The 230,686-nt window shown below is 28.8% G+C and carries 204 protein-coding genes, 3 tRNA genes, 1 other RNA gene, 3 pseudogenes, 1 riboswitch and 1 other annotated feature (2 of these 213 cut by a window edge); of the genes and pseudogenes, 179 read left to right on the top strand and 32 right to left on the bottom strand.

Annotation, left to right across the window (positions count from 1 at the left end; translation table 11 throughout):
• Window positions 1-336 carry the 5' portion of a tRNA (adenosine(37)-N6)-threonylcarbamoyltransferase complex ATPase subunit type 1 TsaE gene (tsaE, locus tag AC2JAQ_RS13140; protein WP_488456848.1) on the bottom strand. It extends 129 nt beyond the left edge of the window, so the window shows 336 of its 465 coding nt (coding positions 1-336); it begins with the start codon at window positions 334-336; the stop codon falls past the left edge of the window.
• Window positions 337-635: 299 nt separating this feature from the next.
• On the opposite strand from tsaE, the gene AC2JAQ_RS13135 reads away from it, so the two are divergent.
• From AC2JAQ_RS13135 to rpsA, 17 genes are all read left to right on the top strand, one after another.
• Entirely contained in the window at window positions 636-1,256 is a 621-nt protein-coding gene (locus AC2JAQ_RS13135) for a CBS domain-containing protein (protein WP_488456847.1), read from the top strand.
• A 213-nt stretch (window positions 1,257-1,469) separates the two neighbouring features.
• Window positions 1,470-1,545: transfer RNA gene (locus AC2JAQ_RS13130), tRNA-Trp, on the top strand.
• Between the two features lie 28 nt (window positions 1,546-1,573).
• Window positions 1,574-1,649 (top strand) — tRNA-Trp (locus AC2JAQ_RS13125).
• A 232-nt stretch (window positions 1,650-1,881) separates the two neighbouring features.
• Window positions 1,882-2,064, top strand: a complete 183-nt coding sequence (locus AC2JAQ_RS13120) for an alpha/beta-type small acid-soluble spore protein (RefSeq protein ID WP_488456846.1) — start codon at window positions 1,882-1,884, stop codon at window positions 2,062-2,064.
• Between the two features lie 286 nt (window positions 2,065-2,350).
• Complete coding sequence (locus tag AC2JAQ_RS13115; RefSeq protein ID WP_488456845.1) at window positions 2,351-3,496, top strand: metallophosphoesterase family protein; 1,146 nt, start codon at window positions 2,351-2,353, stop codon at window positions 3,494-3,496.
• The gene (locus tag AC2JAQ_RS13110) at window positions 3,486-6,254 is read left to right on the top strand and encodes an AAA family ATPase (protein ID WP_488456844.1); all 2,769 of its coding nucleotides are present in this window, start codon (window positions 3,486-3,488) and stop codon (window positions 6,252-6,254) included. Before AC2JAQ_RS13115 ends, AC2JAQ_RS13110 begins: the two co-directional genes overlap by 11 nt.
• 159 nt (window positions 6,255-6,413) lie before the next feature.
• Window positions 6,414-7,310: a metal ABC transporter substrate-binding protein gene (locus tag AC2JAQ_RS13105; protein WP_488456843.1), complete on the top strand. Its 897-nt coding sequence runs from the start codon at window positions 6,414-6,416 to the stop codon at window positions 7,308-7,310.
• Between the two features lie 182 nt (window positions 7,311-7,492).
• Window positions 7,493-8,341 carry a BglG family transcription antiterminator LicT gene (gene licT, locus AC2JAQ_RS13100; RefSeq protein WP_488456842.1) on the top strand — a complete coding sequence of 283 codons (849 nt, stop codon included), beginning with the start codon at window positions 7,493-7,495 and terminating at the stop codon, window positions 8,339-8,341.
• Window positions 8,342-8,500: 159 nt separating this feature from the next.
• Complete coding sequence (gene ptsG / locus AC2JAQ_RS13095; protein ID WP_488456841.1) at window positions 8,501-10,036, top strand: glucose-specific PTS transporter subunit IIBC; 1,536 nt, start codon at window positions 8,501-8,503, stop codon at window positions 10,034-10,036.
• A 38-nt stretch (window positions 10,037-10,074) separates the two neighbouring features.
• Window positions 10,075-10,533 carry a PTS sugar transporter subunit IIA gene (locus AC2JAQ_RS13090; RefSeq protein ID WP_488456840.1) on the top strand — a complete coding sequence of 153 codons (459 nt, stop codon included), beginning with the start codon at window positions 10,075-10,077 and terminating at the stop codon, window positions 10,531-10,533.
• A 120-nt stretch (window positions 10,534-10,653) separates the two neighbouring features.
• Window positions 10,654-12,438 (top strand): MutS family DNA mismatch repair protein, encoded by a 1,785-nt coding sequence (locus AC2JAQ_RS13085; RefSeq protein WP_488456839.1) that lies wholly within the window; start codon window positions 10,654-10,656, stop codon window positions 12,436-12,438.
• A gap of 196 nt (window positions 12,439-12,634) precedes the next feature.
• Window positions 12,635-14,380 (top strand): DUF262 domain-containing protein, encoded by a 1,746-nt coding sequence (locus AC2JAQ_RS13080; protein WP_488456838.1) that lies wholly within the window; start codon window positions 12,635-12,637, stop codon window positions 14,378-14,380.
• 237 nt (window positions 14,381-14,617) lie between these two features.
• Complete coding sequence (locus AC2JAQ_RS13075) at window positions 14,618-15,520, top strand: 3'-5' exonuclease (protein WP_488456837.1); 903 nt, start codon at window positions 14,618-14,620, stop codon at window positions 15,518-15,520.
• An 85-nt stretch (window positions 15,521-15,605) separates the two neighbouring features.
• A complete protein-coding gene (locus AC2JAQ_RS13070) occupies window positions 15,606-16,013 on the top strand; it encodes a CBS domain-containing protein (RefSeq protein ID WP_488456836.1) in 408 nt (135 codons plus the stop codon).
• Window positions 16,014-16,198: 185 nt separating this feature from the next.
• The gene (gene yaaA, locus AC2JAQ_RS13065) at window positions 16,199-16,963 is read left to right on the top strand and encodes a peroxide stress protein YaaA (RefSeq protein ID WP_488458804.1); all 765 of its coding nucleotides are present in this window, start codon (window positions 16,199-16,201) and stop codon (window positions 16,961-16,963) included.
• A gap of 106 nt (window positions 16,964-17,069) precedes the next feature.
• Window positions 17,070-17,273 (top strand): heavy-metal-associated domain-containing protein, encoded by a 204-nt coding sequence (locus AC2JAQ_RS13060; protein WP_488456835.1) that lies wholly within the window; start codon window positions 17,070-17,072, stop codon window positions 17,271-17,273.
• A 178-nt stretch (window positions 17,274-17,451) separates the two neighbouring features.
• Window positions 17,452-18,588, top strand: coding sequence for a 30S ribosomal protein S1 (rpsA, locus tag AC2JAQ_RS13055; protein WP_488456834.1), 1,137 nt, complete (start codon window positions 17,452-17,454; stop codon window positions 18,586-18,588).
• Window positions 18,589-18,753: 165 nt separating this feature from the next.
• On the opposite strand, the gene pyk is transcribed toward rpsA, so the two are convergent.
• Complete coding sequence (pyk, locus tag AC2JAQ_RS13050) at window positions 18,754-20,178, bottom strand: pyruvate kinase (RefSeq protein ID WP_488456833.1); 1,425 nt, start codon at window positions 20,176-20,178, stop codon at window positions 18,754-18,756.
• A gap of 124 nt (window positions 20,179-20,302) precedes the next feature.
• Here pyk and AC2JAQ_RS13045 point away from each other — a divergent pair, with 124 nt between their 5' ends.
• The 27 genes from AC2JAQ_RS13045 (at window position 20,303) to AC2JAQ_RS12915 (ending at window position 46,290) form a co-directional block, all read left to right on the top strand.
• A complete protein-coding gene (locus AC2JAQ_RS13045; RefSeq protein WP_488456832.1) occupies window positions 20,303-21,754 on the top strand; it encodes an aminoacyl-histidine dipeptidase in 1,452 nt (483 codons plus the stop codon).
• A gap of 106 nt (window positions 21,755-21,860) precedes the next feature.
• A complete protein-coding gene (locus AC2JAQ_RS13040; RefSeq protein ID WP_488456831.1) occupies window positions 21,861-22,679 on the top strand; it encodes a PHP domain-containing protein in 819 nt (272 codons plus the stop codon).
• Window positions 22,680-22,879: 200 nt separating this feature from the next.
• Window positions 22,880-23,671 carry an SPOR domain-containing protein gene (locus AC2JAQ_RS13035; protein ID WP_488456830.1) on the top strand — a complete coding sequence of 264 codons (792 nt, stop codon included), beginning with the start codon at window positions 22,880-22,882 and terminating at the stop codon, window positions 23,669-23,671.
• A gap of 226 nt (window positions 23,672-23,897) precedes the next feature.
• Complete coding sequence (locus AC2JAQ_RS13030; protein WP_488456829.1) at window positions 23,898-24,476, top strand: Maf-like protein; 579 nt, start codon at window positions 23,898-23,900, stop codon at window positions 24,474-24,476.
• A gap of 46 nt (window positions 24,477-24,522) precedes the next feature.
• Window positions 24,523-25,206: a RadC family protein gene (radC, locus tag AC2JAQ_RS13025; RefSeq protein WP_488456828.1), complete on the top strand. Its 684-nt coding sequence runs from the start codon at window positions 24,523-24,525 to the stop codon at window positions 25,204-25,206.
• Window positions 25,207-25,225: 19 nt separating this feature from the next.
• Window positions 25,226-26,254, top strand: a complete 1,029-nt coding sequence (locus AC2JAQ_RS13020) for a rod shape-determining protein (protein WP_423239975.1) — start codon at window positions 25,226-25,228, stop codon at window positions 26,252-26,254.
• A gap of 3 nt (window positions 26,255-26,257) precedes the next feature.
• On the top strand, window positions 26,258-27,109 hold the full coding sequence (gene mreC, locus AC2JAQ_RS13015; protein ID WP_488456827.1) for a rod shape-determining protein MreC: 852 nt from the start codon (window positions 26,258-26,260) through the stop codon (window positions 27,107-27,109).
• Window positions 27,110-27,124: 15 nt separating this feature from the next.
• Window positions 27,125-27,622 (top strand): rod shape-determining protein MreD, encoded by a 498-nt coding sequence (gene mreD, locus AC2JAQ_RS13010; protein WP_488456826.1) that lies wholly within the window; start codon window positions 27,125-27,127, stop codon window positions 27,620-27,622.
• A gap of 8 nt (window positions 27,623-27,630) precedes the next feature.
• On the top strand, window positions 27,631-30,663 hold the full coding sequence (locus AC2JAQ_RS13005) for a penicillin-binding transpeptidase domain-containing protein (RefSeq protein WP_488456825.1): 3,033 nt from the start codon (window positions 27,631-27,633) through the stop codon (window positions 30,661-30,663).
• A gap of 258 nt (window positions 30,664-30,921) precedes the next feature.
• Complete coding sequence (minC, locus tag AC2JAQ_RS13000) at window positions 30,922-31,557, top strand: septum site-determining protein MinC (protein WP_423239979.1); 636 nt, start codon at window positions 30,922-30,924, stop codon at window positions 31,555-31,557.
• A 27-nt stretch (window positions 31,558-31,584) separates the two neighbouring features.
• Window positions 31,585-32,382, top strand: coding sequence for a septum site-determining protein MinD (gene minD, locus AC2JAQ_RS12995; protein ID WP_423239980.1), 798 nt, complete (start codon window positions 31,585-31,587; stop codon window positions 32,380-32,382).
• 10 nt (window positions 32,383-32,392) lie between these two features.
• Complete coding sequence (gene minE, locus AC2JAQ_RS12990) at window positions 32,393-32,665, top strand: cell division topological specificity factor MinE (RefSeq protein WP_423239981.1); 273 nt, start codon at window positions 32,393-32,395, stop codon at window positions 32,663-32,665.
• A gap of 149 nt (window positions 32,666-32,814) precedes the next feature.
• Window positions 32,815-33,939 carry a rod shape-determining protein RodA gene (rodA, locus tag AC2JAQ_RS12985; protein ID WP_488456824.1) on the top strand — a complete coding sequence of 375 codons (1,125 nt, stop codon included), beginning with the start codon at window positions 32,815-32,817 and terminating at the stop codon, window positions 33,937-33,939.
• Window positions 33,940-34,138: 199 nt separating this feature from the next.
• Window positions 34,139-35,005, top strand: coding sequence for a peptidoglycan DD-metalloendopeptidase family protein (locus tag AC2JAQ_RS12980; RefSeq protein WP_488456823.1), 867 nt, complete (start codon window positions 34,139-34,141; stop codon window positions 35,003-35,005).
• Window positions 34,992-35,846, top strand: a complete 855-nt coding sequence (locus tag AC2JAQ_RS12975; RefSeq protein ID WP_488456822.1) for a site-2 protease family protein — start codon at window positions 34,992-34,994, stop codon at window positions 35,844-35,846. The genes AC2JAQ_RS12980 and AC2JAQ_RS12975 overlap by 14 nt, the downstream gene beginning before the upstream one ends.
• 131 nt (window positions 35,847-35,977) lie before the next feature.
• On the top strand, window positions 35,978-37,831 hold the full coding sequence (locus AC2JAQ_RS12970; RefSeq protein ID WP_488456821.1) for a TIGR03960 family B12-binding radical SAM protein: 1,854 nt from the start codon (window positions 35,978-35,980) through the stop codon (window positions 37,829-37,831).
• Window positions 37,815-38,516 carry a TIGR03936 family radical SAM-associated protein gene (locus AC2JAQ_RS12965; protein WP_488456820.1) on the top strand — a complete coding sequence of 234 codons (702 nt, stop codon included), beginning with the start codon at window positions 37,815-37,817 and terminating at the stop codon, window positions 38,514-38,516. Before AC2JAQ_RS12970 ends, AC2JAQ_RS12965 begins: the two co-directional genes overlap by 17 nt.
• An 18-nt stretch (window positions 38,517-38,534) precedes the next feature.
• Complete coding sequence (locus AC2JAQ_RS12960) at window positions 38,535-39,977, top strand: Rne/Rng family ribonuclease (RefSeq protein ID WP_488456819.1); 1,443 nt, start codon at window positions 38,535-38,537, stop codon at window positions 39,975-39,977.
• Between the two features lie 125 nt (window positions 39,978-40,102).
• Entirely contained in the window at window positions 40,103-40,414 is a 312-nt protein-coding gene (gene rplU, locus AC2JAQ_RS12955; RefSeq protein ID WP_003452389.1) for a 50S ribosomal protein L21, read from the top strand.
• Window positions 40,415-40,423: 9 nt separating this feature from the next.
• Complete coding sequence (locus AC2JAQ_RS12950) at window positions 40,424-40,795, top strand: ribosomal-processing cysteine protease Prp (protein ID WP_423239988.1); 372 nt, start codon at window positions 40,424-40,426, stop codon at window positions 40,793-40,795.
• Window positions 40,796-40,798: 3 nt separating this feature from the next.
• Window positions 40,799-41,101: a 50S ribosomal protein L27 gene (gene rpmA, locus AC2JAQ_RS12945; protein ID WP_423239989.1), complete on the top strand. Its 303-nt coding sequence runs from the start codon at window positions 40,799-40,801 to the stop codon at window positions 41,099-41,101.
• A gap of 168 nt (window positions 41,102-41,269) precedes the next feature.
• The gene (obgE, locus tag AC2JAQ_RS12940) at window positions 41,270-42,556 is read left to right on the top strand and encodes a GTPase ObgE (protein WP_488456818.1); all 1,287 of its coding nucleotides are present in this window, start codon (window positions 41,270-41,272) and stop codon (window positions 42,554-42,556) included.
• Between the two features lie 17 nt (window positions 42,557-42,573).
• Entirely contained in the window at window positions 42,574-42,876 is a 303-nt protein-coding gene (gene yhbY / locus AC2JAQ_RS12935) for a ribosome assembly RNA-binding protein YhbY (RefSeq protein WP_488456817.1), read from the top strand.
• A 1-nt stretch (window position 42,877) separates the two neighbouring features.
• The gene (gene nadD / locus AC2JAQ_RS12930; RefSeq protein WP_488456816.1) at window positions 42,878-43,486 is read left to right on the top strand and encodes a nicotinate-nucleotide adenylyltransferase; all 609 of its coding nucleotides are present in this window, start codon (window positions 42,878-42,880) and stop codon (window positions 43,484-43,486) included.
• A gap of 2 nt (window positions 43,487-43,488) precedes the next feature.
• Window positions 43,489-44,061 carry a bis(5'-nucleosyl)-tetraphosphatase (symmetrical) YqeK gene (gene yqeK, locus AC2JAQ_RS12925; RefSeq protein ID WP_488456815.1) on the top strand — a complete coding sequence of 191 codons (573 nt, stop codon included), beginning with the start codon at window positions 43,489-43,491 and terminating at the stop codon, window positions 44,059-44,061.
• Window positions 44,062-44,083: 22 nt separating this feature from the next.
• On the top strand, window positions 44,084-45,397 hold the full coding sequence (locus AC2JAQ_RS12920) for an LCP family protein (protein ID WP_488456814.1): 1,314 nt from the start codon (window positions 44,084-44,086) through the stop codon (window positions 45,395-45,397).
• Window positions 45,394-46,290, top strand: a complete 897-nt coding sequence (locus AC2JAQ_RS12915; protein WP_488456813.1) for an RluA family pseudouridine synthase — start codon at window positions 45,394-45,396, stop codon at window positions 46,288-46,290. The genes AC2JAQ_RS12920 and AC2JAQ_RS12915 overlap by 4 nt, the downstream gene beginning before the upstream one ends.
• A 121-nt stretch (window positions 46,291-46,411) precedes the next feature.
• On the opposite strand, the gene AC2JAQ_RS12910 is transcribed toward AC2JAQ_RS12915, so the two are convergent.
• The gene (locus AC2JAQ_RS12910; RefSeq protein ID WP_488456812.1) at window positions 46,412-47,746 is read right to left on the bottom strand and encodes a serine hydrolase; all 1,335 of its coding nucleotides are present in this window, start codon (window positions 47,744-47,746) and stop codon (window positions 46,412-46,414) included.
• Window positions 47,747-47,938: 192 nt separating this feature from the next.
• Here AC2JAQ_RS12910 and AC2JAQ_RS12905 point away from each other — a divergent pair, with 192 nt between their 5' ends.
• The 11 genes from AC2JAQ_RS12905 (at window position 47,939) to AC2JAQ_RS12855 (ending at window position 60,974) form a co-directional block, all read left to right on the top strand.
• Window positions 47,939-48,685, top strand: a complete 747-nt coding sequence (locus AC2JAQ_RS12905; RefSeq protein ID WP_488456811.1) for a ComEA family DNA-binding protein — start codon at window positions 47,939-47,941, stop codon at window positions 48,683-48,685.
• 43 nt (window positions 48,686-48,728) lie between these two features.
• Window positions 48,729-49,760 carry a selenide, water dikinase SelD gene (gene selD / locus AC2JAQ_RS12900; protein ID WP_488456810.1) on the top strand — a complete coding sequence of 344 codons (1,032 nt, stop codon included), beginning with the start codon at window positions 48,729-48,731 and terminating at the stop codon, window positions 49,758-49,760.
• A 16-nt stretch (window positions 49,761-49,776) separates the two neighbouring features.
• Window positions 49,777-51,165 carry an L-seryl-tRNA(Sec) selenium transferase gene (gene selA, locus AC2JAQ_RS12895; protein WP_488456809.1) on the top strand — a complete coding sequence of 463 codons (1,389 nt, stop codon included), beginning with the start codon at window positions 49,777-49,779 and terminating at the stop codon, window positions 51,163-51,165.
• Window positions 51,166-53,088, top strand: a complete 1,923-nt coding sequence (gene selB / locus AC2JAQ_RS12890; protein WP_488456808.1) for a selenocysteine-specific translation elongation factor — start codon at window positions 51,166-51,168, stop codon at window positions 53,086-53,088.
• Window positions 53,089-53,198: 110 nt separating this feature from the next.
• The gene (locus tag AC2JAQ_RS12885) at window positions 53,199-53,444 is read left to right on the top strand and encodes a hypothetical protein (RefSeq protein WP_488456807.1); all 246 of its coding nucleotides are present in this window, start codon (window positions 53,199-53,201) and stop codon (window positions 53,442-53,444) included.
• Window positions 53,445-53,747: 303 nt separating this feature from the next.
• Entirely contained in the window at window positions 53,748-54,191 is a 444-nt protein-coding gene (locus AC2JAQ_RS12880; protein ID WP_488456806.1) for an RDD family protein, read from the top strand.
• A 26-nt stretch (window positions 54,192-54,217) separates the two neighbouring features.
• Complete coding sequence (rlmD, locus tag AC2JAQ_RS12875) at window positions 54,218-55,573, top strand: 23S rRNA (uracil(1939)-C(5))-methyltransferase RlmD (RefSeq protein ID WP_488456805.1); 1,356 nt, start codon at window positions 54,218-54,220, stop codon at window positions 55,571-55,573.
• 207 nt (window positions 55,574-55,780) lie between these two features.
• The gene (locus tag AC2JAQ_RS12870) at window positions 55,781-56,518 is read left to right on the top strand and encodes a CPBP family intramembrane glutamic endopeptidase (RefSeq protein ID WP_488456804.1); all 738 of its coding nucleotides are present in this window, start codon (window positions 55,781-55,783) and stop codon (window positions 56,516-56,518) included.
• Between the two features lie 204 nt (window positions 56,519-56,722).
• The gene (locus AC2JAQ_RS12865; RefSeq protein ID WP_488458803.1) at window positions 56,723-58,531 is read left to right on the top strand and encodes a S8 family peptidase; all 1,809 of its coding nucleotides are present in this window, start codon (window positions 56,723-56,725) and stop codon (window positions 58,529-58,531) included.
• 12 nt (window positions 58,532-58,543) lie between these two features.
• The gene (locus AC2JAQ_RS12860; protein ID WP_488456803.1) at window positions 58,544-60,298 is read left to right on the top strand and encodes a S8 family peptidase; all 1,755 of its coding nucleotides are present in this window, start codon (window positions 58,544-58,546) and stop codon (window positions 60,296-60,298) included.
• A gap of 226 nt (window positions 60,299-60,524) precedes the next feature.
• Window positions 60,525-60,974, top strand: coding sequence for a GNAT family N-acetyltransferase (locus AC2JAQ_RS12855; protein WP_488456802.1), 450 nt, complete (start codon window positions 60,525-60,527; stop codon window positions 60,972-60,974).
• A gap of 114 nt (window positions 60,975-61,088) precedes the next feature.
• Here the strand turns inward: AC2JAQ_RS12855 and AC2JAQ_RS12850 are convergent, their stop codons facing one another.
• Window positions 61,089-61,949 carry a 50S ribosomal protein L11 methyltransferase gene (locus AC2JAQ_RS12850; protein ID WP_488456801.1) on the bottom strand — a complete coding sequence of 287 codons (861 nt, stop codon included), beginning with the start codon at window positions 61,947-61,949 and terminating at the stop codon, window positions 61,089-61,091.
• 219 nt (window positions 61,950-62,168) lie between these two features.
• On the opposite strand from AC2JAQ_RS12850, the gene AC2JAQ_RS12845 reads away from it, so the two are divergent.
• The 8 genes and pseudogenes from AC2JAQ_RS12845 to hepT all read left to right on the top strand — a co-directional run bounded on the left by AC2JAQ_RS12845 (window position 62,169) and on the right by hepT (window position 71,166).
• Window positions 62,169-63,926, top strand: a complete 1,758-nt coding sequence (locus tag AC2JAQ_RS12845) for an SUV3 family DEAD/DEAH box RNA helicase (RefSeq protein WP_488456800.1) — start codon at window positions 62,169-62,171, stop codon at window positions 63,924-63,926.
• Window positions 63,927-63,938: 12 nt separating this feature from the next.
• Window positions 63,939-64,215: pseudogene (locus AC2JAQ_RS12840) on the top strand (DUF503 domain-containing protein).
• Window positions 64,216-64,442: 227 nt separating this feature from the next.
• Window positions 64,443-64,838 (top strand): hypothetical protein, encoded by a 396-nt coding sequence (locus tag AC2JAQ_RS12835; RefSeq protein ID WP_488456799.1) that lies wholly within the window; start codon window positions 64,443-64,445, stop codon window positions 64,836-64,838.
• Between the two features lie 385 nt (window positions 64,839-65,223).
• Window positions 65,224-65,922 (top strand): response regulator transcription factor, encoded by a 699-nt coding sequence (locus AC2JAQ_RS12830; protein WP_488456798.1) that lies wholly within the window; start codon window positions 65,224-65,226, stop codon window positions 65,920-65,922.
• Window positions 65,912-67,360 (top strand): sensor histidine kinase, encoded by a 1,449-nt coding sequence (locus AC2JAQ_RS12825; protein WP_488456797.1) that lies wholly within the window; start codon window positions 65,912-65,914, stop codon window positions 67,358-67,360. Before AC2JAQ_RS12830 ends, AC2JAQ_RS12825 begins: the two co-directional genes overlap by 11 nt.
• Before the next feature lie 257 nt (window positions 67,361-67,617).
• Window positions 67,618-68,871 (top strand): hypothetical protein, encoded by a 1,254-nt coding sequence (locus AC2JAQ_RS12820; RefSeq protein ID WP_488456796.1) that lies wholly within the window; start codon window positions 67,618-67,620, stop codon window positions 68,869-68,871.
• Window positions 68,872-68,901: 30 nt separating this feature from the next.
• Entirely contained in the window at window positions 68,902-70,122 is a 1,221-nt protein-coding gene (locus AC2JAQ_RS12815) for a hypothetical protein (RefSeq protein WP_488456795.1), read from the top strand.
• A 627-nt stretch (window positions 70,123-70,749) separates the two neighbouring features.
• Window positions 70,750-71,166 (top strand): type VII toxin-antitoxin system HepT family RNase toxin, encoded by a 417-nt coding sequence (gene hepT, locus AC2JAQ_RS12810; protein ID WP_488456794.1) that lies wholly within the window; start codon window positions 70,750-70,752, stop codon window positions 71,164-71,166.
• A 135-nt stretch (window positions 71,167-71,301) separates the two neighbouring features.
• On the opposite strand, the gene AC2JAQ_RS12805 is transcribed toward hepT, so the two are convergent.
• The gene (locus tag AC2JAQ_RS12805; protein WP_488456793.1) at window positions 71,302-72,084 is read right to left on the bottom strand and encodes an EFR1 family ferrodoxin; all 783 of its coding nucleotides are present in this window, start codon (window positions 72,082-72,084) and stop codon (window positions 71,302-71,304) included.
• A gap of 172 nt (window positions 72,085-72,256) precedes the next feature.
• Between AC2JAQ_RS12805 and AC2JAQ_RS12800 the strand changes: the two genes are divergently transcribed.
• Window positions 72,257-73,765 (top strand): ABC transporter permease subunit, encoded by a 1,509-nt coding sequence (locus AC2JAQ_RS12800; protein WP_488456792.1) that lies wholly within the window; start codon window positions 72,257-72,259, stop codon window positions 73,763-73,765.
• An 18-nt stretch (window positions 73,766-73,783) separates the two neighbouring features.
• Window positions 73,784-74,521, top strand: coding sequence for an amino acid ABC transporter ATP-binding protein (locus tag AC2JAQ_RS12795; RefSeq protein WP_488456791.1), 738 nt, complete (start codon window positions 73,784-73,786; stop codon window positions 74,519-74,521).
• Window positions 74,522-74,682: 161 nt separating this feature from the next.
• On the opposite strand, the gene AC2JAQ_RS12790 is transcribed toward AC2JAQ_RS12795, so the two are convergent.
• The 3 genes from AC2JAQ_RS12790 to AC2JAQ_RS12780 all read right to left on the bottom strand — a co-directional run bounded on the left by AC2JAQ_RS12790 (window position 74,683) and on the right by AC2JAQ_RS12780 (window position 77,499).
• Window positions 74,683-74,988 (bottom strand): PadR family transcriptional regulator, encoded by a 306-nt coding sequence (locus AC2JAQ_RS12790; protein ID WP_423237902.1) that lies wholly within the window; start codon window positions 74,986-74,988, stop codon window positions 74,683-74,685.
• A gap of 269 nt (window positions 74,989-75,257) precedes the next feature.
• The gene (locus AC2JAQ_RS12785) at window positions 75,258-76,595 is read right to left on the bottom strand and encodes a lipid II:glycine glycyltransferase FemX (protein WP_488456790.1); all 1,338 of its coding nucleotides are present in this window, start codon (window positions 76,593-76,595) and stop codon (window positions 75,258-75,260) included.
• A gap of 226 nt (window positions 76,596-76,821) precedes the next feature.
• Window positions 76,822-77,499 (bottom strand): DUF624 domain-containing protein, encoded by a 678-nt coding sequence (locus AC2JAQ_RS12780; RefSeq protein ID WP_488456789.1) that lies wholly within the window; start codon window positions 77,497-77,499, stop codon window positions 76,822-76,824.
• 220 nt (window positions 77,500-77,719) lie between these two features.
• Between AC2JAQ_RS12780 and AC2JAQ_RS12775 the strand changes: the two genes are divergently transcribed.
• From AC2JAQ_RS12775 to AC2JAQ_RS12735, 9 genes are all read left to right on the top strand, one after another.
• A complete protein-coding gene (locus tag AC2JAQ_RS12775; protein WP_488456788.1) occupies window positions 77,720-79,456 on the top strand; it encodes a sensor histidine kinase in 1,737 nt (578 codons plus the stop codon).
• A gap of 4 nt (window positions 79,457-79,460) precedes the next feature.
• The gene (locus AC2JAQ_RS12770) at window positions 79,461-80,984 is read left to right on the top strand and encodes a response regulator (RefSeq protein ID WP_488456787.1); all 1,524 of its coding nucleotides are present in this window, start codon (window positions 79,461-79,463) and stop codon (window positions 80,982-80,984) included.
• Window positions 80,985-81,322: 338 nt separating this feature from the next.
• Window positions 81,323-81,814: a MogA/MoaB family molybdenum cofactor biosynthesis protein gene (locus tag AC2JAQ_RS12765; protein ID WP_488456786.1), complete on the top strand. Its 492-nt coding sequence runs from the start codon at window positions 81,323-81,325 to the stop codon at window positions 81,812-81,814.
• Window positions 81,799-82,569, top strand: a complete 771-nt coding sequence (gene modA / locus AC2JAQ_RS12760; RefSeq protein WP_488456785.1) for a molybdate ABC transporter substrate-binding protein — start codon at window positions 81,799-81,801, stop codon at window positions 82,567-82,569. The genes AC2JAQ_RS12765 and modA overlap by 16 nt, the downstream gene beginning before the upstream one ends.
• Before the next feature lie 3 nt (window positions 82,570-82,572).
• The gene (gene modB, locus AC2JAQ_RS12755) at window positions 82,573-83,226 is read left to right on the top strand and encodes a molybdate ABC transporter permease subunit (protein WP_488456784.1); all 654 of its coding nucleotides are present in this window, start codon (window positions 82,573-82,575) and stop codon (window positions 83,224-83,226) included.
• 44 nt (window positions 83,227-83,270) lie between these two features.
• Window positions 83,271-83,747: a cyclic pyranopterin monophosphate synthase MoaC gene (gene moaC / locus AC2JAQ_RS12750; protein WP_488456783.1), complete on the top strand. Its 477-nt coding sequence runs from the start codon at window positions 83,271-83,273 to the stop codon at window positions 83,745-83,747.
• A 233-nt stretch (window positions 83,748-83,980) separates the two neighbouring features.
• The gene (locus tag AC2JAQ_RS12745) at window positions 83,981-84,949 is read left to right on the top strand and encodes an ABC transporter permease (protein ID WP_488456782.1); all 969 of its coding nucleotides are present in this window, start codon (window positions 83,981-83,983) and stop codon (window positions 84,947-84,949) included.
• An 18-nt stretch (window positions 84,950-84,967) separates the two neighbouring features.
• Window positions 84,968-85,924 carry a carbohydrate ABC transporter permease gene (locus AC2JAQ_RS12740; protein ID WP_488456781.1) on the top strand — a complete coding sequence of 319 codons (957 nt, stop codon included), beginning with the start codon at window positions 84,968-84,970 and terminating at the stop codon, window positions 85,922-85,924.
• Window positions 85,925-86,036: 112 nt separating this feature from the next.
• Window positions 86,037-89,174: an alpha-mannosidase gene (locus AC2JAQ_RS12735; RefSeq protein ID WP_488456780.1), complete on the top strand. Its 3,138-nt coding sequence runs from the start codon at window positions 86,037-86,039 to the stop codon at window positions 89,172-89,174.
• A gap of 102 nt (window positions 89,175-89,276) precedes the next feature.
• Here the strand turns inward: AC2JAQ_RS12735 and AC2JAQ_RS12730 are convergent, their stop codons facing one another.
• On the bottom strand, window positions 89,277-89,771 hold the full coding sequence (locus tag AC2JAQ_RS12730) for a DUF308 domain-containing protein (RefSeq protein ID WP_488456779.1): 495 nt from the start codon (window positions 89,769-89,771) through the stop codon (window positions 89,277-89,279).
• Between the two features lie 387 nt (window positions 89,772-90,158).
• Between AC2JAQ_RS12730 and AC2JAQ_RS12725 the strand changes: the two genes are divergently transcribed.
• The 6 genes from AC2JAQ_RS12725 (at window position 90,159) to fabV (ending at window position 98,748) form a co-directional block, all read left to right on the top strand.
• The gene (locus tag AC2JAQ_RS12725; protein ID WP_488456778.1) at window positions 90,159-91,607 is read left to right on the top strand and encodes an ABC transporter substrate-binding protein; all 1,449 of its coding nucleotides are present in this window, start codon (window positions 90,159-90,161) and stop codon (window positions 91,605-91,607) included.
• Window positions 91,608-91,765: 158 nt separating this feature from the next.
• The gene (locus AC2JAQ_RS12720) at window positions 91,766-92,659 is read left to right on the top strand and encodes an ROK family protein (RefSeq protein ID WP_488456777.1); all 894 of its coding nucleotides are present in this window, start codon (window positions 91,766-91,768) and stop codon (window positions 92,657-92,659) included.
• 182 nt (window positions 92,660-92,841) lie between these two features.
• Window positions 92,842-93,138 (top strand): cupin domain-containing protein, encoded by a 297-nt coding sequence (locus AC2JAQ_RS12715; protein WP_488456776.1) that lies wholly within the window; start codon window positions 92,842-92,844, stop codon window positions 93,136-93,138.
• A gap of 116 nt (window positions 93,139-93,254) precedes the next feature.
• Window positions 93,255-95,495: a glycoside hydrolase family 31 protein gene (locus AC2JAQ_RS12710; RefSeq protein ID WP_488456775.1), complete on the top strand. Its 2,241-nt coding sequence runs from the start codon at window positions 93,255-93,257 to the stop codon at window positions 95,493-95,495.
• Window positions 95,496-95,924: 429 nt separating this feature from the next.
• Complete coding sequence (locus AC2JAQ_RS12705) at window positions 95,925-97,415, top strand: amino acid permease (RefSeq protein ID WP_488456774.1); 1,491 nt, start codon at window positions 95,925-95,927, stop codon at window positions 97,413-97,415.
• A gap of 163 nt (window positions 97,416-97,578) precedes the next feature.
• Complete coding sequence (gene fabV / locus AC2JAQ_RS12700) at window positions 97,579-98,748, top strand: enoyl-ACP reductase FabV (RefSeq protein WP_488456773.1); 1,170 nt, start codon at window positions 97,579-97,581, stop codon at window positions 98,746-98,748.
• A 135-nt stretch (window positions 98,749-98,883) separates the two neighbouring features.
• On the opposite strand, the gene ytaF is transcribed toward fabV, so the two are convergent.
• Entirely contained in the window at window positions 98,884-99,492 is a 609-nt protein-coding gene (ytaF, locus tag AC2JAQ_RS12695; RefSeq protein ID WP_488456772.1) for a sporulation membrane protein YtaF, read from the bottom strand.
• A gap of 82 nt (window positions 99,493-99,574) precedes the next feature.
• Window positions 99,575-100,813, bottom strand: coding sequence for a UV DNA damage repair endonuclease UvsE (gene uvsE, locus AC2JAQ_RS12690; RefSeq protein WP_488456771.1), 1,239 nt, complete (start codon window positions 100,811-100,813; stop codon window positions 99,575-99,577).
• Between the two features lie 310 nt (window positions 100,814-101,123).
• Here uvsE and AC2JAQ_RS12685 point away from each other — a divergent pair.
• The 9 genes and pseudogenes from AC2JAQ_RS12685 (at window position 101,124) to recJ (ending at window position 113,396) form a co-directional block, all read left to right on the top strand.
• Window positions 101,124-101,339: pseudogene (locus tag AC2JAQ_RS12685) on the top strand (Rossmann-fold NAD(P)-binding domain-containing protein).
• A gap of 20 nt (window positions 101,340-101,359) precedes the next feature.
• Window positions 101,360-101,476 (top strand): hypothetical protein, encoded by a 117-nt coding sequence (locus tag AC2JAQ_RS12680; protein WP_488458802.1) that lies wholly within the window; start codon window positions 101,360-101,362, stop codon window positions 101,474-101,476.
• A 510-nt stretch (window positions 101,477-101,986) separates the two neighbouring features.
• The gene (locus AC2JAQ_RS12675; protein WP_488456770.1) at window positions 101,987-103,387 is read left to right on the top strand and encodes a glycosyltransferase family 2 protein; all 1,401 of its coding nucleotides are present in this window, start codon (window positions 101,987-101,989) and stop codon (window positions 103,385-103,387) included.
• Window positions 103,388-103,633: 246 nt separating this feature from the next.
• Complete coding sequence (gene mnmH / locus AC2JAQ_RS12670; protein ID WP_488456769.1) at window positions 103,634-104,704, top strand: tRNA 2-selenouridine(34) synthase MnmH; 1,071 nt, start codon at window positions 103,634-103,636, stop codon at window positions 104,702-104,704.
• On the top strand, window positions 104,694-106,640 hold the full coding sequence (locus tag AC2JAQ_RS12665) for a DNA gyrase/topoisomerase IV subunit B (RefSeq protein WP_488456768.1): 1,947 nt from the start codon (window positions 104,694-104,696) through the stop codon (window positions 106,638-106,640). Before mnmH ends, AC2JAQ_RS12665 begins: the two co-directional genes overlap by 11 nt.
• 13 nt (window positions 106,641-106,653) lie before the next feature.
• Entirely contained in the window at window positions 106,654-109,593 is a 2,940-nt protein-coding gene (locus tag AC2JAQ_RS12660) for a DNA topoisomerase IV subunit A (RefSeq protein ID WP_488456767.1), read from the top strand.
• Between the two features lie 12 nt (window positions 109,594-109,605).
• Window positions 109,606-110,181: a DJ-1 family glyoxalase III gene (locus AC2JAQ_RS12655; protein WP_488456766.1), complete on the top strand. Its 576-nt coding sequence runs from the start codon at window positions 109,606-109,608 to the stop codon at window positions 110,179-110,181.
• A gap of 213 nt (window positions 110,182-110,394) precedes the next feature.
• Window positions 110,395-111,606: a M16 family metallopeptidase gene (locus tag AC2JAQ_RS12650; RefSeq protein ID WP_488456765.1), complete on the top strand. Its 1,212-nt coding sequence runs from the start codon at window positions 110,395-110,397 to the stop codon at window positions 111,604-111,606.
• Window positions 111,607-111,617: 11 nt separating this feature from the next.
• Window positions 111,618-113,396 carry a single-stranded-DNA-specific exonuclease RecJ gene (gene recJ, locus AC2JAQ_RS12645; protein WP_488456764.1) on the top strand — a complete coding sequence of 593 codons (1,779 nt, stop codon included), beginning with the start codon at window positions 111,618-111,620 and terminating at the stop codon, window positions 113,394-113,396.
• A 116-nt stretch (window positions 113,397-113,512) separates the two neighbouring features.
• Here recJ and AC2JAQ_RS12640 read toward each other — a convergent pair whose 3' ends face one another.
• Window positions 113,513-113,689 carry an alpha/beta-type small acid-soluble spore protein gene (locus tag AC2JAQ_RS12640; protein ID WP_488456763.1) on the bottom strand — a complete coding sequence of 59 codons (177 nt, stop codon included), beginning with the start codon at window positions 113,687-113,689 and terminating at the stop codon, window positions 113,513-113,515.
• A gap of 136 nt (window positions 113,690-113,825) precedes the next feature.
• Here AC2JAQ_RS12640 and murG point away from each other — a divergent pair, with 136 nt between their 5' ends.
• The 8 genes from murG to AC2JAQ_RS12600 all read left to right on the top strand — a co-directional run bounded on the left by murG (window position 113,826) and on the right by AC2JAQ_RS12600 (window position 126,527).
• Complete coding sequence (gene murG, locus AC2JAQ_RS12635; protein ID WP_488456762.1) at window positions 113,826-114,899, top strand: undecaprenyldiphospho-muramoylpentapeptide beta-N-acetylglucosaminyltransferase; 1,074 nt, start codon at window positions 113,826-113,828, stop codon at window positions 114,897-114,899.
• A 207-nt stretch (window positions 114,900-115,106) separates the two neighbouring features.
• Entirely contained in the window at window positions 115,107-115,532 is a 426-nt protein-coding gene (locus AC2JAQ_RS12630; protein WP_488456761.1) for a flavodoxin, read from the top strand.
• Between the two features lie 112 nt (window positions 115,533-115,644).
• On the top strand, window positions 115,645-119,154 hold the full coding sequence (gene nifJ / locus AC2JAQ_RS12625; RefSeq protein WP_488458801.1) for a pyruvate:ferredoxin (flavodoxin) oxidoreductase: 3,510 nt from the start codon (window positions 115,645-115,647) through the stop codon (window positions 119,152-119,154).
• A gap of 866 nt (window positions 119,155-120,020) precedes the next feature.
• Window positions 120,021-121,442 carry a glutamate/gamma-aminobutyrate antiporter gene (gene gadC, locus AC2JAQ_RS12620; RefSeq protein ID WP_488456760.1) on the top strand — a complete coding sequence of 474 codons (1,422 nt, stop codon included), beginning with the start codon at window positions 120,021-120,023 and terminating at the stop codon, window positions 121,440-121,442.
• A gap of 105 nt (window positions 121,443-121,547) precedes the next feature.
• The gene (gene gad, locus AC2JAQ_RS12615) at window positions 121,548-122,924 is read left to right on the top strand and encodes a glutamate decarboxylase (RefSeq protein ID WP_488456759.1); all 1,377 of its coding nucleotides are present in this window, start codon (window positions 121,548-121,550) and stop codon (window positions 122,922-122,924) included.
• An 898-nt stretch (window positions 122,925-123,822) separates the two neighbouring features.
• Window positions 123,823-125,238: a glutamate decarboxylase gene (gad, locus tag AC2JAQ_RS12610; protein ID WP_488456758.1), complete on the top strand. Its 1,416-nt coding sequence runs from the start codon at window positions 123,823-123,825 to the stop codon at window positions 125,236-125,238.
• Window positions 125,239-125,427: 189 nt separating this feature from the next.
• Entirely contained in the window at window positions 125,428-125,802 is a 375-nt protein-coding gene (locus AC2JAQ_RS12605; protein ID WP_003451221.1) for a DUF1292 domain-containing protein, read from the top strand.
• Window positions 125,803-125,885: 83 nt separating this feature from the next.
• Window positions 125,886-126,527 carry an HAD-IB family hydrolase gene (locus AC2JAQ_RS12600; protein WP_488456757.1) on the top strand — a complete coding sequence of 214 codons (642 nt, stop codon included), beginning with the start codon at window positions 125,886-125,888 and terminating at the stop codon, window positions 126,525-126,527.
• Between the two features lie 48 nt (window positions 126,528-126,575).
• On the opposite strand, the gene AC2JAQ_RS12595 is transcribed toward AC2JAQ_RS12600, so the two are convergent.
• A complete protein-coding gene (locus tag AC2JAQ_RS12595) occupies window positions 126,576-128,225 on the bottom strand; it encodes a putative manganese-dependent inorganic diphosphatase (protein ID WP_488456756.1) in 1,650 nt (549 codons plus the stop codon).
• Between the two features lie 245 nt (window positions 128,226-128,470).
• Between AC2JAQ_RS12595 and AC2JAQ_RS12590 the strand changes: the two genes are divergently transcribed.
• Entirely contained in the window at window positions 128,471-131,020 is a 2,550-nt protein-coding gene (locus tag AC2JAQ_RS12590) for a calcium-translocating P-type ATPase, PMCA-type (protein WP_488456755.1), read from the top strand.
• Between the two features lie 42 nt (window positions 131,021-131,062).
• Here the strand turns inward: AC2JAQ_RS12590 and AC2JAQ_RS12585 are convergent, their stop codons facing one another.
• On the bottom strand, window positions 131,063-131,473 hold the full coding sequence (locus tag AC2JAQ_RS12585; protein WP_488456754.1) for a hypothetical protein: 411 nt from the start codon (window positions 131,471-131,473) through the stop codon (window positions 131,063-131,065).
• Between the two features lie 267 nt (window positions 131,474-131,740).
• On the opposite strand from AC2JAQ_RS12585, the gene deoC reads away from it, so the two are divergent.
• The 10 genes from deoC (at window position 131,741) to holA (ending at window position 141,375) form a co-directional block, all read left to right on the top strand.
• Window positions 131,741-132,415, top strand: a complete 675-nt coding sequence (deoC, locus tag AC2JAQ_RS12580) for a deoxyribose-phosphate aldolase (RefSeq protein ID WP_488456753.1) — start codon at window positions 131,741-131,743, stop codon at window positions 132,413-132,415.
• Between the two features lie 196 nt (window positions 132,416-132,611).
• Window positions 132,612-134,897, top strand: a complete 2,286-nt coding sequence (locus tag AC2JAQ_RS12575) for an AAA family ATPase (protein WP_488456752.1) — start codon at window positions 132,612-132,614, stop codon at window positions 134,895-134,897.
• 133 nt (window positions 134,898-135,030) lie between these two features.
• On the top strand, window positions 135,031-135,366 hold the full coding sequence (spoIIAA, locus tag AC2JAQ_RS12570; RefSeq protein ID WP_488456751.1) for an anti-sigma F factor antagonist: 336 nt from the start codon (window positions 135,031-135,033) through the stop codon (window positions 135,364-135,366).
• Between the two features lie 13 nt (window positions 135,367-135,379).
• Complete coding sequence (gene spoIIAB / locus AC2JAQ_RS12565; protein WP_488456750.1) at window positions 135,380-135,802, top strand: anti-sigma F factor; 423 nt, start codon at window positions 135,380-135,382, stop codon at window positions 135,800-135,802.
• Between the two features lie 17 nt (window positions 135,803-135,819).
• Entirely contained in the window at window positions 135,820-136,575 is a 756-nt protein-coding gene (sigF, locus tag AC2JAQ_RS12560) for an RNA polymerase sporulation sigma factor SigF (RefSeq protein ID WP_488456749.1), read from the top strand.
• Window positions 136,576-136,707: 132 nt separating this feature from the next.
• Window positions 136,708-137,181, top strand: coding sequence for a stage V sporulation protein AC (gene spoVAC, locus AC2JAQ_RS12555; RefSeq protein ID WP_488456748.1), 474 nt, complete (start codon window positions 136,708-136,710; stop codon window positions 137,179-137,181).
• Window positions 137,182-137,187: 6 nt separating this feature from the next.
• Complete coding sequence (gene spoVAD, locus AC2JAQ_RS12550) at window positions 137,188-138,207, top strand: stage V sporulation protein AD (protein ID WP_488456747.1); 1,020 nt, start codon at window positions 137,188-137,190, stop codon at window positions 138,205-138,207.
• A 5-nt stretch (window positions 138,208-138,212) separates the two neighbouring features.
• Entirely contained in the window at window positions 138,213-138,578 is a 366-nt protein-coding gene (gene spoVAE / locus AC2JAQ_RS12545; protein WP_488456746.1) for a stage V sporulation protein AE, read from the top strand.
• Between the two features lie 51 nt (window positions 138,579-138,629).
• On the top strand, window positions 138,630-140,285 hold the full coding sequence (locus AC2JAQ_RS12540; RefSeq protein WP_488456745.1) for a ComEC/Rec2 family competence protein: 1,656 nt from the start codon (window positions 138,630-138,632) through the stop codon (window positions 140,283-140,285).
• Between the two features lie 43 nt (window positions 140,286-140,328).
• Window positions 140,329-141,375, top strand: a complete 1,047-nt coding sequence (holA, locus tag AC2JAQ_RS12535; protein ID WP_488456744.1) for a DNA polymerase III subunit delta — start codon at window positions 140,329-140,331, stop codon at window positions 141,373-141,375.
• 95 nt (window positions 141,376-141,470) lie between these two features.
• On the opposite strand, the gene rpsT is transcribed toward holA, so the two are convergent.
• Window positions 141,471-141,734, bottom strand: a complete 264-nt coding sequence (gene rpsT / locus AC2JAQ_RS12530; protein ID WP_003451389.1) for a 30S ribosomal protein S20 — start codon at window positions 141,732-141,734, stop codon at window positions 141,471-141,473.
• A 196-nt stretch (window positions 141,735-141,930) separates the two neighbouring features.
• Here rpsT and gpr point away from each other — a divergent pair, with 196 nt between their 5' ends.
• The 36 genes from gpr (at window position 141,931) to ppdK (ending at window position 177,027) form a co-directional block, all read left to right on the top strand.
• Window positions 141,931-142,908, top strand: a complete 978-nt coding sequence (gene gpr / locus AC2JAQ_RS12525; RefSeq protein ID WP_488456743.1) for a GPR endopeptidase — start codon at window positions 141,931-141,933, stop codon at window positions 142,906-142,908.
• A 131-nt stretch (window positions 142,909-143,039) separates the two neighbouring features.
• Window positions 143,040-144,125: a stage II sporulation protein P gene (locus AC2JAQ_RS12520; protein ID WP_488456742.1), complete on the top strand. Its 1,086-nt coding sequence runs from the start codon at window positions 143,040-143,042 to the stop codon at window positions 144,123-144,125.
• Window positions 144,126-144,179: 54 nt separating this feature from the next.
• The gene (locus AC2JAQ_RS12515) at window positions 144,180-144,542 is read left to right on the top strand and encodes a hypothetical protein (RefSeq protein ID WP_488456741.1); all 363 of its coding nucleotides are present in this window, start codon (window positions 144,180-144,182) and stop codon (window positions 144,540-144,542) included.
• Between the two features lie 117 nt (window positions 144,543-144,659).
• Window positions 144,660-146,462, top strand: coding sequence for a translation elongation factor 4 (gene lepA, locus AC2JAQ_RS12510; protein WP_488456740.1), 1,803 nt, complete (start codon window positions 144,660-144,662; stop codon window positions 146,460-146,462).
• Between the two features lie 253 nt (window positions 146,463-146,715).
• Window positions 146,716-146,985 (top strand): hypothetical protein, encoded by a 270-nt coding sequence (locus tag AC2JAQ_RS12505; protein ID WP_488456739.1) that lies wholly within the window; start codon window positions 146,716-146,718, stop codon window positions 146,983-146,985.
• 315 nt (window positions 146,986-147,300) lie between these two features.
• Window positions 147,301-148,434, top strand: a complete 1,134-nt coding sequence (hemW, locus tag AC2JAQ_RS12500; protein WP_488456738.1) for a radical SAM family heme chaperone HemW — start codon at window positions 147,301-147,303, stop codon at window positions 148,432-148,434.
• A gap of 195 nt (window positions 148,435-148,629) precedes the next feature.
• A complete protein-coding gene (gene hrcA / locus AC2JAQ_RS12495; protein ID WP_488456737.1) occupies window positions 148,630-149,649 on the top strand; it encodes a heat-inducible transcriptional repressor HrcA in 1,020 nt (339 codons plus the stop codon).
• 30 nt (window positions 149,650-149,679) lie between these two features.
• Window positions 149,680-150,306: a nucleotide exchange factor GrpE gene (grpE, locus tag AC2JAQ_RS12490; RefSeq protein WP_488456736.1), complete on the top strand. Its 627-nt coding sequence runs from the start codon at window positions 149,680-149,682 to the stop codon at window positions 150,304-150,306.
• A 55-nt stretch (window positions 150,307-150,361) separates the two neighbouring features.
• Window positions 150,362-152,218 carry a molecular chaperone DnaK gene (gene dnaK, locus AC2JAQ_RS12485; RefSeq protein ID WP_488456735.1) on the top strand — a complete coding sequence of 619 codons (1,857 nt, stop codon included), beginning with the start codon at window positions 150,362-150,364 and terminating at the stop codon, window positions 152,216-152,218.
• Between the two features lie 113 nt (window positions 152,219-152,331).
• The gene (gene dnaJ, locus AC2JAQ_RS12480; protein ID WP_488456734.1) at window positions 152,332-153,489 is read left to right on the top strand and encodes a molecular chaperone DnaJ; all 1,158 of its coding nucleotides are present in this window, start codon (window positions 152,332-152,334) and stop codon (window positions 153,487-153,489) included.
• Between the two features lie 374 nt (window positions 153,490-153,863).
• Entirely contained in the window at window positions 153,864-154,556 is a 693-nt protein-coding gene (locus AC2JAQ_RS12475; protein ID WP_488456733.1) for an ATP-binding cassette domain-containing protein, read from the top strand.
• Complete coding sequence (locus tag AC2JAQ_RS12470; protein WP_488456732.1) at window positions 154,549-155,331, top strand: ABC transporter permease; 783 nt, start codon at window positions 154,549-154,551, stop codon at window positions 155,329-155,331. Before AC2JAQ_RS12475 ends, AC2JAQ_RS12470 begins: the two co-directional genes overlap by 8 nt.
• A gap of 13 nt (window positions 155,332-155,344) precedes the next feature.
• Window positions 155,345-156,487 (top strand): hypothetical protein, encoded by a 1,143-nt coding sequence (locus AC2JAQ_RS12465; RefSeq protein WP_488456731.1) that lies wholly within the window; start codon window positions 155,345-155,347, stop codon window positions 156,485-156,487.
• A 362-nt stretch (window positions 156,488-156,849) separates the two neighbouring features.
• On the top strand, window positions 156,850-157,542 hold the full coding sequence (locus tag AC2JAQ_RS12460; RefSeq protein WP_488456730.1) for an ABC transporter ATP-binding protein: 693 nt from the start codon (window positions 156,850-156,852) through the stop codon (window positions 157,540-157,542).
• Complete coding sequence (locus AC2JAQ_RS12455) at window positions 157,529-158,359, top strand: hypothetical protein (RefSeq protein WP_488456729.1); 831 nt, start codon at window positions 157,529-157,531, stop codon at window positions 158,357-158,359. Before AC2JAQ_RS12460 ends, AC2JAQ_RS12455 begins: the two co-directional genes overlap by 14 nt.
• A 15-nt stretch (window positions 158,360-158,374) precedes the next feature.
• Complete coding sequence (locus AC2JAQ_RS12450; RefSeq protein ID WP_488456728.1) at window positions 158,375-159,556, top strand: hypothetical protein; 1,182 nt, start codon at window positions 158,375-158,377, stop codon at window positions 159,554-159,556.
• Between the two features lie 2 nt (window positions 159,557-159,558).
• On the top strand, window positions 159,559-159,915 hold the full coding sequence (locus AC2JAQ_RS12445) for a GntR family transcriptional regulator (RefSeq protein ID WP_488456727.1): 357 nt from the start codon (window positions 159,559-159,561) through the stop codon (window positions 159,913-159,915).
• Between the two features lie 155 nt (window positions 159,916-160,070).
• Window positions 160,071-160,586 (top strand): VanZ family protein, encoded by a 516-nt coding sequence (locus AC2JAQ_RS12440; protein WP_488456726.1) that lies wholly within the window; start codon window positions 160,071-160,073, stop codon window positions 160,584-160,586.
• A 172-nt stretch (window positions 160,587-160,758) separates the two neighbouring features.
• On the top strand, window positions 160,759-161,376 hold the full coding sequence (locus AC2JAQ_RS12435) for a VanZ family protein (protein WP_488456725.1): 618 nt from the start codon (window positions 160,759-160,761) through the stop codon (window positions 161,374-161,376).
• 184 nt (window positions 161,377-161,560) lie between these two features.
• Window positions 161,561-162,502, top strand: a complete 942-nt coding sequence (prmA, locus tag AC2JAQ_RS12430) for a 50S ribosomal protein L11 methyltransferase (protein ID WP_488456724.1) — start codon at window positions 161,561-161,563, stop codon at window positions 162,500-162,502.
• 22 nt (window positions 162,503-162,524) lie between these two features.
• Window positions 162,525-163,277, top strand: a complete 753-nt coding sequence (locus AC2JAQ_RS12425; RefSeq protein WP_488456723.1) for a 16S rRNA (uracil(1498)-N(3))-methyltransferase — start codon at window positions 162,525-162,527, stop codon at window positions 163,275-163,277.
• Window positions 163,277-164,581, top strand: coding sequence for a tRNA (N(6)-L-threonylcarbamoyladenosine(37)-C(2))-methylthiotransferase MtaB (mtaB, locus tag AC2JAQ_RS12420; RefSeq protein ID WP_488456722.1), 1,305 nt, complete (start codon window positions 163,277-163,279; stop codon window positions 164,579-164,581). The genes AC2JAQ_RS12425 and mtaB overlap by 1 nt, the downstream gene beginning before the upstream one ends.
• Before the next feature lie 71 nt (window positions 164,582-164,652).
• Window positions 164,653-164,997, top strand: coding sequence for a histidine triad nucleotide-binding protein (locus tag AC2JAQ_RS12415; protein ID WP_488456721.1), 345 nt, complete (start codon window positions 164,653-164,655; stop codon window positions 164,995-164,997).
• Window positions 164,998-165,116: 119 nt separating this feature from the next.
• Window positions 165,117-165,293 carry a 30S ribosomal protein S21 gene (gene rpsU / locus AC2JAQ_RS12410; RefSeq protein ID WP_003451446.1) on the top strand — a complete coding sequence of 59 codons (177 nt, stop codon included), beginning with the start codon at window positions 165,117-165,119 and terminating at the stop codon, window positions 165,291-165,293.
• Window positions 165,294-165,342: 49 nt separating this feature from the next.
• Window positions 165,343-165,792: a GatB/YqeY domain-containing protein gene (locus AC2JAQ_RS12405; protein ID WP_003451322.1), complete on the top strand. Its 450-nt coding sequence runs from the start codon at window positions 165,343-165,345 to the stop codon at window positions 165,790-165,792.
• A gap of 199 nt (window positions 165,793-165,991) precedes the next feature.
• Window positions 165,992-166,273: a sporulation protein YqfC gene (yqfC, locus tag AC2JAQ_RS12400; RefSeq protein WP_423237830.1), complete on the top strand. Its 282-nt coding sequence runs from the start codon at window positions 165,992-165,994 to the stop codon at window positions 166,271-166,273.
• A gap of 1 nt (window position 166,274) precedes the next feature.
• On the top strand, window positions 166,275-167,411 hold the full coding sequence (yqfD, locus tag AC2JAQ_RS12395) for a sporulation protein YqfD (RefSeq protein ID WP_488456720.1): 1,137 nt from the start codon (window positions 166,275-166,277) through the stop codon (window positions 167,409-167,411).
• 38 nt (window positions 167,412-167,449) lie between these two features.
• Window positions 167,450-169,507, top strand: coding sequence for an HD family phosphohydrolase (locus AC2JAQ_RS12390; protein ID WP_488456719.1), 2,058 nt, complete (start codon window positions 167,450-167,452; stop codon window positions 169,505-169,507).
• Window positions 169,508-169,509: 2 nt separating this feature from the next.
• Window positions 169,510-170,016, top strand: coding sequence for an rRNA maturation RNase YbeY (ybeY, locus tag AC2JAQ_RS12385; RefSeq protein WP_488456718.1), 507 nt, complete (start codon window positions 169,510-169,512; stop codon window positions 170,014-170,016).
• A 27-nt stretch (window positions 170,017-170,043) separates the two neighbouring features.
• Window positions 170,044-170,742: a diacylglycerol kinase gene (locus tag AC2JAQ_RS12380; RefSeq protein WP_488456717.1), complete on the top strand. Its 699-nt coding sequence runs from the start codon at window positions 170,044-170,046 to the stop codon at window positions 170,740-170,742.
• A gap of 39 nt (window positions 170,743-170,781) precedes the next feature.
• A complete protein-coding gene (locus AC2JAQ_RS12375) occupies window positions 170,782-171,180 on the top strand; it encodes a cytidine deaminase (protein WP_423237826.1) in 399 nt (132 codons plus the stop codon).
• 8 nt (window positions 171,181-171,188) lie between these two features.
• Complete coding sequence (era, locus tag AC2JAQ_RS12370; protein ID WP_423237825.1) at window positions 171,189-172,079, top strand: GTPase Era; 891 nt, start codon at window positions 171,189-171,191, stop codon at window positions 172,077-172,079.
• Window positions 172,080-172,100: 21 nt separating this feature from the next.
• Complete coding sequence (recO, locus tag AC2JAQ_RS12365; protein ID WP_423237955.1) at window positions 172,101-172,832, top strand: DNA repair protein RecO; 732 nt, start codon at window positions 172,101-172,103, stop codon at window positions 172,830-172,832.
• 5 nt (window positions 172,833-172,837) lie between these two features.
• Entirely contained in the window at window positions 172,838-173,461 is a 624-nt protein-coding gene (locus AC2JAQ_RS12360) for a DUF4342 domain-containing protein (protein WP_488456716.1), read from the top strand.
• A gap of 200 nt (window positions 173,462-173,661) precedes the next feature.
• The gene (gene ccpN, locus AC2JAQ_RS12355) at window positions 173,662-174,294 is read left to right on the top strand and encodes a transcriptional regulator CcpN (RefSeq protein ID WP_423237823.1); all 633 of its coding nucleotides are present in this window, start codon (window positions 173,662-173,664) and stop codon (window positions 174,292-174,294) included.
• Between the two features lie 102 nt (window positions 174,295-174,396).
• Window positions 174,397-177,027: a pyruvate, phosphate dikinase gene (ppdK, locus tag AC2JAQ_RS12350; RefSeq protein ID WP_488456715.1), complete on the top strand. Its 2,631-nt coding sequence runs from the start codon at window positions 174,397-174,399 to the stop codon at window positions 177,025-177,027.
• Window positions 177,028-177,074: 47 nt separating this feature from the next.
• On the opposite strand, the gene AC2JAQ_RS12345 is transcribed toward ppdK, so the two are convergent.
• Window positions 177,075-178,154 carry a CotS family spore coat protein gene (locus tag AC2JAQ_RS12345; protein ID WP_488456714.1) on the bottom strand — a complete coding sequence of 360 codons (1,080 nt, stop codon included), beginning with the start codon at window positions 178,152-178,154 and terminating at the stop codon, window positions 177,075-177,077.
• A gap of 246 nt (window positions 178,155-178,400) precedes the next feature.
• On the opposite strand from AC2JAQ_RS12345, the gene AC2JAQ_RS12340 reads away from it, so the two are divergent.
• The 13 genes from AC2JAQ_RS12340 to AC2JAQ_RS12280 all read left to right on the top strand — a co-directional run bounded on the left by AC2JAQ_RS12340 (window position 178,401) and on the right by AC2JAQ_RS12280 (window position 190,987).
• Entirely contained in the window at window positions 178,401-179,429 is a 1,029-nt protein-coding gene (locus tag AC2JAQ_RS12340; protein ID WP_488456713.1) for a deoxyguanosinetriphosphate triphosphohydrolase, read from the top strand.
• A 168-nt stretch (window positions 179,430-179,597) separates the two neighbouring features.
• Window positions 179,598-181,385, top strand: coding sequence for a DNA primase (gene dnaG, locus AC2JAQ_RS12335; RefSeq protein ID WP_488456712.1), 1,788 nt, complete (start codon window positions 179,598-179,600; stop codon window positions 181,383-181,385).
• A 26-nt stretch (window positions 181,386-181,411) separates the two neighbouring features.
• Window positions 181,412-182,521, top strand: a complete 1,110-nt coding sequence (gene rpoD, locus AC2JAQ_RS12330; RefSeq protein WP_488456711.1) for an RNA polymerase sigma factor RpoD — start codon at window positions 181,412-181,414, stop codon at window positions 182,519-182,521.
• Window positions 182,522-182,647: 126 nt separating this feature from the next.
• Window positions 182,648-183,535, top strand: coding sequence for a PH domain-containing protein (locus tag AC2JAQ_RS12325; protein WP_488456710.1), 888 nt, complete (start codon window positions 182,648-182,650; stop codon window positions 183,533-183,535).
• Window positions 183,536-183,548: 13 nt separating this feature from the next.
• On the top strand, window positions 183,549-184,238 hold the full coding sequence (locus tag AC2JAQ_RS12320; RefSeq protein ID WP_488456709.1) for a tRNA (adenine(22)-N(1))-methyltransferase: 690 nt from the start codon (window positions 183,549-183,551) through the stop codon (window positions 184,236-184,238).
• The gene (locus AC2JAQ_RS12315; RefSeq protein WP_488456708.1) at window positions 184,238-185,026 is read left to right on the top strand and encodes a Nif3-like dinuclear metal center hexameric protein; all 789 of its coding nucleotides are present in this window, start codon (window positions 184,238-184,240) and stop codon (window positions 185,024-185,026) included. Before AC2JAQ_RS12320 ends, AC2JAQ_RS12315 begins: the two co-directional genes overlap by 1 nt.
• 70 nt (window positions 185,027-185,096) lie before the next feature.
• Window positions 185,097-185,141: riboswitch (PreQ1 riboswitch) on the top strand.
• 149 nt (window positions 185,142-185,290) lie between these two features.
• On the top strand, window positions 185,291-186,271 hold the full coding sequence (locus AC2JAQ_RS12310) for a nucleoside hydrolase (RefSeq protein ID WP_488456707.1): 981 nt from the start codon (window positions 185,291-185,293) through the stop codon (window positions 186,269-186,271).
• 16 nt (window positions 186,272-186,287) lie between these two features.
• Window positions 186,288-186,845 carry an ECF transporter S component gene (locus tag AC2JAQ_RS12305; RefSeq protein WP_488456706.1) on the top strand — a complete coding sequence of 186 codons (558 nt, stop codon included), beginning with the start codon at window positions 186,288-186,290 and terminating at the stop codon, window positions 186,843-186,845.
• A 15-nt stretch (window positions 186,846-186,860) separates the two neighbouring features.
• Window positions 186,861-187,550, top strand: a complete 690-nt coding sequence (locus AC2JAQ_RS12300) for a radical SAM protein (RefSeq protein ID WP_488456705.1) — start codon at window positions 186,861-186,863, stop codon at window positions 187,548-187,550.
• 179 nt (window positions 187,551-187,729) lie between these two features.
• Window positions 187,730-187,987: a hypothetical protein gene (locus tag AC2JAQ_RS12295; protein ID WP_488456704.1), complete on the top strand. Its 258-nt coding sequence runs from the start codon at window positions 187,730-187,732 to the stop codon at window positions 187,985-187,987.
• Between the two features lie 46 nt (window positions 187,988-188,033).
• Window positions 188,034-188,380: RNase P RNA component class A (rnpB, locus tag AC2JAQ_RS12290), an RNA gene on the top strand.
• Window positions 188,381-188,918: 538 nt separating this feature from the next.
• Window positions 188,919-189,923, top strand: coding sequence for a phosphodiester glycosidase family protein (locus AC2JAQ_RS12285; RefSeq protein WP_488456703.1), 1,005 nt, complete (start codon window positions 188,919-188,921; stop codon window positions 189,921-189,923).
• A gap of 14 nt (window positions 189,924-189,937) precedes the next feature.
• Window positions 189,938-190,987, top strand: a complete 1,050-nt coding sequence (locus tag AC2JAQ_RS12280; RefSeq protein WP_488456702.1) for a hypothetical protein — start codon at window positions 189,938-189,940, stop codon at window positions 190,985-190,987.
• Window positions 190,988-191,059: 72 nt separating this feature from the next.
• Here the strand turns inward: AC2JAQ_RS12280 and AC2JAQ_RS12275 are convergent, their stop codons facing one another.
• Window positions 191,060-192,295 carry an aminopeptidase gene (locus tag AC2JAQ_RS12275; RefSeq protein WP_488456701.1) on the bottom strand — a complete coding sequence of 412 codons (1,236 nt, stop codon included), beginning with the start codon at window positions 192,293-192,295 and terminating at the stop codon, window positions 191,060-191,062.
• An 82-nt stretch (window positions 192,296-192,377) separates the two neighbouring features.
• Complete coding sequence (locus AC2JAQ_RS12270; RefSeq protein ID WP_488456700.1) at window positions 192,378-192,893, bottom strand: hypothetical protein; 516 nt, start codon at window positions 192,891-192,893, stop codon at window positions 192,378-192,380.
• 236 nt (window positions 192,894-193,129) lie between these two features.
• Between AC2JAQ_RS12270 and glsA the strand changes: the two are divergent.
• The 15 genes and pseudogenes from glsA to AC2JAQ_RS12195 all read left to right on the top strand — a co-directional run bounded on the left by glsA (window position 193,130) and on the right by AC2JAQ_RS12195 (window position 211,066).
• A pseudogene (gene glsA, locus AC2JAQ_RS12265) lies at window positions 193,130-194,047 on the top strand (glutaminase A).
• 336 nt (window positions 194,048-194,383) lie between these two features.
• Window positions 194,384-196,984 carry a DNA polymerase I gene (gene polA / locus AC2JAQ_RS12260; protein ID WP_488456699.1) on the top strand — a complete coding sequence of 867 codons (2,601 nt, stop codon included), beginning with the start codon at window positions 194,384-194,386 and terminating at the stop codon, window positions 196,982-196,984.
• 15 nt (window positions 196,985-196,999) lie between these two features.
• Window positions 197,000-197,599 (top strand): dephospho-CoA kinase, encoded by a 600-nt coding sequence (coaE, locus tag AC2JAQ_RS12255; RefSeq protein ID WP_488456698.1) that lies wholly within the window; start codon window positions 197,000-197,002, stop codon window positions 197,597-197,599.
• Window positions 197,600-197,608: 9 nt separating this feature from the next.
• A complete protein-coding gene (locus AC2JAQ_RS12250; protein WP_488456697.1) occupies window positions 197,609-198,154 on the top strand; it encodes a lytic transglycosylase domain-containing protein in 546 nt (181 codons plus the stop codon).
• Window positions 198,155-198,263: 109 nt separating this feature from the next.
• On the top strand, window positions 198,264-199,379 hold the full coding sequence (locus AC2JAQ_RS12245; RefSeq protein ID WP_488456696.1) for a glycosyl hydrolase family 8: 1,116 nt from the start codon (window positions 198,264-198,266) through the stop codon (window positions 199,377-199,379).
• A gap of 46 nt (window positions 199,380-199,425) precedes the next feature.
• Window positions 199,426-199,510 (top strand) — tRNA-Leu (locus AC2JAQ_RS12240).
• A 91-nt stretch (window positions 199,511-199,601) separates the two neighbouring features.
• Window positions 199,602-200,204, top strand: coding sequence for a hypothetical protein (locus AC2JAQ_RS12235; RefSeq protein WP_488456695.1), 603 nt, complete (start codon window positions 199,602-199,604; stop codon window positions 200,202-200,204).
• 118 nt (window positions 200,205-200,322) lie between these two features.
• On the top strand, window positions 200,323-201,243 hold the full coding sequence (locus tag AC2JAQ_RS12230; RefSeq protein WP_488456694.1) for an alpha/beta hydrolase: 921 nt from the start codon (window positions 200,323-200,325) through the stop codon (window positions 201,241-201,243).
• 133 nt (window positions 201,244-201,376) lie between these two features.
• Window positions 201,377-202,312: a tetratricopeptide repeat protein gene (locus AC2JAQ_RS12225; protein WP_488456693.1), complete on the top strand. Its 936-nt coding sequence runs from the start codon at window positions 201,377-201,379 to the stop codon at window positions 202,310-202,312.
• 128 nt (window positions 202,313-202,440) lie between these two features.
• Entirely contained in the window at window positions 202,441-204,333 is a 1,893-nt protein-coding gene (locus tag AC2JAQ_RS12220; protein ID WP_488456692.1) for a sensor histidine kinase, read from the top strand.
• A complete protein-coding gene (locus AC2JAQ_RS12215) occupies window positions 204,323-205,237 on the top strand; it encodes a hypothetical protein (RefSeq protein WP_488456691.1) in 915 nt (304 codons plus the stop codon). The genes AC2JAQ_RS12220 and AC2JAQ_RS12215 overlap by 11 nt, the downstream gene beginning before the upstream one ends.
• Window positions 205,238-205,296: 59 nt before the next feature.
• On the top strand, window positions 205,297-206,364 hold the full coding sequence (locus AC2JAQ_RS12210) for a sensor histidine kinase (RefSeq protein WP_488456690.1): 1,068 nt from the start codon (window positions 205,297-205,299) through the stop codon (window positions 206,362-206,364).
• Between the two features lie 45 nt (window positions 206,365-206,409).
• Complete coding sequence (locus tag AC2JAQ_RS12205) at window positions 206,410-206,907, top strand: TspO/MBR family protein (protein WP_488456689.1); 498 nt, start codon at window positions 206,410-206,412, stop codon at window positions 206,905-206,907.
• 340 nt (window positions 206,908-207,247) lie between these two features.
• Entirely contained in the window at window positions 207,248-208,405 is a 1,158-nt protein-coding gene (locus AC2JAQ_RS12200; protein ID WP_488456688.1) for an amidohydrolase, read from the top strand.
• A gap of 498 nt (window positions 208,406-208,903) precedes the next feature.
• Window positions 208,904-211,066: a type IA DNA topoisomerase gene (locus AC2JAQ_RS12195; protein WP_488456687.1), complete on the top strand. Its 2,163-nt coding sequence runs from the start codon at window positions 208,904-208,906 to the stop codon at window positions 211,064-211,066.
• Between the two features lie 208 nt (window positions 211,067-211,274).
• On the opposite strand, the gene AC2JAQ_RS12190 is transcribed toward AC2JAQ_RS12195, so the two are convergent.
• The 5 genes from AC2JAQ_RS12190 to asnA form a co-directional block, all read right to left on the bottom strand.
• Window positions 211,275-211,730 (bottom strand): hypothetical protein, encoded by a 456-nt coding sequence (locus AC2JAQ_RS12190; RefSeq protein ID WP_488456686.1) that lies wholly within the window; start codon window positions 211,728-211,730, stop codon window positions 211,275-211,277.
• Window positions 211,731-211,836: 106 nt separating this feature from the next.
• Complete coding sequence (locus tag AC2JAQ_RS12185; protein WP_488456685.1) at window positions 211,837-212,547, bottom strand: LrgB family protein; 711 nt, start codon at window positions 212,545-212,547, stop codon at window positions 211,837-211,839.
• A complete protein-coding gene (locus AC2JAQ_RS12180) occupies window positions 212,531-212,917 on the bottom strand; it encodes a CidA/LrgA family protein (RefSeq protein ID WP_322502989.1) in 387 nt (128 codons plus the stop codon). Before AC2JAQ_RS12180 ends, AC2JAQ_RS12185 begins: the two co-directional genes overlap by 17 nt.
• Before the next feature lie 111 nt (window positions 212,918-213,028).
• Window positions 213,029-213,847: a tetratricopeptide repeat protein gene (locus AC2JAQ_RS12175; RefSeq protein ID WP_488456684.1), complete on the bottom strand. Its 819-nt coding sequence runs from the start codon at window positions 213,845-213,847 to the stop codon at window positions 213,029-213,031.
• A 396-nt stretch (window positions 213,848-214,243) separates the two neighbouring features.
• Window positions 214,244-215,254, bottom strand: a complete 1,011-nt coding sequence (gene asnA, locus AC2JAQ_RS12170) for an aspartate--ammonia ligase (RefSeq protein ID WP_488456683.1) — start codon at window positions 215,252-215,254, stop codon at window positions 214,244-214,246.
• A 212-nt stretch (window positions 215,255-215,466) separates the two neighbouring features.
• Window positions 215,467-215,726: a binding site (T-box leader), on the bottom strand.
• Window positions 215,727-215,857: 131 nt separating this feature from the next.
• Here asnA and ppaX point away from each other — a divergent pair.
• Entirely contained in the window at window positions 215,858-216,502 is a 645-nt protein-coding gene (gene ppaX, locus AC2JAQ_RS12165; protein ID WP_488456682.1) for a pyrophosphatase PpaX, read from the top strand.
• Window positions 216,503-216,544: 42 nt separating this feature from the next.
• Here ppaX and AC2JAQ_RS12160 read toward each other — a convergent pair whose 3' ends face one another.
• Window positions 216,545-217,816, bottom strand: a complete 1,272-nt coding sequence (locus AC2JAQ_RS12160) for a D-alanyl-D-alanine carboxypeptidase family protein (protein WP_488456681.1) — start codon at window positions 217,814-217,816, stop codon at window positions 216,545-216,547.
• A gap of 175 nt (window positions 217,817-217,991) precedes the next feature.
• On the opposite strand from AC2JAQ_RS12160, the gene AC2JAQ_RS12155 reads away from it, so the two are divergent.
• Entirely contained in the window at window positions 217,992-218,558 is a 567-nt protein-coding gene (locus AC2JAQ_RS12155) for a hypothetical protein (RefSeq protein ID WP_488456680.1), read from the top strand.
• Window positions 218,559-218,640: 82 nt separating this feature from the next.
• Window positions 218,641-218,790, top strand: coding sequence for a hypothetical protein (locus tag AC2JAQ_RS12150; protein WP_488456679.1), 150 nt, complete (start codon window positions 218,641-218,643; stop codon window positions 218,788-218,790).
• A gap of 49 nt (window positions 218,791-218,839) precedes the next feature.
• On the opposite strand, the gene AC2JAQ_RS12145 is transcribed toward AC2JAQ_RS12150, so the two are convergent.
• Window positions 218,840-219,109 carry an acylphosphatase gene (locus AC2JAQ_RS12145; protein WP_488456678.1) on the bottom strand — a complete coding sequence of 90 codons (270 nt, stop codon included), beginning with the start codon at window positions 219,107-219,109 and terminating at the stop codon, window positions 218,840-218,842.
• 188 nt (window positions 219,110-219,297) lie between these two features.
• On the opposite strand from AC2JAQ_RS12145, the gene ndk reads away from it, so the two are divergent.
• Complete coding sequence (gene ndk, locus AC2JAQ_RS12140) at window positions 219,298-219,729, top strand: nucleoside-diphosphate kinase (RefSeq protein ID WP_488456677.1); 432 nt, start codon at window positions 219,298-219,300, stop codon at window positions 219,727-219,729.
• Between the two features lie 34 nt (window positions 219,730-219,763).
• Here ndk and AC2JAQ_RS12135 read toward each other — a convergent pair whose 3' ends face one another.
• Genes AC2JAQ_RS12135 through AC2JAQ_RS12115 form a run of 5 tightly spaced genes read right to left on the bottom strand, consistent with a single transcriptional unit; the run spans window position 219,764 to window position 224,110 of the window.
• Window positions 219,764-220,846 (bottom strand): ABC transporter substrate-binding protein, encoded by a 1,083-nt coding sequence (locus tag AC2JAQ_RS12135; protein ID WP_488456676.1) that lies wholly within the window; start codon window positions 220,844-220,846, stop codon window positions 219,764-219,766.
• A gap of 1 nt (window position 220,847) precedes the next feature.
• Entirely contained in the window at window positions 220,848-221,648 is an 801-nt protein-coding gene (locus AC2JAQ_RS12130) for an ABC transporter permease (protein WP_488456675.1), read from the bottom strand.
• Entirely contained in the window at window positions 221,642-222,487 is an 846-nt protein-coding gene (locus tag AC2JAQ_RS12125; protein WP_423237782.1) for an ABC transporter permease, read from the bottom strand. The genes AC2JAQ_RS12130 and AC2JAQ_RS12125 overlap by 7 nt, the downstream gene beginning before the upstream one ends.
• Before the next feature lie 2 nt (window positions 222,488-222,489).
• On the bottom strand, window positions 222,490-223,539 hold the full coding sequence (gene potA, locus AC2JAQ_RS12120) for a spermidine/putrescine ABC transporter ATP-binding protein (RefSeq protein WP_488456674.1): 1,050 nt from the start codon (window positions 223,537-223,539) through the stop codon (window positions 222,490-222,492).
• Between the two features lie 31 nt (window positions 223,540-223,570).
• Complete coding sequence (locus AC2JAQ_RS12115) at window positions 223,571-224,110, bottom strand: helix-turn-helix domain-containing protein (RefSeq protein WP_322502977.1); 540 nt, start codon at window positions 224,108-224,110, stop codon at window positions 223,571-223,573.
• Between the two features lie 326 nt (window positions 224,111-224,436).
• Between AC2JAQ_RS12115 and AC2JAQ_RS12110 the strand changes: the two genes are divergently transcribed.
• Window positions 224,437-225,513, top strand: coding sequence for a GNAT family N-acetyltransferase (locus AC2JAQ_RS12110; RefSeq protein ID WP_488456673.1), 1,077 nt, complete (start codon window positions 224,437-224,439; stop codon window positions 225,511-225,513).
• 53 nt (window positions 225,514-225,566) lie between these two features.
• Window positions 225,567-225,959 (top strand): hypothetical protein, encoded by a 393-nt coding sequence (locus AC2JAQ_RS12105; RefSeq protein WP_488456672.1) that lies wholly within the window; start codon window positions 225,567-225,569, stop codon window positions 225,957-225,959.
• Window positions 225,960-225,993: 34 nt separating this feature from the next.
• On the opposite strand, the gene AC2JAQ_RS12100 is transcribed toward AC2JAQ_RS12105, so the two are convergent.
• Together AC2JAQ_RS12100 and AC2JAQ_RS12095 are read right to left on the bottom strand one after the other, a co-directional pair.
• On the bottom strand, window positions 225,994-227,394 hold the full coding sequence (locus AC2JAQ_RS12100) for an alanine/glycine:cation symporter family protein (RefSeq protein ID WP_488456671.1): 1,401 nt from the start codon (window positions 227,392-227,394) through the stop codon (window positions 225,994-225,996).
• A 291-nt stretch (window positions 227,395-227,685) separates the two neighbouring features.
• Window positions 227,686-230,160, bottom strand: a complete 2,475-nt coding sequence (locus AC2JAQ_RS12095) for a transglycosylase domain-containing protein (RefSeq protein WP_488456670.1) — start codon at window positions 230,158-230,160, stop codon at window positions 227,686-227,688.
• 137 nt (window positions 230,161-230,297) lie between these two features.
• Between AC2JAQ_RS12095 and yunB the strand changes: the two genes are divergently transcribed.
• Window positions 230,298-230,686, top strand: the 5' portion of a protein-coding gene (gene yunB / locus AC2JAQ_RS12090) for a sporulation protein YunB (protein ID WP_488456669.1). 298 nt of this gene lie beyond the right edge of the window; only the first 389 of its 687 coding nucleotides appear in the window; the start codon lies at window positions 230,298-230,300; its stop codon lies beyond the right edge, outside the window.

The following is a 230,686-nucleotide window of genomic DNA, read 5'->3' as shown; positions in this document are numbered from 1 at the left end:
TTCTTCTATATAGTTAGCCCATTCGATTAAGCTTACACCATCACCAAAGATATATTCATCAAAACCTATTGCTTCAATTTCATCAGGATCATTAACTCTATAAACATCAAAATGGTAAAGAGTTAGTCTTCCGCTGTGATATTCATTAACTATATTAAAAGTTGGACTAGTTATGTGTTCGTCAATTCCTAATCCTTCTGCAATTCCTTTGCTCATATGAGTTTTGCCAGTTCCTAAGTCTCCAGTTAAACAAAGAATATCCCCTTTATTTACAAGAGAACCGAGTTGTCTTCCAATATGCATAGTTTTATCTACACTATCTACTATAAATTCCATAAAGAACTCCTTTCAAATTAACACTCTGTAATCATTCTATCCAAATTTAAAGAAAAAGAAAAGAGATGCTAGATTTAATAAGATATTTTAAGTTTTATTATGTACTCTAAATAAGCTAAATTTTCTATGAGATTTAATAAAACATACATCCATAAAATTATTATAATATTAACCTTTAAAGGGCAAAAGACTCTTTAATTAATACTTTAGTAAATTTAATGTAATTAGATAACTAAGGAATAGGATAATAGTATAATATTATTATAAAGTATGTGAATTTAGGAATTGGGGGGATTTGTATGTTAGTAAAAGCTGTTATGACAAATAAGGACAATCTTGATTTAGTTAATTCTAAAACTAGACTTAAAGATGCATTGAAAATTATGGATGATAATAATTTTTTATCAATTCCTGTAGTAGATGGCAATAAATTTAGGGGAGCAGTTTCTAAAAGCTGCATATATGAGCATTACTTTAAAAGTAATTTAGGCAAAGAAGAGTTGTTAAATAATGTTAGTGTAGGAGAAATTTTTAAAACAGAAATTCCTATAATAAGTAAGGAAGAGCATATAGAAAAGGCAGTAGCTATGTTAGAAAAAATGAGAATTTCTTTTGTTGCTGTTGTAGATGAATTTGATAATTTTAAGGGAATATTAACTCATAAGGCAGTTTTTAAAGAATTTAACAATGCTTTTGGACTTAATAAGGGAGAAAGAATAGTTATAAGAACATATGATGTTCCAGGACAATTATCAAAAATGACTAAAATAATATCTCAAGAAGAGGGAGATATATTAAGTGTAGTTATCGTAGATACAAAAAGTTTAACTGAGGTTAAAGAAGTTATAGTTAGAATTAAGAATGGAGACATTGAAAATATTAAGAAGAAATTAAAAGATTCAGGATTTAAATTAGCATAATAAAATAGTTGAAAATAGAGAGTAAAGTATATTTTAGAAGAGTTTTAGTAGGTGGTTGTTTATAAGATTTAAAATAGAATATACTTTACTTTTATTAGCAAATAGAAGGCTATTTTATTAATGTATTAAAATGTATTTTTTATTAAAAATAAAAAATTACATAAAAAACTCTTGCGTTAAGTTTAATTTTAATATATAATAAATTCTGTGTTCAGGGGTATGGCTCAATTGGTAGAGTAGTGGTCTCCAAAACCATTGGTTGTGGGTTCGAGTCCTACTGCCCCTGCCAATTAACACAATTTATAACATAATATTATAGGGGTATGGCTCAATTGGTAGAGTAGTGGTCTCCAAAACCATTGGTTGTGGGTTCAAGTCCTACTGCCCCTGCCAGAAAATCAGTAAATTAATTTACTGATTTTTTTTTTGCTTAAAATTAATTTTAATAAAGTTCAGTATAACGATGTTTCTATTATGATTAAATTTATTTTTATAAGAATTTTATGGAAAAAAATCCTTAGATTTCATAGGTTTATAATCTGTATTCTGGTTAATATAATAGTGTAAGCAAGAGATAAACAAATTTCAAGCTTACAAATTACCAAAGCCAAAGGAGGAATTAGAAATGTCAACATCATTAGTTCCAGAAGCAAAAAATGGATTAAGTAAATTCAAGACTGAGGTAGCTAGAGAATTAGGTGTACCATTCTCAGATTATAATGGAGACCTAAGTTCAAGACAATGTGGTTCCGTAGGCGGCGAAATGGTAAAAAGAATGGTAGAAGCTTATGAAAGTCAGTTAAAATAATGACCCTTTCGCTAGTACTAAACTAAACAAAAGATTCATTGGAAAGTAGGAGGTAATAGATATGGGCATTGCAGAAACAACCGCAGAAACGACCATTGAAGAAAACCTACATAGTGATTCTGAAGATATAGCAGGAGGAAGTGTTATGGAAGGTAAACCACCAAAACATGAAGCTTAAACTTCTACCGCAAAAAAGCTATCTAGAGGATGCAACATCCTCTAGATAGTCTTTTTTTTTGGTATTCTCTATGATAAAATTAGAATAAATTGGAATAAGTGAGGTGTCATGCTGTTGAAAAAGGTAAAAATATTACATTGTAGTGATATTCATTTTGATACTCCTTTTAAGGAATTACCAAAAGAAATAGGTGTAATGAGAAGAGCAGAATTAAGAGAAAATTTTAGTAAAATAATAAATAAAGGAATTGATGAAAAAGTTGATTTAATTCTTTTAGCTGGAGACCTTTTTGACAATGATACTTTAGAAAAGAGTACTCTTATTTTTATAAAAGATCAGATGGATAAACTTAATAGACATAATATAAAAGTATTTATTGCGGCGGGAAACCACGATCCTTATAATAAAAAATCTTTTTATAATATGATTAATTGGGGAAACAATGTTTATATATTTAATAATCAAATGGAAAGAGTAGAAATATCAGAATTAGATACAGTAATATATGGAGCATCATTTAATGATAAATATATTAGAGAATCACAACTTAAAAATTTTAAAGTTCAGGAAGAGGACAAGAATTTAATAAAAATTATGCTTCTACATGGGGAGTTAGGAAATAATGAAAGTGGAGAATATAATCCTTTATTATTTAAAGAAATAGAAGCTAGTAATATGGATTATATAGCCTTAGGTCACATTCATAAGTTTTCAGGAATAAAGAAAATTGGTAAAACTTATTATGCATATCCAGGTTGTCCAGAGGGAAGAGGGTTTGATGAAGTTGGAGACAGAGGAATAATATTAGGGAATGTAACTTTAGGAGCAGTAGATTTAAATTTTGTAAAAATGAATAAAAGAGAATATTTTGTAAGAGAAGTTGATGTATCTGGATGTGAGACTAAGGAAGAAATAATTGAAAGAATATTAAGTGCTTTTTCAAAGGAATCAAGAATAAAAAATTTATTCAAAGTCATATTAAAAGGAAATATAGATGAGCATTTTAAAATTGATACTGATTTATTAGAAAATTTAATTAGAGAAAAATTCTTTTATTGTAAAATCGAAAACTCTACTAGAATTAAAATAGATATGGATGAGCTTAGTAATGAATATTCAATTAAAGGTATTTTTTGTTCTTTAATGAAGGATGCTTTTGAAGCTGGAAAAGAGGATGAGGAAATACTTGATATAGCTTTTAGAGTTGGTATGGAAAGTCTTTTAAATGGAGAAGTGAATTTAAATGATAATTAAAAAAATAAATGCGAAATCCTTTGGAAAACTAGAAAATAAAGAAATAGAATTAAAAGAGGGATTTAATATAATTTATGGTGAAAATGAAAGTGGTAAAAGTACTTTACAATCTTTCATAAAGGTTATGTTATATGGTGTTGATAACAAAAAAGGCAAAAAATCTTTAGCGGATAGAGTCAAATACACTCCAATAGGAAAAAGTGCGTTTTCGGGAGAATTACTTATAGAAGTAGAAAATGAAGAGCTTTTAATAGATAGAAGTTTTGGTAAGACTAAGAAATACGATGAAGGAAATATTTTTAACAATGTAACAGGAGAAAAAATAAACCAATACTCTTGGCAAGAACCTGGAAAAGACATATTAAATATATCTGGAGAGGGATTTAAAAACACTCTATTTATAAGTCAAATGGGGTGTAATGTAGAAAGTTCTAAACAGGATGATGTGTTAAATAAAATTATAAATATTTTAGAGTGTGGCGCAGATGAAATTTCTTATAAAAAGATAAAAAATAATTTGGAGGAAAACAAAAAGCAATTAACTAATTCGAGGAAAACAGGAAAGTTAGATTTATTAAAAGTTAAGGAGAGTAATCTCCTAGAAGAACGATATAAAAGAGTGATGATTCATGAAGAAAACATAGATAATGAAATATACTTAAATAAATTAAAAGTAAAAAAAGAGAATTTAAATAGTAATATTAAAGAGTTGGAAAAATCAAAGGAAAATTTAAAAAAATCAGAACTAAAAAATGAGTATGAAAATATAAATGAATACTTAAACAAAAAAGAAGAGTTAGAAAATAAACTAAGAATTTTATCAGAAGAATTAAAAGATGTACAAGCTATATGTAACCTAAAAAAGATTAATGAATTAAAAGAAAAATTTAGAAATTATGAAGTTCTAAAAAATTCTATTAAAGAAAAAGAAGAAAAAATAAGAGAATTAAAAGCTTCTATAAATGAATATGATGAAAAATTAAAAAGATATGGAATTTTAAATGAGTTATCAAATAACTTAGAAACTAAATTAATAGAGTTAAGAGTTGAGGAAAGTAGACTAAAGGAAAATTATGAGATTATAAAAGAAATTAAGAATGGGTTGTATCTATTGAATGAGAAGAAAGATGATTTTTTAAGTCATTTAAATGCCTTAAGACTAAATGATAACTTAGTTATACAAATAGAAAATGATTTAGAAAGATATGATTCAGAAAAGATATATAATTTAGGCAAAAATGATTTTAAAGATGATTTGGAAGAAGTTAAAGAAAAAAATAATAGCTTTTCAACAAAAATTCTTTTATGCAGAGTAGGAGAAATTATAAGTGGAGGAATTTTTCTTTTTTTCTTTTTAAATTATTTAAAGAATGACAATATAGTGAATTTAGTATTAGCAATAGTTGGAATGCTAACATTTATATTTTTATTGGCAAAAAGTAGCGTTTATAAAAAAGAAAAGATTAATACAAATGAGAGAATTAGTGAAATAGATAATTCTATAAAGGAAAAAGAAGAATTAAAGTTATTAGAAAATAAAATTACTGAATATAAAAAATTTCTTAATGTAAAAAATAATTATGCTATTAAGGAAACATTAGAAGACTATAGATTTATTAAAAGAGAATTAGATATTCTTTCAATTGAAATTAAAGAAAAAGAAAAAAGTTTAATTCTATTAAAGGAAGAGGAAACTAAGGAGACATTAGTAAATAATCAAGCTTTTATAGAAAAGCTATTAAAGGTTACTGGAACAAGTTCTTTAGATGAAATACTAGAACTTTCAAGAGAGAAAAAAAAGCAAGAAGATTTATTGGATAGAAAAAAATCAGAACTAAAAGACGTAGAAGAGGAATTAAGTGAGTTAAATGATAAAAGTTTAAATATAGAAAGTAGAATTAGAGATTATTTAAGCAATACATACTTACAAAGCAGAGAATTAAAAGAAGTAGATCTTAGTTTAAAGGATATATTAAAAAAGGTAGAATATAAGGAAGATTTAGAAAATAAACTAAGTGGGATAGAGGAAAGTTGTAAATTATTGCTTAAAGGAAGAGATGTAGCTGAAGTTAAAAATGGGCTTGAGCATGAGGTGATTAAGGAGATAGATGAAAATTATAATAATGAAGAAGAAATTTTAGATGAAATAAAGAGTAAAAATAATGAATTGTTGGATGTTGAGAAAGAAATAAAAGATGTAGAATATCTAATAAGTAGTAAGGAATTAAATTGTAGAAGCTTATTTATAATAGATGAAGATCTAGCAGAGGTAAAAGAAAAAATTAAATTGTTAGAGAAAAGATTAAAAGGTATAGAAATTGCAGCAAATTATATGGAAAAAGCCTTTAAGGAACTTCAAAAGAGCTTTGGCCCTGTAATAAATAAAAAAGTAGAAGAGATTTTTAAAGAGGTTACTAATGGAGCATATAAAGATTTAAGGGTATCAGAGGACTATAATTTAGTTATTAAAAATACAAAAAATAATTCTATTATGGATACTGCTTATCTTAGTAGCGGAACTTATGATCAAATATATTTAGCTCTTAGATTAGGCATAATTGATATAATATTTAAAAATAAGAAAGTTCCAATAATACTAGATGAAAGTTTTACTCAATACGACGATAAAAGGTTAAAGACTATGCTAGAAATAATATATAGAAGGGTAGAAAGAAATCAAGTCATTTTATTTACTTGTCAAAAGAGAGAAATTAATCTTTTGAAGGAAAGAGAAAATGTAAATATAATAGAGCTTTAATAAATTAAAGAATATAAGACTTTATCAAAGGAATCTTTGATAAAGTCTTAATTTTTTTAAATTTTTTATGATAGTTTTTTTATAAATATTGACAATAATAGAAAAGTAATATAAAGTTTATATTATAATAATGCAAATCATTTGCAAATTGGAGGAAATATGGGAAAGAAGTTACTTACAATTTTTTTAGGAATAATTATGGCTACTTTTTTTGTAGGATGTCAAAGTGCTAAAACTGCAGAAAATAACAAGGATAACGGGAAAGTAGATGTGGTTGTCAGCATTGAGCCTTTAAGAGAGTTTACTGAGATAATTGGTGGAGATAAAGTAAATGTAAAAACAATGGTTCCTAATGGAGTAGAACCACATGATTTTGAACCTAAAACTCAAGATTTACTTGAATTAAATAAAGCTAAAGTTTTTGTTTATAATGGATTAGGTATGGAACATTGGGTAGATAAAGTTCTTAATACTATAGAGAATAAAGATATGAAAATAGTAAATGCATCTGAAGGTGCAGATGTATTAAAAGAAGGGGATAAAGTAGATCCTCATCTTTGGTTAAGTTTAGATGGAGCAAAAGTAGAAGCATTAAATATAAAAAATGCTTTAGTTGAAGTAGACCCAGAAAATAAAGCTTATTATGAAGAAAACTATAAAAAGTTTGCAGAGCAAGCCGACTCTTTAGCAAGTGATTATAAAGGAAAGTTTGATGAATTAACTAACAAAGATTTTGTTACTGGCCATGCAGCTTTTGGATATTTATGTAGAGAATTTGGTTTAAAACAAGTGAGTGTTGAAAATCTATTTGGAGAAGGTGAAATAACTCCTCAAAAAATGCAGGAAATAGTTGCGTTCTGCAAAGAGAATAATATAAAAACAATCTTTATGCCTGAATTAGCTAGTGAGAAAATATCACAAACATTAGCAAATGAGGTTGGAGGAAAGATTGAGAAAATATATACTCTAGAAAGTAATGAAGATGGTATAAGTTACTTAGATGCTATGAGGGAAAATCTAGAAAAGATATATAATGCATTAGAGGTACAAAAATAAGGTCGAAATATGTAAAAAAAGAGAATAAAAGCTTTACAGGAGAAAAATGTGATGCTATAATCATAGTGTAATTGAAGAACAGGATTGTTACTGTAAAGCAGGCAATACCTAAATTAAGAAAGGTGCACTATTTTCTTAATTTAGGTTTTTTATTTTCTCAAGACCAAGGAGCTGAGAATTCTATGATCATAGAGAAGATTCTTAATAATAATGTAGTAGTATCAATAGATCCAAAGACTAAAAAAGAAGTTATTTTAATGGGATGTGGAATAGCTTTTAAGAAAAAGGTAGGTCAAGAGGTTGAAGAAAGTAAGATAGAAAAAGTATTCACTGTTGATAAGCGTGGAGTTGGTGATAAGATAAAAAGACTTATTAATCAAATTCCAGATGGAATTTTTCAGTTAGCTCATGAGATAATCATACATGCTGAAAAAACTCTAGATAGAAAGCTTGATAAGCAGGTATATATTTCTTTAGCAGATCATATTGCTTTTTCAATTAAAAGATATCAAAAAAACATTAAAATTAAAAATGAGTTCTTACATGAAATAAAAAGAATTCATAAAGAAGAATTTGAAATTGGACTTTGGGCGGTGGAGCATATTAATTCAAAATTAAAGATAGCACTACCTATTGATGAGGCTGGATTTATAGCATTACATATAATAAATGCTACCTATCAAGAAACAGCAAGTCAATCAACAAAAATGACTAACATAGTAAAAGGAATTTTAAATATCATAAGATACAATTTTTCCGTTGAATTTGATGATGACGATATAAGTTATGATAGGCTACTTACGCATTTAAAATATTTTGCAAAAAGGGTTATGACAGATACTCAAAGCGAAAATAAAGAGAATACATTTTTAGAAGTAATTAAGGTTAATTATAAGGATGCTTATGAGTGTGCCGTAAAAGTAAAAGATTATATGTATACAAAGTACAATTATAAAGTTAATGATGACGAAATATTATATTTAACAATGCATATTCACAGAGTTATATCTGTATTAAAAGAGAATAGCTAGGATTGTTACTGGATTAGCAGGCAAGACTTGGATTTATTATTTTAATACCTATTGAATCATAAAATAGGTGTTTTATAGGAATAATAAATTTAAGTCTTTATTTTTTATATATTTTAAGGAATTATAAATAAAGAAATCATTTAAAAAGGAGAGATTAAGATGAAGAAAGCTTTTGGAGTTTTACAGAGAATAGGTAAAGCTTTAATGTTACCAGTTGCTTTATTACCAGCAGCAGGTTTATTACTTGGATTTGGTACAATGTTCCAAAATCCAGATTTCTTAAACCTTGTGCCAGCATTAAATGCAGATTGGTTCCAATTAATAGCTACAATAATGACTAGTGCTGGAGATATAATATTTGCTAACTTACCTCTAATCTTCGCAGTAGGTGTTGCTGTAGGATTAGCAGAAGGAGACGGTGTTGCAGGACTTGCAGCAATCGTTGGTTTTTTAATACTTAACGTAACTATGGGAATTGGCGCTGGAGTAACTGCAGATACAGTTGTCAATGTTAAAACTGGTATGTATGCAACAGTTCTTGGAATACCAACACTTCAAACTGGAGTATTTGGGGGAATCATAATCGGGGTTGTAGCCTCAGCTTTATTTAAGAAATTCTATAAAATAGAATTACCTTCATACTTAGGATTCTTTGCAGGAAAAAGATTCGTTCCAATAGTAACAGCTTTAGCAGCATTAGTTATAGGTGGAATCATGGTATTCGTATGGCCACCAATACAAGGAGCTTTATTATCATTCTCAAGAAATATGATAGATGCTAATCCAACAATAGCAGCTTTCTTATTTGGAGTTATAGAAAGAGCATTAATTCCATTTGGACTACACCATATTTGGTATAATCCATTCTGGTATCAATTTGGAGAATATACAAACAAAGCTGGTCAATTAGTAATGGGAGACCAACAAATATTCTTTGCACAATTAAGAGATAATGTTCCATTTACAGCAGGTACATTTACAACTGGTAAGTTCCCATTCATGATGTTTGGATTACCAGCAGCAGCATTAGCAATGTATCATGAAGCTAAACCAGGTAAGAAGAAAATAGCAGCTGGTATCTTATTCTCAGCAGCATTAACTTCATTCTTAACAGGTATTACTGAGCCATTAGAATTCGCATTCTTATTCGTTGCTCCAGTATTATTTGCAATACACTGTGTATTAGCAGGTCTTTCATTCATGATAATGCAATTATTAAATGTTAAGGTAGGTATGACTTTCTCAGGTGGTCTTATTGACTTTATTTTATTTGGTGTAATACCAAATAGAACTAGATGGTGGTTAGTAATAGTTGTAGGATTATGCTTCGCAGTGGTTTACTATTTCTTATTTAGATTCTTTATTAGAAAGTTCGATCTTAAGACTCCAGGTAGAGAAGATGATGATATATTTGATGATATAGATAATGAACATACTACTGCAAATGATGATTTAGCAGCTGAAATCTTAATAGCTCTAGGTGGTGCAGGTAACATAAGTAAATTAGATGCTTGTATAACTAGATTAAGAGTAACAGTTAATGATTCAAACAAAGTTGATAAAGAAAGATTAAAAGAGCTTGGAGCAGCTGGTGTAATGCAAGTTGGAGAAAATATTCAAGCCATATTCGGTGGAAAATCAGATATACTAAAAACTCAAATTAAAGAGATTATGAGTGGTATGGGGGGAAAGTAGTAAAATCAAAGAAGAAAAAGATAAAAAAAGGTAAAACTTTGAATGATATAGTATTATCTCCTATGAGTGGAAAGATAATTGACTTAGAAGAAGTTGATGATGAAATATTCTCTTGTAAGCTCATGGGAGATGGTTTAGCCATAGAACCTTCAGAAGGAGTACTTTGTTCTCCTGTTAATGGAAAGGTAACATGGATTTCTAAAACTAAACATTCTATTAAAATAGAAAGTGATTTAGGAAGAGAGATTTTAATACACATTGGTATTGATACAGTTTCATTAGAAGGACTAGGATTTAAGTCTCTAGTTAATGTTGGAGATGTGGTTAAAAGTGGAGAAAAACTTATCCTCTTTGATTTAAACTGCTTAGAAGAAAATAATATACTAAAGACTACTCCTATAATATTTACGGATTTAAAGGAAGATGAATTTATTTTCTTTAAAAACGGAAGAGAAGTAAATATTGGAGATAAGCTTTTAGAAATACACAAAAAGTAAGAGAAAAGACTCTGTATTATTTTATACAGAGTCTTTTTTTGTATTAGTTTAAATCATAGCTTTGTATTAAAATATGTCAACTATGGTATAATATTAAAAAAGTAGTTAGAGAGGATAAATATGGATATAAAAAGTGTTTATGAGAAAAAAATAAAAGAATATTCAACTAGATTGAGTAGATTAAGAAGAGATTATAATATAATAAGTGTATTGAGATTACTTGTTTCTTTAAGTATTTTATTTTGTATATACTATGCATATAGTATAAGTTCTATATCCTTTGGAATTATATTGTTTTTGCTTAATTCAGCATTATTTTTATATTTAGCGAAGGTTCATGAAGGAATACTTAATAAAATAAATAAAAAAGAAGCGCTTATAGATATAAATAAAAAAGAAATTTTAAGATTAGAAGGTAAATGGAGAGAGTTTGAAGATTTTGGTGAGGAATATTTAGATAATAAACATCCATTTATAAATGACTTGGATATATTTGGTAAGAATTCTTTGTTCCAGTGGATAAATGAAACTGGAACTGTTTATGGAAGAAAAAAGTTAAGTGATTTATTAAAATTAGGGGAGCTTCCAAGTAAGGATGAAATTCTACTTAGGCAAGAATCTTTAAAGGAACTTTCTAAAAAAGTTGACTTTAGACATGAATTTATAGCATCTTTAAAAGATAAAAAAGGGAACAAGGAAAAGTATTTAAGAGATTGGTTAAAAGATAATCATAATGGGATATCGCCGTTAATAAATATTTTACGAATAGTAATGCCATTAATAAACATTGGGATTACAATTCTAGTAGGTATGAATATGGTTACTTGGCAAATCTTATTGATTTCTCTTTTAATAAGTTATTTAATTTTAAAGGGTGGTAATAAAGAAGTTATTAAGGGGCTAAATATTTTTGAAGATTTAAAGTATAGAATAAAAACATATGTAGATGCTTTAACGTTAATAGAAAAAGAAACTTTTGAATCTAATATCCTTAAGAAGATAAAAAATAATTTAAGTGACAATAATAAAAGTGCAAGCAGAGAGTTAAAGCAACTAGAAAGAATAACTGGATGGCTTTATGATAGAGGAAATGCTTTTTATGTATTACTAAACTGTTATTTACTTTGGGATTATCAAATTTTATCAAGGCTTGAAACTTGGAAGAATAATAATAAAGATGAATTTGACGGATGGATGGCCTCATTAGGTGATTTTGAAGCTTTAGTTTCTTTGGCTGGATTTACTTATAATAATAACGGATGGGCTATGCCAGAAATAAACAATGGATATACTCTTAGGGGAAAAAATCTTAGTCATCCTATGCTAGGTGATAAAGGAATAGGAAATAGCTTTGAAATAACAAAAGATAAGAGAGTTATTTTAATTACAGGGTCTAATATGTCTGGTAAGAGTACATTCTTAAGAACAATAGGATTTAATTGTATATTAGCTTATTTAGGCTTACCTGTAAAAGGAGAAAGTTTTGAGACTCCAATATTAGAAGTATATACATGTATGAGAACAGGAGACAATCTTGAAGAGAGTATATCATCATTCTATGCAGAAATACTTAGAATAAAGATTATTGTTGAGGGTGTAAAAAGAAAAGAAAAGATTTTATTCTTATTAGATGAAATATTCAAAGGTACTAACTCTTTAGATAGACATGAGGGAGCTGAAATCTTAATAAATCAACTTTTAGAAGGAAATACATTAGGGTTAGTATCAACTCATGATTTTGAGCTTTGCGATATGGAAAAGGAAAATTCAACTATTCAAAATTATAACTTTAGAGAGTATTATGAAGATAATAAACTAAAGTTTGATTATATTTTAAGAAAAGGTGTTTCACAAACAAGAAATGCTAGATATTTAATGAAAATGGCAGGGATAGATATTAAATAAAAGAAAAAATTGCTATTTATGTATATAAAAATAGCGATATAACTTAATTTTAGACAAATTAAATTAATTTTGTTATAATAAAATAATGATATATTTTATGAAAAAAAGCCTTAAATGGCTTTTTTTCATGAGTAGAGTTATTAAGTAAAAGAGGACTTTAAATAAATAGCAAAAAAATTTAGGAGGCATGTATATTTTGTTTACAGAAAAGGTAAAAGCAAAAGAATATTACATAAAGGATTTATTAAGTAATAAGTTCTTATTTGAAATTCCAGATTATCAAAGAGCGTATTCTTGGACTAAAGAAAATTTAAAGCAATTAGTTGATGATATTTGGGAGTCAGTAGAATTAAATAAAAGCAGAGGTAGTAAAGAGTTTGATCAATATGAGCCATACTTCTTAGGTAGTATCGTTTTATGTTCTAAAGAATATAAAGATGACGGATGTGGTATATATGATGTAATAGATGGGCAACAAAGACTTACATCAATCATAATGTTAATCGCTACTATAAGAGATTTAGTAGATAATGAAGAGTATAAAAAAGTATTATCTGGTTTAATATATCAAGAGCCAAATATTCTTATGGGAATTAAAGAAAGCATAAGAGTTAAAGCTAGAGGAAAAGAAGAAGAATTCTTCAAAAAGTACATATTAACTAATGGAGGAACTGACTTAGTTAAAGACTTAGACATAACAGAACTTTCAGAAGCTAAACAAAATATGGTTAATGCAATAGAAGTATTTAGATCTAATTTCTTTAATGAAGAAGGAGAACTTTTAGAAGAAAAGTTAAATGAGTTTATAGTTTACTTACTTCAAAAAGTTGTACTTGTTGTAATAACAACTGAATCATTTACTTCAGCATTTAGATTATTCAATGTAATAAATGCAAGAGGATTACCTTTAACAGATTCAGATCTTTTAAAGAGTGAAAACTTAAGAGTTATAAATCCTGAAATAAGAAAGGAATATACTGACATTTGGGAAAATCATGAACAAGATTTAGGTAAGGAAAAACTTGACCAAATAATAGGATTCATGAGAACAATGAAGCTTAAAAGTAAGGCTGAAGAAAGTGTATATGAAGAATTTAGCAAGAAGATATTTAGAGCCGAGCCTGAATATTTAGGAGTTAATTTTGTAAATCACTTAACAGCTATAAAGGCTTTATATGATAAGTACATAGTAGATGGAACTATTGAAGGAGTATCAGAAGAGGACAAGATCTACTATAAGAATTTAATAAATATAATGAGAGAATTCCTACCATATGATGAATGGATGGCAGCAGTTATTAAATTCGCTGAGAAGTTTAATGATGATAAATTAGTTTTAGACTTTGTTAAAGTTCTAGAGAAAAGACTTGTTATTGATTGGGTAAATGGAAATTCATTTGCAGATAGATTAAATAGAGTTTATGAAATTTTAGAAGTTATAGAAGAAAAAGATTCTTTAGAAGAAATAAAAGAAGCGCCAGTATTCTTATATGATTTAGAAAGAACAACAGCATACTTTGAAAATGCTTTAAATGATATAGACTTCTATAGCAAAGGTAGAATGATGATACCTAAATATATTTTCGTAAGACTTGATATGGAAAAGAGACCAAATGAAACATTAGATTATAGTGATAAGATTATGATAGAGCATGTTCTTCCTAGAAATGCTAAAGAAGCTTACTGGAAGGAAAACTTTACAGCAGAGCAAAGAAGAAACTGGGCTAATAGATTTGGAAACTTAGTTATAATATCAGGAGCTAAGAATACAAGAGCTAATAATAAGGCTTTTGCTGAAAAAGTTGAACAATACTTAAGCAAAAAGAGTGATTTTGCTGTAACTAAGGAAGTTTTAGAATTATCAGATTGGAATATGGATTCATTAAAAGATAGACATGAAGATTTAGTAGAAAGATCATTAGAACTTTGGACTAAATTCTAAAATTTGTTAAGCACTGAACAAGAAAAAAGTTCAGTGCTTTTTATTTAAATAAAAGTTTAATTTTGTCTATTGAAAATTATAATATAACTCAATAAAATAAAAGTTATGAGATAAGATAAAATGGGGTTTTGTGTTGAGAATTTTAGTTAAAAAATAATAATAATTTGATTTTAATGAAAAAATTAAAATTTCATGGCATAATTATATATGGATATAGATAGTGAGAGGATGTAGAGAATGGGGTATGTAATAATAGACCTAGAATTTAATAATATGCAAAATATTACAAAATTTTATCCTAATATTTATAATGAGCACAAGGAATTAAAGGAATTAGATTCCTATAATGAAATAATAGAAATTGGGGCTATAAAATTAAATAAATTTATGCAGAAAGTAGATGAGTTTAAAACATATATTAAGCCATCAGTGTTTAAAGTTTTAAATCCTAAGATAATTGATATAACAGGAATAACTGAAGAGAATTTAAAAGATGGAATTAAATTCGAGGATGCTATGGACAATCTTAAAGATTTTATTGGAGAAGATGATATACTTTGTTCTTGGGCAACTGATGATATTGTTCATATAGTTAATAATGCAAAGTATCATTGCTATAACAATATAAGTTGGATAAAAAAATATATTGACATACAAAAATATTGTACTAAAATTTTAGCTCATAAAAAATCTTTAAGTTTAAAGCATGCCTTAGAAGAGCTAAAAATAAAGATAGACACAAGTAAGCTGCATGATGCATTAAATGATGCCGTTTATACAGCTGAGGTCTTTAAAAGACTTTATAATGTTAAAAAAGTAAAAGAGTATATAGTAGAAGATGTATATAATATGCCATCTATTAGGGTAAAAGATTTAAAAAATTATAATTTAGAGTATGAAGATGTAGAGTTTAAATGTCCGAAATGCAATGTGAAAGTAGAAATGGAGCATCCTTTTAGACTATTTAGTTGGAGATTTGTATCCATAGGAAAATGTCCAAAATGTAATAGAAATGTGAGACAAGAGGTAGTTTTGAAAAAGACTCTGTCTGGAAATTTAGTTTATGAATCTACAAACTCTTTAATAAATGATACAGAATATATTGATCTTGATTATAAATTTAAAAAATTAGCTAAATGACAACATATTGTCACTAAAAAAAACATATGTATGGTAAAATAAAAGTAGAACAATTATTATAAAAAATTAGGGGAACTGATATATTATGAATATTGCTTTTTTTCTAACACCAAAAAGTGAAGTGGCTTATGAATATACAGATGCAACAATGAGACAAGTTATTGAGAGAATGGAGCATCATGGATATACAGCTATTCCACTTATAGATAAAACAGGAAAATATGTAGGCACTTTAACAGAGGGGGACTTGCTTTGGACATTAAAGAGAAATCCAGAGCTTAATTTTAAGAATACTAATACTGTTAGTGTAAGAGAGATACCAAGAAGAGTAAAGCATAAAAGTGTTTGCATTAATGAAAATATGGAAAGCTTAATATCATTAGCTATTTCTCAAAACTTTGTACCAGTTGTTGATGACAATGGTATATTTATAGGGATAATAAAAAGAAGTGATATAATAAATCACTGTTATAATAGTCTATATAAAAATTAATTTAAGGTCAAAGGACCTTAAATTTTTTTGCTTTTTAATAGAAAAAATATTGATTGAATCTTCTGAAAGTATTATTATTAATTATATTTAAATAATTTTATAATAATATGTTTAGGATATTTTCAAATAAAATTATTTTATTATATAATATTTTTAATCAAATTAACGAGAAAGAGGTGATACTTATACTAGCTTTATTATCGCCTGCAAAAACTTTAGATTTAACAAAGGTAAAATTAGATATAGAAACAAGTAAGCCTAGGTTTATTAATGAGGCTGAAACTATAATGCATGATTTAAAAGAGTTAGAGGTTCATGATTTATGCTCATTAATGAAAATAAGCGAAGATTTAGGAGTCAATACATTCACCAAAATTCAAGATTGGAATACAATTTATTATGGTGATGAAAAACCTTTCGTATTGTCATTTAAAGGAGAAGCCTATAGAGGATTAAATGCAGATGATTTTACCAAGGATGAATTAGAGTTTTGTAATGAATCTCTAAGGATATTATCAGGTCTTTATGGTATTTTAAAACCACTAGACGGAACAAAGGCATATAGATTAGAAATGGGAACAAAAATTTCGATAAGTGGAAGTAAAAATCTTTACGACTTTTGGGGAGATAAAATAATAGAAGCTATTTTAGAAGATTTAGAAAATCATGATGAAAGGGTTATTATAAATTTAGCTTCTAATGAGTATTATAAGTCTGTAAGGGAAATCGAGAAAAAGGTTAGAGTTATAACTCCTGTGTTCAAGGAAAGAAAAGGCTTTGAATATAAGGTGGTTACCGTATACGCAAAGAAGGCAAGAGGAGAAATGGTAAGATATATAACTCAAAATAATATAACTAAATCAGAGGATTTAAAAAATTTTGATTTGGATGGATATGAATTTAATAAGGAGCTTTCAGAAGGAGATACATGGGTATTTACTAGAGGTTAGTTAAAAATCATAGATATTAAAAAATAAGGAATAATATTTATGAATTATTATATAAAATTAAAGTATATTATATAAATAAACTAAAGTTTTAAGGAGAGATTTTTTTATGAGCAAACTTATTTTAGAAATCGATGGAATGTCATGTTCAAATTGTATTAGACATGTTGAAGCAGCTTTATTAGATGTTGATGGGGTAGAGGTTTTAGAAGTAGAAGTTGGTAGAGCTGTAGTTGATACTGAAGTTGATGAAGACACTTTAAGAGATGCTTTAGAAGAAGTTGGTTATGAATTAGTTTCAATTGAAGATTAAGTACATTAATTACCTAATAGCAAGATGTTATTAGGTAATTTTTATTTGGATAAAACTGTAATAAAAAATATATATTACTTGTTTTCTTTTATATACTTATGTAAAATATTTTATAAAGTAAACCTTAAAAAAGTTGTTTCGTGAGTTAGTTTACGGAATATATGAAGGAGATGTAAAAATGAGTGAAAATCTTACAATGTCAGATTTAATGGATAGCTTTGAATTAAAGCATTTTCATAAAGGTGAAATAGTTAAAGGAAAAGTTATAAGTGTAAAAAATGATGAGATAATAGTTAATATTGGTCATTTTGCAGATGGAGTAATACCAAGAAATGAAATTTCAAATGACAAGGATTTTGATATAAACTCAATAAATGTAGATGATGAAATATTTGTAATGGTCTTAAGTGGTGATGATGGAGATGGAAATGTCCTGTTATCTAAAAAAAGAGCAGATGCAATAAAGATTTGGGACGATTTAAAAGATGCTTTCGAAAAAGAAACATCAATAAAGGTTTCATTAAAGGAAGTTGTTAAAGGTGGAATAGTAGGAGACTTTAATGGTATTAGAGTATTTATGCCAGCTTCTCAATGTGCAGGAAGAAGAATAGAAAACTTAGAAGAATTAGTAGGAAAAACTTTAGAAGTTAGAGTTATAGAGTTTAATAAAGACAATAGAAAAGTTGTTGTTTCAAAAAGAGTAATAGACGAAGAAATAAGAAACAATGAAAAGAAAGCTCTTTGGTCTTCAATTAAAGAAGGAGAAAAAAGAACAGGAAAAGTAACTAGATTAGCTAAATTTGGTGCTTTTGTTGATATTGGTGGAGTAGAAGGATTAGTTCACTTAAGTGATATGTCATGGTCAAGAGTACATAAGCCAGAAGAGGTTGTTGCTGTTGGTGATGAAGTAGAAGTTTTTGTTTCTGAAGTTAATATGGAAAGAGAAAGAATAGCACTTTCATTAAAAGATGTTGTTAAAAATCCATGGGAAACATTAGAAGGTTTAAAAGCTGGAGATGTTGTTAATGGTAAAGTAACTAACTTTATAAAAGTTGGAGCTTTTGTTGAAGTTTTACCTGGCATTGAAGGATTAGTTCACATTTCAGAAATCAGTGATGAAAATATAGCTAAGCCATCAGATGTATTATCACTAGGTCAAGATGTTAAAGTTAAAATCTTAAACATAGATGATGAAAATAAGAAAATGAGCTTAAGTATAAAAGATGCTATAGAAACTTCAAATGAATACATGCAATACAACGATGAAGAAGAAGGTTATTCATTAGCTGACCTATTCAAAGGATTAAATCTATAGGCTTTTAAAATAAAACTTATAAATATATTCTGAGAATTATTGTATTTCACTAAGAATTTATAGCAATTATTCTCTTCATACTATTTATAAGTTTTATTTATTTAAAAGTTCTATAGAATTAAAAAAGTATAGTATTAATAAAATACTATACTTTTTATGTTTATATTAAATTTTTTCGATTTTTAGCATGTTTGTTCCGCCAGTTATTGATGTTGGGAATCCAGCGGCTACCATGATATTATCTCCAGCCTCAGCTATTTCGAATTCTTTTGCCACTTTTCTAGCTTCTTGTATAATTTCATCTGTACTATTGAAGTAAGCACATTTTTTAGAAATTATTCCGAAGTTTAAAGCAAGACTTCTTCTAACTTTTTCATATGGAGTAATAGCTATTATTGGACAGCTAGGTTTATACTTTGATAATATCTTAGCAGTTGCACCAGTCTGAGTAGCGGCTACAATAGCTTTTGTAGGGAATTTACTAGCTGTTTTTGATGCTGAGTAGCTTATTGCATCTGCGAAAGCATTTGGATCTGGATTCGGATCCTTTAATCTTCTTAAAAGATATTGATAGTCTAAGTTTGCTTCAGCTTTTTTAGCTATTTTAGACATTGTCATTGCAGCTTCAATAGGGAAGCTACCAGAAGCACTTTCGCCACTAAGCATTACAGCATCAGTACCATCAAATATTGCATTACATACATCAGAAGCTTCAGCTCTAGTTGGTCTTGGATTTCTTATCATAGAGTCTAACATTTGAGTGGCTGTTATAACTATTTTACCTGCTTGATTACATTTCTTTATTATATCTTTTTGTATTACAGGTACATTTTCAATAGGAATTTCAACCCCCATGTCTCCTCTAGCTACCATTACACCATCAGTAACTTCTATAATTTTATCTATGTTATCTACGCCTTCTTGATTTTCTATTTTTGATATTATTTTTATGTCTTTTCCATCATGGGAATCTAATATTTCTCTAACTTCAAGTACATCTTCTGGTTTTCTTATGAAAGAAGCAGCAACAAAGTCAACTCCCATTTCACAACCAAAAATTAAATCAGATTTATCTTTCTCTGTCACAGCAGGAAGCTTAATTTTTACATTAGGTACATTAACACCTTTATGATCTTTTATTGTACCACCTTCAATAACTTCACATATTATATCAGTTCCACTGACTTCTTTTACTTTGAATTCTAAAAGTCCATCGTCAACAAGTATTGATCCACCAGGTTTTATGTCTTCATATAGTTCTGTATAAGAGATTGAACATTTAGTGTTATCACCTAATATTTCATCTCCGCAAGAAAATGTGAATTCATTACCGTCTTTAAGTTCAGCTTCACCATTTTTAAACTTATGAGTTCTTATTTTAGGACCTTTTATATCTAGTAAAATAGCTGTAGCTGATTTTTCTTCTTTTCTAAGTCGCTTAATAAGTTCAATTTTTTCTTTATGACTTTCATGATCCCCATGAGAGAAATTTAATCTCGCAGCATTCATACCTATTCTAATAAATTGTCTTAGAATTTCTTCTGAATCACTTGCAGGACCAATTGTAAATATCATTTTTGTTTTTTGCATAAAAACCACCTCATTTTGTTTAAACTAAAATAGTTTAGTGATTGTTTTAAAAGTTTGATATAATAGAATAAATTATTAAATTAATTATATTTTACCACAACAAAATAGGAAAGGATGGATAAAAATGAATATATTAAAAGGTTTAGAACCACAAAGTGTTTTTAAATATTTTGAAGAGATATCACAAATTCCTAGAGGATCAGGAAATGAAAAAGGAATTAGTGATTTCTTAGTTAATTTCGGAAAGAGCTTAGGTCTTGAAACAATACAAGATGAAGCCTTAAATGTAATAATAAGAAAGCCTGCAACTCCAGGTTATGAAAATGCACCAGGTGTAATAATACAAGGTCATATGGATATGGTATGTGAAAAAAACAAGGATACTATACATGATTTTGAAAAAGATCCTATTGAATTAAGAATAGATGGTGATTATATATATGCAACTGGAACTACATTAGGTGCCGATAATGGTATAGCAGTAGCTTATGGAATGGCTGTTTTAGCTTCAAATGATATAGTACATCCAGCTATAGAGCTTTTAGTGACAACTGATGAAGAAGTTGGAATGGGTGGCGCAATTGCTTTAGATGGAACTCTAGTAAAAGGTAAGTATCTTTTAAACATAGATTCAGAAGAAGAAGGAAAACTTTTAGTAAGCTGTGCAGGTGGAGCTAGAAGTGAAGTTACTTTACCAATAAACTTTGAAGAAATGGGAAAAGACTTTGAAATCTATGAAATCATGTTAAGAGGACTAAAAGGTGGTCACTCTGGAATGGAAATAGATAAACAAAGAGGAAATTCTAATAAGTTAATGGGAAGAGTATTAAATGATATTAATGCTAACTGTGATATTAGATTAATATCAATTAATGGTGGATCTAAAGTTAATGCTATTCCAAGAGAATGTGATACTTTATTAGCTGTTAAAAAGGATGACGTTAAGAAATTAGAAGAATTAATTCAAAAGTGGGATTCAATATTAAAAGATGAATACCATGCTAATGATAATGGTGTTAATGTAACTTTAGTTAAAAAAGAAGAAAATCATAAAGTATTCTCTAAAGATACTACATTTAAAGCAATAAAAATAATGAACTTAATTCCTGATGGAGTTGATACTTATAGCATAGAAATGAAAGGATTAGTTCAAAGTTCAACAAACTTAGGAGTTGTAACTACAGAATCAGATAAAATAGTTTTTGCTAGTTCAACAAGAAGCTCAGTTGAAACTTTAAAAACTAAACTTCTTACAGAGATATCTGATATTGCAGAGGTTTTAGGAGCACAATTTGAAATACAAGCACCATACCCAGCTTGGCAATACAATCCAGATTCAAAAATAAGAGAACTTTGCAGCAATGTTTATAAAGATATGACAGGGGAAGAACCTGAAATAGTAGCTATTCATGCTGGATTAGAGTGTGGATTATTAGGAGAAAAAATAGAAGGATTAGATATGATTTCATTTGGTCCTAATATGTATGATGTACATACTCCAAATGAGCATGTTAGCATATCTTCAGTAAAAAATGTTTGGGATTTCCTAGTTGAAATATTAAAAGCTATAAAATAATAGAAATAATTTTAGGTTAAGTACTTAGTGTACTTAACCTATTATTTTATTAGATTTATTAGTAAATAATAAAAATAAACATAATAGACTTTAGGAGGAGATAGACGTGGATTTAGTAAGAGCAGATTTACATATGCATACTAGAGCTTCTGATGGAACACTTATGCCAAAAGAACTATTGAAAGAAATAGTTGAAAAAGATATAAAATTATTTTCAGTAACAGATCATGATTCCATAGGAAGTCTAGATGAAATGCAGAAAATGACTAAGGAAATGGATATTAAATTCATACCCGGAGCAGAGGTTTCAAGTATAATAAATGGAGAGCAATTTCATATATTAGCTTATAACTTTGATAAGAATAACAAAGAGTTAATAGGCTTAATAGAAAATAATGATAGATTGCTTCAAAAGAAGGATGATGACTCCATAAAACAATTAATTGATGCTGGATATGATATAGACTTTGAAGATTATTTAGCTTATGAACATGATCCTTCAAAAGGAGGATGGAAAACTCTTAATTTTTTAATTGATAGAGGAATATGTAAGAACATAGATGAGTTTTTCAATAAAATATTTGTGGGAGAGAGAGCCTTAAAATATCCAGATTTTCCTCATCCAAAAGAAGTCATAAAAACAATAAAAAAAGCTGGAGGAATTGTTGTTTTAGCTCACCCTAAGTATGGGAAATCACAGTTTGAGTTAGATGAAATGTTAGAATTATTCAAAGAATGGGGAGTACAAGGAATAGAGTGTTACCATCCTCATCACGATGAAGAGACAATAAAATACTTAGTAGATTATTGTGAAAAAAACAATTTGATAATAACAGGTGGATCTGATTATCATGGAGGTTTAATTTCTAAAAGAAGTTTAGGAACTCCAGAGTTTTATACAAGAAGAGATTTACTTGATAAATAAAGTTTTATATTAGCTTTATTAGAGCCTAATCTTTTATAAATCTAATTATATTAGATTTATAAAGCAGGTTTTAATAGAGCTTTTTATTTGTTATTAAAATGTTAAATTTAGGAAAAATAAAATTATAAGAAGGAATTTTACAAAATATGTAAAATAAATATATTAAGTAAAGTTAAAATCAAAGAAAGGTTGGGGAAAGGGTGAAATACACTAGAATTGATGTAAAAAATAAAAAGAGGAGTAGTGGTAATAACAATAATAATAATGATGGGAAAAACTTTATCTTGCTTTTTATTGGAGTTATTGTTGTAGCTCTTGTAATATCAACTATAATGTCTAAATTTATATGGCCAGAAGGCAAAAAGACAGCAAGTAAGGAGCAAATAGAAGCAACTACTACAGAGGGAGAAAAAAAACCAGAAGGAAATAATGAAAGTCCTGGTGGAGAAGAAAAGCCAAAGGATAATAAAGTTGTTTCTGAGAGCAAAGAAGGGCAAGAATATGTAATGGTTCAATGTGGCTTCTATTCAAATAAAGAAAATGCTAATAGTGTAAAAGCAGACCTGAAAGAGGATTATATAGCAGTTTCTTTAAGTGAAGCAGAAAACTATAGGGTAATAGTCCATATTGGAAATGAAGAAGAGGCCAATAAACTTTCTAATGAATTGACAGAAAAAGGCGTAAGCAATACTAAGGGAAGATTTTTTATTCCAAAGGCTGATACATGTAGTAATGAAATTATAGAAATAGTTAATGGGTATGTAAATATAATAAATAAATTAAAAGAGGATTCTGTTAAGGGTGTTAAAACAACTGAGTTTAAGACATGGGTTAATGGATTAGAGGAAGATAGTGATTCTGAATATTTTCCAATTTTCAAAGAGTTAAAGGATGGGGTTAATGAAATTCCTGAAGAGATAACTAAAGAAAATATAGAAGAAAGTTACCAAATAGTATTTAATACTTTAAATAAATTTAAAGTAAACAAATAATTGTAATTTATTTTTAATTTATATTAATATATTTTTAAATTATAATAAAAATGAAAGAGCTTAATTCTCTTTCATTTTTTTCTTTATAATTTGCGCTATATGTATATTTATACTTGTTTATAAAAATAATAAATGATAAACTATATAAGATAAGAAAACAAGGCCTTATTTTAGGAAAAAATAAGATTATTTAGAAGCTTTTTATATTATAAGGTAAGGTGGAAATATGAAAATTATTTTAGCTTCAAAATCTCCAAGAAGAGTTGAAATTCTTGGAAAATTAGTTAAAGAATTTAGTGTTGTTGAATCAAAGTTTGATGAAAATACTATGGACTTTAATGGAGACGTTGAAAAGTATGTTAAAGATTTGTCTAGAAATAAAGCTATAGAGGTATCAAGAAGGATTAATGAGCCATCTATAGTTATTGCTGCGGATACAGTTGTTTTTCAAGATGGAAAAGTTTTGGAAAAGCCTAAGAATGAAGAAGCTGCTTATAGTATGTTATCTTCATTAAGTGGTAATACTCATAAGGTATATTCAGGTATTTGTTTAATAAATACTGCGGATGATACTGTAATGACTGATTACGACTGTACAGAAGTAAGGTTTTCAGAATTAACTGATAGACAAATAAGAAATTACATAAATTCTGGTGAGCCTATGGATAAAGCAGGAGCTTATGGAATTCAAGGCTTAGGTGGTGCTTTTGTAGAGGGTATAAATGGATGTTATTACAATGTCATGGGATTGCCCTTGAATAAATTATATAAAGCATTAGAAAAATACGACATAACAATACTTTAGAATTATTTTCAATGGGCATGTTAATTTCTAAACAAGGAGTTGTAATATGTCTAAAAACCTAAAAATTAATGAAATTCCATCATGTGAAAGACCAAGAGAAAAATTGCTGTTTTATGGAGCACAATTTTTATCTAATGAGGAGCTTTTAGCAATAATACTTAGAACTGGAAATAAGGATTCAAATGTAGTTGAATTGTCTTATAGAATAATACATAGTGTTGGTGGACTAAAAGGACTTTTTAAAGCTTCTGCTAAGGATCTCATGAAAGTTAAAGGTGTCAAAGAGGCTAAGGCAACTCAAATTTTAGCAATGTGTGAATTATATAGAAGATTTAAAGCTTCTGAATTTATACAAGTTAAAATTTCAAAGCCTTCAGATGTAGCAGAATTGGTTTTAGATGAATTAAGAATGCTACAGCAGGAAGTGTTGATACTCTTAACTCTTGATACTAAAAATAAGGTAATATCTAAAAAAGAGATATTCAGAGGTGGATTAAATTCATCTTTAGTACATCCAAGAGAGATATTTAGAGAGGCTGTGAAAGATAGTGCAGCATCTATAATTATATGTCATAATCATCCTTCTGGCGACCCAACACCGAGTAGAGATGATATAAACATAACAACAAGACTCAAAGAGTGTGGGAAAATGATGGGTATTGAGCTTTTAGATCATTTAATAATAGGAGATAACAGATTCATAAGTCTTAAAGAAAAAGACATATTGTGATTAGGAAAGGGGATTAAAAATGGGTTTATTTAATTTTGGAATGACAAAAGACATGGGTATAGATTTAGGAACTGCAAATACTCTAGTGTTCGTTAAAGGAAAGGGGATCGTTTTAAGAGAACCTTCAGTTGTTGCTATAAACAACTTAACAAAAAAATCTTTAGCTGTTGGTACTGAAGCTAAACAAATGATAGGTAGAACACCTGGAAATATCGTTGCTATAAGACCGTTAAAAGATGGAGTTATTGCAGATTTCGACGTTACTCAAACAATGCTTAAAAGATTTATCGAGAAGATAACTAATAAGAGTGCATTCACAAGCCCAAGAATAATAGTATGCTTCCCTTCAGGAGTAACTGAGGTTGAAAGAAGAGCAATCGAAGAAGCTACTAAGCAAGCAGGAGCAAGAGACGTAATATTAATGGAAGAGCCAATGGCTGCCGCAATAGGAGCAGGTCTTCCAGTTGATGAGCCTACAGGAAGCATGATAGTTGATATCGGTGGAGGTACTACTGAGGTTGCTATTATATCATTAGGTGGAATAGTTACTAGCAAATCACTAAGAGTTGCTGGAGATGAATTAGATCAATCAATAATAAACTACATTAAGAGAGAATTTAACTTAATGATAGGTGAAAGAACAGCTGAACAAATAAAAATGGAAATTGGATCAGCTTACAAAGTTGATGAGAATGAAGAAGAAGCAACAATGGATATAAAAGGAAGAGATTTAATATCAGGACTTCCTAAAGTTGTTGTTGTCGATGCTGGTCAAATAAGAAATGCTTTAAAAGAGCCAGTTTCATCAATAATAGAATCAATCAAGACTACATTAGAAAAAACACCACCAGAATTAGCAGCTGATATCATGGATAAAGGAATAATGCTTGCTGGAGGCGGAGCTTTCCTAAAAGGACTAGACGAACTTATATATAAAGAAACAGGAATGCCTGTTCATATAGCAGAATCACCTCTTGACTGTGTTGCCTTAGGTACAGGAAAAGCTTTAGATAAGTTTGATCTAATAGTTAAACAACAAAGAGGATAGAATATGAAATTCTTCAAGAATAAACTGGCAGTAACTGTTATAGTACTGTCAGTTGCCTTTTTAGGAATAATTATGTTTACTGTTAAGAGTGATTCTAAAAATCCAATTTCAGGCGGAGTTGGTACTGTTTTAAACCCTGTTCAGAAAGTGGTTTATACTATAAGTGATAAAGTTCATGATGTCTTTGATTTCTTTTATAATTTTTCTAATGTTAAGAATGAAAATACTGATTTAAAAAAGAAAAATTTAGAATTAGAAAATAAATTAGTTGAGTATAACGAGTTAAAACGTCAAAATGATGTTTTAAAAGGAATAGTTGATTTTTCTAAAGAAAATGATCAATATAAGTATATTGGTACAAACATAATAGGAAAAAGTGGAGATAGCTTTGTTCAAGGGTATACAATTGATAAAGGTTCAGATCAAGGAATTAAGAAAGACTACATAGTAATATCTCCAGAAGGGCTAGTTGGAGTGGTTACAGAAGTTCACTCAAGCTGGTCAAAAATACAAACATTATTAAATGAAAATGTGGCTGTTGCATCTACAGTAGAAGGGGAAGCTAATGCTGGGGATGGAATAGTTAAAGGATATAGAAGCGGAAATGAAATGCAAGTTGAAATAACTAACTTACCTATGAATTCCACAATAAAAGATGGAGATGTGGTTGTTACATCAGGTCTTGGTGGATATTATCCGAAGGGAATAAGAATAGGTGAAGTAACATCAGTAAAATCAGATGATGTTAAAGTTATGAAGACTGCTACATTAAAAACATATGTTGATTTTAATAATTTACAAGAATTATTTGTAGTTGTACCACCGGCAGAAAGAGATGGTATAGTTCAGTATTAGAAAAGAGGGGATAAATTGAAGAGAGTAATACTAATATTAATATGTCTTTTACTATTTATAATAGATAATACCTTAGTGCCCTTCTTTGCAATAAAAGGTGTTTATCCTAGTTTATTATTCACCTTTGCTGTTCTATATGCTCTTATGAGTGGTTATTGGGAAGCAGTGTTTATAGGAGTATTATCTGGTTTTCTTCAAGACGTTTATTTTGTAAATGTCTTTGGGGTAAATATGTTAGTAAATATGTTAATATGTTTAATAGCAGCTTATATTGGAGAAAGTGTATTTAAACATAAGAGGATGATTCCAATATTATCAGTAGGTCTACTTACCATAATAAAGTTTTTTGCTGTAGCTCTTATATTAAGGTTTATAAATATAAGAATAAACTTATTAAGCTTTTGGATTATGGCACTTTACAACGTGGTTATAGGATTCTTTATGTATAATTTGGTCTATAAGTTATGCAATAGAGAGCTTATGAAGAGAGATTGGAAAATAAGTAAAAAATAGGTGGTTGCATGAGAAGTATGAAGAATGGAAGGACGCCCATAGATAGATATAAAGTTCTCATAGGAATAATGATAATAGTATTTGTATCTATAGTAGTAAGGTTAGTTTATCTTCAAGTATTCAATTATGACGAATATAAGCAGAGAGCTGATACTAGATCTATGAGATTTCTATCAGATCAGGCTCCAAGAGGTAAAATTTATGATTCAAACGGGGATATTTTAGCTACCAATAGACAGACATATACATTAACTTTTACTGAAACAGATGAGTCAAAGAAGAATTTCTACAATACAATAGATAAAGTTTATGATATTTTAAAACAGAATAATCAAGCTATACTTGATAACTTCAAACTTAGAATTGATGAAAATGGAAAACTTTATTTTGATGTTTCAGGAGATGCAGAAAAATTAAGATTTTTAAAAGATAGAGGACTTGGTGATGAGGTTAAAAATACTCTTTATAAAAATAAAGAGGGAGATTTAACAGCGGAAGAAGAAGATAAAATAGACCAAGAACTTCTAAAGATTACTCCAGAACAAGCTTTTGACTATTTAGTTAAGGAGTATAAATTATATGATGTGTTAAATCCAACTGAAGAAGAAGCAAAAGCATATGCAAAAATGAAACCAGAAGAAATAACTGATATTATTTTAAAAAAATATTCTCTACAAGATATAAGAGGATACATGGTTGTTAAAGATGCTATAAAAATGCAAAGTTTCTCTGGATATAAACCAGTTACAATAGCTAAGGATATAAATAAGGATACTGCATTTATATTCTACCAAAGACTTAATGATTTACCAGGTATAGATGTATCCATTGAACCTATGAGATATTATCCATACAATGAATTAGGATCTTCATTCTTAGGTTACGTAGCTTCTATAAATGGAGATCAAAAAGCTAAGTATGAAGCTAGAGGATATGATGCTTCTACTGATTTAATAGGAAAAGCTGGTATAGAAGCAGCCTTTGAAAATGAGTTAAAAGGGGTTAAGGGTGGTACTACAGTTAAGGTAAACTCATCTGGTAGAAAAACAGAAGAACTTTATGACTTAGAATCTTACCCAGGAAATAATGTTCATTTAACTATAGATAAGGACATTCAATATTCAGCTGAGACTATGATGAAGAGTGTTTTAGATCGTCTGCAAAACAGGAATCCTGATTCAGATGTAAATACGAAAAATGCTACAAGAGGAGCAGCTGTTGCTATAGAAGTAGATACAGGGAGAGTTTTAGCTTTAGTAAGTTATCCAGGATTTAATCCAAATGAGTTTGCTAAGGGAGAACTTGATCCAGCTGTGGCAAAAGAATACTTTCAACCAGATTATGAAGCCTTTGCTCAACAGTTTATAGCTAGGAATGCTTTAAATAAAACTGTAGATGATCTCTTCCCTAAGAATGCTAAAACAGGAGTAAGAGAAGATTTATATGATCTTTATCCAAAAAGATTTTATAACTATGCTACTTTAGGAATGGTTGCACCAGGATCTACATTTAAGCCAGTTACAGCAACTGCTGCCTTAGAAGAAGGAGTTATAACTCCAAATTCAACAGTTACTGCAAATGGTTATAACTTTGGAGCTTCTTATCCTGAAATATTTGGTACTAATCCAGCCAATTTTCCAAGAGATAAAAACTATCAAGGAACAGCAGATTTATATATAGCCTTAATGAAGTCATCAAACTCATATTTCTTTGATGCAGCTGTAAAGATGTATTACAAAAATGGGGGAGATCCATATGGTGACGGAAGATACAAGAAGAGTAGTATACAAGCTTTAGATTCAGTTGCAAAATATGCATGGCAGTTTGGATTAGGAGTGGACCCTAATTCAGATCAAAAGGCCTCTACAGGGATTGAAATTTCTGAAAATTTCGGTCAAGTTTATAACTTTGAATCTTATAAAAAACAAACAATAGCGCTTATGAGATTTACCTTAGTTGATTCACTTGAAAAAGGAACTTTTGTGAACTCTTCTTCTCCTGATTTTCCACAGGTAAATATAGGAGTTAATGATAGAGATTCTAAGGAATTAGCTGCTGCTAAAGAAGCTATAAAGAAGGATATTGAAGATTCTTTAAATAAAATAGGTGATGGAAATACTATTGATGAAAAAGCTTTGTCAGAAGCCTTAACAAAGGATTTCAAAACTTTATATGATATAGATCCTACATATCAAGAAAGTATTAAAAACTTTAGTGGAATAAAGGCTAAGGATGAAGCTGAAAAAGTTGATAAAGCAATAAGCTTAACTGTTCAAAGAACAGTTGCTTGGGTTGTTGGAGATATTGCTTACCAAATAGTTTCACCAAGAAACCTTACTGACTCTGCTATAGGACAGAGTATAAGTAACTTTACTCCAGTACAACTTGCAAGTTATGTTGCAACCTTAGCAAATGGGGGAACAAGATATAAAACTCATTTAGTTGATAAAATAACAGATGCACAAGGAAATGTAGTGGAGGAGTTCAAACCAGAGGTATTAAATAAAGTTAATATGTCTAAGACAACATTAGATGCTATTAAAGAAGGAATGAGAAGAGTTGAAGCAACAGGTACAGCATCAGGAGTTATGGGAACTTTTCCAATAGCTACTGCAGGTAAAACTGGTACAGCAACCTTTAGAAATGACCAATCAGATTATGGTAGAACAGACTATGGGGTATATATATCATTTGCTCCTTTAGATAATCCTAAAATAGCTGTAGCAACAGTAATTTATGATGGTGGTCATGGTTACTATGGTGCGGCTATAGCAAGAGCTATTTATGAAACTTATTATAGAGATCAACTAAAAGCACAAGGATATAAGCCTACTGATCTAGATGGTAATCCATATGATTACTCATTAAATCCGCCTTTAGAAAACATAAAGGATGGAAATATAAATAGTAAGGTTGAAAATGCAGAATTAGATTCAACAGGAAAACCTGTTGGAGAAACACCAAATAATAATTCTGAAAATAAACAAGAAAATAAAGTTCAAAATAATGCAACACAAGGTAATCAAAATATAGTTGATTAATGTGAATAAAAGCCTATAGAAATTAATTCTGTAGGCTTTTTTTATATGAATTTTATTATAATTAAAGCTAATAATTAAACATATTCTCATTAAGTTTTGAAAATATGGTTGTTTTTTTCAAAATTTTACTACATTATTTCATAAAGTTCTTTTATAAATTAAAAATAATTTATATAATATAAAGTGAGAATTAAATTATTGTATATAGTTTACCTTAAAAATAAAAGGGGTTGGATGCTTGGAGGATAGTAATTTACTATGCGTGATGATAGAATTTTTATAAAAGGAAACAAACAAGGAATAAATGCCATAATCAATATGGATAAATTTGGTAATTTCGATGAGATGCTTGATTCTTTAGTTGAAAAGTTAAGTAGAGGAAAGAAATTTTATAAAGGAGCTACTTTAACTGTAACTACTGATTTAAATTATATAAATGAGAGACAGATATCAAAGTTAAAAGATGTACTTTTTGATGAAATTCTTATAAAGGATTGTATATTCGAAGAACGATTAGAAAAGCAAAGCAATGTTTTTTCTGGGGTTCATGAAGGAAGAACAAAGTTTATAAGAAAGACTGTTAGAAGTGGTCAATGTTTGAATTATGCAGGGAATCTAATAATAATTGGTGACGTTAATAATGGTGGAGAAGTTAGAGCTCATGGAAATGTAATTGTCTTAGGGGATTTAAAAGGAAAGGTTTTTGCAGGAGATAATGGAAATGAAAATGCTATTATTGCTGCCTATTCTTTAGAACCAGAGCTTATTTCTATATCAGGTAAAATAACAATATCACCAGATGATTTTGAAAGAACTGGATATCCAGAGGTTGCTAGATTGAATGAAAATAATATAATAGTAGAGCCGTATTTACCGGATAAATATTCTTATTAAGATTACATATTTAATGGAGGGAAAGTAATGGGAGTATCGATAGTAATAACATCAGGAAAAGGTGGAGTTGGGAAAACAACTACTACAGCAAACATTGGGACAGCGTTAGCAGCACAAGGCAAGAAAGTTGTTGTTGTTGATGGAGATACAGGTTTAAGAAACTTAGATGTACTAATGGGATTAGAAAATAGAATTGTTTATACAGTAATTGATGTAATTGAAAATAGATGTAGAACTAAACAAGCGCTAATAAGAGATAAAAGATTTAATAACTTATTCTTATTACCAACAGCTCAAACTAAGGACAAGAATGATATAAGCCCTGAGCAAATGCTAAGATTAGTTAACGAATTAAAAGAAGAGTTTGATTATGTAATATTAGATTGTCCAGCTGGTATAGAGCAAGGATTTGAAAATGCAATAGTTGGAGCAGATAGAGCTATAGTTGTTGTTAACCCAGAAATAACTTCTGTAAGAGACGCAGATAGAGTTATTGGAAAGCTTGATGCTAAGGGATTAGAAAACCATGAGGTTATAGTAAATAGATTAAATTATGAAATGACTAAAAAAGGTGATATGTTAGACATTTCAGATATTATAGAAACTCTTTCAGTAAAACTTTTAGGAGTTGTACCAGATGATAGAAATATAACAGTTTCTACTAATAAGGGAGAGCCAATAGTTTTAGATGAAAAAGCTAGTGCTGGACAAGCATTTAGAAACATAGGAAGAAGAATAACAGGGGAAGATGTTCCAATAATGGATTTAAACACAGAACATCAAGGTATATTTAGTTCAATATTAAAATTATTTAGAAGAGGGTAGGTGAGAAAAAATGAGTTTTTTAAATGTTTTTTCTAGCAAACCTACACCGAAACAAGTTGCTAAAGATAGACTAAAGGTTATATTAATACATGATAGAGGAGAACTATCAGATGAAGTCTTAGATAAAATAAGATTAGAGATATTAGAAGTTCTTTCTAAGTATGTTGAAATTGAAAATGAGGATGTTGACATAACTGTTACAAAGTCAAATCCAATAGAAGGTGAATCACCATCTTTAGTAGCAAATATTCCTATAAAGAATATAAAAGGAAAAGCTAGATAAGTTAAAAGGATATAAGCTATTTCAAGTTTATTGAGATAGCTTTTTCTTAATCTTTTAAAAAGTTCAGAATTTTGTAATTCAAAATAGGTAAAAATAAAGTATTATATAAATAGTCATGTTAAATAAATAAAGTTTATGGAGGTACTATAATGCTTAGTAGACTAAAACTAGATAGTAAACTAAGAAGAGAAATTGATTATAAGCTTTTAGTATCTATGGTAATAATAATACTCTTTGGAATATTGAACATATATTTAGGAACAAAATCTCAATATGGAGTATTTTTTGCTAAGAAACAATTCATATGGTTTATAATATCAATGTGTGTTTTGTACATATTACTTTTGTGGGATTATAACATAATTTACAATTATGTTGGGATATTCTATTGGGGATCAATAGTATTACTTATAATAACTAGGTTTGCAGGTAGTGTAATAAATGGTGCTAGAGGATGGATTGTATTGGGACCAGTAAGTATTCAGCCTTCGGAAATAGCCAAAATAGCTATGATACTTATGCTCGCCAAAAAGATGGATGAAATTGATTTAAGAATAAATGACTTGAGAAATTTTCTTAAGGTTGCAATGTATGCAATAATACCAATGATATTTATAGTTGTACAACCTGATATGGGGATGACTATGGTTTGCTTCTTTATAGCTCTTGGGATATTTTTTGCAGCTGGGCTAGATATGAAAGTAATTGGCGCAGGACTTTTATCAATAGTAGTTGCAATAGCCTTAGTTTGGAATTCAGGGGTTATAAAAGATTACCAAAAACAAAGACTTGTTGGTTTTTTAAATCCTGATGGTGATGAATTAGGTATAAATCTTCAATTAACTCAATCTAAAATAGGGATTGGATCAGGAGGATTTTTTGGAACAGGACTAGACTTAAAAGGAGAGGCTGGAGGATATTCTTCAGAATTCGTTCCAGAAAGACAAACAGACTTCATATTTGCTGTAATAGGAGAGCATTGGGGGACTTTAGGAGGTATATTCCTTTTAACATTGTATGCCATAATGATATATAGAATAATAATGACATCGAAGACCTCTAAGGACGTATTTGGCTCCATAATATGTGTAGGATTTGCTTCCTATTTTATATTTGCTATACTACAAAATATAGGTATGACAATTGGTATAATGCCTATAACAGGAATAACCTTGCCATTAGTAAGTTACGGAGGTAGTTCTCTGTTGACAACAGTAATGAGTGTGGGGTTAGTTTTAAATATATCAATGAGAAAGAAAAAATTAAAATTCTAAATAAAAATAAAAGCATGGAAATCAAACTTAGGTTTCTGTGCTTTTATTTTTTTGAATTGTATATTACTTCAAATATCTTGTTTAATATTAGTAAAAAAATTTCTTTGAATTGCCCTTCAGTTTATATTAAGTAGTTCTATAAAATGCATATAAAAAATATATATTAAGTATCATTGTAGATTAAAGAAAGGGGAAGAATATGGGGAATTATAGCAGAGAATATGAGAAGTATTATAGAAAAATAAACAAAATTAACAAGGCTTCTCCTAGTTATGAAATGAAATTGAATAATGATAGAAATTACAGAGAAAAAAAGAAAGAAAACTTAGGAAAATATATAGTTAAAGATGTTTTATTTTCATCAATTTTTAGTTGTTTTATTTTTTTTAGCTTTTTTATAATGAATCAAGTAGAAAATGAGTTTTTAGGCGGATTATGCAATAAATTTAAAGAGGTTATATCAACAGATGGATATTATAAAGAAGTAGCATTAAATGAAAGTAAAATAGTGTCTGCTATTAGTAGAAGTATTGGTGATAGTGGAATTTTAAAGAAAGTAAGTGGAGAAAATGGATTAAGTAATCTTCAAGAGGAAAAAACTAAAGAATCTAATACAGAAAATAATAAGGATATAATTGGATTTGATAATTTTGAAGTTATTGAAAAAAATTCTATGGATTTTTTAAGAGAGAGTAAGATTGTTCCTTTTAAAGGAAGTGTTAAAAATTTGGAGAGTTCTGATTTAGAAGGAGAAAAATTATATTTAAATGGTAAAAAAGGAGAAGTAAAAAGTTTATTAAAAGGAACCATAAGTGAAGTCAAAAAGGTGGAAGAAACATATAGTGTTAAAGTGAAGCATGGAGATGGTTTAGAAATTTTATATCATAATCTTGATGATGTAATTAAAAAAGAAGGGGATAGTATAGAAGGGGATGAAGTAATAGGAAGTTCTTCTGAAAATAAAAAGGCGGAAGGATTAATACTTCAGGTATTATTAGAAAATAAGTATGTTAATCCAGAGGAAAACTTAGGTTTCCTAGGAGTTGAAAGCAGTGACAATAAATAAAAAAATAGTGGCTCAACTAATAATATTTTTTACTTTAGGATTTATATTTGATTTATCCCTAGCCTTTTTTTGGATTATAATACATGAGTTAACTCATTATTTTGTTGTGTTAAAACTAAATATAGAATCTGAAAAATTTAAGCTTCATGTTTTAGGTGCTAGATTAGAAATTAAAGACTATGAGGATTTAAGTTCTAGAGAAAAATTAATAATATGCATGGCTGGACCAATTTTAAACTGTGTTGCGGCTATTGTTTTCTTTTGTATATATAAGTTCTTTTTAAAAAGTGAATATATTTATTCTTCTTATGAAATAAATTTAGTTTTATTTATTTTTAATTTGCTTCCTACATATCCTTTAGATGGGGGGAAAATATTAGGTGCGATTTTAGAAGAAAAAATGATATTTAAAGACGTTAATGAGGTATTGATTAAGATAAGTTATTTATTTGGTATAGCCTTTATCTTACTTTCTATATTAGGAATTTTCATTTTAGGTAAATTTAATATAACAAGTATATTAGCAGGCGTATTTATAATCTATTTAAGTTATAGTGAAAGAAGAAAGGTAATGTATATAATTATGAGTGATATAACGAAAAAGAAGGAACGATTAATTAATAAAAAATACATAGACAGTAGAATCACTTCCGTATATTGTGAACAAGATATGGTTAATCTTCTTAAAATTATTGATAAAAATAGATTTAATATATTTTATGTTTTGGATGAGGAGATGAATATACTTTATATCTTGAAAGAGAATGAAATAATAGAGATATTAAAGACCATTGGAAATATGAATTTAAGAGAATATTACACTAAGTATAGAAAAGAATAAATATATTGGTTATAATTATTCTTTGTGATAGAATATAAGTTGTTAATATGAGAGAAGTATAATAAGTATACTTCTCTTTTTATTATAGATATTAGCTTTAATATTTTTATAGAAATGTAGGAGGAAACTAAATGGTAAGAATAACTGATGATATTTTATATAAAGTTGAGAAACCATCTAGATATGTAGGTGGAGAACTTAACGAAGTAATAAAAGACCCAAAAGAAGTTGACATAAGATTTGGATTCTGTTTCCCAGATGTTTACGAAGTAGGAATGTCTCACTTAGGATCAAGAATTTTATATCATGTTTTAAATGAAAGAAAAGATACATATTGTGAAAGAGTATATGCTCCATGGCCAGATATGGAAAAACTTATGAGAGAAAATAATGTACCTCTATATGCTCTAGAAACTAAAGATCCTATAAGTGAGTTTCAATTTTTAGGATTTACTCTTCAATACGAAATGAGTTATACAAATATATTAAACATGTTAAACATGGGGGGAGTACCATTAAGAGCATCAGAAAGAAAAGGTAATGACCCTATAGTAGTTGTTGGAGGACCTTGTGCATACAATCCAGAGCCAATATACGATATAGTTGATATAGTTCAATTAGGAGAGGGAGAAGAGGCAATAAATGATCTTTTAGACCTTTATCAAAAACACAAAGATAACTTTGATAGAGAAGCTTATTTAAGAGAAGCAAGTCATATTCAAGGTGTTTATGTTCCTTCATTATATGATGTTACATACAACGAAGATGGAACAATAAAAGAGTTTTCACCTAAATATGATGATGTTCCTAAAAAAGTTAAAAAGAGAATAGTTAATAACTTTGATAAAGTTGAATTCCCAGATAGTTTAATAGTTCCTTATAGTGAAATAGTTCATGATAGAGTTGTTTTAGAATTATTTAGAGGATGTACTAATGGATGTAGATTCTGTCAAGCTGGGATGATATATAGACCAGTTAGAGAAAAGAGTAGAAAAACTTTAGTTGAGCAGGCTAGAAAGATGCTTAAGGCTACGGGATATGATGAGGTTTCACTAGTTTCATTAAGTACTTGTGACTACTCAGATATACAGGGATTAGTAACAGATCTTATAGAAGAACATGGAAAGAATAATGTAAGTGTTGCTTTACCTTCAATAAGAGTTGATGCTTTCTCAGTTGATCTTTTAAAAGAGATTCAAAAGGTTAGAAAAACAGGTTTAACTTTTGCTCCAGAAGCAGGTTCTCAAAGAATGAGAGATGTTATAAACAAAGGTTTAACAGAAGAAAGAATATTAGAAGCAGCTAAAAATGCTTTTGAATCAGGATGGAGTACATTAAAATTATACTTCATACTTGGAGTTCCTTATGAAACAGTTGAGGATGCTGCAGAAGTAGGATTATTAGCTGAAAAAATAGCTGATCAATACTTTGCTGTACCTAAACATATAAGAAATAAAGGACTTAGAATTACAGTAAGTACTTCTATATTAGTACCAAAGCCATTTACACCATTCCAATGGGCTCCAATGGAGAAAATGGATGTTGTAACTGAAAAGATAAAAGCTGTTAAAGGCGCTATAAAATCAAGAAGTATAGTTTACAACTATCATGAGCAAAAAACATCATATATGGAAGCTGTTTTAGCTAGAGGAGATAGAAGACTTTGTGATGTATTAATAAAAGCTTATGAAAAAGGCGCTAAGTTTGATGGATGGTCAGAATACTTCAACTTTGAATTATGGCAAGAAGCTATGGCTGAGTGTAATGTAGATGGAGATTTCTATGCTTATAGAGAAAGAAGCTATGACGAAGTTTTACCTTGGGACTTCATAGACATTGGAGTTACAAGAAAATATCTTGAAAGAGAGAATGAAAAGGCAAAAACTGCTGAACTTACTCAAAACTGTAGAAAAGGATGTACAGGTTGTGGAGTAAATGTAAACTTTAAAGATGGGGAGTGTTTTGAAGGTGCGATACTTAATTAAATTTACTAAGGATGCAGATATAAAGTTTATTTCTCACTTAGATTTAATGAGAACAATTCAAAGAATAGTAAGAAGAGCTGGTCTTCCAGTTGAATATTCAAAGGGATTCAATCCTCATATGGCCTTAGCAATAGCACAACCTTTATCAGTTGGTGTTTATTCTGAGGGAGATTATTTAGACTTAAATCTAGAAGAGGATATGAATGAAGAGGCAGTAAGAGAACAATTAAATGAATTCTCAGCAAAAGGAATTAGATTTTTAGAAGTTTCAAAGAGTCCAGTTATCCATAATGTCAAGAGATTACCTGCAGCTATGGCACTTTTAGATGCGGCTAACTATACTATAAAAATAAAATATAATGATGTTTCTAAAGCTGAAGAAGAAGTTAATGCTTTAATGGCTAAAAAAGAAATAATAACAATAAAGAAAACTAAAAAAGGTGAAAAAGAAGCTGATATAAAACCATTTATAAAAGAGTTTAAATGTTGGACTAAAGACGACTATTTAATTGTTAATACAACTATAAGTTGTGGAAGTAGAGAAAATCTTTCAGCAGATCTTTTAGCTAATGTTATAAAACAAAATACTTCAAATGTTAATGAGGAAGCTTTCGTAGAAATAAAAAGAGTTGAGATGTACGCATACAAAGGGGATACCTTAGTTCCTCTATATAAATACATCTAAAAATTAGGAAGTGAATTCATGAGAGATATATACGTAGAAAGAAGAGAAAATTTATTAAGAGTTGCTATAAAGAAAAATAATCTTTTAAGTGAGTGCTATATAGAAGAAGAGAGTTTAGAGCCTGTTCCAGGAGAAATATATAAGGGCATAGTTAAGAGAGTAGTTCCAGGAATAAAAAGTGCCTTTATAGATATAGGCTACAATAAACAAGCTTATATGGTAATTGGAGAAGAGGATAAAGATTTAAAACAAGGTGATGGAGTAATTGTTGAAGTACTAAAGGAACAGCTTGGAAATAAAGGGGCTAAGGTTACCTCAAAGATTTCTCTAGCAGGAAGATACTGTGTTTTAGAGACTTCAAGAAATGATATTTCAGTTTCAAGAAAAATAGAAAATTTAGAGTTTAAACAAGAGCTTGAGAATTCATTGTTAAAACCAAGTGAAGTAGGAGTTACAGTTAGAACTAAAGCTCAATTTTCTACTTTAGATGAAATTCAAGATGAAATTGAAGAGTTATATAGAGTCTATAAAGATGTAATAAGAGAAGGAAAATTTTCATTAAACCCAAAAAGATTATTTGGAAAAGGCGACCTTATAAACAAGATAATTAGAGATGATATTGATGCTGATACATCTTCAATAATTGTTGATTCATTAGAAGACTATGAAAGAATAAAAGATAGTATTTCTAACTCAGAATATTTAAAGGTAATTTTATATGATGAGGTAAGAAGTCTTTTTGATTATTATGGAATAGAAAAAGAAATTCTTAGCCTTAGAAATAATAGAGTTAATTTAAGCTGTGGTGGAGATATAGTTATTGAAAAGACTGAGGCTATGTATGTTATAGATGTAAATTCAGGAAAGAATACAAATCATAGAAATAAAGAAAAAACTGCTTATGAAACTAATAAAAATGCAGCAAAAGAAATTGCTAGGCAAATTAAGATTAGAAATTTAGGTGGAATAATCTTAGTTGATTTTATAGATATGTATTCACAAGAAAACAAAAGAAAAATCTTAGAGCTTTTAAAAGAAGAGTTTAAAAGTGATAGTCAAAGAGCTAAGATATTCCCTTTTACAGAGCTTGGTTTAGTACAAATAACTAGATATAGAAAAGGGAAAAGCATTTATGAATATATAGAAGAAAATTGTCCAGCATGTAATGGTCATGGAAAAAGATTAAAGTTATCTTATATAAATCTTCTTTTAAGAAATGAGATTTTAAAGAAAAATGGTGAAGGAAAGATAAAAGATTTTCATCTAGAAATAAACTCTATTTATGAAAAAGATATTAGAGGAAATATATTTGAGTTTTTGAAAGAAATTGGAGCATTAAATTTAAATATATACTTAACTTTTCAAGAATCTAAAGATTTTTATAAAGTAGAACCATTGATCTTTAAAAATCAAATAGAAAGCGTAAGTGAGTATTTGGTGAAGAATATCGAAAAATATTAAATTTAGCTTTACAAAAGATGGTGGCTGTGATAGAATGGCTTTTGTAAACCGCTCACGAATAGGTTCCGAAAATAACTTTTAAAGTTATACCTTAAGTGGCGAGACCGTTATGAGGAGGTGTTTTAATGTACGCAGTATTAACTACAGGAGGAAAACAATACAGAGTTCAAGAAGGAGACGTATTATTCGTTGAAAAACTTAACGCTGAAGTTGACTCAACAGTTGAATTAACAGAGGTTCTTGCAGTCGCTAAAGACGGAGAAATCAAAGTTGGTGCACCAGTAGTTGAGGGTGCTAAGGTTGTAGCAAAAGTATTAGCTCAAGGAAAAGCTAAGAAAGTTGTTGTATTCAAATACAAGAGAAAGAAAGACTACAGAAGAAAAAATGGTCACAGACAACCTTACACTAAGATCGTTATCGAAAAGATCGAAGCTTAATTTTTTGATATGATTAAAGTTAAATTTCAATCAAGAGAAGATAACATAATTTCCTTCACTATAAAAGGACACGCGATGCAATGCAGAGATGCGGTTCTAGCTGGAGAGGCGTACGATATGATATGTAATTCCGTATCAGTATTATCTCAAAGCGCAATCATTGGTTTAGATGAAGTGTTAAAGCTTAATGTAAACTATGAAATGAGTGATGGATATTTAAAACTAGATCTGAATGGGTTTACTCAGGAAGAGATAGTTGAAGCTCAGGTTTTACTTAAAACTTTTGAAATGAGCTTAGCGAGTCTAGTCCTAGGGCTGGATAGCAGTTTAGGAAAGAAAACGCGTTGTAAATATATAGAGATAATAAAAGAGGAGGTGTAGACTATGTTAATAATGAACCTTCAATTATTTGCACATAAAAAAGGGGTTGGTAGCTCAAAGAACGGTAGAGATTCTGAGAGTAAAAGACTTGGTGTTAAATGTGCAGATGGACAATTCGTTCTTGCTGGAAACATATTAGTAAGACAAAGAGGAACTAAGATTCATCCAGGCGCTAACGTAGGTAAAGGTGGAGACGATACTTTATTCGCTAAAATCGATGGTGTTGTTAGATACGAGAGACTTGGAAGAGACAAGAAAAAAGCTTCTGTTTACCCAGTAAACGTAGAAGAAGTTATAGCTGAATAATATATTTAGTTTTATAAAAGCACCCTTACTGAGGGTGCTTTTTGATTAAGTATAAAATTTTTTTATTATATGAGAGCATGGCATTTAAAAAAGCTGTGTTTTTATATTAAACTAAGGTTATAATATACTAAAAAGGTACATTTTATAGAGAAAGCAAGGTGAGAAAACATGTTTATAGATACGGCCAAGATATTTGTGAAATCTGGAGATGGTGGTCACGGTTCTGTTTCTTTTAGAAGAGAAAAGTATGTTCCACTTGGAGGACCAGATGGTGGAGATGGTGGTAAAGGGGGAGATGTAACTTTTAAAGTTAACCCTGGAATGACAACTCTTTTAGATTTCAAATATAAGAGAAAATTCGTAGCAGGCAGAGGACAAGACGGTCAAGGTTCTAAATGTTACGGAAGAGATGGAGAAAATTTAATAGTAGAAGTTCCAATGGGAACAATTGTAAGAGATGTTGAAACTAATAAAGTAATGGCAGACCTTTCTCATAGAGATGATGAATTTACTATCTGTAGAGGTGGTAAAGGTGGTAAAGGTAACTGCAAATTCTGTACACCAACAAGACAGGCACCAACTTTTGCAGAGCCTGGAATGCCAGGAGAAGAAAGATGGGTTGCATTAGAGTTAAAACTTTTAGCTGACGTTGGTCTTTTAGGATTCCCTAACGTTGGTAAATCAACTTTCCTTTCAGTAGTAACAAAGGCTAAACCAAAGATAGCTAACTATCACTTCACAACTTTAAAACCTAATTTAGGTGTTGTTGCAGTACCAGGAATAGAGCCATTCGTTATGGCAGATATACCAGGTATTATAGAGGGAGCTTCTGAGGGTGTTGGACTTGGATTAGACTTCTTAAGACATATAGAAAGAACAAGACTTTTAATACATGTTGTTGATATATCAGGTATTGAAGGTAGAGATGCTATAGAAGACTTCAAGAGAATAAATGAAGAATTAAAGAACTATAGCGTTAAACTTTGGGATAGACCTCAAATAGTTGTTGCAAACAAATGCGATATGCTATTTGATGAAGAAGTTTTTGAGAACTTTAAAGCTGAAGTTAATAAAATGGGCTTTGATAAAGTATTTAAAATGTCAGCAGCTACTTCACAAGGAGTAGAGGAAGTAATCAAAGAAGCGGCTAGAATGCTTAAAGATATTCCTGTAACTGATTTAGAAATCCCAGAAGATGAAAGATTCATCCCAGAAGAGAAGAAGTTTACATATACTATAAATCCAATAGAAGAAGATGGATTAAAAGTTTATGTCGTAGAAGGTTCATTTGTAGACAGATTATTATTAGCTGTTAATGTAAATGATCCAGATTCATTAAGATACTTCCATAAGGTTCTTAATAATAAGGGAATATTCCAAGAATTAAGAGAAATGGGAATAGAAGATGGAGATATGGTAAGATTAAATGACTTCGAGTTTGAATACTTACTATAATTAATGGAGGATAAATAATGATAACAACAAAACAAAGAGCATATTTAAGAGGATTAGGTGCTAAATTAACTCCTATATTCCAAATAGGAAAAAATGGAATAGAAGAGAACTTCTTAAAGCAAGTTGATGATGCTTTAGAAGCAAGAGAAATTTTAAAGATAAACGTTCTTGAAAACAGTGGATTAGAGACAAGAGAAGCTTCAAATTTCATCTGCGAAAGATTAAACTGTGAAGGAGTTCAATCTATAGGAAACAAGATAGTTCTTTACAGAGCATCAAAAAATAATCCTAAGATAGAATTACCTAAAAAAGGGAAGTAATATGAAAAAAATAGGAGTAATTGGGGGAACCTTTGACCCAATACACATAGGTCATATTTATATAGCCTATGAAGCCTATAAAGAATTAGAATTAGATGAAGTTATATTCATGCCGGCTGGCAATCCACCTCATAAGAGGAATAAGAATATAACTGATGAAATAATTAGATATGAAATGGTTAAAAAAGCTATAAATCCATATAGCTTTTTTTCCATAAGTAACTATGAAATAGAGAAACAGGGATTGAGCTTTACTTATGAAACTTTAAGATATTTAAATGAAAGTTTTAGAGAAGTAGAGCTCTATTTCATAACTGGAGCAGATTGTCTTGTAAATCTAAATTCGTGGAAAAATATAAATGAAATTTTTAAATTTAGTAATTTAGTTGTTTTTAATAGGCCTGGATTTAATAAAAATGATTTATTAAAGAGGAAAAAAGAGTTTGAGAAAGAATATTGTACTAATATAGTATACTTAGATTTACTTAATATAGAGATAAGTTCTACCCTTATAAGGGAAAGAGTAGCAGATTCTCTAGAGGTAAACTTCTTTTTACCACCAGGTGTGATGGATATAATAAATAAGAACAATTTATATAGGAGAGAGTAGCTATGTGGTCATTAGAAGAAATAAATAAATATATTAAAGAGACTCTTAAGGGAAGTAGATACTCACATACTTTAGGTGTAGTTGAAACTGCTAAGGAGCTTGCCAAGATAAATGGCGAGAATGTACAAAAGGCAGAGTTAGCAGCATTAATTCATGATGTAGCAAAATATGTTCCTGTAGAGGAGCAAATAAAGATATTAGAGGATAAAGGATATGAGTTAGATGAAATAACTCTAAACTCGCCTCAAGTTTTACATGGATTTGTTGGTGCAATAATAGCAAAAGAAAAGTTTGGAATAGAAGACCAAGAGATTCTAGATGCAGTAAAATATCATACTTTAGCAAAAAAAAATATGAGTAACCTAGAGAAAATAATATATATAGCTGATTATATTGAACCAGGTAGAGATTTCCCTGGAGTTCAAGAATTAAGAGAAATAACAAGAGAAAACTTAGATGAAGGTGTATTGAAGGGCTTAGAAAATACTATTTTATTTGTTATAAAACAAGGCAATTTATTACATCCTCTAACAATAGAAGCAAGAAATTTCTTAGTAATGCAAAAAAATTCTTAATTAAATAATTTGGGGGGATTATATGGGGAATGAAGAAAATAAAATTGAAAAAAGATCGGATAAAGAGAAGAAAAAGAAAAAAAGTTTAATTAAAAGAATAATTCTTTTAACTTTAGCCTTTATTCTTATTTTTTCAGTAAGTGTTTTTGGATATATATATTTTAAGTATGGTAGTTTTTTAGGGCAAGTTTTTGATATAGTTAAGGATGTAAAACAGGATGTAATAAAAGTTGAGGAGCCAATAAATGTTCTTTTATTAGGAATGGATATTGGTGATACAAATGATGTTTCAAACAAGGATGCAAAAAGAACAGACACAATAATATTAGCTAATTTTGATCCCATAACAAAACAAGCAAAGTTAATATCTATACCTAGAGATACTAGAGTTAATATAGGCGGTAAGTCACAGAAGATAAATGCAGCTTATCCCATTGGAGGAGAAAAGCTTGTTAAAGAGCTAGTAAGTAATATTTTAGGTGTTAAAGTTGATTATGTTGTTAAAGTTGATTATGAGGGCTTTAGAGGCATAATAGATGCTATCGGCGGGGTTGATATGTATATAGAGCAAGATATGAACTATGATGATCCTGGGCAGGACCTACACATACACTTCAATAAGGGAGAAACTGTACATTTAGATGGTCAAAAGGCAGAAGAATTCTTTAGATGGAGAAAGAATAATGATGGTACGGGATTAGCTAATGGTGATGTTGACAGGATAAAAAATCAACAAAAACTTATGAATGCTGTAATAGATAAAGTATTATCAGTATCTACTATAACAAAAATAGATAGTATAGCAGAGGTTCTAAATCAGAATATAGAAACTAATCTTCCTTTAGATGTTACAGTTGCATATGGGCTTAAAGCTTTAGAAACCGATAAGAATAATATACAGATGACTACTTTACCAGGTGAGGGTAAGTATGTTGGAAATGTTTCTTATTATATTGCAGATGAAAAGGCAACTAAAGAATTAAAAAGTCAATTAAATAGTAGTAATTTAAGTGGAAGAAAGAATGTTATCCCTAGTCTTGCTAGAGAAGAACTTTCTATAAAAGTTTTAAACTGTACAAAGATAAATGGATTAGCTGCCAATATACAAAAACAATTAAATGAAAATGGTTATGATAAAGTTGATGTTGGAAATGGCGAGCCAAGAGAGAGTTCTCAAATCTTAATAAAAGATGAAAGTTCAAGAGCTTTTATGGAAAATGATTTAAAGATAAAAGATATTAAAAAGGGAATACCATCTAAGTATGATAGTAGTGGAAATTATGATGTAGTAATCTTATTAGGAAAAGATTTTAAAAATTTCGGAGAGATGCAATGAGTATTTTAGAAAGTAAAATAACTAAAGAATATGATAAAAGAAAGATAAGAGAGTTCTTAAAAGAAGAGTTAGGTCTATCTTCAAGATTAATAAGAAGTGCTGCCATAGACAAAAGAATTAAAGTAGATGGTGTTGCAGTTAAAATGAACTATGTAGTTAAAACTGGGGAAGAGATTAAAATTGAACTTTCAAAGAAAGAATCTCAAAATATTGAACCAGAAAAAATGGATTTAGAGATAGTTTATGAAGATAGTGATATATTAGTTTTAAATAAAAGACCGTTCATGGTTGTACATCCTACAAGAAGTCATCCTAACGGAACTTTAGCTAATGGTATATTATATTACTTCAAAGAAAGTAATCAGGATTGTATAGTTAGGTTAGTTAGTAGATTGGATATGAATACTTCAGGGCTTATAATCATAGGAAAAAATCAGTATGCTCATATGGTTTTATCTAATGAAATGAAAACAGATAAATTTCAAAAAAGGTATTTAGCTATAGTTCATGGAAATTTAGAAGAAAAAGAGGGAACTATAAATAGACCTATTTATAGACCAGCGGAAGATACCATAAAAAGAGTTGTTGATGAAAGAGGACAGGAAAGTATAACTCATTATAAGGTTATAGAAAGTTATGATGGCGCTGACTTAGTTGAGTGTTTACTAGAAACAGGTAGAACACATCAGATAAGAGTTCATTTAAGTAGCTTAGGTCATCCTATATTTGGTGATGCACTTTATGGAACTGAGGATGCTGAAGATATTTCAAGACAGGCATTACATGCTTATGGATTAGATTTTTATAGTCCAAAGACTAAAGAGCCTTTAAGTTTAAGAGCAGATCTTCCAGAAGATATGAAAATTTTAATAAACAAATTAAAAAATAAGTAGTTTTAAGCAAATGCTTAAAACTACTTATTTTATTATTTAGCTATGTTTTAAGTGAATATTGATTTTTAGCTAAAGCTCCAGACCTATCTAAAAAATTAACAATGGTTTAAAACAGAGCCTTTTATTTATACAAATAAGAATTACGTTTTTTCCTATTTCTTATTCTCTTTATAGTTGAAATAAATCTTATCATAAACAAAATTAAAATAACAACAAATATAAACCCTATAATGGTTAAAGCAACATAAAAACCACTAAAACTTTTAAGTTTTATGATAATTTTTTCGAAATTTGTGTAGGTTATATCATTGCCATTCAAAAGATCTACGCTTTTATAAGGTGTATCCCCTACCATAATTGTTCCGACAAAATGAGTATTGTTTTTTAGTATATCAGTACCTCTAGATATTGGAGTAGCAGAGTTAACTGAAAAATTTATATTTAAGTTTTTCTTTATATTTTCTGTAGATAAATTTTCTATTTCAGAATTTTTAAATGTCTTGTAGACATCCTCTGGAACAACTAGAGATAGTGTATTTTTATCATCTATATAATATTCTTTTGCAATATCACCTTTGGAATATATTTTTACTAAGGAGAAATCATCAAAGCCGTAATTTAAAAGTGACTTGGTATCTTCATAATATTGTTCCTTAGTATCATATCCGAAGAGAGTAAGAACTAATTTTCTATCTCCTTTTTTAGCTGCACATGCAAAGGTATGTTTAGACTTAGTTGTATATCCTGTTTTATTGCAGAATATATCTTCACAATAATATGGACTTGTTGTATGAATAAGTTGGTTATTATTATTTGCCCATATAGGTTCTCCGCTTACAACACTTTTAGGCATTTCATGAGCTACTTTTTCTGTTATTTCACAGATAATAGGATTTTTTGAAGCATAGTTCATTATTAAAGCTAAATCATAAGGTGTGGTTAAATGATCTTCTTCAAAAAGTCCACTGGCATTAACAAAGTGAGTATTTTTAGCACCAAGTTCTAAGGCACGCTCATTCATAAGTTTAGCAAATTCTTCTTCGGAGCCAGATATATGCTCTGCTAAAGCCACAGCGGCATCATTAGCAGATTGTATTAATAATGCATTAAGTAACTCTTCCACTGTATATTTATCTCCCTCTTGAAGTCCAACACGGGTACCTTCAGCTAAAGGAGGATTTTTTCCTATAGTGACAACATCATCTAGCTTAGCTTTTTCTACTGTAAGCAAGGCTGTCATAGTTTTGGTAGTAGATGCTGGAGCCATTTTGACATTAGCATTTTTTTCAGCTAATACCTCTCCAGTAGTGCCATCCATAAGTACCATTCCTTCACCATGAATCTCAGGAACTGTAGTTTCAGCAAAAACATTTACATTTAAAACTAAGATAAATAGAAAAGCTATTGATATTATAAGTTTAAATTTTTCTTTTAAATTCTTACAATTTATATTCATAAAGCCTCCAATTTTTTAATTTTGGTCGCAATAATAATTATAACAATAAAATAGCATATTTTCTATGGAATTGTATGAATTTGGTACTTAAAAATATTGGAAATGTCAATAATATTAGATAAATTTGAGAATTTATAATTTTATATTTTAATTCTTGAATAAATTTACAATAAATCTATGTTGGGAGGCATCATGAAGAAAAAAGAAAAAGTTATAGGGAGCTTAATAATAGCTGTAGTAGCTATAGTTTTTTTATTTGTTGGTTATTCAAAGACAAATGATAAAAAAATAAGTGAAGATGATATGGAAAAATTATTTTTAAATGCGGAAAAAGAAGAGGATGAAAGTGAATCAAATTCAAAGCAACCTAAAAAGAATGATGATATTGAAGAAAATGAGAAAGAGAATATCAATAAAAGTAATGAAAAAGAGAGTAGTAATAGTAATATAGAAAAAATAGTTGTAGAAATTAAAGGGGAAGTAAAAAATCCAAATGTTTATGTATTAGAAAATGGAAGTAGAATTTACGAGCTGATAGAGAAGGCTGGAGGACCAACAGAAGAAGCCGATTTAAGTAATATCAACAGAGCTTTATATTTAAGTGATGGGCAGTGCATAGTTGTTAGGAATATGAATGATGAGAAAGAAGAAGAAACAGGAAGTTTAGAAGAGAATCTAAGTGGTAATAGTATTGAAACAGTTAAGAATTCTTTAGGAGAAAAAGGAGAAAGTAGTGAAGAAAATTCAATTATTAATATAAACACTGCATCTAAAGAAACACTTATGACCTTAAATGGTATAGGAGAGAGTAAGGCACAAGCGATAATAGATTATAGAGAAGAAATAGGGGGATTTAAAAGTATTGATGATATTACAAATATAAGTGGAATAGGAGAAAAAACTTTAGAAAAGATAAAAGATAAAATTTCTATAAAGTAATATGATATAATGAATATTATTATTTAGAAATGAGGTGGAGTTTATGATAGAAAAAAGATTAACAGAACTATCAAAGACCTCTGGCTGAGCAGCTAAAATAGGGCCGGGGGCTCTTTCAGAAATTTTAAGTAAATTACCAAAAATGAATGATGAAAATTTAATTGTTGGAATAGATACATCTGATGATGCGGCAGTATATAAATTAAATGATGAAATGGCTACAATACAAACATTGGATTTCTTTACTCCAATAGTAGATGATCCATATACTTTTGGACAGATAGCAGCTGCAAACTCCCTAAGTGATGTTTATGCTATGGGAGGAAAGCCAATAGTGGCATTAAACATAGTTTGTTTCCCAAATTGCTTAAATATGAATATTTTAGGTGAAATATTAAAAGGGGGAGCAGATAAAGTTTTAGAAGCAGGAGCTGTAATAGTAGGAGGTCATACTGTTCAAGATGATGAACCTAAATATGGTTTGTCTGTTACAGGAATTGTACATCCAGATAAAGTTCTTAAGAATTATGGTGCAGAAACAGGTGATATCTTAATTCTAACTAAACCTATTGGATTAGGAATAGTAAACACAGCCATTAAAGCTGGAATAGCTTCTAAAGAAGCTTATGAAAAAGCAGTAAAAGTAATGGCATATTTAAATAAATATGCTGGCGAAATAATAACTGACTATGATATAACATCATGTACGGATATAACAGGATTTTCACTGATAGGTCATGCTTATGAAATGGCAGAACCATCTAATAAAACTTTTAGAATCTTTAAGGATGCAATTCCATTTATTAAAGAGGCTAAAGAATATGCTAATATGGGATTAATTCCTGCTGGATGCTATGAGAATAAAAGATATTTAGAAGGAAAATATCAGTTAAATAATGTTGAAAGTTGGATGGAAGATATATTATTTGATCCTCAAACATCAGGTGGATTATTAATCAGTTGTAAAGAAGATGACTATATAGACATACTAACTAGATTAGAAAAATTAGAGGTAGAAAGTGCTGTTATAGGACGTGTCGAAGACTTCCATGATGCATATATAGTAGTAGAGTAGTTTTTAGGAGGATAACATGACAAAAGAACTTCTTAGAGCTTTGCCTAAGATAGATGAGATACTTGGTATTTTTAATGAGGACTTTTTAAATAAAAACGGGAGAGAAATAGTTGTAAGTACTTTAAGGGATATAATCAATGAAAATCGAATGGCTATTCTAAATGGAGAAGTAAATTATGCTTTAACTAAGGAAGAGTCCAAGGTTAAATGTGAAGATAGGTTATTGAAAAAAAGAGAAAGAAATTTAAAAAGGGTTATTAATGGAACAGGTGTTGTTATTCATACTAATTTAGGAAGATCTTTGTTAAGTGAAGAGGCTACTGAAGCTGTTGTTTTAGCGGCATCAAGCTATAGCAATCTAGAGTATGATTTAGAAAAGGGAGAAAGAGGATCAAGATACTCCCTTATAGAAAATATAATAAAAGATATTACAGGAGCTGAAGCAGCTTTAGTTGTAAATAACAACGCGGCGGCTATAATGCTTGTATTAAATTCTCTTTGTGAAAATAAAGAGGTAATTGTTTCAAGAGGGCAACTTGTTGAAATAGGTGGTTCTTTTAGAATTCCAGAAGTGATGAATTTTTCAAGAGCTAAGCTTGTAGAAGTAGGAACAACTAATAGAACTCACTTATATGACTATGAGAATGCCATAACTGAAGAAACTGGAGCCTTCTTAAAAGTTCATAGTTCTAACTTTAAAATAGTAGGCTTTACTAAGAGTGTTAGTGCAAATGAATTATGTGATTTAGCGAAGGAAAAAGATATACCTGTAATAGAGGATATCGGTAGTGGAGTTTTAATTGATTTAAGCAAATATGGATTAGAAAAAGAACCAACCGTAATAGAAAGTTTGGAGGCTGGAGTTGATGTTGTAACATTCTCTGGGGATAAAATGCTTGGTGGAGCACAGGCTGGAATTATTGTGGGTAAAAAGAAATTCATAGATAAAATAAAAAAGAATCAATTAACTAGAGCTTTAAGAGTTGATAAATTTACTTTAGCTGCTTTAGAAATTACTTTAAAACATTATTTAAATGAGAAAGAGGCAATTGAAAAAATACCAACTCTTCATATGATGACTTTAGATTTAAATGAAATAAAAGAAAGGGCTAATAGGCTTTACAATGAATTAGAAAATTTAAATGAATTTTATAAGTTTTCTATAGAAGAGGGCGAATCAACAGTTGGCGGAGGTTCAATGCCAGATAGCAAATTAGCTACTTATCTACTTAAAATAAGTTCAGAGAGTATAAATGAAGTTAGTTTAGAAAGAGCTTTAAGGGAATATAAAATTCCTATAATAACTAGAGTTTACAAAGGAGCAGTTTATATAGACCTTAGAACTATTTTAGAAAATGACTATGAAATTATATTCAATGCTTTAAAGGAAATAGGTGAAAAATAGATGAAACATGTGATTATAGGAACGTCAGGACATATAGATCATGGTAAAACCACTCTTATAAAAGCTTTGACAGGTAGAGAGACTGATAAGCTTGATGAGGAAAAGAAGAGAGGAATATCTATTAATTTAGGATTTACATTCTTTGATTTACCATCAGGAAAAAGAGCTGGTATAATAGATGTTCCAGGGCATGAAAAATTCATCAAAAACATGTTAGCAGGAGCTACATCATTAGATGTAGTTCTTCTAATTATTGCCCTAGATGAAGGAATAATGCCACAAACAAAGGAACATTTAGAAATATTAGAGCTTTTAGAGGTTAAAAAATGCATAGTTGCTTTAACTAAAAAGGATTTAGTTGATGAAGAATGGGCAGGGATGATAAAGGATGATATAAAAAATTATTTAAAATCAACTAGCTTTAAAGATGCAGCAATGATAGAGGTTTCTTCCAAAACAAAAGAAGGAATTAATGAATTAATAGAAGAAATAGATAGGTCTGTAGAAGAAATAGAACAAAAGGATAAGGAAGGTCATTTTAGACTAGCAGTTGATAGAAGCTTTTCAGTAAGTGGATTTGGAACTGTAGCAACAGGAACTATATTAAGTGGAAGTGTAAAAAACGGAGATATGGTTCAAATTAATCCAAGTGGAATAGAAGCTAGAGTAAGAAATATTCAAGTTCATGATGAAAATGTTGAAATTGGAGAAGCTGGTCAAAGATGTGCATTGAACTTAGCAGGAGTCACTAAGGAAGAGGTATCTAGAGGAACTGTAGTATGTACAGTAGATACCATAGAGCCATCTTATATGATAGATTGTAAGTTTAAATATTTGAAATCTAATGAAAAGAATTTAATTAATAGACAAAGAGTAAGAGTATATCATGGTACTTCAGAAATATTAGGAAGAGTAGTAATTCTTGATAAGGAAGAAATAGAGCCAGGCCAGGATGCATATATACAATTAAGATTAGAAAGCGAAATATGTGCTCAAAAAGGTGATAACCTAGTTATAAGAAATTATTCTCCTATGATAACTTTAGGTGGTGGCAAGGTTATAAACCCTGTAGCTAGAAAAGCTAAAAGATTTAAGGAAGATTATTTAATTCAATTAAAGCTTATGGAAAAAGGAAGCATAGAAGAAGTTGTTGAAAATGTAGTCTTATCTTTAAGCGAAAATTTTCCTAACTCACAAGAAATAATAAAAGGTTTAGGAAGAAATGTAGAAAACATTGATTACATATTAGATAAGCTTTATGAAAATAAGAAGATAATAAGAATAGAGAATGGAAAATCTAAGTTTTTTATACATAATAAATTCTTTACTAAGAAGAGTGAAGAAATATACGAAATCTTAAAGAACTTCCATAAGGAAAATCCTTTGAAAGTAGGAATGAATAAAGAAGAACTTAGAAGTAAGAGTTTTTCTAATAAGGTCAAACAAAAAATATTCCAAAACTTTTTAGAGCTTATGAAGGAAAAAGAAATTATAAAAGAGGGAGCTAATGTAGTTGCCCTAAAGGAATTCGAAATAAATCTAACAAAAGCTCAAAGAGGAATAAAAGAAAAGATATTAGAGAGTTATTTAGAAAGTGGAATAACTTCTCCAAAAATAAAAGATATAATAGATGATAAAAAACTAGAGAAGGAATATCTTAAAATATATAATCTTCTAGTTGAAGAAGGAGCTTTGGTTAAACTGCCAGAAGATGTGGTTATGCATAAAGAAGTAATAGACTCTGTAAAAGATAAAATAATAGAATGGTTAAATAAAAATGGTTCTATTACATTGGGAGAAGCTAAAGAGCTTTTAGGTGTTTCAAGAAAATATTTAGTTGCAATTTTAGAGTATTTAGATCAAGCTGAGATAACCAAAAGATTAGAAGATAAAAGAGTTCTTAATAAAAATAATTCACTTTAAAATAAAAAATTAATAGTATAATAAAACATAATAATTAGTATTATTTTAGTAATCCTCTCATACAAATTTAGTAGAGTTAAATCTAATAATTTTGGTGGGAGGATTTTTTTATGCAAAATTTAGATTATTGCTTAGAATGTAGAAGATTATTTTTAGAAAGTGAAGAGTGTGAATTCTGTGGTTCAAAAAATATTAAACCTATAAAGAAAAGTACATCAGTAAATGTAATTGGAAGTAAGGTTAAAGGAAAAGTTTTAAACTGTAAAGATGGTGTAGTAAATGTAGTGGTTGTAACTGAATCTAAGGAAAGAGTAATTAAGGATTATAAAGTAAAAGAATTAAGAAAAGTTCTTTAGTAGGAAAATGTTTATAAACATATTTAAAGATTTTAAGATAAAACTTATTCACATATTTAGAAAATCTTCGTAACTTTCTAAATGTTGTGTATAAGTTTTATTTTTGATTAAAAATAGTTTCTTTTTTTGTTTTAATATTGGAGTAAATTATAGTAGTTATTATTTTGATTAATAATGAAAATGTAATAGTTTTGCCATAATAATACACTATAATTAAATAGATTTGATTTACATAAGATAATAAATATAGTATATTTAATTAATGTATTTCAGAATAATATTTAATGCTTTTAGGAGGATATTATGGACGATAACAAATTCGCTAAAGAGCAAGAAGATGCTTTAAAAAGTGATGAAACATCAACAACAAATGAAAATGAAAAAATGGACTCATATGAAAAAGAAGCAGCAATACTAGAGACAGTATCTTTAGATACTAACACTATAGCTATTGATAATGAAGAATTTATGGATAAAAAAGATATTGGTGAACAAGGGGAGAAAAAAAGCTCTTTCTTCAAGAGAATACTTGAAGGAGTTATAGATCAAACAGTAGTATTATTATTATCTTTAGCAGCATTTTTTATAGTAGATTTAATAATGAGACCTTTTGGCTATAAGATATCAGCAGAAGGAAGAATTCCTTTTTATTTTATAATATTTGTTATTATGAACATACTTTACAGAGCTATAATGGAAGGTAGAAAGTTCAAATTAACATTAGGTGAAAAAGTATTTAGAAAATAAAAAATTATTAGTAAGGGAGACAACTAATGAGAAAAGGTAATGAAATAGAATTAGCAATAGAGGGGATAGAATTCCCTGCTAAAGGATTTGGATTTGTAGATGGTTTAAAAGTTTATGCTAAGAATACTTTTCCAGGACAAAAAGTATTTGGAAGAGTAACTAAGAAGAGAAAAGAGTATGCAGAAATAAGAGTTTCTGAAGTTAGAGAAAAAGCTAGTTATGAAGAGAATCAAAAATGTTCTCACTTTGGAGTTTGTGGAGGCTGTTCTTCTCAAACAATTCCTTATGAGAAACAATTAGAACTTAAAGTAGAGCAAGTTAAGGAATTATTCAGAGAAGCTGAAGTTCCTACTGGAGAGTTTTTAGGAATAGAAACCAGTCCAACTCAATGGGAGTACAGAAATAAAATGGAGTACACTTTTGGAGACGAGGAAAAAGGTGGGCCTCTTACTCTTGGAATGCATATGAAAGGAAAATCTTTTGGAATAGTAAATGTTGATGAGTGTGTATTAGTTGATGAAGATTTTAGAAAAATACTAGACACAACTGTTAAATATTTTAGAGAAAAAGGGTTACCTTTTTATAAAATAATGCCTAGAACAGGGTATTTAAGATACTTAGTAGTAAGAAAAAGTGTTAAAACAGAAGAAATACTTGTAAACTTAGTTACAACAACTCAAATAGACTTTGATTTAACAGAGTTTACTGAACTTATCAAAGGATTAGATGTAAAAGGAAAATTAAAATCAATAATACATACAGAAAGTGATGCTTTATCAGAAGCTGTTATACCAGAAAAAGTAAACATTCTATATGGAGATGATTTTATAACAGAGAACCTTTTAGGATTAAACTTTAAAATATCACCATTCTCATTCTTCCAAACAAACTCATTAGGAGCTGAGAAGTTATACAGCATAGTAAGAGACTTCATGGGAAGTGCTGACAACAAGGTTGTATTTGATCTTTATTGTGGAACAGGAACAATAGGTCAAATAGCTGCTGGAAAGGCTTCAAAGGTTATTGGAATTGAGCTTATAGAAGAAGCTGTTGTAGCAGCAAATGAGAATGCTAAATTAAATGGATTAAATAACTGTAATTTCATAGCAGGAGATGTAGCTGAGGTTATAAAAACAATTAAGGATAAGCCAGAAATAATAATCCTAGATCCACCAAGAAGTGGAGTACATCCAAAGGCTTTAGACTACGTTATAAAGTTTGATGCACCACAAATAATATATGTTTCATGTAACCCTAAAACTTTAGTAACTGATTTAAAAGTTTTAGAAGCTAAAGGATATGAAATAGAGAAAACTCTACTTATGGATATGTTCCCAAATACTCCACATGTAGAGACTGTGGTAAAGCTTAATAAAAGATAATAGCATGAAAAAAAGATTAAGATAGGAATATCTTAATCTTTTTTTATGAGAAAATATAGCGCGTTTAGAAATAATATTTATAAATAAAACTATATATTTCGAGAATATAAGAGATGAGTTTAAAATGATGAATGCTATTTAATATAATGTTAAAAATATAGGTGAAACAGAAATGGAAAATTAATTTTTACAAAGGAGACATTACAAGTGAAAGAATATAATTTTTTTAGATTTGAAAACAAGAATGATGATTTTCCCTTTTACAATAATGATAAAACAGCATTTACACCTATTCAAAGTCTTTTTTTAATTTTTGCTTCAATTGGAAGTGTAATATTATTTAGAGTTTTGGGGGCAACAAGGTTAAATTTTTTAATACCTTTTATAAATATCATAGTTCCTCTCGGTTCATTAATGATAGTTGTTAAATCAAATTGGATTAAGCTTTTCAGGAAGGTTCACTTTAAGGATATAATCTTAGTAATATTGGTATTGATAACTAACTTGATTGTTACTTTTATAGTTGGTTTTTTTACTGTAAAATTCGCAAGTGCTGATGTAAATCCAGCAGTACATATTATTCAAAGAAATTCTCCAATTGAGAATCTTAAATTCTTTCTTATGATGATACCCATGCTTTTCGGAGAAGAATTAATAACTATTATTCCATTCTTAGTTGTTTTACAGTTTGCTAAAAGGAATTTAAAAACTTCAAGAAAAACCGCTATTATAATAGCCTGGATTGTATCTGCTTTAATTTTTGGTGCAATGCATTTGCCAACTTATAATTGGAATATTGTTCAAGCAGTTTTATCAGTAGGAATAGCAAGGTTAATACTTACTTTCCCATATATAAAAACAAAAAATATTCTAACATCTTTATTTGTACATATATTAAATGATTGGATTCTTTTCTTACCATTCTTATTAATGAGTTTGGAATAAAAAGATTTTGAATCATAAAATATTAAGATCTTATATTAGGTATTAAAGTAGAAATGTCCATAATTTTCAGATTAAGTAGTTAATTATGGACATTAATTTTTATAAAAAATATATTAAAATTCACCAATAAAAGTTTTTATTTGTAACACCGCTAAAATTATAGAGTACATTAAATTAAGAGTTCTATTTAAGAGGTGAGTAGTCATAGAAGTAAGTCAATGTCCTAATTTTTTTAGTGCAGATTCTCCAGATTATTTAGTGGAATATAGGGGGAATTTAAAAGAAGAGTTAGAAAAGGCTCCATATGCTTGTGGAGAGGCAATCACTGATACATTAGGTATTGTTTCAACGCCACCACAATATTTGAATCAATTAAGGAAGGATGTTCCATCAATTGTTTATATACAAACAAGAGTACCCTATGTATTACAGGATGTGTCGCCACAAGATGTTGATAATATACCAACCATAGTAAATAATTCTTATTTAGGTCTTAATGGTAGTGGTGTTGTGGTAGGAATAGTAGATACTGGAGTAGATTATCTTAATAAGGAATTTACGAGGGAAGATGATACCTCAAGAATATTAACTATTTGGGATCAAAAGAGCACAAAAAAACCAGATCCATCAGTTTTTGTAGGTTCTATATTTACAAATGAAGATATAAATAATGCAATTAAAAGCAAGATGAATGGAGGAAATCCATATGATATTGTTGATAGCAAGGATGAAGTTGGTCATGGAACTAAGTTAGCTAGCATAATAGGAGCAAGAGGATACAATAGGCTTATTAAGGGAATTGCTCCTAATTGTGATTTTGCTGTAGTAAAGTTATTAAGATCACTTAGTTATGAAAAAGAGTTCAGAGAGAATGGAATAGAAAATGTTCCAATTTATAATGAATCTGAGATTATAGCTGGAATTGAATATCTCAAGAATTTTGCTAAGTCTATTAATAGACCTTTAGTAATTTGTTTAGCAATAGGATGTACTGAAGCAAGTCATGATGGAAGAGGACTTTTTTCTAGATATTTAACTACTATTGGATCAATAAGAGGGGTGGCAGTAGTTGCTGGTGTAGGAAATGAGGGTGCTGCACAGGGACATGCTACTGGAATAATAAAAAGTGAAAATAGCATTGAAAAAATTGAATTATTAATACCTAGAGAAATAAAAAATTTTAATCTACAATTTTGGGTACAAAGACCTGATATTATGTCATTAAATATAATATCACCTAGTGGAGAAGCATCTTCATTTATAGATGCTAAGATTTTTTTAGAAAGATCATTTAAATTTATACTAACTAATACAAGTGTTGATATTAATTATTATACGCCTGATACCTTTACAGGTAATCAACTTATCTTAATTAATTTTAAAGATATAAAACCTGGAATATGGACATTTGAGTTAAGAGGAGATTATATAGTTAACGGTAGATATGATATATGGTTATCACCAAGTATTTTATTACCTGAAAGTACTAGATTTCTTAAGCCAGATCCATTAAATACTCTTATGGTACCATCTACTGCTAGATATTTAACAACTGTAGCTTTTTATAATAGTCAGACGCAGTCATTGTTATCTGAATCTGGTAAAGGATTTAATGTAAATGGATGGATAAATCCAGATATAACTACTGCAGGAAAAGATATATTGACAACATCTCCTGGTAATCAAGTTGTAAGGATGTCAGGTTGTTCACCAGCAACAGCAATAGTTTCTGGGGTTTGTGCATTATTATTACAGTGGGGAATTGTAAATAGAAATGATATAACTATGAATTCAAGTAAGGTAAGAAGTTATTTGGTATATGGAGCTACCAGAACTAAAGGTCAAACATATCCTAATGAAAATACTGGATATGGATTTTTAGACATATATGAGGTATTCAAAAATATTATAGCAGTACCCTTAACACCGTATAGAAATAATCAAATTAATAAAAATTATGTTGAATATTATTTGGGAAGGTTATTTATTAGTGTACCTTCTGACTTATATTAGGGGGGAAGTATAATGGAATTTAAATCTTCGACTCCAAAAGAGATATTTAATAATGCAAATTATGTAAGTTATTTAGTTCAGTATCAGGGAGATATCATAGGTGAATTTTCTGATGTTAAAGGAGTATTTCCAACTTTAATTAATAATAGATACGCAATAATAACTGTAGATAGAAATCTACAAGAATATGAAAATGACATATCGATGATTATATATAAAAAAGAAGATGGAAGGTATGTAAGGGTTGAGACTGTTACTTATATAAAAAGTCCAGAGGCTTATGTACTTCAGCAAATAAGCCCTTTAGAGGCGGCTAATGTAGACTATGTGCAGGTAGAGACATACTTTAATTTAACTGGAAAAGGAGTAATTATTGGTATTTTAGATACTGGAATAGATTATTTAAATGAAGAATTAATGGATTCCAATGGGAATACAAGAATTTTAGGTATTTGGGATCAAACTATTTCAAGTAATAATTCAAAGGGACAAAATTTACCTTATGGAACTTTTTACACAGAAGAAGAGATAAATAGAGCTATAAAACTAAGTAGGGAAGGAGGGGATCCATATACAATAGTTCCATCAAAGGATGAAATTGGACATGGTACATCTATGGCTGGAATAATTGGTGGAAAAGGAAAAAATCCTAATTTAAGGGGGGTTGCCCCAGATTGTAAATTTTTAGTTGTAAAACTTGCACAAGCAGCCTACTATAAAAAAGAATATAATATAGATATACCTGTATATAATATTACAGAAATATTTACAGCTATACAGTACTTATATTCATATTTCTTAAAGGCACCACAAAGTATGATTATATATATGCCTTTAGGAACTAATAGAGGAAGTCATAAGGGAGCCAGTGTTTTGGAAGAGTTTTTAGAATCTATATTAATAAGTAGAGGAATTGCAGTAGTTACTGGAGCAGGTAATGAGGGAGCAGCATTGCTACATGGATCTGGAATTATAAAAGCTGGTAGACAAGCAACTACTCATGAATTTAATATAGACAAAAATCAGAAGAAAATTAATATTGAAATTTGGATAGAAACACCTATTATAGCATCTCTAGAAATTATTTCTCCAACAGGAGGAACAACAGGAGAAATACAGCCTTTTTTTGGTAAAGGAATTAACTATAGTTTTATAATTGAGCAAACTACAGTCTTAATAAGTTATTATATACCTGAAGAGCTATATGAGGATGCTTTAATACTTATTATACTAGATAATGTTCAACCAGGAACATGGATTTTTAAGTTTAGAGGTTTAAAAGAAATAGAAGGTAAATATAATATTTGGTTACCGGCAAGAGGGATAAGTAAACCAGATACTAGGATGATACCCTCAGATCCATATGGAACTATAACTACTCCAGGAACAAGTTATTCTGTCATAACCGTAGCAGCATATAATCAAGTAAATAATACTTTATTAAATTATTCAGGAAGAGCTTTTGAGGATAATTATATTGATGTAATAGATGTTGCAGCTGGAGGGACAAATGCTCTTACTATTGCACCGAATAATGAAACAACCTTTGCAAATGGAACAAGTGTTGCGGCCGCTATTGTGGCTGGAATTTGCCTGTTACTTTTCCAATGGGGAATAGTAGAGGGAAATTATCCTTATATGTTCTCTCAAACTTTAAAGTCTTTTATTGCTAGAGGAACAAGGAAGAGAAAAGGCGAAACCTATCCAAATCCACAGCTGGGTTATGGAATAGTAGATGCATTTAATATCTTTAACCTTACAAATTAAATTTAGAATAATTATTAATATAGAAAGTAGAATTTTAGGATAGATAAAATTTCGCTTTAAAATAATAACTAATTAAAATAATAATTATATATAAATTTAATATTAATAATAATTTAAAAAGAGATTTGTATTTATATTGAATAAATATAAAAATATTTTTAAATCATAATTTTTGGTGTAATATAAAGTAAAGTAACACAAGTAAAGAGATATGGGAGGAGCTATTATGATAAAAAGCATTGATAACATAGAATTAAAAAAAGAACTAGCTTATAATCTAATGAATGATTTTAAGTATGAAGTTCATAATAAACATATTATTGAAAAAATAATTGAGAGAATAGAGAAAATACCATTCTATGCATATATAGAAAATAGTAAAGAAATAGGCTTTCTTTCAATGAAGCCTTTAACAGAAGAATCTGCAGAGATTTATTTTATTAAAATGCTTGATGGATATGAAGAAAGAGGTTTTGAAGAAGAGCTTATAAATAATGTTGCAGCTTTTTATAAAGAAAAAGGATATAAACTTTTAAGAGTTAAGGTTTTAGCAAATGGAAATCATGACGGATTAATAAATTTTTATAGATCAGTTGGTTTCTTTAAGCTTGAGGAAAGAGTTGAATTAGAGGATAGAGAAAATAAAGTTTTAGTTATGATTAGACCTTTAGTATAATGTTAATACTATGTTTTAGGTAAATATTGATTTTTAGTTAGACCTTTAGACCTAGCTAAAAATCAATATTAGTTTAAAATACAGTTAATTAAAAAATAAAAATAGAGTTAAAGTTTATTTTGAGAATATAGCTGTGCACCATTCTTTAGTTTGGAATTTCTCATTAAGCTTAAATCCCTTTGCTTCAACTTTTTCTCTAACCCAATCAAAGCTCCATTCAACAAGGCCAGAAACTAGAAGCTTACCATTATCTTTTATGTGTTCATCAATAAAATCCATAAACATTTCAGTTTCTTCTCCGCCTATATTTATGAATATCCAATCAAATTTTTCATCTAAAGTATAGTCTTCATCAAGAACATTGTCTACAACCACTTCTATATTTTCTAATTCATTTAAAGAAGCGTTTAAAAGTACCTCAGCTTCTACATCTCTTATGTCAACAGCTACAATCTTTGAAGCGCCTTTTACTCCAGCGGCAATAGAAAGAATTCCTGAACCAGTTCCTAAATCAAGAAGAGATTTATTTTTAAAATCTTCTCTTACTATGAACTTTAATATATCTTGAGTAGTTTCATGTAAACCAGTACCAAAAGCACCTTGAGGAGTAAAGAATATTACATTTTTATCTTGAAAATTTTCTGTTGGAGCACATAATACCCAATTTTCGTTTAGATGGATAGGATCAATATAAAATTCTTCAAATTCATTTTTTAATTCATCAATTGAAGAAGGAGATTCATTAAGTAATTTTGAAACTTCATTTTTGAAAGTTTCGAAATCTTCTAAATTACCATCGAAAGCAACTTTTAAGTCAACAATAACACCCTCTTTTTCAACATAACCATAACCAAACATATCTGTTGTTATATCTAAAGGTGACTCATAATAAACATTAAAAATGTCATTGATTTGAAGTAATTCTATTTTTTCATCCACAAGTTCTCTTGGGATTTTGTAAGTAATTATAAACATTTATGTATTTCTCCTTGGATTAAGATTTATTTTATTAAATTTTATGTACGTAGATATTATAGCATATTAAAAGTCTTGACTAATTTTTTTAATATTAAATCAATTCTTTGAAGAAAATATTAGAAAGATGAAAATTAAATTATTTGTTATGTTAATAGAAAAAGATTACAATTAATCTATAGGTTAAATAATAGAAATTTTTAACTTGGAGGAATTTTAATGAAAAAAAATGCAGCTCAAAGGGAATATAAAAAGTTATCTGGACAGATAAGTCAAATAGAAAATATAGTGAGACACTCAAAAGCTGGAGCACTATTTGAACATGAATCAACTTTAAGAAAAAAATTATTACAATTAAAATCGATGGAAAATTATGGCTTAAAGGGATATGATGCTATTTATGATAGATATGAAGAATTATTAGAAGAGGTAGGTAAAAGAATTTTAGAAGGTTATAATAATAAAAATGACACAAGCTTTGATTTTTATGAAGTGCTTAGAAATAATTATAATGTGTTCTTAAATTCAGGAATAATGACACTTTTAGTAAAACATCATATTCCAGAATTAATATCAAGAGAGTTTGATGAAAAGTTCCCAGCGAATCCAAAGGACGAGTATCTTCATACAAGAAGACTAAGAAGAAAATTCTATCTTCATTTAGGAGAAACAAATACAGGAAAAACTTATACAGCTATGCAGAGATTAAAAGAGGTTAAAAAAGGTGTATATTTATCACCACTTAGAATTTTAGCTTTAGAAAACTTTGAAAGATTAAATAATGAAGGCGTTAAGTGTAATTTGCTAACTGGAGAAGAAGAGATATTATTTGAGGATGCAACTCATGTATCATGTACCATAGAAAAAGCTAATATTCATGAAAGATATGATGTGGCAGTAATAGATGAAATACAAATGATAGATGACTCCCAAAGAGGATATGCTTGGACTAGAGCTTTGCTTGGATTATATTGTAATGAGATACATATATGTGGAGCTTTTAATGCTAAGAATATATTAAAAGAAATAATTGAAGATTGTGGAGATGAGTATGAAATTATAGAATATCATAGGGATATTCCATTAATTGTTCAGGAACAAAGTTTTCATCCGAAGGATGTGCAAGAGGGCGATGCTTTAGTTTTATTTTCTAAGAAAAAAGTTCTTCAAATGGCAGAACAATATTCACAGATGGGAATTAAATGTTCAATAATTTATGGAGATTTACCACCAGAAGTTAGAAGGAAACAATATGAAGAATTTATAACAGGAAAAAATAAAATTTTAATAACAACTGACGCTATTGGTATGGGAGTTAATCTTCCTATTAAAAGAATTATTTTCTTATCTATAAGTAAATTTGATGGAGAACAAATGAGGGAATTAACTTCTCAAGAAGTTAAGCAAATTGCAGGAAGAGCAGGAAGAAAAGGAATATATAATACAGGATACGTAGCATCATATAGAGATAATGTAGAGTTTATAGAAGAAAGACTAGAGGAAGAAGATGTTAGTATAAGTAGAGCAGTATTGGGACCATCAGATGCAATATTAGAAATTGATAGTTTACCTTTAAATGAAAAATTAGCATTATGGAGTACTAAAAAGAGTGAGGTTCCTTACTATAGAAAAATGGATATAAATGAGTATTTAATTATATTAGAGAGATTAAAACCATATAAACTTCTTGAGGAAATACAATGGGAACTTTTAAAAATTCCTTTTGATATATCTAAGGATGATTTAATGAATCAATTTTTAAATTTCGTAGATCAACTATTTATAAATGATCAAGAAGAACTTTTTAAGCCTCAGTGTTATTCAGGAACATTATATGATTTAGAGACCTATTATCAGATGGTTAATATGTACTATTCATTTAGCAAAAGATTTAATTTAAATTTTGACTTAGAGTGGATAGAAAGTGAAAGACTTACTGTAAGTGAGGAAATAAATAATATTCTTATGCGAATATAAATAGGTGATTATATGAGAGTTTTAAATTTAAAAATAACTTTAAGAGCATCTTGGGTACATTCATTAAAAGAAAAAAGAATGGTAGTAAAAAGCCTAGTTCAAAGGCTAAAAAATAAATTTAATATTTCTGTTGGAGAAGTTGATAAGCAGGATATTCATCAAAGCATAGTTATAGGAATATCAGCTGTATGCGGAAGTTCTAAACAGGTTGCTTCATTTAATAAGCTTTATAGAAGAAAATACAGATGCAGAAATAATTGATATAGAAAGTGATAATTATATATTTTAAGTGAAAGTCTAAATTTTTAATTTGGTATCTTGAACTTATGCAATCGAACATAGTGAGATTGTATTCTTATCTAAAGATCAACAGTAAAATGAAATAAAGCTTAATTAAAATATTAAGTTTTTATATATGTTAAAAATGGAATTTTATATTCCAAAACTATATAAGTATAAGGCTTTAAGGGAAAGGAAAAACTAAATTAAAATAAACAAGCTTTAGGAGGAATTGATATGAACCCATATGAAGCGCCAGTAAATAATTATATTTTAGTTATGCCTGATGGAAGAGTAGTTGGTTTTGAAGAAAGTGATATGGCTCAGGCTTATGTAAACAGATATTATCAAGAGCAAATTGCTCTTTATTGTGATAAGGTAGACTTTTCAGAACTTGATATGACTGAATGGAAATCAACAGGAAGTATATGCAGTGTAGTGGGAGCTACTGAAGGTGTATGTATTCTTTATAGGTTAGATGAATTCATAGCTAGCATACAGAAATCATCAATATTTGAAGATGAAAAGAATGAGCTTATAGCTAAATTAAGAGGAGAAAAAATATATTTAAATATAAATGATTACCAAATAGATGATATATTAGCCAATGTTGATGGAGTAATATATCAATAAAAAAATAATGCATAATTTTGTTTTAGCAGGGCAATATAATAGTGTAACAAGGATAGGAAGTCACGAGGACTTTCTAATGTTACTATTTGCATAGGCAAAACTTAACCTAACTTAATAATTAATTATTATTAAGACTCGAAATGTGACAGCGCGTTCGGTCACACAAAGGGAAGCTATGAGTTATAAATTTTAACTCATAGCTTTTCTTTTTTGCTTTATAAAATTCAAAAGATTAATTCAGATTACTGTATAAATTAAGTGTATGTGAAATAAAAGCTTCTAGCTTAATTTGAGATAGAAGCTTTTTACTTTGGTAAAGAGTTGATAACAATTTAATTAGAAAAATATAGTAAAATTAATTTAACTATTTGTAGGGGAGAAGTTTATGGAAGAAAAAATTTTGATAATTGAGGATGAAATAGATATACAAAATATATTAAGATATTCCTTTATGAAGGAAGGATTTAAAGTGAGATGTGTAGGCGAAGGACTTCATGGAATAGAGGTGTTTAAAAGTTTTAATCCAAGCTTAGTATTTTTGGACTTAATGTTACCTGATATAAGCGGGTTTGAGGTTTGTAGAGAGTTAACTAAGTTAGATGCTAATATCATAATGCTAACAGCTAGAGATGATATTGTGGACAAGGTGCTGGGTCTTGAATTGGGAGCTGATGATTATATAACGAAACCCTTTGATGTAAGGGAATGCATAGCTAGGGCAAAGGTAGCTTTAAGAAGAAAAACAAAGAATTCAAATGGACATGTTAAAGAAGAAAAAAGTGATGAAATAATAATTGGAAATATTAAGCTTAAAAAACTATCTAGAAAGGTTTATTTGAATGGGAAAGAAGTAAGATTTAAACCTAAGGAAATAGAGCTTTTATTTTATTTTGTAGAAAATGCCAATATAGCTTTATCTAGAGATCAGATTTTAGATGGGGTCTGGGGTGATGAATATTTTGGAGATTTTAGAACTGTTGATGTCCATGTAAGAAGATTAAGACAGAAGCTTGAAAATGAGGAGATAATAGAAACTATATTTGGCTTAGGATATATGTTTAAGGGTGAAAAAGATGAAAGTTAAGCATAAATTTGCAGGTGGGTTTTTCATAATATTTTCAATTGCATTTATAGTTTTAAATTATTTTCTAAATAACTCTTTTATTCATTATCATGAAAATAAGATTAAGGCTGAAATGGATGCTCTATATAAGGGAAGTTATAGTGTACTTAGATTGTATTTTCATGTAAATAATCTTGAAGGGAATAAGGCTAATTTTAATAGATATATCCCTAAAATATCAAACAATATAAGTGAACAAGGAAACTGTCAAATTGATGTTTTTAATAAAGACTTAGATAAGGAATATAGCTATTACTTAGATGAATATTCTTTTAATTTTGAAGAAGATGAAATAAAAAAGGTTTTAGAAGAAGCACAAAACAATAAAGCTGCTTTAAGTATATATAGAAATAAGGAAAGAGTAACAGCTTATTTAGCATTTCCAGCCTATATTGATGATACCTTCTTAGGAAATATGCTTTTAAGTAAGGATTATTCAAAGGAATATTTGGATTTAGTGAGCTTGATGAACAGCATAAAAGTTATTGTTGCAATTACATTCCTATTTATATTGATCTTTACTTATTTTCTTTTTGAAAAAATAGTGAATCCTTTAAGCTATATAAAAAATTCTTTTAAGAGAATTGGAGATGGGGATTATAAAATAAATTTAAAAGTTAATTCTAAGGATGAAATAGGGGATTTAGCTAAGGGTGTAAATAAAATGGCCAATAAGATTGAAGAGCAAATTGAAAAAATAAATGAAGAAAAAGAAAAAGTTTTAACTTTAGAAAAAACTAGAACAGAATTTTTTAATAATATTACTCATGAATTAAAAACACCATTAACTAATATTTCTGGTTATGCTCAGATTATGAGTGAAGAGGATTTTGATGATGATAAATTTAGAACGTTTGCCTTAGAAAGAATTGATAAAGAAAGTAAAAGAATGCATGAGCTTATAGTAAGTTTAATTGAAGTTTCTAAAAATAAAAGTGATATAGAAAACAGAGAAGTTGAAAATATAAATCTAAAAGAATTAATAGATGAGCTATGTGAAGATTTCAAAGTTAAAGGAGAAAAATATAATATACATATTTCTAGGAATTTAGAAGATATTGAGATGAAATTTACAGAAGATGAAATACGTAGGGTTATCACAAATCTCTTAGATAATGCAATAAAGTATTCAATAAAAGGTACTGAAATAAAAGTAAGTTTGTTTAAAGATAAAGAAGAAAGATTTATAGAAATAGAAAACTTTAGTGATGAAATTAGTAAAGCGGGAGTAGAAAAGATATTTGAACCATTTTATAGAGAAAATACTAAAAAATCTAGAGAATTAGGTGGAAATGGTTTAGGTCTTTATATATGTGCAGAGTTAGTAAAAAAATATGGAGGAGATATTTCCTTTAGTTATTCTAATGGTAAGGTAAAGGTTAGTATTGTTTTTAAATAGTCCATGTACTTAATTTTACTTTTTAAATATCACTTAAAAAGTAATAGGATAGAATTCATTATTATAAGGATTTTTTATATGCTGAGTTCTATATGTCCATTAATAACTAACTTATTTTCATACAATACTTTTACTATCTAAAAAAATAAATTTAGAAACATTTTGGAAATAAGATTTAATTTTTTAGAAAAAACTCCTGTATAAAATAAAAATAAAGAGTAAGAAAATAAAAGAGAAAATTTTTGAAAGGAGTATTTATGAAAAAGGGTAAAATTCTGATTTTAGTTTTAGCTGGATTGGTTACTACAGGATTATTAATTGGTTTATTTATAAGCTATAAAAATACTAATAAGTATGGGGGAGATTTATATATACTATCCAATAATGCTATTGATGATTCTGATAATAATAAAATAAAGGTTATTAAAGAGCATGATTTTAAATTAGAAGAAGGAATTTATGATTATGAAAGTTTAGTTATGAGGGATGGAAAACTTTACTTAGAAAGTAGAGAAAGTGGAAATATTTTAAAAACAGAGGAAATTATTTTTGTGGGAAATAATTCTAAGAGGGTTGAAGTTGAAAAGTTAAAAGAAGCTCCAAATCTTAGAGATATTGGATTTGTACTAAATAAATGTGAGTTTGAAGATTTAGGAAATGGTAAGTGGAGAGTATTTAGTAAGGAATATGAAAAGGAAGAGATAATTGATATAAAAAAATTTAATAAGGATAATTTGGCAGAAAATATAATAACAGAGTCAGAAAATTATTATGTTCTAGAAGATTATTTGATTTTTCTTATAGATAGAAAATTTTATTTAGGAGAAGGAAATTCTGATGAAGATGGACAATATAAAGAAATAAGGTGGTATGATTTTAAAAATGAAGTTTGGGATAGTATTGAAGTACCTAAAGAAGTTTATTTAAGTGGAACTGTAATAGGCGCTGTAGATAGTAAAGTTTTCATATTAGGAAATAGTACTAGATGGGGACAATTTTCCGATAAGATTTATTCTCTAGATTTAAAAGAAAAAGTTTTAAAAGATGAGGTTGATTTATTAGAAGAAGGAGAAGCTTACTATGACTTAGCCTTTTTAAATAAGGAAAAAATCTTATTTCATTCTGGTAGCGATGATGGAGAAAAACTAAAAATGATAGATTTAAGAAATAAAGTTACAACAGAATTATATAAGTACAATATAGATGTAGAAAGGTTCTGGTTATCACAAAAGGTATCCCCCTTAGGAGATAAGATTTTTTATCTCTCTAAAAATGGAGAAAATATGGAAGTTAAGGTTTTGAAAATAGGTAATAACAAGGTTATAGCTGAGGGAAAAGTTTATGAATATAAATATAATAAGGCAGATTTAATAAATGAATATGGAGAAGATTATATTGATCCAACACCTAATATTTTATGGAGCGATGATGGAAAATATTTAATCATAGGAGAAAAAGAAAATGGTAGCTTAAAAATATCTAATATAAAAATTTTAGAGCTAAGTCAATAGTGTATTAAGGGAGTGGGAGAGTGGTTTTGTATGAAAAAGGGGAAATTACTACAAGGGATTTTATTCGGTTTAGCTTTAATAATATTAGTTGTTTTAATTGTAGGTTTTAGAGAGGAAGATAATAAAGAGACTTTATCTCATAACCTTATTGAAGAAGAGAACAATTCTGAATTTCATGTAGTAAATGAATTTAATTTTAAAGTTAATGATACAGAAGGGCTTTCAGGTGAGTTAGTTGAGAATGATGGGAAATTATATTTACAAAAAAGAAATAATGATTATGAGATTATAGAAAAGTATGAAATTTTATTTGAAGAGGGAACGGCTAAAAAAGTTAAATGTGATGACTTAAAAGATGAAAAAGTTAAAGATGATAAAAACGTGGAAGAATATACCTATGGCTATAAATATGAGGACTTAGGAAATGGAAAAGGAAAGTTCTTCGATAGTGATTATAATAAAGATTTCCAGGTTAATTTGGACAAGTTTAATAAAGATGAAATGGCTCAAAAAACTTATAGAGAATATGCCTATAGTGATATTATTGAGAATAAGCTTTTGTTTTTTATAAGGAGAGATCCTGGTAGAATAAAGTTATTTTCAGATGATGACAGTAGATATAAAGAAATAAGATGGTATGATTTTGACAAAGAGATTTGGGATAGTGTTAAAATCTCAAAAAATCAGCATATTTCAAGTATTATAGGAATAGTTGACAATAAAATTTATTTAACAGGAAGAGAAGAATGGGGAAGTCAGTTTCCAAGCAAAATTTATAGTATAGATTTAGAAAAAAAGAAGATAAATGAAGAGAGAAGATTACAGAATATCAGAGATAATTACTATGATATATTTAGTTTAGATGAACAGAATATTTTGGTTAAAGTTGGTACAGTAGAAGGAGAAAAAATAAGAGTTATAAATTTAAGAGAAGAAGTTTTTTATGATTTATTTCAATATGAATACTCTCAAGAGATATGGCTAAAGGATATATTATCACCAAGTAAAGATAAAATTTATTATAATTTAAAGTATGATGGAAGAGGAGAGATAAAAGTTATTGATATAAAAGAAGGAAAACCTAATGGTGCAATAAAGGTTTACGAGTATGAATCAAATTCAGTTAGTAGTTGTGAAAGAGATAGACCTCAAGTCATTTGGAGTAAAGATGGTAAGTATTTAATAATAGCTGAATATATAAGAGAAAAAGATGAAATATATAATTTTAAAATTTTAGAATTTAACCAATAATTACATGAATATAACTTTTAAAAAAAGGACAATATAATAGTGTAACGTGGAGGAGATAACATTAGACTTAATTCATAGTGAGTTTTTACTTATATTGAATTTTAGTTGAATTTATTTAGATTCACCTCATTCTATAATTAATTTATGAGAATGAGCATTGCTAAATAAAGATGTCTGCCGAAAGTTACATTTAAAAATCTTAGTGTATGGCAAGGTAAGGATTAATTTTCTTACGGAAGTGGCGTAACTAAGATTTTAGAATAAGGAAGTCTTAATCAGAAGAAATGTTTATTTTTACTGAGGTAAGATGGATATATTCTAATGTATGGAAGCTCTTTGATGGCTTAAAAAAGTGGTTTCAGAGTTTTCATCTTAAATAAAGGTATTAGGTAGTTTAATTAATATGAGTTTGCTTAAATTATTTAGTGCTTTTATTTAAGAGGAAAGGAGTAAGTTGTTTGTTTAGCAGCTTACTCCTTTTTAACTTTATTTTTTATTTAAGTTGTCTTAAAATTAGTGTTGATTTTTATAGATAAAAATTCAATATTAGATATATTTAAAATAAATAAATTTTAGAATTATGATATATAATATATTTAAGAAATACAAATGAGTAGGTGAAATAATATGGCAATGGATAAAAATAGGGTGAATAAAGATTTAAAGTTCATATGTGAGAATATTAAAAAGCTAGAAATACTGAGAAGATTAGATGAAAATACATTTTTAAAAGATTTTAAAAATATTGACAGTGCAAAATATTTATTAAGAAGTTCTATTGAAGCAATGGTAGACTTATCAAACTATGTCATTGTATCAAATGGATGGGATATGCCAGAGAATATGGAGAAAACTTTTAAAATACTTAGTGAAAAAAATATAATGAAAGAATGTGATTTTGAAGATTACATGGGGTTAATAAACTTAAAAGATAAACTTACCTTTATGTATGCTTCTATAGAAGATGAATTTATTTTTAATGAGTTAAAGAAATCAACCACAAACTTAAATAGCATAAAAGAATCTTTAGAAAATTTAAAATAAGGTTTGTTTTAGATTAAAAATGATTTTTAACTAGGTATAGAGTGAAAATCCAAATTAGTTTAAAACATAACATAAAATATACTAAAATAACTTAGTAAGAAACAATTTATTTTTCCTACTAAGTTATTTTTATATTTAATTTTTTCTAAGAAGTTCAGATGTTGAGATGTATGGATTTTTATATCTATTTTTCTTTTGAGTTTTATTGCCTATATTTATACATTTGTGAGGACAATTATTTATGCATCCCATGCAATCGCAACAGTTTCCTTTCCATTTAGGTCTTTCATTTATAATTTCTATATTTTTAGTTGGACAGATTTTAGAGCAAATCCCACAGCCAGTACATAATTCATTTGTATTAAAATTTTTGTCTTTATTTTTAAATTTATCCTTCCAAAGCTTGTATAAAAACAAATCAATTTTTGCATGCTTTTCTTTAAGATTTTTACTTTCTTTATTAATTATAGAAAGTGTAAAATTTTCTATTTTAGATTTATTTGAATCAATTACTTTTTTTGCATCTTCTCCTACTTTAGGGTTTCTCCCCATTCTAATGTAATTTGAATTAAGCAAGAATTTTTCACCGTTAGATAGAGTTAATCCTTTAGGAGCCAATAAATTATTAATCATGGTAAAAGTTATACCTTTTCCACCACCAGTACATTCAGCAGCAAAAAGATAGGCATCTTTATTTAAATTTAATTTAGAGATAAAGTCACTGACCAGAGGAGGAAGTCCCCCAGCATAAATAGGATATATAAAACCTATAGTTTCTGCCTCGTAAGAAAACTCTTTTTTGTAAAAGGCGTCAACCATTGAAATTATTTTAGCATCGCTTAAATGAGTAGCAATTTGTTTAGCTGTATAAAGCGAATTTCCTGAAGTTGAGAAATAAAAGAGTAAATTTTTCTTCATAAAATATCCATCCTTATTAAATATAATTTATTATATTTATTTTAATCTTAAAAATACATAATTTCTATATAAAGGATAAATATAATTAATATAGAATGAAAATCAAAGTTGACAATTTTGATGGGAATTAATATAATTAAGATTATAATTAAAACGGAAAGAGGTTAAGCTAATGAAGAAAAAATTAATGTTATTATTTCTAACAATCAGTATTTTAATGATGGTATTAGTTGGTTGTATCAATACTAGTAATAACATTCAAAAAAATAGCACTAATAAAGAAAAAATAACAGTAGCAACTTCAGGAACATATTATCCATTTACTTTTCTAGAGGGTGGAAAACTTAATGGATTTGAAGTTGATGTATGGAATGAGATAGGAAAGAAATTAGGATATGATGTTGAGTTTAAAACAGCTTCTTTCAGCGGATTATTTGGAATGTTAGAAAGTGGAAAGGTTGATACAATAGCCAACCAAATAAGTGTAACACCAGAAAGACAAGAAAAGTATTATTTTTCAGAACCATCTGTATATAGTGGTGCACAAATAATAGTTAAAAAAGGTAATGATTCAATTAAGTCTTTTGATGATTTAAAAGGTAAAAAGGTTGGAGTGGATCTTGGAAGTAACTATGAACAATTAGTTAAGGATAAGGATAAAAATGGAGAAATTAAAGTAATAACTTATCAAAATACAGATGCGGCTTTTAATGAACTTTTACTTGGAAGAATAGATGCCGTAGTAATAGATAGAGTATCAGCTATAGCTACTATAAAAGAGAAAAATTTAGACTTACAGCTAGCTGGAGAACCAATAGATAAGATAGAAAATGCTTATCCATTTGTTAAAGATCAAAAAGGTAAGGATTTATCAGAGAATGTTAATAAAGCCTTAGATGAGATGAAAAAAGATGGAACACTTAAATCTATTTCTGAAAAATGGTTAGGAATGAATGTTACTTCTCCTAACAATCAAGAAAATAGTAATCAAGTGGTAAGTAACGAAAATAACAATAGTATAAGTTTTGATTTTATGTATTCATTAAAACTAGTACCTATGTTATTAAAAGCGGTTAACGTAACAATATCTTTATCAGTTTTTGGTATGATATTAGGATTAGTTGTGGGAATAGCTCTTGCAATGATAAGAATTTATAAAATTCCTGTACTAAAGCAAATAGCTGAGGTTTACATATCATTCTTTAGAGGAACTCCTCTTTTAGTACAATTGTTCCTACTTTATTTTGGTGTACCACAGGTAATTCCAGCACTTCATGATATGAGTGCATATACTGCGGCTTTAATAGGATTAGGACTTAATGCATCTGCATATATAGCAGAAATATTAAGATCATCAATAGATGCTATAGATAAAGGACAGATGGAAGCATGTCTTTCATTAGGTATGACAAGAGCTCAAGCTCTAAGAAGAGTAGTTTTACCACAAGCCTTTAGAATAGCTACGCCACCTTTAGGAAATATCTTTGTAGATACAGTAAAAGGTTCTTCTTTAGCATTTACTTTAGGAGTTGTAGAACTTTTAGCTAAGGCTCAAATGGAAGCAGCGGCTAGTTACAAGTTCTTTGAAAGTTACATAGTTGTAGCAATTATGTACTGGATAATCATAGGCATCTTTAACTACCTACAAAAGATTTTAGAAAAGAAACTTTCAGTTTACTAGTAAAGGGGGAAAGAAGTCATGATAAAGGTTAAAAATATGAAGAAAAGCTATAAGGATCTAGAAGTATTAAAAGATATTAATATTGAGGTTGAAGAAGGCGAAGTAGTTGTTATAATTGGTCCTTCTGGTTCTGGTAAATCAACATTTTTAAGATGTTTAAACTACTTAGAAACACCAGATAAAGGAGAAATTCAAGTTGGTAGTGTTAAAATTAATGCTGAAAAAGTTAGTAAAAAAGAAATAAATGATTTAAGAAAACAATCAGCAATGGTATTTCAACATTACAATTTATTTAATAATAAGACAGTGTTACAAAATGTTATGGAAGCATTAATTGTAGTAGATAAAATGGATAAGAAAAAAGCCGAGGAAATTGCTTTAAAAAATTTAAAAAAAGTAGGCATGGTTGATAAAAAAGATAATTATCCAAGTACTTTATCTGGCGGACAAAAACAGAGGGTTAGTATAGCAAGAGCTATGGCTGTAAATCCAAATGTTACTCTTTTTGATGAACCTACATCAGCTTTAGACCCAGAATTGGTATCAGAAGTTTTAGCTGTTATAAAAGAATTAGCTAAGGAACGTAAAACAATGCTAATAGTAACTCATGAAATGAGCTTTGCAAGAGATGTAGCAGATAGGGTTATATTTATGGACGGAGGAGTTGTTGTTGAGGAAGGAACTCCTGAGGAAATATTTAAAAATCCTAAGAATGAGAGAACAAAACAATTTCTTGAAAGATTTATAGTTAATTAAATAGTGACTAATTAAAAATAAAAAACTATAATGGCTTAGAGCAAAGTTTCTATGCCATTATAGTTTTTTTACTTTGTTTTAAACTAGTATTGATTTTTAGATAGAATTGTAAGCTAGGCCTCAGGGGCTAACTAAAAAGCCGCATTTATTTAAAAAACTTTTTATTTTATTTCTGTAAATAATTCAAAAGCTTTTCTTTTAGCCTCTTCTAGTATTTCATTACCTTCGACTGTAATGCTGTAGTATTTTCTTATTTTACCATCTATTAGTCTGTCTTTTCTTAGTAGTAAACCATCACGTTCCATATTATGAAGTATTGGATAAAGAGTTCCTGGACTCATAGAATATCCATGTTCACGAAGCTCTTCAATCATCTTTGAACCGAAAAAAGGTTCAACTTTTGCATGGTGTAAAATATGGATATGTATAAAACCTAAAAATAGCTTTCTTAAAACTTTTTCTTGCATGGGGTCATCTCCTATAACACAATATATATAAATACGATATCGAAAAACGATTCTTACTAGTGCTTTCTATTATATTATACTATTTATTTTTTGAAAATCAAAATATTAATATGTTGTATTAATCTTAAATTTTAATGTATTAGGAGAATTAAAGTGATTAGATTGGAGAAGGTAAGGATATAAGAGAATATTATCATTAAATGACCTAAATATTGAAGAAAATCATAGGTAGCTAAAATAATAAAAAGAGTGCAAATGCACTCTTTTTATTATTGTTTTTTATTCATTATAGCATTTCTGATTTTCTTAAATTGTGGGAAAGCTTTTTTGTAAAGTGTATATATTCCGTTATCAACTACAATATCAAACTCTCCTATGAATTCTACGAAATCTCCGTTAAATCCTTTTTTGAATTTATAAAGTCCATATAATGGATTTTCAGGGTTTAAATCACCAGAAACACCTCTAAAATCATATACATCGCAACCTAAATCTATAGAGTCACAAATCATTGACCATTGCATAGCAAAGTTAGGCATTGTATCTCTTAAGATGTTTTCTGAAGCACCGTAAAGATACCATGCTTTATTTCCATAGTATAGGTATATTGAACCTGAAAGATATATTTCTTGACCTTTGAAAGGTTCAATGTCAGCGATTTTCTTTTTAAATCCTTCTATTTGTCTTTCAGCTTCTTTAAGTCTCTTATCTTGATCATTTAATTTCTTTTCAACTCTTGACTTCTTATCTTCATCAGTTTCAGCATCAAATTTAACTTTAAGTTCTTCTATCTTCTTAAGAGCTTTAACTTTAGCATCTTCTTGTTTGCTTAGTTTTTCTGATAATCTATTGAAGTCATTTTCGTAGCTGTACTTAACCATGTATAATCTACAATGTGGATATAAGTAATCTATCATGTCTTTAAAATATTCTCTATGTCTTACTAAGAAGTTGTCTCTTTTACCAGTTGTAACCATTATTTCGTGGAATCTATCTAATACATCTTCGTTTAAAGTTTCTTTATCATAAACTTCAACTGATAATCCTCTTTCCTCAGCAACCTTTATATTATATCTAGTTTTACTAGAGAATTTTTTGAATACAGCCTTTTTAATATCCATTTTATCCCCTTCAGTTGGAAGTGGAAGTCTGAATACAAAGTTAGGTTGTATAGCTTCAAAGTTTTTACTGTCAGTATTTTTGTAACCTAAACTCTTTAAGAAGTTCTTTATTTCAGCACCTTCTGAAAGTTCTTTTTCATTTTCATTTAAGTGTATATCTGGATCTATTGTTATAAAGCTTATATTATTCTTTTTAGCAAAATCTCTTAGATATTCAGTAAATTCTATTAATAATTTTTTATTAGTATAATCACATGTAAAACTTCTTGGGATATATCCCATATATTTATTTATGTATGGCGCTTTTCTTAAAAGAATTGTAGCTGTTATAACTAAGTTGTTATCATTATCGTAACCTGCCACAAACTTTGATTTCCAATCTTTTTTTAATTCAGCCCAATAAGACGTTTGAAATATGTGACCTTTTCTATTAGATTCATTAAATTTATCAATTTCTGATGAATTTATTTCTACAAATTTATACAATTTAGTTTCCTCCTTAAACTTCATCAGTTCTAAACATATATACATGAAGACATAATAAGTATATTGTAATATGAAATAATTTTCTGTTCAAGTACAACATTGTTATTATATAGGAATATTAAGACTTTGTGTAAAATTTATAAAAAAAAATAAGACTCAGTCTTAAAAATTAAAATTTATCTAAAATAGAGCAAAAAAATAAAAGTCAACATATGTTGACTTTGGTTTATGCTTGAGAACTCTTCGTTTCTAAGCTTTCTAGAAGATTTTTATTTAAAAACATTATTAAATAAGATACTACACTAGCTATAAAAATTACTGTTGTTCCTGGATTGATTTCAAATAGCATAAGTGAAAATAAAAACACAACTATGTTGGCTATAGAAATTATTGGTTTAGTAAAAGTTAATATTACACTAGCTCTTAAAATTTCCATTGAACTCATAGAAAATCTTGAAATTAATACAAACATATAAGTTGTAGCTAATAAAGTTAGTACAATTAAAAATATAAATACACAACTAAGAATTAAGCTATAATAAACTGTTGAGAAGATTCTTAAGTTAAAGCTAAAAAGGAATATTAAAATTAATTCTCCACACCACATTAAAGTGGATTGCTTCCAGTTGTATTTTAGTCCTTTAATAAAGTCACTAAATAAGTCTAAATCTTTGTATTTTACAAGTTTTCTCATGCAGTAAAGTAAGGCTGTAAAGCTTGCTCCAAAAGGAATTAAAGAAATTAAAAATAGCGGTAAGTAAGTTGTTATATTTTTAAATCCTACAAATAGGAGAAACAAGATTACAGGTATATTCAATATAGAAAAAAATAGATTCAGCATAAAAAACCAAAAGATATAATTAAAAAAAGTAAGTAGTTTTTCAAGATTAAAAAATTCACTCATTTTTATCACTCCATAAAATAATGTAATGGTTTTACTAATTTCTAATTATAGTTTAAGATAAGTAATATACAAAAACAATTAAATATGCATTAATTTTAAAGAAAACCATAAAAAATACATGAAAACAATAAAGTGTCATAATTTGATAAGCTTTTCAGATGGGGAGGAATGTGCTTTAATAAAAATTGACTAGGATAATATAGGGGAAAAGGGGATTTAAATGAGATTTAGCAAATCAAATCTTTATAGGAGATTATTCGTAACATACACAATAGTGATATTATCTATAGTAAGTATTTTATATTTATATTTCTTAACTAAGACTTCAGAAGAGGTTAAGAGAAATACGCTTTATATAAATGATAAAATACTGCAAGATGTAAATGAAACTTTAGAATATAATAACAGCACATCTAGAACAATAATGAATATGCTTTATGAAGATGAATTTAGATTAAATGATGTTATTAAATATTTAAATACGGATTTAGTTGACTATATAAAAGGAAAATTGGATTACTATAGTGCAAGTGATAAACTTTATTATAATGGTATAGAGAATTTTGTTAAGAGTTCATTTCAACTAAATAATTTTTTAAAGAATATATCCTTTGTTAGTTATTCGAGAAATGAGATATCAATTTTCAATAGAAAAGGTGAAATAAAGACTTATCCTTTTAATTCAAATAAGTTATTAAATAATGGTGAACTTGAAAATACAATTTATAAACAAAATGAGATTAACATAAGTAATGAGATAAGAGATGCAGCATCTTTAAAATCAGAGGGAATGCTTATAGCTACTTATGATATAAGTTCAATTGGAAATATAATAAAGAAATATAGAGATACTGATTCAGAGGTTCTTATATTAAATCAGGATGGTATGGTTATATATGATTCTGAAAATAAATATGATTATGAATATTATCCATACTTTGATAGATTAAAAATAGGAAATAAAGAAGTAGCCCTAGAAGAAAATTATTATGTTGACATGCTACCGGATAATAATGGATTAATATCTGTGGTTAGGATAAAAACAAGTGATGCAACTAAAATTCCTCTAGTATTTAAGATATCGGCATTTTTAGTTAGTCTATTTTTATTTATAATTGCAGAGTGTGTTCTTTACCTAAAATTTAAAAATTTGAGTAAGAGAATGGACGAGCTTATTTTAGCCATGGAAAGGGTTGAGAATGGAGATATAGATACATATATTCCTTTAGGAAATGAAAATGATGAGATAACTTTTATTGCTGATAACTTCAATAAAATGTGTCAAAGATTAAATGACCATATAAGAAAAAGTTATTTGGCGGAACTTCATCAAAGGGAAGCTGAAATTGTAGCACTTCAAAATCAAATAAACCCACATTTTCTTTACAACACATTAGAGTCTATAAGAATGAAGGCTATTTGTAATGGAGATAAGGAAGTTGGAAAAATGCTATATAGCTTAGCCTTTTTATTTAGAAACCAAGTTAAAGGAAAACTTATAGTTTCAATTGATCAAGAAATAAAATATTGTAATAAATATTTAGAGCTTTTTAAATTTAGATATAATGAAAAATTTAAATTTAGTATAGAGTGTGAAGAGGATTTATATGATAAAGGGATTGTTAAGTTTACACTTCAACCTTTAATCGAAAACTATTTTGTTCATGGTATAAGATTAGAGAAGGATGATAATGAACTTAAGATATATATTTATAAACATTTAGATGACATAGTTGTAGAAATTATAGACAATGGTAGGGGGATTCCTAAAGAAAAACTAGATGATATAAATAGAAGAATTAGAGAGTGTGATTATTCTAGTAAATCAATAGGAATGTTAAATGTTCATGAAAGAATTAAAATTAAATATGGGGAACCTTATGGGTTAACTGTTACTAGTGAAGAGAATACGGGAACTAATATGATTTTAAGGTTCCCACTTAGAGAGGTGGAATAGTAATATGTACAAGGTTATGCTAGCTGATGATGAGAATTTAATTTTACAGGGACTTGAAAATATTATTGATTGGGAAGAACTTGGTTTAGAGATTGTAAATAAGGCAAGTAATGGACAAGAAGCCATAGATAAGTTTAATGAAAATCCAGTTGACATAGTAGTGACTGATATAAATATGCCACAGGTTACAGGATTAGAATTACTAAAAGAGCTAAAGAAAATTAATTCAGATGTAAAATTCATAATATTAAGTGGATATGATGATTTTTCTTATGCTAAAAAAGCAATAGAATTAGGGGTTGAAAATTATATACTAAAACCTATAGATGAAGAGGAATTAGAAAAAACTCTAAGAAATACTATAAATAAAATAAACCAAGAAAAGGAAGAGAATAAATCAAGCTTAAGTAAACATAATTTGCTTATTAAGCTTATTAAAGGTAAGTTAGACCAAGGAGAAATAGATGAAAATAAAGAAAACTTTTATATTGATTTAGACTCAAAAATGTATTCTTTATGTATTATAAACACTAGAAGTAGATATGATAATGAGGAGATGTTACATAATATAGTTGATGTAATAAAAGAAAATACTCAAAATAATTTTGAAATAATATATACCTTAGATGAGGAGCTTATTTTAATAAACTCTTGGGATGAATTTCTAAATAAAGAAGCAATAAAGAAATATTATAATATCTTAAAAGAGAGAATCATAAATGAGTATGGTATAGATGTATTTTTAAGTGTAGGAGAACCAATAGAGAATCTTCATAAAATTAATGAAAGCTATAAAGAAGCAAATAATCTTAAAAAATATGTTCTTACTTTAGGATACAACAAGTGTATAACAATAGAAGATGTTAGGGATATTAATGAGCAAAATGTTAACTTTAGTGGAGTTTTAGACAAGCTAAATAAAAGAATAATTGCTAAAGATATAGATGAAGCAGAAAAGATAATTGAAGAAACTGTTGAAGATAAAAATTTAACTCCAAGAAATATTTATGATTTGGCAGTAAAAATATTATTTTTATTAGATAAGGTTGTTGAAGAATTTAAAGTTGAAAAACAATATTCAGGAAACAGCTTAGGGGAAGAAATTGTTGCACTTTGTAGTGAGGATACAAGAGAGAATATTAAAACTCTACTATGCAGTGAGATCAGAGAAGTTATAGAACTTATGCATCCAACTACTATAAAATATAGTCCTGTAATTCAACAAATAATAAGTTATGTAAATGAAAATTATTATGAAGAGGTTAGTCTTAAAACTTTAGCACAAAAATATCATATAAATACATCTTATTTAGGTCAAATATTTACTAAGGAAGTAGGATGTTCATTTTCTGAGTATTTAAATAGAACAAAGAATATGAAAGCTAAGGAACTTATATTAAATACAAATATGAAAATAAATGATATAGCTAAGAAAGTTGGTTATTTAGATACTAGTTATTTTTATAGAAAGTTTAAAAAGTACTATGGAGTTTGTCCATCAACATTAAGAAATATAAAAAATTATTAATAAGTTCTATATAAACAACAATAATTTAAAATAGAGCTAAATTGAATTTAAAAACGAAATAATAAATATAAGGTTGTATTTAAATAGCTATAAATTTGAGTACAGCCTTTTTATATAAACTTTGTTAAAAAAATAATATTTTTAATTGAAATTAAGTAAATAATAAGAAAATCAACTGCAATAAGTAATTAAGATTCATATTTAAGTTTAGAAAATATGTGATAAAAATCACATTTTACAAGGTTTTTGAATGATAAAATTTAAACAATTGAAGTGGTTTTAGGAAAAATATTATATTAAAATTAAACTTATAAAAGTAAGGTAGGTGTTTTTAAAAGATGTATAAATTAGGAATAATAACTAGTAGCGATAAGGGATATTCTGGTGAAAGAAAAGATGAGAGTGGCTTAGTAATATCTCATATTGCAAAAGAAAAAGGATTTGAAGTAGAAAAATACATAGTGCTTCCAGATGAAAGAGAGATGCTTAGAGATGAGATGATTCATATGGCAGATGAATTAAAGGTTGATCTTATACTTACAACTGGAGGAACTGGATTTAGTAAAAGAGATATTACTCCGGAGGCTACTAAAGATGTAATAGAAAAAGAAGCCTTAGGAATTCCAGAGGCAATAAGAAGTTATAGTATGACAATAACTAAAAGAGCTATGCTTTCTAGGGCAACTGCTGGTATAAGAAAAGATACTCTTATAGTTAATATGCCTGGAAGTCCAAAAGCCTGTAAAGAAGTTATGGATTATATTTTAGATGATTTAAAACATGGAATAGATATTCTGAGAGGAGATGCTAGAGAATGCGCAAGAAAATAAGCCTAGCAATAATAATGGTAATAGGAATGTTATCATTATTATTTGTAGGATGTACAAAAAATAACGAAGAAAAAATTTTAACAGTAAGTATTGCTGCCAGCCTTCAAAAGCCAATGGAGAAAATTGCAGCTGATTTTGAAAAAGAATATGGAGTAAAGGTTCAATATAATGTTGGTGGATCAGGAACATTGAAAAAACAAATTGATGATGGAGCAGATGTAGATTTATTCTTCTCAGCTAATACTAAATATGCACAAGATCTTATAGATTCAGGCTTAGTAAATAAAAATGAATCTTATAAAATTTTAAGGAATGAACTAGTTTTAATTGAAAACAATGATTATAACCAGAAAATAAATTCATTAGAAGACCTTAAAACTGCAGAAGGTAAAATTGCTATGGGTGATGTATCCACAGTTCCAGCAGGTCAATATGCTAAAGAGAGTTTAGATAAATTAGGTCTTTTTAAGGATATTGAAAGTAAGTTGGTTTTCGCTAGAAGCGTAACAAGTGTTAAAACGTATGTGGAAAATGGAGAAGCTAATCTTGGTTTTGTTTATAAAACTGATGCTTTAGACTTAAAAAATAGTAAAATAGTTTATGAAGTACCAAGTGATTATCATAAACCTATAGAATATGAGTTATGCTTATTAAAAAATAGTAAGAATAGTAAAGAAGCAAAGAAGTTTATTGATTACTTAGAAAATAGTGAAAGCAAAAAGATATTTAGTGAATATGGTTTTGAGGTGAACTAAAGAATGATATTAGAAGCTTTCTTAATATCTTTAAAGGTTGTTTTTGTATCAGTATTGTTGAGTTGTATTTTAGGGATATTGCTTGGCTATTTAATGGTAGAGAAGAATTTTAAATTAAAAAATATAGTTGAAACAATAATAATATTTCCTATGTTTCTTCCACCTTCTGCTGTTGGATATTTAATTCTTTTAATTCTAGGAAAAAAAGGAGTAATTGGAGAGTTTCTATACAATAATTTTGATATGAGCATTATTTTTACATGGATAGGAGCTGTAGTTGTTGGAATAGTTGTTTCAATACCAATTATGTATCAAAGTTTAAAGGCATCATTGATTGGTGTTAATGAGGATGTAAAAAATGCTGCAAGAGAAATGGGAGCAACAGACTTTAAACTATACAGACTTATAAGTTTGCCTCTTTCTAAAAAAGGATTATATACAGGAATTGTACTTAGTATAGCAAGAGTTTTTGGAGAATTTGGAGCTACTATTTTAGTTGCTGGAAATATTCAAGGAAAGACTCAAACAATTCCTATGGCTATGTATTATGCTATTGAAAATGGTGATTCAGGATTAGCAAACAGTATATTAATAATTATAGTAGTAATCTCTGTAGTTTTAACTTTTTCTTATAATAAAATAATTAAAAGAATATAATAGAAATTTTTATGGGAATATTTAAAAGATAGGAGAGTATGAGTATGGATAATAAACTAACTCATTTTGATAATAAAGGAAATGCAGTTATGGTAGATGTAAGTAATAAAAATGAAACAGAGAGAGTTGCTATTGCAACTGGAACTGTGAAGGCATCTAAGGAAACAATAGAATTAATAAAATTAGGGCAAATAGGAAAAGGAGATGTGTTAGGTGTTGCAAGAGTTGCTGGTATAATGGCAATGAAAAATACTAGCAATTTAATACCTATGTGTCATCCAATAATGATTACAGGATCTAATATTGAATTTGAAATTGATTCTGATAAGAATGAAATCATAATAACTGCTACCACAAAGGTCATTCATAAAACAGGAGTTGAAATGGAAGCACTAACTGGAGTGTCTGTTGCGGCCCTTACAATTTATGATATGTGTAAAGCTGTTGATAAAAGAATGATTATAGATAATATACACTTAGTTAAAAAATTAGGTGGAAAAAGTGGAGAATTCAATTTTTAAATTAGTAATATGAAAAGAAATTTAGAGCTAAAGAGTATTCTTTAGCTCTTTTTTATTTAACAAAGAAGTATACAAATTATATATTATTTGGATTTTCTATTGGTATAGTGTTATTTGCTTGTTGGTAATTGAAATTTATACAGTAAAACTAAATATTTTCAACTTTTCCCAAATTGTATATGGTGTTAATATTTTAATTGTAAGAAACGTTTACAACAAAAGGGGGAAGAAGTGTGAAGAGTAAAGCTAAAAAGCTTCCAAAAGAGAAGCTTACAATGAAGGATAGAATGAAACGTTTTAAAAACAATAAAGAACTTTTACTACTTACTATACCAGGAGCAATATGGTTCTTAGCATTTGCTTACTTACCTATGTTTGGGGTAGTTGTAGCATTTAAGAGATGGAGAATTCATGGTGGATTTTTTGAGAGTTTAATGAAGAGTGATTGGGTTGGATTTGACAACTTTAAATTCTTATTCCAAAGTAGTGATGCTTGGTTAATAACTAAAAATACAGTTTTGTATAATCTTGTATTTATAATTTTAGGAATAGTACTTCCAGTAACATTAGCAATTTTATTAAATGAGTTATTAAGTAAAAAATTAGCTAAGTTCTATCAAAGTAGTATGTTCTTACCTTATTTCTTATCATGGGTTGTTGTAAGTTATTGTTTATATGCATTCTTAAGCCCTGAAAAAGGATATGTTAACGGTATTATAACAGCAATGGGTGGTAAAGGTATTTCATGGTATACAGAACCTAAATACTGGCCATTTATTATAATCTTTATGAGTCAATGGAAAGCAGTTGGATATGGAACAGTTGTTTACTTAGCTTCAATATGTGGTATAGATAAGAGTTACTACGAAGCAGCAATGATAGATGGAGCAAGCAAGTTCCAACAAATAAAATATATAACAGTTCCACTATTAAAGCCAGTAATGATTATAATGTTCATAACTTCAATCGGTGGTATGTTCAGAGGAGACTTAGGTCTATTCTATCAATTACCAAAAGATTCAGGTGCTTTATATCCAGTAACAAACGTAATCGATACTTATGTATATAGAGGTCTTATGAACTTAGGAGATATCGGTATGAGTTCTGCAGCAAGTTTATATCAATCATTTGTAGGATTAATACTTATCGTAACTTCTAACGCTATAGTAAGAAAAGTAGATGAAGAAAACGCATTCTTCTAGAAAAAGGTGGTGTAATGTGTGTTAGAAACTATTAAACAAAGAAGACTTAAGAAAAAAGCGGAACCAAAAGAAGAAGTAAATAAGTTTAACGCTGTCTCTAAAAAGAGTAACGTTTTATTAAATATTTTATTCGCAACATTAGCTTTCTTAGCAATAATGCCATTCGTATTTGTTATAGCTATCTCATTAACTAGTGAGCAATCATTACAGTTAAATGGATATAGATTTATACCAGAAGAGTGGAGCTTAGAAGCTTACAAATATATTTTCTCATCAGGTAGCCAGATTATAACATCATATGGGGTTACAATTGCAGTTACAGTAATTGGTACTTTAATTGGATTAGCTATAATGTCAATGTATGGATATGCTTTATCAAGAAAGAGCTTTGCTTATAGAAAGTTCTTTACTAAAGTAATTTTTATACCAATGTTATTCTCAGGTGGTATGGTTGCTTCATACCTAGTAGTTACAAGATTCTTGAACTTAAAGAATACAATATGGGCACTTATACTTCCAATGTGTGTAAGTTCATTCCATATAATCATATTAAGAACATTCTTTAAAACATCAGTACCAGACGCTATCATAGAATCAGCTAAGATAGATGGAGCATCAGAGTGGAGATTATTCTTAAGAATAGTATTACCAATATCTCTTCCAGGTATAGCTACAATAGGATTATTCTTAACTTTAGGATACTGGAATGATTGGTTCAACGCTATGTTATACATCGATGAACCAAACTTAATACCATTACAGTACTTATTAATAAGATTAGAAAACTCAATGGAGTTCTTAGCAAACAATGCGACTTCACTTGGTGCAAATGCTATAGAGGCTACTAAGAACATGCCAAAAGATACTGCTAAGATGGCAATAGTTGTTGTTTCAACTTTACCAATAATCTTTGCTTATCCATTCTTCCAAAGATACTTTGTAAATGGATTAACAATCGGAGCAGTTAAAGAGTAATTAAATAAAGAAAATGAAGTTTTAAAAAGCACCTATAAATCAAATCTGTTTTATAGGTGCTTTTATTAGAATTTTGGATAGTTTACATAATTTAAAGATAAGGAGAAAGATTATGAGATTTATATCAGAAAGAATAAGAAAAACTTATGAAGAAATAGGAAGATATGTTTATTCTAATACTTTAAACATAGATGATTATAAATTTATAGCAGGAAAATATGATAATATTGATGAAATAAAAAATGCACCTGAAGATGGATGGGTAGATTTTAAAACAGGAGATCTTTGGGGAGAAGAAAGTCATGGATGGTTTAAAACTTCTGTTAAAGTTCCAGAGGAGTTTGCAGGACAAACTATTGCTTTAAGTTTCCATACTTTTTTAGGAGATTGGGATAATACAACAAACCCTCAATTTATTCTTTATGTAAATGGAGAACATATTCAGGGGTTAGATGTAAATCATCAAGAGACAATATTAACACATAATGCTGTGGCAGGAGAAGTTTATGATATAGACTTGCATGCACATATAGGAAGAATTGAGGGTAAAAAATCAACTTTACATGGTAAGTTAGTAACAATAGACGAAGAAGCTAGAAAATTATACTTTAACTTAAGCGTTCCTCATATAGTAGCAACTAAGTTGCATGAGGAAGATAAGAGAAGAATAGATATGCTAACTGTGTTAAATGACACAATAAACTTAATTGATTTAAGAAGACCTTTCACTAAAGAGTACAATGAAAGCTTAAAAGTTGCTAATAAATATATAGAAGAAAATTTCTATGATAAAATGTGTGGACACGAAGATATGGTAGCGACTTGTGTTGGACATACTCATATAGATGTAGCTTGGCTTTGGACTGTAGCACAAACAAGAGAGAAGGTTGCAAGAAGTTTCTCAACAGTATTAAAGCTTATGGAGGAATATCCAGAGTATATATTCATGTCTTCTCAACCTCAACTTTATAAATTCTTAAAGGAAGATCATCCAAAGGTTTATGAGAAGGTTAAAGAAAAAGTAAGAGAAGGTGTTTGGGAACCTGAAGGAGCAATGTGGCTTGAAGCTGATTGTAATGTAACTTCAGGAGAGTCATTAATAAGACAAATATTACATGGAAAGAGATTCTTTAAAGAGGAATTCAATGTAGATAATGAAATACTTTGGCTTCCAGATGTTTTTGGATATTCAGCAGCTCTTCCTCAAATATTAAAGAAGTCAGATGTTAATTATTTTATGACAACTAAGATTTCATGGAATCAAATTAACAAAATGCCTTACGACACTTTTATGTGGAAAGGAATAGATGGAACAGAAATATTAACTCATTTTATAACTACAACTTATCCAGATCAAGATCCATTTAAGGAAACTATGACAACATACTGTGGAAATATTCATCCAGGTTCAATAATGGGTGCATGGAATAGATATCAACAAAAAAATATAAATAATGATGTTTTAGTTGCATTTGGATTTGGAGATGGTGGCGGTGGTGCTACTTATGAAATGCTTGAAAATGGAAAGAGACTTTCTAAGGGAATACCAGGAGCACCAAAGGTTAAAATAGGTAAAGCTAAGGATTACTTTAAAAAGTTAGAAGATACTGTTAAAGATAATAATAAGCTTCCAAAATGGGTTGGAGAATTGTATCTTGAGTACCATAGAGGAACTTACACTTCAATGGGAAGAAATAAGAGAGATAATAGAGTATGTGAAAATCTATATACTTCAGCAGAAAAGTTTAACTCAATGGCAATGCTTTTAGGGAAAAATTATCCTTTAGCTGATTTAAATGCTGCATGGGAAACAATACTTTTAAATCAATTCCACGATATTTTACCAGGTTCATCAATTAAGGAAGTTTATGATGTAACTAAGGAAGAATATAAAGATTTAATTGAAAAAGGAAATAATTTTGTAAGTTTAGCAGTAGATAATATAACATCAGAGATAAACTTAAAGGAAAGAAGTGTTGTTGTATTCAATTCCTTAGGATTTGAAAGAGATGACATAGCTACTTTTGAAGTTCCAGAAGATATAGAAAATCCTGCTGTATTAGATGGAGAGAAAGAAATTGTTTGTCAAAGAATAGATGATGGTAAGAAAGCAATCTTCTTTGCTAAAGGAATACCTGCAAATGGATATAAGAGCTTTGCTATAATTGAAGCTAGCAATAATGAAGAAATAGAAAATGTTTCTTTAAGTGAAAAAGAAGCTGAAAATGAATTCTTAAAGGTTAAATTTAATGAAGAAGGAAATATAGTTTCATTATTTGATAAGAGAGCAGAAAGAGAAGTATTAAAAGAGGGCGCTTTAGGAAATAGACTTCAAGCTTTTGAAGATAAACCTATGGAATATAGTAACTGGGATATAGATATTTATTATAAAGAAAAGATGTGGAATGTTGATGATGTTCAAAGCATTGAGGTTGTTGAAGAGGGCCCAGTTAGAAGTACATTAAGAATTGAAAGAAAATTCTTAGAGTCTACTATAATTCAAAATATTTATATCTATAAGGATTTAGATAGAATAGACTTTAACTCATATGTTGATTGGAAGGAACATGAGGTCTTATTAAAAACTTCATTCCCAATAGATTTAAATGCAACTGAAGCAACTTACGAAATTCAATATGGTAATGTTAAGAGACCTACTCATAGTAATACATCATGGGATGAAGCTAGATTTGAAGTTTGTGGTCAAAAATGGGCTGATCTTTCAGAAGGAGATTTTGGAGTATCATTATTAAATAACTGCAAGTATGGACATGATATACAAGATGGTGATATGAGGCTTACTCTTCTTAAATCAGGAACACACCCGTGGACTGAAACCGACCAAGAGGAGCATTTCTTCACATATTCTATCTATCCTCACATGGGTACATGGAAAGATGCCCATACAGTTCAAAAAGCTTATGAACTTAACCAATCTTTATACACTAAAGTTTGTGAGAAGAATGATGGAGATTTAGAGACTTCTTTAGGATTAGTTAAGGTTGATAAAGATAATATTATGATTGAGGTTATTAAGAAAGCTGAAGATACAGATCATTTAATAGTGAGAATGTATGAATTCTATAATAGTAGAACTAAGGCAATCTTAGAATTCTCAAGAGAGATACAAGAAGCTTTTGAATGTAACTTAATGGAAAAAGATTTAGAAGAGGCAAAATTTGAAGATAATAAAATCGAGTTTACTATAAATCCATTCGAAATAAAAACATTTAAAATAAAATTAAAATAGAAATAAAAATAACGGATAAATTAGTTAGAAGGTTACTAGTTTATCCGTTATTATTTAAAGTAAAACATAAATTAAGCTTTTATTAATTTATAATTGGATTTTTTATAATTTAAAACCAAGATAAATTTCGAAAATAGCTATTATTATGAAATTGATTCCTATAAAGTATGGTGTTATTTCTAAGAATACTATTGGTTGAACTAAAATTAATATTCCTAATACTATTAATAAAATAGCATATAGTAATGGCATGTTAAAGCCAAAAGTTTTGTATCTTATTTCTGATATTATTAAGAATATTCCAGTAACCAATGCCCAAGCACCATAGAATATAACTAGTGTTGCTATAGTTGATATTGGTGAAAAACATAATAATAATCCAAATAGTATATTAATAATTCCTCTAAATATAAGCCAACCTTTTTTAGTTGTTTTAGGTGCTCTTATTAAAGCTAATACCCCAGCTATTATTATCATAATTCCTATAATAATACTTAGTGAAAGTAAAGAACTAATAGGGTTGGTAAAAAAAAGTATTCCTATGATACCCATTAATAATCCTTCTATTATACAAAGTACTTTAGAAGCTTTTTCCATAAAAATCACTCCTTTATATTTTAATTTCAATATTATTTTTAGAAATTTTTGAAATATTATTACAATAGAATAATATCATTTGTTCAAAAAATATTCACATTTAAGTTTTTATCAGATGTAATTAAATAGATTAAAAAAATTAACATATTATATATAGAAGGGGGAATAAAATAAAAATATTTTTATACAACCTCTATTTCTAAATAAAAATGTTAAATATTCTATTCAAGACAATAAAATCCATAAAGGTGTAAAAATTATACATAGAGAATGTCAAATAAATATAAAAAAACTCCACTATGAAAATGTTTAAATGAGCTATATAATAAACTTGTAAACGATGTTAAGGGATTTGAAAAACAAAGGTTTGAGAGGGAGGAAAACTAAATGTTAAAATTTAAGAAACTAATAGCTTTAACTGCATGCGCAATGCTTACTACTTCAGTAGTATTAACTGGTTGTGGATCAGATAAAAAGGCAAATGCTGGAGAAGGCGAAACTGTAAATCTTACTTGGTACACAATAGGACAAACACCAAAAGACTTAGAAATGGTTCAAGAAAAAGCTAACGAATATTTAAAGGACAAGATCAATGCTACAATTGATATGAAATTTATTGATTATGGTGATTACACTCAAAAGATGGGAGTTATAATAAACTCAGGTGAGCCATATGATTTAGCATTTACTTGTTCATGGGCTAACCCATACTTAGAAAATGCTAGAAAAGGAGCTTTCTTAGAACTTGATGATTTAATAGAGTCAAAAGGTAAGGAAATGAAAGATGTTATAGATGAAAGATTCTGGGCAGGGGCTAAAATTGATGGTAAAACATATGCAGTTCCAAACCAAAAGGAAATCGGAGTTGCACCTATGTGGGTATTCACTAAGGAATATGTTGATAAATACAACATACCATACCAAGATATCCATAGCTTAGAAGATTTAGAGCCATGGTTAAAAGTAATAAAAGAAAATGAGCCAGGTGTTACACCTTTATATATAACTAAAGGATTCTCAGCACCAGCTTACTTCGATCAATTAGTTGATCCAGTAGGAGTTGAGTATGGAGATGAGAGTTTAACAATAAAGAATATGTTTGAAACAGATAAAATGAAGAGCGAATTAGAAACTTTACAAAAGTACTATGATGCTGGATATATAAATGCTGACTCAGCTACAGCTAAGGATGATAAAGCAGTTAAGAGATTTGTAACTAAAGCTGATGGACAACCTTACGCTGATGGATTATGGTCAAAAGACTTAGGATATGAAGTAGTTTCATCACCAATAATGGATACTCATATCACAAATGGTTCAACTACAGGTTCAATGATAGCTATTTCTAAGACTTCAGAGCATCCAGAAAAAGCTATGGAATTCTTAAACTTATTAAACACTGATGAATATTTAAGAAACTTACTTAACTATGGTATAGAAGGAACTCACTATGAAAAAACTGGTGATACTCAAATAAAATTAACTGATAAAGCTAAAGACTACTCAGTTGGATACTATACTTTAGGTAACTTATTCATAACTTATACTTTAGATAATGAGCCAGTTGATAAATGGAAAGAATTCGAAGCATTCAACGACGCTTCAGTAGAATCACCTGCTTTAGGATTCAAGTTTAATACTGAAAAAGTAAGTAACCAAATTGCAGCTATAAACAACGTTCTTGAAGAGTTCAAAGCTACTATCTATAGTGGATCAGTTAACGAAGCTGAATACTTAGATAAGATGAACAAGAAATTAAAAGAAGTTGGAATAGATGAAGTTATTTCAGAAATGCAAAGTCAAGTAGATGCATGGAAAGCTGAAAACGGAAAATAATATAACTTGTAAATAAGTGTAAACTCTATGCTATGCATAGAGTTTACTTTTATCAAAATAGTGATAATAAAAAAATATATAAATAAAAAACTGAAAGTATTCTTACATAATCTAATGTATAGATTATAAAACGATATATAGATAGGGAGGATGTTTTTATGAAAAAATATGTTGTCATTGATATAGGGGGTTCAAGTATAAAGCATGCTTTAATGGATGAAAATGGAGATATTTTAGAAAAAGGTAGCATAAAAACAGAAGGAAATGACATAAATTTATTCATAGAATCAATAGGTAAAATTGTTGACTCATATAAAGAAAACAATGAGGTGTGTGGTCTTGCATGTAGTTCACCAGGTGCTGTAGATGTGAAAACTGGTTTTGTAGGTGGAGGAAGTGCGGTACCTTGCATACATGGGCCAAATATAAAGGAACTTTTAGAGGAAAGATGCAAATTAAGAGTTTCTATAGAAAATGATGCTAACTGTGCTGGATTAGCTGAAGGATGGATTGGAGCGGCTAAGGGTATTGAAAACTATGCTTGTGTTGTAGTTGGTACAGGTATAGGAGGATGTATTGTTGTAAATGGAGGAATTCTTAGAGGAAAGCACCTTCATGGAGGAGAATTTGGATATATGTTCACTAGGGATAGTGAGGGATTAACCGATAGAATCTGGAGTGAGGTTGCATCTACTAATGCCTTAGTTACAAGAGTTTCAAAACTTAAAGGAATAGAAAAGTCACAACTTGATGGAAAGAAAGTTTTTGAAATGGCTGAAGATGGAGATGAAGAGGTTAAGAATGAAATAGAATCATGGTATATGGATCTTGCAAGAGGAATGTACAATATCCAATATATAGTTGACCCAGAAAAAATAGTAGTTGGGGGAGCTATAAGTACTAGAGAAGGATTTGATAAAAAAATAAATGAAAAACTTGCTTTATTAAAGAATGATATAGCAACATTAGATGTAAGGGTTGAAAAGTGTAAATTTGAAAATGACTCAAATTTAATAGGTGCATTATATCATTTTCTTTATGTGAGTAAATAAGGTTTAAAATTAGAGTAGAGGCTTTGCTACAATTGAAAACTTGATTCAGACAAGCTATTAGGTAATATTAAAATTGCTTAATAAATTTATACTTTTTACAGAGTTAAAGAGTAAAGTGGGTTGAGTTTTCTTTTAGTAAAGCCATTTTTATTATTTAAAATAGGTTAAAGGAATAAAAAATTATGAAGGTTCTTCAATTTTCGGAGATTTGCAGGGATAAGAATAATATACATATAGCAGATTTAGTATTAAGTAAAAATGAATTTACAACTCTACACAGTCATGATTTTTATGAGTTTTTTGTGATTTTAAAGGGAAGATTTAAACATAGTTATAATGGGAAAATTGAAATTCTGAAAGAAGAACAATTTAAAATAATAAATCCAGAGGATGAACATTATTTTATTGAGGATGGAGAAGAAAATATTTTAAGAAATATAGTTATTCACTCAGAGTATTTTCATTTTCTAAAAAAATAATTGTATTTATCATTTTTGGAATTTATCATAATTTACTATAACTTTTACACTTTAAGAATAAATTCATATTATTTAAAATTTAAGTTGAAAACGATATAGATAAAGGGGAGAGTATTATGCCACAATTAAATTATAGAGAAAACCTAAATAAGAAGTTTAAGGCTTACAATGGTGGGTTAAGAGTTTTTAAAAATTATGAAGTTAATGATAATAATGTAGATATTTATTTCTCAAATATAAAAATAGCTTTAACTATATTAGAAAATGATATAGTTAAAGTTTTTATTGGTGATAAATATGAGGAAAGCATTCCAACAAATGGAGTAATAGATCAATTAGAAAAAGGTGAATTTTCTATTGAAGAGGATTCAAACTTTATAATTATAAAAGGAAAGAATATTTTAACATTTGTAAATAAAAATACAACAGAAATAAGTTTTAAAGATTTAAATGATAATGCAATATGTGAAGATTTTCAGCCTAGTTTTAAAGATGAAGAAGGGCATGTGTATATATCAAAGGTCAATGATTGCTTAGCTTATTATGGTCTTGGAGAAAAAGGTGGGGATTTAAATAAAAAAGGATGTTACACAGAAAATTTCAATACTGATGATCCAGAGACTGACGATGAATCAGTAACATATTATAAAACAATTCCATTTTATGTAGCTTTAAAAGAAGAAGCTACTTACGGGTTATTTTTTGACAATAGCTTTAGAAGCTACTTTGACATGGGAAAAGAGATGGAAGATAGAATATTCTTTGGAGCAATAGGTGGCCAAATTCAATATTACTTTATTCCAGGTGAAAATATTAAAGAAGTGGTTACTAATTATACAGCTTTAACAGGAAGAATGGAAATGCCTCCTCTTTGGAGTTTAGGATATCAACAATGTAGGTTTAGTTATTTCAGTCAAGAAGAAGTAAGAGAGCTAGTAAAAACTTTTGAAGAAAAAGATATTCCATTAGATGTTGTGTATTTAGATATAGATTACATGGATGGGTTTAGAGTTATGACTTTTAAAACTCCTAACTTTGATAATGCGGCAGGTCTTATAAGTGATCTGAAAGAAAAAGGAATAAGAACTATTACTATTATTGATCCAGGTGTTAAGGTAGATGAAGAGTACGATGTATTTAAAAGAGGAAAAGAAGGAAATCATTTTACTAAAAAATTAGATGGAGAAATGTTTATTGGAGCAGTTTGGCCAGGAGATAGTGCGTTCCCAGATTTCTCAAATAAGGAATGTAGAGAATGGTGGAAGAGTGAACTTAAGAAATTCATAAGTGAGCATGGAATGGATGGAATTTGGAATGATATGAATGAACCATGTGTTTTCAATAATGATCATAAAACAATGTTAGAAACTTGTCTTCATAATAGTGATAATGGAATTATAGAGCACAAAGAATTCCATAATAGATATGGATTTGAAATGAGCAGATGCTCAAAAGAGGCACAAGAAGAATTGCATCCTAATGAAAGAGGCTTTTCAATGACTAGAGCTACTTATGCTGGAGGACAAAGATATTCTTCAGTGTGGACAGGAGATAATATGAGCCTTTGGAGTCAAATGAGAATGTCCATATCAATGAATGCTAACTTAGGTATTAGTGGTTTTTCTTTTGTTGGAAATGATGTTTCAGGGTTCGGATTAGATTCAAGTGAAGAATTATTCATAAGATGGATGGAAATGGGGCCGTTTATTCCTATATTCAGAAATCATTCAAATATGTACACTAGAAGGCAAGAACCATGGGCCTTTGGACAGAGAGCAGAAAAAATAGCTAAAAAATCTATTGAATTAAGATATGAGCTTTTACCATATATATATGATTTATATTATGTATCTCATAAAGAGGGATTACCTATATTTAGACCAATGGTGATGGAATACGAGAAAGATATGAATGTTTTAAATATTAGAGAGCAGTTTATGCTTGGAGAAAATATGATTGTAGCTCCAGTTTTATATGAAGGCGAAAGAAATAAAACTGTTTATTTACCAAAAGGAACTTGGTTTAACTATTTCACGAATGAAAAACTTGAAGGAGGAAAGTGGTATAAGCTTCCTTGTGAGTTGGATGAAATTATTGTCTTTGTTAAAGAAGGAGCAATAATTCCTACTTATAATAAGAAATTCAGAAATGTTAAGGAGAGACCAGAGAGCATACTTATTAAGGTGTTTGGTGAAAATGCTAAGGGATTCCACTATAATGATGATGGACATACCATGGAATATTTAGAAGGAAAATATAGTTATATATATATAGAAGTAATAAATAAAGAGACAAAGTTAAAATATTTAAATAATGGTTATAAAGAAGAGGAATTTGAAATTGAGATAATTAAGTAGTTTTTTTACCCTAGTATTAAATTTTATGAATTAAATGCTAGGGTAATTTTCGTTAATTAAACTCTTTAGTATAAAAATTTCTTCATAAATAGGATTGTTTAGTAAAAAAATTTAAAAGTTTTTAGAAATATGAATAAATATATTAAGAAACTTTCAAAAAATACATGTGTTTTCAAAAGAAAAACAAGAAAAAAGGAGGAAACAAAAGAATTAATAAGGTAATTAATAATAAACTTTATAAATTTAGTTAGATAAAGAATTTTAGTGATATTGCTTTAAAATTGATAGAGTGTTAAAATTAAAGGGTAATATTTAACGTTAAAATAATTTGTAAAAGATTTTCTATGGATTATTTTAAAAATGGACAAGTTCTTTTGGAAAATTTATAGGGGAATTATTGTGAAAAATAACAATTAGGAGGAAAAAAGCATGAGTAATAGTAACGACGGAAAGAAGCTTATGTGGTATAACCTTGGGTTAATGGCCTTCGTGTCAGTTTGGGGCTTTGCGAATATTGTAAATAACTTTGCAACTCAAGGATTAACTGTAGTAACTTCATGGATATTAATAATAGCTTTATATTTCGTACCATATGCACTTATGGTTGGAGAATTAGGTTCAACATTCAAAGATAGTAAAGGTGGAGTAAGTTCATGGATAGGCAAAACAATGGGACCTACACTAGCTTACTTAGCAGGATGGACATACTGGGTAGTACATATTCCATACCTAGCACAAAAACCACAAGGTGTAATTATTTCTTTAGGATGGGCAATCTTCCAAGATGGAAGTACTATAAATAATATGAATCCATTAATTATGCAAGGATTATGTTTATTAATATTCTTATTCTTTGTATGGATTTCATCAAGAGGGGTTAACTCTCTAGGTAAAATAGGAACAGTAGCAGGAACAGCAATGTTCGTTATGTCATTACTTTATGTAGTGCTAGTTTTAACAGCACCAGCTATGAGAGGAACTCATATAGCTACTCCTAATATGACTTCAATTAGTACCTATATACCAAAATTTGATTTTACATATTTCACAACAATAGCAATGTTAGTATTTGCAGTTGGTGGAGCAGAAAAAATATCACCATATGTAAATAACATGAAAGATCCTGTAAAAGGCTTCCCAAAAGGTATGATAGCATTAGCTGTAATGGTTGCAGTAACTGCATTACTTGGATCAGTAGCTATGGGTATGATGTTTGATGCTAATAATATTCCAGATGACTTAATGATGAATGGTGCTTATTATGCCTTCAAAGAATTAGGAAATTATTATGGAATAGGTAATACATTCTTAATTTTATATGCATTAGCAAACTTTGCTGCTCAAATATCAGCTTTAGCATTCTCAATAGATGCTCCATTAAAGGTTCTATTATCAGATACTGATGCAAGATACGTACCAAAAGCATTAACTAAGACTAATAAACATGGTGCTCCAATAAACGGATATATTATGACTACAATATTAGTTGGTATATTAATAGTAGTTCCTGCTTTAGGAATTGGTGATGTTAATGCATTATTCACTTGGTTATTAAAATTAAATGCTGTTGTAATGCCAATGAGATATTTATGGGTGTTCTTAGCTTATATCATGTTAAGAAAAGCTATAAAAGGAAAATTCAAATCAGATTACAAATTTGTTAAAAATGATAAGGTCGCAATAATAATAGGAGCATGGTGTTTCATATTTACAGCATTTGCTTGTATATTAGGTATGTTCCCAACAAATGTTCCAGCATTCTCAAAAGAGTGGATATTCTTAGTAGGAATGAACGTTGGTACACCATTTGTATTAATAGGTTTAGGTTTAATTTTACCTAAAATAGCTAAGAAAACTAATGGTAAAGACTATGATGATGCAGTAAGAGAAGCTGCGGCAACAAAAATGGAAAATAAATAGTTGAAATATAAGGCACTCTTTTAGAGTGCCTTTTTTATTGTATAAAGACCTAATATTTTCAAGTGAAATAGCCTAATAGTAATGACAAAATCCATTAAATATGTTAATATGTAAAGTACAATATATTTTGATAATCAAACAAAAAGGTTAAGGAGAAATCAGAATGATAGTAGAACCAAAGTTCAGAGGTTTCATATGCACTACCTCTCATCCAATGGGATGTAAAAAGAATGTTGAAAATCAAGTAGAGTATGTAAAAGAAAAAGGTAAGATAAAGGGAGCTAAAAAAGTACTTGTTCTAGGTGCTTCAACTGGATACGGATTAGCAAGTGCTATAGTTGCTTCAGAGGCATGTGATGCTGAAGTTTTAGGCGTTGCATTTGAAAGAGAAGCTTCAGGTAAAAGAACAGCTTCAGCAGGTTGGTATAATATAGAGTCATTAAAGAAATTAGCATCAGATGAGGGTAAGAAATTTATATCAGTAAATGGAGATGCTTTTTCTAATGAAGTTAAAAATGAAGTTATAGATTTAATAAAAGAAAATATAGGAAAAGTAGATTTGGTTATATATTCATTAGCTGCTCCGAAGAGAAAGGATCCAGTTACAGGGGAAGTTTATAGTTCTTGTTTAAAAACAGTAGGAGAACCTTTTACTAGTAAGACTTTAGATTTCCATACAGGAGAAATCCATGATGTTACTATTAATCCAGCTACAGAAGAAGAAATAGAGAGAACTAGAAAAGTAATGGGTGGAGAAGACTGGATGCTATGGATTAAAGCTTTAAAAGAAGCTGATGTTTTAGAAGAGGGTGTTAAAACTATAGCTTATTCATATATTGGACCAGAGGTTACATATCCAATATATAGAGAAGGTACAATAGGAAGAGCTAAAAATGATTTAGAAAAAACAGCAGGAGAAATAACTGAAGTTTTAAAATCATTAAATGGTGAAGGATATGTATCAGTAAATAAAGCTTTAGTAACTCAAGCAAGTTCAGCTATTCCAATAGTATCTTTATATATTTCAATACTTTATAAAGTAATGAAGGAAAAAGGAACTCATGAAGGATGTATTGAGCAAATATATAGAATGTTTGAAGATCTTTATGAAGGAAAGCTTAATTTAGATTCTGAAAATAGAATCAGAATCGATGATTTAGAAATGGCTGAGGATGTACAAAAAGCTATTGAAGAAATATGGCCACAAATAAACAGTGAAAATGTTTATGAATTAAGTGATGCAGAAGACTTTAGAAAAGAATTCTTCAAATTATTTGGATTTGGACTAGAGGGTGTAGATTACTCACAAGAGGTGGATATAACAAGAGTTTAATAGATATTAAAAATAGATAATCCAGAATCAAGTTAAATTCTAATAAATTATGAAAAGGTGTTGGTTTAAGTAAATTAATACTAAAACAACACCTTTTTGTTATATCAAAATATATTAAGCTATTTGATAAAATCCTTAAAAAATAATAAATAGAGATAATAAGATTATTATTACCCCGGAAATTAGATTACTATTATCAGCTACCTTTTTATTCTTTATTTTTTTAGAAAGGTAGAAGCCAAAGGAAACGAATATTAGGGAAATGAAAAAGGTTGTTATAGTTGTAAATGAAATATTTAGTCCTGAAATACTAGCTCCTATTCCTAAACCAAAGTTATTTATTGATAAAGCTATTGCAAGCGCTAGAGATTCTTTAAAATCTATATTACCGGATTTATCTTTATCAGCTACTTCTGGATTTTCTAGTATAAATATTGGTGAAGAATTGTTATCACTATCATGTGATGGTAGAGCTTTTTTTTCTTTAAAATAAGAATATATAGAATAAAGACCTATTCCTAACAAAACCAATCCACCTATAATATCACCTAATTTTAAAGGGATTACACCTAAAAATAGTTTTCCTAATATCATGGAAATTAATGTTCCTAAAGCCGATATAAAAGCTATTACAAGGGTACTTGAAAAATTTATTTTTATGTTTTTTAAACCATATGCAAAGGAAACAACAAGTATATCTAAACTTGCAGCAATTACAAAAAGAATTATGCTTAAAAAGCTCATTTTTTGCCTCCAAAGTTTTACTGTTAATCCTAATATATTTTAAATATATATATAATGTGACAATTCTGGAGACAAAAATAGATTAATTTCTAGAAAAGTAATAAGATAATTCCATTGGTGGAATTTCTATTTTGTTTGTGATTTTTTTTAAGTAAAGCTTAGCTTTTTCAAATTCTTTTTCTTTAATAAGAGTCTTAAAGTGAGAAATTTCTCTTTTGCTCATATAGTCTTCAATTATATTAAAGGCTAAGTCTAAAGAGTATTTAAAACCTACATTATCATTAGGTTTTAAAAGAAGATTGTCTATATAAATATAAAAATCTATTATATTATTAGGTAGTTTTTCAATAGTATGATGAAAGTTCTTATCATGTTGAAATAGAAGTAACTTATAATTGTCTACTTCTTCTATAAAAGTTTCTAAAGGTAGAATATTATTCATTTCCTTTAAAGCGTTGATACATTTAATAGAGGATATATCCTTATCTTTAACTTCTAGCATTATATCTGGATTAAAAATTTTAACATTATTATAATAATTCAAAAACTCATTTATAGAAATTGAGGAGGAGTGAGAGCCTTTCTTTTTTAACATATCTTGTTCACTATAGTGAACCTTTATATTTCCATCTAAATCTTTATTCCAAGTATTTATTACTAAGGAGTAAATTTCTTTTAAGGTGTATGAATTATCCCCAAAACATATGTTATGTAAATTATCAAATATCACAGGAATATTAATTTTATTAGTTATTTCTAATACATCATCAAGAGAAAAGTTTTTTTCATCATTTTCAATGACTAAGCGCTTTTTGGAAGAAGATGAGAGCTTATTAAATCCCTTTATAAAATTTTCTTTTGCCAAAGGTTTATCTCCATAAACTCCTCCTATATGAAGAATTATTTTATTTTTATAATCTAAGTCTAAGGAATCTAAGAATGCACAATGATACTCAATATCCCTTAAAGATTTTTCTAAAACATCCTCCTTAGGAGAATTTATTACTGTATACTGTCCAGGGTGCATTGAAACGCGTATGTTATGTTTTTTAATAAATTTTCCTATAGTATTTAGTTGGGTTTTAAATTCTTTTTGCCAGTTAAATTTGTTTATTTCATGAGAACCTAAAGGAATTATGTCTGAACTTATTCTAAAAAGAAAAATATCGTTTTTTAAATTCCACTCTAATATTTTATATAAATCATTTAAGTTTTTATCTATGACAGAAAATAAATTATGATAAGAAAAGTCTTTTAAAAGTATTCTACGATTTGTACGAGCATTAGTGGTTAATGGAGTACAAGCATATCCTATTTTCATTTAATCAATCCTTTACTAAAAAATATTAACTATATTTTTTACAATTAAATAAAAAATACAGTGGAAAATTTATAAGTGGTTTAAACGGGTTAAAAAAATAAATAAAAAGATTTCATAAAATAATTTATACTGAAAATATTATAATTATTTTAACAAAGGTTTATAGGATGAAGTTTAATTTAAGATACAATGTAAAGTTATAAATAATATATGTAAAGTATTTTAAAATTATAAATTAAGAATTTTGTAATAATTGAAGAGGGTGTTATATGGCAAAATTATATTATGAAAAAATACAGATTTAGATTTAATAAAGGATAAGAAATTTGCAATAATTGATTATGGTAGTCAAAGATATGCAAATACTTTAAATCTAAAGGATAGTGGTGTTAATGTAACTATATGGTTATGTGAAGGAAGTAGGTCTTGAGAAAAGACTGAAAGAGAAGGGGTAAAAGTTTCAAAGTTTAGTGATGCAGTTAATAATTGCGACGTTATAATAATTTTAGTACCAGATGAAAAATAATCAAAACTTTATAATTAAAAATAAAACTTATTAAAAAGCAAGTGTTAGTTTTTGCTCATGGATTCAATATTAATTATGAGCAGATTAAACCACTACAGTGGGTTGATGTATGTAAGTATACTAGAAATAACATTTAAAGATGAAACTGAAACCGATCCTCGTGAAGAACAGGCAGTATTATTTTAAACATCATAAGATATTTGAAAATGATATTGTAGAATATGACGATTATATGGTTGGTAAAAGAATCTAAGAAAGAAATAGAAAATATTTTTAGGAAAATTCAAAAAAAGGAACCTTTGCAAAAAAACTAGTTGTTAGAAAAATTACAAGATAGACAAAAATTTAATGCTATCAGAGAAAAAGAATATTAAATTAAAAAAGTTGGAAAAAATTAAAAATATAATGAGTTGGCTAGATAGCAACATTTAAAATTTTGGTGCAATTGATTCATAAAATAAATTATATTTTATGAATCAATTGCTATGAAGATTTTACAAGGAATATCCATTCCAACTTATTAAGTTTATTCCACTTTAAAATTTTTTTGATAGTTTATTAAAAAATAACAAAAAAATATATTTTACAAAATGTATAAATAACTGTTATAATGTCAAAGGTTAATTTAATTTATAGGAGTGGAATTTATGGAAAAGTATATATTTTGGGTAACAGCTATTTTTCAAATAGGCGTATTTGCTCTAATGCTATACTATTTATTCATAGCGCTATTTGGATTCTATAAGAAAAAAGATAAAAAGGTTTTTGAACCTCAAAAGAAATTTGCAATGCTTGTAGCAGCTCATAATGAAGAAGTAGTTATAGAAAATTTAGTTGAAAGTTTAAAGCACTTAGATTATCCAAAAGAATTATATGATATATTTGTTATTGCAGATAACTGTACTGATAATACTGCTAAGATTGCTAGAGAAGCAGGAGCAAATGTATTTGAAAGATTTAATAAAGAAAAAAGAGGTAAGGGTTTTGCGTTAGAATGGATGTTTGATAAAATATTCAAAATGGAAACTCACTACGATGGAATAGCAGTTTTTGATGCTGACAATTTAGTTGATAAAAATTTCTTAAAAGAAATGAATAATAAAATGTGTGAAGGCTTTAAGGTTGTTCAAGGATATATAGATTCTAAGAACCCTCAAGATTCTTGGATAACAGAATCTTATGCAATAGCATTCACATCAGCAAATAGAATGCTTCAATTAGCTAAAAGTAATATAGGTTTATCAGCTCAAATAGGTGGAACAGGATTTGTTATAGATACTGCAACACTTAAGAAATTAGGTTGGGGAGCTACTTGCTTAACAGAGGACTTAGAATTTAGTTGTAAGCTTATATTAAATGGAGAAAAAGTAGGTTGGGCACATGATGCCATAATATATGATGAAAAACCATTAACTTTAAAAGCTTCATGGAATCAAAGAAAGAGATGGATGCAAGGATTTGCAGACGTAGCTACTAGATATGGAATGAAACTTTTAAAGAAATCTATAAAAGATAGAAGCTTTGTTGCTTTTGACTGTACTTTATACGTAATGCAACCATTTGTTACTTTAGCAATGGGATTAGCTGGTTTATTAACATTCATACAAATAAGAGCGGTTGATGGTCTTGGAATATTTGTTATAAGCTATTTATTCAATGCAACAGCATGGCAGTTATTCTGTGTATTCCAATTTTTATTAACACCATTTGCTTTACTATTTGATAAGAAGATGAGTGGAAAGTTATTCGTAGTTTTAGGACTATATGCATGTAACGTATTTATACAACCATACTTAATAACTCAATTAGGTATATTAGATAATGTAGTGTTATTAACACTATTCAATGTGGCTTATATAGGAATATTCTTAATAGGAACATTATTATTCTTAGGAAAGAGAAACTTCCAAATATTCTACAGATATTTAATTTATCCATTATATATCTTAACTTGGATACCAATAACAATCCAAGGTATAATAGATAAAGATAAAAAGGAATGGTCACATACTAAACACGTTAGACAAATCGGAATATATGAAGTTTAATTATTATAAGACATCCAAAATGGATGTCTTATATTTTTGCTATAAAATAATGTTTATGACTATAAAAAGTTGACAATATTATTAGATGTTATTGATTTGGATATAGCATATTTTTGTATTTTAAAATCTTTTGATATAATTAATAATCGTGAAGTATTATAAAAGTATAGTCCATGGGAACAAATGTTTGACAATGTATTTTTAAAGAATTATACTATTTTAGTAAATTGAAAGGATGATATATAAATGTTTGGATTAATAAGTTACGAGGAGATATATGGACATGAGGACGAGTATATCTTTATAGATGTTAGAAGCCAAAAGGAGTCATTTCAAGAGCCAATGGTTGGAGCTATAAATATTCCTGTGCTTTTAGATGAGGAAAGAGATGTAGTCGGAACTTTATATGTTAGAGAAAGTACGGAAGCTGCAAAAGAGCAAGGAATAGAATTTATCTCTAGAAGATTGCCAGAGATATTTAAACAAGTTCAAGAGCTTTATAGAAATAAACATGGCAAGAAACTTGTTATTTTCTGTGCAAGAGGCGGAATGAGAAGTGGAAGTCTACATTCATTACTAAATAGTTTAGGTATAAATTGTTACAAATTAGAAGGTGGATATAAATCATATAGAAGTTTTATTATTAATAAAATAGGAGAATTCTCAAAGGAAATTGATTTTATAGTACTATATGGAAACACTGGTGTAGGAAAAACAGAAATGTTATATAAATTAGAAGAAAAAGGCTATGATGTTTTAGACTTAGAGGGATGTGCAAATCATAGAGGATCAATTTTAGGTGGTGTTGGTTTAGGAGATTGTAACACTCAGAAGAGGTTTGACGCATTGGTTTACGATAAACTTAGACATAGAAAATCTAACATTGTATTTATAGAAGGAGAAAGTAAGAGAATAGGAAGAATTTTAATCCCAGATACTTTATTTGAAAAAATGTATGAGGGCTCTAAGTTAAAAATAACCGCAGATCCGGATGTAAGAGCGGAAAGATTAGTTAAAGAATATACTGCATTCGAAAATGTAAATGAACAACTAGATGAAGCATTAGGTGTTCTTAAAAAGCATATAAGTCCAGAAAGAGTGGAACAATATAAATGCTTGGTAGCGAAGGGAGATTATAAGCAAGTAGCCTTAGAGCTTATGGAAAAATATTATGATCCTAGATACGGAACAAGTGCAAAGAAAAAAACTTTTAGAAATGAATTAGAAATAAATGATATAGAGAATGAATTATTTAAATTAGAGGAAATATACAAAGAGATTTCAGAAGAATTAAGGGAGGATGTATATGAGCAGTAGAAATAACAGTTATGATGTTACTTCTTTAACTTCTTTAGAAAAGTTAGAGCCAGTTAGAGTAAGACCAGGAATGTACATAGGTTCTACTGGAAGCAAAGGACTTCATCATTGCATATGGGAGATACTAGATAACTCTATAGATGAAATATCAAATGGATATGGAAATAAAGCTAAAGTTATTTTAAATAAAGATAAAAGTGTAACTGTAATAGATAATGGAAGAGGAATTCCTACAGGAATGCATCCAATCAAGAAAAAGACTGGTGTTGAAATGGTATTTACTGAACTTCATACAGGAGGAAAGTTTAATAACCAAAACTATAAAACATCTGGTGGTCTTCATGGTGTTGGAGCTGCTGTTGTTAATGCCTTATCAAGATGGCTAGAAGTTGAGGTAAAGCAAAATGGTAAGGTATATAAAGAAAGATTTGAATATGCTTATGACAAAGAGCTTAGGAAAGATATGCCAGGAACCCCTGTAACTCCATTAGAAGTTGTAGGAAAATCAGCTGAAACTGGTACTAAGGTTACGTTTTTACCAGATAGAGAAATATTTTCAACATCTGATTTTAAATTTGACATAATAGATGAAAGATTACAAGAACTAGCTTTCCAAAATAAAGGGATAAGATTAGAGCTTATTGATAATAGAAAAGAAGAAAGCGTATGTAAAGAGTATTATTCTGAAAGAGGACTTTTAGATTTTATAGATTATTTAAATGAGAGTAAAACACCTCTTCATCCAACACCCGTTTTATTTGAAGGGGAGAGAGAAGTAAATAATATACAGATGTATGGTGAAATATGTCTTCAATTTACAGATTCTACAACAGAAAACATAGTTAGTTATGTAAATAACATACCTACAACAGAAGCAGGTACTCATGAAACTGGTTTTAAAACAGGTATGACTCGTGCTTTTAAAGAGTGGGCTAAGAAGCTTAATCTTGTAAAAGAAAAGGATAAAGATTTTGAAGGTGACGACTTAAGAGAAGGTATGACAGCTATTGTTAGAATAAAAATCACAAATCCTGTTTTTGAAGGACAAACAAAGACTAAGCTTGGAAATAATGAAGCTTATACAATGATGAACGATTTAGCTTATACTAAGTTTGGTCACTGGATTGAAGATAATAAAGAAGTTGCAACTATGATTATAAATAATGCCTTAGATGCAGCTGCGAGAAGAGAGAAAATTAAAAAGATTAATGATGCAGAGAGAAAGAAAATAGGAAAAGGAACAGCACCTTTGGCAGGTAAGGTTGCAGTATGTACATTAAAAAATAAAGAAGTCAATGAGTTTATAGTAGTTGAGGGAGATTCTGCTGGTGGTTCAGCTAAACAAGCTAGAGATAGAAGATTCCAAACAATAATGCCTTCAAAAGGTAAAATAATGAATACAGAGAAACAGAAGTTAGAAAATGTTATAGCTTCAGAAGAACTTAAGATATTCAATACTGCTATAGGCACAGGAATATTAGATAATTATAATGAAGATGATTTAAAATATAACAAAATAATAATAATGAGTGATGCTGACGTAGATGGATATCATATCAGAACTCTTTGGATGACATACATCTATAGATATATGAGGCCTCTTATAGCTAATGGTCACTTATACTTAGCACAACCACCTCTTTATAAGGTTGCAAAATCTGGAAAAGGTAAGGATAAAATACTTTATGCTTATAGTGATGATGAATTAGAAGCAGTTAAGAAGAAGGTTGGAAAGGGAGCAACAATTCAAAGATTTAAGGGACTTGGAGAGATGAATCCAGATCAATTATGGGAAACAACTTTAAATCCAGAGACAAGAACTTTAGTACAAGTTACCATAGAGGATGCGGCTAAGGCAGAAAAAATGGTTTCTTTATTAATGGGTGATGTTGTTCAACCTAGAAAGAACTACATGTATAAGTATGCTGAGTTCTAAAGGAGGAGATTAAATGGCTAAAAAGAATATTGAAATACCTAAGGATAATAATATTGTTAGAATGCCTCTAGAAGAGGTTATGCCTGACAACTATTTACCTTACGCAGTAGAGGTTGCTAAAGATAGAGCACTTCCAGATGTAAGAGATGGATTAAAGCCGGTACACAGAAGAATTTTATATGGAGCGTACATGTTAAAGGCTTTTCCAGACAAACCTTATTATAAATCAGCTAGAATAGTTGGGGATATATTAGGTAAATATCACCCACATGGAGATAGTTCAGTTTATGATGCTATGGTAATTCTAGCTCAAGACTTTAGTACAAGAGCTCCCCTAATTGATGGACACGGTAACTGGGGAAGTATAGATGGAGACGGAGCAGCAGCTATGAGATATACAGAAGCTAGACTTTCTAGTATATCTATGGAAATGCTTAGAGATATAGAAAAAAATGTAGTAGACATGGTTCCAAACTACTCAGATTCAGAAATGGAACCTAAGGTGCTACCAGCTAGATATCCAAATCTTTTAGTAAATGGAACCTTTGGTATTGCTGTTGGACTTTCAACTAACATACCTCCACATAACTTAAAAGAAGTTATAGATGGTACATTAGCTTATATAGATAATAATGAAATAACTACTAAAGAATTAATGAATTATATAAAGGGACCAGACCTTCCAACAGGAGGAGTTTTAATTGGACAAAAAACTCTTTTATCTGCTTATGAAACAGGGGAAGGCAAAGTTACTTTAAGAGCAAAAGCTAATATAGAGAAATTGGAAAATGGAAGACTTGGAATAGTTATAACAGAGTTTCCTTATAGAAGAAATAAGGCAAGAATACTTCAAACAATATCAGATATGACTGGCGATAAGAGGCATGCAAAAGCTTTAGATGGAATTGCTGATATTAGAGATGAGTCTGATAGAACTGGTATAAGAGCTGTTATAGAATTTAAGAAGGCTATTGATCATGATATGGCTGACAAGATTCTTAAATATCTTTATAAGAAAACAGATCTTCAAGGAAATATAAGCTTTAATATGGTGGCTTTAGCTGATGGTAAACCAGAAACTATGGGATTAAAAACAATAATAACTCATTACGTAAACCATCAAAAAGAGGTTGTTATAAGAAGAACAAAAAGGGAGCTAGAAGTTGCTGAGAAGAGATTCCATATAGTTGAAGGATTCATAAAAGCTATAGGAATAATGGATGAAGTTATAGCTACAATTAGAGCGTCAAAATCAAAGAAAGATGCTCATGAAAATTTAGTTGCTAAATTTGATTTTACTGACTTACAGGCTGAAGCAATTCTAGAATTAATGCTTTATAGATTAACTGGCTTAGAAATAAAAGTATTCCAAAAAGAACATAAAGAATTATCAAAAAAAATAAAAGAGCTTAGAAGAATTTTAGAAAATGAATCAGTTCTTTTAGGAGTTATAAAAGAAGAATTAAAAGAAGTGGCAGAGACTTATGGCGATGATAGAAGAACTGCTTTAGTTGAGGATGAAAGCGAGGCTAAAATTGATTTAGAAGAGCTTATAGTAGCTGAAGATGTTATGGTTACTCTATCAAATGAAGGATTTATAAAGAAGATTCCTCTTAAGACTTATAATCGTTCCAATGTTGATGAAAATGAAATTGAATATAGAGAAGGAGATTATTTAAAATTCCTTATTAAATCAAATACTAAGGATACCTTAGCTGTATTTACTGATAAGGGAACTGTTTATCAAATAAAATGTAATTCTGTAGCAGATAAGAAATGGAAGGATAAAGGAGAAAGACTTGAAGATTTAATAAGAGGATTAAGTTTAGAAGATGAAAAAATTATTGCTCTTGAATCAATTGAGAACTTCCTTCCAAACAAATGCTTTAAGTTTATAACTGCTAATGGGTTAATAAAGAAGACTACTTTAGATAAATTTGTTACTGCTTACTCAAAGCTTATGGCCATAAAGCTTAAGAATGATGATTTATTAGCAAGTGTATCTTTAATAGATTCACAGGATGAAGAAAGATTTGTTGAAATTGAAACAACTAATGGATTAAACTTTGTTGTTTCAGAACCAGAATTAGAGTTTACAGATAGAAATATACTAGGGGTTCAATTAGTACCATTAAAGAGTGGTAACCAAATTAAAAGTATAAGATTTGTAGATAACTATGAATATAAAGAATTCATAATAGGAATAAATAAAAAAGGAAATATAAAAACTTTCAATAACATGAATAGCAATTCTTATGAAAAGATAAAAGTTAATTCATTTAGAAATATAATTGCTTTCTCAAATAAAGGAAAGGTATTTAAATTCCCAGCATACTTACTTCAAAATACAGAAGAAAGTAATATTTCAGATTTAGTAGATGGATTTGAAAAAGATGAACTTATAATAAAAGTAGCTCCTATAAATGAATTTGGGAAAATAGGTGAAGATTTATTTGTTTATTTCTTCTCAAGAGAAGGATTAGTTAAAAAGACATCTTTAAGAGAGTTCTTAGGAGAATTTAATAATCAAATAGCTTATAAATTTAAAACTCCAAAGGATGAGTTAGTAAATGTAGATATAAATTTTGAAAATGCTACTATTATCTTGGTAACTAAAAATGGTATGGGAATTAAATTCTCTGCTACAGCTATTAATCCAATGGGAAGAGTGGCTTCAGGGGTAACAGGAATAAGCTTAAAAGATGATAATAAAGTTATCTTTGGAAAGGCTATACCATCAATAGAAGGTATTGATGATAAAACTTTAGAAGCGTATAATGACTATAAAAAAGAATTAACTAGTAATTATGAAAAACTTGTTTTAGAGTCTAAGCAGAAGGAAAAGGCTGAAGTCAATATTGATGACATTAAATTACAAAATAGAGCGGGAAGAGGAAGTAGTTTAATGATTGTTGTATTGGAAGACTACATCAAGGATGTAATTATTAAGTAGGAGGATATGGTCATGAAAAAAGTATTAGTATTTTTAGCAGAAGGTTTTGAGACTATAGAGGCATTATCTGTTGTGGACGTTTGTAATAGAGCTAAGGTAACATGTCATGCATGCAGCCTAACAGAAAATAGAGCTGTTAATAGTGCTCATGGAACAATGGTACTTTGTGATAAATTAATATCAGATGATGATTTAGAAAATTATGATGCAATCGTACTTCCAGGTGGTATGCCAGGTTCAAAAAATCTTAGAGATAATGAAAAAGTACAATCATTAATTAAAAAATATAATAAAGAAAACAAAATTGTAGCAGCAATATGTGCAGCACCAATAGCATTAGCCAAGGCTGGAGTTATTGAAGGAAGAACAGTTACAAGTTATCCTGGATTTAAGGAGGAGCTTGGAAATGTTAATTATATTGAAGATGAGACAGTAGTTGTTGATGGAAATATAATAACAAGTAGAGGGCCTGCAACTGCTTTAGTATTTGGATTAGAAATATTAAAGCAATTAGGATATGGAAAAGAAGCAGAGGAAATAAGAGAAGGTATGCTTATTAACTTTTTCTTAGAAAAAGAAGGTAAGTAGCACTTTTATAACTTAAAGAGAGTTGTATCAAAATAACTTAAAAATAAAATTTATAAACATATTTGGAAAATTACTTAGTTAATCTAAGAAGTTTATAGTAAATATTCCATTTATAAATTTTGTTTTGAGTTTTGATACGGCTCTTTTTATTTTTTACAAGCTTATTAGGTATGTTAAAATATAATAAGATTTAATATATTTGGAGGAAAATATATGCAAAAAATAATTTTAAATAATGGTGTTAGATTATTATATAAATTTAAAGATATAGAACATACATCTTTTTGCATAAGCTTAGAGAGTGGAGCTAATGCAGAAAATAAAGATGAAATAGGAATGGCACATGCCCTAGAGCATATTTTGTTTAAAGGAAATGAGAAGCTTAAGGAAGATGAAATAAATGAAAAATTAGATGATTTATTTGGATTTAATAATGCTATGACTAATTTCCCTTATGTTATTTATTATGGAACTACTGCAAAGGAAGATTTTGAAGAAGGATTTTCTTTATATTCAAATATAGTTTTAAATTCAGATTTTCAGGAATTTGGTTTTTCAGAAGAATTAAATGTTATAAAACAAGAAAGTGATGAGTGGAAAGAAGATTTAGAGCAACATGTAGAGGATCTTGCTTTAATGAATGGCTTACAAGATGAAAGAATAGGAAACTTAATAATAGGAGAAAAAAATCATATAGAAGCTATAAGTTTTCAAGGGTTAAAAGATTTTTATGAAAAAAACTATCTAAGTGAAAATATGGTTGTCTCAGTTGTTTCATCTCTTTCTTTAGAAAAAGTAAAAGAGATTGTAGAGAAAAATTTTAATAGAGCAAAGAGAGGAAAGATATCTAAAGATAGTTTAGAAAGAAATATTAATTGTGGCATATTCTCTAAAAAGATAGAGGGCAATACTGGGGCAAAAATATGCTGTTTATTTAATATAAATGATTTAAGTATGGAAGAGATAACTTTACTTAAGGTATTTAATCTTTGGTTTGGTGAAGGGGTAAGCTCCGTATTATACGATGAAATTAGAACTAAAAATGGACTAGCTTATGAAGTTTATAGTGAAGTTAAGTATGAAAAGGGAATAAGATTATTTAAAATTTATTTAGGAACCTCTAAGGAAAAGGAAGAAGAGGCCTTAGGACTTATTGAAAAGTGTATATCAAAGGCTATGAATATAGAAGATTATTTAAGTGAAGAGGGATTAAATAAACTAATAAAGAGATTTAAACTTAAAAATTCATTAGATTTAGAAAAAAGTATAATTCTTGCTAATAGAATGGCTATATATGAAACTATGTTTAATAGAGGAGAATATATTTTTGAAGAGTTAAGTTTAGTTGAAGGTTTAAATTTAAAAGATATGAAAAATTTAATAGAAAGAGTTCTAAAAAATTTCATTGTGCAAATAATTAATTAAGAGGTGATGGCGTGAGGGAGCAATGGCTACTTAAACAAAGAAATAGAGAGGAAATAGAGAGTTTAAAAGAAGAATTAAATTTAGATTTATTAACATCTATTCTTTTAGTGAATAGAGATATAAGGGATAAAAAAAATGCAAAAGAATTCTTATTTGGAGGAATTGATGACTTAAATGATCCATATCTAATGAAGGATATGGAAAAGGGAGTCATGCGAATAAAAGAAGCCATAGAAAAAGGGAGTAAAATCACTATATATGGTGATTATGACTGTGATGGTGTATCAAGTACTTCAATATTATATAAAGGGCTAAAAAGATGCAATGCTAACTTTAATTATCATATACCAGATAGAGAAGATGAAGGGTATGGTATGAATTCTAATAGAGTTAGAATTTTAAAAGAAGAGGGAACTGAATTAATTTTAACATGCGATAATGGAATTGCTGCCTTTGAAGAAATAGCTTTAGCAAATGAATTAGGAATGGATGTTATCTTAACAGATCATCATGACATTCCTTTAGTTAAGAATAAAGCAGGAGAACTTAATAAGGAAACTCCTAAAGCTTATGCGGTTATAAATCCTAAACAAGAGGATTGTAATTATCCATTTAAATCCTTGTGTGGAGCAGGAATTGCATTTAAATTTGTATGTGCTCTATATAAAGAGTTAGGAATACAACATGAAGAGGCTTTAAAACTTTTAGAAATCTGTGCTATTGCTACAGTATGTGATGTAGTTGATTTATTAGGAGAAAATAGAATAATAGTTAAAAAGGGATTAGAATTATTGAATAATACATCAAATAAGGGATTAATAGCTTTAAAGAAATACACAGGGCTTACTGATAAAGAAATAGCACAATATCATTTAGGGTTTGTCATAGGACCTTGTATAAATGCTACAGGAAGACTTGAGACCGCTGATTTATCTGTGGAATTGCTTCTAACAGAAGATGAAGAAAAAGCAGATATATTAGCTAGAGAGCTTTTTGAGCTTAATCAAAGAAGACAGGACTTAACCAAAGATAGTGTAGATATGGTTATAAAACAAATAGAGGATAATAATATGGAAAATGATAAGGTGATTTTAGTTTATAATCCATATATACATGAAAGTATTGCAGGAATAGTTGCTGGAAGAATAAAAGAAAAATATAATGTTCCTACAATAATAATGACTAAAGGGAAAGATATGCCAAAGGGATCTGCAAGATCTATTGAGGAATATAATATATTTGAAGAATTATCTAAGTGCAAAGAAGTTATAAGTAAATTTGGTGGCCATCCTATGGCTGCAGGATTATCAGTTGAAGAAAAAAACATACCTATATTAAGGAAAATGTTATTAGAAAATTGTAGATTAACTGAATATGATATAACACCTAAGGTTAGAATTGATGTAAAATTACCTTTGGAGAATTTAAATTATGGAATAATAGATAATTTAGATAGATTAGAACCTTTTGGAAAAGGAAATTCTAGTCCTCTATTTGGAGAGAAGGATGTTAAGGTAAGTAGAGTATGGATAATGGGAAAAGAACAGAATGTAATTAAATTTAGGTGTAAATTAAGAAATAGCTATAAAACAATAGACGCTATAGCATTTGGAAATAAGGTTAATGAATTTAAGGAAGACTTTTCTAATAAATATGGAGAAGAAGAATTATTAAGAGTTTTAGATGGCGGAAACTGCAATTTTAGTGTGGATTTAATTTATTATCCTAACATAAATGAATTTAATGGAAAGAAAACTATTCAAGCTAATGTGAAATATTTTAGATTATAAAATTAAAGGAGCAATATTAAAAATATTGCTCCAGTGTTTTGTATATAATTAGGCATAAATTAATTATATACAATATCAATATTAAGTTTTATTTAATGGCGGACTTTAATTTTTAATTAAATTCCTCTTTCGTATTGTTCTACCATTCTTTTAACCATTTCTCCACCAACGCTTCCGCATTGTTTTGAGCTAAGGTCACCATTGTAATCTGAGAATGGTACTCCCATTTCACTTGCTACTTCATTTTTGAATTTTGCTAATCCGTTTTTTGCTTCTGGAACTAATTGTGCCATTTTGAATTCCTCCTTAGTTATTAATTGAGTTTGCATTTATATATTGTGCAGAATAGAGTAAAATATGAGAGGGAATTAAAGGAGTTATTACAAAAAAATATTTATAAAACCATAGATTATTAAGGGAGTTGATTTTTTGAAAAAGTATAAAATAATGATGACTGGTGGAGGTTCAGCTGGTCACGTTACCCCAAATTTAGCTTTAGTACCTAAATTAAAAGAGTTAGGTTTTGAAATAAAATATATAGGAAGCAAAAATGGTATAGAAAAAGAAATAATAACTAAAGAAAACATACCTTATTATTCAATATCATCAGGTAAACTTAGAAGATATTTTGATATTAAAAACTTTACTGATCCTTTCAAAGTTCTAAAAGGAGTTTTAGATGCTTCAAGAATATTATCAAAAGAAAAACCAGATGTTATATTTTCAAAAGGTGGATTTGTTACTGTTCCTGTTGTTATGGCAGCTTCAATGAAAAAGATACCTGTAGTATCGCATGAATCAGACTTGACTCCAGGATTAGCTAATAAAATAGCTTCACCATTTTGTGATAAGCTTTGTGTTACATTTCCTGAAAGCTTAAAATATATAAAAGATAATAAAGGCGAATTAACAGGAACACCGATTAGAGAAGAACTTTTAAAAGGTAGTAAAGAAAGAGGAAGAAAGTTTTGTAATTTTAAAGAAGATAAAAAAGTTCTTATGATAGTTGGAGGAAGTTTAGGTTCTAAAGTTATAAATGATAATGTTAGAAAAATCTTAAATGAAGTATTAAAAGATTATAATGTTATACATTTATGCGGAAAAGGAAATCTAGATCAATCATTAACAACATTAGAAGGTTATAGACAATATGAATATATATCAGATGAGCTTCCTGATTTAATGGCTTTAGCAGATTTAGTTATATCTAGAGCAGGTGCAAATACTATATTTGAATTATTAGCACTTAGAAAGTTAAATATATTAATACCTTTATCAGCAAATGCTTCAAGAGGAGATCAAGTTTTAAATGCTAATTCATTTGAAAAAAGTGGTTTTTCTAAGGTCATAAAAGAAGAGGAGTTAACTTCAGAAGTTTTACTAAACGCTATCAAAGAAGTAACAAAAAACAAGGAAAAATATTTAAATTCTATGAAAATAAGCAAAATAGGCAATGGAGTGGATAATATCATAGATATAATTAAGAAATCGGCAAATATGTAAATTTTTATAGATAATTCTTAGAATAACAGCCATGTTTAATAGTAAATAATAATAAATTATTAAAATATGTTTCAAAATATCAAAATATGTAGCTTGAAAAATTTTTCCCAAAGAGTATAATTATTAATGTCGAGTAAAATTAGTTTTACATTAAATAATATTGGGCTTTAAGATAAATTATATTATCGTGTATAAGAGGTGTTTTTTATGAGTAAAGTATCAGTAATATACTGGAGCAATGGTGGAAATGTTGAAGTATTAGCAAACACTATTGCAGATGAATTGACTGATTTAGGAGCAGATGTTTTAATAAAGCATGTTTCAAACGCTAAATTAGAGGATGTAACTGAAGCAGATGCAGTAGCTTTAGGTAGCCCTTCGATGGATAATAATAGAATAGAACAATACGATATGGAACCATTTGTTAATCAATTTAAATTAACTCCAAATAACAATAAAAAAATGATTCTATTTGGATCATATGGTTGGGATAATGGAGAATTCATGAATGCATGGGTTGAAAGAATGAAAGACTATGGATTCGATGTTGTTGGTAGCTTAGCTGTAAATGAATCACCAAATGATGATGAAATTAATTCAGCTAAAGACTTAGCAAAAAAACTAATAAAATAAGACTTAATATGCTAATAAGTAATTTTAATTAATTACTTTAAATATATTATAATTTTTAAGATTTAATTTATATATCTACAAAATTAATGAAAGAGAGGTCATCTCAATGGCAATGAGAAAAATGAAAACTATGGATGGTAACACAGCTGCCGCTTATATATCATATGCGTTCACTGATGTTGCAGCAATATTCCCTATCACTCCTTCATCACCAATGGCAGAGTGGGTTGATGAAAATAGTGCAAGAGGATTAAAGAACATATTTGGTCAAACAGTAAAAGTAATGGAAATGCAATCAGAAGCAGGGGCTGCTGGAGCAGTTCACGGTTCATTACAAGCTGGAGCTTTAACTACTACTTACACAGCTTCACAAGGTTTACTATTAATGATACCAAACATGTATAAAATAGCTGGTGAATTATTACCATCAGTATTCCATGTATCAGCTAGAGCATTAGCTACTTCAGCATTAAACATCTTCGGTGATCACCAAGACGTTATGGCTGCAAGACAAACTGGATTCGCTATGTTAGCAGAAGGATCAGTTCAAGAGGTTATGGATTTATCAGCAGTTGCTCACTTAGCATCTATTAAATCAAGAATACCTTTCGTAAACTTCTTCGATGGATTCAGAACATCACATGAAATACAAAAAGTTGAACTTTTACAATACGATGAATTAAAAGAATTAGTAGATATGGAAGCTGTAGAAGAGTTCAGAAGAAGAGCTCTTAACCCTAACAAACCTGTAACAAGAGGTACAGCTCAAAACCCTGATATCTATTTCCAAGAAAGAGAATCAGTAAACAAATTCTACGAAGCAGTTCCAGAAATAGTTGAGAGCTACATGAAAGAAATCACTAAATTAACTGGTAGAGAGTACAACTGTTTCGATTACTATGGAGCAGAAGATGCTGAAAGAGTTATAGTAGCTATGGGATCAGTTACTGACTTAGTAGAAGAAACTGTAGATTACTTAAACGCTAAAGGCGAAAAAGTTGGATTAGTAAAAGTAAGATTATTCAGACCATTCTCAAATGAAAGATTAATAAAAGCAATGCCAAAAACTGTTAAAAAGGTTGCTGTTTTAGATAGAACTAAAGAACCAGGTGCTGCAGGAGAACCTCTATACTTAGAAGTTAAGAATGCATTCTACGGATTAGAAAATGCTCCTGTAATAGTTGGTGGTAGATTCGGATTAGGATCAAAAGATACTGTACCAGCTGATATTGTTGCTGTTTACGAAAACTTAAATAAAGAGGATGCAAAAAATGGATTCACTTTATCAATAGTTGATGACGTAACTAACACTTCATTAGAGCCAGTTGGAGATATAGATACTACTCCAGAAGGAACTAAAGCTTGTAAGTTCTGGGGATTAGGATCAGACGGAACTGTTGGAGCTAACAAGAGTGCTATCAAAATCATCGGAGACCATACTGACATGTATGCTCAAGGATACTTTGCATATGACTCTAAAAAATCAGGTGGGGTAACAATTTCTCACTTAAGATTTGGTAAACAGCCAATAAAATCACCTTACTTAATAAATAAAGCTGATTTTGTTGCTTGTCATAACCAATCATATGTTCAAAAATACTTCGTTTTAGACGGATTAAAGAAAAACGGAACATTCTTATTAAACACAATCTGGACTCCAGAAGAAGTTGCTGAACATTTACCAGCAAGATATAAGAGATTCTTAGCTGAAAACAACATTAAGTTCTACACTTTAAATGCTGTTAAAATAGCTCAAGAAGTTGGATTAGGTGGAAGAATTAACATGATCATGCAATCAGCATTCTTCAAACTAGCTAACATAATACCTGTAGAAGATGCAGTTAAATACTTAAAAGATGCTGTTGTAACTTCATACGGTAAAAAAGGTGAAAAAGTTGTTAACATGAACCACGCTGCTATAGACAAAGGAATCGACGCTATCGTTGAGATCAATGTTCCAGCTGAGTGGGCTAACGCTCAAGATGAAGTTGTTGAAACTAAAGAAGTTCCAGCATTCATCAAAAATATCGTTGAACCAATGAACAGATTAGAAGGAGATAAACTTCCTGTATCTGCATTCAATGGAATGGAAGACGGTACTTTCCAACAAGGTACTGCTGCTTATGAAAAGAGAGGAATTGGTATAAACATACCAGAATGGATAGCAGACAACTGTATCCAATGTAACCAATGTTCTTACGTTTGTCCTCATGCTACAATAAGACCATTCTTATTAACTGAGGAAGAAGCTAAGAATGCTCCAGATTCAACTAAATTAATAGCTGCTAAAGGATTAAAAACTGAAGAACCAATGCAATTCACTATGGCTGTAAGCCCACTTGATTGTACTGGATGTGGAAACTGTGCTCAAGTTTGTCCTGCTAAGGAAAAAGCTTTAGTTATGAAACCACAACATACTCAAGAAGATCAAGCAGAAGCTTGGGATTACTGTGTAGAAGAAGTATCAGTTAAGAAAAATCCAATGAACAAAAATACAGTTAAAGGTAGCCAATTTGAGCAACCATTATTTGAGTTCTCAGGAGCTTGTGCTGGATGTGGAGAAACTTCATACGTTAAACTTATAACTCAATTATTCGGAGATAGAATGATGATAGCTAACGCTACTGGATGTTCATCAATCTGGGGTGGATCAGCTCCTTCAACTCCATACACAACTAACCACAATGGTCATGGACCAGCTTGGGCTAACTCATTATTCGAGGACAACGCTGAATTCGGATTAGGTATGTTCTTAGGAGTTAAAGCTATAAGAGAAAGATTAGTTGATCTTGCTGGAAAAGCAATTGAAGCTGGTGTTAAACCAGAAGCTAAAGAAGCTTTAGAAGCTTGGATAGCTGAAGTTGACAACGGAGAAGGAACTAGAGATAGAGCTGACGCTGTTGTAGCTGCATTACAAGGTGAAACTAACGAGTTCGCTAAAGAAATATTAAAAGACCAAGACTACTTAGCTAAGAGATCACAATGGATCTTCGGTGGAGACGGATGGGCTTACGACATCGGTTACGGTGGAGTTGACCACGTTTTAGCTAGTGGAGAAGATGTAAACATACTTGTTATGGATACAGAAATCTACTCAAATACTGGTGGTCAGGCTTCTAAATCAACTCCAACTGCTGCTATCGCTAAATTCGCTGCTGCAGGTAAGAGAACTAAGAAGAAAGATTTAGGAATGATGGCTATGAGCTATGGTTATGTATATGTTGCTCAAATAGCTATGGGTGCAGATAAAAACCAAACTCTTAAAGCTATAGCTGAAGCTGAAGCATACAAAGGACCATCATTAATAATAGCTTACGCTCCATGTATCAGCCACGGATTAAAAGCTGGTATGGGTAACTCTCAATTAGAAGAGAAGAGAGCTGTTGAATGTGGATACTGGGCTATGTACAGATTCAACCCAATGTTAAAAGAAACTGGTAAGAATCCATTCTCATTAGACTCTAAAGAACCAACTGGTGATTTCAGAGAATTCATAATGGGAGAAGTTAGATATGCTGCATTAGCAAAAGCATTCCCAGAAGCTGCTGAAGCTTTATTTGAGAAGACTGAAAGAGATGCTAAAGAAAGATTAGAAGGCTACAAAAAACTTGCTGGAAAGTAAGAAATAGTAGATAACTAATTACGGTTAAATATAAATTTAGATTGAAGTATAGTTATAAGAGCTAGAATATTAATATTCTAGCTCTTATTTTTGTTTAATAAAAAGAGTGTATTCCATAAGAGTTTTAGTAATTTAGTAAGAGAATCCTTTGTTGAAATTAGTTTAAAGCAAATTTTTAAATAAAAGAGGTTCTTATAAAATAGAATTGCAAATAGTATATATTTATAGAAAGAAATATATGGAGAAAAAAATATAGTTATACTTTTGAAAATATAAAAAAGTAATTAAAAAGTATATAAGAAATCGTGGACAGGAAGATATAATAGCTTAATCAAATAGAGAGTTAAATTGCTAGCGAACTAATTTAAGAAATTTTAGGTAAAATATAGTTAAGGAGCATTATAGATCTAAAAAAACACCACCAACTAAGAATGTGAGTTTTCATTAGAAAAGATAATTTCCATTCAAAATATTAACAAAGTTTAAATATAAAATAAAAAGTTAGATTATTAAAAGAAATAAAATTATTAGTAAAAATATATTAAAAATATATTTATTTTTTTTATTATTAATAAAATGTCAAAAATATATGGTCTAGAGTGATATTGAATTAATTCATTAGTTAATAAGAGTAAAAGAGAGCTTTAAGGAGAAAAAGTTATTAAATCTTGAGCTGAAAAATGTTAATAGCTTAAAATAAAAGAATGAAAGTTTTGAATAAATTGTTAACAAGGTTTATGATTTATGTATAGTTAGTAACTATTATTCAAGACAAAAATTTAGAAGATAATAAATTTTTGTCTTAGATAATAGTTGTTAATTGTTAAAATCTATTTTAAACAATAACAACTAAGGAGGCGTTTATTATGCCAAGCAATTCAAAGGCAAATGTAAAAAAACTTTCCTTGTTTGGATTCTTCGCAATGACAGCATCTATGGTAATGACTGTTTACGAGTATCCTACATTTGCAACATCAGGATTTCATTTAGTATTTTTCTTAATTGTTGGTGGACTTTTATGGTTCTTACCAGTTGCATTATGTGCAGCAGAAATGGCAACTGTAGATGGTTGGGAAGAAGGAGGAATATTTGCCTGGGTAGGTAATACTTTAGGTGAAAGATGGGGATTCGCAGCAATCTTCTTTCAATGGTTCCAAATAACAGTTGGATTCGTCACAATGATTTATTTCATCTTAGGAGCTCTTTCTTATGTTTTCAATTGGCCTGCATTAAATAGTAACCCATTAATAAAATTTATTGGTGTTTTAATTATTTTCTGGGGATTAACATTCTCTCAATTTGGTGGAACTAAAAATACTGCTAAAATAGCTAAAACAGGATTTATATTTGGAGTAGTAATTCCAGCGATTATATTATTTATCTTAGGTATAATGTATATAGCAAAAGGTAATCCAATACATGTTGATATAAGTGCTCATGCTCTTATACCCGACTTCACAAAAGTAAATACATTAGTTGTATTTGTATCATTTATATTAGCTTATATGGGAGTTGAAGCTTCAGCTTCACATGTTAATGAGTTAGAAGATGCAAGTAAAAACTATCCATTAGCTATGTTTGTACTTGTTGTAGTAGCAATAGTTCTTAATACTATAGGTGGATTAACAGTAGCAGCAGTTATACCAGCAGATCAATTAAACTTAAGTGCCGGAGTTGTTCAAACATTCCATCAATTAGTAGCTGTTAACTTAGGTGATAGTTTTGATTGGATAACAAGAGTTGTTGCATTATTATTAGCTTTAGGTGTTATGGCAGAAGTTAGTTCTTGGGTTGTTGGACCTTCACAAGGTATGTATGTAGCAGCTAAAAAAGGATTATTACCTAAAAAATTAACAGAAGTTAATAAACATGATGTACCAGTTCCATTAGTATTAGTTCAAGGTTTAGTAGTTACTATATGGGCAGCTGTATTAACATTCGGCGGTGGTGGAAATAACGTTTCATTCCTTACTGCTATATCATTAACAGTTGTTATATACTTAGTTGGATATTTATTATTCTTCATTGGATATTTAACATTAATAATAAAACATCCAGACTTAAAACGTGCATATCAAGTACCAGGTGGTAAAACATTCAAAATGATAGTAGCAATTGTTGGATTCATAGTTTCAGTATTTGCTTTAGTAATTTCATTTGTACCACCATCACAATTAACTGGTAATAGTATTTCAGAATATTTAACTATATTATCAATAAGCTTTATAGTAACAGTTTTAATTCCATTTATAATATATGCTTTACATAATAAATGGAGTTCTAAATAAATTAAATTTATTTTTGAAGTAGTCTTTAATAGACTACTTCAAATAATTTATACTCATATTTTAATAAAAAGTTATGTTTAAAGTGACATTAAGGAGGACTTAAAAATGAATTTTGATTATGAAAAAGATATAGAATTAGGAGAAAGTTTTACAACCCCTATATTTGGGACAAGTATAAGTAATAGCTCTATACCAAGTGATAAGATCGGAGAAAAATCAATAGCACCTGATGTAGCATATAGACTTATAAAGGATGATTTATTAGATGAGGGAAATGCTCGTCAGAATTTAGCTACATTTTGTCAAACATATATGGATGATGAAGCAATAAACCTAATGACAGAGACTTTAGAAAAAAATGCTATAGATAAATCTGAGTATCCTGAAACAGCAGAGTTAGAGAATCGTTGTGTAAATATCATTGCTAAGCTTTGGAATGCACCAGAGGGAAATAAGTATATGGGAACATCAACTGTAGGGTCATCAGAAGCATGTATGCTTGGTGGAATGGCAATGAAATTTTATTGGAGAAATAGAGCAAAAGCTTTAGGAATGGATGTTACTTCAAAAAAACCTAATTTAGTAATATCTTCAGGATATCAAGTTTGTTGGGAAAAGTTCTGTGTTTATTGGGATGTTGAAATGAGAGTAGTTCCAATGGATAAAGATCATATGAGTATAAATGTAGATAAAGTTTTAGATTATGTTGATGAAAATACAATTGGTGTAGTAGGTATATTAGGAATTACTTATACTGGTAAGTATGATGATATTAAAGCTTTAGATAAAAAACTTGAAGAATATAATAAAGAACATGATTTGAAAGTTTACATACATGTTGATGCTGCTTCAGGTGGAATGTTTACACCATTTATAGAACCACACTTAGAATGGGATTTTAGACTTAAAAATGTTGTTTCAATAAATACTTCAGGACATAAGTATGGTTTGGTTTACCCAGGTGTAGGATGGGTATTATGGAAAGATGAAGAATTCTTACCAAAAGAATTAATATTTGAAGTAAGCTACTTAGGTGGAACTATGCCAACAATGGCAATAAACTTCTCAAGATCAGCTAGTCAAATTATTGGCCAATATTATAATTTCTTACGTTATGGATTTGAAGGATATAAACAAATACATCAAAGAACAAAAGATGTTGCTATGTATCTATCAAGCGAACTTGAAAAAATAGGTTTATTTGAAATTTATAATAATGGTGAAAACTTACCAATAGTTTGTTATAAATTAAAAGATGATGTAAATGTTGAATGGTCATTATATGATTTAGAAGATAGATTATTAATGAAAGGATGGCAAGTACCGGCTTATCCATTACCTAAAGATTTACAAAATACAACAATCCAAAGAGTTGTTTGCCGTTCAGACTTTAGTCATAATTTAGCTGAATTATACATAAGAGATTTAAATGCTGCAATTAAAGATTTAGATGAAGCAACAGTATTAAGAAAAGCAAATTAAATAAAGGTATAAATAAAATCAAGAAAATTTAGTGATTAATTTTCTTGATTTTATTCATAGTGGAGAAAGAGGTTAAAATCATGAACTATTATTTCATGTTATGATTGGATTAGGAGCAATATGCTTTACTTTATTTTGAATAATATCAATATTAGAAAGTGGTATAGAAAGCTAAATATAATTTTATAGTTTATAAGAGTGAATAAAATTATATTCACTCTTATTTTTTTAAAATAAAAACCACTTGCTATGTGAAGGCGTTAATGAGTGATTTAATTATATGCTAAAAACTTCTTGTAATTAAACTAATGTAGAGGATTTTATCTTGATACTGTTGAAAAAAATAAAAAAGTAATTTAGGAATAAATAAGAAATTGAGAACAAGAAGATATGATAGTATATCAAATAAGTGTAAAACAATGTAAATTACTAAAGTGAATTTTTAAACAAAATGTTAACTAATTGTGTACTGATTTTTTTATAATTCTATCTTTTGTTAGTAAAATTTTTTAAATTTTAGCAATATCATTTTCGTATAAATATAAAAAAAAATGCTATTATAAGTTATATTAATAAAAAAAATGGGTTTTTATTAATGATGTATTAAAAAAAATATTTTTAAAATATATTATAGAGAAAAATGAAGAAATAATTAGAAATTTAAAGGATTAATGAGTTAACTTAAAAATGAACAAATAGATAACGAAATATTAATAAAATGTAACTAATTAAAGAATTTTAATTAATTAATAAAAGGTGTATTATATAAATAACTTGATGAGGTAATCATTAAGAGAAAAAAATAATATCAATATTTACTAAAAATTAATCTTAATTTCTTGAGAGTACTAGGGAGAAATTAAGAATGGTTTTTAGCTAAACTTAGGAGGTATTCAAAATGCTTTTTGGAAAACAAGATTTAGAAAATTTAAAACTAGGAAATGAATTTGAAACACCTATATTTGGAACAGTTGAAAGTAATGAGCCTATTCCAAAATATAAATTAGCAAAGAAATCAATTGCACCACAAGTTGCATATAGATTGATAAAAGATGATTTACTAGATGAAGGTAATGCTCGTCAAAACTTAGCAACATTCTGTCAAACATATATGGATGATGAAGCAGTAAAATTAATGTCAGAGACATTAGAGAAAAATGCTATAGATAAATCAGAATATCCACAAACAACAGATATGGAAAACCGTTGTGTAAATATATTAGCTGATTTATGGCATGCTCCAAAAGATTTAAACTATATGGGAACTTCAACAGTTGGATCATCAGAAGCTTGTATGCTTGGTGGTATGGCTATGAAATTCAGATGGAGAAATAGAGCAAAAGCTTTAGGAATGGATGTTACATCTAAAAAACCAAACTTAGTAATTTCTTCAGGATATCAAGTATGTTGGGAAAAATTCTGTGTTTATTGGGATATAGAAATGAGATTAGTTCCAATGGACGAAGAACATATGAGCATAAACGTAGATAAAGTTTTAGATTATGTTGATGATTATACAATTGGTGTAGTTGGTATATTAGGTATAACTTATACTGGTAAATATGATGACATAAAAGCTTTAGATAAAAAATTAGAAGAATATAATAAAACAGCAAAAATAACAGTTCCAATACATGTTGATGGTGCTTCAGGAGCTATGTTTGCTCCATTTATAGAACCAGATTTAAAATGGGATTTCCAATTAAAAAATGTTGTTTCAATTAGTACATCAGGTCATAAATATGGATTAGTTTACCCAGGTATAGGTTGGGTATTATGGAAAGATAAAGAATACTTACCTCAAGAATTAGTATTTGAAGTAAGCTACTTAGGTGGTAAAATGCCTACAATGGCAATAAACTTCTCAAGATCAGCTAGCCAAATTCTTGGTCAATATTATAACTTCTTAAGATACGGATTTGAAGGATATAGACAAATACATCAAAGAACAAAAGATGTTGCTATGTACTTATCAAGTGAACTTGAAAAAACAGGTTTATTTGAAATATACAACAATGGTGAAAATTTACCAATAGTTTGCTACAAATTAAAAGATGATGCTAATGTAAACTGGACATTATATGATTTAGCAGATAGATTATTAATGAAAGGATGGCAAGTACCTGCTTATCCATTACCAGAAGATTTACAAAATGTAATAATTCAAAGATTTGTATGTCGTGCAGATTTAAGTAGAAACTTAGCTGACTTATTAATGAGAGATTTAAAAGCTGCTATAAATGATTTAAATAATGCAAGAATTTTAAGTAAAACTAAAGTAGATAATAAGGGTGTACAAGGATTTACTCACTAATATAAAAACTCTCTTCAAAGATAAAACTTTGAAGAGAGTTTTTTGTAAATATAATTATATTTGAACTGATTAAATTTTTATATTGTGTTAAAAATATAATTATATATAATTATAAGAAAGTACTTTTATTATTTTGTATTTAAGGTTACAATTAATATAAAGTAAATTTTCCACAAGGGAGGAAAGATTATGTCAGATAAAGATTTAAACAAATGCTGTGGAGGCAACTGTGGTTGCGGAAGCGAAAAAGAAGAAAAGCATGAAGGATGCGGATGTGGTGGACATGGTCACGATCATGGACATGACCATCATGAAGGATGCGGATGCGGAGATGAGCATTTAGAGCATTTCGTTGTAGACTTAGAAGATGAAGAAGGAAACACAATAACTTGTGATGTTATTGATGCTTTTGAATATAAAGATGAAGAGTACGTTTTAGTACAACATCCTGATGAATCAGTTTACTTATTCAAATCTCAAGGTGAAGAAGGAGAATTAGTTCTTCCTTCAGAAGAAGAGTTTGATGAAGTTGTTAAATTCTACGAAGAAAATGTAGCAGAATAATAAATAAAAGATGATGTTTTACATCATCTTTTATTTAGTTATGCTACTATTAATAAATTATTAATTAAAATATGGAGATCGTTATGGAGAAATTAGCTATATTTGATGTAGATTTTACTTTAACAAGAAAAGAAACATTATTACAACTATTTCGATTTTTAATAAAAGAAGATAAGAAAAATTTGAAATTTGTACCAAGAGCCGCTTTTTCAGGAATTATGTATGGATTAAAGATTTATGATGAAAAAAAGGTTAAGCAATCTTTTCTTAAGTTTATAGATGGAGTAGATGAAAAAGAGTTAAAACTTCTTGTAAAGAAATATTATGATGAGGTTTTAAGTAAGATAATTTATAAAGATTCTATTGATATGATGAGAAAATTAAAGTCTGAAGGATGCAAGATTTATTTAATATCAGCCTCACCGGAATTTTATTTGAATGAACTCTATAATATAAAAGAGGTTGATGTGATAATTGGTACAAGATTTTTATTTAACGGTGGAAAGTTTGAAAGAAAGATGTTAGGGGAAAATTGTAAAGGGGAAGAAAAAGTTAGAAGACTGAAAGAGTACTTAAGAGAACATAATATAGAAGTAGACTACAAAAATTCATATATGTTTTCGGATTCGTTATCAGACAAACCTTTATTAGATTTAGTTGGAAACGCCTACTTAATAAATTATAAGAAAAAGCATGATACTTATAAGATTTTAAAGTGGAAATAATAAAAGCAATCTCTAAAAATAGAGATTGCTTTTTATATTTCATTTAAATTATTTGCTAACTCTTGTTGTGATTGTTTGAGTTAATGGTGGTACAACTTGTTTCTTTCTTGAAAGAACTCCAGGTAAGAAAGTAGTTGAATCCTCTAACTTAACTTTGAATGCTTCCTCAGCTATTTCAGGACTTCTTCCAGTTACTAATATTTGTGAACCTTCGTTTATTATGTCAGTAAGTAATAACATAATCATTTCTAAGCCCATTGATTCAGCTTTTTGATTCATGTAAGCTAACATGTCATCTTTTAAAGGCATGAATCCTTCGATATCCATTGTATTAACTTGAGCAACACCTACTTTAACTCCTTCAATTGTGAAAGGTTTAAAGTCAGCGTTGAATATTTCTTCAATAGATTTTCCTTTTAATGAAGTACCTGCTTTAAACATTTCTTTAGCAAATGTTTCAGGAACTATTCCTGCTATTTCAGCAAGTTTTCTACACATTTTTATGTCTTGTGGAGTACAAGTTGGTGATTTAAATAATAATGTGTCTGAAATGATAGCTCCACATAAAAGTCCAGCGGCTTCTCTTGATGGTCTTATACCATTTTCAAAGAATCTTTTAGCAACTATTGTTGAAGTACTTCCAAGAGGCTCATTTCTAAAGTATATAGGGTTACCAGTTTGAATATCTGCAACTCTATGATGATCTATTATTTCTAATACTTCAGCATCTTCTAAACCATGTACTGATTGACCTCTTTCGTTGTGGTCAACTTGGATAACTTTTTTCTTATGAGTAGAAATTAGGTGGAATCTTGCGATTGAGCCAACAACTTTGTTGTTTTCATCTATTACAGGATAATTACTGTATCTAGTTTCACTCATTGTTACTTTAACATCTTCAACTAAATCATCAGTAGACACTGCTACTAAGTTGTCCTTAGTCATAACATAGTCAACAGGTAAACTTTGAACTATTAATCTTGATGCTGTGAATGAATCATGAGGAGTAGTTATAACTGTTGTGTTATTTTTCTTAGCAAGAGCTATTATCTCTTCTGAAGGTGTATGTCCACCAGTTATTATTAATAAAGATACATTTAAATCTATTAATTCAGCTTGTATTTCAGCTCTATCTCCAGCTATTGCTATATCGCCTTCATTTATGAACTCTTTTAAAGATTCAGCCTGCATAGCAGCAACTACAACTTTTCCAGGGAATATTTTTACTTCTTCGTTTATGTTTTGAGCTTCACCAGATAATGTATCTAATATGTTATCTAATGAAGTAGCACTTTTAGCAAGTATGTTGCTATCCCATACATCCATGTATGTTGCAGTTATATTTGATGTTGATAACATTCCAAGTAAGTGATTATTTCCATCAGCAACTGGAATTGATTTTAAGTTTTTATCTCTCATTATGTTCCAAGCCATTTTAAGTGAAACTTCTGGAGCTAATGGAGCTATTTTATCCATTTCTAAGTCTTCAACTTTTAGTTTAACTGTTTCTAAAAATTGAGGAGCTTCAACACCAAAATAATCAAGTATGTATTGAGTTTCTTGGTTAACATTTCCTAATCTAACTGGTATAGCAGGAGTGTCTTGAGTTTTATTTTTAAATTCAGCATATGCTAAGGCAGCACATATTGAATCTGAGTCAGGATTTTTATGTCCTGTAATGTATATAACATCCTTCATGTAGGTTGCCTCCTTTGTTATTTTAAATTTTTTTAATTCATGAATATATTTTAATTCCTAAATTATGAAAAGTAAAGTTTAACAACACTCATTTTATCATAGTTTAAGAGAATTTTCTATGAGATAAAAGTAGAGAAATATTATGGGTATAAGATGTTACATAAGAATTTTTTTAGTTCTAAAAATAAGCAAATCAAACATATATTACAATAGATTGCTAGGAAAAAAAGGAGGAACAAAAAGTTATGCATGAGAAAGAACTCTTTAGAGGGTTAACAACTCAAGAAGCTAAAAAACGAATAGAGAAGTTTGGATTAAATGAAATAACAGAAAAGAAAAGGGTATCGGCTATAAAAATATTATTACAACAATTTAATGATTTTATAATATGGGTTTTAATTGGAGCCACTATTATATCTGGACTTATGGGAGATGTAGCAGATGCTATTACTATCTTTGTTATCGTTGTAATAAATGGTCTTTTAGGTTTCATACAAGAATTTAAAACAGAAAAGTCTTTAGATGCTTTAAAATCTTTAGCAGCACCAACCTGTAAAGTATTAAGAGATGGAAATATTAAAGTTATTAATGCAAATGAATTAACAATAGGAGATATTGTAATTCTTGAAGCAGGTGATAGAGTACCAGCTGATGGTGAGATATTTGAATGTACAAATCTTATGGTTGATGAATCATTACTTACTGGAGAGTCTGTAGGAGTTAATAAAGCAATTAATTCAAAGGAAGCTTCTTTAACTTATATGGGGACTAAAGTATTAAAAGGTAAAGGAAGATTTAGGGTAACAGCTATAGGAATGAATACAAAGATGGGTTCAATAGCTGATATGCTACAAGACATAGAAGAAGAAAAATCTCCTCTTAAAGAAAGATTAGATGGATTAGGAAAAATTTTATTAGTATTATGCCTTGGAATATGCGGTTTAGTAACTATTTTAGGTATTATAAGAGGAAATGATTTAACTGAGATGTTCTTATTAGGAGTAAGTTTGGCAGTAGCTGCCATACCAGAAGGACTAGCTGCTATAGTAACAGTTTCCTTAGCTTTAGGTGTTTCTAGAATGCTTAAGAAAAATGCTTTAGTGAAGAAATTGCCAGCAGTAGAAACTCTAGGATGTACCTCAGTTATATGTAGTGATAAAACTGGTACATTAACTCAAAATAAAATGACTGTTAAGGAAATATTTGTTGAGGGAAAACATTGTAGAATAGATGTTGATAAGATTCCTAATTCACCTATACTTATGAAGGCATTTATTTATTGTAATGACTGTAATTATGATTTTTCAAAAAATAAAATGGAAGATGTTTTGAATGGAGACCCTACTGAAACAGCATTAATAAAAGCATATTTTAATGATATTGATACTTTGAAAAATACAGTATCCAATATAAATAGAGTTTTTGATATACCTTTTGATTCAGGTAGAAAAATGATGTCGGTAATAGCTAAGGAAAATGGCAAAGAAGTTTGTTATGTAAAAGGAGCTCCAGAGAGGCTTATAAATAAATGTAGATATATACATGAAGAAGGAAGAGTTAAATTATTGACTGCTCAAAAGAAACAACAAATATTAAATGTTGTTGAAAATATGAGTAATAGAGCTTTAAGATGTATAGCTGGCGCTTATAAAATAGATAATTTAACAAGAGATGAAGGATTAGAAAAAGATCTTATATTCCTTGGTATTGCAGGTATTATAGATCCACCTAGACCAGAGGTTAAGGATTCGGTAATAAAATGTAGACTAGCCGGAATAACGCCTGTAATGATAACTGGTGATCATAAGAATACAGCTTTTGCTATAGGTAAAGATTTAAATATTGCAAAATCACAAGACCAGGTAATAACTGGAGAGGAATTAGACAAATTAGATGATAATCAACTTAAAAAGTTAGTTAATAAACTTAGAATATTTGCAAGAGTTACACCTAACCATAAGTTGCGAATAGTTAAGGCTTTTAAACAAAATGGTAATATAGTTGCTATGACTGGAGATGGAGTAAATGATGCTCCGGCTATAAAAGAGGCAGATATAGGAGTTGCTATGGGAATATCAGGAACTGATGTTACAAAGGAAGCCTCTGCAATGATTTTAATGGATGATAATTTCGAAACCATAGTATCAGCGGTAGAAGAGGGAAGAATAATATATGATAACATAAGAAAGTTCATAAGATATTTATTGTCATGTAACTTAGGAGAAGTATTAACAATGTTCCTAGCTACAATTTTCTATCTTCCAACACCGATGTTACCTATACAAATATTATTTGTAAATTTAGCGACAGATGGATTGCCAGCAATAGCTTTGGGGGTAGATCCGGCTGATAAGGATATAATGAATCAACAACCTAGAAGTAAAAAAGAAAGTATATTTGCAAGAGGGCTTACTGAAAAAATTCTAGTAAGAGGATGCTTGATTGGGATATGCACATTATTATCATTTATTGTAGGTGGATTATATGGAATGAATTTAGAGACATGTAGAACAATAGCTTTATCAACATTAGTTATGTCTCAATTGTTACATGTTTTTGAGTGTAGATCTGAAAGACATTCTATATTTGAAATAAAATTATTTACTAATATATATTTAGTGGGTGCTGTTTTCATATCAATAGTAATGTTATTAAGTATTATTTATATTCCTTTCTTCAGTGGTATATTCCACACTACTATTTTAGGAATAAATCATTGGTTAATAGTATTATTCTTTTCAACAATAATTTTCTTTATAAATAGCTTATATTTATTTATAAAGGTAAAAAAATAAAGGTTGTTTAAAAGATAAAAAGCTGTATCGTTATACAGCTTTTTATCTTTGTTTAAATTGTTGTTGTTGTCTAGCTTTCTTTAATTGTGAATGGTCAACAGGTACTAAATCTTGTTTAGTAGTTAAGTTAAGTATGTTATTAAGTACAATATATTCTTTTTCATTTTCTTTATTTGACTTAAGTCCTTGAACTATAACATTATTTCCTTTTTTCACGCTTATGAAAGTAGGTTTTTTAAACCAACGATTCTTTTTATATACGCATTTTATTATTTGCTTACTTCTTTCAGGTTTAACTATTAAAGTAACAACTAACTTGTGGAATATCCAAAGAATAGTTTTTTCTTCGATTTTTTCAGAAATTACGCTTCCTTGAAATTGAGCCATTCTATCGCCGTATTTTTCAAGATAAGAATCAGTGTAATATTTAGATAATTTTTCTTTGAAACCCATAATTATAACTCCTTTTAAGTTGACGAATTTACATTTATTATTACTATAAATACATATTATATGATAGATAGTATTATAACACAATATTAAATATATTAAAATACTTTGGTTAGGGCTGAAAGTAGGTATAATGAGAATTTTATATAAATATATTATTTAATATTTTGTAGCAAAATTATGCAATGTAAATATTTAAATTATAGACTTATAAGAATTTATATTCTATAATAAGAGTATAATGAAAATGTTATCTTAGGAGGAAATGTAATGGATAAACAACAATTAGCAAGAATGATAGACCACACTATATTAAAACCTGAGGCTGATAGAGCATCAATAGAAAAGCTTTGCAAAGAAGCATTAGAATATAATTTTGCATCAGTTTGTGTAAACCCTACCAATGTAGAATTAGCAGCTGAGCTTTTAAAAGGAAGTGATGTAAAAGTTTGTACAGTAATAGGTTTCCCTTTAGGAGCAAACACTATGGAAGTTAAAGCTTTTGAAACTAAAGATGCAATAGCAAAAGGTGCAGATGAAGTTGATATGGTTATAAACATAGGTAGATTAAAAGATAAAGATTATGAATATGTAAAAAAAGATATAAAAGCTGTTGTAGATGCGGCTGATAAGAAAGCGCTTACAAAAGTTATAATAGAAACTTGTCTTTTAACTGATGATGAAAAAGTTGAAGCTTGTAAATTAGCTAAAGAAGCAGGAGCAGACTTTGTTAAAACTTCAACTGGATTCTCAACAGGTGGAGCAACTCCAGAGGACATCAAATTAATGAGAGAAACAGTAGGATCTGACTTAGGTGTTAAAGCATCAGGTGGAGTAAGATCAATAGAAGATGCTGAAGCTGTAATTAAAAATGGTGCTACTAGAATAGGAGCATCAGCTTCAATAGCTATATGTGAAGGAAAAGTTTCTGATTCAACATACTAAGATATGATTAAATATTTTTAGTTCCATTAAAGCCTATAGAAAAGTTTTTCTATAGGCTTTTTTGTCGAAGAAAAAAATAAATAAAAAAGTGAAAATGATGGCTAATTTTAAACTTTTAGAATATTAATATAATAAAGTACTTATAAAGAGGAGGTTACTCTATTAAAGCTAGGATTAGTTTTATGAGTGAATGTATATGAGAAGAGAGTTAACTCCACAAGAAGTAATTTATAATGAAGATTTTACAAGTAGAATAGCTAGAAACGAAAACAATGGTAGTGAATACTCAGAGGTTTTTAAAAGAATTGATGAAGCATTAAGTATAAATAAAGAAGGTTTTAATGTTTACTTAATCGATGAATTTTCAAAACAAAAGCTTAAGGATATAATTCTGCATTTAGAAGAAAAAATGAAGGAAAGAAATAAACCTAAAGATATATGTTATGTAACTTTAGATGATATTAAAGCACCTAAAGTTATATTTTTAGAAAATGGAATGGGAGAAAAGCTAGATGAAAGATTAGAATATGTAAAATCTTTTTATTACGAAGAGATTTATGCCTTTTACAATTCTTCTATAAATAAAGATAAGGAAGATATTATTAATGATATACAAAAAAAGAGAAGTGATTATATAGGTGATTTAATAAAGGGTGCTAAGCAAGAAGGCTTTGATTTAAAAGCTACATCTTCTGGCTTTGCATTTATTCCTCTATTAGATGGAGAGGCTATGACAGAGGAAGAATTCGATGATTTAGAAGAAAATAGTAAAGGTGATATATCAATAAAAGCTAGCAAATTAAAAGAGGGAGCAGAAGATGTTTTAGAGGAACTTAAAAATATAGAAATAGATTCTATTGAGAAATTAAAAGTTATACTTAGAAATTATTTAGAAAATAAATCATCATCTGTTAAAGAGAAAATAAAGAATGATTTTAAGAATGAAGAAGATGCGTATAATTATCTTATAGATGTATGTGAAAGTCTAGAAAATCTATTGATTGATAATTACACAATAAATTTTGATGATGATGAAGAAAAAATAAATGAAATTATTGCAAAATATATTTGTAATATTATAAAGAATAGTAAGGGACAAGAAACACCTAAAGTTATATTTGAAGAAGATCCGAGTCTAAATAATCTTCTAGGAACAATAGAGTATGAAAATCATAATGGTGTATATTCAACAAGTGTAAAGCTTATAAAATCAGGTTCATTGCTTGAAGCTAATGAAGGATGTCTAATAGTTAGATTAAGTTCTTTAATGAACAATGCTAATAGCTACTATTATTTAAGAAGGGCACTGTTAAATGAAAAAATAAATTATGATTTTAACAGAGGGTATTTAGAAGTGCTTTCTTTAAATGGACTTGATCCAGCTCCAATACCAATTAAGGTTAACGTTATTTTAATTGGAGACTTTGAGAGTTATGATGTTTTATATAATTGTGATGAAGATTTTAAAAAGATATTTAGAATTAGAGCAGAATTTTCAAATTTGATAGGTATAGATAAAAATAAAAAATCTTTATTAGAGCTTGTGAATAAAATCATAAGTGATAATGACCTTTTAAAGATTTCAACCTCTGGCGTTAATGCCATAGGAAAGCAGTTAGCTAGAAAAGCTGGAACAAGAAAGAAGATGCTTTGGGATATTGATGAAATAGAAAGGTTATTACTTCTTGGAAATGAAGAAGCCAAGAATAATAATAAAACACTTATAGATAAAAGTTCTATAGAATTTGTTATAAATCAATGTGGTGAAATAGAAAAAGATTATTTGGAAATGTACGAGGATAAAAAGATAATCTTAGAAATAGAAGATAAAATTATTGGAAGTGTAAATGGTCTATCTGTAATAGATTTAGGATATATAAGTTTTGGAAAACCTATGAGGATAACATGTACTTGCTATAAAGGTAGTGGGAAAATTATGGATGCACAAAGAGAGAGTAATTTAAGTGGAAGCATTCACAATAAATCCTTAAGTATTCTAAGAGGCTTTTTAAGTAGCTTTTTTAATGCTTATGAAGTTTTACCTGTAGATTTTCAATTAAGTTTTGAACAGCTTTACGGGAAAATAGAAGGTGATAGTGCTTCTGTTGCTGAAATTATAGCCATGATTTCTGCTTTAAGTAAAATTCCAGTTAATCAAAGCATTGCCGTAACTGGGTCAGTAAATCAGTTTGGTGAAGTACAAGCAATAGGAGGAGTGAATGAAAAGATAGAAGGGTTCTTTAATGTTTGCAAAATAATAGGGACTCATGTAGGAAAAGCTGTTTTAATACCAGAAAGTAATAAGGATGAACTGATATTGAATAGTGAAATAGAAGAAGCTATTAAAAAGGGTGAATTTAAGATTTATGTAATGAAGGATATAAATGAGGCACTTACGACATTACTTCTAGATGAGGGGATGGTTATTGAGGATGTAGCCACTAAAATAAATGGAGAAATTAAAAAATTTAAAGGGATATAATATTAAATAAGCTCATGGAATTTTGTTTCTATGAGTTTTATTTATTTTAGTATTATTTGACATAAAGTATTAAAATATGTTAAAATATGGAAAAGATAGTGTGTAGGAGGTGAAGCTCAATAAGAGTGAGTATATGTGGTTGGATTTTGAAAAAAGAGGAAATGTTTTAGTTGTAAGTTTAATTGGGGAATTAGATCATCATAGTGCTGAGGAAGTAAGAGTAAAGATTGATGATAGAATTAGTCGAGAGAATGTAAGAAAACTTATATTAGATTTTTCGGGTGTAACATTTATGGATAGCTCAGGAATAGGAGTTATTATTGGTAGATATAAAAAGATAAGTATGCGTTCAGGAGAAGTTAACATAATATCTGTTAATAAAAGTATAAAGAGAGTTTTTGAGTTGTCTGGAATATTTAAGATAATAAAGTATTACGAAAATTTGGATGAAGCTCTAAAAGTGGGTTAATGGAGGTTTAAATATGGATAATAAAATGAGATTAGAGTTTTTGGCTAAATCTGAAAATGAAGGGTTTGCAAGGGTCAGTGTATCAGCTTTTGTTGCTCAATTAGATCCAACTATTGAAGAGTTAACTGATATTAAAACTGCCGTTTCTGAAGCTGTAACTAATGCAATAATTCATGGATATGAATGTGATGAGAATAAATTAGTTAGAATTGAAGCAACTATATGTCAAGATGAAATAAGTATAACTGTAGAGGATAATGGAATAGGAATAGAGAATTTAGAAGAAGCAAGAGAGCCCTTATATACATCAAAGCCAGAGTTAGAAAGATCAGGTATGGGATTTACGGTTATGGAAACATTTATGGATTCTTTAGAAGTTTATAGTGAAAAAGGCAAGGGTACAAAAATAATAATGAAGAAAAAAATGAATACATAGGCAGGTGAAGAAAGTCTATGGATATTAGTAGTATTGAGAAAGATAATTTTAATTATGATAAGAATACAGCCCTGATAGTCTTAGCAAAAGAAGGAAATAAGGACGCTATGAATAAGCTTATAGAAGTTAATACTCCTTTAGTATCTTCTATATGCAAAAGATTTATGAATAGAGGATATGATTACGAAGATATATTTCAAATTGGATCAATGGGGCTTGTTAAGGCTATAAATAATTTTGATGATAGTTTTAATGTTAAATTTTCTACCTATGCAGTACCTATGATTATAGGAGAAATAAAAAGATTCTTAAGAGATGATGGGATAATAAAGGTAAGTAGAAGCACAAAAAGTTTAGCTAAAAAACTTCACTATAATAAAGAAGAATTAATAAAAAAGCTAAATAGAGACCCTACTATAGATGAATTAGCAAAGTATTCTGGTGTGGATAAGGAAGAAGTCGTAGTAGCCTTAGAATCTGCAAATAGTATGCAATATTTATATGACACTATTCATCATGATGAAGGAACACCTGTACTCCTCATAGATAAACTTAGTGAGAAGGGTGAAGATGATGATATGGTAAATAAAATAGCTTTAAAAGAAGCTATAAGTTCCTTAGATACAAAAGGAAAGCAAATTATAATGCTTAGGTATTTTAAGGATAAAACTCAAATTCAAGTAGCTAAAATGCTTGGTATAAGCCAAGTTCAGGTTTCTAGAATAGAGAAAAAGGTACTAAAACTTATGAAGGAAAAATTAGAAGAGGATTGATTATAAATGAAATATTTTGGGAGCATTATTTTTTATGAGACTAGTCATAGAAAATAATGCTTATTTTTTTGCATATATTAGGGAGAAGAAATTAATACTATATGTATAAAATAAAAGCAAAGGATGGTTGATATGGCTAATTATCAAAGTGATGAAAAAATAAAAAATAAATTTAATGAACTTGAACAACAAATAAGACCAAAGCCAAAGACATTAAAGAATTGTATAATGGCCTTTGTAATTGGTGGATTAATCTGTGTTATTGGCCAGTTCATAAGAAATTACTTATTAAATAAGGGATTTCCAGATGAACAGGTTTCAATTATAACTCCAATGACTATGGTATTTTTAGGAGCTCTCCTAACAGGCCTTGATATTTATGATAAGATTGCAGCTGTTGCAGGAGCAGGAACTATAGTTCCTATTACAGGTTTTTCAAATGCTGTGGTATCACCAGCTATAGAATTTAAAAAGGAAGGATTTGTAATGGGAGTAGGAGCAAAAATGTTTACTATTGCAGGACCAGTAATAGTGTACGGCATAGGAACATCAGTTATTGTAGGAGTAATATATTATTTATTACTTAGATTTGGAATTATGGGGTGATTTTAAATGAGTAATAATTTAAAGAGAGTTGGTAAACAAACTATAAAGTTAGAGAGTAAACCTAGAATAATATCAACATATAGCATTGTTGGACCTAAAGAAGGAGATGGTCCTCTAAAGGAATATTTTGATAAAGTTTTACAAGATGATTGCAATGGATGTGATAGTTTTGAAAAGGCTGAGAGCAGTTTAATGATAACATCCATTGAAGAGGTAATAAAAAAGAGTAAAGTTAAAGAGGAAGATGTTGACTATCTTTTTGGTGGAGATTTATTAAATCAATTAACTTCAACTAATTTTGTGGCAAGAGAATTTAAGATACCTTTTTTGGGTGTATATGGAGCTTGTTCAACTATGGCAGAATCATTAAGTTTAGCATCTATGGTTATAGATGGAGACTTCGCTAGATATTCAATAGCAGCTACATCCTCTCACTTTAGCTCAGCTGAAAGACAGTTTAGATTTCCTTTAGAATATGGATGTCAAAGAAAAGAATATTCACAATGGACTGTAACTGGTTCCGGAGCTATGCTTTTGGGAAAAGAAGGAGATTTTCCATATGTGACCTATATAACTACAGGAATTGTTAAGGATTATGGAATTAAAGATGCTGATAATATGGGAGCTGCTATGGCACCAGCAGCAGTAGACACAATATACAAACATTTTGTTGATACTAATAGAAAGCCAGAAGATTATGATGTAATAGCCACTGGAGATTTAGGGAAGGTTGGAAGAGAGCTAACTGAAAAGTTATTAAAAGAATATGGTTATGATGTAAGTAAGGTTTACATAGATTGTGGAGAAAAAATATTTGATAATGAAAGACAGAAAACATTCTCAGGTGGAAGTGGATGTGGATGCTCTGCAGTAGTAGGATGCGGATATTTGTATAAAAAACTTATGAAAAAGGAAATTAAAAGAGTACTTTTAGTTTCAACAGGAGCCTTATTAAGTTCAACATCTTCTCTTCAAGGAGAAAGCATACCAGGAATAGCTCATGCTGTGGCTATAGAATATATATAAGGAGGATGATGAATTTGCAAAGTTATATAAATGCATTTTTAGTAGGTGGAATTATATGTGTAATAGGTCAATTATTAATGGATAAAACCAAATTGACTCCGGCAAAAATATTAGTTGCTTTTGTAACCATAGGAACAATATTAGGTGCTTTAGGTATTTATGATAAAATAGTTCAGATTGGAGGAGCTGGAGCTACTATACCTTTACCTGGCTTTGGATATGCGCTTGCTAAGGCAACTATAAAGGAAGTAAATGAACAAGGACTTTTAGGAGCATTTACTGGTGGATTTAAAGGTGCGGCAGGAGGATTAACAGCTGCTATATTCTTTGGATATATAATGGCTTTAATATTCAATCCAAAAACTAAATAAATGATTATAATTCTTATAAAAGGTCAATAATTTTTTCGAAGGAGAGATTCTATGAGAAAGTTTGAAAAGATTATTATAAATAGACCTTTAGGATTAATTTGTATTTTTGTTACTTTAGGAATTTTATCATACTACTTTAGTAGTTTTAATTTAATAGGTACAACTCTTTTAGTTGTACCTTTAATTTTTATATCATATTTTTTATTAGATTTAGATTATTTTAATATAGGTATGGTGTTTTTTCTTATAGGTATATTAAGTTGCACCATTTATTATGAACCGAACTTTCAAGAGGCCGTAGTACAAGAAATTAGAATAGTAGATATTAATGATAAGTTTATACTTGGAAAAATAGATGGAAGAATGGTTGAAATAAGAAATCAAAGTGAGTATGAACTTGAATATGGAGAAAAAATATATGGAGTTTGTAAATTTAAAAGAAATGTTAATTTAGAAAGAGGTTATGTTGGACAGGTTTTCCTAAAGAAAGTTATAAAGAGTGAAAAAGATTTAGTATATAAGATTAAAAATATACCAAAGAAATATTATGAAAAATTAAGTGAGTATTTTTCACCCTCAGAAAGTGCACTTTTAAATGCAATTTTATGGGGAGATAAAGAAAATTTAACTTATAATCAAAAAGATTTTTTATCTGATTTAGGAGTAATTCATTTAATATGTATATCTGGATTTCATATAGCCCTTTTGTTTTCAATAATATATAGTAAGTTGTCATTTAAGGTGGCGTTAGCTATTTGTTCTATTTATGTTATTTTAGTTGGGGCATCTAGTTCAGCTTTAAGAGCTCTTATTATGATAACTATATTAAGATCTTCTAAAAAAGTATTCAAAACCTATGATCCTATAAGTTCCATATCTTTAGGAGCAATAGTCTTAATGGTTTTTAGACCATATGACCTTTTTAGCATGGGATTTTTATTATCCTTTGGAGGAACCTTAGGTATAATATTATTTTATAAAAAACTATTAAATGGCTTTTATATGCTACCTCCAAAAATTAATGAGTATTTAAGTTTGGGGTTATCAGCTCAAGCTTTCATATATCCAATTTTGGTAATTGCTTTTGGCAAGTTCTCTATTAATTTTCTGATATCAACATTTCTAGTAACACCAATAATAGTATTAGTTTTACAAGTATTATTGTTTTCTATTTTAGTAGGAGAAAATTTTATTGGTATTATAGTATTTTTACTAAATATAATCTTTATGATTTTTAGAGGGATTTTGGTCTTTTTAGATAAGGTAATATGGGTTACTCCATATCTATCACCAGTTTTTGCAGTAGCATATATGATTATGTTTTTATCAATTTATATGAGTATTAAAGGATTCAAGAAATTTAGAATAGGAGTTTATTTGGTTATACCAATTCTTATTTTAGATATGCATGTATTAGGGACTAAGGTAAGAGTAGTTGAAGATAAATGGAATAAGGCTGTAGTTATAGAATCTGGATTTAGTAAAATTGCTTTAGTAAATAATGATAGTGATTATTTTAAAAAGTCAATCATGAAAAAAGAATATGTAAATGAGGTTATTCACTTAAAGGATGAGATCCATTTTGAGATTTCAAAAAAGTATTTTATTTCAATAGAAGATAATTTTAATAGTATAACTTTAATGCCAGAGAAAAGTGATTATGATATAATTGATTTGATTCAAAAGAAAAGTGCGTATATACTTTAACTTATGTAAATAAGTAGCTGGGATTTGAAAGGTTGATATTTTAATGATAGATTTAGACGGTTTATATGAAAATTTGAAAAAAGGAAAGATAGAAAAAAGTTATATATTAGTTGGATTAGATGAACTTTTAATCAAAGAAGGTATAGAAAATATCATTGATAATGTGTTAGATGAAGGATTTAAGGATTTAAACTTAATTAGATTGGATGGTAATAACCTTAATTTTGATGACTTCATGAATGCTTGTGAAACATTGCCTTTTATGAGTGATAGAAAAGTGGTAGTTTTAAATAGAACTAATATATTTAGGGATAAACAAGATAAAGAAACTGAAAAATTATATAAGCAATGTGTAGAATATTTTCAAAATACACCAGAACATTGTGTTTTAATAGCATATACAACTTTGAAAGATAAAAGGGATAGAGTTAATAGATTAAGCAAACTAAAAAAACTTGAGAAGAGTAGTTGTATAGTTTCTGTTGAAAAATTAAAAGGAGCAAAGCTACAACAAAAAGTAGGGAAAATTTTTCAAAGATATAATAAAAATATAGGTAAAATAGAATTAAAATATTTTTGTGATTCAGTAGAAAATAACTTTGATGTTATAGAAAGAGAAGTTGATAAAATAGTAAACTATGTAGGTAACAGAGAAATAACTAGAAAAGACATAGAGTTATTACTACCTCCTAGATATGAAGATGATATATTTGATTTAGTTGAGCTTATTTCAATTAAAAGGGCAAAGCAAGCTATAGATTTAATGGATGAATTAATAGGTAGAGGACAAGATCCTATATTTATATTAAGCCAGATTAGAGAGCAATTTCAAAAGTTACACAGAGTAAAAATAAGACTTTCTGAAAAGTATAGAATTGACGAGATAAAAAAAGATTTTTTAGAAGCTAGTAGAGTAAACTTACCTGACTTTGTAATAGAAAAATTTATTAATCAAAGCAAAAAGTTTTCAAATAAACAGCTTAATAAATGTATTAATTTATGTTTATATACAGAAAAGAAACTTAAGAGTAATTCTAATTTAAATAAAAAAACAGAACTAGAACTTATGATAGTAAGCACTGTAATATAAAAAATCCAGATTAGATAATTCTAATCTGGATTTTTTACTTAAAGAAATACTTCTAATAAAAGAAAATGGTGTTAGAAATTCTAACACCCATATAATTAAGCCATAGCGTTTAACTTAGCAGCTAATCTTGATTTCTTTCTAGCAGCCATGTTCTTATGAACTACTCCTTTAGAAGCAGACATATCTAAAGCTCTAGCAGCCTCAACGTATAAAGTTGCAGCTTCTGCTTTGTTGTTAGCTTCAACAGCTACTTCAAACTTCTTTATAGCAGTTTTAAGAGCTGACTTAATCATCTTATTTCTTAAAGTTTTCTTTTCAGTAACTTTTATTCTTTTCTTTGCTGATTTAATATTTGCCATTCTAGTTCACCCCCTTCAACTTTTATAGCGTATCTGCAGTTTTGGGGAATCTGCGTACGAGTTCGTTATTTAACAAAGGTAATTATAACATCATAAATATATAAGTTCAAGTCTTTTTTCGTGTTTATCGACATAATTATCATTTTTAAGGAAATTATATATAATATATCAATTTAAATTAAAAAGAGGTGGAAAAATGTATGATGTAAGAACCGATTTAGCTGTTGAAAGTCGCGAAATTTATAAGCATAGGTACAATAGAGAAATTGATGGAGTTATTTTTGAAGAGAAAACTGTAGATGATGATATTAAGGTTACAAATGTTGACATAATAAATAAGGAAGGTGCTGAGGCTATGGGAAAACCTATTGGAAGATATGTTACCATAGATATCCCTGAATATACTCATTATGATGGAGGAATAATGGATGAGGTATCTCATGTAGTGGCAAGTTCATTAGAAGAGTTGATTAATCTACCTGAGGATAGAACAGCACTAGTTGTTGGTCTTGGAAACTGGAATGTTACACCAGACGCAATAGGACCTAAGGTTGTAGGGAAACTTATGGTTACAAGACATTTAAAAAAGGTAATGCCAGAGGTTATAGATGATTCAGTAAGACCTGTATGTGCCATTGCTCCAGGAGTTTTGGGGATAACAGGTATTGAAACAGGAGAAATCATTAAATCATTAGTTGATAAAATAAAGCCAGATTTAGTAGTGTGTATTGATGCCTTAGCTTCAAGAAAACTTGAAAGAGTTGCAAGAACCATACAAATAAGCAATACTGGAATATCACCAGGAGCAGGAGTTGGAAATCATAGAATGCAAATTAACGAGGAAAGTTTAGGAGTTCCAGTTATTGCATTAGGGGTTCCAACAGTTGTAGATGCGGCGACCATTGCTAATGATGCTATGGATTTAGTTTTAGATGAAATGATAAAGCAGTCAGAGGAGGGAAAAGAATTTTATAATATATTAAATAATATAGATAAAAATGAAAAGGGTATTATGATAAAAAGTCTTTTAAATCCTTATGTTGGTGACTTAATGGTTACTCCGAAGGAGATAGATGATGTAATAGAATCAGTTTCAAAAATAATATCTAATGGAATAAATATAGCACTTCAACCCAATATGGTTTTAGAGGATATAAATAAATTTCTTAATTAAAAGAAATTAGGAGATTTTTGTTAGAAATTATGGATGATTTTGAAGAATAATAAATTAAATATTTACTGTTATAGAGTAACATAATATTTACCCTAATCTCATATAAATGAAAATATGAGGGAGGGGATAATGTGAGAGGTATTAATAAAAGAGAAATACCCATAGGAATGCTTGTTCTTTTGATCTTACTAATAATGTTTATGTTTAGATTTATGAAGATTGCAGCAAGTAAAGATATGAGAGAAAACTTGTCATATATACAGCTTTTGAATGCGGGTATGCCTATTGCCAAAGGAACATATTATGATGAGGATGCTTACTTAGAAAGTAATATTACGTTAAAAAGTTTAGCTCTTGAAACTTTGAATATAAAGCCTTTAGATCCTATTGAGTTAGTGATGAATGAAATACCTTACTTTGGAGTTGTAAATAAAATAGCTTCAATTGATAAAGTAGGGTATGCTTCGGCAGAGGACGTATCTTCCTTCGATTTAAATACTGAAAGCATAGATGAAGTATCGGAGGAAGAGGCAAAGAGTGGAGAAGAATTAGTAGCTAATAAAAATAGTGAAGTTTATGATGAAAGTTTAAAGAAGGAGCTTGATCAATCTAAGCCAGAGGTGCTTATTTATCATACACATAACTCAGAGGGATACAATGAAGAGAGAACTTCAAATAATGAAGCATACAACGTTGTTGGTGTAGGATCTTTAGTAGCAAAAGAGCTTGAAGAAAATTATGGAATATCAGTTATACATGATAAAACTAATCACTCAGCAGCTTATGAGCAATCTTATAATAAATCTGGAGAGACAGTAAAAAAATATGTAGATCAATATGATGAATTTAAAATGATAATAGATATACACAGAGATTCTGTAGGAGAACAAAATAAAAAGAATTTAACTGCTAATATAAATGGAGAAAGCGTGGCTAAAGTCATGTTTGTTACAACTAAGAATAGTAAATATTACAATGATGCAGAAAATCTAGCAAATAGATTTATAACTAGAGCTAATGAGCTTTTCCCAGATATTTTGAGAAGACAGGAAACCTATAAGTATAATAGGGGAAAAAATGCTTTTAACCAACAATATAATAAAAATTCAATGTTAATAGAGGTTGGAGCAGAAGTTAATACTGCGGAAGAGGCACAAGGCACAGCTAAATATATAGCTAGATTAATAGCAGAAGAATTAAACGGAAAAGATGAATAAAAATAAAGCTTTTTGAACATCCTTATAGATAGTAATCTGTGGGGGTGTTTTATTTTGAAAAGATTTATAACAATGGGAACACTTAGTATAATATTTTTTTCTATAATCTGTTGGGGAGTTATTGGTGTTAACATAGAAAATACAGAAGCTTTTAATAATCAAAATTATGAATTGAATGAACAGGTTGATTATGAAAGAATAAAGGAAGAAACAGGAATGGACTTAACTGTATTTAGTGAGGATAATAGTCCAATAAAAATATACGAAAATAAAGATGAATTTTATTTAGTTTTTAAAGAACACACTTTAAACTTAAATAAAGGGTTTGTAGGCAATATATTAATTGGAACTTTTAACTTAATTAATAATTTAATAAATAATATTAATCAATTTATAGAAAACAATATAATAATGTAAATCAAGTATATTGACAGTTTAATGGCACGTTGTGATATAATGTAACTTGACTTATTCTACAATGTGGGGGTGAAAACTGTTCAAGAGCTTTAAATAGTTTGGAGAGCAGGTTTAGATATGGATAAAAAGAAGTATATAAGAAACTTTTCAATCGTAGCGCATATAGATCATGGTAAATCAACATTAGCAGATAGACTTTTAGAGAAAACTGGTACATTAACTCAAAGAGAGATGGAACAGCAAGTACTAGATACTATGGAGCTAGAAAAAGAAAGAGGAATTACAATAAAGTCTCAGGCAGCAAGACTTATCTATAAGAGAGATAACGGAGAAGAATATATATTAAATCTTATAGATACTCCAGGTCACGTAGACTTTACATATGAGGTTTCAAGAAGTTTAGCAGCTTGTGAAGGTGCAATACTTGTTGTAGACGCAACTCAAGGAATACAAGCTCAAACTTTAGCAAACTGTTATTTAGCATTAGATAATGACTTAGAAATAGTTCCTGTTATAAATAAGGTTGACTTAGCTAGTGCTAGACCAGATGAAATAAAGCAAGAAATAGAAGATGTTATTGGAATAGAAGCAGAGGATGCACCACTTGTATCAGCTAAAACAGGATTAAATATAGAAGATGTTTTAGAAGAGATAGTAGAGAAGATTCCAGCACCAGAAGGTGATGAAAATGCGCCTCTTAAAGCTTTAATATTTGACTCATATTATGATAGTTACAAAGGTGTTGTATGCCATATAAGAGTTAAAGATGGTAAAGTTAAACCTGGAACAAAAATTAAATTAATGTCTACAGGTAAGGTGTATGAAGTAGTTGAGACTGGAGTATTTACACCGGCCTTAATGCCTTTAAAAGAAGGATTAAGTGCAGGTGAAGTTGGATATATAACAGCTTCAATCAAGAATGTTAGAGACGCCAGAGTAGGTGATACTGTAACTGAGGCAGCTAGACCAACAGAAGAGGCATTACCAGGATATAAGCCAGCTATACCAATGGTTTATTCAGGTATATATCCAGTTGATGGAGCTAAATACGAAGAGTTAAAAGAAGCTTTAGAAAAACTTCAAATAAATGATGCTGCATTATCATTTGAGCCAGAAACTTCAGTAGCTTTAGGTTTTGGTTTTAGATGTGGATTCTTAGGATTATTACATATGGAAATAATTCAAGAAAGAGTTGAAAGAGAATTTAACTTAGATATAATTACAACTGCACCATCAGTTATATACAAAGTAACTAAAACAAATGGAGAGTCATTTGATTTAACAAACCCAACAAATCTTCCTCCAATGACAGAGATAGCATATATGGAAGAACCTGTTGTTAAGGCTTCAATTATTACTCCAACTGATTACACAGGAGCTGTAATGGAATTATGCCAAGACAGAAGAGGTAAATTCATAGATATGCAATACTTAGAAGAAACAAGAGTTGTTATTCATTATGAAATACCACTAAATGAAATAGTATATGATTTCTTCGATACTCTTAAATCAAAAACAAGAGGATATGCTTCATTAGATTATGAATTAAAAGGATATGAGCAATCAAAACTTGTTAAGTTAGATATATTATTAAATGGAGATAACGTAGATGCTTTATCTATGATAGTTCCAGAGGTTAAGGCTTACCAAAGAGGTAGAGCTATAGCTGAAAAACTTAAGGAAATTATCCCAAGACACATGTTTGAAGTTCCAATTCAAGCAGCTGTAGGTTCAAAAATCATAGCTAGAGAAACAGTTAAAGCTATGAGAAAAGACGTATTAGCTAAGTGTTATGGTGGAGATATTTCAAGAAAGAAAAAACTTCTTGAAAAGCAAAAAGAAGGTAAGAAGAGAATGAGACAATTAGGAACAGTTGAAGTTCCACAAGAAGCGTTTATGTCAGTTTTAAAAGTTGACTAATTAGCTTTTAAATATTATCAAAAAGGTAGTGTTTGATACTATTAAGTATCTACATTACCTTTTTATGTTTAGAGAGAGATTCTTATTATATATATAATTTTAAGAAATTAGTATAAGTAACATTAATTTTATGATGTGTTTTAGTAAGAAATTCGTAAAATAAATATTTTTTTATTTAGTCATTAAAGAGAAATCCCTTCAATATATTTATAGTAAATTAATAAAACTTATGTAGAGAAGGGGAGTTGTTCTTATGTTACAAGCAAATAAGAGAGATGTTAGAGTTAAGTGTAGAAAATTTAGAAATGCTGGAAAAGCAACTGGTGTTATAAATAGAAAAAATGGAGAAAATATTTCAATAAGCCTTAAGATTTCTGATTTAGATAAGTTTTTAGCTAAATATGGAGACCATAGTAATATTGATATAAATTTAGAAGGTGAAACAATAAAAACTTCTATTATAGAAGTTCAAAGAGATTTATTAATTCATAATGCTATAAACATAAATTTAAGAGAAATATAAAAATAAGTTTAAATATATTTTAAGTATTGGACTTATTTATATAAATATTGGTTTTCAGCTTAAAATGTAGTTTAAATTAAAAATTAAATTGAGTTTATTTCGATGTTTTAAGAAGCTTATGAACAAAATTTAAAATAAGTAATTTTGTATTATGAACGTATCATATAAAAGTCATGGGTTTATTCACTCGTGACTTTTTTTGTTGTAATATGAAAGTAGACTAGAGAACTTATATATTAATTAAATTGAAAACAAAATAATAATAGAGACTTTAACTTAAGTTTCTTTATTATTTTAAGATGGAGGTAATTAACCATGGATAAAGTTTCTTTATATATACACATTCCTTTTTGTGCACAAAAATGTCTTTATTGTGATTTTCCTTCTTTTGCAAGAAAAGATCACTTAAGAAGAGAGTATATAGATGAATTAAACAAGGAAATAATAAATTTTAGAGAAGAACACAATAATTTAGAGATAAGTACTATATTTATTGGGGGAGGAACACCAAGTGTTCTTGAAGCAAATGAGTTACAAACTTTATTAAGTGAAATAGCAAAACTTAATTTATCAAATAATGTTGAATTTTCTATGGAATGTAATCCTGGTAATTTAACAGAAGAAAAGCTAAAGGTCATGAAAAAATATGGAGTTAATAGAATTAGTATGGGACTTCAAGCAAAGCAAGATAATCTTTTAAAAGGATTAGGAAGGATACATAACTATGAAACTTTTAAAGAAAATTTTCTTTTAGCTAAAAAAGTAGGATTTGACAACATAAATGTTGATTTAATGTTTGGCTTACCAAATCAAAAAGTAAATGAATGGGAAGATACTTTAAGAGAAATAATATCTTTAGAACCAGCACACATATCAGCGTATAGTTTAATTATAGAAGAAGGAACTGCTTTTTATAATCTTTATGAAAATGATAAGTTAAAGCTTCCAAGTGAAGAAGAGGAGAGAAAAATGTATCATTTAGCAAAAACTATTTTAGAGGAAAACGGATTTAAACAATATGAAATTTCCAATTATGCTAAAAAGGGAATGGAGTGTAGACATAACTTAGCTTATTGGAATATGGATAATTGGATTGGTTTAGGGTCAGCAGCAGCTTCTTATGTTAATGGCAAGAGAATTAAAAATCTAAGTAGTGTGGAAGAATATATAAAAGCAATGAATGAAGAGGGAGAGGCTATAGAAGAAGCAATAATTAATTCTAAAAATGATGATATGGAAGAATTTATGTTTATGGGTCTTAGAAAGATTAATGGAATAAAGGAAAACGAATTTGAAAAGAGATTTAATATGAATATAAATGATGTTTATGGAGAAATAATAAGTAAGTATGAGGAGGAAAAGCTCTTAATAAGAGATTCAGGAATGATTTATCTTAGTGAAAAGGGGGTAGAACTTTCCAATATAATAATGGCTGATTTCTTACTTTAATAATTTTGAAGTTTATAGAGTGAATAAAAGAAAATGAAAGAAAACTAAAGATAATAAAGGATAATTATTATTAAATCAATAATTTTGATGTGAAATGATAAAAAATGGAATTGACAAAAAACTTGGTAGGTAATATATTAATAGTGTACTAGTTAGCACTCGATAAGAGTGAGTGCTAATAAAGAGGTGAGATTAGTGATAGATGATAGAAAGCTTCAAATATTAAGGGCTATAATTCAAGACTATATATCTACTGGAGAGCCTGTTGGTTCAAGAACTATCGCTAAAAAATATAATCTTGGAGTAAGTTCAGCTACTATAAGAAATGAGATGGCTGACTTAGAGGAAATGGGATTTTTAGAACAGCCTCATACTTCGGCAGGAAGAATTCCATCAAGCAGAGGATATAGATTATATGTTGATAGAATGGTTGAATTCGAAAGATTATCTTCTGAAGAGGAATTGCTTATTAGAAATTCAATAATAGATGGTACCTTGTACGAAGTTGATAAGATAATCAAACAAACTAGTGCTCTTCTATCGGAACTTACTAAAATGACTTGTATAGTTAAGGCACCATCAGTACATAAGAGCTTTGTAAAATCAATTCAACTTTTAAAGGTTGATGATTTAAGTATATTATGTGTTTTAGTAACTGATAATGGTGTCATAAGAAATACAGTTATAAAAGTAAAAAATGTTCCTTTATCTGAAGAACTTATTAAAATTAGTAAGATAATAACTGAAAGGCTTAAAAACCTTACTATTGAGCAAATAAACCTAGAGGTTATAAGCAATCTCAATAAAGCTTTAGAAGGATATGAAGATATAGTCAATGCAGTTTTACCAGCTCTTTATGAGAGCTTGAAAGACGATGGATCATCTGAGGTATTCTTAGAGGGAACAATCAATATATTCAATTATCCTGAATATAATAATATTCACAAAGCAAAAGAGATTTTAGAGCTTTTACATGATAAAAAATGTGTTTCAGAACTTATAAGTGATAGTGATGATATGACTATAAAAATAGGGGATGAAATATTTGTACCAGAAGCAAAAGAATGTTCTATAATATCAGCTGGATATCATGTAGGAGATAAGTCCTTAGGTACTATAGCTTTAATAGGTCCTAGAAGAATAAATTATTCTAAAGTATTATCAATCATGACTGAGGTTATGAAAGAATTAAATGAAACTTTAAGGAACAAGTAAAGAAAAAAAGAGAAGAGGTGTAGCTACTTTATGGAGGATAATAAGGAATTTGACGAAAAGTTAAAAGAAGATATCCAAAAAGAATTTGATAATGAAACTAAAGATGAAAATCCTAGTATAGATGAAGAAGTAGAAGAAGTTTCAGAAGATGTTAAGGCTGACGAAAAAGTTATTGAGTTTGAAGAATTAAAGGCTTTAAAGGAAGAAAATAATATGTTTAAGAATAAAACTAAAAAGTTAGAAAATGAATTAGAGGCCTTAAAAGATAGATTATTAAGAATTTCTGCAGAATATGAAAACTACAGAAAAAGAACAGATAAAGAAAAAGAAAGAATATATACTGATGCTTGTGAAGATGTTTTAATAAAAATGCTTCCAGTATTAGATAATTTAGAAAGAGCATTAGCTGTAGATGGCTCAGTTGAAGATCTTAAAAAGGGTGTTGAAATGACAGTAAGACAATTTGAAGATGCATTAGATAAACTTCAAGTTGAAGAAATATCTACAGAAAATGGTTTTGATCCAGAATTACATCAAGCAATGATGGTTGTGGAGCAAGAAGGTTCAGAGCCAAATCAAGTAGCTCAAGTATTCCAAAAAGGATACAAGAGAGGGGATAAGGTTATCAGACATTCAATGGTAACTGTAACTAAATAATTTAATTTGCATTTAACAGATTTAAATATAGATATTGTTAGAGGAGGAATTAACAATGAGTAAAATAATCGGTATAGATTTAGGAACAACAAATTCATGCGTAGCTGTTATGGAAGGTGGAGAACCAGTAGTTATCACTAACTCAGAAGGTGCTAGAACAACTCCATCAGTAGTTTCATTCCAAGCAAATGGAGAAAGATTAGTAGGTCAAGTTGCTAAAAGACAAGCAATAACAAATCCTGATAAAACAATAATGTCAATAAAAAGACATATGGGAACTGACTACAAAGTTAACATAGATGGAAAAGATTATACACCACAAGAAATATCAGCAATGATACTTCAAAAATTAAAAGCAGATGCAGAAGCTTACTTAGGAGAAAAAGTAACAGAAGCTGTTATAACAGTTCCAGCTTACTTTAACGATGCTGAAAGACAAGCAACTAAAGATGCTGGTAGAATAGCTGGTTTAGACGTTAAGAGAATAATCAACGAGCCAACAGCTGCATCATTAGCTTATGGATTAGATAAAATGGATAGTGCTCACAAAATATTAGTATATGACCTAGGTGGTGGTACTTTCGACGTATCTATCTTAGACTTAGGAGATGGAGTATTTGAAGTTGTATCAACAAACGGAGATGCTAGATTAGGTGGAGATGATTTCGACCAAAGAATTATAGATTATATCGCTGAAGACTTTAAAGCTCAAAATGGAATTGATTTAAGACAAGATAAAATGGCTCTTCAAAGATTAAAAGAAGCAGCTGAAAAAGCTAAAATTGAGTTATCATCATCAACTCAAACATTAATCAACTTACCATTCATCACTGCTGATGCAACTGGTCCAAAACATATAGATATGACATTAACTAGAGCTAAATTCAATGAATTAACTCATGACTTAGTTGAAAGAACAATAAATATAATGAAAGAAGCTTTAAAATCAGGTAATGTCTCATTAAATGATATAGATAAAGTAATCTTAGTTGGTGGATCAACAAGAATACCAGCAGTTCAAGAGGCTGTTAAAAACTTCACTGGAAAAGAACCTTCAAAAGGAGTTAACCCAGATGAGTGTGTAGCAATGGGTGCTGCTATCCAAGCTGGTGTATTAACTGGTGATGTTAAAGATGTATTATTACTAGATGTTACTCCATTAACATTAGGAATCGAAACTTTAGGAGGAGTTGCAACTCCATTAATCGAAAGAAATACAACTATCCCTGCAAGAAAGAGTCAAATATTCTCAACTGCAGCAGATAACCAAACTTCAGTTGAAATTCACGTAGTACAAGGTGAAAGACAAATGGCAGCTGATAACAAAACTTTAGGTAGATTTACTCTATCAGGAATTGCTCCAGCTCCAAGAGGAATCCCTCAAATAGAAGTTGCTTTCGATATAGATGCTAACGGTATAGTTAAAGTTTCAGCAACTGATAAAGCTACTGGAAAAGAAGCTAATATTACAATCACAGCTTCAACTAACTTAAGCGATGCTGAAATAGATAAGGCTGTAAAAGAAGCTGAACAATTCGCTGAAGAAGATAAAAAGAGAAAAGAAGCTATAGAAGTTAAAAACACTGCTGAGCAAACTGTTTACCAAACAGAAAAAACTTTAAATGAACTTGGGGATAAAGTTTCAGCTGAAGAAAAATCAGAAATAGAAGCTAAAATCGAAGAAGTTAAAAAAGTTAAAGATGGTGACGATATAGAAGCTATCAAAAAAGCTATGGAAGATTTAACTCAAGCATTCTACAAAGTATCAGAAAAATTATACCAACAAAATGGTGGAGCACAAGGTCAAGGATTTGATCCAAACAACATGGGTGGAGCTAATGCTGGAGCAGGTGCTACAAACAACGATGACAATGTTGTAGATGCTGACTTCGAAGTTCAAGATGATAAATAATAATTAAAACTATCATAAGACTTAAAGCTTTGATATAATATAAAAAGAATTAATAGAGGGAAGGCTCAATAGTCTTCCCTTTTTATAAGTAAATTTATAGGTGGTGAATAACTGTGGCTAAAAGAGATTATTATGAAGTGCTTGGTCTTCAAAAGGGTGCTTCAGATGATGAAATAAAGAGAGCTTTTAGAAAAATGGCTATGAAATATCACCCGGATAGAAATCCTGGAGATAAGGAAGCAGAAGAAAATTTTAAAGAAGTAAATGAAGCTTACGATGTATTAAAAGACCCTGATAAAAAAGCTAGATATGATCAATTTGGTCATGCAGGTGTTGACGGAAGCGCTGGATTCGGTGGCGGCGGATTTGATGCTGGCGGATTCGACTTCTCAGAAATGGGTGGCTTTGGAGATATATTTGAATCATTCTTTGGTGGCGGATTCGGTGGTGGCGGATCAGCTAGGAGAAGAAATGCTCCACAAAGAGGTGCTGATTTAGAATATAGATTAAATATAACTTTTGAAGAAGCTGTATTTGGATGCGAAAAAGAAATATCAATAACTAGAACTGAAAACTGTGAAACTTGCCATGGTACAGGAGCTAAACCAGGAACATCTCCTAAGACTTGTCCAAAATGTAGTGGTTCTGGACAAATAAGGGTTCAAAGACAAACTCCATTAGGAAGCTTTGTTTCTACAACAACTTGTGACCAATGTGGTGGAACAGGTAAAATAATTGAAGATCCATGTCCAGATTGTAAGGGAAAAGGAACTGTTAGAAAAAATAGAAAGATAACAGTTAAGATACCAGCAGGAGTAGATACTGGAAACATAATACCTTTAAGAGGACAAGGTGAACAAGGAGCTAATAATGGACCTTCAGGAGATTTATATATAAGAGTAAATGTTTCTCCTTCTAAGATATTTAGAAGAGAAGGCTCTGATATTTACTATGATTACAAAATAAGCATGGCTAAGGCTGCGTTAGGAGCAGAAATAACTGTTCCAACTGTAGATGGAAATGTTAAATATAAAGTTCCAGCAGGTACTCAACCTGGAACTAAGTTTAGATTAAAAGGAAAAGGTGTTCCTCATGTTAATGGTGGTGGAAGAGGAAATCAATACGTTCATATGGTAGTAGAGGTTCCAAAACACTTAAATAAAGAACAAGAGGAAGCTTTAAAAGAATTCATGAGAGCTTCAGGAGAGTCAGTTGAGGGAACTGAAGATAAAGAGGATGGATTTTTCTCAAAATTTAAAAAGAAAAAATAGATAGATTTTTAAGCACTCTAGCTAAGCTAGGGTGTTTTTTTATGCTTTTTAAGGCTAAGTTTTATAATTTCGCAAAAAGTTTTATTGCCTATTCTAAAATAATAGCTAATTCTGTTAAATATTATACGATTCTAATAGAAAAAGCTTATATTTAAATAAAAAATATACTGCCCATAAAAATATTCTTTCACATATATCTATAAATCAATACTGTTAAAAGTTACATTTGAGTAAAAAATACAAAAAAAGTAAATCAAAATATTTACAAGTTAGTGTACTAATGCTATAATACAGTTGGGAGTTGTGTATTAATGGATTAATACATAGATACAAATTGGATTTAAGCGATAAAAATAAGTATTAGGGGTGAGTGAATGATTGAAGTAATTGAAGTTAAAAAGAAATTCGGAAGAAAAGAAGTTTTAAAGAGCATTTCTTTTAATATAAAAAAAGGAGAAATCACTGCTTTGTTAGGTATGAATGGGGTAGGTAAATCCACAATATTGAAAATAATTATGGATTTAGTTAAGAAAGATTCAGGTGAAGTTCTTATTGATGGAGAAGCTCTTAATATAAAAAACTCAGATAAATTAGCTTTTGTTCCAGATGTGAAAAATACTTATAATGGAATGAATATAAAAGAAAGCTTTGAATATATGGAATGCTTTTATGATAGATGGGATTATAAAAAAGCCTATAAAATGCTTGCTGAGTTTGAATTAAAAGATAATGAGAAGATAGATAAACTTTCAAAGGGAAATTTAGAAAAATTAAAAATAATATTAGGTTTTGCTCAAAATGCAGATTATATCATTATGGATGAACCTTTCTCAGGAATTGATATTTTTACAAGAGATATGTTTCTAAGATCTCTTATAAATTATACTAGTGAAGATGTTGCAATAATTATCACTACTCATGAAATAAAGGATATAGAAAATATTGCAGATAGGGTTCTAATGATTAATGATGGAATTGTAAAAGAAGATTTTTATATGGAAGATATGAGATGCAAGGAAGGTATTTCATTAATAGATAAAATGAGAGAGGTTTTTGGAGATGAATAAGAAAAGCAAGTTTATTTCTTTAATTGAATATGAACTCTTAGGAAATTTTAATTTGATTTTAGTTAATACAGCCTTAGGAATGATTGCTTCCATGGTTTTATTTTTTATTGCAATTTCAAGATATTGGGGAAATGGAATAGTTAATGAAGGAGTATTTTATTTATCGCTTCAAAATGGTAACACAAGTTCACTTATATTCTTAGTTGAGATGATTTTGATTGCAATATTTTCTATTTTTATATGGAAAAAAGAATTTGATTTTGAAAATAAAACAATTTACAGAACATTAAGTTTACCAATAGATAAATGGAAAATACTTTTAGGAAAGTGTTTAGTTGTTGAAGTGTTTTTTTGGTTTTATTTATCAGGTCAAGTTTTGGCTATAGTATTAGAATGGATTATATTGGAGGTTGTTCTTATCAATAGAACTCCTATTTCTTTAGAACTTTTAAAATCTATTTTATTAAATAAAGAAGGACAATTTTTTTTGCCAAGAGATATTTTAACATTTGGAGTTTTATGTTTATTTGTTTTGGTAATTGGTTTAATGGGAGCTTTATATATCACAATTAAAAAAAGTTATGGCATAAAAGGAATTGTTATTTGGATTACATTAGTTATTAGTTTGTTTTTATTAGGATTTTTTATACCTATAGTAAAGATGAATTTATTAAGAAAACATCTTATTTTGTTCGAAGTTACACTAGGAATAAGTTTTGTAATCATTTCCTTTGCTTTAAATAATTATTTATTAAAGAAAAAAGTTAGTGTTTAAAGGAGGGATAATGATGAAAAAGAGATTTTTGCATATAAGTTTAATAGCTACGATAGCAATATTAATAGTATTTATAGGAATTAATTTAATTGATACTTTAAAGGGAGTAAAGATTCAAGACTTAGTTGGAAATAGAGAAGAATTAGGCAATATGAAAATTTTAGCTGAAAGGAATATAGGTGTATTTTGTGAAAAAAGATATTCAATAGGAAATAAAAACGTAAAATCAAAAATGACTTTAGAGGTAGATGATCATAATAGATTGAATATTTACCAAAATGCAGATGTTTTTAAATATAGATGGGCAAGTGATGAAAATGTATATAGAGATAAAGAAAATATTGTTTTTGTAACTAATAAGGGTTATAACATGGAGATTAGAGTTAAGGATATAAAAAGTGGAGAAGTAAAAAGTAAAGAACTAAATAATAAAGATTTAAATGCTAAGAATAATACTTTTTATACAATGGGAGTTTATTATTATGACAATAAAGTAAGAATTTTAATAGATACTGATAACGGTATAGAAATAATAGAATATGATTTTAATAATGATAAATTTGAAGTTATTAATACTCATGGAGATATTTATAAATTAAATGACGTAAATTCAAGCAATATTATTGGAAGAGAAGGAGAAAAAGTATATATTTTATCTCACAAAATTCCAAATGTTAATGAAAAGGGAACAACTATAAGCGTAAGCAATGTTGCGTTGTTTGAGATTAACATAAAAGAAGGTACTATGAAAACATATGATCTTGATAAATTTTTCAAAGAAAACAATTTAGATATAAATGGAGATTATTATAGTCTAGCTAAAGTATCTAATGGAATATTTTATAGTGATTTTATTAAAACAGGATTAAATGGGGAAAAGGAAGGAATTTCTTTTCTAGGTCTTGATTTAGACTCAGGAAAAATTATTGAGTCTAAAAATATATTAACAGAAGAGGAATTAAGTAAGTATGGGCTTTCTATTTGGGGAGTGTATAATACAAAATTGTATGAAGATAAACTTTATTTTGTTGCTGGTAATAACTTTATAGAAAATAGCTTCTATGTAGGATGCCTAAATTTAAATGATGGTAAGCTGATATATTTAGGAAAGGTTATTGGAGCTGAATTTAAGAATTTTCAACCTGATAATAACTAGATGGATAAGTTTAAGTTTGTTACTTTTTCTAAAGAGAATATTTATTTAAAAAGAAGTTTAGGAACTATAATTTTAGCAGGAATAGAAGATATAACTTTTCTTATTATAGTCAAACTTATCCAATTAATATAACAGATAAAGAGGCTGAATTAGCTGTTTTTTCAAAGTATTCTAAGTAAAATGTGATTTTGAGTAAAAAAGCTTTAGACTCTAAGTTTTATTTAGTTAATAAGGATGGGCATTATTAATTTTTGATGGAACAATTAATAAAGAAATGTAGATATTAAAATATTAATTAGATTCAAATTTAAGAGAAGGGGATTAAATTTAATTATAAATTTTAATAAGAGATGGTGAAATATATGATTGAGGTCAGAGAAATTAAAAAGAAATTTAGAAGAAACAAAGTCTTGAATGATGTTTCATTTCAAGCAGAGAAGGGAGAGATAACCGCTCTTTTAGGATTAAATGGAGTTGGTAAATCAACACTTCTAAAAATAATTATGGGACTTGTTAAACAAGATAGTGGAGAGGTATTTTTTGATGGTGAAAAGCTTTCGTATAAAACATATGAGAAACTTGCTTTTGTACCCGATGTTTTAAGCACTTATAGAGGGATGACCATAAAAGAAGCTTTTGAATATATGAGTGTACTTTATAAAAAGTGGGATATGGACAAAGCTTATAAGATGCTTAAAAATTTTAAGCTAACTGATGACTTGAAAATAAATAAACTTTCAAAAGGAAATATAGCAAGAGTAAAACTTATACTAGGTTTTGCTAGAAATCCAGAATATTTACTTTTAGATGAGCCTTTTTCAGGAATAGATATTTTCACAAGAGAAAAATTTATAGAATCACTTATTGGGTACATGGATGATGATATTGGGATTATATTAACTACTCATGAAATAAGAGAAGTTGAAAATATAGTTGATAAAGTAGTATTTCTTAGTGATGGAGTTGTTAAAAGTGAGTTCTATGTTGAAGACGTAAGAGAAAATGAAGGATTATCTATGGTTGAGAAGATAAGGGAGGTACATGAAGGTGAATAAGGGAAATTTTAAAAAGACTAGGTATCTTTTAAATTTGCAAATATCAAGAGATCTAAAAATAACATTAAGCACTGCTATTGGAATTATGCTTTTAAATGTAGTTTATTTTGTTTATAGATTAAGTGATGACTTAGAATTTTATATAGAAAAAACAAATAATATACCCGCAGTTCAGATGTTTGATAAGTTTAATTCATTTAGTAGTTTTTATTCTACTGGAATAGCTTCAAGGATGTTAGTGATTTTAATAGTAGGATGTTTTTGTTTATATTGTTGGTATTTATGGCTTGGAGAATTTAAAGGAGAAAACAAAAGTTCATATACACTTTTAACTTTACCTATTCCTAAGAAGTTTATAATTATATATAAATTTTTATCAGCATGTTTCTTCTACTTATCTTTAGTGTTTTTTCAGATTATGGCAATGTTTTTAAATTACTTTATTTTTAATGTTATGGTTCCAGCTGATGGCATAGTAAAAGAAAGTTTCTTATCAGTAATAATCAATTCTATTAGCGAACTTTATTGTTTAGTTCCAACTGATTTAGTTAATTTGGTAACACATAGTTTATTTTTTGTGGGATTAATATTAATAGCTTTTTTATTTGCTATATTGGAAAGAAGTTTTGGAATAAAGGGAGGAATTTTAGGGTTCTTAATAGGATGCTCTTTTATATTCATGATTTTAATGTTTCCAGGAATAATGGAGTTTTATGTATTTGAAAAAATTATTTGGTTTATTTTAATATCAATTTTGTACATTTTAATAGGCTGGTTTTTTTCAAAATACCTATTAGAAAAGAAAATTCATGTATAAGGAGGAGTGATTACTATGAAGAAGAGAATGCCTTTAATATTAACAATAATATTCCTATGTGTAATTGTTATTTTTTCAGGAATATTTATCTATATAAATAGTTCTTCAATTAAGTTTAAAGATATATACGGAAGTAGAAGTGAACTTGGAGATAATGAGTTAGTAATTGCTAAAGATAAAGGACTTTTTACAGAAGAGCTTACTGTTAGAGTTTCATCAATCAATAAAAAATATGTTATAACTGAACAAAAAACAGGAGAAATCAATGTGCTGAAGGATAAAAAGTTTTTTAGGGGGATCTATCCAACGGCGGAAACCTTTTATGAAGATGAGAGTGTTATGGTTGATGTAACTAATTTATATAATAAGGGAATTCCAAAGCTTGGAGTTAGATTAAAGGATAAAAAAACTAACTCTTATGAAGAGTTCAAAGTTGAGATTCCAGAGTATATTCATAATTCCAGCAGAATAAATGGAGTTTCATATAAGGATGGAAAGATAGATATTTTATTCTTTGGTAATAATGGTGAAACTAATTTGTTATTTGGAGAAATAGATATAAAAAATAAAAAGTTTGAATTACTTGAAACTATAAATGTTGATAAAGAGTTAGATTTAAATAAAGAATATTCTCATATAAATGAAATAATGCAAAGATGGGGAAGTGCATCAAGTAATTGTAATGGGAAAGTATATTATAAATTAACTGAAATAAATAATAAAGATGAAAGAGGAGCTTACACTGAAGATAGCATTGTTGAAGTTGATATAAATAATAAAAAAATAACTAGATATAGTCCAGATGAAAATATAAGAGAAGAATTAAAAAATAATAGCTTTGAAACTGATGGCAAAAGTGGAACTATGTTTGAAGCTAATGGTGATATATACATTATAGAGGAATCAGAAGGGGTAACTTCAGTATTAACCTTTAATATGGAGTCAAAGAAATTCACGTTCTATAAGGAGCTTATTGAAAGCAAAAGGTTAGAGAGATATGGTATTAATGTTAATGATTTAGGAAATTTTATGATTGTTGGAGATAAGGTAATAGCTAATTTAATTGATTATGAGCATGGTAGATTTTATAATAAAAATTATGTAGCTGTTATAGATATACCTAGTAAGAATCCAGTTTACGTAGGTGAATTAGGAAGCGGATATTTAAGTCAAATTAAGGTGACGGGAGGTAAGTAAATATGTTTTTTGAGGTGAACGATAAAGAACCGATTTATCTCCAAATAATAAGACATATAAAACAATCTTTAGTTATAGGAAATTTAAAACCTGGTGATCATATACCATCAAGAAGGGAGCTTGCAGAGATGCTAAAAGTAAATCCAAATACAGTTCAAAGAGCATATAGAGATATGGAAACTATGGGACTTATAGAGACTGTGAGAAATAAACCGAGTACTATAACAGAGGATGAAGAAATTTTAAAGAACATAAGAAAAGAACTTGTAGAAGATGCCTTAGATGGATTTATAGAAAGTATGAAGGCAATAAAATTAACTAAAGAAGAAGTTTTAGAGATTATAAAAGAGAGATATTAAAAATTAAAGTAAAAAAACTATAAATAGGTTTTGAAATTTTGTGTGTTTTCTTCTCCTATTTATAGTTTATTTTATTAGCTTTAGTTAATCTATAAAAATGCTTCTGATATCTATTTTGGAAAGTTTTAATAATGTTTATAAGTGGGTGAGAGTAAGTGAAAAAGAAGATAATTAATTTTTTGTTTTTAATAAGTTTTATATTTTATATTATATTTTTATTATGGAATATTCTTTTTAAGTATGTTGCTCCTTGGGATTTGTTTAGTAGTGGAAGAGTGGTTTATAGAGAAATTAATTTGATTCCCTTTAATGATATTATGGAGGGTAATTATAATCAGCTTGATGTTATAGGAAATATTATTTTGTTTGTTCCTTTGGGTATTTATGTTTCGATGTTTTTTAAGAAAGTAAAGATATATAAGAATATTGGAGTAATAGTTTTAATATCTTTGTTTTTTGAAGTTAGTCAATATATATTTGCAATAGGTGCAAGCGATTTAACTGATATAATTACCAATACATTTGGAGGAATTATTGGTTTAGGAATATATTGGATGATAAAAAGTGTTTTAACAGAAGAGGATAGGATTAAAAGTTTTGTGTCTATCTGTAGTACTTTGGTCATGATACCTGTTGCTTTTCTTTTAATAATGCTGTTTGTCTATAACTAATTTTGTATAAAAATATAATTAGAAATTTAGTGTTTAGACGATATTCTAAATTAATGTTTATTTTTAGATGCAGTTTCAATATTCATTTTAACGAATAATTAGTATTGCATAAGTTTAAAGATATTAAATTAAATTTGGGATTTTTATTTAAGTTTAAGGGGGACAGCACAATATGGGGTTATTAGTTTCTACATTTGTTGGAGTTTTGATATACTGTATTTTTTTAGTACGATATTTAAAAAAGGAAGAGATTAATTTTTCAAAGATATTTATAGTTGGATTATGTATTTTTGCTTTTTATATAGCAATTGTTCTTAGTATTACAGGACCAGGACATATATTAGATATAGGAATCGAAAGAGAAAGAATAATAAGTTTAGTTCCATTTAAATTTCATAGTGAGAATTTATTTAGTCAAATTACAAATGTTATTTTATTTATTCCTTTAGGAGTATTTTTGCCTAGTCTTTGGAGTAAGTTTGAGAAATTTTTTAATATAATATTAATAGGATTTTCTTTTAGCTTAATAATAGAATTGCTTCAATTATTAAATGTAAGAGCAACTGATATAGATGATTTAATAATGAATACCTTAGGGGCAGCTATAGGGTATTTGATCTATTTATTATTGTTTAAGAAGTTAAGTTTTAGGATTAAATTAAATAACACTTCCAATAAATTTTGGATTAAATATAATGGTGAACTAATTATTATTTTAATTTTAGCTTTAGATTTCTTTGTAGCACCATTTATTGAAAATATGTTGATTAAAATTATATTTGGAATTTAGAGTTAGATGAAATTAAGTTTAAAGGTTATGTCAATAATAGACTATAGCCTTTAATTTTTTTATATGTGATAATGAAGATGAGTGGTTTTTAAAACATAATAAAGCTTATAAGCTAGACAGATACTAGACTAAAGTGTAAAATAAATTATTAGTCAAAGTAGCATAAGAAAGGATTGATACATAAATGGAAGGAACTTGGATTGAAGTTAGAGTAATAACTAAAAGTGAGGCATTAGAACCTATATCAGGAATATTTTACGGATTAGACTGTAAGGGTGTTGCTATAGAGGATCCAAATGATATATTAGGAAGAGAGCAAGGACCTTTAACTTGGGATTTTGCAGATATAAACATATTAGAGCATAAGGGGAAGGTTGCTGTTGTTAAAGGATATTTCTCAGAGGAAGATAATATAGATGACGTAATAGCTTATGTTAAGGAAAGAGTAGAAGAGTTAAAAGAGTCAGGATTAGATGTTGGTGAAGGAACAGTTGAAGCTGAGAAAATGTTTGAAGAAGATTGGGCTAATAACTGGAAGAAATACTATAAGCCAATAAAAATTGGAGAGAAGATAGTTATAAAACCAATATGGGAAGAGTATGAAGTTACTGGAGATGAGATGGTAGTAGAATTAGATCCAGGTATGGCTTTCGGTACTGGTGATCATGAAACTACAAGAATGTGTGTTCAGGCTTTAGATAAATATGTTAAAGCTGATACAACTGTATTTGATATTGGAACAGGTTCAGGAATACTTGCTTTAGTTGCTTCTAAGCTTGGTGCAAAACATGTTGTAGGAGTTGATTTAGATCCAGTTGCTGTAGATTCAGCTAAGGAAAATATATCATTCAACAATGTTGATAATATAGAAGTATTATACGGAAATCTTTTAGATGTTGTAGATGGAAAAGCTGATATAGTTGTTGCTAATATAATAGCTGAAATAATCTGCATATTAGTAGATGATGTTAAAAAAGCATTAAATAAAGATGGTATTTTCATAACTTCAGGTATAATCCATGAAAGAAGACAAATGGTTATAGATAAATTAGAACAAGAAGGTTTCGACGTTATGGAAGTTAATAAAGATGGAGAATGGAACTGTATTGTTGCTAAGTTAAAATAATTTAGTAAGGGAGTATGAAATTATGCATAAGTTTTTTACACCAGCTCATATGTTTTCAGATACTCATGCCACAATAACAGGAGAGGATGTTAAACATATTTATAAGGTTTTAAGGGTAAAACCAGGTGAGAAGGTTGTTGTAAACAACCTTGAAAGTGAAGAATTTTTAGGTGAGGTAGAAGAGGTTAATAAACAAGAGGTTTCTATCAAAATCTTAGAGAAGCTTGATGTGAACAACGAAAGTAATCTACATATTACTTTATTTCAAGGAATGCCAAAAGCCGCAAAAATGGATTTAATAGTTCAAAAGTGTGTAGAACTTGGTGTTTCAGATATAATTCCAACCATAACTGACAGAGTAGATGTTAAGTTAAAGGGTGAGTTTAAGAAATTAGATAGATTAAACAAGATAGCTTTAGAGGCTTGTAAGCAAAGTAAGAGAACTGTTATACCAACAGTATCTGAGCCAATGAGCTTCCAAGAGGTTTTAAATAAAATAGATGAACTAGACCTTATGGTTATTCCTTATGAAAATGCTACAGGATACGGAATAAGAGCTATGGTTAACTCTATAGAGGATAAGAATAATATAAAAAATGTTGGAATAATGGTTGGGCCAGAAGGCGGATTTGAAGAAAGTGAAATAGAAGCCCTAAAAGAAAAAGGAGCTCATATTGTAACATTGGGACCAAGAATTTTAAGAACAGAAACAGCAGGATTTACCTGTGTTTCACTTCTTCAGTATGAGCTTGGTGATTTAGGAGGAAATATTTAATGAAAGTTGCATTTGCTACATTAGGGTGTAGAGTTAATACATATGAATCAGAAGCAATGACTGAAAAGTTTGTTAGAGAAGGCTACGAAGTTGTAGATTTCAATGAAGTGTCAGACGTATACGTAGTTAATACTTGTAGTGTAACTAACATGGGAGATAAAAAGTCTAGACAAATAATAGGAAGAGCAAGAAGACAAAATCCAGAGGCTATTATAGCTGTTGTTGGATGTTATGCTCAAATAGCACCTACAGAGGTTTCAGGAATCGAAGGCGTTGATGTAGTTTTAGGTTCAAGAAATAAAGGTGAAATAGTTTATTATGTAAATAAAGCTAGAGATGAAGGTAAGCAACAAGTTAAAGTTGGTGCTGTTTTAAAGAATAAAGTTTTTGAAGATTTAAAGATTGAAGAGTATAACAATAAAACTAGAGCATTCTTAAAAATTCAGGATGGATGTAATAGATTCTGCGCTTATTGCTTAATTCCATATACTAGAGGTTCTGTTTGTTCAAAGGACCCTAAGAAAGTCCTAGATGAGATTAGAAGCTTAGCTGATCATGGATTCAAGGAAATAATACTATCAGGAATTCATACAGCATCTTATGGTGTTGATTTAGATGAAAAAGTAACATTAGTTGATTTACTAGAAGAGATAGAAAAAATAGATGGAATAGAGAGAGTTAGAATAGGTTCAATAGACCCTACATTCTTTACAGAAGATGTTGTAAGAAGAATATTAGCTCTTAAGAAATTATGTCCTCATTTCCATTTATCACTTCAAAGTGGATGTGATGCTACATTAAAGAGAATGAATAGAAGATATACTGCAAAAGAGTATGAAGATATAGTAAATCTTTTAAGAGATAAAATAGAGGATGTTTCTATAACAACAGACGTAATCGTTGGATTCCCTGGAGAAACTGATGAAGAGTTTGAAGAAACTTATGAATTCTTAAAGAGAATAGCTCTTTCAAAAACTCACATATTTAAATATAGTCCTAGAAAAGGTACTAGAGCAGAAAATATGGGGAACCAAGTTGATGGAAATAAAAAAGATGAGAGAAGTAAAAAGCTTATTGAATTAAATAAAATCAATGAAAAAGCCTTTGCTGAAAAATATATAGGTGAAATTATTGATGTTTTATTTGAAGAGGAAGTTGAATTAGGAAGCGGTGTTTATACTGGATATACAAGAAACTATATAAAGGTAAATGCTAAGGCTGACTGTAATGTTTCAGGTAAAATATTAAACGTAAAAATAGACTCATTTGAGGATGAAGTAGCTCATGGAGAAATAATATTATAAAAACATAATTTTACATTCAAAATGAGGTATAATATATAAGAATAGATTCATACTTTGGGGAGGTGAGAGTGTTGTCAGATTGTATTTTTTGTAAAATAGTAGCTGGAGAAATTCCAAGCAAAAAGATTTATGAAGATGATAAAGTTTTAGCTTTTCATGATATAAGTCCAGAGGCGCCAGTACATTTTTTAGTTATTCCAAAGGAGCATATAGCTAGTTTAAATGAAGTAAATGAAGAAAATGCAGATATATTTGCACACATATTCAAAACTATTAATAAACTAGTAAAGGAACAAGGTATAGCAGAGGATGGCTATAGAGTTGTTACTAATTGCGGAGAGCAAGGAGGTCAAACAGTAGGTCATATTCATTTCCATGTTCTTGGAGGAAGAAATTTAAAATGGCCACCGGGCTAAAAATTAGATTTAACTTCTTGACATTAAAGAAAACTATGTTGTATAATATAGCGTGTGTTATTTAGCCCATGGCTGTGAATTACATTAATAATTTACGCTAGCGGAGGGAGGGATAAAGAATGTCAGAAATCAGAGTAAAAGAAAACGAATCATTAGAGCAAGCATTAAGAAGATTTAAGAGACAATGCGCTAGAGCTGGAGTTCTTTCAGAAGTAAGAAAAAGAGAACACTACGAAAAGCCAAGCGTTAAGAGAAAGAAAAAATCAGAAGCTGCAAGAAAGAGAAAATTCAAATAGTTTTTGGTTTAAATTTATAGAATAATTTCTTTTGAAAGAAGGTATACAAATGCCAACTATTAAAGAAAGACTTCAAGAAGACTGGAAGCAGGCTTTAAAGGCTAAGGATAAGTTCAAAGCTGGAGTTCTAAGTACTGCTAAGTCAGCAATACTTTTAGTCGAAAAGACTGACGGTGTTAAGCTTGAGGATGAACAGGTTATAGAAATATTAGCAAGAGAAATCAAGCAAAGAAGAGAAGCTGCGCTTGAATTCGAAAAGGGAAATAGACAGGATTTAGTTGATCAAAACAATAGTGAGATTGCAATCTTGTTAGATTACCTTCCTCAGCAGTTAAGTGAAGAAGAAATAAAAGATATCATAAAGCAAGCAGCTGAAGAAGTGGGCGCAAATAGCATGAAAGACATGGGAAAAGTTATGTCAAAGGTTAGACCGCAAACAGTTGGTAGAGCTGATGGTAAACTTGTAAGTCAATTAGTAAAAGAATATTTAAATAAGTAAGAGAGTTCATTAGAACTCTCTTTTATTTTTCATGAAGAAGTAAAGTTCTGGAAAATCTATTTTATTATTTAAAAGGCATATGAATGGCTTAAAAGGCTACTTATATGCCTTTTTATTTGTTTTAACTATTTTTATCTAAGAATAAAAAAATATAAATTTTCATAGATTAGTATGAAAATATTTTGTGGGAGGTCTGAATGTGGGAGATAAATTAAGACAAGTAACTAATAAAATTGCTGAAGAATTAGATTTGCCTAAAGAGATAATCAATGGTGAGCCTAAAATAGTTGTGCATGGAAAAAGTGAAATTGTTATAGAAAATCATAAGGGAATAGAGGTTTTTAAAGAGGATGAAATTAAAGTAAATAGCACTTTAGGTCTTATCAAAATTGAAGGAGTAAATATGGAAATAAGGTTTATAGGGGCTGGGACTATTGCCTTGACGGGAAAACTTAAGAATTTAAGTTTTGAGGAGGCTTAAGATGAGATTAGATTTTTTGAAAAAAGGACAAATAAAAGTTGAAATTAAGACCTTTGATATAAATAAACTTTTAAATGTTTTATGGAAAAATGGTATAAATGTTGAAAATGTAAGAAAAATAGATGTAGTAACCGTAACTTTAAATGTTGATTATTCTGATTATGGAAAATTAAAAGGCTATGTTAAAAGATTAGGTGGAAAAGTTAAAATAATTTCAGCTAAGGGAATGATATTCTTCTTGGCTAGGGCTAAAAAATATGTAAGTGTGTTTGTTGGAGCTTTAATATTTTTAATTGGATTATATATTTATTCAGGATTTATATGGAGAGTAGACATAGAAACTAAGAAGAATATAGCTCCATTTGAAATTAGAACCATGCTTAATGATCTTAATGTTAAGCCAGGAGTTAAGAAAAGTAGTGTTAATGTATATGGGTTAGAGAAAAAATTAGAAAATGGACATGGAGACATAATGTGGGTAAATGCCCGCATAGAAGGTGGAACCTTGAAAATAAAAGTTGAAGAGAAGGTTAGTCCTAAAATAAAAGAAGAAAATGAAAAGCAAGAACTCAAAAATATTGTGGCTTCTATGGATGGAGAGATTAAAAAGATATATACAACTTCAGGAACAGCAGTCGTTAAAGAGGGAGATATAGTAAAAAAAGGAGATGTTCTTATAATCCCACAGCAAGGAATAGAAGGTGGTGAATATGAGGTTGATGCTAAGGGAGAAGTTACAGCAAATACCTTCTATGAAAAGTCTATAGAGTTACAAGTTGCTGGTAAAAAAGAAGAGCGGACAGGAGAGAAAGATAGTGATATTTACTTGGAAATAATGGGCAAGAAAATTTATCTAAAAAAGCCTACTAAAGAGTTTACTAAGTATGATAAAATAGAAAGTAAAGGAAAGTTTGTAAATAGAAACGTATACTATGAAAAGGTTGATAATGATATCACTGAAGAGAAGGAAACCATAATAAATAACGCTGTTGAGTTAATGAGTAACTCTATAAATAAAGAAATAAGTAAGCAGGCTAAAATAGTTGATAAGATAATTACAACTGAGGATTTGGGTGAAGGTAAGATTAAGTTAAAGGTTCTTTTCGTAGTAGAACAAAATATAGCTTTAAATTATTAGATAAAAGTTATGACCTAATGAGGAGAAGATGAGTAGTTATGGGGAATTTTAAGAAAAAGATAATTGATATATTTAAGGATTACAAAAAGATAGTTCTATATATCATAACTTTTATAGTTTTATACTGTACTTTAATGACTGGTATAATAACTAGAAAATATGACTTGAAAGTTGGAGACATACCAAAAGCAGATATAAAAGCCCATAGAGAAATAATTGATGAATCAGCTACTGAAGCTAGAAAAAAAGAGGCAGAAGAAAAGGTTGATAAACAATATTCTTTAAGGACAGATGTTCAAAAACAAAGTGAAGAGAAAATAAAAGGATTTTTTGCTACTGTTGATAAAATAGTAATTCAAGATAAAACAGAAGAAGAAAAGGCTAAACTTATACCAAGAGTACCTTTTAAAATAACAGATGCAGAGGCAAATATACTTGCTTCTATGAATGAACAAGAAGTTAAAAAGTTAGAAAGTATATGTGTAGAAGGGTTAGGTAAAGCATATGAAACTCCTATTGAAGATGGAAATGCACAGGATTTAAGTGATGCTAAAAAGGTATATACAGATTATATAGCTTCCAGTGATCTAAGTGATTCGGAGAAGGGAATTGCCTTAAACTTTATTAGTGTAATAGAACCAAACTTTTTTTATGATAAAGAAAAAACTGATGATCTTATAAAAGAAACATTAAAACAAGTTCCACCAGTTATGATAAAGAAAAATCAAATAGTTGTTAATGAAGGAGAGCCTGTTACAGCACATCAATTAGAGCTTTTAGGTACCTTAGGATTACTAAATGATTCAGGTTCAAGCTTATATATTTATATAGCTTTAGGAGTTTTAGTAGCTATAGTTATGTATCTTCAATATGGATATATAAATAAATACTATCCTGATATTGATAAAGAGTTTTCAAAAATAGTTATGATAAGCATATTAAATGTCTTTCCAGTTATATTGGCTAGATTGTTTGGTATGATGTCAAATTATATAATACCATTAGCATGTATGCCTATGTTAATAACACTTCTATTAAATTATAAAATATCATTGGTATTTAGCATGCTAAATGTGATTCTAATAGGTGGAGCAGTAGGATTTAATCCGAACATAATAATCCTTGCTGTTTTAAATGTTGTTTTAGGAGGAACACTATTAAGAAAAATGCAACAGAGAAATGATATCCTATATTCTTCAATAACTGTTGCTGTACTAAGTTCAATTTTAACTTTTAGTGTTGGAACCTTAACAACAAATAACTTTATGGAAATCCTTGCAGATAGTACATTTGCAGCAGCTGGCGCTGTACTTTCTGGAATACTTACAATAGGTGTATTACCATTTTTTGAGTCAACTTTTGATATAGTTACCAATGCTAAATTATTAGAATTATCTAATCCTAATAATCCATTACTTAAAAAATTGCTTATGGAGGCACCGGGAACATATCATCATAGTATTTTAGTTGCTAATTTATCAGAATTAGCGGCAGAGCAGGTAGGTGGAAATCCTTTATTAGCAAGAATTGGTTCTTATTATCATGATATTGGTAAAACGAAGAGACCTTATTTCTTTAGAGAAAATCAAATAGGAAAGAAAAATCCTCATGATAGGATAAAACCAGAGGTAAGTAGCAAAATAATACTATCTCATGTTAAGGATGGTTCAGATTTAGCAAAGGAATATAATTTGCCTAAAACTATACATGATTTTATAGTTACTCATCATGGAGAAACTTTAGTTAAATATTTTTATTTAACAGTGAAAAATAATTCTGAAAATCCAGATGAAGTTAAGGAAGAGGATTTTAAGTATCCAGGACCAAAGCCTATGAGTAAAGAACAAGGAATTGTTATGTTAGCAGACTCAACAGAGGCAGCTGTTAGATCGATTAATGAACCAACTGAAGAGAAAATAGAAAAAATGATCAATAATATTATTGATGATAAGTTATCAACTGGACAATTAGATAATTGTGATCTTACTCTTAGAGATATAAGCAAAATAAAAAAATGTTTCTTAAAGGCTTTAAATGGTATACATCATGAGAGAATAGAGTATCCAGATGATAACAATAAAAAGGAGAAAAAATAATTATGATATTCATAGATGATAGACAGAATAAATTTGAAGTTACCGAAGAGTTAACTAAAAAACTAGAAGAGGTTATATCATTTGTATTAAAAGAAGAAAAAGTTAAAGAAGATTGTGAAGTTTCTTTAGTTTTTGTAGACAATGATGAAATAAGAGGAATAAATAATGAAACAAGAGAAATAGATAGAGCCACAGATGTTCTATCATTTCCAATGATTGATTATCCAGAGGATAAGGTTTATAAGGATGTTTACTTAGAACATGAATTTGATAAATGTTATTTTGACGGAGATGAGCTTATATTAGGTGATATAGTTCTATCTCTAGAAAGAACTAAGGAACAGAGTATTGAGTTTAATCACTCATTTGAAAGAGAGGCTTGCTACTTAGTAACACATTCAGTTTTACATCTTCTAGGCTATGACCATATGGAAGAAGAAGAAAAGGCTAGAATGAGAGGAAGAGAAGAGGAGTTACTTGGTAAGTTAAATATAACAAGAGAAAGCTAAGGTATGAGATTGGTTTAGGAGAATATTATGAAGGTAAGAAAACTTATTGATAGCTTTAACTATGCAATAGATGGAATAATATATGCTTTAAGAACTCAAAGAAACATGAGGATACATTTTATAGTTGCTTTAATTATATTATCAGCTTGTTTCGTTTATGATATAAGTAAAATAGAGTTTATAATACTAGCTATAACAATAACCATGGTAATAATGGCAGAACTTATTAATACTGCCATAGAAAGTGCTATAGATTTAAGCACAAACTATTATCATCCTTTAGCTAAAATAGCTAAGAATACAGCAGCTGGGGCAGTACTTATAACTGCTATAAATGCTGTCTTAGTAGGATATATTATATTTTGGGATGAGCTTAGCAATATAACTTTTAGAATTATGGATAGAGTCAAGGCAACAGAGCCCTATATAATATTCATAGTTTTAACAATAGTATGTATAGTTACGGTTGCTGCAAAAGCTTATTTTGGAGAAGGAACACCTTTAAAAGGTGGCATGCCATCAGGACACAGTGCAATAGCCTTTTCAATAGCCACAGCTATATCACTCATAAGCAACTCTCACATTATAATAATACTTAGTTATTTAATGGCTCTAATAACAGCCCAGAGTAGGGTGGATTCAGAGGTTCACAGTATATGGGAAGTTATTGCAGGAGCCTTATTAGGAACGCTTATAACAATTTTAATATTTAAAATATTTAGTTGATAAATTTAGTGTCTAAATTTAGAATGGAGGATGAATTATATGAAAAATGAACTTATAAAAAAAGCTTTAGAGGCAAGAGAGCAAGCATATTGCCCATATTCAAATTTCAAAGTAGGTGCTGCTGTTTTATTTGAAAATGGTAAGATATATACAGGATGTAATATTGAAAATGCATCATTTGGAGCAACAAACTGTGCTGAGAGGACTGCAATATTCAAAGGAGTTTCTGAAGGAGCAAAGGTTGTAAAAGCTGTTGCTGTAGTTGGAGATTTAAATTCATATACATATCCATGCGGTATATGTAGACAGGTAATAGTAGAGTTTGCAGAAGATAAAGATATAAAGATATTCATAATTAAAAATGAAGATGATTATATAGAGACAACATTAGATGAAATTTTACCTGGATCTTTCACAAAAAAAGATCTAGAAAAATAGGAGGAAGTATGTTTAAATCAGGATTTATAACAATTGTTGGTAGACCAAATGTAGGTAAGTCAACATTAACAAACTTATTAATGGGAGAAAAACTGTCAATAGTTTCTAATAAACCACAAACAACAAGAAATAATATTCAAACAATACTAACTGGAGATGACTATCAAATGATTTTCGTTGATACTCCAGGAATACATAAGCCTAAACATAAATTAGGTGAGTATATGGTAAATAGTGCTACAGATTCTATAAAGGATGTAGATTTAGTATTATTCTTAAGCAATCCATGTGACGAGGTTGGTAGAGGAGATAAGTTTATAATAGAGCAACTTAAAAATCAAAAGGCTCCTGTTATATTCGTATTAAATAAAGTTGATGAAAGCTCACCAGAAAAGGTTGCTAAAACTTTAGAGTTATTCTCAAAAGAATATGACTTCGCAGAGATGATTCCTATATCAGCTATGAAAGGTAAAAATACAGATAAGCTTTTAGAGCTTATGATTAAGTATTTACCAGAAGGTCCTAAATACTATCCAGATGATATGATAACAGATGTTCAAGAAAGATTTGTTGTAGCAGAGATAGTTAGAGAAAAGGCTCTTAAAAACTTAAGCCAAGAGGTTCCTCATGGTATTGCTGTAGATGTTATACAAATGAAACAAGATGATAGTGGAAAGTATAACATAGAAGTAGATTTAATATGTGAAAAAGCATCTCATAAAGGGATTATAATTGGAAAAAATGGTCAAACACTTAAGAAGATTGGTTCAACAGCTAGATTTGAATTAGAAAGATTCTTAAGAGCAAAAGTAAATATAAAAATATGGGTAAAAGTTAGAAAAGAGTGGAGAGATAATACTTCACTACTAAAGGAATTAGGTTATAAAAAACTTAAATAGGAGGGATAGCTTCTGGCACTTATAGAGAGTGGTGGAGTTATCATTAAGGCTCAAGATTATAAAGAGAACGATAAATTGCTTTGGATTTTTACCGAGAAAATGGGTAAGGTAACAGCTATAGCTAAGGGTGCAAAAAAGAGTAAAAGTAGACTTTTTTCATTAACGCACCCTTTATGCTATGGCGATTATTTATTATTCAAGGGAAAAGGTTTATACAGATTGTCTGAAGGGAAAATAAGAACTTCCTTTCAGACATCTTTAACTGACCTAGAAAAGCTTACTTACGCATCTTACTTATGTGAGCTTATTGATATATCACTACAGGATGAAGAAGAAAATTTTAACTTATATAAGGAGTTCATAACATGTCTTTATTTATTAAATACAGAGGCAATAAGTTATGAACTTTTAATAAGGGCTTTTGAACTTAAATTATTAAAATATACAGGATATGGATTAAGATTTGATAACTGTGTATTTTGTAAAAGTAAATTAAATGTTTCAAACTACATTAGTTTAAGATATTTTGGAGGAGTATGTGATAAATGTCCAAAAGAACATGGACTTTATATAAATAAAGCTACATATAATGCTCTTAGATTCTTAAATAATACTTCTTTGGATAAGGTGTATAGATTAACATTGACAGAAGAGGTAAAAGATGAGCTTTTTAAAGTTACTAGTTTCATAATATCTTCTGTTTATTCAAGAAAACCTAAGAGTTTAGAAATGTTAAAGTTTATAAAGGAGTGATTTAGATGAGTCAAATAACATTAGAAAAAGTAGACCAAGTAATAGAAAGAACATATGCTACTTATGCAGAAGCTAAAGAAGCGTTAGAGGCTTGTGATGGTGATGTGGTAAATGCTTTAATATATATTGAGAAAAAAAGAGAAGAAGAGAGCAAAGTACAAGAAGAGATAATGGAAGAAAAAGCTGAGAGCTTTGAAGATATAAAGAAATTCTTAAAAGATCTAATTGATAAGGGAAATGTATCAAGAGTAAGAATTCTTAAGGATGATAAGGTATTAGCTGATATACCAGTTAATGCTGGAATAGCTGCAGGAGCGATTGCCGTAATATTTCCAAGTATATTAGCTGTAAGTGTTGTGGCAGCTATAGCTACAAAAATAACTATAGAAATAACTAAGGCTGATGGTAGTGTTGAAGTTATTAATAAAATAGTTAAAAATGCTGCTAATGATATTAAGGGAAAAGCATTTGAACTAAAGGGCAAGGCTTTTAGTGTAGCAAATGATATGAAAGAAAAAAGAGAAAATGGAAAAACAAATGAGAATAAAATAAACAAATTTCATAAGCATAATAAGCTGGAAAATGAAACGAATTTTACATATACAGTAAAATTTGATGATGTTGACTAGTAAATAAATGTAAATTAAAGGAAAATGGAATAAAAAGGAAGAAAACATATGATTTTAAGTGATAATTATCAGATTTGAATGATTTTTCAGAAAATTTGCTATACTAAAAAGATTTATGTTGTGTTACAATTAATATATAAAAAATCACTTTAATAAATTCCTTTTTGTTCCTAGTTTATTTAAAGGAAGGAGCATTCAAATTGAAATTAACACCAAGGCAGGAAGAAATAGTTAGACTTGTAAAAGAGGGTCAACCCATAACTTCAGAAGCTTTAGCAGGTAAGTTAGGGGTTACAAGAGCAGCCTTAAGACCAGATCTTGCAATACTTACAATGATTGGCGTATTAGATGCGAGACCAAAGGTTGGATATATATATTCAGACAAACCCTCAAACAGTTTCATCTATGAAAAGATAAAAAATATAAAGGTTAAAGACATTATGTCTAAACCGATTACAGTATGTGAAGAAACTATGCTTCATGATGCTATAGTACATCTATTTTTGAATGATGTAGGAACTATGTTTGTAGAAAATGGAGGCGTTCTAACAGGAGCTGTTTCCAGAAAAGACTTTTTAAAAGTTGCTATAGGAGGAACAGATATATATAAAGTTCCTGTTGGTGTTATAATGACAAGAATGCCTAATATAGTATGTGCTGTAGAAGAAGACTGCGCTTTTGATGTAGCAAAAAAAATAATAGAACATGAGATAGACTCCGTACCAGTTGTAAAGAGAATTGAAGAAAATCAGGGAAAAGAGAGATTAGAGATCATAGGAAAAGTGTCTAAGACTAACATAACTAAGTTATTTGTTAAGCTTGGAGAGAATTAAAAATATGGTTAAAAAAGAAAAATCAAATGGGTAACTATCAGAGAGAATTCTCTGTTAGGATATAAAAAATTCAACTATAGTATTGAACGGAGGAGTATTGAGATGGAGAAAAAGCAGTATGTTTATCTTTTTAATGAAGGTAACGCAAGTATGAAAAATTTATTAGGTGGAAAAGGTGCTAACTTGTCTGAGATGACTATTTTAGGAATACCAGTTCCGCAAGGATTTACAGTAACAACTGAAGCATGTAATAAGTATTATGAAGATGGTAAAAAAATATCTCAAGATATTATTGAGGAAATTGAAAATAAAATGTCAGAGTTAGAAGAGATAACTGGTAAAAAATTTGGTTCTCTTGAAAAACCTTTATTAGTATCAGTTAGATCAGGTGCAAGAGTTTCAATGCCAGGTATGATGGATACAATTCTAAACCTTGGCTTAAATGATGAGTCAGTAGAAGCAATGGCAAACTTAACAAATAATCCAAGATTTGCTTATGACTCATATAGAAGATTTATTCAAATGTTTGCTGACGTTGTAATGGGTGTTGAAAAGAGACTTTTTGAAGATTTATTAGATGAAGTTAAGGAAGAAAAAGGTTACAAGGTTGACACTGATTTAACAGCAGAAGATTTAAAAGAATTAGTAACAAAATTTAAGGTGCTTTATAAGAAGGAAAAAGGAGAAGATTTCCCAAGTGAGCCAAGAGAGCAACTTATAGAAGCCGTTACAGCTGTATTTAGATCATGGAATAACCCAAGAGCTATCGTTTATAGAAGATTAAATGATATTCCAGGGGAGTGGGGTACAGCAGTTAACGTTCAAGAGATGGTATTTGGTAATAAGGGAGAAACTTCAGGAACTGGAGTTGCATTTTCAAGAAATCCAGCTAATGGGGATAATGAATTATATGGAGAGTATTTAATGAATGCTCAAGGTGAGGACGTTGTTGCAGGTATAAGAACACCAGAGCCAATAAGTCATTTAGAAAAACAAAACCCTGAAATATATAAGCAATTTACAGATATAGTTAATACATTAGAAAAGCATTATAGAGATATGCAAGACATGGAGTTTACAATAGAAGATGGAAAATTATATTTCCTTCAAACTAGAAATGGTAAGAGAACTGCTCAATCAGCTTTAAAAATAGCTGTTGATTTAGTTGAGGAAGGAATGTTAACTAAGGAAGAGGCTATATTAAAAGTTGAGCCTAAACAGTTAGATACATTACTTCACCCTGCATTTGCTACTGATGGTTTAAAAGAGGCTACAGTGGTTGCAAAAGGATTACCAGCATCACCAGGAGCTGCATGTGGTAAAATAGCTTTCACGGCTGAAGAAGCTAAGGAGAGAAAAGCAAATGGTGAGAAAGTAGTATTAGTAAGATTAGAGACTTCACCAGAAGATATAGAAGGTATGATAGCTGCAGAAGGTATCTTAACTGTTAGAGGAGGAATGACTTCTCACGCAGCCGTTGTAGCAAGAGGAATGGGTACTTGCTGTGTAGCTGGATGTGGACAATTAAAAGTTAATGAAGAAGCAAGAACTTTAGAAGTTGATGGTAAGGTATTAACTTCTGAAGATTACATCTCAATAGATGGTTCAACAGGAAACATCTATGCAGAGCAAGTTAAGACAGTTTCTCCTGAGATTACTGGTCATTTTGCTACATTCATGGGATGGGCTGATGAAATAAGAAAATTAAAGGTTAGAACTAATGCAGATACACCAAGAGATACTAAGCAAGCTGTTGAGTTTGGTGCAGAAGGTATAGGATTATGTAGAACAGAGCACATGTTCTTTGCAGAAGATAGAATTCTAGCTGTTAGAGAAATGATTTTAGCTAAGAATGAAGATAGTAGAAGAGTTGCATTAGAAAAACTTCTTCCAATGCAAAGAGAAGACTTCATAGGAATGTATGAGGCATTAGAAGAAAGACCAGCTACAATCAGATTCTTAGACCCACCTCTACATGAGTTCTTACCAACTGAGGAAGCTGATATAAATACATTATCTAAGGAAATTGGCGTTAGCCCAGAAGAGATAAAGGCTGTTGTTGCTGAACTACATGAATTTAACCCAATGATGGGACATAGAGGATGTCGTTTAGCAGTATCTTACCCAGAAATAGCTGAGATGCAAACAAGAGCTGTTATAGAAGCTGCCATAGAGGTTAAAAAGAATAAGGGATATAATATAGTTCCTGAAATAATGATTCCTCTAATAGGTGATATAAAAGAATTAAAATATGTTAAGAATGTAGTTGTTGAAACTGCTAAGACAGTAATGGATGAAAAAGGTGTTCAATTAGATTATAAGGTTGGAACAATGATTGAGATTCCAAGAGCTGCTTTAACTGCTGATAAGGTAGCTGAGGAAGCTGAGTTCTTCTCATTTGGTACAAATGACTTAACTCAGATGACATTTGGATTCTCAAGAGATGATGCTGCTAAGTTCTTAAAAGATTACTATGAAAAGGGAATATATGAGCAAGATCCATTTGCTAAACTAGACCAAACAGGTGTTGGAGAGCTTATGAGAATTGCTTGTGAAAAAGGTAAATCAACAAGACCTGATATTAAATTAGGTATATGTGGAGAACACGGTGGAGATCCTTCATCTGTTGAATTCTGCCACAACTTAGGATTAAATTATGTAAGTTGTTCACCATACAGAGTTCCATTAGCAAGACTTGCAGCTGCACAAGCACAAGTTAAAAATAAAAGATAATAAATAAGATAATATAAAAGGAGTATTCATTAAGAATACTCCTTTATCTATATTTTGACTTTAAATTCAGTAAAAAATAATATTTTCAATTTTTCAATAAATCTAACTTGGGCTGATGTATTATTAGCAACTTCTTTAATGGATTCTATAAATATTGATTTACTACATTTTTTCATATTGTTATAATAATCTTTTGATAAACGCCAATATTTTTGAGGAAATGCTAGATATGAGAAGATATATTTAAAATCGTCCTCGGTAAGTGGAGCAATTGAATTGTATGTTTTAAGTATTTTTTTTGTAAGTTCTATATCCCAATTAGTGCTACTTCTTTTTAATAAACGTCTCATGAAGTAGCATAAATCATACATTGAATAATTAATAGAAGATTTATCAAAGTCTATTACCCAAACATCAGAATTATCAATTATTAAGTTTTTATTTACGTAATCACCATGGCAAAGTGATTTGCTTAATTTCTTATCATCAATAGAGCTAGAAACTAATAGTGCTTCTTTGGCTAAATAAAGGTTATCATCAAAGCAATCTAAGAATATTGATGAAAATTTATCCTTATTTTTGATTTTCGTAGCTATATTATAGGATGAAAGAATCTTATTAAAATGTTTTAAGGTAGATATGTAGATACTATTGAATCCAGTTTTAAGTAAACTACCTTTAATTGGTTTAAAGTTTCTTGAACAATTATGCATTTTAGCTAGATTTTCTATGGAAAGTAGGATATGTTCTAAATTATCGAAATCACATTTTTGACCTTCAACCCATGGAGAAAGCATAAAAAGCATGTTATTTGCTTTGACAAATCTACCATTAACTTTTGAAGGAAGTATTTTTGGAAGTTTAATTTGGTTTCTAGCAAACCATTCCATAACTGAATATATGAATAATAGAGTACCTTCATCATAATAAACTTTCTTTAAACAGAAAATGTTGGTAGGATTATAAATATTATCAATGAGTTTATAAACAGCTCTATTTTTATCTGTATTTTTAAATTTTATATTTTCTATTGAATAATTTTCTAAGTTATACATAGGTAAAACTATGGTTTTTACAGCACTTAAAACTTCATCTGCTTCATTAAAACGGTTAGAATGCTTTCCCATGATTGGCCTCCTAATAAAAATTCCTTAATATAAGCATATTATCATTAAGTTTAGATTATACTTTAAAATGTGAAATAGTTTGGTTTTTTAAATAAAATAAGAGTTGAGTTAGTAGATTAAATAGTTAAAAAGCATAATATTTTAAATTTTAAAATATAGTTTATAGAATTAATGGCTATTACATAAAATTTATATAAATAAAAGGATTTTAAATAGGGAAATAGAATATATATAATAGGTGATGCTATGAAAATAAGAGAGAATATTGAAGGTTTCGAAAGAATAAGGTTAAATGAAGTCGCAAAGTTTTCAGAAGAATCCATAGGAAGAGAAAGATTAGAAGAGCCAGACGATATAAGAACTTGCTTCATGGTTGACAGAGATAGAATAATCCATAGTAAATCATTTAGAAGATTAAAGAGAAAAACTCAAGTTTTTATAAGAACTTATGGTGATCATTATAGAACTAGACTTGTGCATACTTTAGAGGTCTCTCAAGTGGCAAGAACCATAGGGGTAGCCCTTTCATTAAACGAATATTTAATAGAGGCTATTGCTTTAGGACATGATTTAGGTCATGCAGCTTTCGCTCATATTGGAGAAGATGTTTTAAATGATTTTCTACCAGGTGGTTTTAAGCATAATGAGCAAAGTGTTAGAGTCGTTAAGAAGATAGAGAAGGATGGCTTAGGACTTAACTTAACAAAAGAAGTTCTAGATGGAATATTAAATCACAGTGGATTTTCAAATGTTAGTAAAGTTGCAGGGACGTTTGAGGGACAGGTTGTTAGGTTTGCAGATAAGATAGCTTATGTAAATCATGATATAGATGATTCAATTAGAGCAGGAATTTTAAAAGAAGAAGATTTACCTAAAGAGATAATTGATAAATTAGGTAATAGTGGTAGTAAAAGAATAGAGACTTTGGTTAAAGATTGTGTTTTTAACACAATTAACAATATGAAACAAGGAGAACTTAAAGTATCTTTAAGCGAAGAAATAGGATATGCATTTATTCAACTTAGAAAATTTTTGTTCGATAATATATATTTAGGAAAATATTTAGAAGATGAGAGGCAAAAAGCTGAGTTTGTATTGAGTAAGGTTATAGAATATTATTATAAGAATTGGAATGAAATGCCTAAACTATATAAAGATATATGCGAAACAGAAGGAATATATAGAGGGGTAGCGGATTACATGGCTGGAATGACTGATGATTACTGTACAAATGAGTTCAATAAGATATATGTTCCAAAGTTTGTGATTTATTAAATATTTTTGGAATAATTAAAACTAAATATTGCCAAAATATAATTGTTGTAGATTTAGACTTGAAAAATAATAAAAAAAAAGTTATATTTAAAATTTGAGAAGGAATTTATCAATTGATGTCGAATAATAATTAATTGTCAAAAAATATTAAGAAGGTGAGTAGATTTCTTGCGAATTTCAGAAGAAATTATAGAAAAAGTTAAAGAGCAAAACGATATTGTTGATGTTGTTTCTGATGTTGTAAGACTAAAAAGAGCAGGAAGGAATTTTTCTGGTTTATGTCCATTTCATCATGAAAAGAGCCCATCTTTTAGTGTTTCTCCTGATAAACAAATATTTAAGTGCTTTGGATGTGGAGAAGCTGGAAATGTAATAAGTTTTGTTATGAAAACTAAAAATTTGAACTTTGTAGATGCTGTTAAAGAGTTAGCAGATAGAGCTAATATAATAATTCCTATAGAAGATGGAAAGCAAAGTGAAGCGCAAAGGAAAAAACAAGTTTTATATAACATAAATAAGCAGGCAGCTAGATATTACTTTTCTAATCTCCAGAACAATAAGGAGGCTAAGGAATATTTTTTTAGAAGAGGAATAAAAGAAAATATATTAAAAAGCTTTGGACTTGGATACGCTAAGGAAGGATGGCAAAATACCATAAACTATCTTAGAAAGCAAGGCTTTAATAATGAAGCTATTGAGGCTGCTGGGCTAGGAATTAAGAGTGAAAAGGGAACTTTTTATGATAGGTTCAGAAATAGAGTTATTTTCCCTGTGTTTGATTATAAAGGAAGTGTAATAGGTTTTGGAGGTAGAGTTTTAGATGACTCAAAACCAAAATATTTAAACTCTCCAGAAACATTAGTTTTCCACAAAGGAACTAATCTATATGCCTTAAATTTTGCTATAAAGCATGGATTAAAAGAGAGAACATTAATAATAGTTGAAGGATATATGGATTGTATATCACTTCACCAATATGGAATAACTAATGTAGTTGCTTCTTTAGGAACTGCATTAACGGATAATCAAGCTAGGTTATTAAAAAGATATGTAGACAGAGTAATAATCTCATATGATGCAGATATTGCTGGACAAATGGCTACTATACGAGGACTTGAGATATTGCAAAATGCTGGATTAGATGTTAGAGTACTAACAGTACCAAAAGGTAAGGATCCAGATGAATTTATAAGAGCTAATGGTAAAGAAGCTTTTATAAAATTAATTCAATCTGCGAAAAAACTTATAGATTACAAGCTTGATAGGGCTAGAATCGGTATAGATTTTTCAGATAATAATGGATTAATAAAGTATGCTGAAAGAGTTGTGAATGTATTATCAGATTTAAATCCAATAGAAAAAGATGTATACATAAAGAGAATTTCAGAAGAAACATCCATAAAAGAACAAGCATTTTATGATTTATTAAATAAAAATTTGACAAATAGCAATAAAAACCATGAAAATGTGAATAATAAGGAAGAATATGGAACAAAATTATATGTAGAGCCTCCTTATGTTAAATGTGAAAGAAGTGTTTTAAAGCTTCTTTGTATGGAGGAAAATCATTCATTAGTAAAAAAATACTTAGAAGAGGATGATTTAATATCTCCTAATATTAAATCATTGGAAAGAATAATCAATGATTCCATAAATGAAGTGGGATTTGGCGATTTAGAAAAACATGTAGAAGCTAAGTGTGAAGATCCAAAAGTTTTAAAGGAATGGTTAGAAGTAAAAGACTTACTTATTCTAGATCATTCTTCTAATATAGAAGTTCTTGTTAAGGACTATGTTAATCTTATTAAAAAATATAAGTTGGAACAAGAACAGACTACTATACTTAAAGAACTAAAAAGATGTGAACAAAACAATATGTTTAAGGAATCACTTGATTTAGTTAAAAGAGCTAAAGAAATAAGTGATAAACTAAAAGAACTAGAAAGGAGTAAGTAGTTTTAATGGCGGAAGGAGGTAATAAAATGAAAGCTAAAACAACAAAAGCAAAAAAAGGTGAAGGTAAAGAAGTAAAAGAAAAAGTTGACAAAATGGTCTTAGTAAAAAGGCTTATAGATAAAGGAAAAAAAAGCGGTTCATTGACTTACAAGGAGATAATGGATGAACTTGATGAAATAGAATTAAACCCAGAACAAATAGAAAAAATCTATGAAGTTTTAGAATCAATGGGTATAGAGGTAATAAGTGAAATAGAGCAAGATGATGAAGAGGAAGAGGAATTAGATCTTTCTGTTCCAGAGGGAATTGCTATAGATGACCCTGTAAGAATGTACTTAAAAGAAATAGGTAAAGTACCACTATTATCATCAGAGGATGAAATAGAGCTTGCTAAGAAAATAGAAGAAGGAAGTAATTATGCTAAGAAGAAATTAGCAGAGGCTAACTTAAGACTTGTTGTAAGTATAGCTAAAAGATATGTTGGTAGAGGAATGTTATTCCTAGATCTTATACAAGAAGGTAACTTGGGTCTTATAAAGGCTGTTGAAAAGTTCGACTACAGAAAAGGATATAAGTTCTCAACATATGCTACATGGTGGATAAGACAGGCAATAACAAGAGCTATTGCTGACCAAGCAAGAACTATAAGAATACCAGTTCATATGGTAGAAACTATAAACAAACTTATAAGAATTCAAAGACAATTAGTTCAAGAGTTAGGAAGAGATCCATTACCAGAGGAATTATCTAAACAAATGGATATGCCTGTTGATAAGGTAAGAGAAATCTTGAAAATAGCTCAAGAACCAGTTTCATTAGAAACTCCAATAGGTGAAGAGGAAGATTCTCATTTAGGTGATTTTATACCAGATGATGATGCTCCAGCACCAGCAGAAGCAGCTGCATTTACAATGTTAAAAGAGCAGTTAATAAATGTTTTAGATACTTTAACTCCTAGAGAAGAAAAAGTATTAAGATTAAGATTTGGATTAGATGATGGAAGAGCTAGAACTCTAGAAGAAGTTGGTAAAGAATTCAACGTAACTAGAGAGAGAATTAGACAGATTGAAGCAAAAGCTTTAAGAAAGTTAAGACATCCAAGTAGAAGTAAAAAATTAAAAGATTATTTAGATTAGTGCCTTTATGGTACTAATCTTTTTTTATGGAATAAATGAATGATATATATAATATTAATTAGCAGTAAAGGGTAAACTGAATTAGCTCTTATTTTATGATATAATTATCCTGAGGTGAAGTAGTAAATGGCAAAATTTAAGGCTAGAAGAGGTCAAGGTGTATTAGAAGTCTTGGCATATTTCTTATTAGGGAATGCACTATTAGCAATACTAAATGACATAATGAATGGTTATTTGGAAAGAAACTTAGTAATAGTAGCGAGCTTTGTTTATAGTACTATATGCATTTATTATATTCTACTGGATTTATCTTTAGCTTATGAGGTTAATGATGATTATATTGAAATAAACTGTTTTAAAGGATTAAAAAAGCTTAGGATAAATTTTAAAGATATAAATGGTTTTTTAGAACAAGATAATTTTATAAATGGATTTAAGTTATCAGGTTTTGGAAAGCATAAATATTGTTTTGGTAGATGTGTTGTTCATAATGTAGGGCTTGCGCGTATGTTTGTAACCTCCGGGAAAAGAGTTATATACATACACACTGAAGATATAAGTTATGGATTATCTCCAGATGAATTTGAAAAGTTTAAAGAGTTAATAATATCAAAAGGCATAAAAGAAGAAAGTTTTAAAGTAAAGATTAATAATGCAAGAGAAATAATAAAGGATAAGGGATTTTATATACCATTTATAATAACATCACTAATAGTATTAGCAATTATTTTAATACCTTCTATATTATATTTATCTGGGATCATGCCTGATAAAATGCCAATTGACTTTAATGCGCATTTTATTCCTTGTACTTTTGGAAGTGCAAAGGATTTTGCTGGAAGGCAGATTATATATGGCATAATGAATATGATTCTGTTAGTATGTATTTATTATGCAAGTCATTTTTGTGCTAAATACGATAAAAAATTAGCTCAAAGATATATATATGTTTCTTTAATAATATCATTGGTGTTTTTAATTTCTCAAATACAAACACTATTAAATTATTTGTAGAAAGTGGGATAAGATGGAACTAAGTAAAAGATTAAAAAGAATAGCAGAACATGTTGATAAATGTGAAAGTATAGCTGATATAGGCACAGATCATGGATATATACCTATATATTTAGTTAAAGAAGGAATATGTGAAAAAGCAATAGCTTCAGATATAAATAAGGGACCTATAGAAAAAGCAAAGGTTAATGTTACCTTTGAAGGAGTTTCAGATAAGGTTAAATGTCTTTTAGGAGCAGGCCTTAATCCTTTAAAAGTTGGAGAGGTAAATGGTGTCATATTAGCTGGTATGGGTGGAAACTTAACTAGAGATATATTATTAGCTGACATGCCAAAGGTAAAGAAATATGATTTTCTAATATTACAACCAGCTCAGAATCCAGAAGTTTTAAGAGAGTTCTTATATAAAAATAACTATAAAATATTAGATGAGGATTTAATTAAGGATGAAGGAAGATTTTATGAGTTATTTAAAGTTAAATATGATGAGACTTCAGAAAAATTAATTTTTGAGGATGAATTAGATTATGAAATCAGTCCTCTTTTAAGAAAAAAAGAACATCCATTATTTAAAGAATTTATTGAAGAAAAGATAAATAAGTGCGAAACTATACTAAACTTTATTAAAGATGACACAGAAGCTGCAAGAAAGAGAAAAGCTGATCTAGAAGAAAAGGTAAATAAACTTAAGGGGATGATATAATGAAATTAAATGACATTATAAAAATAATAGAAGATATAGCCCCAGTTAATTTAAAAGAAGGCTTTGATAATGTAGGGCTTATGGTTGGGGATAGAGAGAAAAATATAACTAAGGTTTTATTAGCTTTAGATTGTACTGAAGAGGTTATTAGAGAGGCTAAGGAAATTGGAGCAGAGCTTATTTTAACTCATCATCCGCTTTTATTCAGAAAACCTCAATCAATAACAACAGACACTTTATTAGGAAGAAAAATTATAGAATTAATAAGAAATAATATAAATCTTTATTCAGCTCATACAAATTGGGATTCTGTTAAAGATGGATTAAATGATACCTTAGTAAAAATATTAGGTTTTGAGAAAGGTATTATAATGGAGAAAAATCAATTTAATAATGAGGCTGGTATAGGAAGAGTTGTTGAATTAAACAAAGAAATGACTGGTTTTGAAATAGTAGATAATATTAAAAGTTCTCTAGGAGTTAAAAATTTAAGATTTGCAGGAGATTTAAATCAAGTTGTTAGGAAGGTTGCCATTGTAAATGGTAGTGGTCAAGATTACTTTGGAGATGCAAAAAAACTTGGTGCAGACTTAATAATAACTGGAGATACAACATATCATTTTGTCTCAGACTATAAGGAAATGGGACTTAATATACTAGATATAGGACATTTTAATTCAGAGTGGCCTGTTTTAATAAATGTTAGTGAAAAGGTAAAAGAAAAGTTAGATTCAGATGTAGAATTTGTTATTTCAAAAGAATCAAAAGATCCATTTGAATTTATATAATTTTGATATATAATAGGTATGGTGCATGTTTGTGTCATGCCTAAAATTTTATAAAAAAATCCAAGTTCACTTGGTAGAGGTTCGTAACCATCCCTCTATAAAAAACTAAGGACTGTAACTGTATTATAGGATAGTTATACTCTTTAGTATGCCTGTAATATAGTTTTTTATTATTTTCAGAAAGATTTTACACGGTATAAGGAGTGCTTTTGAGAGTAATAACAGTGCCTTTTGGTCAACTTAAATCAAAGGGAGGAATTTAAAATGTATAAGAGAAAGGTGATTATTGATTGTGATCCAGGAATAGATGATGCTTTAGCTATTATTCTTGCATTAAAATCAGAAGAGATTGAGGTTATTGGTATAACAACTGTATCGGGTAATGTTGAAAGTCTACAGGGAGCTAAGAATGCCTTGAAGGTACTTAAGCTTTTAGATAGATTAGATATACCTGTTTATTTAGGGGAGAGTACTCCTATTAAAAGAGAACTTGTAACAGCTCAAGATACTCACGGAGAAGATGGCTTAGGAGAAACTTTCATTCCAGAAGTTTCTGAGGAGTATATTAGAGAGGGAGCCGTAGATTTTATTTTAAATACCTTAAAAAATGAGGATGATATTAGCATAATAGCTTTGGGACCACTAACCAATCTGTGCAGAGCTATAAACAAGGATTCAGAAACATTTCATAAGGTTAAGGAGATAGTTTCTATGGGAGGAGCTTATAAGAGTCATGGAAATTGTTCACCAGTAGCTGAATTTAATTACTGGGTAGATCCTCATGGGGCAAGAGAGTTTCTAAAAAAGTTTAATGGTGAATTCACTATGGTTGGTTTAGATGTTACAAGAGAGATAGTTTTAACACCAAATTTAAGAGAAATGATACATCAATTTAAAGATGAAATTGGTAATTTTATATATGATATTACTAGATTTTATGTGGATTTTCATTGGGAACAAGAGAGAACTCTTGGTTGCGTTATAAATGACCCATTAGCAGTAGAGTATTTTATAAATAGAAACCTTTGTGAAGGTTTCAAGGCTTATGTAGATATAGCTTGTGATGATATAGCTATGGGACAAAGTCTTGTAGATGTTGCTGATTTTTATAAAAAGAGAAAAAATGTTTTTGTTTTAGAAAAAGTAAATAGCAAAGAATTTATGCTTATCTTTTTAAGTAAAATATTCCCTAATCATAAAGATGATATTAAAAATATACTCAATAATGAAAAGTATTATATTTAAATAGGGGGATATTAAGATGAGAAGTTCAAAAAATTTAAAATTAACAATAATGGGAATTGGAATAGCTTTAAATATAATAGGTGCTTTTATAGCTTTAAATTTAAGATTACCTATTTATCTAGATTCATTAGGTACAATAATGGTTGGATTTGTACTAGGACCAGCTTATGGAGTTGCTACAGGAGTATTAGGGAGTGCAGTTAGTGGAATAACCTTTGATATATATTCTCTATATTTTGCGCCAGTTCAAATATTTACTGGGTTCTTCGCAGGATATTTCTATGAAAAAGGGCTTATGAAGGGGAAAAAGATATTTTTTAGTGTACTTATAATGACCATATTTGTAAGCTTTACTGGAGCTATTCTAACAGCCTATATATTTGGAGGAATAACTTCTTCAGGATCTAGTTACATAATAGTGATTTTAAATAATTTAGGGGTTAACCCTGTAATTAGTGCTTTTATAACTCAATTCTTGACAGATTATTGTGATAAGTTGGTAGCTGTTTTAATAATGGTGCAAGTTGTAAGAAGATTACCTAAGAATATTTTATTAAGAGCACAGAATAAATAATTGGAGATGAAAAATGTGGATAGATATAATGTTATAGATAATAAAAATAATAGAGAGATAGTTCTTTTAAAATCTTTTCCTTGTGTATGGGGAAAATGTGCCTTTTGCGATTATATAGAAGATAATTCAAATAACACTGAAGAAATAATAAAGTTAAATAAGGAAGTTCTTAGTAATGTAAAAGGAATTTATGGTGTCTTAGAAGTTATAAACTCGGGAAGTGTTTTTGAACTTCCAAAAGAAACATTAGAAGATATAAAAGAAGTTATTGTTAAAAAGAATATTAAAAAGCTTTTCTTTGAAGCTCATTGGTGTTACAGAAATAGATTAAATGAAATAGAAGAATATTTTGGAGTTCCTATAATATTTAAAACTGGAATAGAAACTTTTGATGATGAGTTTAGAAATGGTGTTTTAAATAAGAATGTCAGATTTAATAATGTAGAAGAAGTTAAAAAGTATTTTAAGTCAATATGTTTAATGGTTGGTATAAAAGGACAAACCAAAGAAATGATAAAAAGAGATATGGAAATACTTTTAAATAATTTTGAGTATGGAACAGTTAATATATGGACTGAAAATACAACTTCTTTTAAAAGAGATGAGGAACTTATTAAATGGTTTGAAAAAGAATATTCTTTTTTAAAGGATAATAAAACCATAGAAGTATTGTTTGAAAATACAGATTTTGGAGTAGGAGATTAGTAGTTTTAAATATTTATTATTTTATAAAGGTTATGATTTAAACTAAAGTATAAGTAAAAATAAACATTAACTAAAAATATAATTTTTTAGTAAAGTTTTGTGAAAAAGCACTTGTTTTATAGAGAAAACGGGTGCTTTTTCATATAATAGTGTATAAGTAATACTTAGGGTGGAGAATTATGGGATCAAATTTCAAGGATAATTTTGATGGAGATTGCTTCAGAGAGTTAAAGAGAGATTTCAATAGGTTAATTAGAAATTTAAAAAGAAATAGATTGCGAAGATGCATTTTTAACAATTGTTATGTCAGGAATGCTTTAAAATGGGGGGCAGTAGGAGGGATACTAACTTTCCTTATAATAAGTCAAATAGGCATACCTCTGGCTTTTATTCTCATTGCAATAATAGCTATTGCTATTATTTGTAGCAAATTTTAAAAAAATAATTTGAAAAAAATAATTTTATATGTTAATATTAATCTTGCGAGTAAGCCAGACAATCGCTGCTAGTCTTAGAACTAGGAGAGGAAAGTCCGAGCTCCATAGGGCAGGATGCTGGATAACGTCCAGTGGAGGTGACTCTAAGGATAGTGCAACAGAAATAAACCGCCTAGATTTATCTAGGTAAGGGTGGAAAGGTGAGGTAAGAGCTCACCAGTGTATAGGTGACTATACTGCTATGTAAACCCCATTCGGAGCAAGACCAAATAGGAGGACATATAGGGGCTGCCCGTCCCGTCCTCGGGTGTGTCGCTTGAGCCTATCGGCAACGGTAGGCCTAGATAGATGGTTGTCAAATACAGAACTCGGCTTATAGACTTATCTCGTATTTTTAAAACACTAGGTTATATGCCTAAGTGTTTTTTTATTTTATGAAAAACATACTGGTTATTTATTTCCTAATTGCCTTTTATCTTACAGTATTAATTTAAATTTATTGGATATACCTAATAGAGGAGATTACAGATTTGAAAGTAATTCGTAATCTAGAAAAATATGATTTCATATCTAATAAATACATGATTATTTTGTAAGACAGTAAAAGGAGTTGAAACAAATGAAAAAGATATTAGAGATTATACAGGTTATATTTTTTGTTTTGTTCTTAGGATATGATGAAAAAAAGTTTAATTTATAAAATAGAATATATTTCTATTTTTAAGGCTTGTGGAATGTTCATAAGCTTTTTATTTTGAAAAAACATGAGAATTTAACAGAGAAATTTGTATAAAGATAAAATTTTGTAATAATATTGTATAAAAAATAATGTATAATAGATAAGTGATATTGTAAAAAAAAGAACAAAGGGTAAGGGATAGTTGGTTTTGGTTACAAATGAAAAATGGATTATTTAAATTAAGGAGGAACAATGGGGAAAGATAGTAGAAAGAAGAGGAGAAGTAAAAAAAAGTGGAAGACCATAGCGATGTTTATTGCTTTTGAATTGGTCTTTACTGCTGTTACAGCACCTTTTATACTTTTATATGGACCGTTTGAAAATGCTAAGAGAACATATGTAGGAGCAGCTATGACAAGTTTAAGTCATCAATGGATGGCAACTACATTTTTATCAGATCAAAAAATTAACGAAATTTTAAATTCTAACATTGAAGATTCAAGTGGAAATTATAAAAATGCTAAAACAAGTGTTAACCTGCCAACTAAACATGACAATAGTATAGAATTATACTCTTTTGATAACTTTAAATATAGTGGATATTACATTGTAGTAAAAGATCCTACTAGAGTAAAAATAGGAGTTTCAAAATATCTTGGACAAGAAGGACAAACTACTTCAGAAATTGCAAAAGAATACAATGCCGTTGCAGCTATAAATGGAGGAGCTTTTACAGATAAATCTAGTACAGCACAATGGACTGGTAATGGAGGGACTCCAGCTGGTATAGTTATGTCTGAAGGAAAAGTTATATATAAAGATGTTCCAGATGATAAAAAGGTTGAGTTAGTTGGAATAACCAAATCAGGAAAAATGATTGCTGGTATGTATTCAGTAAATGATCTTAAAGAATTAGATGTTCAAGAAGCTGTAAGCTTTGGACCTGTTTTAGTTAAGGATGGAGAACCTACACCAATGAAAGGTGATGGTGGATGGGGTGTTGCACCAAGAACAGCTATTGGACAAAGAGCTGATGGTTCAATAGTGATGCTAGTTATTGATGGTAGAAGTTTAACTAGTGGTGGAGCAACATTAAAAGAATTACAAGAAGTATTAATAAAAACTTGTGATGTAGTTACGGCTATAAACCTTGATGGTGGTAAATCAACTACAATGTATTTAAATGGAAAAGTTATAAATAATCCAGCATCTAATGTAGGAGAGAGATCTATTCCTTCAGCTGTGATAGTAAAATAACAAAGGAGAATTTTATGAAAAAATTGAAGTTGTTTTTAAAGTGGGGGCTTTTGTCTATAATTTTACAATGCTTGGTCCTGCTTGTTTTTGATAAATTTTACTTTAAGTTAAATTCTAATGTAAATGTAAAAGCAATAGATATAGCTAGTCAAAACATAAAGGAAAATAAGGATGTAAAGCTACCAAGTGATATGTTAGATAAGAAAATATCTTATGATGGAGAATATGTAGCATATTTCAATCAAAATAAAGAGATTAAGGTGTTTAATACAATTAAAGAAGATCAAGTTAATGTTGATATAGATAACGAAAAAGCGTCATATTATACTTGGCTTAGAGATAGAAATAGATTACTTATAACTACATCTACTAAATATAATAATAGGCAAAACACAGTGAATTTATATTCTGTTGATGTAGATAGTAATAGAACTAAGAAAATTGAACTTGGAAATATAAACTCAGCTTATAAAGTTAGTGAAATAACAGCATCAACTAAGACTGGAGTTATATACATCAAGTTTACTAATGATGATACAAAAGAATCTATAGTTAAGAGAATAGATAATAATGATGAAGTAACTGAGGTAAGTTTAGTAACAGAAACACCAGGAAATATTGAAATAATGCCAAGGGCAGATAGATTGGTATATGATAGCGAAAAGGAATCTGGAATATATCTTACACAGCCAAATAAAAAGTTAGGTATCAATCCAATATATAAAGTTAGACTTTTAGGAGTCGATGAAACTGGAAATGTGTACTTTGGTGAAATGAAAGAGGATAAGGTATTTAAGATAGTTTATGGTGACGTCGAAAAGCCAATTTATAGTTGGAATAAGATATCTTTAGATAATGGCTTAAATTTAAAAGACATATATATAGATGAAAATGGAGAAATATATGCTTTAGAATCAGGTCAGAATTTAGTTAAAGATCTTAAAAATGGAAAAGAGTATAAATATGAAGGTGAATTTTTACAAATGTATTCTAATGGATTTGCAACAATTATAAATGGAAATAAACTTCATAGAATATATTTTGATTCTCAAGGAAACAAATAATAGTTTATTATAAAATTTTAAAAATCTCTAAAGGGTATCCTTTAGAGATTTTTGTTTTAATAGAATTCTTAATTAAAATGCCCAATTACCATCTTTGAATACAGGAATTTCAATATTATCATGAGTTAAACCTGTGATTTTTAAATCCTTAGTTCCTATCATAAAGTCTACATGAGTTAATGAGTCGTTAGCACCAGCTTTTTCAAGCTCTTCATTAGTCATATTTTCCCCATTTTTTAAGCATAGAGAATATGCTTTACCAAAAGCTAAGTGACAAGATGCATTTTCATCATATAGAGTGTTGAAGAATATTATTCCTGAGTTTGATATAGGAGAGTTATAAGGAACAAGAGCAACTTCTCCTAAATATTTAGCGCCTTCATCAGTATCTAAAAGGTGTTTTAAAGTATCATAGCCTTTCTCAGCTGTGAAATCAACAACTTTTCCATCTTTAAAAGTAACTGAGAAGTTATCTATTAAGTTTCCACCATAGTTTAGAGGTTTAGAGCTAAATACTGTCCCATTAACTCCAAATTTGGAAGGCATAGAGAATACTTCTTCAGTAGGCATATTAGCTATGAACTCAACTCCACCTTGAGTGTATTCAGCTCCACCAGCCCAAAGATGATTTTCAGGTAATTCTATAGTCAAATCAGTTCCAATTGAATTTTCAAAATGAAGTGATTTTAAATTCTTTTCATTTAAATAATCCATATGATACTTTAAAGTTTCCTTATGTTTATTCCAAGCTTCAACTGGATCAGCTGTATTAACTCTAACGATTTTGAAAATTTCATTCCATAATTTATCTACAGCCTCTTTTTCAGATAAATTAGAGAAAACTTTTTTAGCCCAAGCTTTAGTTGGAATAGAAACTATTGACCATGCATTTTTATTGCTCATTAATAATTCGCTAAATTCTCTTAAAGCTGTGCTTGATGATTTTCTAAATGCTGCTATCTTAGCGGAATCTATATTTTTAAGAAGCTCAGGATCAGATGCAGAAATACTTAAGAAGCAAGCACCTTCTTTAGCATAGCTTAGTCTAGACTCTTTCATCCAATCAGGGAAGTTTTCAAAAACTTCTAGTGGTGAGTATTCGTATTTAAGTTTGCCGCATATTTCATCATTCCATTGGACAACAACATCTTTTGCACCTTTTTCATAAGCTGATTTAACAAGCATTCTTGTGAAATCAGCACATTCTACAGGAGAAGATATAACAAGGGTTTGCCCTTCTTGAACATTTACTCCTATGTGAGTAGCTAATCTTGCATAATTCTCTAACATGCTTTCAAACGTGTTCATAATATCAGACCTTTCTTTACAAATTCTTACCATTATTATAATGCACTAAAAATTATAAAACAATTGAGTAAGAAATATTATTTTATAAAAGTCCGTTCATTTTCATAAGAGCGTAATAATACATGTCTCCATCTTCAGAAGTGCAGCCATAATCAATTAAATAATAATTATCATTTACAATTCCCCAAGAACTATGGACATATAAGTCTTCTTTAAAAAGAAAATACTTATCTCCAAGCTCACTTATATCATCTTCAACAGAGTTTTCATCTCGTAATTTCTTTAAATCAACAAAAGAGTTTCTTTTTACATAGGGAAAAATTTCTGCCCTAGGCATGATTAGAATTTTCTTATTATAAAGTAATACCGGACATAAATAGCGTTTAAGTTTATAAGGAGCATTTTTGAAAACATATGATTCAACAAAGTTTTGGTGTAGGCCATCTTCATTTTTAGCTACTTTTATAACTAAATTTTTATTTAAAGCAAAAACTTTTCTTGCAATTCCTTCTCCTAAAAAGGTGAAACTTTTTTTATATTCTTTCATTGGAACAGTGTTTAAATATTTCATTAGTATATTAAGATTATCTATATTCATAATAATAAACCTCAAAGCTTTTTATTATATTCTATGAGTGAGGTTTAATAAAAGTTGCTTAAGATATGAGTTATTTTACTAGGGAAAAAATAAGTTTCTAAAGTTTTTATTATATTAGAGATAAGTATCAAAAGTATATCAAAAAATTTATAATAATTAGTTTAAAATGTTATAATGTTTATATATTAATTATTAAGTTATTACACTATAAATTTTAGACTAAGGAGCGAACTAAAGTGAAAAATTTTCTTGAGAGTTTAATAGAAAATAATAGACAGTATGTAGAACATGGAAAATTAGCATCATATATTCCAGAGTTAGAAAAAGCAAATAAAGAAGATTTAGGTATATATATAGTTACTCTTGATGGAAAAGAGGTAGGAGCAGGAGATTATGAGAAGAAATTTACTATTCAGAGTATATCAAAAGTCATAACTTTAATGCTTGCAATTTTAGATAATGGAAAAGATAGAGTGTTTTCTAGAGTAGGTGTTGAGCCAACTGGAGATAGTTTCAATAGTATAGTAAGTTTAGAGAGAAAACCTTCTAAAAAGCCTTTTAACCCAATGGTTAATTCAGGAGCAATTTTAACAACATCTTTAATAGAAGGGGATACAGAAGAAGAAAAATTTAATAGAATTTTAGAGTTTACTAGAAAAGTAACAGGAAACGATACTATAGAATTAAATGAAGATGTTTATTTATCAGAAAAAGAAACTGGTGATAGAAACAGAGCATTAGCATATTTTATGAAAAGTAACGGAGTTATAGAGGGAAATATAGATGATATATTAGATTTATATTTTAAACAATGTTCTTTAGAGGTTAATGCTAAGGATTTAGCAAGAATGGGAGCTATGCTTGCTAATGATGGGGTCCTACCTTGGAACGGAGAAAGAGTAATATCTAGAGAAATATGTAGAATAATAAAAACTATAATGGTTACTTGTGGTATGTATGATGATTCAGGTAAATTTGCAGTACATATAGGAATTCCAGCTAAGAGTGGAGTCGGTGGCGGAATAATGGCTGCTGTTCCAAGAAGAATGGGAATAGGTATTTTTTGACCTTCTTTAGATGAAAAAGGAAACAGTATAGCAGGAACACATGTAATGAAGGATTTATCTGAAGAATTAGATTTAAGTATTTTCTAAAATGTGTTAATATTATTAGAACTAATGGGAAAAATCATTAAAAGAGATGATTGTTTAAAAGTCTAAAATAAACTTATAAATATATTCAAAGAATTACTGAATATCGTTAAGAATTTATAGCAATTACTCCGAAAGATTTACTAAAGCTTCGAAACTCCCGCTGGTCAAACAGTCTCAGCTTATTAACGTAAATCTTTCTACATAATTGCTTAAATTCTAAAACTCATTCAGATATTCTTTTCATATTATTTATAAGTTTTATTATAGAAAGACTTTATATAATAGAGTAAATATCTAGAATGTTAGATTAATAGAATAATATATTGGAGGATTAGAATGAAAAGATTATTAATATTAGACGGGAACAGTCTTTTAAATAGAGCCTTTTATGCGGTGCCCTTATTAAGTAATAGTGAGGGAACTCATACAAATGCCATTTATGGTTTTACAAATATGCTTTTCAAAATGAGAGATGATATAAAACCAGATTATATAGTTTGTACTTTTGACAAGAAAGCACCAACTTTTAGACATTTAGAGTATGAGGATTATAAGGCTGGTAGAAAGAAAATGCCTCCTGAATTAGCAGAGCAGTTTCCTATTGTTAAGGAAATGCTAAAATTATTCTCAATAACAACATATGAGTTAGATGGATTTGAGGCCGATGATATAATAGGAAGCTTAGCTAAGTTTGCTGAAAATGAAGGTATAGAAGTCTATGTTATGACAGGAGATAAGGATGCTCTTCAGTTAGCATCAAAAAACATAAATGTTTGCATAACTAAGAAGGGTGTTTCTGAGACTGAGGTTTATAATTACGATAGGATGGTGGAGGAATTTGGAGTAACTCCAACTCAATTTATTGATGTTAAAGGGCTTATGGGAGATAAATCTGATAATATTCCAGGAGTGCCAGGTGTAGGAGAAAAAACTGCATTTAAACTTATCAAAGAATATGGTTCAGTAGAATCTGTTTTAGAAAATATAGATAACATAAGTGGTAAAAAGCTGAAAGAAAATTTAACTGAATATAGTGAGCAGGCTATATTTTCTAAGAAATTAGCTACTATTATGACTGATGTTCCTATAGAGTTTAATTTAGATGAGATTAAGTCTAAAGAGGATTATAATAAGGATGAATTAAAGGCTTTATTCACAAAACTTCAAATGAAATCAATTTTAGAAAAATTATCAGATGGCGAGGAAAAAGAACCAGAGATAGAAATTAAAATCACTAATATAGAAGATGGAAAAGAGTTAGAAAAATTACTTAAGAATATAAAGAATGAAGTATATATTAACTTTACTTACTTAAATAAAGAAAAGTATTCTACTATAGAAATTGATAAAATATTTATTAATTATGATGGAAAGAATTATTCAGTTAGCTTTAAGAAACTAATTAAAGAAGAAAATAATATTAAATTATTTAAAGATTTCTTCCAAGATGAAAATATACTAAAAAATGGGTATAGCGTAAAAAATGCTTTAACAGCTTTAAGAAAATTAGGAATAGATTTAAAGGGATTAGCCTTTGATTGTGAATTAGCTGCATATTTAATAGATTCATCTAAAGGAGAATATTCTCTTTTATCATTAGTAAATAATTATCTATCAAAATTCCCTAATATAAAAGAGGGAGAAGAAGAGTTAGTTGGGATTTCATTTATGAAGGATTTAACTCTAGTCTTAAAGAAAAAGATAGAAGAAGAGAAAATGGAAAGATTAATGTATGATATTGAACTTCCTTTAGAATTAGTTTTATCTTCTATGGAATCAATAGGGTTTAGAGTAAACAAGAATATTTTAGATGAGTTATCTGTTAAGTTTAAAAGAGAACTAGATGAAACACAAAAGGAAATATTTGAACTTGCAGATGAAGAATTCAACATAAATTCTCCAAAACAATTAGGTAAGATATTATTTGAGAAATTAGATTTACCAGTTGTAAAGAAAACTAAAACTGGATATTCAACAAATGCAGAAGTTTTAGAAAAGTTAAAGGACAAACATCCTATAATAGAAAAAATAACATATTTTAGACAGCTTTCAAAAATATACTCAACTTATGTTGAGGGATTAAAGTCTGTTATAGACACAGATGGTTCTATACATTCAACATTCAACCAAACTGTAACTACAACAGGAAGACTTTCATCAACAGAGCCTAATCTTCAAAATATACCTATAAAATATGAAATGGGTAGAGAAATAAGAAAGGTATTTATACCAAAAGAAGAGGGCGATTTATTAATATCAGCCGATTACTCACAAATAGAACTTAGAGTTTTAGCTCATATTTCAGGTGATGAAAATATGATAAATGCATTTAATCATCACTCAGATATACACACTAAAACAGCTTCAGAAGTATTCAAGGTTCCAGTTGAGGAAGTAACATCATTAATGAGAAGTAGAGCTAAGGCTGTAAACTTTGGTATAGTTTATGGAATAAGTGACTTTAGTCTTTCACAAGATTTAAATATTCCAAGAAAAGAAGCTAAAGAATATATGGATATATATTTTGAAAGATATCCTAAAATTCAAGAATATATTTCAAATGTTATTGAAGAAGCCAAAACAAAGGGATATGTATTAACTATGTTAAATAGAAGAAGATATATACCAGAAGTAAATGCTTCAAATAAAATAGTAAAAGCTTTAGGTGAAAGACTTGCTATGAATGCTCCAATACAAGGAACAGCAGCAGACATAATAAAGCTTGCTATGGTAAATGTTTATAACAAAATAATAGAATTAAACTTAAAGAGTAGATTAATATTACAAGTGCATGATGAACTTATAATAAATGTTGTTCCAGGAGAATTAGAAGTTGTTAAAAAACTTCTTAAAGAAGAAATGGAAAACACAATTAAATTAAGTGTACCATTAGATGTTGACGTTAATGTTGGAGAAGATTGGTATAGACTAAAATAAGGGGGTACTAATTCTATGATTAAAGTAGGCCTTACGGGAGGAATATGTTCAGGCAAAAGCACAATTTCCTCTATGATAAAGGAGGCAGGAATACCAGTTATAGATGCAGATATTATTGCTAGAGAAGTATTAGAAAAATATCCTGATATACTTTTAAGGGTAAGAGTTGCTTTTGGAGATCATTTCTTTGATTGGAGAGGTGACTTTAGAAGAAGAGAGTTTGGTAATCACATATTTAGATTTCCTAAGGAAAGATTAAAGTATGAAGAAATAATAATACCTTATATAAAAGATGAAATTGCTATGAAACTTGATGAGTATGAAAAATCAGGTACTAAGTTAGTAGTAGTAGATGGGGCAACTTTAATAGAAAATAATATGCATAAAGATATGGATATGGTTGTTTTAGTTTGGGTAGATAAAAATAGTCAGATAGAAAGAATATGCTTCAGAGATAAGTTAAGTAAAGGAGAAGCCATAAATAGAATAAATTCTCAATTAAGTCTTGAAAAAAAGAAAGAGTATGCTAACTTAATGATTGATAATAGTGGTAATTTAATGAAGACAAAGGAACAAATTGATGATTTATTAGAGTTTTTTACTTTGTATCAATAGGAGAGTTATATGAAGAAAATTATAAGGCTAGTTATAATTGTTTTAGCCATATATTTACTGTTTTTAGGGAGTGGGTATATATTAAAAAACGTTATATTTCCACTAAAATATATGAATTATGTAGAGAGATATAGTAAAGAATATGATTTGGATCCTTATTTTGTTCTATCGGTAATAAAAGCAGAAAGTAATTTTAATGAGGATGCAAAATCGAATAAGGATGCAAGAGGGCTTATGCAGATTACTACCTCTACTGGAAAATGGATAGCTGAAAAACAAGGGATTATTGATTTTAATACTGATTTATTATCAGAACCAGAAGTTAATATAAGGTTTGGATGTTGGTACTTAAACAATCTTTATCAAGAATTTAAAGATTGGGATCTTGTAATTGCAGCTTATAATGCTGGTAGAGGACGGGTTCAAGAATGGTTAAAGAGTAATGAACATTCTGATGATGGAAAAAATCTTACTTACATACCATTTAAAGAAACTGATAAATATGTAAAAAAAGTAAATGTTTATTATAATATATATAGGTCACTTTATAATTAAGTGACCTATATATATGTTTTTTTTAATATACATAGAAACGGTACAAATATTCTTAGTATTTTAGGTATTATATTTTTTATATGTTACCGCTAGTTTTGGAGGTGATGTTTTGAAAAAGTTGGGAATAGCTATGGGTTTAATAGTGATAATAGCTGCAGGAGTATTATTTTTTAATAGGGAATACTTAAAACCAGTACATATGACAGTGGATTGGAATGATAATTTTAATCCACCACAAGAGAAGATATTATTTGATTTCATAGAAAAGGACTTAAGTAAACCTGGATATGGAATCTATACAAATTATTTAGATAAAAGTTCAGAAGGAGATATAACTAAAGGTCATTCAGTTTTATCAGAATCAGAGGGACTTATGATGCTTTATGCTGTAAATGCTAACGACCAAGAATTATTTAATCAGCACTTTGATATAATTAAAGAAATGAGATTAAAAAATGGGCTTATAAGTTGGAGAAAAGATGGTAATGAAAATTCTCCTTCTTCTGCGACAATAGATGAGCTTAGAATAATTAAGGCACTTCTTTTAGCAAATAATAGATGGGGAAATTTCTACTATAAATTTTATGCTATAAATATTGCTAATTCATTATTAAAGCATGCAGAAGAAAATGGTATCTTAGTAGATTATATAGATAATTATGGTAAAGGAAATACAACAACTTTATGTTATTTGGATTTACCAACAATGAAATTATTAAGCCAAGTAGATAAAGAATGGGAAAGTATTTATGAAAAATCTAATTCAATAATAGAAAATGGTAGAATATCAGAAAGTGTTCCTTTATATAGAAAAGTATTTTATGAGGAAACTCAAAAATATGATGAAGATGAAAATATTGATTTATTATTATCTACAATAGTGATTTTAAATAGAATTGAAGCTGGAGAAAATGAGGATTTATCTATTAAGTGGATAAAAGAAAAATTCAAAAAAGATGGTTTCTTAGTGGCAACTTATGATTCAAAAAGTGGAATGCCAACATCACAGGTTGAATCACCTTCTATATATTCTAATGTAGCCTTAATAGCAAACTATATTGGGGATAAGGCGTTATTCAATAAGGCGATAGATAAGTTAAAGTACTACCAAATAAAAAATAAAGATGATGTACTTTATGGTGGTTTTGGAGATACAAAGACTAAAAGTGTATATTCTTTCGATAATTTAAATGCTTTATTAGCTTTTCAAAAAGATGAGGAATAAAATAAATAAACCCTGCATATAAATATATTAGCCAGTGTGTTTATATGCAGATATGGTGGAATGGCAGACACGATATCTTGAGGGGGTATTGCTCTAGTGGTGTGCGGGTTCAAATCCCGCTATCTGCACCAAATGACTAATTTCTAATTAAAGAAATTAGTCATTTTTTATTATATTAAATGTATAATATAATATTAAGCACTTATTAATAAGAGGGGTAAAATGAGCAAAAACTTTGATTATAGTCTTAAAAATTTAAGCCATAAAATAGAAGAATCTTTAAGAAAAAGTTCATTTTTAGGAGAGGGTCATAATGGAGTAGTATTTTTGCTTGAAGAAAATAAGGTTATAAAAATATTTAGAAGAGTTAATGTTTGGCAGGATGAAAGTAGTATTTTAAAAAGAGTTGGAAAATCTAGATTTTTTCCTAAAATGTATGAATGCAAGGAAGGATATATTGTTAGAGAATATGTTGAAGGAGTTCGCTTAGATAAATATTTAAGAAGAGATAGTTTAGATGAAAGTTTATGCAAAGAATTATATTTAATGATTTTGGACTTTGAGAAATTAGGGTTTAAGAGAATAGATATAAGATGTAAAGACATATATATACAAAATGACTATACACTTAAAATAATAGACCCTAAAAATAATTATAAGAAGAGAGTATCTTATCCAAGGCATCTTTTTAAAGGGCTTTATAAAAGAAATGAACTAGATAGATTTTTAGATTATCTTTTTAAGGTAGATAAAAAGAGGGCTGTGGTTTGGAAGAATAAGTTTGAAGAGTATGCAGAAAGAAAAAACTTATCAATAAAATATTAATAAATGTATAAAAAATAGTAAATTAATGAAGTAAGCTATTTAACTAAACACAATTAAGGAGTATCTTATACATAAGAAGAATTTTGAACTATATAGTCTAAAAAGGGAGCTGATGAACTTGAGAGAAGGTTTTATATTTAGAGATAGTGAAGGATTAGAATTACAAGGGTATAAGTGGAGTGATGGAAAAGAGTTTAAAGCAGTGGTGCACATATTGCATGGAATGACAGAAGATGCCACTAGATATGATGAGTTTGCAGAAAAACTTGTTAAAGCAGGTTTTTTAGTTTATGCCCATGATCATAGAGGACATGGTTCTACTGCAAAAGACTTGGATTCTTTAGGATATATTGCTGATAATGAAGGCTTTCAGTGGATGGTCGAGGATTCTAAAACACTAATAGAAAATTCTAAGAAAAAACATAAAGGATACAAAATAATACTTTTTGGTCATAGTATGGGTTCATTTATAAGTCAAAGATTAGTTCAAGAGTATAATGATTTAGTAGATATGTTAGTTTTATCCGGGACTAATGGAGAGCCTAATAAATTAGCTCCTCTTGGAGAATTAATAGCTAAAATAGAAATTTTATTAAGGGGGAGAAAACATAAGAGCAAACTTATGGATAGTTTAATTTTTGGAGGCTTTAATAAAAAGTTTAAACCATGTAGAACTAATTTTGATTGGCTTTGTAGTGTAGAAGAAGAAGTAGACAAGTATATAAATAATGAAAGATTTGGTTTTATATGTTCAAGTTCATTCTACTATGATTTATTAAGAGGTGTAAGAAGCATACATAAAGTTGAAAATATGAGTAAAATAAATAAAGAAATGCCTATATATATTTTTGCTGGTGATAAGGATCCAGTTGGTAATTTTGGAATGGGTATAATTAATTTAAGAGATAAATTAAAAAAATTTGGTGTAAAAGACGTTCAGTATAAATTATATGAAAATGGTAGGCATGAAATGCTAAATGAAAAAATTAAGGATGAAGTTATGGAAGATATTATTAGATGGATGTTGAAAAATATTTAAAAGATATATATAATAAATTAGAGTTTTAATGGGAGCGTATCAAAAGATTGATACCTCCTTTTTTAATTTCTATAAATTAAGAAAAATTTGATATAATAGATTAATATAAATAGGTTAAAAAATAGGAGAAGATATGGATAATGATTATAGAGTTATAGATAATTATATACATAGTGGTGATAAAGCACATGATGAAGGTAATTTAATAAAGGCATTAAATTATTATTTAAGAGCAGAGGAGCTTTTAGGGAAAGAAAAGGATATTGATTTAATAATAAGTATAGCTTTAATGTTAGATGAATTAGGTGATACTGAGAAAGCTAAAGAAAAGTATGAAGAGGCTTTAAGTATAAATAATTGTGAAGTTAGAGCTTATTATGGTTTAGCTGTAATATACGATGAAAAAGAGAATTATGGTAAAGCTATAGAATTATATAAAAAAGCTATTGATATAAATCCAGTATATGATAGGGCTATATTCTTTTTAGCAAATGCATTAGATAATGTTGGAGATAAAGAAGGTGCTATAGAGTATTATAAAAAAACAATAGAAGTTTGTCCTGAAGATTTTTGGGCATATACAAATTTAGGATCAATATATGAAGAGCAAGATATGCTTCAAGAGGCATATAGAATGTTTTCTAAAGCACTTCAAATAGATGGAGATAATTATTTAGCATTATTTAATATGGGAGTAATATATAAGAGGCTAAATATTTATGATAAGGCTAAGAAATTTTATGAAAAATCAATAAAGAAGAATTTTGGATATGCTTATACATTTTTAAATTTAGCTGTAATATATAAAGAAGAGGATAATATTGAAAAAGGAATAAATATATTATCATTAGGCTTAAGATTTAATCCTGAGAATCATTTTTTATATTACAATAGAAGTTGTTTTAAGGCTATTTTAGGAAAAGATTTAGATGATGCTACAAATGATTTAATTAAAGCAGTTGAATTGTATCCTGATTTTGTTAAATATATAAATAAAGATAATGAATTAATTGATGTTAGAGAAAGTAGTAAATTTAAAAGTTTTTTGAACACGTTAAATATTAGCTAAGGCTAATATTTAACGTGTTTTTATTTAAGGTTACAATATTATACAATAATTTACAAAAAATAAATATTTTAAAAAGATTTTTGTGATAATGTATATAATGTATATTTAATTTCAAAGGGGTGAAAATATTGGAATGTATAGAAAATGATTACATGAATTTAGATTTAAGAAAAACATATAATTTAATTAATATTTTTATTGGGATAATAATTATTTTATGTACAGCGTATATTTTTAATCCATATACTGCAATTAATTTATCTAAACTTGTTGAAACTGTATTAATGTTTACCATAACATTCATTACTACTACTATCTTTAAGTTTTCTAATAAAAAAATATTTATACTAATGAGTATCTGTTTATTATTTCTTGCCCTATTAAAGTTTAAGATTTTAATAGGTTTAATAATATATTTTGGGGAACGACAAATACTTGAATATATAAATTTTAAAAGTGTTTATATATGCGTTATTTTAGAAATTATATATTGTTTTTTAGTTATAGACTATATTAAAAAAGTAGAGATAAAAACTAAGTTAGTAATATATTTATTTGTTTTAATTTCAATTATTGGTATATTTTTTGATTATATATATATTTCTTGGATAACATCAATAGCTCTTTTTTCGATGCTTTTATATGTTTTAAGGAATTTTAAGCTTTATGAAAAAAAAATGTTAAACAATTTTAAATTATTAGTTTTAATGAATCTTGTTTTAGTAATATTAGATTTTTTTACATATAGCTTTGGTTTAGAAATACTTATATTATTAAAAAATATATTAAAAATATTATTATATTTTTTCGTATATGCTTGGATTTCAGATATGTTAATTAAAAAACCACACGAGACTTTAAATAAAAATATAATTGATAAAAATGAAAAACTTGAAATATTAAATAAACGGATGGAAGAAAGTAATAATGAATTTAAAAAGTTTAAAAAAAGGATTGAATATAAAGGAGTTAATTTTAGAAAATTTTTTGATGATGTACCTACTTCAATAGTAGTTTTAAATAAAAAGAATTATAGAGTTTTTGCATTAAATAAAAGATTAGTACATGAACTAAGATTAAAAAATAAAAGGGATATTATAAATAGAAATTTATTTAAAATTTTAAATATTCATAATAAAGAGGAACTTTTGTTAACTAAAAAAGGAGAAGCTTCACTTATTATATGTGGAGTAGAAATGTTTTGGGATGTAGATATTATATTAGAAGCTGATGATTTTTTAATAATATCTTTAAAAAATATTAGTGAATTAAAACGTTCAGAGAAAATAAAAAATAATCTAAAAAAAAGAACACTAGAAGAACAGATAAAAAATGATTTTTTATCAAGTATTTCTCATGATTTAAAAACTCCTATAAATGTTATATATTCATCAGCTCAGGTACAAGAACAATTTTATAAGAAGCAAAATATTGAAAAGGTTGGTTACTATAATCAAGTTAATAAAGAGAATTGTATAACATTACTGAGGTTAGCAAACAACCTAATTGATTCATCAAAAATTAATTATAATTATTTAAAACCAAATTTTAAAGTTTATAACATAGTAACATTAATTGAAGATTTAATTGGAAATCTATCAGAATATATTAAGGAAAAAAATTTAACATATATTTTTGATACAACTGAAGAGGAGATTTATGTTAAATGTGATCAAGAACTTATTGAACGAATAGTTCTAAATTTAATATCAAATTCCATAAAGCATACAATTAATGGGGGGATTGGAGTAAGTATTACAACTAATAAGAATAAAGTATTTATTGATTTTTCAGATACTGGAGAAGGAATGGATAAGGAATTTTTAGAAAGAGCTTTTTTAAGATATAGTAAGGGAAAAGGGAAGAGAAAAAATATAAAAAATAAAAGTACGGGTATTGGATTATATATTGTAAAAAGTTTAGTAGAATTACAAAATGGAAATATAAAAATAAATTCTATTAAAGATGTAGGAACAAATATAAGGTTAGAATTTAATAAGGAGAAAGAGTGTGGAATATAAAGTAGAACATGAGAATCCTAAATTTCAATATTACATTTTAAGGCTAATATATGTAATGCTAATAGTAGTAACACTAGTTTTTCTTAAGAGTGAAAATCATGTTTTATTATATAGAACTTTAGATTTATCTTCAGTTATAATGTTAGGAGCAACTTTATTTATAAGAGAAAGTAGTAAAATAGATAATAAAAAAGACTTAGTTTCATTTATTAGTATAGGTATTTTTTGGTTTATGATACCAGAATTATTTTATCTAATCCTAGATTTAGATTTATATACATTATATGAAACAGTTGCTTATAAGTTAATAAGTATAATAATTCAGTATTTCATTATAATTGCCATAGTTGTAGGAAAGAGATATAATATTAGTTTTAAGAAATTAAATTTACTTTTATTAACAATAAATATAATTTGGGACACTATTTATTTATTTATAATAAATAATAATGAAATAATGTTGCATTTTATTGGGGAATTTTACATTAATAATTTTATGTTTACATTCATTATCATACTATTTGTAATAATATTTATAGTAAGTATTATAGAGGAGAGACATAGTGATTATAATAAATTTTTTTATTATTTAGTTCTTTATATTTTATTATTTTCTATAAGTAATATTATATTTTTGAATAATCTCGACAAAGTAAAAGATGTAAGTCAATATAATGTTTTTTTTAGTCAAATTTTAGATTTTTCAGCGTATTATATTTTGGTAGAGGGGATGATAATGTTTTCATTAAACAAGAGTTTTAATGATATAAATAGAATAATACTTTTAAAAAGAGAAGAATATGAAAAGAATAAAAGATATTTAAAGAAAAAGGTTGATGAATTAAAGGAATTAGAAGAACTATTAGTTAGAGAAGAAGATTTATTTATAAAATTGTTTCTATAATAGGAGATTATATTTTTATTTTTAAGAAGGAAAGATTATTTTATTTAAATAATGAAGCAATGAGCTTTTTAGGAATTTATGATAGAGAAGCTGTCCTGTTTGAGAGTTTGGAAGTTTTAAATGAAAGAATATTAAAAAAGCAAATCTATTCAAAGGAAAAAAATAATAGTAAAGACTTATATAAAGAAATAATTTTTCAAAACTTTAATGGTGAGTATTCTAACGGAGAAATCTATACAATACCTTTTGGAGATGAATATAAAATTATAATTATAAATGATGTTACTAAAAAAAATAATGCTTTAAGATTAAATAAATATTTAACAGAGAAATTAGAAGAGGAAAATATAAAGGGAGAATTCTTTACAAATATATGTCATGAGCTAAGAACTCCCATAAATGTAATAAGCTCGGCTCTTCAATTAAATAACTTAAATATAGAGAATAAGAATATTAAATCAATAGAAAAAAATAATTTAGTAATTAAGCAAAACTGTTTAAGACTTATAAGAACAATAAATAACTTTATAGATGCTAATAAAATATCGGAGGGTCAAATAGAAACTAATATTATGGTGCTTAACATAGTTGAGGTTGTTGAAAATGTACTAGATGCATCTGCAGAATATATTAAAAAGAAAAAGATTAATTTTATTTTTGATCCAGATTTTGAAGAAATATTTATAGCATTTGATAGAGAATTTTTAGAAAGAATAATATTAAATATATTATCTAATTCTGTTAAGTATGGAGATACAAATGGAAATATATATGTAAAAATATATTTTGAAGAAAAAAATCTTGTCATAATGATAAAAAATGATGGAGTTGCTATAAGTTACGATGAGCAAAAATATATATTTGATAAGTTTACGAAAAATAATAAAGCTTTAAATAGAACTCAAGAAGGAAGCGGTTTAGGGCTTTATATAAGTAAGTCATTAATGAAAATACAAGGAGGAGATTTAAAAGTTGAAATCTATGAAAATTATGGAAATATATTTAAGTTATATTTTTATGATGTAGATCTATTTAAGGAGACAGAGCGAGTTAAGCACAGATTCAATAATGACTACTATAATCTAATGGAAAAAGCCGAAATAGAGTTTTCTGATATATACGTATAATATATATGAAAAAAAAGACATATAATTACCTGAGAGGTGATTTATGTGAATATATTTAAGGTTAATGGAAAATTTAATTTAGGAGATATAATAATAAGTTTATTACTAACCTTAGGTGGTGGATTTGTTATTGGGAGATTTATTGAGAATAGTGAACAAATATATTCCACTTTAAATAAACCGTGGTTTAGCCCACCAGCATTAGTATTTCCAATAGTATGGACTATTTTATATATACTTATGGGAATCGCAGCTTATAGGATATATTTAAGGCATAAACAAGGAGAAAAGACAAAGGCTGCACTTTGGTTTTATATTGTCCAACTCCTATTAAATTTTGCGTGGAGCATAGTATTTTTTTACTTTAAACTATACGGATTAGCATTTATAGAACTTATAATACTATTAATATTTATAGTTATAACTACAATTAAGTTTTTTAAATTTGATAAAATAGCAGGAATTTTAATGATTCCTTATATAATATGGGTTTCTTTTGCTGGAGTATTGAATTTTTTCATATGGATGCTAAATGAAATGTAATTAAAAATCCCTTTTATTTTTATATAATAAGAGGGATTAATTATTTAGTGCTATAATTATATGTGAATATTTATTTAAGAGTTTGTTTTAGGTAAATATTGATTTTTAGCTAGCCCTCCAGACCTAGCTTAATTTCGCAAAGTATTGCTATCATTTACTCCAGAATAATAGCTAAAGCTTTTAAACTCGCTACGTTCAAACAGAAAAAGCTTCTTAACGCTATTATTCTTACGTATATGATGCAATACTAGATGCTCATTAAGATGGTCTTACTGTTCTATCTAAAAATCAATATTAGTTTAAAACATAACTTAATCAATAAATAAAAGGGGGAGAAAAGATGTTAATTAGAAATGGGAAGATATTTACTTGTGAACAAAGTAAAGTGTATGAGAAGGGTGATATTTTAATTAGGAATGGAAAAATAGATAAAATTGGGGAAGATTTAAGTCAATACATAAAGGATGAAGAGGTTATTGATGTTGATGGATTATTTGTTTTTCCAGGTTTTATAGAGGCTCATTGTCACCTTGGATTACATGAAGAGGGGAATAAGGGAGCCGGAAATGGAACAAATGAAATGAGTAATCCTATAACTCCACAAATGAGAGCTATAGATGGAATAAATCCATTTGATGGAGGATTTCAATGTGCAAGAAAGGCAGGGGTTACTACAGCAGTAATTGGACCAGGAAGTGCTAACATAATAGGAGGGCAATTTGCAGCAGTAAAAACAAGTGGAATATGTATTGATGATATGGTTATAAAAGAGCCTGTAGCAATAAAGGTTGCTTTTGGAGAAAATCCAAAAAGAGTTTATTCAGGAAAGAATAAGATGCCTAATACAAGAATGGCTATTGCAGCTTTATTAAGAGAAACATTAACGGAGGCAATTAATTATAAAAATAGAAAGATTGATGCTGAAATAGAAGATAAAGTCTTTAGTAAGAATTTGAAGTATGAGGCTCTTCTTCCAGTACTTAATAGAGAAATACCTATTAAAGCTCATGCTCATAGAGCAGATGATATTTTAACTGCTATAAGAATAGCTAAGGAGTTTAATATTAAATTGACTTTAGATCACTGTACAGAAGGTCAATTAATAAGTGATTATATTAAAAAGGAAAATCTAGATGCTATAGTTGGACCAACCTTAAGTTTTAATGGAAAAGCAGAAACCTTAAATAAGACCTTTAAAACACCAAAGTCATTAGTTGATAAAGGAATTAAGGTTGCCATAACTACAGATCATCCAGTAGTAACCATAGATAATTTACCACTTTGTGCAGCTATGGCAATGAAAGAAGGACTTACTTTTAATGAAGCATTAGAAGCAATAACAATAAATCCAGCTGAGATAATAGGTATAGATGAAAGAGTCGGAAGCTTAAAAGAAGGTAAGGATGGGGATTTAGTAATTCTAAATGGAAGTCCTTTTGAAATTGCTACAAAAACAATTTATACAATTATAAATGGAGAGGTAGTTTATAAAGACTAGGAATAAAAGTGATTTTATATTATAATAAATAATGTTTTGAATTTAGGCTTATAATTAGGTTTTGTTTTAGATAGATGTTGATTTTTAACTAGACCCTAAGAACTAGCTTAATTTTGTAAAGTATTGATATAATCTACTCCAGAATAATAGCTAAAGGTTAAGTGAAAGTCCAAATTTGCAATTTGGCATCTTGAACTTATGCAATCGAACTATAGTGAGATTGTATTTCTTTTTTTGATTATGCTCAAACAGAAAAAGCTTCTTAAGGCTATTATTTTTAAGTAGATGATGCAATACTAAATGCTTTTAAGATGTTCTTATAGTTTTATCTAAAAATCAAAACTAGTAAATATATTTTAGATAAATGAATACTCACAGTCTTGTAGGCTGTGAGTTTATTATTTTGAATAGTGAAATAAATTTTTTAATTTGTCAAAGATGATAATAGGGAGTACATAGAGTTCGTAGAACAAAAGGATAATAATTAGGAGTGATACTTTGAAAAAGGTAATAATTGCAGAGAAACCATCTGTTGCTAGAAATATTGCAGATGCTTTTAACATAAAAAAAAGAAAAGATGGATATTTTGAAGGCGAACAATATCTTATAACATGGGCTTTTGGACACTTATTGCAGTTATTTGATGCAAAGGACTATGATGAGAATATGAAAGGTTGGAGAATGGAGAAATTTCCTTTCATTCCAGAAGTTTTTAAATATAAAATAAAACAAGATTCTGTAAATAGAAATATGATTGATAAGGGCGCTGAGAAGCAAATAAAGATAATAAAAGGTCTTATAGATAGAGAGGATGTAGATGGGATAATTTCTGCTACTGACTTTGATAGAGAAGGGCAAGTAATCGCAGATGAAATATTTCTTCACTTTAAGGAAAAGAAACCTGTTTATAGACTTTTATTAAATGAATGGACACCTGATGAAGTAAAAAAAGGAATGGAGAAATTAAAGCCTAATGAGGAAATGCAATGCCTCCAAGATGCAGGTATAGGAAGACAGTGGGCAGATTGGATAATAGGAATAAATCTAACTTCTGTTACGACAATAAAGTATAAATTAAATGATGGACAAATCCTTAATATAGGAAGAGTATTATTACCAACTTTAAAAATAATTTATGATAGAGATAAGGAAATAGAGAATTTTAAATCAAGTGCTTACTATAAATTAAATGGAACATTTAAAACTTCTAAAAATGAAGAATTTGAAGGAACTTATTATGAAAATAACTCTGAAAAGTTTGAAGATAAAAAAATTCTTGATGAAATAAAAGAAAAAATAAAAGATAAAAATGCTGAAATAATTGAAAAACAAACAGAAAGAAAAAAAGAATATCCACCATTTTTATTTAATCTTTCTAATCTTCAAGGATATGTAACAAGTAAATATAAGGGATGGACTTCAGATAAGGTTTTAAAAGTAGCTCAGTCTTTATATGAAAAGAAGTTTATAACTTATCCTAGAACAGGAAGTATGGCATTAGAAGAAAGTTTAGTTGATAGAACCAGAAATGTTTTAGAAAAGCTTAAGGTGGGATTACCTTATGAGGAACAAATAAAGTTCGTTCAGAGTAAAAGAGTTTTTGATAACTCTAAGGTTGAGAGCCATAGTGCTATCGTTCCAACTTATATGAAGCCTAATAATTTAACTCCAGATGAGAAAATAGTTTATACAGCAGTAAAAAATAGATTTTTAATGCAGTTTATGCCTGTAGCTGAATTTGAAGAAACTAAAATAACTTCAAAGATAAATAATCCAGAAGTTAAAGGAGTATTTATTTCAAAAGGAAAAGTTCAGCTTATTGAAGGATGGAGAGTTGTTGAAAAAATAGATAGTAAAGATACAATTCTTCCAATGGTAAATGAAAAAGAAATAGTTGACTTAGTAGATAGTAAAATAAATAAGGTTACTAAAAAACCACCTAAAAAGCATACTGAAAAGACATTGCTTAGAGTTATGGAGACTTGTGGTAAGAGTTTTAAAGAGGATGCAGAGGAAGATAGTGAAGAAATGATGGCATCAATCTTAAGTGGATTTAGTATAGGAACACCAGCTACTAGAGCTGAAACAATTAAAAAGCTTAAAGATGTAGGATATATTACTACAAAGGGTAAAAGTTTAACTTGTACAGAGCTTGGTAGAACAATAGTTGAAATATTCCCTGTTAAGGAACTTCTAGATTTAGAGTATACAGGAAGATTAGAGAAAACTCTTTCAGATATAGAAAGAGGAAAAGTTAAAAAAGAAGATTTCTTAGAGCTTATAAGAAACTTCACTATAGAAGGAGTTAATGCCATAAAAAATGATGATTCTATGGCAAAACATTTTAAGGTGGAGGCACCAGAGGGAGTAGAAGTACTAGGAAACTGTCCTAACTGTGGAAATCCTGTTATAGAAGGAGAAAAGGGCTTTGGATGTGTAAACTGGAAAAATGGATGTAAATATACTATATGGAAAAATGATAAGTATATAGCCTCCTTTGGAAAGCAAGTTACTCCTCAGATGGTAAAACTTTTATTAGCTAATGGAAAAGTTGGTTTTAGAAATCTAAAAAGTAGAAAGGGAAATACCTTTGCGGCATATTTTATATATGAGAAGGATGAAGAAAAAGGCTACTTCACATGGAGGATGGAGTTTATTTAAGTGAATATCTGTATAGGCAAAATAAAAATGAATAGAGATTCAAAGATTAAAAGTTCATAAAGAAAATCTATAAATATATTTAAAGGAATCATTATATTTTTCTAAGAGTTTATAGTAATTATTTTAGAGTATTCTATTAATTACTTAAATTCTAAGGTTTATATAGAGCTCTCTTTAGGTTATTTATAGATTTTTTTATTATAAGTTTTTAAATATAATCAAAAGTAAATTTATAAGATAATTTTGATAAATCTTTTTCTTGTAAATTATAAAAATCCTCTTCTATAGGAAATAAAATTCTTCTTCCGTGTTGAGGAGGAAGACCTTTAGGAATAACAACACTTTTAAATGTTTTATTTAAAACTTCCTTATCACTAGAATCATAGACTGAAATATTAAAGTTTTCTAAGTTTTCAAAAGTAGTATTTTCAGTAGTGTTTAAAAAATAAGCATCTATAAAGAGTGCATTATCTTCCTTGAATAGCTTATTAATTATTAGATTCAAAGTATTTTTTTCTGTTGTGAAAGCTGTGATTTCATATAGAATCTCTTTGTTTTGAGGTGGAGATTCTTTTGAAAGTGTACTTGCATCTAAGGTTAGAGTATTGGGATTTAAAAGGACTGCTAGGGCAAAAAATCCTAAAAACTTTTTTAATATTTTCATTTTTAATTCTCCTTAATTTATAGATTTATATTTTTAGTATTTCTATAATTAAGGAATATAATCTTTAAAAAGAAAAAAACAGTGAATTTTTATCACTGTTTAGAGTTTAGGCAAATTTTAGTATGAATGCTGCTAGCATATATATTGGTGGTGCAAGGAAAACTGTTATTAATCCAGCCACACCTATAGATAATGAACTCATAGCACCATGAGTTTCACCTATTTCTAATGCTTTAGTTGTTCCAACAGCATGGGCAGCTGTTCCAATAGAAACACCCATTGCAACTTCATGCTCAATTTTAAGGAATTTACATACCATAGGAGCTATAACTGCACCTGTTATACCAGTTATTATTATAGCTATAACTGTAATTGATGGTATTCCACCAAGGCCACTAGCTACTTCAACACCTATTGGAGTTGTAACTGATTTTGGGACTAAAGAAGCTATAAGTTCGTGGTTTACTCCTAAAAAATATCCCATTATAACTACACAACACATAGAAGCTAAGCTTCCTACAATGATTCCAGTCATTATTGGTACAAAATGATTTTTTAAAAGTTGTAACTGTTTATATAATGGAACTGCTAAAATTACAGTGGCAGGTCCTAAAAATGCATTTATAAAGTTACCACCAATATTATAAGTTTCGAAGCTTATATGGAATGTAACTAACACTACAATTACAATAGCAATTGCTATTAATAGAGGATTTAATACTGGAATTTTAGTCTTTTTATAAATGGTCATACCAATTTCGAAAGCAAAAAGAGTTAATAAAATTCCAAATAAAGGGTTACTAACAATGCTGTTCATTAACTTCATCTCCTAGTAATTTTTTTTCTTTTCTTCTTATTAAAGCTTGGACAACTAAACCTGTAACTCCTATTACAACAAAAGTTGAAGCTATGCATATAAATAATAATTTAAGAATATTTCCTTCTAATAATCCAACGGATGTCATAAGTCCGACCCCTGCAGGAACAAAGAAGAAAGCTAAATGGTCTAAGAAGAATTGAGCAACAGAATCAATAGCTTCTACTTTAACAACTTTAGTACACAGTAAAACTAGTAATATTAACATACCTATAATATTTCCAGGAACACTATGTATAAAACTTTTAGAAATAAATTCTCCTAAAAAGTATATAAATACTACAATAAGCATTTCTCTTAAAAGCTTCACTAGATAATCACTTCCTTTTTAAATTAAAAAAATATAAGGAACCACTTTTAAAGTTCCTTATACATTATAGAATGAAATTAAAATTTAAGCTATAATCAAATATCACAATAATTAATGATTTATACTTATTAAAGCGTTTTCTATATCATTTTTTGATAGGTTACTTAGAATAGACTCGTCATACTTAAGCGCTTTATTTAAAAGCTCTTTAGCTTTGTAAGAATCGTCTTTTTCTTTTGATATAATTCCCATAAAATAATAAGGTTCTGAAAAATTTGCACATTCATCTATTAATTCGTTGAAGTAAAAACAAGCTTTTTCAATATCACCAATTTTATAAAAAATTTCTCCAAGGTTAGCTCTTATTATTTGACTTAGGTCATCAATCTTTAATCCTTCATTACTTATTGAAATTGCTTTTTCGAAATTTTCATCTTGGATTAATACATATCCATAAACTTCATAAAAATCAAGAGAATTAAAATTATTTGCTTTTAAATCATTAAGAATTTTAAGAGATGTTTTATTATCTCCTAGCTTCCAATAAAGTATTGCTTGAAGCAGGTCAAGTTGATTTGCATCATCATGTAGAAATTTTCTTTTAGATACTATTGTTTTTAATGTTTCCAAAGCTTCCTCATAAGAACCTGTCTTTAATTCTAAAAATACATAGGTTTTTATGGCTTTTACATTAGAACTAGAACAAAGAGCAGCTTTTCTATAGAAAGGCAAAGCTTCTTCTAAATTATTAGTTTTTAATTGTTTAGCTCCTTTAAACATATGTATTAGATGTTTGTTCATTGTTATTTTAAATATTATGAATGATACAAGTAGGATGCTCCCCATTGGCACACTTACTTTAACCATTAAGAAAAATATAGCAATTACTGCTAAAACATTTAGTAAAGTTTTTAAACCAGATTTTTTCATAATGATTATCCCCCTTTTAAATATAAGCTTATTAAGAAGATTATACTATATTTGTAAGAGGGATAATATTGAATTTTTAAATATTAAAGTTAATTTAAAAGATTAGGCTCTGTTTTAGGTGAATGTTGATTTTAGCTAGACTTTCAGACTTAGCTTAATTTTAAGTGAAAGTCCAAATTTTTAATTTGGTATCTTGAACTTATGCAATCGAACATCGTGAGATTGTATTCCTTTTTAGATTACGCTCAAACAGAAAAAGCTTTTTAACGCTATTATTCTTACATATATGATGCAATACTAACTGCTCATTAAGATGGTCTTACAGTTCTATCTAAAAATCAAAAATAGTTTTAAACATAATCATTTATTAAATAAGCTTAAGAAAATATTTGATAATTATAATAAATGTATGTTGTTCTCTTCACATTTTCTTATCATATCTTCATCCCACATAGAAGCTTGAACTTCTCCAATATGAGCTTTTCTTAGGAAGAACATACAAATCCTTGATTGACCAATTCCTCCACCAATAGTGTATGGTAATTTCCCTTCAAGAAGCATTTTGTGGAATGGTAGTTCTTTTCTATCTTCACAGCCTGTAATTTTTAATTGCTTTAAAAGACTTTCTTCATCAACTCTTATTCCCATTGATGAAAGTTCTACTGCCTCATCAAAAAGAGGGTAGTAGAATAATAAATCTCCGTTTAATGTCCAATCATCATAGTCTGGGCTTCTATCATCATGCTTTTTACCAGAAGATAATTTTCCACCTATTCCTATTATAAATACAGCTCCAAATTCTTTACAGATTGCAGTTTCTCTTTCTTTCGGAGTAAGATCTGGATAACGATCCTCTAATTCCTGTGATGTTATAAATTTAATATCCTCAGGAAGAAGTTTTTCTATATGAGAATATTTAGATGAGATAAAGTCTTCTGAATCTTTAAAAGCTTTATATATTGATTTTACAGTTTCCTTTAAAGTTTCTAGGTTTCTTTCTTCTTTAGTAATTATTTTTTCCCAGTCCCATTGATCAACATAAATAGAGTGAATGTTATCTAAGTCTTCATCTCTTCTTATGGCATTCATATCAGTATAAAGACCTTCCCCATGTTTAAAATCATATCTATGAAGAGCTAGTCTTTTCCATTTAGCAAGAGAATGGACTATTTGTATGTTAAGTTCTGGCATAGCTTTCATGTCAAAGCTAACTGGTCTTTCAATTCCGTTTAAGTTATCATTTAATCCTGAACACTCATTTACAAAAAGTGGAGCAGAAACTCTTGTTAAGTTTAAGTTTTTAGCTAAAGAATCTTCAAAAAAATCCTTAAGCTCTTTAATAGCAACTTCAGTTTCTCTAAGTGATAGTAAAGGTTTATAGCCCTGTGGTATAAATAATTTTTCCATTTAAAACAACTCCTTAATTAAATAGTGTAGTTAAGTATAATTTTTTTGATTTTACTACACATTATTTTTAATAGATCCTTTTGTTTGGCCCAAAACATGTTCTTAAATTTGCAAAAATATTTTTTATACGTATAAAATAAAAATTAAATCCAGTATGTGGTTTTTTCTGAATTTATTAAAAAAGAGAATAAAAAAAGCCATCATCCTATATTAAATAGGACGAAGGCTGTATAATCATCTCCGCGGTACCACCTATGTTAGTACAAAAGCACTCACTTAACAACAGTGCATCTTAACACTGTCCTTCTTTTAACGGAAAGAAACCCGTCTAAGTCTACTGTTCAAAATAAATTTTGAAGTTCGGTTAGAAGCTCAAGGATGTTTTTCATCAAAGGTATAGTATGAGGCTTTCACCATCCCTCAATCGCTAAAACTCTTTCCAAAGATTACTTCTTCCTATCAATGCTTTGTACAAGTTATTTATTTAATAACTAATATATACTATAAATCTTAATTTGTGAAGGGGTTTTTAAAATTTTTTTTAATTTTATGATATAATTATTGAAAATAATACAAATTTTTAGATTAAAAAAGGAGACATTTATGATAAAAGCAGTACTATTTGATTTAGATGGAACAGTGATAAATACTAATGATTTAATATTAAAATCATTTCAACATACATTTAAAACAATGCTAAATTTAGAGCCAACAGTTGAAGAAATTACTATGAACTATGGTAAGCCATTACAAGAGACCTTTAAGGCTTATGATGAAAATAGAATAGAAGAAATGATAGAGTGTTATAGAAAAATAAACTTAGAATTACATGATGATGAATGTAAGGAGTTTAGTGGAGTAGAGTTAATGCTAAAAACTCTAAAAAGTAAGGGAATTAAGCTTGGAGTTGTAACATCAAAAAAGAGAGATATGGCAGAGCGCGGTGCAAAGTTAATGGGCATATTTGATTATTTTGATGCTTTTATAACACCGGAGGTTACTAAGAAACATAAGCCAGAGAGTGAGCCTATATTAAAGGCTTGTAGTGATTTAGGAGTAACTACTAATGAATCACTTATGGTAGGAGATTCACCTTATGATATTTTAGCAGGTAAAAATGCCGGTGCTAAAACATGTGGCGTTACATATACAGCATTACCCCTTGAAAAATTAAAAGAAAGTAAACCAGATTTTTATATAGACAAGCCATTAGATTTATTAAAAGTTGTAGAAAAGTTAAATGCTTAATAAAAAAGATTTAGTCTAAGACTAAATCTTTTTTATTTAAAATTAAAATATATTTCTTCTACGTCTTCTACGTCTTCTTAAGTTTACTCCTCTTATGATAAGTAAGATTAGTATAACTATAACTACAGCTATAACAAATATTCCTAAGTAGCTTAAGAAGTTAGCTTTTATAAGTGTAAATGTACCTATATCAGCCTTTACAGGATAATCATGAGTGTAAGCTCTTTCTTTTACAGTAACAGCTGCTGAATCAGGATGAGAAGCTAATTGCCAAGCATTCATACCTTTTAAGTTTATTGACTTAGATGTTTCTTTTTCATTTACATAGTTATCATAATAGTCTATATTTTCAGTTGCAACAAAAGGTACATCTATTGTTTTAGTTGGTCCAAACCATCTGAAAAGTTTGTATTCAACAGGAATAGTATCTATTGTTGTTCCTGATTTTATGTAAGGAACTTTATCTACAGAGTAGCTGTAATCAATAATTTTTTTCATATCATTAAATACAATCTCATCCTTAGCATCATATTGAGAATCTAAAACAGTACCTATTATTTTTCTACCATTTCTTTCATAAACTGATACTAAACATCTTCCAGCAGGAGTTGTGAAACCAGTTTTACCACCAATATTTCCGTCGATACCAAGTTCTTTATTTCTATTTTCTAAAATTACCTTTTTTCCGTTTACAGTTATTGAACTTTCTTTAAGTCCCATAGTTTCGCTTACCCAAGGGTTCTTATAAGCATTTTGTAAAATAACAGCTAAGTCATAGGCTGTTGAATAGTGATCGTCATTATGTAATCCGTTTGGAGTAACAAAATGAGTATTTTTTAACCCAAGTTCTTTAACTTTTTGATTCATCATATCACTAAATTTTTCACCATTTCCAGCTACACCATCTGCGATTACATATGCAGCATCATTCGCTGAAAACATAAGTAAAGCTTTCATTAAATCATTTGCATTCATTCCCTCACCAACAGGTATTGGACCAAAGCTATCGTTTAATGTATAGGGCTGTTGACTTTTTGCATCTGCTGTATATGGAAAGGAATCTGTCTTTGAAGCATGTTCAGCAAATAAAAGACTTGTCATAACCTTTGTCGTACTAGCAGGATATGCTCTTTCATCAATTCCCTTTGCATAAATAATCTCTCCAGTGTCATAATCTAGTGTAACAGCATACTTACCAACTATATCAGGTTGGGTAATTTCAGCAGCTTGTACAGTTGCTTTTGCTGGTGTAAAGAATGATACTGATAAAGCAACTAATAGTGAACTTAAAAGCTTTTTCTTAAATTTAATCAATTTTCATCTCTCCTAATTTTTAAAGTCTCATTAAACTTTTTTAATTATAACATCTATAGGAGATAATAACAATAATAATAAGGATGGAGGTGTAAAGCTTTAATTATGGCATTTATGGTACATATCTTATATAATATAAGATATTTCAAGTAATTAATATTTAGGATGTGATATTATGGCAGTTTTAACTGTAGATGATATTTTGAAGGAAAGTGAAGTAGGAACTTTAATACCACTTTTAGTAGAAGTTGATGATAGAGTAGTTCCCATAATTTTTGTTAAGGATTATTTATATGCCTTACAGGATATTGGGGACAATGTTTTAGTAGCCTTAAAAAGTAGTATTATAAGTAATAAAAAGTTAGACTTATTTCTTATAATGATTAGATTTGATAATAATGAGGAAAATACTTATGATTTATGGTTAAACTATGGATTTAATTGGCATTTTGAGTTTTTAAATAATTTGATTAACTCAGACAATATACTTATAGACTTTAGGGATCAGGATAATAATAGAGTTAAAACTATTGAGATAAAAAATACTATAATAGAAGATTTAAAAAAGTACAAAGAGAGTTGTGAAGAATGTGTACTTATGAAGGAAGGAAAAGAAGATAATATAATAAGGGTAAATAAAATAAGAAAATGTGAAGCTTGGAACAATGAAGATGCTTTAGAGTTAATAGATGAGGTTCTAGAGGATTATGATAGCATAGAAGATATGTGGGAGAATTTATAATCTATAGCATTATAAATATGTTTAAGATAAGGTATATAAACAAACCTACCTTGAAATAATAAATTAAAGGTGGGTGATAAAAATGAGAAATAATAAAAAGGATTATGATAATAAAAAAAATAAAGAGCATGAACCTAATGACGGAACATTTATTTCATATAAAAAAAGTGATGAGTTTAATACTAATGGCAGTACTCGATATGGAATAGAGCAAGATAGTTGTGATATTTAGTTAGATATAAAAACAAAGGGTAAATCAAATTTGATTTACCCTTTGTTTTTTAATATGTAGAAAATCTTTTTTCATGTGTATCAATAGGTAGGTTTTTTTCATCAATTGATATTACTCTAGAAAAACCATTTCCTTTTAAAATGCTTGATTTAAATTTTTTTATTGAGGATTCATTTCCTTGTACTTCTATAAGCACATTACTGTCTTCTAAATTTTTTGCATAACCTGTTAAGGATAATAAACTTGCCTGATATTTACAAAAGAACCTAAAGCCAACCCCTTGAACTCTACCATGTACTAAAAATTCTTTTCTAATCATGGAAAACACCTCCTATAAATACTATTATAATTAGAATACTAAGTAAAAAAATATGTATTTTTATATTTAATATGGAAATAATAAGTTAACAATGAAATAATTATATAAATTTCTCTGTGAATGTTTACATAAATAGGAAATTATATGTATAATATATCTAAGGGAAATAATTTTGAGGAGGAATTTTGATGAGGTTAGAAAAAAGTCTTGTTTTAATAAAACCTGATGCTGTTGAAAGAGATTTAATAGGAAAAATATTAGAGGTTTATGAAGGAGCAGGACTAAAGATAAGGGCTATAGAAATGAAACGTATAACCAAGGAATTTGCTGAGAAACATTATGAGGAGCATAAAGGTAAGCATTTTTTTGATTCTCTAATTAAATATATAACAAGAAGTCCTCTTGTAGCATTAGTTCTTGAAGGAGAAGATGCTATAAAAAAAGTAAGAACCCTAAACGGTGCAACAAATCCAGAAAAAGCTGAGTTTGGAACTATAAGAAGAAGATTTGCATTAAGTGGTACAGAGAATTCAGTTCATTCATCAGATTCAATAGAAAATGCAGATAGAGAAATAAAATTATGGTTTCCAGAAGTTTTCTGTGAAGAGATATGTGGGTAATATAAAATGCATGTGCAAAAGCACATGCATTTTTTTAGTAAACACATTTTATTTCTAACCAAGCTTCATCATACTTCCTAAGTATTTCTGATGGTAAATCAACAAATACCTCACAGTTTTTAAGTGAAGATTCATCAGGGTAAGCAACTTTATCTTCTCTTACATCTTCAGGTAATAAGTTATATGCTGCTGTATTAGGAGTAGAATATCCTATGTATTCTACATTTTGTTTAGCATTTTCAGGATCACAAAGGAAGTTTATAAATTTTTCAGCATTTTCTTTATGCTGAGCATTTTTAGGAATTGCAATACCATCAAACCATTTATTTGAACCTTCCTTTGGAATAGCGTAAGCTAAATCAGGGTTTCTTTCAATCATGGTAACGGCATCACCAGACCATGCAACAGCTAGAGAAGCTTCGCCACCAACCATAGCATCTTTAACTTGGTCAACCATATAAGCTAAGATTAAACCATCTTTTTTCTGAGTCATAAGTTCACGCTTAGCGGCTTCTATTTCATTTGGATTTTCAGTGTTTAGAGAGTATCCAAGTTTCTTTTCCGCAACGGCCATAGCATCTCTAACACCATCTGGCATTATTACTTGATCTTTATATTTAGTGTTCCAAAGTATATCCCAACTATCTACTGGATCAGTAACTTTTTTTGTATTATAAATTATTCCTACTGTTCCCCACATATAAGGTACAGAGTATTCGTTAGTTGGATCATAAGCTAAGTTTTTAAATTGTTCTCCAATATATTTATAATTAGGTATTTTTGAAAAATCTATTTTAGCTAACATATCTTCACTTTTCATTTTCTCTATCATATAGTCAGAAGGAATTATTAAGTCATAAGATACATTTCCGCTATTAAGCTTTTGATACATTATTTCGTTAGTATCATAAACATCATATTTAACATCTATTCCAGTTTCATCTTCAAATTTTGTAATAAGATCTGGATCTATATAATCTCCCCAGTTATAAACATAAAGAACGTTACTATTTTTATCTTGATTTGTTTCTTCACCTTTTTTTGGACCACAACCCATTAAAAGTGAAGCTGAAAGTAGTGTTGTACAAGCTAAAGCTAAGAATTTTTTCATTTTCATATTAACGTTCTCCTTTCACTAAAGATTGTTTCCTATTAGCAATAAGAAGTAATGCTAAGACAACAATAAACATTAATGTTGAAAGAGCATTTATTTCCGGAGAAATACCTCTTCTAGCCATAGAATAGATTTCTATAGAAAGGTTTGAAACTCCAGGTCCAGTAGTGAAGAAACTTATAACAAAGTCATCTATTGACATTGTAAATGCTATTAAGAATCCAGCTGCTATACCAGGCATTATTTGAGGTATTACTACCTTTCTTAAAGCGTAAGATGGTGTGGCTCCTAAATCTAAAGCTGCATCAGTTAGATTTGGAGGCAATTGTCTTAGCTTAGGTAAAACAGATAATATAACATAAGGAATATCAAATGTTATATGAGCTAAAAGCATAGTCCAAAAACCAGGCTTAAGACCAAATAAAACACCACCAATAGCAAATAAAGTCATTAATGAAACACCAGTAACTATATCAGGGTTTAATACTGGTAAGTAGTTTACATTTAAAAGTAAAGCTCTAGGACCTCTTTTCATATTATTAATTCCTATAGCACTTATAGTACCGATTATTGTAGCTATAACAGAAGCAAGTACTGCTATTAATACAGTATAGTAAAGTGCTTCTAATATTCTTTCATTTTGAAGTAGGGAAGTGTACCACTCAAAAGTAAATCCACCCCAAACAGCCATAGACTTAGTACTATTAAATGAGAATATCATAAGAGTTACTATTGGTGCGTATAAAAATATAAATACTATAGCTAAATAAAATTTAGAAATAAAATTACCTAACTTTTTTACCATAGCTGTTTACCTCCTTCTTTGCCGTTCTTTTCATACTTAGACATAAGTCCCATTGAAATTAATATTAATATCATCATAAAAATTGATAGAGCTGAACCGAAGTTCCAGTTACCTATAGTGGTAAATTGTTGTTCTATAAGGTTACCAACTAACATGTATTTTCCTCCACCTAGAAGATTTGGAATTACGAAGTTTGAAACAGCTGGCATAAATACCATAGTTATTCCAGAAATTATTCCAGGAATACTAAGTGGTAGAATAACTTTTCTAAAGGCTTGAGACTTATTTGCACCTAAATCATAAGCTGCATTAACTAAGTTTTTATCAATTTTTATAAGTACAGTATATATTGGTATAACCATAAATGGTAAGAAGTTATATACCATTCCAAGTAATATTGCTCCGTCAGTATATAGCATTTTTATAGGACCTATTCCTATATAACCTAAAAGTGTATTTATAAGACCATCTCTACCAAGTATAGCCATCCATGCATATGTTCTAAGTAAGAAGTTCATCCACATTGGTAATATAAATAAAAGTATTAAAATGTTTCTTCTCTTTATTGGAAGTTTAGAAATCATATAAGCTATTGGATAGCCTAAAATTAAACATAATACTGTTGATAAAACTGCAAGCCATATAGAACGTACAAAAACAGTAAAATATATTGGCTCAAATAATCTTTGAAAGTTTTCAAGAGAGAATACAAATCTTCCATCAACTTTACTTGTAAAACTAAAAAAAACTATTAAAAGTAAAGGAATAACTATAAATATAGCACTCCATACAACGTATGGATAAGCTGCAAAGGATAAATTTTTATTATTACTTTTCATTTTTAAACATCACTCTCTTTTTTCATTATATGTATGCTTTCAGGGTCAAGAGATAATCCTATTTTAGCTCCTATTTCAGCATGTTTTGTATTGTGTAATATCCAAGTATAGTTTTCATCCTTTACTTCTATTTCATAGTGTACACCTTTAAATATAACTGAAGTAACAGTTCCTTTTAGCATACCGTCTTCATATTTAACCATTTCAAAATCTTCAGGTCTTATTACAACTTCAATAGGTTCATTTTTTTCGAAACCTTTATCTACACAGTCAAAAACTCTTCCTGCAAATTCAACTTTAAAGTCATCTAACATAGTACCGTCAACTATATTACTTTCACCTATAAATTTTGCTACAAATGAGTTGATTGGTTCGTTATATATGTCCTCTGGACTACCCATTTGTTGGATTTCTCCTTTATTCATAACAACTATTGTGTCTGACATTGTTAAAGCTTCTTCTTGATCATGAGTTACAAAAATGAAGGTAATACCTAATTTTTGTTGTATTCTTTTAAGTTCTATTTGCATGCCTTTTCTAAGTTTCATATCTAATGCGCCAAGTGGTTCATCTAATAAAAGTACCTTTGGTTCATTTACTAGAGCTCTAGCTATAGCGACCCTTTGTTGCTGTCCACCACTAAGGGCTTCAATATCTCTTTTTTCATATCCTTCAAGAGCAACTAGTTTAAGCATTTCTTTAACTTTTTCATCTATAACATTTTTAGGTAATTTTTTTAATTTTAATCCAAAAGCTATATTTTCATATACATTCATGTGAGGGAATAAAGCATATTTTTGGAATACAGTGTTTAACTGTCTTTCATAAGGTGGTATATCGTTAATAATATTATTTTCAAAGACCACCTGACCACTATCTGCCGTTTCAAAGCCTGCTATAATTTTTAAAGTTGTTGTTTTACCACATCCACTAGGGCCTAAAAGAGTTAGGAATTCATTCTTTTTAATATTTAGGGAAAGATTATCTAAAATTGTATCTTTTCCATATGATTTAGTTATTCCTTTTAATTCAATAATATTATTATCTTTCAAATCTAACACCTCTGCTTTCTAAATGTTTATATTAAAATGATGGTGGAGTGCTTATCCAAATAACTTTTGCAGAAACTTTCCCTGCATTAGAAATGTAGTGATTAGCCTTAGGTTTAAAATAGAAACTCTCACCTTTTCTTACTTTTACTTTTTTATCTCCTAAATGAAGATATATTGCTCCTGACAGAACATATCCGAATTCTTCTCCTTCATGAGGTTCTTCTTCAATATATTGTCCTCCTGGCTCAAGAGTTATCATTATAGGTTCCATATCATTTTTCTGAGCATTAGGAACTAGCCACATAAGATTGTACTTTAATTCTTCATTTTCAGTTTCAAACATATCATCCTTTGAAAAGGCTATTTTTTCATTTGTATCCTCACTAAAGAATTCAGTGAGATTAGTTCCTAATATGTCTAATATATCTATTAATGTAGCTATAGACGGGGATGTAAGATCATTCTCAAGCTGAGAAATAAATCCCTTAGATAGTTCACATCTATTTGCTAATTCTTCTTGAGTTAACTGTTTGGCCACTCTGAGACTTCTGATTTTATCTCCTATTTCCAAGTTTTACACCTCAATTTCATTAACTATAAGTTTTACTAAACTTTAAGTTTAAAATTACTAAACAAACATAAATAATTATAAATACTTTCGAAATAAAAATCAATAAAAAATTAAAAAAATATATTCAAAACTATATATTGCTTAAAAATAGTAATCTAGCAACTTTGAAAGGAAATATATGTTATGCAGTTTAGGTAAGTTTATTATTAAATTTAGTATAACTAAACTAGAAAAGAATAATTCTTAAATACTGGTAAAAAAATTTCACAGTTTGTGGTAATTTATGATAAAATACTCTTGAATTAATAAATGATTGGTGTGGTAATGTGATAGAAAAAAGAAACTGCTATAGAAGAGAGGGAAGAAAAGTTTATATAAGAACACCGTATTTAGAAGAACTGAGCTATACTGAAAAGTTATGGGGAGATATGGACAGTATGACTGATGTAGGTAAAATAATATCTTTTCCTAAGTATAAGTGGGATAGTTTCTATAAAAAGATGGTGAGCCCTACGGATGGAAGAAATCTTTATTGTTTGGTATTTGACTATGATGATAATCCAGTTGGTGAAGCAAGTTTTCATGGGTATGATTCTGTGACTAAAACCGCTAGATTAAATGTTAGAATAGAAAGTTCACAGAGGGGAAAAGGATATGGAAGTGAAGCTGTACAACTAATATTAGAATGTTTCTTTTATGAGTTTGGTGGAGTATATATGCTAGATACAGTTTCCTTGGATGGTAAGAGAGAGCGGCTAGAGAAAATAGGCTTTAAGATTATGTATAAAAACAAGGATGGATATTCATATAGATTATCTAGAGAGGATTTTACTGCAAATGTTAAGGTTTTAAAAGAAAGAAAAATTGGAATTTTTGTTTATGATCAGATGATTGTTAGTACAGTTATTTCGTTTTTGGAAATTTTTGAAAGTATAAATAAGACTTTAAATAGAGAAATAATTTCTGTAGAATTAGTAGGAACACAAAAGAATATAGTGAATAGCGGAACATATAATATAAATTTTGAAAACTTAAAATCTATAGAAGATGTGGATTTGGATGTTATAATTGTTCCTGGAAATAAGAGTAATAATTTTAAAGAAAATGATGACTTTAATAGTCTTTTAATGAATATTAATGGTTGTGAAATAGTGTTTGTGTTAGGAAATAGTATAATACCTTTTATAAAAAATAAGTTTTTAAGAGGATTAAAAACTTATTATTCCCAAGAATGGATTGAAGATATAAAGGAAGAATTAGAATTAACCACTTATTCTGATGAAGATATTATTGATAATGGAAGGCTTATAATGGTTAAGAAAAAGTCTCTTGAAGTGGAAGGAATAAAATATATAATAAAAAAATTATTTGGAGAATCAATTTTAAATAAGTTTGATTTATAGATTTTAAATGAATGCTATTTTTTGTAGCGTTATGAATAGGAGTTGTTTATTATATGATAAACATAAAATTAGATGAAGATAAGAGAGGAAAGGTTATATTTAGAGCAAATATAGATGAATGCCATAAAGAAGATAGAATATTAAAAAGAGCTTTGTTTGAGAGCAGAGTAGTTAATAATGAATTTAAGTATAATATACCAATGAAATACTTTTGGCCAATATTAAATAATATGGATAAGAAAATATTAAGATTAAGCGAAGACAGTAAAAAAGAGGTCTTAGAGTTTGCAGATGAATATGAGGAAGTTTACTATTATAGTTTTAAAGCTACACCAGCTTATATGAAAAAATGGAGAGAAGAGGGGTGTCCTCAAATTTTCAAGATGACAATAAATCCAGAAGATTTAAGCATTGAGAAAAAAGTTATATTTGAAAGATTAATATAAAAAGCTTTGAGAATGAAATCTCAAAGCTTTTTTATTATTGCCATTCTTCTACATTTTCTAGTCCAGGTATAGAAGATGCTTTAAATACAGGTTCCTTAATACCAGCTTTCTTTTGATCTGTATAATCTTTAAGAGCAAGGAAAGCGTATTTTCCTAGGAACAGTATAGTTATTATGTTTAATATAGCCATAAGACCCATGAAAAGATCCGCTAAATTCCAAACTAAATCAACTTTCGCAAGTGAACCAAATAAAACCATACCTATAACAAGAATTCTGTATGCATTTAATAGCCATTTTTTAGAGTTCATGAATTCTATATTTGTTTGACCGTAATAGAAGTTACCTACAATTGAACTAAAGGCAAATAGTAATATACAGATTGCTATAAAATAAGCTCCGAAAGGTCCTATTTCAGATACAAGTGCTTGTTGAGTTAATTCTATACCTGTTAATGTACTATCAGCATATTGACCAGAAACTAATATTATGAAGGCTGTGCATGAACAAATTAATAAAGTATCAGTGAATACACCTAAAGTTTGTATTAAACCTTGTTTAACTGGGTGTGAAACATCTGCTGTTGCAGCTGCATTAGGAGCACTACCCATACCAGCTTCGTTAGAGAATAAACCTCTCTTAATACCTTGCATAACCGCAGCACCAAGTCCACCAGCTGTTAATTGTTTTATTCCAAAGGCTGATTCAAATATAAGTTTTAATACTGATGGTAGTTCAGTTAAGTTTAAAACTACAACTATAAGAGCGATAAGTATATAAAGAACAGCTAGAACAGGAACAATTATTTCTGAAACTTTAGCTACTCTATGAATCCCACCGAAGATAACTAAGGCTGTTACTATTGCTAGTATAATACCAATAGCGGCTCTTGAAAGACCGAATGCATTACTGAATGCAATACTTACTGTGTTAGCCTGAACTGCATTAAATACGAATCCAAAACAGATTGTAATAAGAATTGAGAAAATAATTCCTAACCATCTCTTTCCAAGTCCTTTTTCCATGTAGTAAGCAGGACCACCTCTGAAAGAATCTTTATCTTTAACTTTATATATTTGAGCTAATGTGCTCTCTACAAAACTAGATGCAGAACCTATTAAGGCAATAATCCACATCCAAAAAACTGCACCAGGACCACCTACAGCTACTGCTATAGCAACACCAGCTATGTTACCAGTACCAACTCTTGATGCTGTACTTATACAAAAAGCCTGAAATGAAGAAACTCCACCTTTTTCTTTATTTGACTTTCCTATACCGTCGCCTAAAAGACGGAACATTTCTTTTATGTATCTAAATTGAACGAATTTAGTTTTAAAAGAAAATAAAAGACCTGTACCAATTAATAAAATAATTAATATATAGCCCCAAAGAAAATCGTTGAAACTAACTATCACGTTGTTAATTGCTTCCATAAATTCCTCCTTCTGTTGATATAACATTTTAAATTTTGCGTAGCATTTATAATTAATTTTAATACGAATAATAAAAAAGTGCAAGAACTAATATTTCGTTATTCATGTGTGTGATATTTGAAGGAAAAGAAATAAGTTGGTATATGAATAAAATGTTAATGGGTTATTCATGAAAAATTAGGATATTACATAGGTTGGAGTGGAAGAATGACATTAATAAAGCCACTATGAAATTTTTGTTTCATAGTGGCTTTGTTTTAATGATGATTAAAATGCAAGAAAAGCTTCGTTCTATTGCGTAATGTTGTTATCTTGACCATTTTGGTTTGAGTTATTTCCAGCTTGAGGAGGAACAATAACTTCATGATTTGTATTATTTTCTGTTTGATTTTGAGGCGGTTTAGCATTTCCACCACCATTATTATTGTTATTATTATCTGGTTGATCAGGTGGAGTATTTGGCTTTGGGTTTATTGGTTCATTAGTATTTTCACTAGGTTTAGTTTCTTCTTGTTTATTTTCTTGTTGTTTATTTTCTTCATTTGATCCAGAATTATTATCACCTGAATCAGGATTAGTGACTTTGGATTTTATATGATAATTACAATATTGAGTAGGAGCAGAACCATTAACAAACCAATCATAATAAACTCTACTACCCCTAGGATCTTGGGTACAAAGTGAAGTAGGTTTAAGACCTGAATCCATGCATACTGCAACTTTACTTATTCCACTTGGTTGTTGTATTTCTTTGTATTCTAATCCTTTATGAGCGATTCCCATTATTTTTCCGAAAATAGGAGAGGTAACAGTACCACTGCTAGTTTTCATTTCTCTAGGTTGATCATATCCAATCCAAATAGCTGCAGAATAATATGGTGTTAATCCTGCAAATAAATAGTCTCTGTCTCCAGTAGTTGTTCCTGTTTTACCAGCTACAGGTATGTTACCGAATTTAGCCGGTTTAGCAGATCCACTTTCTACTTGTTCCTTAAGCATATCATAAACTATATAAGAAGCTTGAGGACTAAATACTTGTGTCTCTTTGGGAGTACTTGTATCTAGAATTACATTTCCATGATGATCTAATACCTTTGTATATAACTTTGCATCAGTTTTAATACCATTATTACCAAAAACACCAAAGGCTGAAGCTAGGGTGTAAGTATTTCCCCCATCAGGGTTATTAGGGTCATTTTGGAATTGACCTAAGGCTGTAGTTGAAATTCCTCTAGAGTTAGGTCCGTAAACAAGTCCTAATTTCTCACCGTAAGCTATAGAGTTTGAAGCGCCTACTTCGTTGGCAACTTTTATGGCAGCTAAGTTACTGGAGATTTTAATTGCTTCTCTAAAAGTTAAAGGGCCTTTATAACTATTGTATTCATTCTTAGGTTGATCTTTATAACCTGTAGAAGCTAATTCTTTATTAGTTAATGGAGAATCATTTACTACAGAGCCAGCTCCTCCAAGTCCTAAATCAATGGCAGGACCATAAACTGTTAATGGCTTTGTTGCTGATCCTATAGATTTTAAATCATAGTAAGCTCTATTGTGAGACATAGGAGGCTGTTCACCTCTTCCTCCAACTAAGGCTTTAACATGACCTGTTTTATAGTCTATGATTGTAGCTGATGCTTGTAGTTTATAAACGCCATCTTCGTTCTGCTCATTAGGATTATTGGTTATAGCTCTATAGTTGCTTGGATTATCTAAAACTTCTTGAACATTATTTTGAAGATTTCTATCCATGGAAGTATAGATCTTTAATCCACCATTAGCTATAAGTTTATCAACTTCTTCCTGAGTATATTTGTATTTATTCATTAAGTCTTGTTTAACTTGAGTTATAGCAGGTCGTGTAAACCACTCAAAGTTAGTTTTGCTTAACTTAGTATTGGGTGTGAATTTGATGCCATTTGTATCAATTTCATTTATTGCATTGTTATATTCTTCGTCTGTAATATATCCTAGTTCATGCATTTTAAATAGTACAGATTTAGTTCTATTTAAATATCTACTTGGATTAGCTTTGTTTGCTTCTGAAAGGCCATCATAAGCAGTAGGTGCTTGAGTAAGTCCTCCTAAATAAGCACATTCAACTAATGTTAAGTCTGAAACATTCTTGCTAAAAAATCTTTGTGCAGCGGCACCAACACCATATTGATATCCACCCATAGGAATTGTATTTAAATACGTAGTAAGGATTTCATCTTTTGAAAGGTGCTTCTCTAATTCTAAAGCTAAGTACATTTCTTTAATTTTTCTTTCGTAACTAACTTCATTTGTAAGCACTGCATTTTTTATAAGTTGTTGAGTAATAGTTGAGGCCCCTTGAACCGTAGTACTTCCTGATAGTTTACTTTTAGCATTGGAAACTATAACTCCAAAAACTCTTCTAATGTCTATTCCTTTATGCTCATAAAATCTTTCGTCTTCAATAGCTACAAAAGCGTTTTTCAAATTGTCAGGGATTTCTTCAGATGTAACTACATAACGTTGTTCACGAGTTATAACATTATCCATAAAATTTCCCTGATCATCGTAAAGAATGGATGGCTGATTTAGAGATTGAATTGCCTGAACATCTAACTCTGGAGCAGAACGTATAATTGAAAGAACGTATACTCCAACTACTGTCATGGCAGTTATCCCTAGAAGCAGAATTCCTATAAAGAACCATTTTAAAAATTTTTTACCCTTCGATTGATTTTTATCTGATTTTTTCTTCTGCTTTCTATCTTTATGCTCTCTTTTTTTGTCAGTCATTTTTTCCTCCTAACATAATAAAACTTTCTATTTCTTAAAAAATTACATAATTATATTATTATATATTTAAAGAAATATTATATATTATTATAGCATAATAATATTAAGAGTAAACCAAATTATAAGAGGTGTAGTCTTTGTATTATGTAAAAAAAAATAAACGTAAAAACATAAATTTGAAAAAGTATTTAATAATAACTATAATAATCATTATTGCCAGTTTTCTGAGTTTCATATATGCTTTTGATAAAATAATTGCACCTACAGTTTTACTCGTATCAGATTCTGAAATGAGGGCTAAAACATTAGATGTTATAAATAAAAATATAGTTGAGGTTTATACAGAGAAATTTGATTATGATGATTTAATAAGTGTTGAAAAAGATTCTTCGGGAGATATAAAGATGCTTAAGGCGGATACTATAAGATTAAATGATTTGGCAACAGAGGTAGCTATAAAGTCACAAGCTGATATAAAAGAGATTGGTTCAATAGGAGTTAAGGTGCCTATTGGTTATATAACTAA

The organism is Clostridium sp. LIBA-8553, from assembly GCF_057782465.1.
This window is presented reverse-complemented; position numbering and strand designations above follow the sequence as displayed.

Excerpts from the sequence above, each read along its gene's own strand:
- AC2JAQ_RS13135 (WP_488456847.1), top strand. The coding sequence starts at position 636 with ATGTTAGTAAAAGCTGTTATGACAAATAAGGACAATCTTGATTTAGTT.
- AC2JAQ_RS13120 (WP_488456846.1), top strand. The coding sequence starts at position 1,882 with ATGTCAACATCATTAGTTCCAGAAGCAAAAAATGGATTAAGTAAATTC.
- AC2JAQ_RS13115 (WP_488456845.1), top strand. The coding sequence starts at position 2,351 with ATGCTGTTGAAAAAGGTAAAAATATTACATTGTAGTGATATTCATTTT.
- AC2JAQ_RS13110 (WP_488456844.1), top strand. The coding sequence starts at position 3,486 with ATGATAATTAAAAAAATAAATGCGAAATCCTTTGGAAAACTAGAAAAT.
- AC2JAQ_RS13105 (WP_488456843.1), top strand. The coding sequence starts at position 6,414 with ATGGGAAAGAAGTTACTTACAATTTTTTTAGGAATAATTATGGCTACT.
- licT (WP_488456842.1), top strand. The coding sequence starts at position 7,493 with ATGATCATAGAGAAGATTCTTAATAATAATGTAGTAGTATCAATAGAT.
- ptsG (WP_488456841.1), top strand. The coding sequence starts at position 8,501 with ATGAAGAAAGCTTTTGGAGTTTTACAGAGAATAGGTAAAGCTTTAATG.
- AC2JAQ_RS13085 (WP_488456839.1), top strand. The coding sequence starts at position 10,654 with ATGGATATAAAAAGTGTTTATGAGAAAAAAATAAAAGAATATTCAACT.
- AC2JAQ_RS13075 (WP_488456837.1), top strand. The coding sequence starts at position 14,618 with ATGGGGTATGTAATAATAGACCTAGAATTTAATAATATGCAAAATATT.
- AC2JAQ_RS13070 (WP_488456836.1), top strand. The coding sequence starts at position 15,606 with ATGAATATTGCTTTTTTTCTAACACCAAAAAGTGAAGTGGCTTATGAA.
- AC2JAQ_RS13060 (WP_488456835.1), top strand. The coding sequence starts at position 17,070 with ATGAGCAAACTTATTTTAGAAATCGATGGAATGTCATGTTCAAATTGT.
- rpsA (WP_488456834.1), top strand. The coding sequence starts at position 17,452 with ATGAGTGAAAATCTTACAATGTCAGATTTAATGGATAGCTTTGAATTA.
- pyk (WP_488456833.1), bottom strand. The coding sequence starts at position 20,178 with ATGCAAAAAACAAAAATGATATTTACAATTGGTCCTGCAAGTGATTCA.
- AC2JAQ_RS13045 (WP_488456832.1), top strand. The coding sequence starts at position 20,303 with ATGAATATATTAAAAGGTTTAGAACCACAAAGTGTTTTTAAATATTTT.
- AC2JAQ_RS13030 (WP_488456829.1), top strand. The coding sequence starts at position 23,898 with ATGAAAATTATTTTAGCTTCAAAATCTCCAAGAAGAGTTGAAATTCTT.
- radC (WP_488456828.1), top strand. The coding sequence starts at position 24,523 with ATGTCTAAAAACCTAAAAATTAATGAAATTCCATCATGTGAAAGACCA.
- AC2JAQ_RS13020 (WP_423239975.1), top strand. The coding sequence starts at position 25,226 with ATGGGTTTATTTAATTTTGGAATGACAAAAGACATGGGTATAGATTTA.
- mreC (WP_488456827.1), top strand. The coding sequence starts at position 26,258 with ATGAAATTCTTCAAGAATAAACTGGCAGTAACTGTTATAGTACTGTCA.
- AC2JAQ_RS13005 (WP_488456825.1), top strand. The coding sequence starts at position 27,631 with ATGAGAAGTATGAAGAATGGAAGGACGCCCATAGATAGATATAAAGTT.
- minC (WP_423239979.1), top strand. The coding sequence starts at position 30,922 with ATGCGTGATGATAGAATTTTTATAAAAGGAAACAAACAAGGAATAAAT.
- minD (WP_423239980.1), top strand. The coding sequence starts at position 31,585 with ATGGGAGTATCGATAGTAATAACATCAGGAAAAGGTGGAGTTGGGAAA.
- minE (WP_423239981.1), top strand. The coding sequence starts at position 32,393 with ATGAGTTTTTTAAATGTTTTTTCTAGCAAACCTACACCGAAACAAGTT.
- rodA (WP_488456824.1), top strand. The coding sequence starts at position 32,815 with ATGCTTAGTAGACTAAAACTAGATAGTAAACTAAGAAGAGAAATTGAT.
- AC2JAQ_RS12980 (WP_488456823.1), top strand. The coding sequence starts at position 34,139 with ATGGGGAATTATAGCAGAGAATATGAGAAGTATTATAGAAAAATAAAC.
- AC2JAQ_RS12970 (WP_488456821.1), top strand. The coding sequence starts at position 35,978 with ATGGTAAGAATAACTGATGATATTTTATATAAAGTTGAGAAACCATCT.
- AC2JAQ_RS12960 (WP_488456819.1), top strand. The coding sequence starts at position 38,535 with ATGAGAGATATATACGTAGAAAGAAGAGAAAATTTATTAAGAGTTGCT.
- rplU (WP_003452389.1), top strand. The coding sequence starts at position 40,103 with ATGTACGCAGTATTAACTACAGGAGGAAAACAATACAGAGTTCAAGAA.
- AC2JAQ_RS12950 (WP_423239988.1), top strand. The coding sequence starts at position 40,424 with ATGATTAAAGTTAAATTTCAATCAAGAGAAGATAACATAATTTCCTTC.
- rpmA (WP_423239989.1), top strand. The coding sequence starts at position 40,799 with ATGTTAATAATGAACCTTCAATTATTTGCACATAAAAAAGGGGTTGGT.
- obgE (WP_488456818.1), top strand. The coding sequence starts at position 41,270 with ATGTTTATAGATACGGCCAAGATATTTGTGAAATCTGGAGATGGTGGT.
- yhbY (WP_488456817.1), top strand. The coding sequence starts at position 42,574 with ATGATAACAACAAAACAAAGAGCATATTTAAGAGGATTAGGTGCTAAA.
- nadD (WP_488456816.1), top strand. The coding sequence starts at position 42,878 with ATGAAAAAAATAGGAGTAATTGGGGGAACCTTTGACCCAATACACATA.
- yqeK (WP_488456815.1), top strand. The coding sequence starts at position 43,489 with ATGTGGTCATTAGAAGAAATAAATAAATATATTAAAGAGACTCTTAAG.
- AC2JAQ_RS12920 (WP_488456814.1), top strand. The coding sequence starts at position 44,084 with ATGGGGAATGAAGAAAATAAAATTGAAAAAAGATCGGATAAAGAGAAG.
- AC2JAQ_RS12915 (WP_488456813.1), top strand. The coding sequence starts at position 45,394 with ATGAGTATTTTAGAAAGTAAAATAACTAAAGAATATGATAAAAGAAAG.
- AC2JAQ_RS12910 (WP_488456812.1), bottom strand. The coding sequence starts at position 47,746 with ATGAATATAAATTGTAAGAATTTAAAAGAAAAATTTAAACTTATAATA.
- AC2JAQ_RS12905 (WP_488456811.1), top strand. The coding sequence starts at position 47,939 with ATGAAGAAAAAAGAAAAAGTTATAGGGAGCTTAATAATAGCTGTAGTA.
- selA (WP_488456809.1), top strand. The coding sequence starts at position 49,777 with ATGACAAAAGAACTTCTTAGAGCTTTGCCTAAGATAGATGAGATACTT.
- selB (WP_488456808.1), top strand. The coding sequence starts at position 51,166 with ATGAAACATGTGATTATAGGAACGTCAGGACATATAGATCATGGTAAA.
- AC2JAQ_RS12885 (WP_488456807.1), top strand. The coding sequence starts at position 53,199 with ATGCAAAATTTAGATTATTGCTTAGAATGTAGAAGATTATTTTTAGAA.
- AC2JAQ_RS12880 (WP_488456806.1), top strand. The coding sequence starts at position 53,748 with ATGGACGATAACAAATTCGCTAAAGAGCAAGAAGATGCTTTAAAAAGT.
- rlmD (WP_488456805.1), top strand. The coding sequence starts at position 54,218 with ATGAGAAAAGGTAATGAAATAGAATTAGCAATAGAGGGGATAGAATTC.
- AC2JAQ_RS12860 (WP_488456803.1), top strand. The coding sequence starts at position 58,544 with ATGGAATTTAAATCTTCGACTCCAAAAGAGATATTTAATAATGCAAAT.
- AC2JAQ_RS12855 (WP_488456802.1), top strand. The coding sequence starts at position 60,525 with ATGATAAAAAGCATTGATAACATAGAATTAAAAAAAGAACTAGCTTAT.
- AC2JAQ_RS12850 (WP_488456801.1), bottom strand. The coding sequence starts at position 61,949 with ATGTTTATAATTACTTACAAAATCCCAAGAGAACTTGTGGATGAAAAA.
- AC2JAQ_RS12845 (WP_488456800.1), top strand. The coding sequence starts at position 62,169 with ATGAAAAAAAATGCAGCTCAAAGGGAATATAAAAAGTTATCTGGACAG.
- AC2JAQ_RS12835 (WP_488456799.1), top strand. The coding sequence starts at position 64,443 with ATGAACCCATATGAAGCGCCAGTAAATAATTATATTTTAGTTATGCCT.
- AC2JAQ_RS12830 (WP_488456798.1), top strand. The coding sequence starts at position 65,224 with ATGGAAGAAAAAATTTTGATAATTGAGGATGAAATAGATATACAAAAT.
- AC2JAQ_RS12825 (WP_488456797.1), top strand. The coding sequence starts at position 65,912 with ATGAAAGTTAAGCATAAATTTGCAGGTGGGTTTTTCATAATATTTTCA.
- AC2JAQ_RS12820 (WP_488456796.1), top strand. The coding sequence starts at position 67,618 with ATGAAAAAGGGTAAAATTCTGATTTTAGTTTTAGCTGGATTGGTTACT.
- AC2JAQ_RS12815 (WP_488456795.1), top strand. The coding sequence starts at position 68,902 with ATGAAAAAGGGGAAATTACTACAAGGGATTTTATTCGGTTTAGCTTTA.
- hepT (WP_488456794.1), top strand. The coding sequence starts at position 70,750 with ATGGCAATGGATAAAAATAGGGTGAATAAAGATTTAAAGTTCATATGT.
- AC2JAQ_RS12805 (WP_488456793.1), bottom strand. The coding sequence starts at position 72,084 with ATGAAGAAAAATTTACTCTTTTATTTCTCAACTTCAGGAAATTCGCTT.
- AC2JAQ_RS12800 (WP_488456792.1), top strand. The coding sequence starts at position 72,257 with ATGAAGAAAAAATTAATGTTATTATTTCTAACAATCAGTATTTTAATG.
- AC2JAQ_RS12795 (WP_488456791.1), top strand. The coding sequence starts at position 73,784 with ATGATAAAGGTTAAAAATATGAAGAAAAGCTATAAGGATCTAGAAGTA.
- AC2JAQ_RS12790 (WP_423237902.1), bottom strand. The coding sequence starts at position 74,988 with ATGCAAGAAAAAGTTTTAAGAAAGCTATTTTTAGGTTTTATACATATC.
- AC2JAQ_RS12780 (WP_488456789.1), bottom strand. The coding sequence starts at position 77,499 with ATGAGTGAATTTTTTAATCTTGAAAAACTACTTACTTTTTTTAATTAT.
- AC2JAQ_RS12775 (WP_488456788.1), top strand. The coding sequence starts at position 77,720 with ATGAGATTTAGCAAATCAAATCTTTATAGGAGATTATTCGTAACATAC.
- AC2JAQ_RS12770 (WP_488456787.1), top strand. The coding sequence starts at position 79,461 with ATGTACAAGGTTATGCTAGCTGATGATGAGAATTTAATTTTACAGGGA.
- AC2JAQ_RS12765 (WP_488456786.1), top strand. The coding sequence starts at position 81,323 with ATGTATAAATTAGGAATAATAACTAGTAGCGATAAGGGATATTCTGGT.
- modA (WP_488456785.1), top strand. The coding sequence starts at position 81,799 with ATGCGCAAGAAAATAAGCCTAGCAATAATAATGGTAATAGGAATGTTA.
- modB (WP_488456784.1), top strand. The coding sequence starts at position 82,573 with ATGATATTAGAAGCTTTCTTAATATCTTTAAAGGTTGTTTTTGTATCA.
- moaC (WP_488456783.1), top strand. The coding sequence starts at position 83,271 with ATGGATAATAAACTAACTCATTTTGATAATAAAGGAAATGCAGTTATG.
- AC2JAQ_RS12735 (WP_488456780.1), top strand. The coding sequence starts at position 86,037 with ATGAGATTTATATCAGAAAGAATAAGAAAAACTTATGAAGAAATAGGA.
- AC2JAQ_RS12730 (WP_488456779.1), bottom strand. The coding sequence starts at position 89,771 with ATGGAAAAAGCTTCTAAAGTACTTTGTATAATAGAAGGATTATTAATG.
- AC2JAQ_RS12725 (WP_488456778.1), top strand. The coding sequence starts at position 90,159 with ATGTTAAAATTTAAGAAACTAATAGCTTTAACTGCATGCGCAATGCTT.
- AC2JAQ_RS12720 (WP_488456777.1), top strand. The coding sequence starts at position 91,766 with ATGAAAAAATATGTTGTCATTGATATAGGGGGTTCAAGTATAAAGCAT.
- AC2JAQ_RS12715 (WP_488456776.1), top strand. The coding sequence starts at position 92,842 with ATGAAGGTTCTTCAATTTTCGGAGATTTGCAGGGATAAGAATAATATA.
- AC2JAQ_RS12710 (WP_488456775.1), top strand. The coding sequence starts at position 93,255 with ATGCCACAATTAAATTATAGAGAAAACCTAAATAAGAAGTTTAAGGCT.
- AC2JAQ_RS12705 (WP_488456774.1), top strand. The coding sequence starts at position 95,925 with ATGAGTAATAGTAACGACGGAAAGAAGCTTATGTGGTATAACCTTGGG.
- fabV (WP_488456773.1), top strand. The coding sequence starts at position 97,579 with ATGATAGTAGAACCAAAGTTCAGAGGTTTCATATGCACTACCTCTCAT.
- ytaF (WP_488456772.1), bottom strand. The coding sequence starts at position 99,492 with ATGAGCTTTTTAAGCATAATTCTTTTTGTAATTGCTGCAAGTTTAGAT.
- uvsE (WP_488456771.1), bottom strand. The coding sequence starts at position 100,813 with ATGAAAATAGGATATGCTTGTACTCCATTAACCACTAATGCTCGTACA.
- AC2JAQ_RS12675 (WP_488456770.1), top strand. The coding sequence starts at position 101,987 with ATGGAAAAGTATATATTTTGGGTAACAGCTATTTTTCAAATAGGCGTA.
- mnmH (WP_488456769.1), top strand. The coding sequence starts at position 103,634 with ATGTTTGGATTAATAAGTTACGAGGAGATATATGGACATGAGGACGAG.
- AC2JAQ_RS12665 (WP_488456768.1), top strand. The coding sequence starts at position 104,694 with ATGAGCAGTAGAAATAACAGTTATGATGTTACTTCTTTAACTTCTTTA.
- AC2JAQ_RS12660 (WP_488456767.1), top strand. The coding sequence starts at position 106,654 with ATGGCTAAAAAGAATATTGAAATACCTAAGGATAATAATATTGTTAGA.
- AC2JAQ_RS12655 (WP_488456766.1), top strand. The coding sequence starts at position 109,606 with ATGAAAAAAGTATTAGTATTTTTAGCAGAAGGTTTTGAGACTATAGAG.
- AC2JAQ_RS12650 (WP_488456765.1), top strand. The coding sequence starts at position 110,395 with ATGCAAAAAATAATTTTAAATAATGGTGTTAGATTATTATATAAATTT.
- AC2JAQ_RS12640 (WP_488456763.1), bottom strand. The coding sequence starts at position 113,689 with ATGGCACAATTAGTTCCAGAAGCAAAAAACGGATTAGCAAAATTCAAA.
- AC2JAQ_RS12630 (WP_488456761.1), top strand. The coding sequence starts at position 115,107 with ATGAGTAAAGTATCAGTAATATACTGGAGCAATGGTGGAAATGTTGAA.
- nifJ (WP_488458801.1), top strand. The coding sequence starts at position 115,645 with ATGAGAAAAATGAAAACTATGGATGGTAACACAGCTGCCGCTTATATA.
- gadC (WP_488456760.1), top strand. The coding sequence starts at position 120,021 with ATGCCAAGCAATTCAAAGGCAAATGTAAAAAAACTTTCCTTGTTTGGA.
- gad (WP_488456759.1), top strand. The coding sequence starts at position 121,548 with ATGAATTTTGATTATGAAAAAGATATAGAATTAGGAGAAAGTTTTACA.
- gad (WP_488456758.1), top strand. The coding sequence starts at position 123,823 with ATGCTTTTTGGAAAACAAGATTTAGAAAATTTAAAACTAGGAAATGAA.
- AC2JAQ_RS12605 (WP_003451221.1), top strand. The coding sequence starts at position 125,428 with ATGTCAGATAAAGATTTAAACAAATGCTGTGGAGGCAACTGTGGTTGC.
- AC2JAQ_RS12600 (WP_488456757.1), top strand. The coding sequence starts at position 125,886 with ATGGAGAAATTAGCTATATTTGATGTAGATTTTACTTTAACAAGAAAA.
- AC2JAQ_RS12595 (WP_488456756.1), bottom strand. The coding sequence starts at position 128,225 with ATGAAGGATGTTATATACATTACAGGACATAAAAATCCTGACTCAGAT.
- AC2JAQ_RS12590 (WP_488456755.1), top strand. The coding sequence starts at position 128,471 with ATGCATGAGAAAGAACTCTTTAGAGGGTTAACAACTCAAGAAGCTAAA.
- AC2JAQ_RS12585 (WP_488456754.1), bottom strand. The coding sequence starts at position 131,473 with ATGGGTTTCAAAGAAAAATTATCTAAATATTACACTGATTCTTATCTT.
- deoC (WP_488456753.1), top strand. The coding sequence starts at position 131,741 with ATGGATAAACAACAATTAGCAAGAATGATAGACCACACTATATTAAAA.
- AC2JAQ_RS12575 (WP_488456752.1), top strand. The coding sequence starts at position 132,612 with ATGAGAAGAGAGTTAACTCCACAAGAAGTAATTTATAATGAAGATTTT.
- spoIIAA (WP_488456751.1), top strand. The coding sequence starts at position 135,031 with ATGTGGTTGGATTTTGAAAAAAGAGGAAATGTTTTAGTTGTAAGTTTA.
- spoIIAB (WP_488456750.1), top strand. The coding sequence starts at position 135,380 with ATGGATAATAAAATGAGATTAGAGTTTTTGGCTAAATCTGAAAATGAA.
- sigF (WP_488456749.1), top strand. The coding sequence starts at position 135,820 with ATGGATATTAGTAGTATTGAGAAAGATAATTTTAATTATGATAAGAAT.
- spoVAC (WP_488456748.1), top strand. The coding sequence starts at position 136,708 with ATGGCTAATTATCAAAGTGATGAAAAAATAAAAAATAAATTTAATGAA.
- spoVAD (WP_488456747.1), top strand. The coding sequence starts at position 137,188 with ATGAGTAATAATTTAAAGAGAGTTGGTAAACAAACTATAAAGTTAGAG.
- spoVAE (WP_488456746.1), top strand. The coding sequence starts at position 138,213 with ATGATGAATTTGCAAAGTTATATAAATGCATTTTTAGTAGGTGGAATT.
- AC2JAQ_RS12540 (WP_488456745.1), top strand. The coding sequence starts at position 138,630 with ATGAGAAAGTTTGAAAAGATTATTATAAATAGACCTTTAGGATTAATT.
- holA (WP_488456744.1), top strand. The coding sequence starts at position 140,329 with ATGATAGATTTAGACGGTTTATATGAAAATTTGAAAAAAGGAAAGATA.
- rpsT (WP_003451389.1), bottom strand. The coding sequence starts at position 141,734 with ATGGCAAATATTAAATCAGCAAAGAAAAGAATAAAAGTTACTGAAAAG.
- gpr (WP_488456743.1), top strand. The coding sequence starts at position 141,931 with ATGTATGATGTAAGAACCGATTTAGCTGTTGAAAGTCGCGAAATTTAT.
- lepA (WP_488456740.1), top strand. The coding sequence starts at position 144,660 with ATGGATAAAAAGAAGTATATAAGAAACTTTTCAATCGTAGCGCATATA.
- AC2JAQ_RS12505 (WP_488456739.1), top strand. The coding sequence starts at position 146,716 with ATGTTACAAGCAAATAAGAGAGATGTTAGAGTTAAGTGTAGAAAATTT.
- hemW (WP_488456738.1), top strand. The coding sequence starts at position 147,301 with ATGGATAAAGTTTCTTTATATATACACATTCCTTTTTGTGCACAAAAA.
- grpE (WP_488456736.1), top strand. The coding sequence starts at position 149,680 with ATGGAGGATAATAAGGAATTTGACGAAAAGTTAAAAGAAGATATCCAA.
- dnaK (WP_488456735.1), top strand. The coding sequence starts at position 150,362 with ATGAGTAAAATAATCGGTATAGATTTAGGAACAACAAATTCATGCGTA.
- AC2JAQ_RS12475 (WP_488456733.1), top strand. The coding sequence starts at position 153,864 with ATGATTGAAGTAATTGAAGTTAAAAAGAAATTCGGAAGAAAAGAAGTT.
- AC2JAQ_RS12470 (WP_488456732.1), top strand. The coding sequence starts at position 154,549 with ATGAATAAGAAAAGCAAGTTTATTTCTTTAATTGAATATGAACTCTTA.
- AC2JAQ_RS12465 (WP_488456731.1), top strand. The coding sequence starts at position 155,345 with ATGAAAAAGAGATTTTTGCATATAAGTTTAATAGCTACGATAGCAATA.
- AC2JAQ_RS12460 (WP_488456730.1), top strand. The coding sequence starts at position 156,850 with ATGATTGAGGTCAGAGAAATTAAAAAGAAATTTAGAAGAAACAAAGTC.
- AC2JAQ_RS12455 (WP_488456729.1), top strand. The coding sequence starts at position 157,529 with ATGAAGGTGAATAAGGGAAATTTTAAAAAGACTAGGTATCTTTTAAAT.
- AC2JAQ_RS12450 (WP_488456728.1), top strand. The coding sequence starts at position 158,375 with ATGAAGAAGAGAATGCCTTTAATATTAACAATAATATTCCTATGTGTA.
- AC2JAQ_RS12445 (WP_488456727.1), top strand. The coding sequence starts at position 159,559 with ATGTTTTTTGAGGTGAACGATAAAGAACCGATTTATCTCCAAATAATA.
- AC2JAQ_RS12435 (WP_488456725.1), top strand. The coding sequence starts at position 160,759 with ATGGGGTTATTAGTTTCTACATTTGTTGGAGTTTTGATATACTGTATT.
- prmA (WP_488456724.1), top strand. The coding sequence starts at position 161,561 with ATGGAAGGAACTTGGATTGAAGTTAGAGTAATAACTAAAAGTGAGGCA.
- AC2JAQ_RS12425 (WP_488456723.1), top strand. The coding sequence starts at position 162,525 with ATGCATAAGTTTTTTACACCAGCTCATATGTTTTCAGATACTCATGCC.
- mtaB (WP_488456722.1), top strand. The coding sequence starts at position 163,277 with ATGAAAGTTGCATTTGCTACATTAGGGTGTAGAGTTAATACATATGAA.
- rpsU (WP_003451446.1), top strand. The coding sequence starts at position 165,117 with ATGTCAGAAATCAGAGTAAAAGAAAACGAATCATTAGAGCAAGCATTA.
- AC2JAQ_RS12405 (WP_003451322.1), top strand. The coding sequence starts at position 165,343 with ATGCCAACTATTAAAGAAAGACTTCAAGAAGACTGGAAGCAGGCTTTA.
- yqfD (WP_488456720.1), top strand. The coding sequence starts at position 166,275 with ATGAGATTAGATTTTTTGAAAAAAGGACAAATAAAAGTTGAAATTAAG.
- AC2JAQ_RS12390 (WP_488456719.1), top strand. The coding sequence starts at position 167,450 with ATGGGGAATTTTAAGAAAAAGATAATTGATATATTTAAGGATTACAAA.
- ybeY (WP_488456718.1), top strand. The coding sequence starts at position 169,510 with ATGATATTCATAGATGATAGACAGAATAAATTTGAAGTTACCGAAGAG.
- AC2JAQ_RS12380 (WP_488456717.1), top strand. The coding sequence starts at position 170,044 with ATGAAGGTAAGAAAACTTATTGATAGCTTTAACTATGCAATAGATGGA.
- AC2JAQ_RS12375 (WP_423237826.1), top strand. The coding sequence starts at position 170,782 with ATGAAAAATGAACTTATAAAAAAAGCTTTAGAGGCAAGAGAGCAAGCA.
- era (WP_423237825.1), top strand. The coding sequence starts at position 171,189 with ATGTTTAAATCAGGATTTATAACAATTGTTGGTAGACCAAATGTAGGT.
- AC2JAQ_RS12360 (WP_488456716.1), top strand. The coding sequence starts at position 172,838 with ATGAGTCAAATAACATTAGAAAAAGTAGACCAAGTAATAGAAAGAACA.
- ppdK (WP_488456715.1), top strand. The coding sequence starts at position 174,397 with ATGGAGAAAAAGCAGTATGTTTATCTTTTTAATGAAGGTAACGCAAGT.
- AC2JAQ_RS12345 (WP_488456714.1), bottom strand. The coding sequence starts at position 178,154 with ATGGGAAAGCATTCTAACCGTTTTAATGAAGCAGATGAAGTTTTAAGT.
- AC2JAQ_RS12340 (WP_488456713.1), top strand. The coding sequence starts at position 178,401 with ATGAAAATAAGAGAGAATATTGAAGGTTTCGAAAGAATAAGGTTAAAT.
- rpoD (WP_488456711.1), top strand. The coding sequence starts at position 181,412 with ATGAAAGCTAAAACAACAAAAGCAAAAAAAGGTGAAGGTAAAGAAGTA.
- AC2JAQ_RS12325 (WP_488456710.1), top strand. The coding sequence starts at position 182,648 with ATGGCAAAATTTAAGGCTAGAAGAGGTCAAGGTGTATTAGAAGTCTTG.
- AC2JAQ_RS12320 (WP_488456709.1), top strand. The coding sequence starts at position 183,549 with ATGGAACTAAGTAAAAGATTAAAAAGAATAGCAGAACATGTTGATAAA.
- AC2JAQ_RS12315 (WP_488456708.1), top strand. The coding sequence starts at position 184,238 with ATGAAATTAAATGACATTATAAAAATAATAGAAGATATAGCCCCAGTT.
- AC2JAQ_RS12310 (WP_488456707.1), top strand. The coding sequence starts at position 185,291 with ATGTATAAGAGAAAGGTGATTATTGATTGTGATCCAGGAATAGATGAT.
- AC2JAQ_RS12305 (WP_488456706.1), top strand. The coding sequence starts at position 186,288 with ATGAGAAGTTCAAAAAATTTAAAATTAACAATAATGGGAATTGGAATA.
- AC2JAQ_RS12295 (WP_488456704.1), top strand. The coding sequence starts at position 187,730 with ATGGGATCAAATTTCAAGGATAATTTTGATGGAGATTGCTTCAGAGAG.
- AC2JAQ_RS12285 (WP_488456703.1), top strand. The coding sequence starts at position 188,919 with ATGGGGAAAGATAGTAGAAAGAAGAGGAGAAGTAAAAAAAAGTGGAAG.
- AC2JAQ_RS12280 (WP_488456702.1), top strand. The coding sequence starts at position 189,938 with ATGAAAAAATTGAAGTTGTTTTTAAAGTGGGGGCTTTTGTCTATAATT.
- AC2JAQ_RS12275 (WP_488456701.1), bottom strand. The coding sequence starts at position 192,295 with ATGAACACGTTTGAAAGCATGTTAGAGAATTATGCAAGATTAGCTACT.
- AC2JAQ_RS12270 (WP_488456700.1), bottom strand. The coding sequence starts at position 192,893 with ATGAATATAGATAATCTTAATATACTAATGAAATATTTAAACACTGTT.
- polA (WP_488456699.1), top strand. The coding sequence starts at position 194,384 with ATGAAAAGATTATTAATATTAGACGGGAACAGTCTTTTAAATAGAGCC.
- coaE (WP_488456698.1), top strand. The coding sequence starts at position 197,000 with ATGATTAAAGTAGGCCTTACGGGAGGAATATGTTCAGGCAAAAGCACA.
- AC2JAQ_RS12250 (WP_488456697.1), top strand. The coding sequence starts at position 197,609 with ATGAAGAAAATTATAAGGCTAGTTATAATTGTTTTAGCCATATATTTA.
- AC2JAQ_RS12235 (WP_488456695.1), top strand. The coding sequence starts at position 199,602 with ATGAGCAAAAACTTTGATTATAGTCTTAAAAATTTAAGCCATAAAATA.
- AC2JAQ_RS12225 (WP_488456693.1), top strand. The coding sequence starts at position 201,377 with ATGGATAATGATTATAGAGTTATAGATAATTATATACATAGTGGTGAT.
- AC2JAQ_RS12210 (WP_488456690.1), top strand. The coding sequence starts at position 205,297 with ATGAGCTTTTTAGGAATTTATGATAGAGAAGCTGTCCTGTTTGAGAGT.
- AC2JAQ_RS12200 (WP_488456688.1), top strand. The coding sequence starts at position 207,248 with ATGTTAATTAGAAATGGGAAGATATTTACTTGTGAACAAAGTAAAGTG.
- AC2JAQ_RS12190 (WP_488456686.1), bottom strand. The coding sequence starts at position 211,730 with ATGAAAATATTAAAAAAGTTTTTAGGATTTTTTGCCCTAGCAGTCCTT.
- AC2JAQ_RS12185 (WP_488456685.1), bottom strand. The coding sequence starts at position 212,547 with ATGAACAGCATTGTTAGTAACCCTTTATTTGGAATTTTATTAACTCTT.
- AC2JAQ_RS12175 (WP_488456684.1), bottom strand. The coding sequence starts at position 213,847 with ATGAAAAAATCTGGTTTAAAAACTTTACTAAATGTTTTAGCAGTAATT.
- asnA (WP_488456683.1), bottom strand. The coding sequence starts at position 215,254 with ATGGAAAAATTATTTATACCACAGGGCTATAAACCTTTACTATCACTT.
- ppaX (WP_488456682.1), top strand. The coding sequence starts at position 215,858 with ATGATAAAAGCAGTACTATTTGATTTAGATGGAACAGTGATAAATACT.
- AC2JAQ_RS12155 (WP_488456680.1), top strand. The coding sequence starts at position 217,992 with ATGGCAGTTTTAACTGTAGATGATATTTTGAAGGAAAGTGAAGTAGGA.
- AC2JAQ_RS12150 (WP_488456679.1), top strand. The coding sequence starts at position 218,641 with ATGAGAAATAATAAAAAGGATTATGATAATAAAAAAAATAAAGAGCAT.
- AC2JAQ_RS12145 (WP_488456678.1), bottom strand. The coding sequence starts at position 219,109 with ATGATTAGAAAAGAATTTTTAGTACATGGTAGAGTTCAAGGGGTTGGC.
- ndk (WP_488456677.1), top strand. The coding sequence starts at position 219,298 with ATGAGGTTAGAAAAAAGTCTTGTTTTAATAAAACCTGATGCTGTTGAA.
- AC2JAQ_RS12135 (WP_488456676.1), bottom strand. The coding sequence starts at position 220,846 with ATGAAAATGAAAAAATTCTTAGCTTTAGCTTGTACAACACTACTTTCA.
- AC2JAQ_RS12130 (WP_488456675.1), bottom strand. The coding sequence starts at position 221,648 with ATGGTAAAAAAGTTAGGTAATTTTATTTCTAAATTTTATTTAGCTATA.
- AC2JAQ_RS12125 (WP_423237782.1), bottom strand. The coding sequence starts at position 222,487 with ATGAAAAGTAATAATAAAAATTTATCCTTTGCAGCTTATCCATACGTT.
- AC2JAQ_RS12105 (WP_488456672.1), top strand. The coding sequence starts at position 225,567 with ATGATAAACATAAAATTAGATGAAGATAAGAGAGGAAAGGTTATATTT.
- AC2JAQ_RS12100 (WP_488456671.1), bottom strand. The coding sequence starts at position 227,394 with ATGGAAGCAATTAACAACGTGATAGTTAGTTTCAACGATTTTCTTTGG.
- AC2JAQ_RS12095 (WP_488456670.1), bottom strand. The coding sequence starts at position 230,160 with ATGACTGACAAAAAAAGAGAGCATAAAGATAGAAAGCAGAAGAAAAAA.